General features: G+C 43.2%; 265 protein-coding genes, 1 other RNA gene, 4 pseudogenes and 3 riboswitches (2 of these 273 cut by a window edge). Of the genes and pseudogenes, 49 read left to right on the plus strand and 221 right to left on the minus strand.

The genetic code is table 11. From position 1 onward, the window contains the following. The 4 genes from MY9_RS10630 to cdaS all read right to left on the minus strand — a co-directional run. Nucleotides 1–583: the 5' portion of a superoxide dismutase family protein gene (locus MY9_RS10630; protein WP_014664276.1), read on the minus strand. It extends 8 nt beyond the left edge of the window; the window shows 583 of its 591 coding nt (coding positions 1–583); the start codon lies at nt 581–583; its stop codon lies off the left edge, out of view. A 93-nt stretch (nt 584–676) separates the two neighbouring features. After that, nucleotides 677–1,915: a D-gamma-glutamyl-meso-diaminopimelic acid endopeptidase CwlS gene (cwlS, locus tag MY9_RS10635; protein ID WP_014664277.1), complete on the minus strand. Its 1,239-nt coding sequence runs from the start codon at nt 1,913–1,915 to the stop codon at nt 677–679. Nucleotides 1,916–2,292: 377 nt separating this feature from the next. Beyond that, the gene (locus MY9_RS10640) at nt 2,293–3,510 is read right to left on the minus strand and encodes a macrolide family glycosyltransferase (RefSeq protein WP_014664279.1); all 1,218 of its coding nucleotides are present in this window, start codon (nt 3,508–3,510) and stop codon (nt 2,293–2,295) included. Between the two features lie 234 nt (nt 3,511–3,744). Continuing rightward, nucleotides 3,745–4,368 carry a cyclic di-AMP synthase CdaS gene (cdaS, locus tag MY9_RS10645; protein ID WP_081483677.1) on the minus strand — a complete coding sequence of 208 codons (624 nt, stop codon included), beginning with the start codon at nt 4,366–4,368 and terminating at the stop codon, nt 3,745–3,747. Nucleotides 4,369–4,633: 265 nt separating this feature from the next. Here cdaS and MY9_RS10650 point away from each other — a divergent pair, with 265 nt between their 5' ends. Further along, nucleotides 4,634–5,992, plus strand: coding sequence for an MATE family efflux transporter (locus MY9_RS10650; RefSeq protein WP_014664281.1), 1,359 nt, complete (start codon nt 4,634–4,636; stop codon nt 5,990–5,992). A 14-nt stretch (nt 5,993–6,006) separates the two neighbouring features. Beyond that, complete coding sequence (gene rsbRC, locus MY9_RS10655; RefSeq protein ID WP_014664282.1) at nt 6,007–6,855, plus strand: RsbT co-antagonist RsbRC; 849 nt, start codon at nt 6,007–6,009, stop codon at nt 6,853–6,855. Between the two features lie 25 nt (nt 6,856–6,880). Here rsbRC and bshB2 read toward each other — a convergent pair whose 3' ends face one another. The 4 genes from bshB2 to rarD all read right to left on the minus strand — a co-directional run bounded on the left by bshB2 (nt 6,881) and on the right by rarD (nt 9,162). Continuing rightward, nucleotides 6,881–7,546, minus strand: coding sequence for a bacillithiol biosynthesis deacetylase BshB2 (gene bshB2, locus MY9_RS10660; protein WP_014664283.1), 666 nt, complete (start codon nt 7,544–7,546; stop codon nt 6,881–6,883). A gap of 18 nt (nt 7,547–7,564) precedes the next feature. Next, a complete protein-coding gene (locus MY9_RS10665; protein WP_003231213.1) occupies nt 7,565–7,915 on the minus strand; it encodes a YojF family protein in 351 nt (116 codons plus the stop codon). Continuing rightward, nucleotides 7,912–8,190 carry a hypothetical protein gene (locus tag MY9_RS10670; protein WP_014664284.1) on the minus strand — a complete coding sequence of 93 codons (279 nt, stop codon included), beginning with the start codon at nt 8,188–8,190 and terminating at the stop codon, nt 7,912–7,914. The genes MY9_RS10665 and MY9_RS10670 overlap by 4 nt, the downstream gene beginning before the upstream one ends. A 75-nt stretch (nt 8,191–8,265) precedes the next feature. Beyond that, on the minus strand, nt 8,266–9,162 hold the full coding sequence (gene rarD, locus MY9_RS10675; RefSeq protein ID WP_014664285.1) for an EamA family transporter RarD: 897 nt from the start codon (nt 9,160–9,162) through the stop codon (nt 8,266–8,268). Nucleotides 9,163–9,260: 98 nt separating this feature from the next. On the opposite strand from rarD, the gene gerT reads away from it, so the two are divergent. Then, nucleotides 9,261–9,734 (plus strand): spore germination protein GerT, encoded by a 474-nt coding sequence (gene gerT / locus MY9_RS10680; protein WP_014664286.1) that lies wholly within the window; start codon nt 9,261–9,263, stop codon nt 9,732–9,734. A 31-nt stretch (nt 9,735–9,765) separates the two neighbouring features. Here gerT and MY9_RS10685 read toward each other — a convergent pair whose 3' ends face one another. Both MY9_RS10685 and MY9_RS21155 read right to left on the minus strand, forming a co-directional pair. Then, a complete protein-coding gene (locus tag MY9_RS10685; RefSeq protein ID WP_014664287.1) occupies nt 9,766–10,002 on the minus strand; it encodes a hypothetical protein in 237 nt (78 codons plus the stop codon). Nucleotides 10,003–10,088: 86 nt separating this feature from the next. Next, nucleotides 10,089–10,268: pseudogene (locus MY9_RS21155) on the minus strand (GntT/GntP/DsdX family permease); the annotation flags it as partial. A 450-nt stretch (nt 10,269–10,718) separates the two neighbouring features. Between MY9_RS21155 and MY9_RS10690 the strand changes: the two are divergent. Then, entirely contained in the window at nt 10,719–11,108 is a 390-nt protein-coding gene (locus tag MY9_RS10690; RefSeq protein ID WP_014664290.1) for a tautomerase family protein, read from the plus strand. 366 nt (nt 11,109–11,474) lie between these two features. On the opposite strand, the gene yodB is transcribed toward MY9_RS10690, so the two are convergent. Further along, nucleotides 11,475–11,813 carry a transcriptional regulator YodB gene (gene yodB, locus MY9_RS10695; protein ID WP_014664291.1) on the minus strand — a complete coding sequence of 113 codons (339 nt, stop codon included), beginning with the start codon at nt 11,811–11,813 and terminating at the stop codon, nt 11,475–11,477. 129 nt (nt 11,814–11,942) lie between these two features. Between yodB and MY9_RS10700 the strand changes: the two genes are divergently transcribed. Further along, on the plus strand, nt 11,943–12,551 hold the full coding sequence (locus MY9_RS10700; protein ID WP_014664292.1) for a nitroreductase family protein: 609 nt from the start codon (nt 11,943–11,945) through the stop codon (nt 12,549–12,551). A 42-nt stretch (nt 12,552–12,593) separates the two neighbouring features. Here the strand turns inward: MY9_RS10700 and MY9_RS10705 are convergent, their stop codons facing one another. Together MY9_RS10705 and MY9_RS10710 are read right to left on the minus strand one after the other, a co-directional pair. After that, the gene (locus MY9_RS10705; RefSeq protein ID WP_040082873.1) at nt 12,594–13,196 is read right to left on the minus strand and encodes an alpha/beta hydrolase; all 603 of its coding nucleotides are present in this window, start codon (nt 13,194–13,196) and stop codon (nt 12,594–12,596) included. A 14-nt stretch (nt 13,197–13,210) separates the two neighbouring features. Continuing rightward, nucleotides 13,211–14,122, minus strand: a pseudogene (locus tag MY9_RS10710) (ring-cleaving dioxygenase). A gap of 183 nt (nt 14,123–14,305) precedes the next feature. Between MY9_RS10710 and MY9_RS10715 the strand changes: the two are divergent. Then, nucleotides 14,306–14,506: a DUF3311 domain-containing protein gene (locus MY9_RS10715; protein ID WP_014477095.1), complete on the plus strand. Its 201-nt coding sequence runs from the start codon at nt 14,306–14,308 to the stop codon at nt 14,504–14,506. After that, complete coding sequence (locus MY9_RS10720; protein WP_014664294.1) at nt 14,506–15,996, plus strand: sodium:solute symporter family protein; 1,491 nt, start codon at nt 14,506–14,508, stop codon at nt 15,994–15,996. Before MY9_RS10715 ends, MY9_RS10720 begins: the two co-directional genes overlap by 1 nt. Nucleotides 15,997–16,030: 34 nt before the next feature. On the opposite strand, the gene ctpA is transcribed toward MY9_RS10720, so the two are convergent. Next, nucleotides 16,031–17,431, minus strand: coding sequence for a carboxy-terminal processing protease CtpA (gene ctpA, locus MY9_RS10725; protein ID WP_014664295.1), 1,401 nt, complete (start codon nt 17,429–17,431; stop codon nt 16,031–16,033). 152 nt (nt 17,432–17,583) lie between these two features. On the opposite strand from ctpA, the gene MY9_RS10730 reads away from it, so the two are divergent. Together MY9_RS10730 and MY9_RS10735 are read left to right on the plus strand one after the other, a co-directional pair. Further along, complete coding sequence (locus MY9_RS10730) at nt 17,584–18,285, plus strand: class I SAM-dependent methyltransferase (RefSeq protein WP_014664296.1); 702 nt, start codon at nt 17,584–17,586, stop codon at nt 18,283–18,285. 86 nt (nt 18,286–18,371) lie between these two features. Continuing rightward, the gene (locus MY9_RS10735) at nt 18,372–18,623 is read left to right on the plus strand and encodes a hypothetical protein (protein ID WP_014664297.1); all 252 of its coding nucleotides are present in this window, start codon (nt 18,372–18,374) and stop codon (nt 18,621–18,623) included. An 80-nt stretch (nt 18,624–18,703) separates the two neighbouring features. On the opposite strand, the gene ldcB is transcribed toward MY9_RS10735, so the two are convergent. After that, the gene (ldcB, locus tag MY9_RS10740) at nt 18,704–19,525 is read right to left on the minus strand and encodes an LD-carboxypeptidase LdcB (protein ID WP_014664298.1); all 822 of its coding nucleotides are present in this window, start codon (nt 19,523–19,525) and stop codon (nt 18,704–18,706) included. A gap of 82 nt (nt 19,526–19,607) precedes the next feature. Further along, entirely contained in the window at nt 19,608–20,309 is a 702-nt protein-coding gene (deoD, locus tag MY9_RS10745; protein ID WP_003241589.1) for a purine-nucleoside phosphorylase, read from the minus strand. Nucleotides 20,310–20,510: 201 nt separating this feature from the next. On the opposite strand from deoD, the gene MY9_RS10750 reads away from it, so the two are divergent. Continuing rightward, complete coding sequence (locus MY9_RS10750; protein ID WP_003231174.1) at nt 20,511–20,636, plus strand: hypothetical protein; 126 nt, start codon at nt 20,511–20,513, stop codon at nt 20,634–20,636. A 38-nt stretch (nt 20,637–20,674) separates the two neighbouring features. Here the strand turns inward: MY9_RS10750 and yodL are convergent, their stop codons facing one another. The 3 genes from yodL to MY9_RS10765 all read right to left on the minus strand — a co-directional run bounded on the left by yodL (nt 20,675) and on the right by MY9_RS10765 (nt 21,916). Beyond that, complete coding sequence (gene yodL, locus MY9_RS10755) at nt 20,675–20,989, minus strand: shape determination protein YodL (RefSeq protein ID WP_014664300.1); 315 nt, start codon at nt 20,987–20,989, stop codon at nt 20,675–20,677. 60 nt (nt 20,990–21,049) lie between these two features. Continuing rightward, on the minus strand, nt 21,050–21,661 hold the full coding sequence (gene pgpB / locus MY9_RS10760) for a phosphatidylglycerophosphatase PgpB (RefSeq protein ID WP_041521363.1): 612 nt from the start codon (nt 21,659–21,661) through the stop codon (nt 21,050–21,052). A gap of 78 nt (nt 21,662–21,739) precedes the next feature. Next, a complete protein-coding gene (locus tag MY9_RS10765; RefSeq protein WP_003231166.1) occupies nt 21,740–21,916 on the minus strand; it encodes a YozD family protein in 177 nt (58 codons plus the stop codon). A gap of 118 nt (nt 21,917–22,034) precedes the next feature. Between MY9_RS10765 and MY9_RS10770 the strand changes: the two genes are divergently transcribed. Next, nucleotides 22,035–22,178: a hypothetical protein gene (locus MY9_RS10770; protein WP_014664301.1), complete on the plus strand. Its 144-nt coding sequence runs from the start codon at nt 22,035–22,037 to the stop codon at nt 22,176–22,178. On the opposite strand, the gene MY9_RS10775 is transcribed toward MY9_RS10770, so the two are convergent. From MY9_RS10775 to cgeC, 14 genes and pseudogenes are all read right to left on the minus strand, one after another. Further along, nucleotides 22,175–22,855, minus strand: coding sequence for a hypothetical protein (locus tag MY9_RS10775; protein WP_014664302.1), 681 nt, complete (start codon nt 22,853–22,855; stop codon nt 22,175–22,177). The two genes, MY9_RS10770 and MY9_RS10775, sit on opposite strands and share 4 nt — an antisense overlap. A 150-nt stretch (nt 22,856–23,005) precedes the next feature. After that, nucleotides 23,006–23,230, minus strand: a complete 225-nt coding sequence (locus MY9_RS10780; RefSeq protein WP_003241575.1) for a YozE family protein — start codon at nt 23,228–23,230, stop codon at nt 23,006–23,008. An 86-nt stretch (nt 23,231–23,316) separates the two neighbouring features. After that, nucleotides 23,317–23,595: a YokU family protein gene (locus MY9_RS10785; RefSeq protein WP_014664303.1), complete on the minus strand. Its 279-nt coding sequence runs from the start codon at nt 23,593–23,595 to the stop codon at nt 23,317–23,319. Continuing rightward, entirely contained in the window at nt 23,592–25,007 is a 1,416-nt protein-coding gene (gene ablA, locus MY9_RS10790; protein ID WP_014664304.1) for a lysine 2,3-aminomutase, read from the minus strand. The genes MY9_RS10785 and ablA overlap by 4 nt, the downstream gene beginning before the upstream one ends. A 28-nt stretch (nt 25,008–25,035) precedes the next feature. Then, on the minus strand, nt 25,036–25,863 hold the full coding sequence (gene ablB, locus MY9_RS10795; RefSeq protein WP_014664305.1) for a putative beta-lysine N-acetyltransferase: 828 nt from the start codon (nt 25,861–25,863) through the stop codon (nt 25,036–25,038). Then, nucleotides 25,841–27,151 (minus strand): peptidase, encoded by a 1,311-nt coding sequence (locus tag MY9_RS10800; protein WP_080478241.1) that lies wholly within the window; start codon nt 27,149–27,151, stop codon nt 25,841–25,843. The genes ablB and MY9_RS10800 overlap by 23 nt, the downstream gene beginning before the upstream one ends. A gap of 8 nt (nt 27,152–27,159) precedes the next feature. After that, entirely contained in the window at nt 27,160–27,813 is a 654-nt protein-coding gene (locus tag MY9_RS10805) for a 3-oxoacid CoA-transferase subunit B (RefSeq protein ID WP_014664307.1), read from the minus strand. Beyond that, the gene (locus MY9_RS10810) at nt 27,798–28,487 is read right to left on the minus strand and encodes a CoA transferase subunit A (protein WP_014664308.1); all 690 of its coding nucleotides are present in this window, start codon (nt 28,485–28,487) and stop codon (nt 27,798–27,800) included. The genes MY9_RS10805 and MY9_RS10810 overlap by 16 nt, the downstream gene beginning before the upstream one ends. Before the next feature lie 6 nt (nt 28,488–28,493). Beyond that, the gene (locus MY9_RS10815; RefSeq protein WP_014664309.1) at nt 28,494–29,828 is read right to left on the minus strand and encodes an aspartate aminotransferase family protein; all 1,335 of its coding nucleotides are present in this window, start codon (nt 29,826–29,828) and stop codon (nt 28,494–28,496) included. Then, nucleotides 29,809–29,962 (minus strand): annotated as a pseudogene (locus MY9_RS21580) (hypothetical protein). The gene MY9_RS10815 and the pseudogene MY9_RS21580 overlap by 20 nt, the downstream one beginning before the upstream one ends. Then, nucleotides 29,956–30,105 carry a YjcZ family sporulation protein gene (locus tag MY9_RS22125; RefSeq protein WP_370881202.1) on the minus strand — a complete coding sequence of 50 codons (150 nt, stop codon included), beginning with the start codon at nt 30,103–30,105 and terminating at the stop codon, nt 29,956–29,958. The pseudogene MY9_RS21580 and the gene MY9_RS22125 overlap by 7 nt, the downstream one beginning before the upstream one ends. A gap of 43 nt (nt 30,106–30,148) precedes the next feature. Beyond that, nucleotides 30,149–30,928 carry a spore maturation N-acetyltransferase CgeE gene (gene cgeE, locus MY9_RS10830; protein ID WP_014664312.1) on the minus strand — a complete coding sequence of 260 codons (780 nt, stop codon included), beginning with the start codon at nt 30,926–30,928 and terminating at the stop codon, nt 30,149–30,151. A 28-nt stretch (nt 30,929–30,956) separates the two neighbouring features. Next, on the minus strand, nt 30,957–32,237 hold the full coding sequence (cgeD, locus tag MY9_RS10835) for a spore maturation glycosyltransferase CgeD (protein ID WP_014664313.1): 1,281 nt from the start codon (nt 32,235–32,237) through the stop codon (nt 30,957–30,959). Nucleotides 32,238–32,300: 63 nt separating this feature from the next. Next, entirely contained in the window at nt 32,301–32,606 is a 306-nt protein-coding gene (gene cgeC, locus MY9_RS10840) for a spore maturation protein CgeC (protein WP_014664314.1), read from the minus strand. Nucleotides 32,607–32,811: 205 nt separating this feature from the next. On the opposite strand from cgeC, the gene cgeA reads away from it, so the two are divergent. Together cgeA and cgeB are read left to right on the plus strand one after the other, a co-directional pair. Then, a complete protein-coding gene (cgeA, locus tag MY9_RS10845; RefSeq protein WP_014664315.1) occupies nt 32,812–33,213 on the plus strand; it encodes a spore crust protein CgeA in 402 nt (133 codons plus the stop codon). 6 nt (nt 33,214–33,219) lie between these two features. After that, the gene (cgeB, locus tag MY9_RS10850; RefSeq protein ID WP_014664316.1) at nt 33,220–34,173 is read left to right on the plus strand and encodes a spore maturation protein CgeB; all 954 of its coding nucleotides are present in this window, start codon (nt 33,220–33,222) and stop codon (nt 34,171–34,173) included. A 70-nt stretch (nt 34,174–34,243) separates the two neighbouring features. Here cgeB and MY9_RS10855 read toward each other — a convergent pair whose 3' ends face one another. Continuing rightward, nucleotides 34,244–35,392, minus strand: coding sequence for a phytase (locus tag MY9_RS10855; protein WP_014664317.1), 1,149 nt, complete (start codon nt 35,390–35,392; stop codon nt 34,244–34,246). A gap of 343 nt (nt 35,393–35,735) precedes the next feature. Here MY9_RS10855 and MY9_RS10860 point away from each other — a divergent pair, with 343 nt between their 5' ends. Beyond that, nucleotides 35,736–36,761 carry an SDR family NAD(P)-dependent oxidoreductase gene (locus tag MY9_RS10860; protein ID WP_014664318.1) on the plus strand — a complete coding sequence of 342 codons (1,026 nt, stop codon included), beginning with the start codon at nt 35,736–35,738 and terminating at the stop codon, nt 36,759–36,761. A gap of 43 nt (nt 36,762–36,804) precedes the next feature. Here MY9_RS10860 and msrB read toward each other — a convergent pair whose 3' ends face one another. Beyond that, entirely contained in the window at nt 36,805–37,239 is a 435-nt protein-coding gene (gene msrB / locus MY9_RS10865; RefSeq protein WP_014664319.1) for a peptide-methionine (R)-S-oxide reductase MsrB, read from the minus strand. Further along, nucleotides 37,240–37,773, minus strand: a complete 534-nt coding sequence (gene msrA / locus MY9_RS10870) for a peptide-methionine (S)-S-oxide reductase MsrA (RefSeq protein WP_014664320.1) — start codon at nt 37,771–37,773, stop codon at nt 37,240–37,242. Nucleotides 37,774–37,904: 131 nt separating this feature from the next. Here msrA and MY9_RS10875 point away from each other — a divergent pair, with 131 nt between their 5' ends. Continuing rightward, nucleotides 37,905–38,330 (plus strand): MarR family transcriptional regulator, encoded by a 426-nt coding sequence (locus MY9_RS10875; RefSeq protein WP_004398634.1) that lies wholly within the window; start codon nt 37,905–37,907, stop codon nt 38,328–38,330. 51 nt (nt 38,331–38,381) lie between these two features. On the opposite strand, the gene MY9_RS10880 is transcribed toward MY9_RS10875, so the two are convergent. The 7 genes from MY9_RS10880 to ilvA all read right to left on the minus strand — a co-directional run bounded on the left by MY9_RS10880 (nt 38,382) and on the right by ilvA (nt 43,750). Next, nucleotides 38,382–39,719 (minus strand): MATE family efflux transporter, encoded by a 1,338-nt coding sequence (locus MY9_RS10880; protein ID WP_014664321.1) that lies wholly within the window; start codon nt 39,717–39,719, stop codon nt 38,382–38,384. 71 nt (nt 39,720–39,790) lie between these two features. After that, nucleotides 39,791–39,985 carry a protein YpmT gene (ypmT, locus tag MY9_RS10885; RefSeq protein ID WP_014664322.1) on the minus strand — a complete coding sequence of 65 codons (195 nt, stop codon included), beginning with the start codon at nt 39,983–39,985 and terminating at the stop codon, nt 39,791–39,793. Between the two features lie 12 nt (nt 39,986–39,997). Beyond that, nucleotides 39,998–40,561, minus strand: a complete 564-nt coding sequence (locus MY9_RS10890; protein WP_014664323.1) for a YpmS family protein — start codon at nt 40,559–40,561, stop codon at nt 39,998–40,000. Between the two features lie 9 nt (nt 40,562–40,570). Beyond that, entirely contained in the window at nt 40,571–41,338 is a 768-nt protein-coding gene (locus tag MY9_RS10895; RefSeq protein WP_014664324.1) for an SGNH/GDSL hydrolase family protein, read from the minus strand. Nucleotides 41,339–41,415: 77 nt separating this feature from the next. Continuing rightward, the gene (gene scuA / locus MY9_RS10900; protein ID WP_014664325.1) at nt 41,416–41,997 is read right to left on the minus strand and encodes a cytochrome c oxidase assembly accessory protein ScuA; all 582 of its coding nucleotides are present in this window, start codon (nt 41,995–41,997) and stop codon (nt 41,416–41,418) included. Nucleotides 41,998–42,144: 147 nt separating this feature from the next. Then, complete coding sequence (locus tag MY9_RS10910) at nt 42,145–42,396, minus strand: YpmP family protein (RefSeq protein ID WP_014664326.1); 252 nt, start codon at nt 42,394–42,396, stop codon at nt 42,145–42,147. Between the two features lie 85 nt (nt 42,397–42,481). Continuing rightward, nucleotides 42,482–43,750 (minus strand): threonine ammonia-lyase IlvA, encoded by a 1,269-nt coding sequence (gene ilvA, locus MY9_RS10915; protein ID WP_014664327.1) that lies wholly within the window; start codon nt 43,748–43,750, stop codon nt 42,482–42,484. Between the two features lie 248 nt (nt 43,751–43,998). Here ilvA and MY9_RS10920 point away from each other — a divergent pair, with 248 nt between their 5' ends. Further along, nucleotides 43,999–44,994, plus strand: coding sequence for a sigma 54-interacting transcriptional regulator (locus tag MY9_RS10920; RefSeq protein WP_014664328.1), 996 nt, complete (start codon nt 43,999–44,001; stop codon nt 44,992–44,994). 20 nt (nt 44,995–45,014) lie between these two features. Continuing rightward, nucleotides 45,015–45,656: a PAQR family membrane homeostasis protein TrhA gene (trhA, locus tag MY9_RS10925; protein WP_014664329.1), complete on the plus strand. Its 642-nt coding sequence runs from the start codon at nt 45,015–45,017 to the stop codon at nt 45,654–45,656. 32 nt (nt 45,657–45,688) lie between these two features. Here the strand turns inward: trhA and MY9_RS10930 are convergent, their stop codons facing one another. The 10 genes from MY9_RS10930 to MY9_RS10975 all read right to left on the minus strand — a co-directional run bounded on the left by MY9_RS10930 (nt 45,689) and on the right by MY9_RS10975 (nt 54,021). Then, nucleotides 45,689–46,309 carry a lysophospholipid acyltransferase family protein gene (locus MY9_RS10930; protein WP_014664330.1) on the minus strand — a complete coding sequence of 207 codons (621 nt, stop codon included), beginning with the start codon at nt 46,307–46,309 and terminating at the stop codon, nt 45,689–45,691. Next, the gene (dfrA, locus tag MY9_RS10935) at nt 46,310–46,816 is read right to left on the minus strand and encodes a dihydrofolate reductase DfrA (RefSeq protein WP_014664331.1); all 507 of its coding nucleotides are present in this window, start codon (nt 46,814–46,816) and stop codon (nt 46,310–46,312) included. It lies immediately after the preceding gene. A gap of 142 nt (nt 46,817–46,958) precedes the next feature. Beyond that, nucleotides 46,959–47,492, minus strand: coding sequence for a phosphatidylglycerophosphatase A family protein (locus MY9_RS10940; protein WP_040082840.1), 534 nt, complete (start codon nt 47,490–47,492; stop codon nt 46,959–46,961). A 17-nt stretch (nt 47,493–47,509) separates the two neighbouring features. Next, the gene (locus tag MY9_RS10945) at nt 47,510–48,121 is read right to left on the minus strand and encodes a YpjP family protein (RefSeq protein ID WP_009967559.1); all 612 of its coding nucleotides are present in this window, start codon (nt 48,119–48,121) and stop codon (nt 47,510–47,512) included. A 262-nt stretch (nt 48,122–48,383) separates the two neighbouring features. Beyond that, nucleotides 48,384–49,166: a class I SAM-dependent methyltransferase gene (locus MY9_RS10950; protein ID WP_014664333.1), complete on the minus strand. Its 783-nt coding sequence runs from the start codon at nt 49,164–49,166 to the stop codon at nt 48,384–48,386. A gap of 41 nt (nt 49,167–49,207) precedes the next feature. Continuing rightward, complete coding sequence (gene brxA / locus MY9_RS10955) at nt 49,208–49,642, minus strand: bacilliredoxin BrxA (RefSeq protein WP_003230794.1); 435 nt, start codon at nt 49,640–49,642, stop codon at nt 49,208–49,210. A gap of 107 nt (nt 49,643–49,749) precedes the next feature. Further along, nucleotides 49,750–51,426: a dihydroxy-acid dehydratase gene (gene ilvD, locus MY9_RS10960; protein ID WP_014664335.1), complete on the minus strand. Its 1,677-nt coding sequence runs from the start codon at nt 51,424–51,426 to the stop codon at nt 49,750–49,752. A gap of 288 nt (nt 51,427–51,714) precedes the next feature. Then, nucleotides 51,715–52,848, minus strand: a complete 1,134-nt coding sequence (locus MY9_RS10965; protein ID WP_014664336.1) for a conserved virulence factor C family protein — start codon at nt 52,846–52,848, stop codon at nt 51,715–51,717. A gap of 59 nt (nt 52,849–52,907) precedes the next feature. Then, nucleotides 52,908–53,525 carry an Mn(2+)-dependent (deoxy)ribonucleoside pyrophosphohydrolase gene (gene hdhQ / locus MY9_RS10970; protein WP_014664337.1) on the minus strand — a complete coding sequence of 206 codons (618 nt, stop codon included), beginning with the start codon at nt 53,523–53,525 and terminating at the stop codon, nt 52,908–52,910. Nucleotides 53,526–53,538: 13 nt separating this feature from the next. Further along, nucleotides 53,539–54,021 carry a glutathione peroxidase gene (locus MY9_RS10975; protein ID WP_014664338.1) on the minus strand — a complete coding sequence of 161 codons (483 nt, stop codon included), beginning with the start codon at nt 54,019–54,021 and terminating at the stop codon, nt 53,539–53,541. A 327-nt stretch (nt 54,022–54,348) separates the two neighbouring features. Between MY9_RS10975 and metA the strand changes: the two genes are divergently transcribed. The 4 genes from metA (at nt 54,349) to cspD (ending at nt 57,076) form a co-directional block, all read left to right on the plus strand. Next, nucleotides 54,349–55,254, plus strand: coding sequence for a homoserine O-acetyltransferase MetA (metA, locus tag MY9_RS10980; RefSeq protein ID WP_014664339.1), 906 nt, complete (start codon nt 54,349–54,351; stop codon nt 55,252–55,254). A 230-nt stretch (nt 55,255–55,484) separates the two neighbouring features. After that, entirely contained in the window at nt 55,485–56,633 is a 1,149-nt protein-coding gene (locus tag MY9_RS10985; protein WP_014664341.1) for a diglucosyl diacylglycerol synthase, read from the plus strand. Nucleotides 56,634–56,713: 80 nt separating this feature from the next. Next, on the plus strand, nt 56,714–56,860 hold the full coding sequence (locus MY9_RS21590) for a hypothetical protein (RefSeq protein ID WP_136654129.1): 147 nt from the start codon (nt 56,714–56,716) through the stop codon (nt 56,858–56,860). Between the two features lie 15 nt (nt 56,861–56,875). Further along, the gene (gene cspD / locus MY9_RS10990; RefSeq protein WP_003153604.1) at nt 56,876–57,076 is read left to right on the plus strand and encodes a cold-shock protein CspD; all 201 of its coding nucleotides are present in this window, start codon (nt 56,876–56,878) and stop codon (nt 57,074–57,076) included. Between the two features lie 51 nt (nt 57,077–57,127). On the opposite strand, the gene degR is transcribed toward cspD, so the two are convergent. Beyond that, nucleotides 57,128–57,310 carry a transcriptional regulator DegR gene (gene degR, locus MY9_RS10995; protein ID WP_014664342.1) on the minus strand — a complete coding sequence of 61 codons (183 nt, stop codon included), beginning with the start codon at nt 57,308–57,310 and terminating at the stop codon, nt 57,128–57,130. A 155-nt stretch (nt 57,311–57,465) separates the two neighbouring features. Between degR and MY9_RS11000 the strand changes: the two genes are divergently transcribed. Further along, nucleotides 57,466–57,735, plus strand: a complete 270-nt coding sequence (locus tag MY9_RS11000; protein WP_040082832.1) for a DUF2564 family protein — start codon at nt 57,466–57,468, stop codon at nt 57,733–57,735. Nucleotides 57,736–57,762: 27 nt separating this feature from the next. On the opposite strand, the gene MY9_RS11005 is transcribed toward MY9_RS11000, so the two are convergent. Then, nucleotides 57,763–57,945: a zinc-finger domain-containing protein gene (locus tag MY9_RS11005; RefSeq protein ID WP_004397944.1), complete on the minus strand. Its 183-nt coding sequence runs from the start codon at nt 57,943–57,945 to the stop codon at nt 57,763–57,765. Further along, entirely contained in the window at nt 57,938–58,618 is a 681-nt protein-coding gene (locus MY9_RS11010; protein ID WP_014664344.1) for a ribonuclease H family protein, read from the minus strand. Before MY9_RS11010 ends, MY9_RS11005 begins: the two co-directional genes overlap by 8 nt. A gap of 82 nt (nt 58,619–58,700) precedes the next feature. Between MY9_RS11010 and MY9_RS11015 the strand changes: the two genes are divergently transcribed. From MY9_RS11015 to sspL, 3 genes are read left to right on the plus strand one after another with little or no spacing between them, the layout of a single operon-like run. Then, complete coding sequence (locus MY9_RS11015; RefSeq protein WP_014664345.1) at nt 58,701–59,390, plus strand: queuosine precursor transporter; 690 nt, start codon at nt 58,701–58,703, stop codon at nt 59,388–59,390. After that, a complete protein-coding gene (locus MY9_RS11020) occupies nt 59,390–59,788 on the plus strand; it encodes a reverse transcriptase-like protein (protein ID WP_014664346.1) in 399 nt (132 codons plus the stop codon). The genes MY9_RS11015 and MY9_RS11020 overlap by 1 nt, the downstream gene beginning before the upstream one ends. Before the next feature lie 41 nt (nt 59,789–59,829). Next, nucleotides 59,830–59,958: a small, acid-soluble spore protein L gene (gene sspL / locus MY9_RS11025; protein ID WP_003218255.1), complete on the plus strand. Its 129-nt coding sequence runs from the start codon at nt 59,830–59,832 to the stop codon at nt 59,956–59,958. A gap of 7 nt (nt 59,959–59,965) precedes the next feature. Here sspL and exnP read toward each other — a convergent pair whose 3' ends face one another. From exnP to kdgR, 14 genes are all read right to left on the minus strand, one after another. After that, entirely contained in the window at nt 59,966–60,856 is an 891-nt protein-coding gene (gene exnP / locus MY9_RS11030; RefSeq protein WP_014664347.1) for a 5'-3' exonuclease ExnP, read from the minus strand. A gap of 97 nt (nt 60,857–60,953) precedes the next feature. Continuing rightward, nucleotides 60,954–61,100, minus strand: coding sequence for a hypothetical protein (locus MY9_RS11035; RefSeq protein WP_003230761.1), 147 nt, complete (start codon nt 61,098–61,100; stop codon nt 60,954–60,956). 74 nt (nt 61,101–61,174) lie between these two features. Next, complete coding sequence (locus MY9_RS11040; protein ID WP_014664348.1) at nt 61,175–61,432, minus strand: YpbS family protein; 258 nt, start codon at nt 61,430–61,432, stop codon at nt 61,175–61,177. Between the two features lie 64 nt (nt 61,433–61,496). Next, nucleotides 61,497–65,078, minus strand: a complete 3,582-nt coding sequence (locus tag MY9_RS11045) for a dynamin family protein (RefSeq protein ID WP_014664349.1) — start codon at nt 65,076–65,078, stop codon at nt 61,497–61,499. 175 nt (nt 65,079–65,253) lie between these two features. Further along, nucleotides 65,254–65,343: a Fur-regulated basic protein FbpC gene (fbpC, locus tag MY9_RS21595; protein WP_100069434.1), complete on the minus strand. Its 90-nt coding sequence runs from the start codon at nt 65,341–65,343 to the stop codon at nt 65,254–65,256. A gap of 70 nt (nt 65,344–65,413) precedes the next feature. After that, complete coding sequence (gene bpsB / locus MY9_RS11050; RefSeq protein ID WP_014664350.1) at nt 65,414–65,920, minus strand: alkylpyrone methyltransferase; 507 nt, start codon at nt 65,918–65,920, stop codon at nt 65,414–65,416. Nucleotides 65,921–65,923: 3 nt separating this feature from the next. Further along, on the minus strand, nt 65,924–67,021 hold the full coding sequence (bpsA, locus tag MY9_RS11055; RefSeq protein ID WP_014664351.1) for a type III polyketide synthase BpsA: 1,098 nt from the start codon (nt 67,019–67,021) through the stop codon (nt 65,924–65,926). Nucleotides 67,022–67,094: 73 nt separating this feature from the next. Beyond that, nucleotides 67,095–68,411, minus strand: coding sequence for a xanthine permease PbuX (gene pbuX / locus MY9_RS11060; RefSeq protein WP_014664352.1), 1,317 nt, complete (start codon nt 68,409–68,411; stop codon nt 67,095–67,097). Next, nucleotides 68,408–68,992 (minus strand): xanthine phosphoribosyltransferase, encoded by a 585-nt coding sequence (gene xpt / locus MY9_RS11065; protein ID WP_014664353.1) that lies wholly within the window; start codon nt 68,990–68,992, stop codon nt 68,408–68,410. The genes pbuX and xpt overlap by 4 nt, the downstream gene beginning before the upstream one ends. Nucleotides 68,993–69,082: 90 nt before the next feature. Further along, a riboswitch (purine riboswitch) is annotated at nt 69,083–69,183 on the minus strand. Between the two features lie 140 nt (nt 69,184–69,323). After that, on the minus strand, nt 69,324–70,829 hold the full coding sequence (ypwA, locus tag MY9_RS11070; RefSeq protein ID WP_014664354.1) for a carboxypeptidase: 1,506 nt from the start codon (nt 70,827–70,829) through the stop codon (nt 69,324–69,326). A 111-nt stretch (nt 70,830–70,940) separates the two neighbouring features. Then, nucleotides 70,941–71,933 (minus strand): 2-keto-3-deoxygluconate transporter, encoded by a 993-nt coding sequence (gene kdgT, locus MY9_RS11075; protein ID WP_014664355.1) that lies wholly within the window; start codon nt 71,931–71,933, stop codon nt 70,941–70,943. 44 nt (nt 71,934–71,977) lie between these two features. Further along, nucleotides 71,978–72,568 carry a bifunctional 4-hydroxy-2-oxoglutarate aldolase/2-dehydro-3-deoxy-phosphogluconate aldolase gene (gene eda / locus MY9_RS11080; protein ID WP_014664356.1) on the minus strand — a complete coding sequence of 197 codons (591 nt, stop codon included), beginning with the start codon at nt 72,566–72,568 and terminating at the stop codon, nt 71,978–71,980. Nucleotide 72,569: 1 nt separating this feature from the next. Further along, nucleotides 72,570–73,544 carry a 2-dehydro-3-deoxygluconokinase gene (kdgK, locus tag MY9_RS11085; RefSeq protein ID WP_014664357.1) on the minus strand — a complete coding sequence of 325 codons (975 nt, stop codon included), beginning with the start codon at nt 73,542–73,544 and terminating at the stop codon, nt 72,570–72,572. Between the two features lie 37 nt (nt 73,545–73,581). Then, on the minus strand, nt 73,582–74,601 hold the full coding sequence (gene kdgR, locus MY9_RS11090; RefSeq protein WP_014664358.1) for a pectin utilization transcriptional regulator KdgR: 1,020 nt from the start codon (nt 74,599–74,601) through the stop codon (nt 73,582–73,584). Nucleotides 74,602–74,822: 221 nt separating this feature from the next. Between kdgR and kduI the strand changes: the two genes are divergently transcribed. Then, a complete protein-coding gene (kduI, locus tag MY9_RS11095; protein WP_014664359.1) occupies nt 74,823–75,650 on the plus strand; it encodes a 5-dehydro-4-deoxy-D-glucuronate isomerase in 828 nt (275 codons plus the stop codon). A gap of 1 nt (nt 75,651) precedes the next feature. Next, nucleotides 75,652–76,416, plus strand: coding sequence for a 2-dehydro-3-deoxy-D-gluconate 5-dehydrogenase KduD (kduD, locus tag MY9_RS11100; RefSeq protein WP_014664360.1), 765 nt, complete (start codon nt 75,652–75,654; stop codon nt 76,414–76,416). A 41-nt stretch (nt 76,417–76,457) separates the two neighbouring features. Here kduD and MY9_RS11105 read toward each other — a convergent pair whose 3' ends face one another. Together MY9_RS11105 and MY9_RS11110 are read right to left on the minus strand one after the other, a co-directional pair. Further along, nucleotides 76,458–78,383, minus strand: coding sequence for an ATP-dependent DNA helicase (locus tag MY9_RS11105; RefSeq protein ID WP_014664361.1), 1,926 nt, complete (start codon nt 78,381–78,383; stop codon nt 76,458–76,460). 102 nt (nt 78,384–78,485) lie between these two features. After that, the gene (locus MY9_RS11110) at nt 78,486–78,677 is read right to left on the minus strand and encodes a hypothetical protein (protein ID WP_014664362.1); all 192 of its coding nucleotides are present in this window, start codon (nt 78,675–78,677) and stop codon (nt 78,486–78,488) included. Nucleotides 78,678–78,840: 163 nt separating this feature from the next. Between MY9_RS11110 and MY9_RS21165 the strand changes: the two genes are divergently transcribed. Continuing rightward, nucleotides 78,841–78,993, plus strand: a complete 153-nt coding sequence (locus tag MY9_RS21165) for a YpzG family protein (RefSeq protein WP_010327933.1) — start codon at nt 78,841–78,843, stop codon at nt 78,991–78,993. Nucleotides 78,994–79,045: 52 nt separating this feature from the next. Here MY9_RS21165 and MY9_RS11115 read toward each other — a convergent pair whose 3' ends face one another. The 9 genes from MY9_RS11115 to MY9_RS11150 form a co-directional block, all read right to left on the minus strand. Further along, nucleotides 79,046–80,203 (minus strand): THUMP domain-containing class I SAM-dependent RNA methyltransferase, encoded by a 1,158-nt coding sequence (locus MY9_RS11115; RefSeq protein ID WP_014664363.1) that lies wholly within the window; start codon nt 80,201–80,203, stop codon nt 79,046–79,048. A gap of 100 nt (nt 80,204–80,303) precedes the next feature. Further along, nucleotides 80,304–80,686: RNase P RNA component class B (gene rnpB / locus MY9_RS21170), an RNA gene on the minus strand. Nucleotides 80,687–80,751: 65 nt separating this feature from the next. Then, the gene (gpsB, locus tag MY9_RS11120; RefSeq protein ID WP_003225629.1) at nt 80,752–81,048 is read right to left on the minus strand and encodes a cell division regulator GpsB; all 297 of its coding nucleotides are present in this window, start codon (nt 81,046–81,048) and stop codon (nt 80,752–80,754) included. Between the two features lie 77 nt (nt 81,049–81,125). After that, nucleotides 81,126–81,668 carry a DUF1273 domain-containing protein gene (locus MY9_RS11125; protein ID WP_014664364.1) on the minus strand — a complete coding sequence of 181 codons (543 nt, stop codon included), beginning with the start codon at nt 81,666–81,668 and terminating at the stop codon, nt 81,126–81,128. Nucleotides 81,669–81,757: 89 nt separating this feature from the next. Further along, entirely contained in the window at nt 81,758–81,982 is a 225-nt protein-coding gene (gene cotD / locus MY9_RS11130) for a spore coat protein CotD (protein WP_040082809.1), read from the minus strand. An 82-nt stretch (nt 81,983–82,064) separates the two neighbouring features. Next, nucleotides 82,065–82,193 (minus strand): hypothetical protein, encoded by a 129-nt coding sequence (locus MY9_RS21600; protein WP_003230707.1) that lies wholly within the window; start codon nt 82,191–82,193, stop codon nt 82,065–82,067. Between the two features lie 100 nt (nt 82,194–82,293). Next, nucleotides 82,294–83,535 (minus strand): metal-dependent exonucleaseMrfB, encoded by a 1,242-nt coding sequence (gene mrfB, locus MY9_RS11140; protein ID WP_014664366.1) that lies wholly within the window; start codon nt 83,533–83,535, stop codon nt 82,294–82,296. Between the two features lie 15 nt (nt 83,536–83,550). Then, nucleotides 83,551–85,800 carry an ATP-dependent helicase MrfA gene (mrfA, locus tag MY9_RS11145; protein ID WP_014664367.1) on the minus strand — a complete coding sequence of 750 codons (2,250 nt, stop codon included), beginning with the start codon at nt 85,798–85,800 and terminating at the stop codon, nt 83,551–83,553. Nucleotides 85,801–85,902: 102 nt separating this feature from the next. Beyond that, nucleotides 85,903–86,409, minus strand: a complete 507-nt coding sequence (locus MY9_RS11150; protein WP_041521517.1) for a PTS sugar transporter subunit IIA — start codon at nt 86,407–86,409, stop codon at nt 85,903–85,905. A gap of 138 nt (nt 86,410–86,547) precedes the next feature. Here MY9_RS11150 and MY9_RS11155 point away from each other — a divergent pair, with 138 nt between their 5' ends. Further along, complete coding sequence (locus MY9_RS11155; protein ID WP_014664369.1) at nt 86,548–86,967, plus strand: Hsp20/alpha crystallin family protein; 420 nt, start codon at nt 86,548–86,550, stop codon at nt 86,965–86,967. Between the two features lie 20 nt (nt 86,968–86,987). On the opposite strand, the gene MY9_RS11160 is transcribed toward MY9_RS11155, so the two are convergent. Next, nucleotides 86,988–87,365: a YppG family protein gene (locus MY9_RS11160; protein WP_014664370.1), complete on the minus strand. Its 378-nt coding sequence runs from the start codon at nt 87,363–87,365 to the stop codon at nt 86,988–86,990. Between the two features lie 186 nt (nt 87,366–87,551). On the opposite strand from MY9_RS11160, the gene MY9_RS11165 reads away from it, so the two are divergent. After that, nucleotides 87,552–87,740: a YppF family protein gene (locus MY9_RS11165; protein WP_003230690.1), complete on the plus strand. Its 189-nt coding sequence runs from the start codon at nt 87,552–87,554 to the stop codon at nt 87,738–87,740. Nucleotides 87,741–87,779: 39 nt separating this feature from the next. On the opposite strand, the gene MY9_RS11170 is transcribed toward MY9_RS11165, so the two are convergent. Continuing rightward, nucleotides 87,780–88,151: a YppE family protein gene (locus MY9_RS11170; RefSeq protein WP_014664371.1), complete on the minus strand. Its 372-nt coding sequence runs from the start codon at nt 88,149–88,151 to the stop codon at nt 87,780–87,782. 45 nt (nt 88,152–88,196) lie between these two features. Further along, entirely contained in the window at nt 88,197–88,442 is a 246-nt protein-coding gene (locus MY9_RS11175; protein WP_014664372.1) for a DUF5446 family protein, read from the minus strand. Nucleotides 88,443–88,639: 197 nt separating this feature from the next. Between MY9_RS11175 and sspM the strand changes: the two genes are divergently transcribed. Then, nucleotides 88,640–88,744, plus strand: a complete 105-nt coding sequence (sspM, locus tag MY9_RS11180) for an acid-soluble spore protein SspM (protein WP_003225606.1) — start codon at nt 88,640–88,642, stop codon at nt 88,742–88,744. Between the two features lie 24 nt (nt 88,745–88,768). Here sspM and MY9_RS11185 read toward each other — a convergent pair whose 3' ends face one another. Next, on the minus strand, nt 88,769–89,731 hold the full coding sequence (locus tag MY9_RS11185; protein ID WP_040082801.1) for a DUF2515 domain-containing protein: 963 nt from the start codon (nt 89,729–89,731) through the stop codon (nt 88,769–88,771). A gap of 40 nt (nt 89,732–89,771) precedes the next feature. Here MY9_RS11185 and recU point away from each other — a divergent pair, with 40 nt between their 5' ends. Further along, nucleotides 89,772–90,392 (plus strand): Holliday junction resolvase RecU, encoded by a 621-nt coding sequence (gene recU, locus MY9_RS11190; protein ID WP_014664374.1) that lies wholly within the window; start codon nt 89,772–89,774, stop codon nt 90,390–90,392. 21 nt (nt 90,393–90,413) lie between these two features. Further along, complete coding sequence (locus MY9_RS11195; RefSeq protein ID WP_014664375.1) at nt 90,414–93,158, plus strand: PBP1A family penicillin-binding protein; 2,745 nt, start codon at nt 90,414–90,416, stop codon at nt 93,156–93,158. 73 nt (nt 93,159–93,231) lie between these two features. On the opposite strand, the gene MY9_RS11200 is transcribed toward MY9_RS11195, so the two are convergent. The 18 genes from MY9_RS11200 to MY9_RS11285 all read right to left on the minus strand — a co-directional run bounded on the left by MY9_RS11200 (nt 93,232) and on the right by MY9_RS11285 (nt 109,458). Beyond that, entirely contained in the window at nt 93,232–93,726 is a 495-nt protein-coding gene (locus MY9_RS11200) for a YpoC family protein (RefSeq protein ID WP_014664376.1), read from the minus strand. Further along, entirely contained in the window at nt 93,723–94,382 is a 660-nt protein-coding gene (nth, locus tag MY9_RS11205) for an endonuclease III (RefSeq protein WP_014664377.1), read from the minus strand. The genes MY9_RS11200 and nth overlap by 4 nt, the downstream gene beginning before the upstream one ends. An 18-nt stretch (nt 94,383–94,400) precedes the next feature. Next, complete coding sequence (gene dnaD / locus MY9_RS11210) at nt 94,401–95,099, minus strand: DNA replication protein DnaD (RefSeq protein WP_014664378.1); 699 nt, start codon at nt 95,097–95,099, stop codon at nt 94,401–94,403. 92 nt (nt 95,100–95,191) lie between these two features. Further along, the gene (gene asnS, locus MY9_RS11215) at nt 95,192–96,484 is read right to left on the minus strand and encodes an asparagine--tRNA ligase (RefSeq protein WP_040083776.1); all 1,293 of its coding nucleotides are present in this window, start codon (nt 96,482–96,484) and stop codon (nt 95,192–95,194) included. Nucleotides 96,485–96,626: 142 nt separating this feature from the next. After that, nucleotides 96,627–97,808, minus strand: coding sequence for an aspartate transaminase AspB (aspB, locus tag MY9_RS11220; RefSeq protein WP_014664380.1), 1,182 nt, complete (start codon nt 97,806–97,808; stop codon nt 96,627–96,629). 22 nt (nt 97,809–97,830) lie between these two features. Continuing rightward, on the minus strand, nt 97,831–98,316 hold the full coding sequence (gene tseB / locus MY9_RS11225) for a cell wall elongation/penicillin-binding protein regulator TseB (RefSeq protein WP_014664381.1): 486 nt from the start codon (nt 98,314–98,316) through the stop codon (nt 97,831–97,833). Nucleotides 98,317–98,324: 8 nt separating this feature from the next. Then, entirely contained in the window at nt 98,325–98,495 is a 171-nt protein-coding gene (locus MY9_RS11230; protein WP_003225588.1) for a YpmA family protein, read from the minus strand. A 143-nt stretch (nt 98,496–98,638) separates the two neighbouring features. Next, the gene (gene dinG, locus MY9_RS11235) at nt 98,639–101,434 is read right to left on the minus strand and encodes an ATP-dependent DNA helicase DinG (RefSeq protein ID WP_014664382.1); all 2,796 of its coding nucleotides are present in this window, start codon (nt 101,432–101,434) and stop codon (nt 98,639–98,641) included. A 125-nt stretch (nt 101,435–101,559) separates the two neighbouring features. Beyond that, on the minus strand, nt 101,560–101,943 hold the full coding sequence (panD, locus tag MY9_RS11240) for an aspartate 1-decarboxylase (RefSeq protein ID WP_014664383.1): 384 nt from the start codon (nt 101,941–101,943) through the stop codon (nt 101,560–101,562). 1 nt (nt 101,944) lies between these two features. Next, nucleotides 101,945–102,805 carry a pantoate--beta-alanine ligase gene (panC, locus tag MY9_RS11245; RefSeq protein WP_014664384.1) on the minus strand — a complete coding sequence of 287 codons (861 nt, stop codon included), beginning with the start codon at nt 102,803–102,805 and terminating at the stop codon, nt 101,945–101,947. 1 nt (nt 102,806) lies between these two features. Then, the gene (panB, locus tag MY9_RS11250; RefSeq protein ID WP_014664385.1) at nt 102,807–103,640 is read right to left on the minus strand and encodes a 3-methyl-2-oxobutanoate hydroxymethyltransferase; all 834 of its coding nucleotides are present in this window, start codon (nt 103,638–103,640) and stop codon (nt 102,807–102,809) included. Between the two features lie 245 nt (nt 103,641–103,885). Next, entirely contained in the window at nt 103,886–104,863 is a 978-nt protein-coding gene (locus tag MY9_RS11255) for a bifunctional biotin--[acetyl-CoA-carboxylase] synthetase/biotin operon repressor (RefSeq protein ID WP_014664386.1), read from the minus strand. Next, entirely contained in the window at nt 104,848–106,041 is a 1,194-nt protein-coding gene (locus MY9_RS11260) for a CCA tRNA nucleotidyltransferase (protein WP_014664387.1), read from the minus strand. The genes MY9_RS11255 and MY9_RS11260 overlap by 16 nt, the downstream gene beginning before the upstream one ends. Nucleotides 106,042–106,045: 4 nt before the next feature. Further along, entirely contained in the window at nt 106,046–107,179 is a 1,134-nt protein-coding gene (gene bshA, locus MY9_RS11265; protein WP_014664388.1) for an N-acetyl-alpha-D-glucosaminyl L-malate synthase BshA, read from the minus strand. Continuing rightward, the gene (bshB1, locus tag MY9_RS11270) at nt 107,176–107,886 is read right to left on the minus strand and encodes a bacillithiol biosynthesis deacetylase BshB1 (RefSeq protein ID WP_014664389.1); all 711 of its coding nucleotides are present in this window, start codon (nt 107,884–107,886) and stop codon (nt 107,176–107,178) included. The genes bshA and bshB1 overlap by 4 nt, the downstream gene beginning before the upstream one ends. Next, nucleotides 107,879–108,292, minus strand: coding sequence for a methylglyoxal synthase (mgsA, locus tag MY9_RS11275; protein WP_014664390.1), 414 nt, complete (start codon nt 108,290–108,292; stop codon nt 107,879–107,881). The genes bshB1 and mgsA overlap by 8 nt, the downstream gene beginning before the upstream one ends. 15 nt (nt 108,293–108,307) lie before the next feature. Next, the gene (dapB, locus tag MY9_RS11280) at nt 108,308–109,111 is read right to left on the minus strand and encodes a 4-hydroxy-tetrahydrodipicolinate reductase (protein WP_014664391.1); all 804 of its coding nucleotides are present in this window, start codon (nt 109,109–109,111) and stop codon (nt 108,308–108,310) included. Between the two features lie 11 nt (nt 109,112–109,122). Beyond that, complete coding sequence (locus MY9_RS11285; protein ID WP_014664392.1) at nt 109,123–109,458, minus strand: nucleotide pyrophosphohydrolase; 336 nt, start codon at nt 109,456–109,458, stop codon at nt 109,123–109,125. Between the two features lie 140 nt (nt 109,459–109,598). Here MY9_RS11285 and MY9_RS11290 point away from each other — a divergent pair, with 140 nt between their 5' ends. Continuing rightward, a complete protein-coding gene (locus MY9_RS11290; protein ID WP_003230635.1) occupies nt 109,599–110,471 on the plus strand; it encodes a YitT family protein in 873 nt (290 codons plus the stop codon). A 41-nt stretch (nt 110,472–110,512) separates the two neighbouring features. On the opposite strand, the gene ypjB is transcribed toward MY9_RS11290, so the two are convergent. The 36 genes from ypjB to MY9_RS11475 form a co-directional block, all read right to left on the minus strand. Beyond that, the gene (ypjB, locus tag MY9_RS11295) at nt 110,513–111,307 is read right to left on the minus strand and encodes a sporulation protein YpjB (RefSeq protein WP_014664393.1); all 795 of its coding nucleotides are present in this window, start codon (nt 111,305–111,307) and stop codon (nt 110,513–110,515) included. Between the two features lie 68 nt (nt 111,308–111,375). After that, the gene (locus MY9_RS11300; protein ID WP_041521364.1) at nt 111,376–111,969 is read right to left on the minus strand and encodes a DUF1405 domain-containing protein; all 594 of its coding nucleotides are present in this window, start codon (nt 111,967–111,969) and stop codon (nt 111,376–111,378) included. Nucleotides 111,970–112,078: 109 nt separating this feature from the next. Further along, on the minus strand, nt 112,079–112,846 hold the full coding sequence (locus MY9_RS11305) for a menaquinol-cytochrome c reductase cytochrome b/c subunit (protein WP_014664395.1): 768 nt from the start codon (nt 112,844–112,846) through the stop codon (nt 112,079–112,081). Nucleotides 112,847–112,880: 34 nt separating this feature from the next. Next, nucleotides 112,881–113,555 carry a menaquinol-cytochrome c reductase cytochrome b subunit gene (gene qcrB, locus MY9_RS11310; RefSeq protein ID WP_003225560.1) on the minus strand — a complete coding sequence of 225 codons (675 nt, stop codon included), beginning with the start codon at nt 113,553–113,555 and terminating at the stop codon, nt 112,881–112,883. A gap of 1 nt (nt 113,556) precedes the next feature. Further along, entirely contained in the window at nt 113,557–114,060 is a 504-nt protein-coding gene (locus MY9_RS11315; protein WP_004398062.1) for a ubiquinol-cytochrome c reductase iron-sulfur subunit, read from the minus strand. A 142-nt stretch (nt 114,061–114,202) separates the two neighbouring features. Continuing rightward, complete coding sequence (locus MY9_RS11320; RefSeq protein ID WP_014664396.1) at nt 114,203–114,649, minus strand: YpiF family protein; 447 nt, start codon at nt 114,647–114,649, stop codon at nt 114,203–114,205. Between the two features lie 54 nt (nt 114,650–114,703). Further along, complete coding sequence (locus tag MY9_RS11325) at nt 114,704–115,243, minus strand: ReoY family proteolytic degradation factor (RefSeq protein WP_014664397.1); 540 nt, start codon at nt 115,241–115,243, stop codon at nt 114,704–114,706. A 71-nt stretch (nt 115,244–115,314) separates the two neighbouring features. Further along, nucleotides 115,315–116,586, minus strand: coding sequence for a tetratricopeptide repeat protein (locus MY9_RS11330; RefSeq protein ID WP_014664398.1), 1,272 nt, complete (start codon nt 116,584–116,586; stop codon nt 115,315–115,317). A 348-nt stretch (nt 116,587–116,934) separates the two neighbouring features. After that, nucleotides 116,935–118,221 (minus strand): 3-phosphoshikimate 1-carboxyvinyltransferase, encoded by a 1,287-nt coding sequence (gene aroA / locus MY9_RS11335; RefSeq protein ID WP_014664400.1) that lies wholly within the window; start codon nt 118,219–118,221, stop codon nt 116,935–116,937. A gap of 11 nt (nt 118,222–118,232) precedes the next feature. After that, nucleotides 118,233–119,348, minus strand: a complete 1,116-nt coding sequence (locus MY9_RS11340; protein ID WP_041521365.1) for a prephenate dehydrogenase — start codon at nt 119,346–119,348, stop codon at nt 118,233–118,235. A 48-nt stretch (nt 119,349–119,396) separates the two neighbouring features. Then, nucleotides 119,397–120,479: a histidinol-phosphate transaminase gene (hisC, locus tag MY9_RS11345; protein ID WP_014664402.1), complete on the minus strand. Its 1,083-nt coding sequence runs from the start codon at nt 120,477–120,479 to the stop codon at nt 119,397–119,399. Between the two features lie 10 nt (nt 120,480–120,489). Continuing rightward, entirely contained in the window at nt 120,490–121,293 is an 804-nt protein-coding gene (trpA, locus tag MY9_RS11350) for a tryptophan synthase subunit alpha (RefSeq protein ID WP_014664403.1), read from the minus strand. Next, the gene (trpB, locus tag MY9_RS11355) at nt 121,286–122,488 is read right to left on the minus strand and encodes a tryptophan synthase subunit beta (protein ID WP_014664404.1); all 1,203 of its coding nucleotides are present in this window, start codon (nt 122,486–122,488) and stop codon (nt 121,286–121,288) included. Before trpB ends, trpA begins: the two co-directional genes overlap by 8 nt. Beyond that, nucleotides 122,469–123,116: a phosphoribosylanthranilate isomerase gene (locus MY9_RS11360; RefSeq protein WP_014664405.1), complete on the minus strand. Its 648-nt coding sequence runs from the start codon at nt 123,114–123,116 to the stop codon at nt 122,469–122,471. Before MY9_RS11360 ends, trpB begins: the two co-directional genes overlap by 20 nt. A gap of 4 nt (nt 123,117–123,120) precedes the next feature. Continuing rightward, nucleotides 123,121–123,873, minus strand: a complete 753-nt coding sequence (gene trpC / locus MY9_RS11365) for an indole-3-glycerol phosphate synthase TrpC (RefSeq protein WP_014664406.1) — start codon at nt 123,871–123,873, stop codon at nt 123,121–123,123. Further along, complete coding sequence (trpD, locus tag MY9_RS11370) at nt 123,866–124,882, minus strand: anthranilate phosphoribosyltransferase (protein WP_014664407.1); 1,017 nt, start codon at nt 124,880–124,882, stop codon at nt 123,866–123,868. Before trpD ends, trpC begins: the two co-directional genes overlap by 8 nt. Beyond that, complete coding sequence (gene trpE, locus MY9_RS11375; protein WP_014664408.1) at nt 124,854–126,401, minus strand: anthranilate synthase component I; 1,548 nt, start codon at nt 126,399–126,401, stop codon at nt 124,854–124,856. The genes trpD and trpE overlap by 29 nt, the downstream gene beginning before the upstream one ends. 216 nt (nt 126,402–126,617) lie before the next feature. Next, nucleotides 126,618–127,001: a chorismate mutase gene (gene aroH / locus MY9_RS11380; RefSeq protein WP_014664409.1), complete on the minus strand. Its 384-nt coding sequence runs from the start codon at nt 126,999–127,001 to the stop codon at nt 126,618–126,620. Continuing rightward, the gene (gene aroB / locus MY9_RS11385; protein WP_014664410.1) at nt 126,998–128,086 is read right to left on the minus strand and encodes a 3-dehydroquinate synthase; all 1,089 of its coding nucleotides are present in this window, start codon (nt 128,084–128,086) and stop codon (nt 126,998–127,000) included. Before aroB ends, aroH begins: the two co-directional genes overlap by 4 nt. Then, on the minus strand, nt 128,086–129,258 hold the full coding sequence (gene aroC / locus MY9_RS11390; RefSeq protein ID WP_041521366.1) for a chorismate synthase: 1,173 nt from the start codon (nt 129,256–129,258) through the stop codon (nt 128,086–128,088). Before aroC ends, aroB begins: the two co-directional genes overlap by 1 nt. 74 nt (nt 129,259–129,332) lie before the next feature. Beyond that, nucleotides 129,333–130,103: a protein-glutamate O-methyltransferase CheR gene (cheR, locus tag MY9_RS11395; RefSeq protein ID WP_014664412.1), complete on the minus strand. Its 771-nt coding sequence runs from the start codon at nt 130,101–130,103 to the stop codon at nt 129,333–129,335. Nucleotides 130,104–130,339: 236 nt separating this feature from the next. Further along, entirely contained in the window at nt 130,340–130,789 is a 450-nt protein-coding gene (gene ndk / locus MY9_RS11405) for a nucleoside-diphosphate kinase (RefSeq protein ID WP_010886554.1), read from the minus strand. 115 nt (nt 130,790–130,904) lie between these two features. After that, complete coding sequence (gene hepT / locus MY9_RS11410) at nt 130,905–131,867, minus strand: heptaprenyl diphosphate synthase component II (RefSeq protein WP_003246013.1); 963 nt, start codon at nt 131,865–131,867, stop codon at nt 130,905–130,907. A gap of 25 nt (nt 131,868–131,892) precedes the next feature. Further along, nucleotides 131,893–132,594: a demethylmenaquinone methyltransferase gene (gene menG, locus MY9_RS11415; RefSeq protein WP_014664415.1), complete on the minus strand. Its 702-nt coding sequence runs from the start codon at nt 132,592–132,594 to the stop codon at nt 131,893–131,895. A gap of 6 nt (nt 132,595–132,600) precedes the next feature. Next, nucleotides 132,601–133,356, minus strand: coding sequence for a heptaprenyl diphosphate synthase component 1 (gene hepS / locus MY9_RS11420; RefSeq protein ID WP_014664416.1), 756 nt, complete (start codon nt 133,354–133,356; stop codon nt 132,601–132,603). Between the two features lie 163 nt (nt 133,357–133,519). After that, complete coding sequence (mtrB, locus tag MY9_RS11425; protein WP_003230576.1) at nt 133,520–133,747, minus strand: trp RNA-binding attenuation protein MtrB; 228 nt, start codon at nt 133,745–133,747, stop codon at nt 133,520–133,522. A 21-nt stretch (nt 133,748–133,768) separates the two neighbouring features. Continuing rightward, entirely contained in the window at nt 133,769–134,341 is a 573-nt protein-coding gene (folE, locus tag MY9_RS11430) for a GTP cyclohydrolase I FolE (protein WP_003225516.1), read from the minus strand. A gap of 187 nt (nt 134,342–134,528) precedes the next feature. Further along, nucleotides 134,529–134,807 (minus strand): non-specific DNA-binding protein Hbs, encoded by a 279-nt coding sequence (hbs, locus tag MY9_RS11435; protein ID WP_003153447.1) that lies wholly within the window; start codon nt 134,805–134,807, stop codon nt 134,529–134,531. A gap of 374 nt (nt 134,808–135,181) precedes the next feature. Further along, nucleotides 135,182–136,660, minus strand: a complete 1,479-nt coding sequence (gene spoIVA, locus MY9_RS11440) for a stage IV sporulation protein A (RefSeq protein WP_014664418.1) — start codon at nt 136,658–136,660, stop codon at nt 135,182–135,184. A gap of 182 nt (nt 136,661–136,842) precedes the next feature. Continuing rightward, nucleotides 136,843–137,577, minus strand: a complete 735-nt coding sequence (locus MY9_RS11445; RefSeq protein ID WP_014664419.1) for a hypothetical protein — start codon at nt 137,575–137,577, stop codon at nt 136,843–136,845. Between the two features lie 21 nt (nt 137,578–137,598). Then, on the minus strand, nt 137,599–137,802 hold the full coding sequence (locus MY9_RS11450) for a DUF2768 domain-containing protein (protein WP_014664420.1): 204 nt from the start codon (nt 137,800–137,802) through the stop codon (nt 137,599–137,601). 337 nt (nt 137,803–138,139) lie between these two features. Further along, nucleotides 138,140–139,177 (minus strand): NAD(P)H-dependent glycerol-3-phosphate dehydrogenase, encoded by a 1,038-nt coding sequence (locus MY9_RS11455; RefSeq protein ID WP_014664421.1) that lies wholly within the window; start codon nt 139,175–139,177, stop codon nt 138,140–138,142. Between the two features lie 17 nt (nt 139,178–139,194). Then, nucleotides 139,195–140,505, minus strand: coding sequence for a ribosome biogenesis GTPase Der (der, locus tag MY9_RS11460; protein ID WP_014664422.1), 1,311 nt, complete (start codon nt 140,503–140,505; stop codon nt 139,195–139,197). 153 nt (nt 140,506–140,658) lie between these two features. Continuing rightward, the gene (locus tag MY9_RS11465) at nt 140,659–140,853 is read right to left on the minus strand and encodes a capping complex subunit for YIEGIA (protein WP_004398137.1); all 195 of its coding nucleotides are present in this window, start codon (nt 140,851–140,853) and stop codon (nt 140,659–140,661) included. After that, entirely contained in the window at nt 140,850–141,743 is an 894-nt protein-coding gene (locus MY9_RS11470) for a YIEGIA family protein (protein WP_014664423.1), read from the minus strand. Before MY9_RS11470 ends, MY9_RS11465 begins: the two co-directional genes overlap by 4 nt. Continuing rightward, nucleotides 141,740–142,339: a YphA family membrane protein gene (locus MY9_RS11475; protein ID WP_014664424.1), complete on the minus strand. Its 600-nt coding sequence runs from the start codon at nt 142,337–142,339 to the stop codon at nt 141,740–141,742. The genes MY9_RS11470 and MY9_RS11475 overlap by 4 nt, the downstream gene beginning before the upstream one ends. A gap of 80 nt (nt 142,340–142,419) precedes the next feature. On the opposite strand from MY9_RS11475, the gene MY9_RS11480 reads away from it, so the two are divergent. Next, nucleotides 142,420–142,551, plus strand: coding sequence for a YpzI family protein (locus MY9_RS11480; RefSeq protein WP_003225499.1), 132 nt, complete (start codon nt 142,420–142,422; stop codon nt 142,549–142,551). Between the two features lie 42 nt (nt 142,552–142,593). Here MY9_RS11480 and fni read toward each other — a convergent pair whose 3' ends face one another. The 17 genes from fni to MY9_RS11565 all read right to left on the minus strand — a co-directional run bounded on the left by fni (nt 142,594) and on the right by MY9_RS11565 (nt 158,486). Next, nucleotides 142,594–143,643 carry a type 2 isopentenyl-diphosphate Delta-isomerase gene (fni, locus tag MY9_RS11485; RefSeq protein WP_014664425.1) on the minus strand — a complete coding sequence of 350 codons (1,050 nt, stop codon included), beginning with the start codon at nt 143,641–143,643 and terminating at the stop codon, nt 142,594–142,596. A gap of 12 nt (nt 143,644–143,655) precedes the next feature. Continuing rightward, the gene (rpsA, locus tag MY9_RS11490; RefSeq protein WP_014477197.1) at nt 143,656–144,804 is read right to left on the minus strand and encodes a 30S ribosomal protein S1; all 1,149 of its coding nucleotides are present in this window, start codon (nt 144,802–144,804) and stop codon (nt 143,656–143,658) included. A gap of 232 nt (nt 144,805–145,036) precedes the next feature. Then, nucleotides 145,037–145,711, minus strand: coding sequence for a (d)CMP kinase (gene cmk / locus MY9_RS11495; protein WP_014664426.1), 675 nt, complete (start codon nt 145,709–145,711; stop codon nt 145,037–145,039). Nucleotides 145,712–145,789: 78 nt separating this feature from the next. Further along, on the minus strand, nt 145,790–145,966 hold the full coding sequence (locus MY9_RS11500; RefSeq protein ID WP_014664427.1) for a YpfB family protein: 177 nt from the start codon (nt 145,964–145,966) through the stop codon (nt 145,790–145,792). A 44-nt stretch (nt 145,967–146,010) separates the two neighbouring features. Further along, on the minus strand, nt 146,011–146,664 hold the full coding sequence (locus MY9_RS11505) for a flagellar brake protein (RefSeq protein WP_014664428.1): 654 nt from the start codon (nt 146,662–146,664) through the stop codon (nt 146,011–146,013). A gap of 92 nt (nt 146,665–146,756) precedes the next feature. Further along, nucleotides 146,757–148,109 (minus strand): germination protein YpeB, encoded by a 1,353-nt coding sequence (ypeB, locus tag MY9_RS11510; protein ID WP_014664429.1) that lies wholly within the window; start codon nt 148,107–148,109, stop codon nt 146,757–146,759. A 34-nt stretch (nt 148,110–148,143) separates the two neighbouring features. Beyond that, nucleotides 148,144–149,061 carry a spore cortex-lytic enzyme gene (sleB, locus tag MY9_RS11515; RefSeq protein ID WP_014664430.1) on the minus strand — a complete coding sequence of 306 codons (918 nt, stop codon included), beginning with the start codon at nt 149,059–149,061 and terminating at the stop codon, nt 148,144–148,146. A gap of 152 nt (nt 149,062–149,213) precedes the next feature. Then, nucleotides 149,214–149,870, minus strand: coding sequence for a glutamic-type intramembrane protease PrsW (prsW, locus tag MY9_RS11520; RefSeq protein ID WP_014664431.1), 657 nt, complete (start codon nt 149,868–149,870; stop codon nt 149,214–149,216). A gap of 118 nt (nt 149,871–149,988) precedes the next feature. Then, nucleotides 149,989–150,963 (minus strand): YpdA family putative bacillithiol disulfide reductase, encoded by a 975-nt coding sequence (locus MY9_RS11525; protein WP_014664432.1) that lies wholly within the window; start codon nt 150,961–150,963, stop codon nt 149,989–149,991. A 108-nt stretch (nt 150,964–151,071) separates the two neighbouring features. Then, nucleotides 151,072–152,346 carry an NAD-specific glutamate dehydrogenase gene (gene gudB / locus MY9_RS11530; RefSeq protein WP_014664433.1) on the minus strand — a complete coding sequence of 425 codons (1,275 nt, stop codon included), beginning with the start codon at nt 152,344–152,346 and terminating at the stop codon, nt 151,072–151,074. Nucleotides 152,347–152,504: 158 nt separating this feature from the next. Further along, nucleotides 152,505–153,089, minus strand: coding sequence for a genetic competence negative regulator (locus MY9_RS11535; protein ID WP_003230533.1), 585 nt, complete (start codon nt 153,087–153,089; stop codon nt 152,505–152,507). Nucleotides 153,090–153,247: 158 nt separating this feature from the next. Further along, nucleotides 153,248–154,027 carry a metallophosphoesterase gene (locus MY9_RS11540; protein ID WP_014664435.1) on the minus strand — a complete coding sequence of 260 codons (780 nt, stop codon included), beginning with the start codon at nt 154,025–154,027 and terminating at the stop codon, nt 153,248–153,250. 85 nt (nt 154,028–154,112) lie between these two features. After that, on the minus strand, nt 154,113–154,556 hold the full coding sequence (locus MY9_RS11545) for a YpbF family protein (RefSeq protein WP_014664436.1): 444 nt from the start codon (nt 154,554–154,556) through the stop codon (nt 154,113–154,115). Nucleotides 154,557–154,618: 62 nt separating this feature from the next. Next, a complete protein-coding gene (locus MY9_RS11550; RefSeq protein ID WP_040082752.1) occupies nt 154,619–155,365 on the minus strand; it encodes a LysM peptidoglycan-binding domain-containing protein in 747 nt (248 codons plus the stop codon). Then, nucleotides 155,316–155,918 (minus strand): CPBP family intramembrane glutamic endopeptidase, encoded by a 603-nt coding sequence (locus MY9_RS11555; RefSeq protein WP_014664438.1) that lies wholly within the window; start codon nt 155,916–155,918, stop codon nt 155,316–155,318. The genes MY9_RS11550 and MY9_RS11555 overlap by 50 nt, the downstream gene beginning before the upstream one ends. Before the next feature lie 26 nt (nt 155,919–155,944). After that, a complete protein-coding gene (locus MY9_RS11560) occupies nt 155,945–157,435 on the minus strand; it encodes a RecQ family ATP-dependent DNA helicase (protein WP_014664439.1) in 1,491 nt (496 codons plus the stop codon). Next, a complete protein-coding gene (locus MY9_RS11565) occupies nt 157,428–158,486 on the minus strand; it encodes a helix-turn-helix domain-containing protein (protein ID WP_014664440.1) in 1,059 nt (352 codons plus the stop codon). The genes MY9_RS11560 and MY9_RS11565 overlap by 8 nt, the downstream gene beginning before the upstream one ends. A 266-nt stretch (nt 158,487–158,752) precedes the next feature. On the opposite strand from MY9_RS11565, the gene MY9_RS11570 reads away from it, so the two are divergent. Next, on the plus strand, nt 158,753–159,001 hold the full coding sequence (locus MY9_RS11570; RefSeq protein ID WP_003225461.1) for a ferredoxin: 249 nt from the start codon (nt 158,753–158,755) through the stop codon (nt 158,999–159,001). A gap of 38 nt (nt 159,002–159,039) precedes the next feature. Here MY9_RS11570 and fmnP read toward each other — a convergent pair whose 3' ends face one another. Beyond that, a complete protein-coding gene (gene fmnP, locus MY9_RS11575) occupies nt 159,040–159,612 on the minus strand; it encodes a riboflavin transporter FmnP (protein ID WP_014664441.1) in 573 nt (190 codons plus the stop codon). A gap of 153 nt (nt 159,613–159,765) precedes the next feature. After that, nucleotides 159,766–159,900, minus strand: a riboswitch (FMN riboswitch). A 208-nt stretch (nt 159,901–160,108) separates the two neighbouring features. Here fmnP and serA point away from each other — a divergent pair. Continuing rightward, nucleotides 160,109–161,686: a phosphoglycerate dehydrogenase gene (serA, locus tag MY9_RS11585; RefSeq protein WP_014664444.1), complete on the plus strand. Its 1,578-nt coding sequence runs from the start codon at nt 160,109–160,111 to the stop codon at nt 161,684–161,686. Nucleotides 161,687–161,728: 42 nt separating this feature from the next. Here serA and aroD read toward each other — a convergent pair whose 3' ends face one another. From aroD to scpA, 15 genes are all read right to left on the minus strand, one after another. Then, complete coding sequence (gene aroD, locus MY9_RS11590; RefSeq protein ID WP_014664445.1) at nt 161,729–162,496, minus strand: type I 3-dehydroquinate dehydratase; 768 nt, start codon at nt 162,494–162,496, stop codon at nt 161,729–161,731. Nucleotides 162,497–162,607: 111 nt separating this feature from the next. Beyond that, complete coding sequence (gene rsiX / locus MY9_RS11595; protein WP_041521367.1) at nt 162,608–163,714, minus strand: anti-sigma-X factor RsiX; 1,107 nt, start codon at nt 163,712–163,714, stop codon at nt 162,608–162,610. Further along, the gene (gene sigX / locus MY9_RS11600; RefSeq protein ID WP_014664447.1) at nt 163,650–164,234 is read right to left on the minus strand and encodes an RNA polymerase sigma factor SigX; all 585 of its coding nucleotides are present in this window, start codon (nt 164,232–164,234) and stop codon (nt 163,650–163,652) included. The genes rsiX and sigX overlap by 65 nt, the downstream gene beginning before the upstream one ends. Before the next feature lie 203 nt (nt 164,235–164,437). Continuing rightward, nucleotides 164,438–166,207 carry a sensor histidine kinase ResE gene (resE, locus tag MY9_RS11605; RefSeq protein ID WP_014664448.1) on the minus strand — a complete coding sequence of 590 codons (1,770 nt, stop codon included), beginning with the start codon at nt 166,205–166,207 and terminating at the stop codon, nt 164,438–164,440. After that, nucleotides 166,204–166,926, minus strand: a complete 723-nt coding sequence (gene resD, locus MY9_RS11610; RefSeq protein WP_040082743.1) for a DNA-binding response regulator ResD — start codon at nt 166,924–166,926, stop codon at nt 166,204–166,206. Before resD ends, resE begins: the two co-directional genes overlap by 4 nt. Nucleotides 166,927–167,006: 80 nt before the next feature. Continuing rightward, nucleotides 167,007–168,182: a cytochrome c biogenesis protein ResC gene (gene resC, locus MY9_RS11615; RefSeq protein WP_014664450.1), complete on the minus strand. Its 1,176-nt coding sequence runs from the start codon at nt 168,180–168,182 to the stop codon at nt 167,007–167,009. A 19-nt stretch (nt 168,183–168,201) separates the two neighbouring features. After that, complete coding sequence (resB, locus tag MY9_RS11620; RefSeq protein ID WP_014664451.1) at nt 168,202–169,830, minus strand: cytochrome c biogenesis protein ResB; 1,629 nt, start codon at nt 169,828–169,830, stop codon at nt 168,202–168,204. Further along, nucleotides 169,827–170,366, minus strand: a complete 540-nt coding sequence (gene resA, locus MY9_RS11625; RefSeq protein WP_014664452.1) for a thiol-disulfide oxidoreductase ResA — start codon at nt 170,364–170,366, stop codon at nt 169,827–169,829. Before resA ends, resB begins: the two co-directional genes overlap by 4 nt. Before the next feature lie 94 nt (nt 170,367–170,460). Next, a complete protein-coding gene (gene rluB, locus MY9_RS11630; protein ID WP_014664454.1) occupies nt 170,461–171,195 on the minus strand; it encodes a 23S rRNA pseudouridine(2605) synthase RluB in 735 nt (244 codons plus the stop codon). A 91-nt stretch (nt 171,196–171,286) separates the two neighbouring features. Beyond that, nucleotides 171,287–171,823: a spore maturation protein SpmB gene (spmB, locus tag MY9_RS11635; protein ID WP_014664455.1), complete on the minus strand. Its 537-nt coding sequence runs from the start codon at nt 171,821–171,823 to the stop codon at nt 171,287–171,289. A 4-nt stretch (nt 171,824–171,827) separates the two neighbouring features. Then, complete coding sequence (spmA, locus tag MY9_RS11640; protein WP_014664456.1) at nt 171,828–172,418, minus strand: spore maturation protein SpmA; 591 nt, start codon at nt 172,416–172,418, stop codon at nt 171,828–171,830. Then, nucleotides 172,406–173,554, minus strand: a complete 1,149-nt coding sequence (gene dacB, locus MY9_RS11645) for a D-alanyl-D-alanine carboxypeptidase DacB (RefSeq protein ID WP_014664457.1) — start codon at nt 173,552–173,554, stop codon at nt 172,406–172,408. The genes spmA and dacB overlap by 13 nt, the downstream gene beginning before the upstream one ends. Before the next feature lie 122 nt (nt 173,555–173,676). Beyond that, nucleotides 173,677–174,216, minus strand: coding sequence for a YpuI family protein (locus MY9_RS11650; RefSeq protein WP_014477219.1), 540 nt, complete (start codon nt 174,214–174,216; stop codon nt 173,677–173,679). Nucleotides 174,217–174,270: 54 nt separating this feature from the next. Continuing rightward, nucleotides 174,271–174,864: an SMC-Scp complex subunit ScpB gene (scpB, locus tag MY9_RS11655; protein ID WP_014664458.1), complete on the minus strand. Its 594-nt coding sequence runs from the start codon at nt 174,862–174,864 to the stop codon at nt 174,271–174,273. Continuing rightward, nucleotides 174,854–175,609: a segregation/condensation protein A gene (gene scpA / locus MY9_RS11660; RefSeq protein ID WP_014664459.1), complete on the minus strand. Its 756-nt coding sequence runs from the start codon at nt 175,607–175,609 to the stop codon at nt 174,854–174,856. Before scpA ends, scpB begins: the two co-directional genes overlap by 11 nt. A 213-nt stretch (nt 175,610–175,822) precedes the next feature. On the opposite strand from scpA, the gene MY9_RS11665 reads away from it, so the two are divergent. Further along, nucleotides 175,823–176,347: a DUF309 domain-containing protein gene (locus tag MY9_RS11665; RefSeq protein WP_014664460.1), complete on the plus strand. Its 525-nt coding sequence runs from the start codon at nt 175,823–175,825 to the stop codon at nt 176,345–176,347. Between the two features lie 13 nt (nt 176,348–176,360). On the opposite strand, the gene ribT is transcribed toward MY9_RS11665, so the two are convergent. The 9 genes from ribT to MY9_RS21180 form a co-directional block, all read right to left on the minus strand. Continuing rightward, nucleotides 176,361–176,735 carry a GNAT family N-acetyltransferase RibT gene (ribT, locus tag MY9_RS11670; RefSeq protein WP_014664461.1) on the minus strand — a complete coding sequence of 125 codons (375 nt, stop codon included), beginning with the start codon at nt 176,733–176,735 and terminating at the stop codon, nt 176,361–176,363. Between the two features lie 112 nt (nt 176,736–176,847). Continuing rightward, complete coding sequence (ribH, locus tag MY9_RS11675) at nt 176,848–177,312, minus strand: 6,7-dimethyl-8-ribityllumazine synthase (RefSeq protein ID WP_003223915.1); 465 nt, start codon at nt 177,310–177,312, stop codon at nt 176,848–176,850. A gap of 32 nt (nt 177,313–177,344) precedes the next feature. After that, complete coding sequence (locus MY9_RS11680) at nt 177,345–178,541, minus strand: bifunctional 3,4-dihydroxy-2-butanone-4-phosphate synthase/GTP cyclohydrolase II (protein ID WP_014664462.1); 1,197 nt, start codon at nt 178,539–178,541, stop codon at nt 177,345–177,347. Nucleotides 178,542–178,555: 14 nt separating this feature from the next. Then, complete coding sequence (ribE, locus tag MY9_RS11685; RefSeq protein WP_014664463.1) at nt 178,556–179,203, minus strand: riboflavin synthase subunit alpha; 648 nt, start codon at nt 179,201–179,203, stop codon at nt 178,556–178,558. Nucleotides 179,204–179,213: 10 nt separating this feature from the next. Further along, nucleotides 179,214–180,299 carry a bifunctional diaminohydroxyphosphoribosylaminopyrimidine deaminase/5-amino-6-(5-phosphoribosylamino)uracil reductase RibD gene (gene ribD, locus MY9_RS11690; protein ID WP_014664464.1) on the minus strand — a complete coding sequence of 362 codons (1,086 nt, stop codon included), beginning with the start codon at nt 180,297–180,299 and terminating at the stop codon, nt 179,214–179,216. A 129-nt stretch (nt 180,300–180,428) separates the two neighbouring features. Then, a riboswitch (FMN riboswitch) is annotated at nt 180,429–180,573 on the minus strand. Nucleotides 180,574–180,694: 121 nt separating this feature from the next. Next, nucleotides 180,695–181,039: a hypothetical protein gene (locus tag MY9_RS11695; RefSeq protein ID WP_014664466.1), complete on the minus strand. Its 345-nt coding sequence runs from the start codon at nt 181,037–181,039 to the stop codon at nt 180,695–180,697. 233 nt (nt 181,040–181,272) lie between these two features. Continuing rightward, a complete protein-coding gene (sipS, locus tag MY9_RS11700) occupies nt 181,273–181,827 on the minus strand; it encodes a signal peptidase I sipS (RefSeq protein ID WP_014664467.1) in 555 nt (184 codons plus the stop codon). 333 nt (nt 181,828–182,160) lie between these two features. Then, nucleotides 182,161–182,367 carry a zinc ribbon domain-containing protein gene (locus tag MY9_RS11705; RefSeq protein WP_003230483.1) on the minus strand — a complete coding sequence of 69 codons (207 nt, stop codon included), beginning with the start codon at nt 182,365–182,367 and terminating at the stop codon, nt 182,161–182,163. 117 nt (nt 182,368–182,484) lie between these two features. Further along, complete coding sequence (locus MY9_RS21180) at nt 182,485–183,792, minus strand: bifunctional DedA family/phosphatase PAP2 family protein (protein WP_014664469.1); 1,308 nt, start codon at nt 183,790–183,792, stop codon at nt 182,485–182,487. Between the two features lie 640 nt (nt 183,793–184,432). Here MY9_RS21180 and MY9_RS11715 point away from each other — a divergent pair. Further along, a complete protein-coding gene (locus tag MY9_RS11715; protein ID WP_014664471.1) occupies nt 184,433–184,645 on the plus strand; it encodes a spore germination protein in 213 nt (70 codons plus the stop codon). Between the two features lie 138 nt (nt 184,646–184,783). Here the strand turns inward: MY9_RS11715 and MY9_RS11720 are convergent, their stop codons facing one another. Continuing rightward, nucleotides 184,784–185,215, minus strand: a complete 432-nt coding sequence (locus tag MY9_RS11720; protein WP_003223931.1) for a peptidylprolyl isomerase — start codon at nt 185,213–185,215, stop codon at nt 184,784–184,786. 257 nt (nt 185,216–185,472) lie between these two features. Here MY9_RS11720 and MY9_RS11725 point away from each other — a divergent pair, with 257 nt between their 5' ends. Beyond that, complete coding sequence (locus MY9_RS11725; RefSeq protein WP_009967658.1) at nt 185,473–186,345, plus strand: DUF1002 domain-containing protein; 873 nt, start codon at nt 185,473–185,475, stop codon at nt 186,343–186,345. 28 nt (nt 186,346–186,373) lie between these two features. On the opposite strand, the gene lysA is transcribed toward MY9_RS11725, so the two are convergent. The 23 genes and pseudogenes from lysA to ansA all read right to left on the minus strand — a co-directional run bounded on the left by lysA (nt 186,374) and on the right by ansA (nt 206,228). Further along, entirely contained in the window at nt 186,374–187,693 is a 1,320-nt protein-coding gene (gene lysA / locus MY9_RS11730; RefSeq protein ID WP_014664472.1) for a diaminopimelate decarboxylase, read from the minus strand. Between the two features lie 105 nt (nt 187,694–187,798). After that, on the minus strand, nt 187,799–189,280 hold the full coding sequence (gene spoVAF / locus MY9_RS11735) for a spore germination protein SpoVAF (protein WP_014664473.1): 1,482 nt from the start codon (nt 189,278–189,280) through the stop codon (nt 187,799–187,801). Next, nucleotides 189,231–189,842 carry a stage V sporulation protein SpoVABEA gene (gene spoVAEA / locus MY9_RS11740; RefSeq protein ID WP_014664474.1) on the minus strand — a complete coding sequence of 204 codons (612 nt, stop codon included), beginning with the start codon at nt 189,840–189,842 and terminating at the stop codon, nt 189,231–189,233. Before spoVAEA ends, spoVAF begins: the two co-directional genes overlap by 50 nt. A gap of 7 nt (nt 189,843–189,849) precedes the next feature. Next, nucleotides 189,850–190,200 carry a stage V sporulation protein AE gene (gene spoVAE, locus MY9_RS11745; RefSeq protein ID WP_014664475.1) on the minus strand — a complete coding sequence of 117 codons (351 nt, stop codon included), beginning with the start codon at nt 190,198–190,200 and terminating at the stop codon, nt 189,850–189,852. A 1-nt stretch (nt 190,201) separates the two neighbouring features. Further along, nucleotides 190,202–191,218, minus strand: coding sequence for a stage V sporulation protein AD (spoVAD, locus tag MY9_RS11750; protein WP_014664476.1), 1,017 nt, complete (start codon nt 191,216–191,218; stop codon nt 190,202–190,204). 12 nt (nt 191,219–191,230) lie between these two features. Next, entirely contained in the window at nt 191,231–191,683 is a 453-nt protein-coding gene (spoVAC, locus tag MY9_RS11755; protein WP_003223947.1) for a stage V sporulation protein AC, read from the minus strand. Between the two features lie 12 nt (nt 191,684–191,695). Beyond that, nucleotides 191,696–192,121: a stage V sporulation protein SpoVAB gene (gene spoVAB / locus MY9_RS11760; RefSeq protein WP_003230463.1), complete on the minus strand. Its 426-nt coding sequence runs from the start codon at nt 192,119–192,121 to the stop codon at nt 191,696–191,698. Then, on the minus strand, nt 192,111–192,731 hold the full coding sequence (spoVAA, locus tag MY9_RS11765) for a stage V sporulation protein SpoVAA (RefSeq protein ID WP_041521368.1): 621 nt from the start codon (nt 192,729–192,731) through the stop codon (nt 192,111–192,113). Before spoVAA ends, spoVAB begins: the two co-directional genes overlap by 11 nt. 126 nt (nt 192,732–192,857) lie before the next feature. Beyond that, nucleotides 192,858–193,625 carry an RNA polymerase sporulation sigma factor SigF gene (gene sigF, locus MY9_RS11770; protein ID WP_003230458.1) on the minus strand — a complete coding sequence of 256 codons (768 nt, stop codon included), beginning with the start codon at nt 193,623–193,625 and terminating at the stop codon, nt 192,858–192,860. 11 nt (nt 193,626–193,636) lie between these two features. After that, nucleotides 193,637–194,077 (minus strand): anti-sigma F factor, encoded by a 441-nt coding sequence (gene spoIIAB, locus MY9_RS11775; protein WP_014664478.1) that lies wholly within the window; start codon nt 194,075–194,077, stop codon nt 193,637–193,639. Then, nucleotides 194,074–194,427, minus strand: a complete 354-nt coding sequence (gene spoIIAA, locus MY9_RS11780; protein WP_014664479.1) for an anti-sigma F factor antagonist — start codon at nt 194,425–194,427, stop codon at nt 194,074–194,076. Before spoIIAA ends, spoIIAB begins: the two co-directional genes overlap by 4 nt. A 99-nt stretch (nt 194,428–194,526) precedes the next feature. Continuing rightward, complete coding sequence (gene dacF, locus MY9_RS11785) at nt 194,527–195,696, minus strand: D-alanyl-D-alanine carboxypeptidase DacF (RefSeq protein WP_014664480.1); 1,170 nt, start codon at nt 195,694–195,696, stop codon at nt 194,527–194,529. A 154-nt stretch (nt 195,697–195,850) separates the two neighbouring features. Beyond that, a complete protein-coding gene (locus MY9_RS11790; RefSeq protein ID WP_014664481.1) occupies nt 195,851–196,666 on the minus strand; it encodes a purine nucleoside phosphorylase I, inosine and guanosine-specific in 816 nt (271 codons plus the stop codon). Nucleotides 196,667–196,678: 12 nt separating this feature from the next. Then, nucleotides 196,679–197,863: a phosphopentomutase gene (gene deoB, locus MY9_RS11795; RefSeq protein WP_014664482.1), complete on the minus strand. Its 1,185-nt coding sequence runs from the start codon at nt 197,861–197,863 to the stop codon at nt 196,679–196,681. A gap of 160 nt (nt 197,864–198,023) precedes the next feature. Continuing rightward, entirely contained in the window at nt 198,024–198,914 is an 891-nt protein-coding gene (xerD, locus tag MY9_RS11800; RefSeq protein ID WP_014664483.1) for a site-specific tyrosine recombinase XerD, read from the minus strand. A gap of 7 nt (nt 198,915–198,921) precedes the next feature. Further along, nucleotides 198,922–199,149, minus strand: a complete 228-nt coding sequence (locus MY9_RS11805; protein WP_014664484.1) for a YqzK family protein — start codon at nt 199,147–199,149, stop codon at nt 198,922–198,924. 124 nt (nt 199,150–199,273) lie between these two features. Next, on the minus strand, nt 199,274–199,723 hold the full coding sequence (gene fur / locus MY9_RS11810) for a ferric iron uptake transcriptional regulator (protein ID WP_003223972.1): 450 nt from the start codon (nt 199,721–199,723) through the stop codon (nt 199,274–199,276). Nucleotides 199,724–199,835: 112 nt separating this feature from the next. Further along, nucleotides 199,836–200,480, minus strand: a complete 645-nt coding sequence (gene spoIIM / locus MY9_RS11815) for a stage II sporulation protein M (RefSeq protein WP_014664485.1) — start codon at nt 200,478–200,480, stop codon at nt 199,836–199,838. A gap of 108 nt (nt 200,481–200,588) precedes the next feature. After that, a pseudogene (locus MY9_RS11820) lies at nt 200,589–200,795 on the minus strand (hypothetical protein); the annotation flags it as partial. A gap of 87 nt (nt 200,796–200,882) precedes the next feature. After that, a complete protein-coding gene (locus tag MY9_RS11825; protein ID WP_014664487.1) occupies nt 200,883–202,202 on the minus strand; it encodes a malic enzyme-like NAD(P)-binding protein in 1,320 nt (439 codons plus the stop codon). Between the two features lie 16 nt (nt 202,203–202,218). Next, nucleotides 202,219–203,625 carry a malate-H+/Na+-lactate antiporter MleN gene (mleN, locus tag MY9_RS11830; protein WP_014664488.1) on the minus strand — a complete coding sequence of 469 codons (1,407 nt, stop codon included), beginning with the start codon at nt 203,623–203,625 and terminating at the stop codon, nt 202,219–202,221. 141 nt (nt 203,626–203,766) lie between these two features. Next, complete coding sequence (aspA, locus tag MY9_RS11835) at nt 203,767–205,194, minus strand: aspartate ammonia-lyase (RefSeq protein WP_014664489.1); 1,428 nt, start codon at nt 205,192–205,194, stop codon at nt 203,767–203,769. A 44-nt stretch (nt 205,195–205,238) separates the two neighbouring features. Then, entirely contained in the window at nt 205,239–206,228 is a 990-nt protein-coding gene (gene ansA / locus MY9_RS11840) for an asparaginase (protein ID WP_014664490.1), read from the minus strand. A gap of 181 nt (nt 206,229–206,409) precedes the next feature. Between ansA and ansR the strand changes: the two genes are divergently transcribed. Then, complete coding sequence (gene ansR / locus MY9_RS11845) at nt 206,410–206,760, plus strand: HTH-type transcriptional regulator AnsR (RefSeq protein ID WP_014664491.1); 351 nt, start codon at nt 206,410–206,412, stop codon at nt 206,758–206,760. A gap of 8 nt (nt 206,761–206,768) precedes the next feature. On the opposite strand, the gene MY9_RS11850 is transcribed toward ansR, so the two are convergent. Together MY9_RS11850 and nudF are read right to left on the minus strand one after the other, a co-directional pair. Next, nucleotides 206,769–207,932 carry a TIGR00375 family protein gene (locus MY9_RS11850; RefSeq protein ID WP_014664492.1) on the minus strand — a complete coding sequence of 388 codons (1,164 nt, stop codon included), beginning with the start codon at nt 207,930–207,932 and terminating at the stop codon, nt 206,769–206,771. Further along, nucleotides 207,929–208,486 (minus strand): ADP-ribose pyrophosphatase, encoded by a 558-nt coding sequence (nudF, locus tag MY9_RS11855; RefSeq protein ID WP_014664493.1) that lies wholly within the window; start codon nt 208,484–208,486, stop codon nt 207,929–207,931. Before nudF ends, MY9_RS11850 begins: the two co-directional genes overlap by 4 nt. 73 nt (nt 208,487–208,559) lie before the next feature. Between nudF and mciZ the strand changes: the two genes are divergently transcribed. Further along, the gene (gene mciZ / locus MY9_RS11860; protein WP_014664494.1) at nt 208,560–208,682 is read left to right on the plus strand and encodes a Z-ring formation inhibitor MciZ; all 123 of its coding nucleotides are present in this window, start codon (nt 208,560–208,562) and stop codon (nt 208,680–208,682) included. 63 nt (nt 208,683–208,745) lie between these two features. Beyond that, a complete protein-coding gene (locus tag MY9_RS11865) occupies nt 208,746–209,666 on the plus strand; it encodes an aldo/keto reductase (protein WP_014664495.1) in 921 nt (306 codons plus the stop codon). 166 nt (nt 209,667–209,832) lie between these two features. Here the strand turns inward: MY9_RS11865 and MY9_RS11870 are convergent, their stop codons facing one another. After that, on the minus strand, nt 209,833–210,057 hold the full coding sequence (locus MY9_RS11870; protein ID WP_014664496.1) for a YqkE family protein: 225 nt from the start codon (nt 210,055–210,057) through the stop codon (nt 209,833–209,835). 161 nt (nt 210,058–210,218) lie between these two features. Between MY9_RS11870 and MY9_RS11875 the strand changes: the two genes are divergently transcribed. Further along, complete coding sequence (locus tag MY9_RS11875) at nt 210,219–211,133, plus strand: alpha/beta hydrolase (RefSeq protein ID WP_014664497.1); 915 nt, start codon at nt 210,219–210,221, stop codon at nt 211,131–211,133. 42 nt (nt 211,134–211,175) lie between these two features. On the opposite strand, the gene MY9_RS11880 is transcribed toward MY9_RS11875, so the two are convergent. The 7 genes from MY9_RS11880 to MY9_RS11910 all read right to left on the minus strand — a co-directional run bounded on the left by MY9_RS11880 (nt 211,176) and on the right by MY9_RS11910 (nt 215,353). Further along, a complete protein-coding gene (locus MY9_RS11880; RefSeq protein WP_014664498.1) occupies nt 211,176–211,415 on the minus strand; it encodes a YqkC family protein in 240 nt (79 codons plus the stop codon). Nucleotides 211,416–211,427: 12 nt separating this feature from the next. After that, on the minus strand, nt 211,428–211,751 hold the full coding sequence (locus MY9_RS11885; protein ID WP_014664499.1) for an iron-sulfur cluster biosynthesis family protein: 324 nt from the start codon (nt 211,749–211,751) through the stop codon (nt 211,428–211,430). Continuing rightward, nucleotides 211,748–212,779 (minus strand): bifunctional GNAT family N-acetyltransferase/GrpB family protein, encoded by a 1,032-nt coding sequence (locus MY9_RS11890; RefSeq protein WP_014664500.1) that lies wholly within the window; start codon nt 212,777–212,779, stop codon nt 211,748–211,750. The genes MY9_RS11885 and MY9_RS11890 overlap by 4 nt, the downstream gene beginning before the upstream one ends. After that, the gene (locus tag MY9_RS11895) at nt 212,772–213,116 is read right to left on the minus strand and encodes an antibiotic biosynthesis monooxygenase family protein (RefSeq protein WP_014664501.1); all 345 of its coding nucleotides are present in this window, start codon (nt 213,114–213,116) and stop codon (nt 212,772–212,774) included. The genes MY9_RS11890 and MY9_RS11895 overlap by 8 nt, the downstream gene beginning before the upstream one ends. A gap of 9 nt (nt 213,117–213,125) precedes the next feature. Next, complete coding sequence (locus MY9_RS11900; RefSeq protein ID WP_014664502.1) at nt 213,126–213,596, minus strand: GNAT family N-acetyltransferase; 471 nt, start codon at nt 213,594–213,596, stop codon at nt 213,126–213,128. Nucleotides 213,597–213,779: 183 nt separating this feature from the next. Further along, nucleotides 213,780–214,118, minus strand: coding sequence for a YolD-like family protein (locus MY9_RS11905; RefSeq protein ID WP_014664503.1), 339 nt, complete (start codon nt 214,116–214,118; stop codon nt 213,780–213,782). Beyond that, nucleotides 214,115–215,353 carry a DNA polymerase IV gene (locus tag MY9_RS11910; RefSeq protein WP_081483627.1) on the minus strand — a complete coding sequence of 413 codons (1,239 nt, stop codon included), beginning with the start codon at nt 215,351–215,353 and terminating at the stop codon, nt 214,115–214,117. The genes MY9_RS11905 and MY9_RS11910 overlap by 4 nt, the downstream gene beginning before the upstream one ends. 166 nt (nt 215,354–215,519) lie before the next feature. Between MY9_RS11910 and MY9_RS11915 the strand changes: the two genes are divergently transcribed. The 3 genes from MY9_RS11915 to MY9_RS21780 all read left to right on the plus strand — a co-directional run bounded on the left by MY9_RS11915 (nt 215,520) and on the right by MY9_RS21780 (nt 217,688). Beyond that, a complete protein-coding gene (locus MY9_RS11915; protein ID WP_003226541.1) occupies nt 215,520–215,726 on the plus strand; it encodes a YqzH family protein in 207 nt (68 codons plus the stop codon). A 520-nt stretch (nt 215,727–216,246) separates the two neighbouring features. Next, on the plus strand, nt 216,247–217,479 hold the full coding sequence (locus tag MY9_RS11920; RefSeq protein WP_014664506.1) for an MDR family MFS transporter: 1,233 nt from the start codon (nt 216,247–216,249) through the stop codon (nt 217,477–217,479). A gap of 50 nt (nt 217,480–217,529) precedes the next feature. Further along, nucleotides 217,530–217,688, plus strand: a complete 159-nt coding sequence (locus tag MY9_RS21780; RefSeq protein WP_041521369.1) for a hypothetical protein — start codon at nt 217,530–217,532, stop codon at nt 217,686–217,688. Here the strand turns inward: MY9_RS21780 and MY9_RS11930 are convergent. The 5 genes from MY9_RS11930 to MY9_RS11950 form a co-directional block, all read right to left on the minus strand. Then, complete coding sequence (locus MY9_RS11930; protein ID WP_014664508.1) at nt 217,685–218,071, minus strand: VOC family protein; 387 nt, start codon at nt 218,069–218,071, stop codon at nt 217,685–217,687. The genes MY9_RS21780 and MY9_RS11930 overlap by 4 nt on opposite strands. Before the next feature lie 4 nt (nt 218,072–218,075). Then, nucleotides 218,076–219,035 carry a type I pantothenate kinase gene (coaA, locus tag MY9_RS11935; RefSeq protein ID WP_003245966.1) on the minus strand — a complete coding sequence of 320 codons (960 nt, stop codon included), beginning with the start codon at nt 219,033–219,035 and terminating at the stop codon, nt 218,076–218,078. Between the two features lie 71 nt (nt 219,036–219,106). After that, a complete protein-coding gene (gene dsdA, locus MY9_RS11940) occupies nt 219,107–220,453 on the minus strand; it encodes a D-serine ammonia-lyase (protein ID WP_014664509.1) in 1,347 nt (448 codons plus the stop codon). A 74-nt stretch (nt 220,454–220,527) separates the two neighbouring features. Then, a complete protein-coding gene (locus tag MY9_RS11945) occupies nt 220,528–221,307 on the minus strand; it encodes an SDR family NAD(P)-dependent oxidoreductase (protein ID WP_014664510.1) in 780 nt (259 codons plus the stop codon). Nucleotides 221,308–221,312: 5 nt separating this feature from the next. Next, nucleotides 221,313–222,272, minus strand: coding sequence for an MBL fold metallo-hydrolase (locus MY9_RS11950; RefSeq protein ID WP_014664511.1), 960 nt, complete (start codon nt 222,270–222,272; stop codon nt 221,313–221,315). A gap of 402 nt (nt 222,273–222,674) precedes the next feature. Here MY9_RS11950 and proC point away from each other — a divergent pair, with 402 nt between their 5' ends. Then, entirely contained in the window at nt 222,675–223,508 is an 834-nt protein-coding gene (proC, locus tag MY9_RS11955; RefSeq protein WP_014664512.1) for a pyrroline-5-carboxylate reductase, read from the plus strand. Nucleotides 223,509–223,540: 32 nt separating this feature from the next. On the opposite strand, the gene MY9_RS11960 is transcribed toward proC, so the two are convergent. Beyond that, on the minus strand, nt 223,541–225,175 hold the full coding sequence (locus MY9_RS11960) for a M20/M25/M40 family metallo-hydrolase (protein WP_014664513.1): 1,635 nt from the start codon (nt 225,173–225,175) through the stop codon (nt 223,541–223,543). A 172-nt stretch (nt 225,176–225,347) separates the two neighbouring features. On the opposite strand from MY9_RS11960, the gene namA reads away from it, so the two are divergent. Beyond that, nucleotides 225,348–225,977 carry the 5' portion of an NADPH dehydrogenase NamA gene (gene namA / locus MY9_RS11965; RefSeq protein WP_014664514.1) on the plus strand. 387 nt of this gene lie beyond the right edge of the window, so 630 of the gene's 1,017 nt are visible here — the first part of the coding sequence; it begins with the start codon at nt 225,348–225,350; its stop codon lies beyond the right edge, outside the window.

Raw genomic sequence — 225,977 nt, forward strand, 5'->3', positions numbered from 1 at the left:
TCTCGTTATTTCCCAAAAGGGCTCCGCAGACAATACGCGCACCAGAATTGCCGCTTGGGTTTGTCAAATAGTCGTCGGCTTGCTCATGAATAATAAACGCACTCCCGTCTCCGTCGAGAATATTTAGTTTACTTCCTTTTTTCAATGAGGTGTCAGGCGCATTCATAATGACATCTACCTTTCCATCAGCACCGACTTCAAGGTTCGGCAGATCTCCGGCATGATGCCCCATCGGATTGTTGAAGCCATGTTCTTTGTTCAGCGGATTAAAGGGACCGCCCGCTGATTCAAAATCCGGCCTGACACAAGAACCTTTCTCATAAATATGAAAACCGAGGGAAGCGCCTGGACGCAGGCTGTTTGCAGAAATGTGAATATCGAGGCCTTCATCATCTGATTCTTTGATCTCTATGAAACCGACTGCTTTCCCATCACGATTGACCAGCTGGACATGGTGACCAAACGCTGACGTTTCAACCACCTTTTTTTCCGGCACCCGATTAGGCGGGTCTGGAGGTTTTTTTTGTCCGCATCCCGCAACTCCCAGTGCCGTCAGCATTATCAACAGCAAGAGACGGTACATACTGTCTCCCCCTTGTTTTTTTCTAACAGTGTGGTCAATCATTTTCTGTTATAAACAAAAAAGCCTGTAAAAGGCTTTTTGCCATGCTCATTTTTAAAAATAACTTCTTGCGCCCAAGTATCGTTGTTTCCAATACGAATTGCTGAGATTGGAAATGTCGACGCCCGATGAGCTTGCATGAATAAAATCACCGCCGCCTAGATAAATCCCCATGTGAGACGGGCCGGATTTATATGTGGTAAAGAAGACAAAGTCTCCTACTGACGGCTGGCTGACTTTCTGCATGACATTCCAATATCCTGCCGTACTCAATCTTGATATAGATGATACATTATTAATGAGGTAATAAATGAAGCCGCTGCAATCAAAACCGGCAGGTGTGTTTCCGCCCCATCGGTACGGCACTCCGACATATTTTTTCGCTTCCGTTATCATTCTGTCAATCTTCGAGCCTATTTGAATGTTTGACCCTGAGTTATCTTTTGGCTTTGTTGGCTTTGTCGGATTAGATTTTGATGTTCCCGAAATAGTCAGAACCTGCCCGATTTGCAGCACATCCGATGATAAATTGTTTTTATCACGGATGCTTTGGACAGTGACTCCAAGCTGATTTGCAATTTTCCACAGTGAATCGCCTGCTTTTACCTTGTACGTCGTTGTTTTTGGGGAATTGGCGTTTGGCGGCTTCTTGGAACCGCTGTTTCCGCTATTAGGTGAGCTGCTTCCTTTTATTTTGAGCACCTGTTTAGGATAAAGCGTATCTGATGTTAAGCCATTTAATGTTTTCAATTCAGCTACAGTCATATTTAAGCTGTTTGCGATTTTCCACAGTGAGTCACCGAGCTTAACTGTATATGTACTTTTTGAAGAACCTGAAGAATTGGAACCGCTGTTTTTCTTTGATCCATTTGATCCGCTTGAACTGCTTGTCCCTTTGATCTTAAGCTTTTGCCCCGGACGAATCAGGTCACTGCTCAGGCCGTTTAAGCTTTTAAGCTCAGATACACTCATTTTATGATTTTTAGCAATCATCCATAGGGAATCACCATAGGCAACTGTGTATGTTGACGTTTTGCTTGAGTTAGACGAGGATGTCGTGCTTTTTTTGCTACCGCTTTCAGGAACTTTAAGGCTTTGTCCGACGTAAAGCACCGTTGATTTCAATTTGTTTTCGGATTTCAGAGCTGATATTGTCGTATCATACTGGCGGGAAAGTTTCCAAAGAGAGTCACCGCTTTTTACTTTTATCGTTTTTGCTTCCGCGGGTGCTGCGGCCATCGACGACCCAACAACTGCAGAAACAGCCAAGCCGGCTACAATTTTCTTTTTCATTCATTCAACCTCCTAAACTGTTTTTGGCAAAAACAGCTAGTATTTTGTTTCCAAAAATGGCATACAACTGTTTTATCGTCAATTTTTCAGCAAGTTAAACCCTTTTCAAACATTTGGCAGCATTTTCAGCATCATTCGACCTTTAAACTTTCAAATAAACATCTAACATTTTACATAAACACGATATGTTTTTCGAAAGTCTAAGGAACTATTTAAGTGAGGGTAAAAATGATGGTTTTCTATTGATGAATGAAGCAGATTTTCCTCCTTTCTTGTCTGTTTTTCTTATCATTCTCTATCGATCTGCCAAATCCCTCCCTCTTCATTCTTATGAAAAGGCAAAAAGCCTGTTCTTTCGATAAGAACAGGCTTTTACACTATGCATTTGCTGATTGAGTTTTTTGTTTTACAGCTTCAAGAATGCTGTCGGCCGCTTTTTTAGAGCCGCCTGCCGCTTTCAGTGATTGTCCAATTTCTTTTGCTTTTTCAGCATACGTGCGATTGTTCATCACTTCTTGAAGCGTCTCTTTCAGCAGACTTTCAGATAATTCTTCCTTTTTAATTACTTTTCCTGCGCCGACTTTTTCCACCTGATCTGCGACCACGAATTGGTCACCTCCCATCGGTATGACAACAAGTGGTGTTTCAAAATACAAACCTTCACTTGTGCTGTTCATCCCGCCGTGGGTCACAAATAAGCTGGCTCTTTTCAGGATCTCAAGCTGAGGAACATACGGGCGTACAATGAAATTTTCAGGAATTTCGTTTAACTCATTTGCTTTAATATGTTTGCCGATGGAAAGCACAACTTTACCATCAAAGTCTTTACACACTTCAAGGCATTGATTAAAAAACTGCTTTTGATTGTTAAAAATGGTTCCCATTGAAATAAACAGCACGTTTTCATTGTCAATTTGATCAAATGGGAAATCATTGTTTCCGGATCTTTCAGTAATGGAAGGGCCGACAAAAACATACCGCTCACCGAACTGCTCAGCCATTGGCTGAAATCCCCTTGATGTAAAGACAATCGTCAAGTCACCATCAGCTAAAAAAACATCAAATGGCTTTTTGATCTCTGCTTGAAAATCAGCATTTAAAGCTTCTACAAGCTGCTGATATGATTCATAATGAGGCGAATCTTCAAGTGACCCTTTCATGTACGCTCCCATCATTTCTTTAGCAAATTCCTCATTCATCGCAAAGGTTGTACACAATGAAAATCTCGGCAGCTTCAGCAAGTTGGCAATGACTTTACCCGCAAGAAGATGGTGATCATAGATGACATAATCATACGATTCATGTTTGACTTCCTCATAAATATGAGTCGCAATATCTTTACAGCTTTTCAAAAAAGCGCAGATCATTTCAGTAAAGTCTCTTTCTTCATCACCGGTTGCGTTTTTGCCGAAGTAATCCCCCCTGAAATCATGAAACTCACGAAACTCAATATCAAGTGCTGTGATTTTATCTTTATATTCCTTCACTGCGTAGTACGTAATGTTTTCCCCCCGGGATTTCAGCTCCTTCATCACACCGATAGAGGGATTAATATGCCCTTCACCGGGAAAACCGATCATTAATACATTAGCCATGCGGCAGCACCCTTCCTTTGAAAATTTATGTAATATTTCATACGGTACTATAAATACATAAACAGGTAAAGTATTTCACTTAATTAATATTAATAACATATAACTTTTCTACCACTTTATATTTTCTGTCTTCAAGACAAAAAGCATTCAGCTTGAAGCGAATGCTTAATAAAGATGCGAATTCAGTCATTTTGTCTCATGGCAGGATTCTAAATCAGGCCATTTTCATTATTTTTACGTTCTTGGTGAAATTAACGGATATAATACACCGTCTTTGGCAAACGACATCTTCCCTGTCTCCTCTGAAACCACAAGCACAAGCGCATCCGTATAGCCCGACATACCGAGAGCCGCCCGGTGCCGGGTTCCCAAATGGATATCCACTTCCTTCGTCGTCAGCGGGAGCACATTGGCTGCTGACACAAGCTTGTTTTCTCTCACCAATAAAGCACCGTCATGAAGAGGGTTTCCGGGGAAAAAGATGCTTTCAATTAATGATGAGCTGATCTCAGCATGAAGAGCGGTGCCTTTTTGAATAAAATATTCAACTGGGTCCGCTCTTTCAATCACAATTAAGGCGCCGTGCTTATGCTCCGATAAGGCTTTAATTGCCTTGGCCAGCTCAATGAATGCCGGCGTAAACTCCTCAATGTATGATTGCAAATAAAAAGATGATGCAATCCCCTGCATATCCTGAAAAATGTGCCCTAATTCATCTAATTCACAAAGAAGGCACTGGTCTTTTTCGTGAAGCGTTTTCAAAATTAACGATGCATCCCCTAATATTTGCTCTAAGTACACCTGTATTTTCCCTTTGAATGCATTTTCTGATATCTGTTCATAACGCATAGCCTTCATCTCCTGTTCAAATTTCCAACTTTTCACGAATGCTTATCTTATTGATGCACATTCTATAGGGAAAGGAGGGATGTAAAGAATGGAAATCGAAAGAATCATTCAGTATATTTGCACCTTTTTAGGCGTGATTTCGCTTTCTTTTATTTATGCCCAAATGTTTAGAAAAACGAAACCGACAAAAAAAGAATAGGCCAGGCGTTCATTGCTTTTTATACATAAAATGTTATAATTTCTCTCGTTATGAAAAAGAAATGGAGATCAATGTATGAAAGAAACTCAAAACGCCCGGGAAAAAATCAAACAGCTCTTGCACATTTTAATCCCGATATTCATTACCCAGGCGGGGCTTTCTCTAATGACTTTTCTAGATACGGTGATGTCAGGGAAAGTCAGCCCCGCTGATTTAGCGGGTGTCGCGATTGGCTCAAGCCTTTGGACCCCTGTTTACACAGGACTGGCAGGTATATTAATGGCGGTCACCCCGATTGTCGCTCAGTTATTAGGCGCCGAGAAAAAACAGAAGATTCCCTTTACTGTTTTACAAGCTGTATACGTGGCCGCGCTTCTTAGCATCGCCGTTTTAGTGATTGGATATGCTGCAGTTGACCTTATTCTTGGCCGATTGAACCTTGATATTCACGTGCATCAGATTGCTAAACACTTTTTAGGCTTTTTATCACTGGGAATTTTCCCTTTATTTGTTTACACCGTGTTGAGATCATTCATCGACTCATTAGGAAAAACGAGAGTCACAATGATGATTACACTCAGTTCTCTTCCAATCAACTTTGTATTGAATTATGTATTTATCTTCGGGAAATTCGGCATGCCGGCACTTGGCGGCGTCGGCGCAGGGCTGGCATCCGCGCTTACTTATTGGTGTATCTGCGTTTTCAGTTTTTTCATTATCCATAAAAACGCACCGTTTTCTGAATACGGGATTTTCCTTACGATGTATAAGTTCTCTTGGGAAGCATGCAAAAATCTACTCAAAATAGGGCTGCCTATTGGGTTCGCTGTATTTTTTGAAACGAGCATTTTCGCAGCTGTTACGCTTCTGATGAGCCATTTTCATACAGTGACCATCGCGTCCCACCAGGCAGCCATGAATTTTGCGTCTCTTCTATATATGCTGCCGCTCAGCGTGTCCATGGCTTTAACAATTGTAGTCGGGTTTGAAGCGGGTGCAGCCCGTTTTAGAGATGCACGCTCATATAGCTTAATCGGCATCATGATGGCGATCGGCTTTTCTTTGTTCACAGCCGCCTGTATCCTGTTATTCAGAGAACAAATTGCGGGCATGTACACTTCTGACCCCGATGTGCTCAGGCTGACACAGCACTTTTTAATTTATGCGCTGTTTTTTCAGCTTTCCGATGCTGTGGCCGCACCGATCCAAGGAGCGCTCAGGGGGTACAAAGATGTGAACTATACGCTTGCGGCTGCTTTTGTCTCTTACTGGATCATTGGCCTTCCGGTCGGTTATATGGTCGGTACGTTTACAAGCCTGGGTGCATTCGGCTATTGGATTGGATTAATCGCAGGACTCGCCGCCGGAGCAGTTGGGCTGTTTTTCAGGCTGGCAAAACTGCAAAAACGTTATTCGCAAAAACAATACATGTAAAAGAGGTGTCAATCATGGCAAAAAACAACAAATTATACGAGTATCTTTCTCAGCATGCGGAGACCATCAGTTCAACATGGTATGAAACAATTGAGGAGACTGATCCAAATTCCATTTATGCATCAACAGACCCTGCTGTCGTTCACAATTTAAAAAGCCAGAACCTCGCCTTCAATTATAAGATCAATCGTATTTTCATAGATGATGAGGAAGTATACCTGCCTATCCTGAAAGAATGGGCCTTTGAAGTGACACAGGATCCTGAGCATTTAAAGACTCCTATCCACTATATTATTCGTGAGTTTGTCAGAGTGAGAGATTTATATGTTTCATATGTGAAAGAATTTGTCCATCTCAATCAGGATACTGTGAAAGGCGAAGAAGCTGAAGACCTGTATCATTCCCTTATCAAAGCGTTTGATCTTGTGATCCATATTTTTATAGAAGAAATGTACAAAAACACAAGCCTTCAGCTGCAGGCCCAAAAAGATATGATTACTGAATTGAGCGCGCCGGTCATTGTGCTGTTTCACAGCGTCGGGCTGCTGCCTTTAATCGGAGATATTGATACGGTTCGCGCCAAACTGATTATGGAAAATACTCTGCATCAATGTGCGGAGAAAAAGGTGACACAGCTGTATATTGATTTGTCAGGGGTAGCAATTATTGATACGATGGTTGCCCACCAGCTGTTCAGTTTAATTGAGGCACTGCGTTTAATCGGTGTTTCTTCAACTTTGTCGGGAATCCGTCCGGAAATCGCGCAAACAGCGGTTCAGCTAGGGTTGTCTTTCGATGACATTTCCTTAAGATCCACCCTCGCTTCAGCAATTGCATCAGACTTAAAATTAAAAAAGGTATAAGGCTTAAGGCCCTATACCTTTTTGATTAATCATTCCATTGATACGTCCAATATATTTCTTCTTCAAACCATGTTGCCATAACAGGTTCATTATTTTTTAATTTCTCTTCAAGCTCTCTGAGCATACCTTCTGTTTGTGTGCGGTGAGCTCTTAACGCATTCATTTTAATATCAGCTACTTCTTTGATATCAATTACCACATCAGCTTCGCCGAGTACCTCTTCTCTGTTGCGGGTAATAGCCATGCAGATTGTACGCGGACGGTCTTCTTTCTTTTTGCGGTACAATGCTCGGATAACCGCTTCCCCGCATGCATCATGGTCAGGGTGCACACCGTGTCCGGGATAAAATGTGACAATTAAACTTGGTTTTACATCATCTATGATCTCTTCCATAATATCAGCTAAATACTCATCATCTTCAAATTCGAGCGTTTTGTCACGGAGTCCAAGCATACGAAGGTCATTGATATCCATTTCTTTGCAAGCGTTGATGAGCTCTTGTTTTCTTAGCAGCGGCAACGTTTCCCGATTCGCGAAAAATGGATCGCCCATATTTCTGCCCATTTCACCTAAAGTGGCACAAGCATACGTAACGGGAATGTCTTTTTTTCTGTTTAAGGCAATGAGGCCTGCCACTCCATATGATTCATCATCAGGGTGAGGCAGGATTACTAGTACATGTTCTTTCATTATTATTCACCCTTTTCTTTAAACTGTGAACGGTTTTTCACTGATTTGCAGAGAAATAGCCAGTTTACCGCCCGGCAGGTGTCCCGCCATTAATAAACGGTTTTCTTCATCTACCGTGTATTCAGTCAAGCCTTCAGCATAAATCCAGCCTTCTTCTGTTTTCAAGCCAACGCGGTAAGGTCCATTGCCTTTGATTTTTGCCTGATGATAAGTGACTTTTGCATTGCGGATATATGCAACAACCGTCATGTTCTTTTCATTTAAATGCGCTGAATAAGAACCTGTGGTGGTTTCTAAATGGATATATACAGGGCGGTCCGCATATCGTTCTAAAGATGCTTGCACATCTTCTTTTATGATTGCTTTCATGATTGCTCCCCTCTTTCTTCTTTTAAATACTCTGCACGTTTTGTATGTAATTTGACCAGCTGATATTTCACAGACGGTTCGAGCTGTGAATTCACGATGCGCTGAATTGCGGCAAAATATTTTTCCAGCATCGGTTTTCGGAGTCTTGGATGTGTACGTTTATCCAAAAGCTCAAGATCAATCGCCTCTGCTACCGCTTCTGCGTCATCATGTGCGAGAGATCGGTTATTCCAAAGTGAAGCGTAGGCTTTCACTATCTCTTTATCATTGTCCATCGTCTTGCTCCTTTATGTCTTACATACATGAAATGATTATACATAATATATGCATCAGCTGAAAAGCCAAAGGCCTCAATGGCTTTTTGACGCCCGTTTCCACTTCACTTGTGAAAACGTAAACAAGAGCAGCGCAGCCCATATACAGCTGAATGTAAAAGCCTTCGAGCTTGAAAATGGCTCATGGTAAACAAACAGCCCTATCAGCAGAGTAATGGTTGGCGCAATATATTGTAAGATACCGACTTGGTACAGCGGCAGCCGTTTCGCTCCTTCCGCAAACAATAAAAGCGGCAATGCCGTAAACACACCGGCCAAAAAGAGAAGCAGCCACGTCCCTCCGCTTTCTGCACCCGCTGGCTGAGCATGTCCGCTGAACAGTAAATATCCCAATGCAATCGGCATAATCATGAATGTTTCCAGCGTTAAACCGATGGCGCTTGGCAGGCTTGTTCTTTTTTTGCTTAACCCATACAGTCCAAAGCTGAATGCGAGCAGAAGCGCGACATAAGGAATGGACCCGTATTGGAACGCAGAGATGATGACGCCGGCCGCCGCAATCGAAACGGCCACTAATTGCAGGCGATTCAGTTTTTCCTTTAAAAATAAAATCCCAAGGAGTACTGATACAAGCGGATTAATGTAATAACCAAGACTAGCCTCAAGCAAAAAGCCATGATTGACAGCCCATATGTAAACAAACCAGTTAATCGAAATCAGGATAGAAGCGAGAAATAAAGAAAGAATCCCTCCGTTCTTTTTCAAAGAGCGCAGCTCCTGCCATCCTATTTTCCATTGGCGCAAGAACAAAAGTACGATACACATAAAAACAAAAGACCATATAATGCGATGAGCCAAAATATCAAGAGCCGGCAGCTGTTCGAGAAGCTTCCAATAAAGCGGAAACAGCCCCCACATGATAAAGGATACGGCTGTGTAAAGAACGCCTTTTTTTGTTTCTGAATGTTGCATTGATATCCCTGCCTTTCTTTAGAGCATCTTATATTATATCACGTGAAAGATCTGGCGGGCATATACTATTTTGTCCGTGAAGAAAGGATGTGAAGACAATGTTTGAGTGGAACAAGTACTTTCCTTTCCACAATCAATTTTCTAAAGAAGCATTAAAAAAAGCTGATCCGAAAGAAGTTGAAACGTATGTCAATCGTGTGATGGAAAGTGTGTTCGGCAGTAATTATGCGGCTCAATTTCCTTTCCGCGATCCTCTCCCCCAAAAAGAACAACCCGTAAAACCTGATGCAAAACCTGATGTCAAACCTGATATTGATATATTCGAAACAGCAGACCATGTGTTTGTAAAGGTACCAATCGGCGAAGAACAGCTGGAACATGTGAGAATTAAACACACATCTCACGAATTATGGTTGGAAAACTTCCCAAGATCAGATCATCCGAAAAAAGTAAACCTTCCTTGTTTAGTCAAACGCAAAGGAACAAAAGCCGTCTATAAGGATGGCCTTCTGGAAGTCATGTTTCAGAAGCAGCAAGACTACAATATGTCTGAGGTAGAAATCATCCGATAAAAAACGGCCTGCAAAATGCAGGCCGTTTTTATTAATAGAAGCCGGGATATCCCCCATATGGCACGCCGGCACCAAAACCGTACGGTCCGCCTCCGTATCCATAAGGGCCAGGCGGATAAGCATAGGGACGAGAATAGTTAAACAGGGCACTCCCAAGAAAACCGCCTAATAAACCGCCGACTAAAGGAGCGCCAAACAAAAAAGGACTACGCGCCGGGTATCCGGCTGGACCGAGATTCCCGCGATAATACGAATAATGAGGGTACAAGATTTTTCCTCCTTTATGTCTGCCTATACGTAAGGTATTCAATAAAGAAGAAAAACGATTGGGCTATAGACTGAATCTATAGATTGTTACACAACAAGCCCTGCCAATAACACACAGCCGAGCCCTGTAACGGAAAGAACTGTTGTAAACAGCGTTCAGGTTTGAAATGTTTCTTTCAGGCTCAAACCGAAAAATTCCTTTACCATCCAAAATCCTGCATCATTTACATGACACGCAATGACACTGCCCGCTCCGGTTAGGGCAATGCCAATGATAAAAGAGGCAATCACAACCGCCGTCTGTATACTTTTATTCCTGAATTTGTAAATCACCGGCAGCTACAATTAGAATCGGCATGGTACCCTCCAAAAGTGTTTGATATGAATCTCGCGATGTTTCAGCGCTTTTCATGCCTTGATAAACAGAAATCGTTTTCATTAATATCTAAAAAACGTCTTGGTTATATGATTGTTATATTTTGATTAACTAATGTTTTTATACTCATCTCCTAATCAATAACTTTCAATTGTTTTATGAGTTTTTTCGATTACCTATCGTCTGTCACAACGTTTTATTAGTTATATGTTGATTAACTATTGGTTATGTGTTATGTTTTTTAAAGTTGATTGCCAATCAATAATTCTATCCATTGTCTGAAAGCAACTGAACCAATATGAAAACAGACGGATAACAACTTCACAAGAGGAGGCGTTCACATGCCATTATTGCGCTTTGATATAATTGAAGGACGTGACGAAAAATCGCTGCAATTGTTATTAGATACTGCTCACCAAGCAATGGTTGAAGCATTTGGTGTTCCGGAAAGAGACCGTTATCAAATAGTCCACCAGCATCCTGCAAACGAGCTTATGATCCAGGATACAGGATTAGGATTGCAAAGAAGCAAAGATCTAGTCATTATAAGTATGACAAGCAAAGCAAGAACAAAGAGCCAAAAGGAAAAATTGTATGCTCTGCTTGCTGAAAAGCTAGAAGAAAAATGCGGAATCTCCCCTGAAGACCTCATGGTATCTATTACTGAGAATGGTGACGCAGACTGGAGTTTCGGTCTCGGTGAAGCTCAATTTTTGAATGGAAAACTATAAGATTTCGCTTCTTCATAAAAAAAGAGAGAGCTCAAAAGAGCTCTCTCTTCTTACGGAACCAGAATGAAATCATCCTGCAAAACGAGGTGCCTGGATCTTTTTTAAAATCCAGTCTCTATGCCAATTGGAAACTGCTGGCGGTTAGCATTCCGCATTGTAATTTGCATAACAGGGTAAACCACAACAGGCTGCACGCTGTAACTTATGGGTTATTTCTTATTTTAAGCATACTCCCTTCTACATGACACGTTTGCAAATCCCGAAATGCCATTCTGACAAATATAAAAAGTCATGTAAACGGGTGTGAACCGACACCTACATGACTCATCATTGAAACAAAAGCTCTTTTTTCAGACGCTAATTTCCTTATTTCTCTTCTTCGCACACTGTGTCACCAGGCTCGCAAAATTGATCTGCCCATGCCTGCATCTCTTGGAATACAGCTTGAAGCGCTGTCCCTTTTTCAGTCAGCGTGTAGATGACTTTGACCGGCGTTTCAGGAAGAACCTGCCGTTCGACAATCTCGTTTTGTTCAAGCTCTTTCAGGCGCTCCGCCAACATTTTTTGGCTGATCATCGGTATTGTTTCCGTTATCTCTTTAAACCGTTTCGGCCCATCCATAAGCACATGGATGATCAGACCGTTCCATCGTTTTCCCAGCAATGAGAAAGCGGTTTCCATTTTAGGGCACATTGTATTTCCCACAAGTCCTCATCCCTTCATCTATTGATTGACATGTATTCAATGATCCATTACAATAATCTTTCAAGTTACATTTAGTAAGCTTCTAACTTTTCTATTATCATACCACGTTTATCCGAAGGAGGAAACACTATGACGAATACTCTGGATGTTTTAAAAGCACGAGCATCTGTAAAGGAATATGATACAAATGCCCCGATCTCTAAGGAAGAGCTGACTGAGCTATTGGATCTTGCCGCTAAAGCGCCTTCAGCTTGGAACCTTCAGCATTGGCATTTTACAGTATTCCACAGCGATGAATCAAAAGCGGCACTTCTCCCTGTAGCGTATAATCAAAAACAAATCGTTGAGTCTTCCGCTGTTGTTGCCATTTTAGGCGATTTAAAGGCAAATGAAAACGGTGAAGAAGTTTACGCTGAATTAGCAAGCCAAGGCTATATTACAGATGAAATCAAACAGACTTTGCTCGGCCAAATCAACGGTGCCTACCAAAGCGAGCAATTCGCACGTGATTCCGCTTTCTTAAATGCTTCTTTAGCTGCTATGCAGCTTATGATTGCCGCAAAAGCAAAAGGCTATGATACTTGCGCAATCGGCGGATTTAACAAAGAGCAGTTCCAAAAGCAGTTTGATATCAGTGAGCGCTATGTTCCTGTTATGCTTATTTCAATCGGCAAAGCAGTAAAACCTGCCCATCAAAGCAACCGCCTGCCGCTTTCAAAAGTGTCAACTTGGCTGTAAGGATATGAAAAACCTTAGTCCGACATACGGACTAAGGTTTTTTTATACAATCGCTTCTTTGTACCATTCACGGGCCTGTTCAGCTTCATGCTGAGTCAGTTGATGGCCCCCGTCCTGCCAGAAAACGGAGGCTGATGCTCCGCTGTCACGTAAATAGCGGTAAAGCTCTTCTGATTCTTCCTTCGTGCAGAGAGGATCGTATTTCCCAGCACCGATAAAAACGGGAAGCCCGGCCATATCAGGCAGCTCGATACCGCGAATCGGAACCATTGGATGATGCAGAATAGCCCCTTTTAACACATCTTTATAATGAAAAAGCAGGCTTGCCGCAATATTTGCACCGTTTGAATAACCGACTGCAATCACTCGGCTGCGATCAAATTGATGCGTATCTGCAGCCTCGTCGATAAAATCTTTCAATTCTCTTGTCCGCACCACAAGATCCTTTTCATCAAAAACCCCTTCACTCAGACGTTTGAAAAATCGCGGCATTCCATTTTCAAGCACCGATCCTCTGACACCAAGCAAATGGGCATGAGGGTCTATAAACCGGCCCAATGAAAGCAGGTCGTGTTCATTTCCGCCCGTGCCATGCAACAGCAAAAGTACGTTTTCAGATGTCCCTTTTTCATAAATATGCTTCATCATAAATTCCCCCTTTAAAGTTCAGGCAAAATGTCTGTAATTTGTTGTCTATGTTTCTCCAGCCAATCAGGCAGTTTTAAGGAAGTCCCTAGCTTATCAAATGATTCATCTGTCATAAAGCCCGGTTCATCTGTGGCGATTTCAAATAAGATACCGCCTTTCTCTCTGAAATAAACGGATGTAAAGTATTCCCTGTCAAGGATTTCTGACGCAGGCAGATGGTGTTCAGCAATAATCGGCAGCCATTTCGCCTGTTCCTCTTTCTTTGTCCGAAACGCTACATGGTGTACCGTCCCATAACCTCCCACCCCTCTTTTTTCAGGATGTAAATGAACGTCAATGACGCCGCCGACAGCTGCTGAGGATGTCAGCCTGACAATCTGATCTTCTTCGGCCACTTTGGTATATCCAAAGCTTTCCGTTAACAATTGTATGGTTGCCTGCGGGTCGTAGGAATACAGCAGCACGCCTTTCATTCCCGTAATTGCTTCATTTGTTGTGATCCCATCAGGCGTCCACTCGCTTTTGCTGCTTTTCGCATCCTCCATGATCGCCAGCGGAAGGTCTTCTGTATCATCAAAAATAAGGCCCTTTTCACCGAATAACGTCTTTTCCTCTAGATTTAGCCCGTTTTTCTCAAGACGCTCCTTCCAAAAAGACAGGGAGCCTGCAGGAACTGAAAAGTACACCCGGCCCGCTTGGCCTTTGCCGACCGTTCCCTGTCCGCTTCCTTGGAACGGGAAAAAGGTCATTATTGTGCCAGGATCTCCATTTTGATTCCCAAAGTAAAAATGATACGTTCAGAGATCATCAAAGTTTACTGTTTTTTTAACAAGCCTGAGCCCAAGCACTTCTGTATAAAATCGCAAGTTTTCTTGCGGATCTCTCGCAAATGCTGTGACATGGTGCAATCCTTCTGTTTTCATTTTCTCACTCCCATTTATCTCGATTTCAAGATATTTATCATTTTAAACCTTTATTGAAAAGGATGCAAATCATGTGTTTTGATTAAATAATTGAAAAAATCATTTTTTTCTAATAATTATCTTGTGATCTTATCTTACAACTGCTATTATAGTGAGCATTATCATGTTTCAGGAGGAAAGTAAATGGTTAAAAAAGCACTTATTGTTATTCTTATTCTTTTGCCATTCGTTCAGCTCGCGCTTTTGCCGCTTGTGAATCGAATAGAACCGATTATGTTCGGCCTGCCGTTTTTCCACTTTTGGCTGCTGTTGTGGATTATCATTACGCCGTTATGCTCGTTTGGCATTTATCAGATGCAAAAAAAAGATGGAGGACTTGAATAATGCAAGGGAATCTGACTGCACTTCTTATTACAGCTATTATCGTCTTAACCGTTGTCTGTATCGGGTTTCTTGCTGGAAGAGACAAATCCTCGCGCACTTCTGTGGAAGAATGGTCTGTCGGCGGCAGACGCTTCGGCGGTCTTCTCGTCTGGTTTTTAGTAGGCGCTGACCTCTATACGGCCTATACGTTCTTGGGGTTAACCAGTACGGCTTTTACAGGGGGAAGTGTTGCATTTTTCGCCATTCCCTACTCTGTGTTGGCCTACTTTATTGCCTACTTCTTCCTGCCTAAACTTTGGAAAGTTGCGAAAATTCATAAATTAACAACACTCGCGGATTACGCTCGGGAACGTTTTAACAGTAAGCTTTTGGCAAGCCTTGTTGCCATCGTCGGGGTACTTATGCTAATTCCGTACATATGCCTTCAGCTGAGCGGCATTCAAGACACGCTTCAGGTTGCCGGCACCGGATATATTAACGTGAAATTCGTTGTGATCATTTCATTTATTCTTGTTGCTCTTTATACATTCTTCAGCGGGATTAAAGGGCCTACATATACAGCTATCATTAAAGACATTTTAGTATGGGTCATTATGCTGTTTATGGTGGTGTCTCTCCCTCTCATTCATTTTAACGGCTGGACGCCAATGATTGACACGTTAGTGAAGGAAGCGCCGCAAATGCTGACGATACCGGCAGAAGGACCAAAAGGCATTCCTTGGTTTATCACAGCATCTATTGTTTCCGCCTTGGCACTTTTTATGTGGGCACACGCCGCTACAGGCGTTTTTACAGCGAAAAGCGCCGATGCAGTAAGAAAAAACAGCATGTTTTTGCCGCTTTACAATATTGTGTTAATTTTGGTCATTTTTCTTGGCTTTATCGCCTTTCTTGTTCTGCCGGAAGATACAAATCCAAGACTGGCGCTCCTGCATTTGATTCAAACATCTTACGGCGGCGTGGCACAAGGTTTTGCATATGCCACTATCGCTCTTGCTTCATTAATACCTTGTTCCATTATGGCAATCGGCGCATCGAATTTATTCGCCAATAACTTGTACCGCGACTTGATTCATCCGACTGTGTCTCAAAGCAAGCTGACCCTTGTCACACGCTCAATGGTGTTTGTTGTCATCGGCCTTGCGCTTCTGTTTGGAATGCTGTTTCCGACTGCTTTAGTGACGCTTCAGCTATTAGGCGTATCCGGTATGGTGCAAATCTTCCCTGCGATTGCTGTCAGCCTGTTCTGGAAAAACCAAACGAAAGAAGCGACGGTTATCGGATTATTAGCCGGTCTTGCGGTAACGTTTATTGTATATACCACTCAGTCCGCACATGGCATTTATGAAGGATTCTGGGGACTGGCCGCCAACATGATCACTGTGGTTGTCCTGAATCCGCTGTTCGTTAAAAAAGCGGGATCCAATCCTGTCATTGAAGGTTTATTTGGCAAAAAACAAGACGCTAACCCGAATCAAAAAGGTGCATAAAAAAAACCATACGCGGCAGCCGCGTATGGTTTTTTTACATTTCTTTTTTCAGTGTTTCAATTGCCTTTTCCATTTGCGTATCATTATTAGACAGCTTCTTTTGAAGTTCTGTCATTAATTTCGTTGTTGTATCGCCAGTCAATACGCCTGTTTCTTTCAGTTTCTCTTTTTTCTGGAACTGTTTGACGACAGATACAAAATCCTGGTCATACGTACCGGTAACCTTTACCTTGTAATCAAGTGCTTTGAGCATTTTCTGAGCCACTTTGACGTTTGTGCCTGAATCACCTGATTTGTACGTTTTATCTGCGTCCAAATACGGCAGCTTCGCGTAATCAGGCAGCTCTGCTTTCACTTGAGGTTTGATGCCTTTTTTGTGAATCCATTCACCGTCAGCAGTCAGCCATTTGGCGACTGTCAGTTTGACGGTAGAGCCATCATCATATTCTTTTGCCGTTTGCACTGTGCCTTTGCCGAATGTCGTTTCACCGATTAACGGTATGTTTGACGATTCATGAAGGGCAGCGGACATAATTTCGGCGGCGCTTGCTGTACCGTCATTTACCAAAACGACGGTCGGTTTGGTCACTTTACGTTCTTTTTCAGCCTTCATGACTTCTTTTGAACCGTTTTTGTATTCAACCTGCATGATGTTTTTCCCTTTATCAATGAACAGGTTGCTCATCGTAATCGCTTGTTCCATTAAGCCGCCCGGGTTGCCTCTCAGGTCTAAAATATAGCCTTTGGCGCCTTTTTTCTCTAAACTGTCAATCGCATCTGTCAGCTCTTTAGCTGTTGTTTCAGAGAAAGAAGTGATTTGAATTTCTCCGATGTTGTTGTCTTTCATCTCTGAATAGACAGTCTCTACAGGAATGGTATCGCGTTTAATGGAAAGATCGATATGACCCACTCCCGCTCTGTTCAGCTCAAGCTTCACCTTTGTGCCCTTTTTGCCTCGGATTAAAGCAACGGCCTCATTTACATTCATGCCTTTAACGCTTTTTCCATTCACTTTTAGGATTTGGTCCCTTGGTTTAATACCGGCTTTTTCAGCAGGTGAACCTTTAATTGGTGATACAATAAGGATTTCTCCGTCTTTCTCCTCCACTTGGGCACCGATTCCTTCAAAAGATGCAGAAATCGTTTCGTCGAATGATTTCGCTTGCTCTTGATCCATATATGTGGAATACGGATCATCCAGAGATTGAATCATTCCTTTAATTGCTCCGTCTACTAATTTGTCATCATCTGTTTTTTGGTAATAATCACTCTTGATTTGCTCATACGCTTTATTTAATTTGTCGAACTTGCTGTCTCCTGTGCTTGCTGATTTTTGGCCCAGGATACTGGAATTGCCCGTAATAAATAAAGTAAGCGCTGAAGCGACAACCGCAGTGATCAGCACAATAAAAAACAGTTTTAATTGCCGTTTCAATTAAACACCACCTTTTTCTTCTTACATTATTATCATGGACGAATTCTTATTCGTCAACTCGGAGCAGAAATGAGAGAGAAACGCCCTTCTTTTGCTTTTCATAAACCTATGTCTTTATACGACATATGATAAAGAAAAAGGAGGATTCGATATTGAGCCGATATTTAGAAATGCTGTCCTTATTCGGTGTCGCAGGAGCGCACCCAGGCGGGCTGGCTTTTTCAAAAGCAGTCTTGCAAAAGGCTGCGCCCTCCCCGGACCAGCCGATACTTGATGCTGGATGCGGAACAGGGCAAACAGCGGCTTATTTAGGACATTTGCTGTATCCTGTGACAGTCGTTGATAAAGATCCTATCATGCTTGAAAAAGCGAAAAAAAGATTTGCGAATGAAGGGCTTGCCATCCCTGCATATCAGGCGGAGCTGGAACATCTCCCGTTTTCTTCTGAGTCCTTTTCCTGCGTCCTGTCAGAGTCGGTCCTCAGTTTTTCACGCCTGACTTCCTCTCTTCAAGAAATTTCAAGAGTTTTAAAACCTGGCGGGATGCTGATTGGTATTGAAGCAGCTTTAAAAAAACCGATGCCCCCTGCAGAAAAGAATCAAATGATGGATTTTTACGGATTTACTTGTTTGCATGAAGAAAGCGAATGGCATAAACTCTTAAGATCTTATGGCTTTCAAAAAACGGAAGCGATGACACTGCTTCCAGAAGACATGGAATTTGAACCAACCACAGAAATGGATTTATCGCAAACGATCGCCCCCATCTATTACGATACGCTTCAAACACACTATCAGCTCATGCAAATATATAGTGAGTATATGGGTCATTGTATTTTTATCGCGTATAAGTAAAACGGCGTATCGCCCCCTATTTTCGTCCAACCTTTTTTTCCTATCTATCATATGCTGATAGAAAGTCAGTATAGGAGGGAACAATATTGGAGAGATATTACCATCTTTGCCGTAACCATCAAGGTAAAGTCGTCAGAATTACAGAGAGAGGCGGAAGAGTTCACGTCGGCAGAATTACCCGTGTAACAAGAGACAGAGTTTTTATTGCTCCAGTCGGCGCAGGGCCAAGAGGTTTCGGTTACGGATATTGGGGCGGTTATTGGGGATACGGAGCAGCTTACGGGATTTCCCTCGGTTTAATTGCAGGAGTGGCTCTGGCTGGTTTATTCTTCTGGTAAATAGAGAATCATAGTCAGATCAATGCTAGATTCCCGAATACAAGTAAGCCCGCTTATCAATGGTAAGCGGGCTATCTCTTTTAGATTTTTTTCACTTTTTCAAAGTACTCTTCCAGCGTTAAATCATTATCATGCATGACTTTCGCGGCCTTTTTGCCTACATAGCGCAGGTGCCATGGCTCATATTCATATTTCGTAATATCTTCTTTATTTTTCGGATAGCGAATGACAAAGCCATATTTATAAGCATTGTCCTGCACCCATTTCCCATCGGCCGTGCTACCGAAGGCTTCATTTAGCTCAAAGCCATTGCTTCGGCTGGAAATGTCCATCGCAAGGCCTGTTTGGTGCTCACTTTCACCTGGATAAGCAACCGCTTCTCTTGCCTTCTTTTCTCCTTTAAGGCTTACTTCATTGTCGAAAATGACTTTCTGTCTGTCATACGCACGGTATCCTGAGACAGCCGCCAGTTCATAGCCTTCCTTTTTCGCAGCATCGAACATCGTTTTTAACGCATCTGCCGCTTCCTTTCTGATGTAACGTTTTTGAATCTTTTCTTCAAAAGAAAACTCCACATCAGGTATGACAAGATCGCTAGGTTCATAGTTTCCGGGCAGCGCGTATTGTTTATTGACAAGCGCGAGTATATTTTCTGGATTTTGAATGGTTTCCAGACCGTCCACTTTTTTAATATCATTGAAATACTTGCTTTCCAATGAAAACTCACTGTCCTGGGTGTTTGTTTTTTTGCTGTCAGCTGTTTTTTGTTCTGCTTGCTTTGTTTCTGCTGTGGTTTTCGTATCCTTTTGAGCATCTCCATTTGACATGCTGCAGCCGGCTCCGACTATTGCCGTTACACTCAGAGCGGCAGCCAGTGAGAACCATTTACCGGACTTTTTCATATTACATTACCTTCCTTTTATCAATCGTTTCCGCATTCATAAAGAAGAGGCTGCCGGCACCCAGCACGCCTCTTGATTTATTTTATTGTGATACGGAATGTAAAGCCACTTCTATCATATCATGAAATGTGGTTTGACGCTCTTCCGCTGTCGTTTCTTCTCCTGTTAATACGTGATCACTCACGGTGAGAATTGACAGCGCTTTTCTTCCGTGCTTCGCTGCTAATGTATACAATGCAGTGGTTTCCATTTCAACACCCAGCACACCGTATTTTGCAAGCTTTTCAATTTGTGAATCGTCATTGTAGAACTGGTCAGCAGTAAATACGCTTCCTACAGTCACCGGCACGCCTTTATCCTTTGCGGCATCATAGGCATTTTTTAAAAGCTCGAAATCTGCACAAGGCGCAAAATCAATGCTTCCGAAAGCGACTCTGTTCATTTGTGAATCAGTTGAGGAGGTCATCGCTAAAATGACATCTCGCACTTTGACATCTTTACGGATAGCGCCGCAAGAACCTACTCTTATTAGATTCTGCACATCGTAGCTTTGAATTAATTCATTCACATAAATTGAAATAGACGGAACGCCCATTCCCGTGCCTTGCACTGAGATTTTTTTGCCTTTATATGTACCCGTAAACCCATACATGCCTCTGACTTCATTGTAGCATTCAACATTTTCAAGATACGTTTCAGCAATGAATTTTGCTCTGAGAGGATCACCCGGCAAAAGCACAGTATCCGCAATTTGTCCCTTTTCAGCACCTATATGTACGCTCATCTCATATCCTCCTGTAAATCTAAATTATCATCCAGCCCGTCCATTTTACAACGAATGTCATGATGAAACAAACTTCAGCATTGATTATAAAGGAATATGCAGAAAAAAGAAATGTTCGGAGATCTGTTAGGCGCTTTCTGAGAAAAGCGGATAATCGGGGTGTTAATTTGAAAACCTAACCGCAGGAAGGAGGGGTGGGACATGGGTAAAAAACATCGTAACCGGATCACCGGCCAAAAAAAGAACAATCATATACCTGAAAAAGATATCATTGCAGCTGAAGAAGCACACGGGAAAGAATATTCCGCTGCCAAACGCAAGCCTTAAATTGCAGAAAACTGCGGATTTCCGCAGTTTTCTTTTCGTTATGTTGTTTGTACAATCAGACGGTTGATTTTCCTCCAGCCGGCGGGAAGCAGTTGATAATATGTTTTCCCTTTTCTGCCTTCATCAATCAGGATCACGTCCCCTGTAGCCATAAATCTCGCATCATAATCACTCGGAACAGTGTCGAATACATTAAACAAAGAGAACGCTCTTTTCAGTACATCTTGATGATCGCTCCCGTTCAGTTCAGTTCGATAGACGGCTTTGTAGCCCTTTTTTTCGCCAAACCGGGGTGTTTGAAATATTGTCACGTCATAGGAACAAGACTTCTTTTTAAACACGGATAACATCATCAAGATCCCCTCCCTTTTATTTCTTTAACATATTGGCGTTTTTGCTGTGTTTTCCTCTCTCTATTTTTGTCGAAACCGCTTAATCTTTTCGTCAAAATCTTTTACCAGGAAAAACAGAAGCAAGCCGAGACTGAAGCCTCCTAACACGTCTGTCAAAAAGTGAACCCCCAGATAGACTCTGCTTAAGCCCACCAAAACAGTGATTACGCCGGCAATGGTATATACCATTTTTTTATGCTTGGACAAAAACGGGAGGTGTTTCACTAAAACATAAGCAATGACAGGATAGACACAAGCAGCATTCATAGAGTGGCCGCTCGGAAAACTGTAGGATGATTCATGAACCAGCGGTGCAAAATCAGGCCTCACTCTTTCGATCCATTCTTTTAAGACTTTGTTTAACAGCCGATCTGCGCCGAATACCAGGAGCATCAACAGGCCATCCCATGTTTTTCTGTAAAAAAACAGGCCCGCTCCGATGATTACAATTAGAGGGAGCAGAAAAGAAGAAGCACCAAGATGCGTGATTCCTGTCATGACATCATTAAGCCATGGCTGGCGGATCAAAACAGCCGCTTTGCTTATGGCTTCATCTGCAGACTGAACAGCATTTGTATGAATGGCCGCAGCTAGAATGAGGAAGAAAAGAAACAAACTAACGGGCTTGTACAACAATGTAACCACCTCAATTTCACAGAAGTCATAGAACATGAATAATAAAACCGGAGCTGACCGCTCCGGTTTTAAGCCTCACTCATCTTCATCCAGCTCTTCATCTATCATACATTTTTCTATCAAATAATCAAAGGTAATATCAGCGATTTCAAACAGCTCATCCTCACTCGGTATGTAGCCCCGTCTTGCAAGCTCTCTGTAAAAAAATTCAGCGATTTCTTCCGTATCAATCACAAGATCTATCTCTTTCATCTCCGTACCGCCTCCTTTTTTATGTTTTATGAAAAAACAGGCTGAATTATACCCGGTGTTCTAAACAATTCTTTCAGTCATATATTGATTAAAAAACGAGCCATGGGAGGCTGACGCTATGATCGCTAAAATGATGGAAGCACTGGACGGAGAAAGATTTGATATCATAATGGAAAAAACGCTCAAAGGGATGACGCGTGTGATGATTTGGGGCTGTCTGCCTTATTTTATATATATCTTGATCCGTATGTTCACAAACTAACTGAAATGCTCTTTTAAACTTTCCAGAACAAACTTCATCATATCTTTATATTCTTCATCATGAAACATTTCGTACAGAATTTTGTAATCATTATAAATATCCAGAAGCTCATCAACAATTGATACAGCAAGGATGTGAAGGGTATCTTGATCTTCATCATCGCCTTCAAACTGAAGAAGAGCAGACGATGCGATATCTTCGCCGATCTCATGGCCAGTTTCTCCGACATAGTGGACAAACAACAGCTGGTGTACAAACTGGTCCATTTCATATTTTCTAAGCACCAGCGTGAGATCCTCTTCCTCCGTTTCAAGCCACTCTCCATCCTTTAAACGGGTGAGCTCATAAATGATATCTTCCCAGCCATCTTCTAAATATCTCCAAATTTCTGTTCTGTGGCCGATAATGCGAAAGAGTTCTTTTCCATAATCTTTTACATAAACAACGTCCCCAATAAGGAATTCATATTCAATATCAAGCTTTTCCATGTCGACAATGACACCCTCATAATCTTTATAAAGCTGAATGGACGATTCAAAGTATAAAACTTCGTTATGATTGACTTCATAAAGATAGTGTTTATCAATTTGATGCACTTTTGTGATGGTGCCAACTGTTCCATACATAATGACGACTACGATATCCCCTACTTGGAATTTCGGTTTATTTTGCTTCATGGTGTCTCCCCCTCGCCGCAACATTTCTCATACGCTATCGTATGCCGGGGGAAGCCAATTCGCATGGGCATGAAAACCAAAGGAAATATCCAATTATGGTATGGATATGGACATAAAAAAATCCGCAGTGATCTGCGGATGAAACAGCTATTATCTGCCGTGCACTTCAGCCTCGTATTGATCCCAAGCTTCATCAAACGTTGCCATCGTGTGAAGATAATCAGCATTCAGCTCCAAATACGAACTGATTTCATGATAATCGGTTGATGTTTTCGGAAAGCTGTGATCCTCATACGCCTGATTGGCAAATTCACTGATGCTGTCCTTCGGCTTCGGGTGTCTGTATTTTAATAAATAGTGATAAAAGGATTTCATGGGTTTCCCCTCCTGGTGTCTGTCTTTTGTTGTTCTATTATACAGTTCAAGTGTAAAATTACAACAAAAGAATACTGAAACATGACTCAGGAGAAGTCAAAATAGTTGCGTTTCAAAATCCTTTCTGTCTCCATGAGCTGCTGATACGTTAGGCTTTCAGGCAGTTTTTTTGTTTGAATCAAAAGCAGCTGATCCTCAATCTCCTTAACCGTACTTTCCTCTTGATAGCTCATACCGCAGGCAGCACATACCATGGCGGGGGTGTCTGTCAATTCTATAGCCCTCGTTCCATCAGGGAGCTCCCAGTACACGGTGTTCCTTCCGGGCACCGCTTCAAGTTCGCCGCACCATTCGCATGTTTTCATGAAGAATCTCCTCCGCTTTCAATCTCTTCCTGTTTTTTCTGCTGCGCCAAAAATTTCTTTTCTTTAAGCTGATCCCTTTTCTCACGGCGGTCTTTTAATGTTTCATGCTCCGGATTTGCGATGTATGCCTCTCTCCTTTTGATTCTGTCTATATTTTCAGGTGTAAATGAAACTTCTTTGTCAGCAAAAATAGCACTCAGCCCGACCGGATCCTTTTTGTCAGCGGTTTCAGGGAAAACGGACTCAAAATAAGCGTCTGCCTGGTTGGGGATATAATTCTCCGGTTCCGGATATGACGTAATCACACCTTCAAAATTTCTTAAGATGACTTTGTCAGGACTTTGTGACAGGACATAGTTTGGCTGCAGGGCGATTTTACCTCCGCCGCCTGGTGCGTCAACGACAAAGGTAGGAACTGCATAGCCTGAGGTATGCCCTCTCAGCCCTTCAATGATCTCCAAACCTTTGGAAACAGGCGCCCTGAAATGCCCGATACCCTCTGACAGATCACATTGGTAGATATAATACGGACGGACTCTGATTTTTACCAAATCGTGCATAAGCTTTTTCATAATTGGAACCGAATCATTAATACCCGCTAATACGACAGCCTGATTTCCGACCGGCACACCTGCGTTCACAAGCTTTTCACAGGCTTCAACGGATTCCTCTGTCATTTCGATGCTTGTGTTGAAATGAGTGTTCAGCCAGACCGGATGATATTTTTTCAATATCTCGCACAATTGATCGGTAATGCGCTGCGGAAAGACGACAGGCGCCCTTGTTCCGATTCTGATGACTTCCAAATGCGGAATGCTCCGCAGCTCTTTTAAAATGTATTCTAAAATTTGATCATTAATAAGCAGCCCGTCACCGCCTGAAATTAAACAATCACGGATTTCAGGTGTTTCCCGGATATAAGCAATTGCAGCATCCAGCTGTTTTTTAGGGACTCCCATTCCGATTTGTCCGGAAAAACGCCTTCTTGTGCAGTAGCGGCAGTACATAGAACATTGATTCGTGACAAGAAACAGCACACGGTCGGGATAGCGGTGTGTCAGACCCGGTACCGGTGAATCTTCATCCTCATGTAGCGGGTCTTCCAGATCGTATTTTGTTTTGTGCATTTCTTCAGAAAGCGGCACAGACTGCATTCGGATCGGGCATCTCGGATTGTCGGGGTCCATTAAAGAAGCATAGTAAGGCGTAATATTTAAGGGGATCGTTTTTGTAGAAATTCTGACACCTTCCTCTTCTTCCTTGGTCAGATTGATGACCTTCTTTAAATCCTCTAACGTTCTAACAGTATGTGTCAGCTGCCAAAGCCAATCGTTCCATTTCTCTTCCGGAACGTCCTTCCATAACTCGATCTCCTTCCAATGCCGTTTCGGTTTATACCATTTGTTTTCCAAACGAACTCCTCCTCGCGCATGTTTTGACTTACAGTTGTTTGCACCAAATATTCATGTTTTCAAGACCTTCGGCTATAAAGCAATTATTGATCAGCCTTCCGCCATACTGATAACCTGAATGGTACAACACAGCATTCATCCCAAAAGACGAAGCACGGGCGAGAGAAAACACATGGAAGATATCCCTTCCAGCCATTTCTTTTTCTAACGCCTTGATTAAAAAGCTTGTCAGCGAATGGCCGCGGTATTCCGGCAGCACAGCACAATCGGTTATTTCTGCATGCCCCAGCTCTGGATTGATTTCTGCGCTTGCTGCGCTGATCAAGCGGTCATGATCAAGCATGATATAATACACCGTATTTGCCTTCATCGTCTTTTCAATATAAGCGGGGTCAAATACGGGGGTCGGATACGTACGGAATACTTTTTTATACAGCATTGACAGCTGATACATGTCGTTTATCTCTGCTTTTCTCATCGTAAATACGGGTATGTTGTCGTTGCGGAGGCGAGGCACTGTGTGATATAAGGATTCGATGATCTCTTGTTCCTCAGTATATGAATCTGTTTGCCTCCGGCTTTCTGAAAGGTAACGAACCATGACACAAGCCGAATGGCCGAGATAATAGCCCTTTAGATAACCCTCCGGCGCAAATAATTGTTTGGCAAGCATTGGTTCATCATGCTGCTTCGTATAGACGATGATTTTTTCCGCATTCTCTTCTTTCGCCGCTGCCACGATATCTGGCAGGGCCTTCTCAATGGCTCCGTCATAACAGACCACTCTGATTCGTTTATTAAAGCTGTCATGGTCCAAAACTGCTGTGACACCGCTACTCTTTATCGACTTGAGCATCCGCATCCTCCCCGTCTGTATGAAGCCCGCACCAATCCATGACAAAAAGTGCAATAATTTTAGCAGATTCTATCATGGCTTCAACCTCAATGTATTCATTGGCCTGATGAGCCGCTTTTGTTTCCCCTGGCCCGAAGACGATCACTGGCGTATCTCCTGCATGATATAAAAGCCCTCCATCCGTTCCCCACGGGGAAGCTTCGAGAATCGGCTCTGTCTGTTTCATTTTTTGATAGGCTGATTGCAGCACAGAAATTAAAGGGTGGTCATCAGGTAAATCATTCGGCAGCCACTGAGCGCCAAACCATTCTACTTGTACGGGATGGCGTTTAAACCATTCGTCACGGTATTCTAAATCCTTCAGCCAGTTTTCCAATTCAAGTTTGACAGCTTCCGGTTTCTCATGGGGGGCAATTCCGCATCTCCCTTCTATGACGACACGGTCTGCAACTGAAGATGGCCAGGCACCGCCTGAGATGGTGCCGATATTCACCGGTACCGGTATTGGGATATTGTCATACAGCGGATCTGAGATTCTCGCGTTGCGGACCTTCTCCAGCTCTTGTATCGCTGTGATAACATGCATGCTTTTTTCAATCGCGCTTACCCCTTCATAGCGTGTGCCCCCATGTGCCGCTAATCCCTTCACTGTGATCCGAAACCACATTGAGCCCTGCTGCTTTATAAATAGTTTCATATTCGTCGGTTCAGGTATAAGCGCCCCGTCAGCACGATAGCCCCTCATGATGGCAGACAGTGTTCCGGCGCCGCCGCACTCTTCATCTACAACACTCTGAAACAATACATCTCCCTTCAATTTGACATCGCAGGCGTGCAAAGCTTCTAAAGCAAAAAGAAGGGCTGTATTGCCTCCCTTCATATCCGTTGAGCCACGGCCGTATATTTTACCGTTCTCTTCGAAAGCTTGATACGGTTCATACTTCCAATCCTTTACGTTTCCTTCAGGCACAACATCAATATGGCCGTTCAAAATCAGGGACCTGCCTCCGCCTGCTCCTGTTTTTTTCGCCACGATGTTCGGGCTCTCATGAAAATCGGAACGATTTGATTTAAAGTAGGGATGCTGTTTTAATTGCTTTAGGCTTGGCTCCCATACATCAATGTCCATATGAAATTGCCGCAGTTTTTCAAGCACAACAGCTTGGGCGTTAAACTCTGACCCCAAAGTGCTTTTTTCCCCAATCAGCCTTTTGAGAAGACGAATGGCTTTGGCCGAATGCTGATCAAGCCACCCGATAACTTTTCTTTCAATGTCTTGCATCCTCATTCCCCCTCTTAAGAAAAAGGCATATCTATTTTGATTTCAGCCTCTGTCAGCCTCGTCACCTCTTCGATTGTCGAGCCATTCATCAGCTCTTTTAAAATAAAGTAATGGCCATCGACCTCAAGAACCGCTTTTTCGGTAATAATCAAATCCACACAGCCTGCGGCAGTTAACGGCAGCGTACATCTTTCTGTTAATTTAGGCCTACCCTTTTGATCTGTATGACTCATGACAACAACCACTTTTTTCGCTTTTTGGGCAAGCTCCATCGCCCCGCCCATACCCGGCACCTTTTTTCCCGGAACAAGCCAATTTGCCAAATCGCCTGATTGGCTCACCTGCAGGGCGCCTAAGATGGTAATGTCAATTTTGCCTCTTCTGATCATTGCAAAAGACAACGTAGTATCAAAATAGGAAGCCCCTTTTACAGCCCGGACAGGATATCCCGCAGCGTTGCATAAATGCGCATCCTCTTCTCCCTTTTCAGGACTTTCTCCAATGCCAAGGACACCGTTTTCGGCTTGAAACATGACCTGCATGTCAGTTGGCAAAAAGTTAGGGACCAAGGATGGGATGCCGATGCCGAGATTCACAATCATGCCCTGCTTAATTTCAGCAGCAGCCCGTTTTGCGATTTGTTCTCTTTCTGCTACTCCCAAGCCCATTTCCACTTCACTCCTTCACTTCGTACAACCCCCTCGACAAAAACCCCCGGTGTGACAATCATTTCTTCAGAAATCTCTCCCATCGGGACGATACGCTCAGCTTCGGCAAAGGTTCTCCTGGCGGCCATTGCCATTAACGGATTCATATTGCGCGCGGTTTTGTCATACGTTAGATTGCCGAATTCATCGGCAATGCACGCATTGATGAAAGCAAAATCAGCCGTCAGCGCTTCTTCTATCAAATATCGTTTTCCCGCCACAGTTACGATGTCCTTTTCCTCGCAAACCATTTGATTATCAATGCCGATATCGCTTAAAATACCGCCAAGTCCTGCTCCGCCGGCGCGAATCCGCTCCGCAAGCGTTCCCTGAGGTGAAAATTGAACTTCTAATGTCCCGTCTGTCATCTGTTTCCCCGCTACAGGATTGGAACCGATATGCGAGGCGATCAGGGTTTTGACCCGTTGATTAACAATAAGCGGGCCGATCCCTATCTCCGGGAAACCGGCGTCATTGCAAATAACAGTTAAATCCGTTACACCGCTGTCCAAAATAGCCTCAATCAATGAAGGAGGCGACCCGACTCCTCCAAAACCGCCAAACATCAGAACCGATCCGTCCTGAACATCTGCAATTGCTGTTTCAATGCTGATTGCTTTTTGAAATGGCGCCATTTGATGTCAATCCTTTTTTAAGTTTTTTTCGACCGCTGCAACTGTTTCTGAAAAAATAGAGATAAGCTCTTCAACTTCACCGTCAGAAATGGTAAAAGGAGGGGCAATAATGACAGCATCTCCTTCTCCGCTGTCTATCCCAGCTTTGGAAGGATAAACAATCAGCCCGCGTTTTTTCGCCTCGCTGACAATAAGCTGGGTTACCGCCTGTTCTGGCGGAAACACTTTCTTCGTTTTCTTGTCTGCCACAAATTCAATGCCTAATAGCAGACCCTTTCCGCGCACATCACCTATGATGCCGCTTTGAGACGCCGCCTCTTCAAGCTTCTTCCTCAGCACAGCTCCTTTTATTTCTGATTGTTTGATCAAGCCGTGCTTTAACACATACCGCAAAACTTCAAGAGCAGCTTTGGCTGAATAGGGATGTGCACTATATGTGTGGCCGCTCATAATCACACCTGATCCTTGTTTAATCGTTTCAACAATAGAATCAGATACAACAGCAGCAGCAATAGGGGCATACCCCGCACCGAGACCCTTGCCCAGTACAGCAATATCAGGAATGGTGTGCCAATGCTCTGTCGCAAGCATCCTTCCTGTTCTCCCAAGCCCTGTCATGACTTCGTCTGCAATAAAAAGCACGTCGTGTGTGCGGCATACCTCGCTTAATTTCTCATAATATCCCGGAGGCGGAGTAATCGCTGCTCCTGCAGCACCAATAATTGGCTCAGCCACAAAGCCGGCGATGAATTGGCTTCCGATTCTCTTGATCGCAGTGTCCAATTCATCAGCTGCAGACTGAACAAAATTTTCTGCCTTCTCTTGATTCAGCCGATAAAGGTGTGGAGCTGAGATAGCTGGATACCGCTCTATGAGATGGGTGAACCGGTATCTCCTTTCATAAAAACCAGATAATGAAAGCGCTCCCAAAGTTATTCCGTGGTAACTGCTCCACCGAGACAAAAAGATGGATTTTTGTGTTTGCTTTTTTTCCTGCCAATACTGAATGGCGATTTTCATCGCTGTTTCTATCGCTTCTGATCCGCTGTTGACAAAAAAAGACCAATTCACATCTCCCGGCAGCTCCTGTGCCAAGAGAGCGGCTAATTGCTCGGCGGGCTCGCTCGTAAACTGTGAGCGGTAAGCAAAAGACACCTGATCAAGCTGTTCTTTCAGCTTCTCAGTCACATCACGAACTCCGTGGCCGATATTACATGTCACCGCACCTGACGAGCCGTCAAGATATTTTTTTCCGGTCTGATCATAAACGTATGAACCCTTCGCATAACCGACAACCGGATAGACCGAGCTAAGCTCCGGCTTAATCAAATAACTGCTCATGCTCCCACCTCAAAACCCTTTTAACATATTGTATGAGTGTCCAAATGGCGGCATGACGTTCCCAGCAAAAACTTTTCACATAAAAAGAGCCTCCCTGAAGGGGAAGGCTCTTTTTGAATTTCAGCATCTAGCAAATAAAAGCGGCTCCGACAATAATTAATAAAATGAACAAGACGACAATCAATACAAATGTATTTGTCCCGCAGCCAAATCCGTAACCGTATCCAGGGTATCCATACATGCTGTTTTCATCCTTTCTTATCACGATATACGGCATTTTATGCGGGCCAAGTCCCAAATGGTTTGTGCAAACGCCTATTTCATGTAAGGAAATAATGAAAAACAGTATGCACCCGCTCATATTTTTTAAATGTCAGCTTTTCGTAAAAATGGGTTGCACCGTCTGTGCTTGTAGCGACTAAGTAGGCTGCTTCCATTCCTAGTGATTTGGCGATGGACAGCATTTCTTGCACTAAGATACTGCCGTAGCCCCTCCTTTGAAACTGATCTAAAATTGCCACTTCTTCGATTTTAGCTGTTTTCTCTTGCTGATCGATAAACAGCTCTCCGCACCCAATGGGAATTTTCTGTGCCTGGTCGCTATAACAAACAACAAGAATGATTGTACCCGCTTCGTAGAAAGGATATTTTCTACTTAATTTTTGTTCGGCGATCGCTTCTCCAATATAAATGGAATCGTAAATTTTCATAATAGAAGATCCGTCGCTAAGGCTCTTTGCCGTCCCCCATGCGGTTAAAGGATGTCCCATCTGTCCATTCCAGTCATTAAGCTTCATGTCATATAGCAGCTCATCCTCGACGACAAAACCGCTTTTTACGAGCGACTGCTTCAAACCAAGCGGAAAAACATGCTGCGGCGACGCTTTTAAATGGAGATAATTCGCTTCAAGCAGCTTTGGTACGGAAGGCAAAAAGTTCAGTAACCGCTCCAATGGAAACGTATCATGGAGCTGAACAAAATTATGAGAAAAAATTTGCGGAAGCTGAGGATCTCTGTATACGCTGTAATGATCAAACGATGTCGATTCAGACGTTAACAATATATATTGATGTTCCGTTTTTGCATAATGTCCTGTCATGAACGTCTCCTTTTTATGACCTATCCCTTTACTCTGTTGCAATGTTCAATTTCTTTATAATCTCATCGTACACCGGATAAAACGGCTTTCCAATTGGAAATTGCTGAATATTTCGGAAAGAAGCGGAGATTGGCTTCTGATGTAAAAAAAACTTCCTTGCTACTTGTTCACTAATTGGGTGAAAGAAGCCGTTTAGAAACAAAAACGGCTCGCGTTCGATGAAAAACAGCCTTCGGCCAGGCGGATTTTTGATCAATTCAGATCGCTTCCACATAATCGGCGGTCCTTCCAAAAGCGCCTCCAGCTCCTCTTTTCCAACTGTCAATATGTCTTTTCTTTGAAATTGATAAAATTGAAACGCATACTGGTCCACAATGCGCCTTTTTTTTCCGGCTTCGATATAAAATATGGCAGGATGGTCAGCTTCCTTTACTAAAATATAATTCGGAATGTTTAAAATCTTCCCCATCCTATATTGGAATAAATATGGGTCTGGAACAGCGACAGTCCGATTTAGATACCAAAAACTCCACTTTTCCCCGACAGGGTGCCGTACACCCTGATCAAGAAAATACACAGTTTGATCTGAACCTTTCACAAAAGAACCGTCAATCAAATCGGCGGGCAGAAACCGATATGCATTTTGAAATGAATCTGGGGTTTTATAAGTTGTATCTAATACTTCATTTATCGGCAGAAATGGGGTAAAGTTGTTGAGTCTCGCCCAAAAAATTGCGTCGCCATGATTCCAATGCTTCATATCATCATCCCAATAGCCTCCATATTTATGGTGAATGAGATTAAGTAACGAACGGCGATGCATTACTGAACAATGATCAACATGAAAAGCCGCCTGCTCTAGCACTGCATTGGCATTTCTGTAGAAATATGAGATTTCCTCTCCCCTTTCGTTTACATGTACAACTTTTTGTTTTGAATAGACAACCTGCGCTTCAGGCTGATGTGAAAACTCTTGCACCATACGGCTCAGCCGCTCGGGATGATAAACAGTGTCATCAGTAAGATAGGAAATGTAATCGCCTTCTGCAAATGGGAGCGCACTGTTAATTAATGTGGCATAACGGGCTGTTTTTAATCGATCTGCAGGTTGCACGAAACTGTTATGATATTGAATGCGCCGGTCATGGAGATACTTGTGAATCACCGCAGTTGTTTCTTCATTCGAATGATCATCCATAATAAAAAGCTCCCAAAGATCATGCGTTTGCTGAATCACGCTTTCGATCGCTTTTTGCAAATATTTAGGTTTGTTGTAACTTGTTAAAATAATAGACACTTTCTCTCCCATCTATACCGCCCCCGCCGTCAAACATAAAAACGGCTCCGCAGCAAGCAGAGCCTCTGTCATCATTTAAAAAGCACCCCAGCTTACAACACTTGAAAGTGACACATGAGATCTCGTGTTATTTAACGGGTTTTGAAAAATAACCAAATCAGTCAGTACTTCTTTTACGATGACATTCTGAAGCGTATCTCCGTTGATCAAATGAACTTTTGAAACCGGTACGCCCAGCTCCTTTGCAAAAACGAGCTGGCGTCTGAGATCAGATGGATTTCCTTCAGTAGATGATTGACGAATAAGCAGAATCAGCAAAAGCAAAATAAAATGCAGTTCATCTTGGTTTTCTTCTCGATCCACTTGTTTCTCTAAATCCAAATAATCCCTCTCCCTTATCCCTTTACTCTGTTTCACAATATGAGCGACTTTGATGTATGGTATAGGGCTATGTCCACTCCATTAAAAAATCAGCATTTTCCTTAAATACATGAAAAATAGGTCTGGTACGGCGTTCGACTCATACCAAACAACAGCCAGAAGAATAGATTAACGTGAGTTCACTATCGAATAGGAGGTGTGTGTAATGAGCTCTGAAAATGCACAGTTAAAAAAGGATTTAATTAAAACCGTTTTAAGTCCTTTATTTCCAACTGCAACAGAAGGAGGAGAAAACATGGAAAGTAATCTTAAAGCCTTGCTTGAAGCTGCCATCGATCAAAAAGTAGATGAAAGTGAAACGGTTACGGCAGAATCTATTTTAGACCCTTCCCTTCCGGCAAGATGGATTTTTGCCAGAGTTACGCCAGGCACGACAATCAGCATTGTGACTGATTCAGGTGACATGATCGGGCCAGTTGTCTTCGTTGCTTTCGATCAAATTCACGGTATCGTCTTTGTAACACAGGAAAGCTCCGTCACTCCGGCAGGTGAAGCTACAACATTAATTGATGTAGACAAAGTAGAAAGCGTTACGTTCTTTTCATAACATCCGATGAAAGTCTTGTATATCCAGTCGGGATACGGAGGCATATACAGTTATTTTGATCGCTGGGCTGAAGAATGTTTTCAGAACACTCATACAGAGTATATGATTGCAGATAAACCTGAAGCAGAATATTTGGTGAAGATCGAAGCGTTTCAGCCGGACTTCGCACTTATAATGGTTGGAGACCGCGTTCCTCACGACTGGCTGACCTGGTTAAAGGGTAAGGATATCCCCGTGTATGTTTGGCTGACCGAAGACCCATTTTATATTGATATCAGCCTACAGGTAATTAAGCTTGCTGACGCCATATTAACGATTGAACAAAATGCCGCTTTCTATTATCAAGAGCTCGGCTACCAGAACGTCTATTATGTTCCGATACCAGTTAACCATCGGCTGTTTAAAAAAATGGGCACCGAACATTCCTATCATTCAAATCTGTTAATCATCGGCTATCCTTATCCTAATCGGGTTCAGCTTATGAAAGAAGCGGTCCATCTGCCTTTCACGGTTCGGGTAATCGGCAAGGAATGGAGAAAATATCTGCCTAAAAAAGTGCTCAAACAGCCGCACATTGATGTCGTCAGCACATGGGTTCCACCCGAACAGGCCGTTCATTATTATAACGGAGCAGATATCGTAATCAATGCGCATCGGCCCTATCATTTTGCTTTCAACCAAAATACTATGCGCATCAAAAATGCCAGTTTTAATAACCGAACGTTTGATATCGCTGCATGCGAAGCATTTCAATTAACCGATTTACCCGCGGCCCATCCTTTTTCATCCTTTATTTCTTATCACGGCATGGACGACTTTAAGGAAAAAACCGCTTTCTATATCAAAAACCCTGAAGAACGGCATAAAGCTGCAGCAGCCAATTATAATGAGACCGTACCCGCATTTACGTTTGATGAGCTTCCTGCAACACTAAAGGCGATTCATCTGGCGCTTTCTTGAAAAATCGTTCATTGCTATGAACGATTTTTTCATTCACAGAAAAAAGCAGCTTGTTCAGCTGCTTTCTTTTCTAGCCGTCAGAACGGTCTTTCAGCTTCCTCGGGTTCACCTGTTTATGAAGATCAGGCATTCTGCCGAGATGCTGTGCAATTTGTTCCCACGATACAATTTTGAAGTTTTGATTGACTGCTTGTCCATTATCAATATTTTCGCCGTCCTGCGCCACAAAAATCCCATACGGATATTTTGGACCAAGCCCGAAACCGAGAACATCAATACCATCCGTGTCACTAGTACCGTCTATCTTCTCTCCATCTGTGATTTCAAAGTTGGCCACATAGCGATTTTTCCCCTGCCGTTCATACATTGCATAGCTGTTATCTCCTTGACTTGAGGCCATGAGATATCCTTTGCCATTTGGTGCATAATAGATTGTCAGTCCTTCAATATCAGCTGTCAAATGTTCACCTGTCGCACGGTCAACAACCTGTCCCTTTGATCCTCCGCCTGGCTCAGCGTTAAATTTCCAGATCGCCTCATCTTCCTCTGCTATGTATAGGTTCCCGTACTCATCATCCGCAACAAGGCCTTCAGTCTGAGAATTCAACTTAAATTCACGCACTTTTTTTCCTGTTACAAAACCTTTTCCACCATCAACAATTTCATACTGCTCAAATTCCCCTTGTTTGCCTGTCACTAATGCGTAAAATGCCCCTGTTTTCTGGCTGTGATACAGGCTGAATCCGTAAACCTCAGAAATACCAGTGGAAATAGGATGTTTCGGATCTGTAATGCTTTTCAATTTCCCTTTATCCCCGTCTATTGCATATACTTCAATTGTATTTTTTCCTTCAGACCTGTTGGATGCTGCAGCAATATCAATTTTTTCACCTTTCAATGGAAAATCATAGCGCAGATCGACATTATTGAGCTTGCCAAATTCATAAGAATGAAGCTGCTTTCCATCTAAATCATACACGACGAGCCCTGATTTCTTATTTGTCGTAATTAATTTGCTTTTTTCCGGATGTTTCTCATGAATCCAAATAGCCGGATCGTCAGCTGCGTCATCGCCAGAAGCGACCGGATCTGTCTCCGTTTGCGCAGTCACTTTGAAATGATGTTCCTCACTCACATCATGAGCCGACACCGAGTTTGCTGTCAGGCTAAGCAATAAACCCGCGGCGGTGCTTAGCAGCATTGTTTTTGAAAACTTCATTTGGTACCCTCCTCTTTTATCACTATCATCCCTATTGTAAAATATATACATGTATTTACCGTGAGGAAAATGAACCTTTTTTTATAGGGTTTCTGGCTCATAAACAACTTTCCCTAAAGAGGTACGTGAGATGACTTTGTCAGCTTTGTTTTTGAGGTGCGAAATAAAAACATAATGAATATTTAGTACATTGTTTATTTAGTTTCATCATTTTCTATTAAAAAAGAACACGTTGTGACATGATCATTCCCCTAAATTTTGTTTTATTGGTTGCTTTCATTAATTCGATTATAAAGTTGAACATATGATGCATGGTAGAGAAACGAGAGTTGGAGGATAAGCCATGCCTAAACAGCAAACAGCAGAACTAAAACCATTTTTTCATAACAAAACAGTTTTAGTCACTGGCGGAACAGGTTCAATCGGGAGTCAAATTGTCAAACGCCTTTTGCTGCTTACACCTAAACAGGTGATTGTATTCAGCAAAGACGACAGTAAACAGTATGTCATGAGCCAAAAGTATGCGGAGGATAAGCGGCTATTATTTGTACTCGGAGATGTGCGCGATCACAGAAGGGTGAATCAGGTGATGAAAGGCGTCGATATCGTCTTTCACGCGGCTGCGCTGAAACAGGTTCCGACATGTGAGGATCATCCATTTGAAGCGATCCAGACCAATCTCATCGGCGGACAAAATGTGGTGGAAGCTGCCCTTTTACACCGAGTGCAGCATGTCATTAATATCAGTACAGATAAAGCTGTATCTCCTGTGAACACAATGGGTGCCACCAAGCTGTTATCTGAAAAGCTGTTTCATCAAGCAAACCGCCACGTTCAAAACAAAGGAACCGTGTTTTGTTCGGTCCGCTTTGGAAATGTTCTGGGCTCCAGAGGTTCGGTCATCCCTATATTATTTGAACAGATGATGGAGGGTCAGCCTCTGACTATCACAGACAAGAACATGACCAGATTTTTCATGTCAATAGACGATGCAGCTACATTGACTTTGCAATCAGCTGCGATTACAAAAGGCGGAGAAACCTTTATTTTTAAAATGGAATCACTGAAACTTGAAGAACTGATTCATGGATTTGAAGAATATGCATCGCAGCACGGGCTCCCGCGGCCGGCTGCAGTAGAAGTCGGCAAGCGTCCAGGTGAAAAGCTTCACGAAGAATTAACATCCCCGCATGAAATTGAATCACTGTATGAATGGGGCAACCTTTATGCGATCCTTCCAGAGCCTGAAAAACATCCTGACTTTCGCAAAGTCAATCTGCCTGGGTATCAATCTGATCAGGCCCCGCTCATTACGAAAGAAAGAATTGCCCAGATTATTGAAGACTTGCATCAAGAGAAAAAGGCATAAAAACAAGCCTGTCTATCCATTAGGCAGGCCTGTTTTTAATATTTTATTTATCAAAGAGATGCAGGTAACTTTCGTATCCTTCCTCTTTCAGCTTATGCTTTGGAACAAACCGCAGCGCTGCTGAATTTATGCAGTAACGAAGCCCGTTTGGCCCCGGACCGTCATTAAATACATGGCCAAGATGAGAGTCAGCAGTTCGGCTTCTTACTTCAGTGCGAATCATGCCATGGCTCGTGTCCAGTTTTTCTTCCACTTCTTCTTCTTCAACCGGCTTTGTAAAGCTTGGCCAGCCGCAGTGGGAATCAAATTTATCCTTGGATGTAAACAATGGCTTGCCTGACACAATGTCTACATAGAGCCCTTCTTCCTTGTGATCCCAATATTCATTTTGAAACGGCGGCTCCGTGCCGTTATTTTGCGTTACTTCGTATTGTATGCGATTTAATGACTTCATTTTTTCTTCTTTATTGTACGCCATTTATTTATCCCCCCAATGCTCATTAATAAATCCGGCACGTCCGGAGCCTGTCCGGTAGCGTTGATAATGTGCTGGATTCTTTTTATAAAAATGCTGATGGTAACCTTCCGCTTCATAGAAAGGTTCAGCTTTTAAAATGTCCGTTACAATCGGATCTTTAAAGATCCCGCTTTCCGCCAGACGTTGCTTGGAAGCTTCCGCAAGCTCCTTTTGTTTATCATTATGATAAAAAATGGCTGCGCGGTAGGAACTGCCGCGATCAGCAAACTGTCCGCCGGCATCTGTCGGATCGATTTGCTGCCAAAATAATTCAAGCAGTTTTTCATAAGGGAATACATCAGGATGAAACGTGATTTGAACAGCTTCACGATGTCCTGTCGTTTCACTGCACACCTCTTCATACGTAGGGTTTTCAGTATGGCCGCCTGTATACCCGGACACCACTTTTTCAATACCCGGCTGTTCGTCAAAAGGTTTAACCATACACCAAAAACAGCCTCCTGCAAATGTGGCGATTTCTTTTTTTTCAGACATACTGGTGCCTCCTTTGTTAATACGTGGTATTATTATATTATAGCATGTAAAAATAGAATGAAAATGATTCTGCTTTTCAATAAAATCTATAGGTTTCAAGCAATATGCTTATGTAATGGAGGTTCACAAATTTGAAAGTAAGAACACAGATGATGTACGATATGGAAACTTTACTCCGTAAAGTCTTTAAACAAATACGCAATGAAATCAATGAAATTTTAGATAAAGAGCTGTCGCGGAATGAATTCACCATTCTTCGGATCCTCAGTGAGCAAGGGCCTAAAAAAGTCACTGAATTTGCGCCTATTTTAGAGGTATCGGCAAGCCACATTACGGCTGTGACTGATGCGCTGGTAGAAAAGGAATGGATTACGAGAATCAGATCGAAGGAAGACAGACGCATTATTCGCATTCATATCACTGAAGCTGGCGAAAAGGTCCTTCAGCACTTTAACGAGAAAAAAACGGAATACTTCTTCAAACGCTTTGACTGTTACACTGATGCTGAACTTGCCACGTTAATCGAGCTCTTCAGCAAACTTGATAAAAAACGGTAAAAAAAAGCACATACCGCTATATATAGGTATGTGCTTTTCGCAGTGCTTCACTTATTTTTCAGCGAACAGCTTCATTGTTTTCCAGCGGCCATACCTGTAATACAAAAATGCCGCGCAGCTGCTAAATAAAAAACTCATTCCGATTCCAAGCCCGATTCCTTTTTGTCCAAGCCAAGCTGAAAAAAGAACCGTGAAAGGATATCGCAGCACCCAAAACGAGATCAAATTTAAAACCAGCACCTGCAGCATCGCTCCCGCGGCTCTGACAATTCCGTTCAGCACGAAATTAATCCCAATAAAAGGGTAGAAAAACGCGATCCACCGCAAATATTGTTCACCAAATGCGACCGCATCAGGCTCGCTGATAAATAACCTTATAAGGTATTTACCAAACACCCAAATCATAACCGCAATCACCAGCATGCAGGAAATAACAGCCAGCACACCAAGCCTTGCAATCGTTCCTACTCTTTTATTGTTTCCGATTCCGATATTTTGCCCTGCCATACTGTTGACGGCCGTACCGGCAGCCATTGCTGGAAGCGTGATGATGCTGTCGAGCCGCTGGACCGCGCCAAAACCTGATACCACGTGCTCCCCGTATGAGTTGACAACACTCATAATCGCCATCATACCGCCTGTAATCACCATCATCTGCAGACCGGCCGGAATTCCGAGTTTCAAAATCAGCGCGGACTCTCCCCACTTGGGCACTCTCGGAATTGAGAATGGCACAAGCTTGTGTTTGATGACATAAAACAACCCATACAGAAACGCAACGCCTTGTGACAAAATCGTTGAATAAGCCGCACCCGCTATTCCCATGCGAAACACAGAAATAAAGAGCGGCGCCAGCACTGTATTCAGTACAACAGCAAACGCAATAAACCGGAGCGGTGTCTTGCTGTCGCCCAGCGCCCGAAGCACAGTACTGATAAAGTTATAACCAAATAAAAATAAAATGCCGATAAATTGAATCTGTAAATAAGTCTCAGCAAGCGGCAGCATTGACTCCGGCGTTTTTAGAAGACGCAGCAAAAGCTCTGACAGAAAAAAACCGGCCACGCCGAATCCGATGCTTAGGCCTGTTAATAAAACAACAAAAGCGTTAATATACGACGTCATTCCCTTTTCATCATCTTTTCCTTTTTGCTGAGATAAAATGGTTAACGTCGCATTGTTAAGGCCCAAAATAAAAGACAGCACGGTTAGAACAATCGTGCTTGATACCGCAGCTGCCCCAAGAGCCTGTGCCCCCAGTAAATTGCCGATCCACAAGCTGTCTATAAACTGAAAGGAAACCTGCAATGCGTTTCCGAGCATAATAGGCGTTGAAAACAGTACAAGCTGTTTCAGCACGTTCCCCTGTGTAAAATCGTATGCTTTCATCTTTTCTCCTTGTATTCTCAAATTTTCTTCGGACCGCACGAAAAAAGAGACGTTGTTTCATGTCTCTTTTTTCATGATTTATCGGTTTTTTTTCGGTCTCGCATACCGAATGTAAACACCATCACACTTAGGAACAAGGCACAATAGGAAACATTCAAATACATTTGATCCATGTCTTCAGCGGCCAGATGATGATAAGCCAGCCAGCCGAAGTACAGGGAAAATGTAAAGGATAATAAACTGAAATACTGGTAAACCTGTTTCATTTTCAGTCACCTCTATTGTTTAGGATGGTAATAGGAAAATTCAATTTCATCATTTTCTAAATTTATTTTATCCGCTTTGACATACATACCATTCGTTAAAGGCATTTCTGACAAACGCACTTCAATGCTTTTATCTCCAGGGTGAACGTGGACAAATGACGGCAATTCATAAAAGCTGTCCATATAATTTAACACAAAGCTAATCGGTATACTCAATTTCCCTAACGAAAATTTCGTAACATTCAACTCTACATCACCGTTTTTTTTCACGGTCGGTTCAAAAGCGATAAAAGCATCAATAGAGGTAGAAAATGCCTTGATTTTCCCTGCGACATGAACATCATCATCAATCTCTACTTTATAATCAAGCTTGTTTGATGCCTTGTCGTTTAAATATGAGTTAACAAACGCAGCTAATGATTCTTTTGTGCTTGTCACTTGAAATCCATACTCGCTCTCAGATGAATCCTTCACCTGAGCTTGCTCTCCCGGGAGCAAAACAAGTGTAACAACCCCGGCAGCGAGGATAAAATTGATTGCAAGCAATATAAAAAACAGTCGTTTCCACTTATTCATGCTGTCACCCTACTCTTTCGGTAATCCTTCTTTTTTTATGGATTGATAGACGCGCTTCGCGATTAGAGAATAACCCGTACCATTAGGATGAAAATCATCTTCCTCAGAAATTCGGCTGCTGTCACTTTTTTTGTTGAACAAATCTTCGATATAAATGATTTTCGCATGCTTATCCTTTTTCAGCTCTTTTTCAGCAATATGGTTCCAATCCGTGACAACACCGTTTATTTCATTTAGTTCAGATAATGTAAACGTAAACGGATTGTACATGCTGACATAAATCAGCTCAGCGTGATCATTCAGCTTGCGAATTTCAGAAATGGTTTTTTCAAAGCGCTTTTCGTACGGTTTTTCCGCTTCCTGAAACGGTTCAACGGTTAATTGCAGGAAGTTTTGGCGAAGGACTTTCATCAAATCATTACCACCAATTGTAAAAAAGACATAATCTGCGTCCTTTATGCCTTTTTGAACCTTTTTATCTTTTAGTTTTTCTAATAAATCATCCGAACGGTTCCCTTTTACGGCATAATTTTTCACGTCAACCGTTTTGACTTGTTTATCTGACCGGATAGAATCCGCCACCTTGCCGACATATCCCTTTCCATCGGGATCTCCGACTCCTTCTGTCAGCGAATCTCCGACAGCCGCTATGACAATGTGCTCTTTCGTTTTCGTTTCATGATCTTTTTGTTTTCCCTCAGATGCTGTACGTATGCTCGTACAAGCAGTAAGAAGCAAAATCAAACCAGCCATGATTGAAAAAATGCGCAGCTTCAATCTTGTTGCTCCTTCCCATTCTACTAGTGGAAAGTGTATCATGTTTTAGAAGATTTGCAAATGCCTAGTCTTCTAGCTTACTTGAGTGCGCCTGCTGATTTTACATCGGCGATAATTTCATCGTACGGTGTATTCTCAACTCCATTGTAATCTTTCAGCACCTTACCGTCCGGGCCCACCAAATAAAAAGCTGATTGATGAATCACTTGGTCCTCTCCCTCCGGTTTCTTTACGATCGCTTTAAAGCTCTTAAGTGCGAACTCCTCAATCTCACTCTGGCTGTATCCGGTGAGAAAATCCCAGTTATCAAAAGATAATGGATAATTTGCGGCAAATTTCTTCAGCTGTTTCGGCTTATCGTTTTCTGGATCAACACTAAATGATACGATGCGGACATCTATATTCTCGGCTTTCAGTTTTTTTTGCAGATCGGTCATATGAGCAGTCATCGGCGGACATACAGTTTCACAATTGGTAAAAATAAAATCCGCCAGCCATACTTCTCCTTTTAAACTCTCTAATGAAACGTTCTTGCCGTCTTGGTTTTGAAATGTAAAAGGCTCCACTTCGTAATTGAGCGGATTTTTAATCTGCTGTCCTCCGCAGGCACACAAAAGCAGAAAAAACAGCCCAGCCATTAAACCTTTGATAACCTTCATGACATTCATCCTTTCAGCCAGCATAAAAACGCTTTCTAAAACCTGTCCTTACTGTCCCATATTTGTATTCGATACTGAGCAAAAAAAATCCTGCATGCCTCCCCATTAACGATTACAAAGGAGGACATACAGGTAAAAAACGGCATGTTATGCGTTGTGCTTTAACACCTCTTGATGAAAAACAGCCTGATAATCTGCCCACTTCATCCGGCGCTTCATATAATGTCGGAAAGAATACACTTTTGTCCTGCTGTTTGATGAAAACACTTCTTTTAAGTAGAATTGCAAATGGTGATGTAACATAAAGAAATAGTGCTCATCTTCCTTTAATACAGGTATTTCTGTCACTTTCACCTGAATCCCGTCACCGCGTTTGAACTCTAGGCTTTTGAGTAACAAGCTATCAATCCTCTTTTTTTGTTTTTCTTCTATTATATATGATGCCAGCCTGGCTGTCTGTCATTTTGCGCGGTTGCGAAAAAAATTAGATCAGCAGATGGAATAAGTCTTCATCCTTATTCACCTCTACATAATGAAACGGTTTTTTGTTCATCCGTTCAATCAGCGGCCCATAATCGGCTTTGTTCTGCAGCTCGATGCCGACAAGAGCAGGTCCGTTGCTTTTGTTATTTTTCTTCGTATATTCAAACCTTGTAATGTCATCATTCGGCCCTAGGACTTCGTCAAGAAATTCGCGAAGTGCCCCCGCTCTTTGCGGAAAGTTGACGATAAAATAATGCTGAAGACCTTCAAAAATCAAGGATCGCTCCTTCATTTCCTGCATTCTTCCTATATCGTTATTCCCCCCGCTGACCACACACACCACATTTTTTCCTTTAATTTCATCCTTGTACAAATCAAGCGCTGCGACAGAAAGAGCTCCGGCTGGTTCAGCAACAATCGCACATTCGTTATACAATTCAAGAATGGATGTACATACTTTTCCTTCAGGGACAAGGAGAATGTCATCAACAACAGATTCCAGCGTCCGAAAGGTTTCCTCTCCAATTTTTTTAACTGCTGCCCCATCTACAAACTTATCAATTTTATCAAGTGTGACGACATGCCCAGCTTTGTTTGATTCAAAATAGGATGCCGCTCCCGCCGGCTCAACAGCAATTACCTTTGTATCAGGAGACACATTTTTCAAATATGTACCTACCCCTGAGAGAAGACCGCCGCCTCCGACACTTGCAAAAAGAAAATGCGGTTCTGCATCAATGTCGTTTAAAATCTCGACTGCGAGCGTTCCTTGTCCGGCCATCACATCCGGATCATCGAACGGATGGATAAACGTCCGAGATTCCGCCTCACAGCACTCTACGGCACTTTTATACGCGTCATCAAACGTATCGCCTGTCAAAATAATATCGATAAATCCTTTTCCGAATAGTTCAACTTGAGATACTTTTTGTCTCGGTGTAGTAGACGGCATAAAAATTTTTCCGTGAATGCCAAGATGTTTACACGAGAATGCCACGCCTTGCGCGTGGTTTCCGGCGCTTGCACACACCACTCCGTTTTCTGTCTGCTCGCTGGAAAGCTGTTTCATTTTATGATAAGCCCCTCTGAGCTTAAAAGATCTAACAACTTGCAAGTCTTCACGTTTTAAATAGATATTGCATTCATATCTCTCAGAAAGTCTGTCATTCCTCTGCAAAGGTGTGTGAATGACAACGTCCTTTACGTTTTGATGAGCCTTCAAAATGTCTTTCACTTGGATGAGAGAGTTTTCTTTCAACAACGGTTTCATGTACAGATTCCTTTCTTGTTTTAAATCCCTATTTAATATGCCATTATAACACGAATATTCAAAAAATAAGACAATTATTTTTATTTAATAATTAAAAAAATACAGACTATGTCCACCACATCTCGTGGAAACTTCTGTTTAACCATTATCCTGCAGACTCAAGAAAAAAGATGATCGTAAAATAAAAGGTGTTTTCAGCCAAAAGGCATGATATAATGAAACCAATTAGAACCAAAAGGAGCCAATTGATGAATAGCGCACCAAAACTCAATACCTTTCAACAACTAATCGGAGAACATCAAACTTTCCTGGAAGCAAAGCGAATCGCCAAGCAGTTCTCATTATCTGAGCTTCCTGTCTTAATAACAGGAAAAATCGGAACAGGCAAAAATCATTTCGCACATGCCATACACTTGGAATCTTCGAGAAGCAATGAACCGTTTATAAGCGTCAATTGCAGCACGCATTCTGAAGAAAGCCTTATGCATGAGCTTTTTGGTCCTAACGGAAACTCAGGTGCTTTTCACAAAACGGCACGAGGAACCCTTTTTCTTGATGAAGTATGGCGCATGCCGGCTTCTGTACAAGCTCAGCTGTTAAAAGCGTTTGATTCAGACATGGAGAAGCCGCGAATGATCTGTGCTTCTGCAGACGGATCCGTGGAACATTCCTTCAGGCAAGACTTATTTTACAGGCTGAACATTTTAACGCTCACACTGCCCGAATTATCCGAACGAAAAAGCGATATACCGCTTTTGACACAATATTTCCTCTCAAATTCCGGGCAGCAATTGTTAATCGACCCCTCTGTCTTTCCGGTGCTTGAGCAGCATACATTTGAAGGCAATGTCAGGGAATTAAAAAACGCTGCAGATTATATGGCGGCAGTATCAAGCGGGGGAACGATTCATCCACATGACCTGCCGCCATATATTAGAGGCGCGATAGACGGAAAAACCTCAAAGAAAAAAGCAAAGCTGCTGACTTTAATGGAAAAAGCTGAGTTTTTGTTTATTTTGGAAACAATAAAAGTATTGAATGAAAAAGGAGAACCTGCCAGCAGACGGATCATTTCTGAACACAGCAAAAATACCCAAACCTCGTTAACGCCACAGCAGGTCAGAAGCCGTCTCGACTATTTGGAGAAAAAAGACTATGTCACCAAAAGCCGCGGACGCGCCGGCACAAAAATTACCTTTGAGGGCTTGCGCTTTATAGAGACGTTAAAAAATCAAATGATTTAGCGATCGAAAGGAGAATGCACTTGTTTACAATGAAAGAAGAGATCGCCAATGCCATTACACACGGCATTGGTGTACTCTTATCCATCCCTGCTTTAGTGTTTTTAATCATATTCGCGGCTAATTACGGGTCTGCCTGGGACATTGTCAGCTTTACGATTTTCGGTGTCTCTATGCTGCTGTTATATTTGAGCTCTACACTGCTTCACAGCATCACACATAAAAAGACGAAGGACATTTTGGAGATTATCGATCATAGCGCGATTTACGTACTCATCGCAGGAACCTACACGCCTTTTTTACTCGGACCGCTGAAAGGCACACTCGGCTTTACCCTGCTGGTTATCGTATGGTCACTTGCCCTGGGTGGAATTGTCTTTAAAATTTTCTTCGTGAAACGCTTTATCCTACTGTCAACCATAGTGTACTTGATCATGGGCTGGCTGATGATTATTGCGGTTAAACCTTTATATGCTTCGCTGAGCGGAGCGGGATTCAGCCTTCTTTTTCTCGGCGGCATTCTATACTCTGTCGGAACCATCTTTTACATTTGGAAAAAGATTCCCTTCCATCACGCCATTTGGCACAGCTTCGTATTGGGCGGGAGCGCTGCTATGTTTTTCTGCGTGCTTTTCTATTGTGTAAAGGTACCGTTCCTTTCGTAACAAAAAAGCGCAGTCTTAACGACTGCGCTTTTTTATGCACGTAATTGTTTTTCATTAGCAGGTATATAAGCTTTTGAAAAGGACAATTCAATGTCGGCTGGTTTTAAGCGTTTAAAAAACGCCCCCTTTTGCAGGTGCTCTGTTCCTTTCGTTTCCACCATCACTAACGGAAGTTGATAGCGGGCTGCAAGTTCTACAGGATCAATAGAACCATCTAGTGAAAGAATCAAGCTTTGCCCCTTTTCCAGCTGTTTTGTCACATTTTCATATACCTTCTCTGAATGACCGTCTGAAATCACATCCATCCGATCCAGCCATTGCCCGATAAAAGGCAAGCGGAACACTTTTGGGTTGGCGATAAAGCCGGCCGGTTCCTCAATATATCCAGCAATTAAGGCCAGTTCAGCCAAGCGCAAACGAGAGTGCACATACAAAACAGGACCTTGTGGGATTGGCTCTGGCTGATGGATTGTCACAACTGAACCGGAGATGCCAATACAGCCTTCCAAAAATGCCTTTGGCTGTTCGTACACAAGAGTCATCTGTTTTTTATATGACAGACGAGGGTCGAGCATTGTTTGATTAAATAATTGTTTCATATTTTTCAACAGCATATACACAATATAAACCATTAGAAAGCTGTAGCGAACCAATTAAAATCCTCCCGCTTTAGAAGAATTCTTTTTTTCATACACGAGAAATTCGTAATCATACGGGTTTTTTTCGTCCTTGATTCCCTGCTCAGAAGTAACCAGTTCCCAATCGCCTTCATCAAATTCAGGAAAGTGACGGTCACCTTCAAACTCGTGATGAATTTTCGTCATATACAGTCTGTCCGCATAAGGGAACAGGTCCGTATAGAGCTGAGCCCCTCCGATCACAAAGCATTCTTCAGAGCTTGAACAAATATCCAGTACATCCTGTAACGAACTGACAACCGTGCATCCCGGAAATTCTGAAGCCGGCGCTGATGTGACGACAATATTTTTCCGATTTGGAAGCGGACGTCCGATCGATTCAAATGTTTTCCGGCCCATAATGATTGAATGGCCCGATGTTACTTTCTTAAAGTATGCAAGATCATTGGGCAAATGCCACGGCAAATCATTGTCTTTGCCGATAAGCCTGTTGGCATCCATCGCAAAAATGAATGAAATCATACGCTGACCGCCCCTTTTTGCTCTAAAACATGTCTGCATAAATCCTTATACTGTTTCATTTTTTTCATCCTTTAAAAGTAGTCTTCTTGTAGTGTAACACAATAAAAAATCATTTCTGAACCCAGAAATGATTTTTTTATAGTCAGCTGACGACAGGCTTTTCATCCTGTTCTTTTTCTTCATCTTGCAGATCCTGATGCGTATGCGCAATTCTGCTCGCCGCTGCTGCAGCAAGAGCTGCCACAATATCATCCAAAAAGGTGTGAATACCGTCTGGACTTTCATCAAGTTCCTTAATAATACCAATCTTCTCTTTATCCAAATAACCGAAATTGGTCAAGCCGATCGACCCATACACATTAACGATTGAAAGCGGGATGATTTCATCTATGCCGTAAAGCGGTTCATCTGTTTCAACAAGATGCTGCAACGGTTCGGGGAGAAGCTTCTGTTCTGCAAGCTGATCGAGTGCAAGTCCTGTCAAAACAGCATGAATAATTTCACGTTTGTTCAGGACTTTTTCTACATTCTCCATGCAAACACTGAGCGGCAGGTTTGGATTGTATTTTTCCTGAAGTTTTTGAACAATGCGTGCAATATCTTCTATCATAACGCCCCGTTTATTCAGCATATCTTTTGTTATATTGACCATTTCATTCATTGTGTACTTTTTCATGTCTAATGGCATCTCCTTTAAGCACTCATCCAGTTGGGAGGCGTGTTGCGGTCCCAGTAAATGCTCCCAAGCTCATGATGTGATTGAAATCCATCTTCTGCTGTATGATAATGAAAATTAAACCAGTAGCCGTCATGAGGCGGATGGTCTCTGCGCACATGGAATCTCAGAAGATCTTCTCCAGTTGTCCGATTGTAAACGTTGAATATTTTTTCCGTTTTGCCTGCTGAAGGCATGCTTGAGATCACAACATCTTGATACGCTTCATCATCTTGCAATGTCGCTAAATAATCACTAATCACATTTTCGATTTTTGGCAGGATCTCTTTCCGATAATCATCTTCAATGACCGGAGCGATTCTGCTGCCGAATTTTAAAAAGGACTGATCCTCAGCGCTGTCAAGGAGCTGTTCCTTGTACGATTGAAAAAGCAGTTCAGGATCTCGCCTGTCATCCGACTCATCATCGTACAGGTCATGCTCATCATAAAAAGCGGTGTAATCATTCTGCTCAAGACTGCTCGGCTGTCCGGAAGGCTTGTCCGCCATAAGAGCAGCCGGAGGAGATACGAGCCCGAACGTCACAATGGTAAATAAAACCACAAGGGTCTTTCTCATCCACAATTTCATGACTGCTTATTCCTCTCTATTTTATTGTCATGTTTCTCTTATTTTAGCACATCCAAAACATTCAAGTCATGTACTATATGAAACTGATACACAAATTAGGAGATTCGTTGCTATGCACTTTGTGTAAAAACGCTTACAATATTCTGTGAAAGGAGGCTTTCCGCATATGATTGACGCTCTGTTTGCCACAGTTTCACTCTTAACATTGTTATACTTTGTCGTCATGGAAGTCACCGATTAACAGAAAATCCCGTGGTATGAATCACGGGATTTCTTTACTTGCCTGAATGACACCATAATGGAACAGTGCTGTTTTTCTTTTTATGACATGAAAACCAAACTGTTCAAACCGCGGGCTTTTCCAATGGTCTTTTAGCACAACACTTTTTCTGGCAATGCGTACCGCTTCCTTGATACACTCTTCGTGCAAAACGGAATCCTCAGCCAAATCGCGTAAAGGCGCAATACCGTCAGAGGTCTCTACAGGTTCATGAAACATTGGATCGAAATAAACCACATCAACAGAGCCGTCAGGAAGCTGCTTGATGTATTCTAAGCAATCACCATTCTTTACCTGGATTCTTCTCATCGCTGCTTGAAGCTCTTCTATACCTGTTTCCCATGAATGCAGCCCCGTTCTCACTAAAACGGATACAAGATGGTTTTTTTCCACCCCAACCACAGAACCAGTTTCGCCTACCGCCATACTTGCGATAATGGCATCTGACCCCAGCCCGAGTGTGCAATCTAAAAACGTATCCCCTTCCGATAAACCGGCAGCCCGAAGCATCGGCTCTTGCTCACCGCGTAAGAAGCGTTTGGCTCTGAACATCGCGGTATTCGGATGAAAAAAGAATTTGGCACCTTGTTTCGTAAATAGCTCAAATCGCTCTTTGCCGACCACAAGCAAATCACGTTCAGCTGACTTCAGCAGGTTTTCAACCGTTTGTTTATTTCGGCCGCAGTATGGCATATTTAGCTCTTTAGATAGCTGCTTTGCAGTTTTTATGGTGTGTTCAGACGGTCTATAGCTTGTTGTTATCATCTTCTGTACTCCCAAAAAGAAAATGCCCGGAAAACGGGCATTTAGCAGTGTGCATCAAAGGCAGCAGTCAGATTTTTCATAATTTCTTCCATGTCGTGTCCTTCAATTTCATGACGCGGAATAAAATGTACAACTTCTTTGCCTTTCAAAAGAGCCATTGACGGTGAAGAAGGCTCTTGGCCAGTAAAATACTCACGCATTTTTGCAGTAGCTTCTTTATCTTGGCCCGCAAATACAGTCACCGTATTGTCAGGCGTTTTGTCATTCTGGAGAACTGCCTGTGTTGCTGCAGGACGTGCAAGGCCTGCGGCGCAGCCGCATACAGAGTTAACGACTACAAGAGTTGTGCCCTCTGCCTTTTCCATAAAGTTTTCTACTTCTTCCGCTGTTGTTAACTCTTCAAAACCTGCTCCAGTCAGCTCGCGGCGCATCGGTACGACAAGCTGACGCATGTATTCTTCATAAGCCATTGACATAAAAAAAGCCCCCTCTAGTATCCTTCATCTGAAGTAAAGGATACTATAGAGAGGGCCGGATTTCAAATGTTCACGCCTTAAAATACAGAAGTAAGTGTCCTCACCTGCTAGATTTTCATGATACCGCCAGTGTTGGCACTTGTCACAAGCTTAGAATAACGTGCCAGGTAGCCGGTTTTCACTTTCGGTTCAAAACCTTTCCAGTTTGCTTTCCGTTTTTCCCACTCTTCTTCTGGCACTTGTACATCCAAGATGCGTTTTTCAATATCAACGATAATATGGTCTCCGTTTTCAACAAAGGCAAGCGGTCCGCCCTCAGCGGCCTCAGGGGATACGTGACCGATGGAGAGCCCACGGGAGGCTCCGGAAAAACGTCCGTCCGTAATCAATGCCACTTTTGGTCCGAGTCCCATTCCAACGATTTGAGATGTTGGCGCCAGCATTTCCGGCATGCCAGGTCCCCCTTTTGGCCCTTCGTATCTGATGATGACAACGTCGCCTTCTTTTACTTTTCGGTTGATAATGCCGTCAAGTGCCTCGTCCTGAGAATCGAATACGACAGCCGGCCCTTCGTGTCTTGTAATCCCATTCTGTACGCCGCCCGTTTTAATGATTGCGCCGTCCGGAGCCAGATTACCAAATAAAACAGCAAGACCGCCCTTTTCAGTAAATGGCTGATCCAATGGATGAATAACGTCATAATCCTTTATTTCATGTCCCGCAATGGTTTCTCCAAGAGTTTTTCCTGTAACAGTCAGCGCATCTAAATGAAGCGCTCCTTCTTTCTTGGAAAGCTCATTCAGAGCCGCTGACACGCCGCCCGCTTCATGAAGATCTTCAATAAACACATCCGAAGCAGGCGCCAGCTTGGCCAAGTGCGGCACGCGTTCAGCGACTTCGTTAATGCGTTCTAAAGAATATTCAACGCCGGCTTCGTTTGCAAGAGCAAGCGTATGAAGAACGGTATTTGTAGAACCTCCGAGCGCCATATCGAGTGCAAACGCGTTATCAATCGCTTTTACAGTAACGATATCACGCGGTTTGATATCTTTGCGAATCGTTTCCATTAATTGCGCAGCCGATTTTTTGACAAACTCTTTGCGTTCCGGAGATGTTGCCAGAATGGTTCCATTACCCGGCAAAGCAAGACCAAGTGCTTCTGACAGACAGTTCATTGAGTTCGCCGTAAACATGCCTGAGCAAGACCCGCACGTTGGGCATCCGAACTGCTCTAGTTCTTGAAGCTCGTTTTCATTGATTTTCCCTGCTTGGTAGGCGCCTACCCCTTCGAATACTGAGGAAAGGGAGATTTTTCGCCCGTCACTTGTTCTTCCTGCTGCCATCGGCCCGCCGCTGACAAAAATCGTCGGAATGTTGATGCGCATTGCCGCCATAAGCATTCCCGGCGTGATTTTGTCGCAGTTCGGAATACAGACCATTCCGTCAAACCAGTGTGCGGATACAACCGTTTCCACAGAGTCAGCGATGATTTCACGGCTTGGCAGCGAATATCTCATACCAATATGCCCCATCGCGATGCCATCATCTACTCCAATGGTATTAAATTCAAATGGCACGCCTCCTGCTTCCCTGATTGCTTCTTTCACAATTTTTCCAAATTCCTGCAAGTGAACATGACCGGGAACGATATCAATGTATGAATTACACACCGCGATAAACGGCTTGCCGAAATCCTCTTCTTTTACACCAGCTGCACGAAGCAAACTGCGGTGCGGAGCTCTATCGATTCCTTGTGTGATCATGTTACTGCGTAATTCTGCCATGGTGATCCCCCTAAATTCTTTCAATTGTTAGATTGGATTTTATTTTAACAATTTTCAGTTTATTTATGGGCTGTTTTTGCAAAAAAGATAATTTCAGGCCGCCCTCGCCTTGGTTTGTTCTTTTGTGTTTTTATATTTATATAGCTTTCTGTCGATTTGAACCCTCCAACTATTAATATTGTTACTTACTATAAATAGTTTTCGAACATTTTTCAACAATATTCGAAATAATTTTTATAAAAAGTGAATTCACATAAAAAAGGTGCATGATCTGCACCTTTTTCATCTCTATTCACCCTTTTTTCTGCTCTCTGTCATTTGTTTCCAAACAGACCCTTTTGCTTCTTCTCCATGTTCAATACGCTCAAGCGCCATTTTCACTTGAAGGCTGACCTCAAATTCGGGATCATCTTCGGCAGCGCGCAAAGCTTCAATTGCACTTTCATCGCCGACTTCGTACAGGAACATAGCCGCACGCCAACGAACAAGCTTGCTGGAGTCGCTTAACGACTTGATCATAGCAGGAATGGCTTGAGGATCGCCGATATCAGACAGGCAATCTCCGGCCGTTCTTCTGACTGAGACCGCTTTGTCCTCAAGTGCTTTATACAATAGAGGAAGAACATCAGGTGTTTCAATCATTCCTAAGTACACAACAGCCTGTCTTCTGATGGACACCTTTGGATCATCCAATGCCTTCTGTAAAACCGGGATATCCTCTTCTTTTGGATCCATCTGTTCCAGATGCGCATAACGCTTTTTCCAGTCCTCATCATCAAGCATGTCGAGCGTTACTTTATACGCTTTGCGCTGTACTGCTTGTTTTGCTTCGCTCTTTCCTTGAGCAGCTGCTTCTGTCAGTCGTTTCAGCCGTTCATCACTGTATGCCGCCTGAAGCTCTTCTGTCACGTCATGGCCGATTTCATTAAAGTCGCCGAATCTGACACCTTGTTCTTTCCAGGCCCGCTCAAACACAACATTTGAAGCCTCAGATCTGAGTTTTAAGATCGCCTGCTGAAAGCGCTCAGGTAAGCCGAAGCGCTCTTCCCGCTCCCCATCCGTCAATTTAACTTGCATAGGAATGCCGCTGAACATCTGCACAAAAACTTTTACCTCTCCAAAAGATTCTTGTTCAGAGCGGTTTTCTTCTGTGCTTTCAGCACTTTCCATCCCAAATGCAGTGCGGACTTGCGGTAAAATGTCTTTCCAGTCGTATCTTGCATTCCGTTCAACAGCTAGAAAATCTGCGACGTGATATACCCCTTTAACTCCATCTATTTTAAGGATTTCCGCTATAACGGGCGGTGCGCCTTCTGCTTGCTCAGGTTTATAGTTATTGCTTTTGCCCGCCGGAAGCTCTTCCGTTAAGATGACTTTCATTGTATTCGGGCTTGGTGTAGGTTCAATTGATTTTATCTTCATGATCGTCCTCCTATAGCATATCTGTGACTTATTCTATCACAGTCGTTCCAAGCCTTCTATTACGACGTTTTGGCATCAATCCCGGGTATGTCTTTTTCTAATTGGCGGACAAACTGAAGCATAAAATCGTGTCTTTCTTCTGCCAATTCCCGTGCAGTGTCTGTATTCATCATATCTTTCAGCCGCAGCAGCTTATGAAAAAAATGAGCGTAGGCGCTTTGCTCATCTCCATATAGGCCATGCCCTTTTGCGCCCGCAAACATGAAAGCTCTCGCAATGCCGACAGCACCAATCGCATCAAGTCTGTCAGCATCCTGTACAGCTTTTCCTTCAATTGAGAGCGGCTCCTTCGCCAATTTCCCCCTGTCCCGAAAGGACATCCTTGTTATAATATGAATCACTCTGTCAGCAGCCTCTTTTCCTACCCCGAAAAAAACGAGCTGATCATACACTTCGCTCACAGAAAGCCTGACCGTGTCAGGCAGCTTCACATCAATTAAATCATGAACCAAAGCCGCCGTTTCAACAATGAACAAATCCGCTTTTTCCTTTTCTCCAATATACACAGCAAGATCTGCAACTCTTGATACATGATGATAATCATGTCCAGAGCTTTCGCCAGTCAGGATAGATTGAACCCATGTCCTGATTTGCTCTGCCTGCTTCAATTTCTTCACAAAAACACCCTCTTCATTGCCCTAATAGCTTCACGATAGCATCTTCCAGCTCTTTCGGATTTGTATTTGGTGAATAACGGCCAACGATTTCTCCATTTCTATCCACTATAAATTTCGTGAAATTCCACTTAATTGCCTTAGTTCCCAGCATTCCTTTTGCATGCTCTGTCAAATACACAAACAGCGGATGGGCGTTTTTTCCGTTTACATCCACTTTTGAAAACATGGAAAACGTAACACCGTAATTTGTTTCACAAAATTCCTGTATGTCAGCCTCTTCTCCAGGCTCTTGGTTCATAAATTGATTGCAGGGAAACCCTAAGATCTCAAGCCCCTCCTGCTGATATGTATCATATAATTCCTGCAGCTGCTTCAATTGGGGAGTAAAACCGCACCTGCTTGCAGTATTCACGATCATCAGTACCTTTCCCGTGAAAGGCTGAAGTGTCATGTCTTTCCCTGTTATTGTACGTACCTTCATATGATATATAGACATGTAATTCCCTCCTATGTCCCTGGTGAATATTTTATCTTTTTTAAATTTCAATTCAAAATGTAAACATCAATTAAGAAACTTGACGACATGAGCAGTCGTTTATTTTCAATTCCTAGGGTTCGTTTTTATCTTATCATTCTATAAAACATTTCAATTCCCTCCGACATCATGGAAAATCATTTTCTGTGAAACCAAAAGATGTGTCAGTGCGTTTTATATAAAGAGTTTTCTGTTGTTTCCCCCTCAACACGTATAGATAGATTGAAAATTGGCGTGAAAATTCCTATAATGAAGAAAATTAAACGGGGAAATAATGGAGGTGCCACGTTGCCTATTAATATACCAACACACCTGCCGGCAAAACAGGTGCTTGAAAGTGAACATATATTTGTAATGGATGAAAGCAGAGCATTTCATCAGGATATCCGGCCGCAAAAAATTATTATCTTAAATTTGATGCCGAAAAAAATCCAAACAGAGACTCAGCTTCTCAGATTGCTTGGAAATTCGCCTTTACAGGTTCATTTCACATTTTTAATCCCAAGCACACACACGCCGAAAAACACTGCAAGAGAACACCTTGACGAATTTTACACGACTTTTTCCAATATCCGTCACAAGAAGTTTGACGGAATGATTATCACCGGTGCGCCGATCGAGCATTTGGCGTTTGAAGAGGTTTCATATTGGGAAGAGCTCAAGGAAATCATGGAGTGGAGCAAAACAAATGTTACTTCAACCATGCATATTTGCTGGGGCGCTCAAGCAGGTTTGTATTACCATTATGGTGTGGAAAAAATTCAAATGCCGAAAAAAATCTTCGGTGTGTTCGAGCATACCGTTCTTTCAAAACACGAAAGATTGGTAAGAGGTTTTGACGAGCTATACTACGTGCCGCATTCCCGGCATACAGATATAAATATGGAACAGCTTCAAGCAGTGTCCGAGTTAAACATTCTTACCGCATCAAAGGAAGCCGGGGTTTGCTTAATTGTGTCTAAAGACGAAAAACAAGTCTTTTTGACAGGGCACCCTGAATATGATACAAATACGCTTCTTCAAGAGTATGAAAGAGATTTGGAACGAAACCTTTCTACTGTTGAGGCGCCTAAACATTATTTTGCAAAAGGCAGCAATGAGCCAGTGAATCGCTGGAAAGCGCATGCCACATTATTGTTTATGAACTGGCTGAATTATTACGTTTACCAAGAAACTCCTTATGAATGGGACTAATTTTTCTTATTTTAGTGATACGCTGAGCAAAAAATATGATAAAATACATCTGATTCAGTCTGCCTATAACAAAAATTTAAAATACTGGAATCCAAATCATTTAAAATTAGCTTAACTTTTTCACTGCATTAATAATTCGATTATGTATTTGTGTTATGTTTATGTATAGACAATAACTCCTTACGATGCATGAAGCTTGCTTGTTGTTGATTACATTGAGGTGAATTTACTTGAATACCAATAAAAGAGTATTAATTTTGACTGCAAATTACGGAAATGGACATGTGCAGGTAGCCAAAACACTTTATGAACAATGTGTAAGGCTCGGCTTTCAGCATGTAACAGTTTCTAATTTGTACCAAGAGTCAAATCCGATTGTTTCAGAGGTAACTCAATACCTTTATTTAAAAAGCTTCTCAATCGGGAAACAGTTTTATCGTTTGTTTTATTACGGAGTTGACAAAATCTATAATAAACGTAAATTCAATATTTACTTTAAAATGGGTAATAAAAGATTGGGCGAACTTGTTGATGAACATCAGCCCGATATTATTATTAATACATTTCCGATGATTGTCGTGCCGGAGTACAGACGCCGAACAGGAAGAGTCATTCCTACCTTCAATGTTATGACTGATTTTTGCCTTCATAAAATTTGGGTTCACGAGAACGTGGATAAATATTATGTGGCGACAGATTACGTGAAGGAAAAACTGCTGGAGATCGGCACTCATCCAAGCAACGTAAAAATCACAGGAATTCCAATCAGGCCGCAATTTGAAGAATCCATGCCGGTTGGACCGATATATAAAAAGTACAATCTTTCGCCAGACAAAAAAGTGCTTCTGATCATGGCAGGTGCCCACGGTGTATTAAAGAACGTAAAAGAGCTGTGCGAAAACCTTGTCAAAGATGAGCAAGTGCAAGTGGTTGTCGTGTGCGGGAAAAATACGGCTTTAAAAGAATCTTTGAGTCCGCTTGAGGCAGAAAACGGTGACAAATTAAAAGTTCTGGGCTATGTGGAGCGCATTGATGAGCTATTCCGGATCACAGATTGCATGATTACTAAACCAGGCGGCATAACTTTGACTGAAGCTACTGCCATCGGTGTGCCTGTCATTCTGTACAAACCTGTGCCTGGCCAGGAAAAAGAAAATGCAAACTTCTTTGAAGACCGCGGAGCTGCCATCGTCGTGAACCGTCATGAGGAGATTCTCGAGTCAGTCACTTCCCTTCTTGCAGATGAAGATACCTTGCAGCGCATGAAGAAAAACATTAAGGACCTTCATTTAGCAAACTCCTCTGAAGTCATTTTAGAGGATATCCTGAAAGAATCAGAAATGATGACAGCCAAACAAAAGACCAAAGCGCTATCTTAATGGCGTACTTGAGAGCATACGAAAACCGTGTGCTCTTTTTATTTATATTTAGCCATTAATAAAAGCGGTTACATTTTTTCGTGAAACTCGCCTTCCTTTTCAAAAATAAGCCGATTCGCAACTTGACGGGTGCTCCCAGATGGTGTATAGTTGAACCATCATTTAACAATGAATCAAAGTTAAATGATGACAAAATTTTTTTTAGCACATGGGTGCTACAGTACTAGGAGGAATTAAGCAATATGCAAAACGGTAAAGTAAAATGGTTCAACAACGAAAAAGGATTCGGCTTCATTGAAGTTGAAGGCGGAGACGATGTATTTGTTCACTTCACAGCTATCGAAGGAGAAGGATACAAATCATTAGAAGAAGGACAAGAAGTTTCTTTTGAAATTGTCGAAGGTAATCGTGGACCTCAAGCTTCTAATGTTGTAAAACTCTAAACTCAATACATGATGATGAGATGACAAATAGAGGAGAGGCATTCGCCTCTCCTATTTGATTTTCATCTGGATTTCAATCGCCAAAATGTTTTGTTTGCACCTCTGTTCAATCTCTTCAACATACTTTTCCATTGACGGTTTTCCTTTTTTCGCGATATCCGCCAGTTCTTCTAAATCACTGTATATTTCTATAAATGTTTTGTGAAGGATCGACTTCAAATCTTTATCATCCATAGCTGCGTTCCCCTTCTCTATCAAGATACCTCAAATAGTAAAACAGTCCTATTATTTCTGGTTCAATAGTTATATCGGCTTATTTTTATTTTATTTTCTATTTTGGTACATAAATTTCAAAAAAACTCTGCAAAATAATTGTGGAGGTGTTTTTGTTGACTTCAAAATTCCATAATGAGGATCAGACTGGCTTTACGGATAAGCGGCAGCTGGAACTAGCAGTGGAAACAGCGCAGAAAACAACAGGAGCTGCGACGAGAGGCCAAAGCAAAACATTAGTCGACTCAGCATACCAAGCCATTGAGGATGCTAGAGAACTGTCACACTCTGAAGAGCTGGCAGCTCTCGACGATCCTGAATTTGTAAAGCAGCAACAGCAGCTGCTGGATGACAGCGAGCATCAGCTCGATGAATTCAAAGAATAAAAACCGCAGCTTCTGCGGTTTTTATTTTTAGTGATTGGTTAAGACATCTCCGTATGCTTTCAATTTTTCACCAACCGTACATTTATTGATACAAAATGAATGTGCATAAGTTTTGCCAAATTCTTTGCGAAATTGCTTCTTAATAAAACAGTCTTTGCAATATTCATCGTGCAGTTCTGTCAGTTCTTTAAAGATCATTTTCTTATCCAATATCGTCATCTCCGTTACGGTCTAATTTCGTGTGGCTTTCTACGAATTGATGGGATAGAATTTTTTTAGCGAGGCCGTCAGCTTCCTGGTTGTCTTTCCGTTGTATCGTTTCGTAGGTTGGAGTAAGCTTCAGTGATTCAAGGAGTGCTTCTATTTTGTCCAGCCATTCATTATGAGATGGATCATAGCAAGGCCAGCTGCCGTCAAGCTGATTCAGTACAACAAGTGAGTCCCCTTTGATTGTAATTGAATTTCTGCTTGCCCCAAGCTCTCTTACTTCTCTTATTGCTTCATAAAGTGCCGCATATTCAGCTTCATTATTGGTTTTCAGCCTAAAGCTTTTATTTTTTCTCAAACGATGCTGGACTCCTCCCAACGAATAATAGATGACAATCCCTAGACCCGCAAGTTCGCTCTCCTTATCAAAACTGCCATCAAAATAAACAGTGATGTTATCAGGCTCTTGAGCAAGCTCCTCGGTCAGCTTTTCCAATTCCTTCAGCGTCCAGCTGCCGCCTTTCTCGTCTTCGAACTCTAGCTCTTTCATGTATGGAAAACGTCCAAGCTCTCTGGCGAGCATACGTGCCTGCTGTGCTGTCAGCCAGTCTTCGCTGAAAAATGAGACGGATCCCGTTCCTTTTGCTTCTATTTTTAAATGCGGTCTGAGCTTCATTACGATCACCTTACCATTCATTAGTTGCCGGGCTTATGCTATAATCAAACCAATCTTACCCCGGAAAGGAAGCTTTTTCATCTTGTTTAATAATTCGTTTTGGATCTTTTTTGCGATCATTCATTTTATCATTGTTCTTTTATTTTATAAAGGATTTGGCAAAATGGGACTGTTTGTTTGGATCGGTTTTGCGATAGTCTGCGCCAACCTCCAAGTCGTCAAAACAGTGGAACTGTTTGGCTTAACAGCGACACTCGGGAATGTGATGTATGGCACAATCTTTTTTGCGACAGATGTACTGAATGAAAAATACGGACCGGCTGAAGCCAGAAAAGCGGTATGGCTCGGATTCTCAACGCTCCTGACGCTGACATTTGTCATGCAGGGCGTGCTGCTTTTCGAACCGGCTTCCAGCGACATATCACAAACAGCGCTGGAAACGATTTTTGGATTCCTTCCGCGAGTTGCGTTAGGAAGTCTGCTTGCCTTTATCTTCAGCCAAACGCTGGATGTTTATGTATATTCGGCAATTAGAAGGATATTTCCTTCTGATCGGCTTTTATGGCTCAGAAACGGCGGCAGTACAGCAGTCAGCCAGTTGTTTGATACATTCATATTCACTGCTGTCGCTTTTTTCGGCATTTATCCGGCAGACGTTTGGCTTCATATTTTTATTTCTACATATTTGATTAAGTTTGCGGTATCTTTAATTTCATTGCCTTATGCTTATGCAGCCAAAAAAATGATACCTAATGATGAAAGGAGTTCATAATGCCTACAGAAATATATGTAGACGGCGCAAGCGCTGGTAATCCCGGGCCTTCCGGTATCGGCATTTTTATCAAACATGAGGGGAAAGCAGAATCTTTCTCTATTCCAATCGGAGTGCATACAAACCAGGAAGCGGAATTTCTTGCATTAATTGAAGGGATGAAGCTATGCGCAACGCGCGGGTATCAATCGGTTTCCTTTCGAACGGATTCAGATATTGTGGAGCGCGCCGCTGAGCTTGAAATGGTTAAAAATAAAACGTTTCAGCCGTTTGTAGAGGAAATCACCCGTCTAAAAGCAGCCTTCCCTCTTTTTTTCATCAAATGGATACCGGGCAAGCAAAACCAAAAAGCCGATCTTCTGGCAAAAGAAGCAATTCGGCTGAATGAAAAGAATTAAATCTTAGTCATTGGTTCATCCTAATGGCGAGGTGAACTAACATGAAAAAGAAAGATAAAGGCCGGCTGACTGGCGGCGTTACTCCGCAAGGCGACCTGGAAGGCAATACACATAATGACCCTAAAACAGAGCTTGAGGAAAGGGCAAAAAAAAGCAATACAAAACGCTAGAGAAGATCTATACGATCTCTCTAGCGTTCAGCTTTTCAAGCATGCGCTCAATTCCTTTAATTTGGTGGCGGCGAAGCATTTGAGCCGCCTGCTCCATTTGCAAAGTAAATAAAGCGTCTTTCAGTGTGCAGACCAGCGGCACAGAGCAATGAATTTCCGCAAGCTTCCTCGACATCTCCAAATCACTTAAACCTTGCTGAATTTTTCCCTGCTGTCCCTTTGGAAGAAGAGAAAGATTTTCCAATAAACGGTCAATCGTTTCATATTCACGAATCAGTTTGTAGGCTGTTTTTTCTCCAATCCCTTTGACGCCGGGATAGTTATCACTGGAATCACCCATAAGCGCTTTAATATCAATCAAAGCTTTTGGCATTACCCCTGTTTCTTCATAAAAAGTCTCTTTTGTATAGACTTTATAATTTCCGATTCCTTTTTGAAGCAGAGCAACGCTTACTTTATCCGTTAGCAGCTGGAGTAAGTCTCTGTCCCCTGTTACGACCGTAATGTCTGCTTCATTTGCAAATAAATCGGCAAGAGTTCCAATACAATCATCTGCTTCATAACCGGCAAAGCCAATATTCATGATCCCAAGCTCAGCGGCTGCTTCCTTTGCCAAATCAAACTGCGGGATCAGTTCCACAGGTGGTGCGCTGCGGTTTGCCTTATAATCTTGAAACAAGTCATTACGATACGTTTTGCTCCCCATGTCCCAGCAGCAGACGACGTGTGTCGGCTGGAATGTTTCCACGGCTGTAATCAAATGCTTTAAAAAGCCGTTGACGCCGTTCGTCGGCACCCCGCTGTCATTTATCATAAAGTTGCGATGTACGGCCGTGGCAAAAAAAGCCCGAAATAAAAGAGCCATGCCGTCAACCAGCAATAGTTTATTATTATTCATCTGATAACTCCCTTTTCTTTCATTCCTTCTATTTTAGCATAAAGCGGCCCAAAATAAAAAACAGTATCTCTAATAAAGAGATACTGTTTGGGTATCATCAGTCGTTGTGTCTTTTGTTGCTGGCGATCAGCTTCTCAGCTTCGCGTCCTGCGTAAGAGTCAAAATGGGTTTGAAATCCGTTTTTCTTTTTGGCATTGTTATTCGCCTGTGCATTTCTGTTTCCCAGCTTTGTTCTGCCCAACATGAATCCCCCCTTACGTCGGATGTCCATAGTATATGCATCCGGCAGGAGATTCAATCGCGGCAGGATCATCCAGCTTACACGCGGCTTACGTATTCTCTGACCATTTCTTTTGATACAAGCCGTCTTGTCGGGACGATGCCTTTTTTAGCGAGCTGATTCATTTGCTCGGTGATGTCATTAATAGCGTCTGTAGTAAAAGGCTCATCGTTTTTGCATTTAGCAACAGCTTCTTCAATGGCCATTTCACGCATATTTTCAAGACGCATAAATGCTTTGATATGCTCGTGCTGTTTTGATGAATGTGCTGAAATTGCTTTATGTACCTCTGACATTAATCGTTCATCTCGCTTTTTTCTATTTAGTCTATCATGACTTGACATACAAGCCAACTGAATTTTACATTTTTATTGTATTGTCTGAACTTTTCCAGGAGATGCACGCTTGGTACGCCATTTCAATCTCTTTCGCATGTTCCCCTTCTGCATATCCTTTGAAATACGTCTCTTTTTGATCCGTTATTTGCGCGATTGCCTTTTCAGCCATATCTTCCTGTAAGCGTCTGAGGTGAGCTGTGTAATGAGAGATCAGGCTCTCTTCTTCATTTTTTATCCATCCCTCTGTGATTTTCGTAAGTTTCATCCGTACAGCTTCGATAAAGGTCGATTTTCCTTTTTGCTCAAAAAACTGCTTCGGTGATTTGACCTCTTTTAGTTCCTTTTCAAAAACACGTTCTTCCATTTCTGGTTCAACTTCCTTCAGCTGTATGCCGCTCAAATGCTGATCACCCGCATAAATGGAAAAATAACCGTCTGCGTTTAATGTTTTTTGAAAGTTATCCAGCCATTCTTCTGTGATATGCCGTTCGATGAAACCGCTCATGCGAACATCAAGCGTTTTGATTTCCTGAATATATTCAAACTGGTATTCATGCAAGGCTGTTGTCATCGCCTTACTCACATTCTTTTTCCAATCCCCGTTTTGCAGCCCGGGATGAAATGCCGATTTTAATAAATCATTTGCAAAATACGATAATCGCTGTGTAATGTGATAAAGCTGCTCTCTTGTATCTTTTTTCACTTTCTCAATGATGGTTTCTGAGTTCCGCCGTTTCTCGATATCGGCAACTGCCTGCTCAAATGACAGCATGAGACGCTGTTTCTGCGCTTCCTTCTCTTCTATGGACTGATGCTGGGATTTGTGAAGCTGGAAAACAGTTTCGCACAGTTTGTCTGCTTCCAAACTGAGCTGTGCAGCGGACGCTTTTTTTACGTCCACTTCGATAAACCGATCTAAGTGTTTTCTTACTTTCGGGAACTGGTTATAAAATGATTCCGGTTTTCCCAGCAGCTCCTCCTTACTTGAAACGGTAAAGAGCTGCGGCTCATAAACCCCTTCTTTTACAAGCTCTGTGCTGACATAATCGGTCACTGTTTCAAGCTCTGTTTTATCTTTTGCAAGGTCTGCGGCATTAATAACGAAAAACATTTTATCCATGCTGAGCGATTCTTTCACAAGTCCGAGCTTCCGTAAAAATGAACGATCTCCTTTTGAAAAAGAGTGTTGATAATAGGTCATATAAAAAAATGCATCCGCATCTTTGATATATTGGAATGCCAGCTCTGTATGCCGTTTATTCATGCTGCTCGCGCCGGGTGTATCAACAATCGTAATCCCTTTTTCAGTGAGCGGGCATGTATAGTAGACCGTTACCTCTTTCACAGCACAGGCCGTTGTTTCCTCTGCTACATACGGCTTTAATTCAGACAGCGGAATCGTTAATATCTTCTGTTCCTGTATATACTGCTGATACCTCTCGTATGCAAGCAGGAAATTTCTTATCAATTTCACGTGCTCTTCTTGCAGCCTGTTTTTTTTGACTGCCTTTTCCCACTTCTCTGCGAAGGAACGGCCTGCCGGTTCTTTTGATATTCCGGTGAGCTGCAAAATTTCAGCCGTTATGTCATCCTCCGTCTTAAATACTACATCCGCTGTTTTGTTTAGGCTGCCATTGATTGGCTTTGTGATTTTGTTAATTGTTGCTGTGGTTGGCGTTGGTGAGGATGGCAGCACTCTTTCGCCAACAAGCGCATTGGCAAAAGATGATTTCCCCGAACTGAAGCCTCCAAAAAGAGCAAGTGTAAATTTCCGTTCCTCAAGCCGTTTAACCCTTTCACGAAACGCTGAAATATGCTTTGACAACATGCTGCTTTCGCCTAAAACATCAGACAAAGTGTAAAAGCGTTTGATTTGGTCATGAAGCGGCAGTTCTTGTTCTATATTGATTTCTGGATTCGGCAACGGCTGCTCCGCCAGCTGGCCTCGGCCTTGTTTCTGTTCTGGAGCCGCCACTCTTTTTTTCTTCAATTTAAACCATTCTGTGTCTATATGCATCGGGCATTCGGACTCTTCTTCCCAAATGGCCCACAGGCGATTGATTTTCTCGCGGGCATGATTCTCTAAACGAGCCTGTTCTTGAAGAAGGACAAGTTTTTCCGATTCTTGGACGAGCCGGTCGTTAACCGTTTGCACGTCTTTGGAAACACGCTCTTTCACCATAGCGGAGAGTACCTTTATGATGTCTGCGGCCTCTCTTTTCGCCTCTTTCCGGACCAGCTCTGCCAAGTCTTTTGTATATTGCAATACATATTCAGAAGAAAAGGCTGCACCTTGCTTGACCGCGCGTTCAATGATGCTTATATCAAGCGGAGTGCGATAGGACTGAATCAGCTTTTCACACTCAGCGTCATGGACATCAAATGCTTTGGCGAGTTTATGGAGCGTGTCTATTATGTGCCAATCCGCTTCGGCTTCTGTTCGTTTGGTCACATCAGAGAAAAAAACATTCTGCCTTTTATCTCTTTCTTGTGCAGTTTTCGCTTTAGAAAAGAAAAAGCCGGTTTTAAAAGAAGGCTTTTGTGACTCTAAAAATGCAGCCGCCAATTCACGCATTTCAAAAGGCGTCAGGTTGGCGTTTTTTAAAATACGATTGATTTCTTCCTGCATCCTCTTCTCTGCCTCAGCCGCTTGATTTGCAGCCTCATCCAATTGATCACGCAGCGATTGGACCAGTCCAGTTTGGATGTGAAGCTGTTCAGCGAAACTCGGGCCGTCTGTTTCGTCTTTCTTCAGCATTTCCGTATGTTCCTTCAGCAGATTACAGATCTTTTGTTCGGTTAAAGCCTGCAGATTGTTTTTTGATTGCTTTTCTATTCTTTTTAACTCTTCTCTCAAAGCCCCAATCTGATTAAACGGGTGATCAGGTTCTGTTACTGACGTAAAATAGAGCGCTTCCTTTGAAATCCCTTCATTGCAAAGCATCTCCTCTACCTGTTTTTTATAGTCTCCAAAGTTTGTCTCCGTCTCGTCATGGCGGTCAATTTGATTAACGATAAAATACACATTCGGAATGCTATCTTTTATTGATCTGAGAAACTTTACATTTTCCTCAGCGTGTACGTGATTATAGTGAACAACGTAAAACAGCGCATCCGCCTGGTGAAGAATAGAAGCAGCCGATAGAAAATGCGCATCATCTGTTGAATCGATCCCTGGAGTATCAATATACGCAACCCCGGAATCGATCTCAGTATACCTGTCAAAAATTTCGACGCTTTCAATCTGTTCACCGTCTTTGCAATATTGCTGTACCTTGTCTTTCTGGTAAGCCCCTTCCAGCTCAGCACACGCTCCGTCTGTTGTATGAAGCCGAACTCGCTTTTCCCCGTTTCTGATCACAACAAGGTTAGCGCTCGTCGGAATCGGGCTTGTCGGCAAAATATTCTCCATTAACAGGCAGTTCAGCAGTGATGATTTCCCCGCTGAATAGTGCCCCGTAAACGCGATATAAACCTCTTCATCTGACGCTTTTTTCATGACCGCAGCCAGTTTAGCAGCCCTTTGTCCATCTTGGTTCTCAATAAATTGCTGATAAAGTTCCCCAGTTTTGTGCAAAAGCTCGTTTCTGTTATGTTCTGTCATAAGCCTGTACCCCTTTGTGCCGTTTCAATTGTGAACCTTTTTCGAAAGATCTGAATTCATTCCCTTTTCATTTTACACAAGAATAAACCAAATTTCTTTAGGAGAATAGAAAAAAGCCGCCATTACGGCAGCTTCTATAAAAGAAAATCTGCAACTTTTACAAGTTCCAGATTCATCAAACAGATTTATTAGAGATTCCTTTTAATACAAAACCAATTAATACACTATATGTACAAACCGCTCCGAGCAAAAACAGCATTGTCATTTGATTCACCATCCTGATTGAGAATCTTTTTCAAATTCATTTTAACATGAGTGAGAATGATTTTCAATCGCTATTTTACACTGTATTCCTGTAATGCCTTGTCTTCTGCGCGAATTCTGACGGTTAACAACACGGCATTTAAAATGGAAAACAGACACATGGTGACATACGCTTGATAAAGCAGCGGAATCAGCAAAATTTCAAGTATAACAACAGCATAGTTTGGGTGTTTCATCCATTTATAAGGACCTTTTTTTACAAGCTCTGCACCTGGAACGACAAGGATTTTCGTATTCCAATATGCTCCTAAGGAACAAAGCGCCCAATATCGCACTGCCTGTACACTTAAAATAACTGCGGCGATACCGATCCACCAGCTTGACGGCTGTTTATTCATCAGCAGCACTTCGGCAATTAAGGACAGGAAAAAAAGGATATGCATCGTAATGATATACGGATAGTGGCTCTCGCCAAATTCAATTGCTCCTTGCTTCTTTACCTTTTGTTCATTTTGTCTGGCCACTGCCATTTCTGCTGCTCTTTGAACAATGAGAATGGCGATCAACAACCAAAACATAAGTCAAGCCCCCTTTTCCCAGCTGAATAATAGCAGTTCTGATGAGAAACCCGGTCCTAATGCGCCAATCAGTCCCCGTTCAGCTTCCTTTTTATGTCCGTTCTGCAGATGGTCTTTGACCACATACAAGATTGTGGCTGAAGACATATTTCCGTGCTTTCGCAATATGTTTTGCGCTGATGAAAGCATTTCTGACGACAGTCCAAGACTTTTGATGTATGCGTCGATCACTTTTTTTCCGCCTGGATGCGCCAAAAAAACACTGATATCACGGAATGACAGCCGATGTTTGTCCAAAAAAATCTGTACATTTGTTTTGAGCCAATTTTCTACCAAAGTTGGTATATCTCGTGAGAAAATGACTTTGAATCCTTGATCGGTAAAGTCCCAGCCCATGATATCTTCTGATTGTTTCATCAAAACAGATTGGGAGTCTGTTATCTTCGGGGCAAGCTTCAGTTTTGACACCGTGCGGTCTGCCTTCTCTCCGCATAATAATGCTGCGGCAACGCCGTCACCAAATAGCGAGGTGCCGATCAGATTGCTTTTCGTTTTATCTTCCGGCTGGAATGTCAGGCTGCACAGCTCGGCAGCAATGACAAGCACAAAAGCCTCAGGATACGCTTTGCAGTATTCGGCTGCACGCGCAAGTCCGCTGGCTCCTCCTGCACAGCCAAGCCCCCAAATCGGAATCCGCTTCGTATATGGAGAAAACGGAAGTTCATTCATAAGCCGCGCCTCGATACTCGGTGTGGAAAGACCTGTGCTGGAGACGAAAAAAACCGCTTCCACTTTCTCATAAGGAATGGCTTCTTGAACAAATTCAGGGTGAGAGAGGCACTCACGAACAGCCTCCCTGCTGTGCTTAAGTGTTTCTTCTATGTATATTTGATTTTTTTCTTCAAAGCTGTGCTCCTCTTTATACCATTCAATCGGCTTAACAAACTGTCTCGAATGGATTTGCCCGTTTTTAAAGGAGGATAACAGCCGGTCAATATCCTTAAAGGAATGCTGAAACATATAGCGGGCGAACTCAGCCGCTTTCTCTTGATTTACATCATATACAGGAAGACTTGTTCCAATGGATAAAATAAACGCCATGCAATCACCTCTTTGCATACATTGTGCCGCAACGATCTTTTTTATATGCAAAAAAAACTCCGCCGCGGCGGAGTTAGACTGCTGTTTTTTGTTCCGTAAGGTCAGCTTCTTGTTCTGTTTTTTTGGCTTTAGAAAATACGTTATATACAATATTTAGGACAACTGCAGTGAAGCTGCCCGCTACAATGCCATTCGTTGTAAGAAGCGTAAGTGCACTCGGAAGCTGTTTGAAAATATCCGGCACAACGGTCACACCGAGTCCCAAACCCACTGAGCAGGCAACAATCAGCAGATTTTCCTGTTTCGCAAATTCAATGCGGCTAAGCATTTTAATTCCGTAAGCGATCACCATTCCAAACATCGCCACCATTGCACCACCCAAAACGGCAGATGGAATAATCGTCGTGAAAGCAGCGATCTTTGGAAACAGCCCGAATGCCATTAAGATCACACCTGTGACCACAATGACAGCATTTTTTTTGATTCCTGTGAGCTGAACAAGCCCGACATTTTGAGAGAATGCCGTGTAAGGAAAAGCGTTAAAAATACCGCCCAGAAGCACAGCCAGCCCTTCAGCGCGATAGCCTTTAGACAAATCTCTCTCTGTCAAACGGCGGTTTGTCAGGTCACCTAAGGCGAAGTAAACACCTGTAGACTCCACAAGACTGACAATCGCAACGATGGACATCGTAATGATAGGCGCTGCATGAAAAGACGGCGCTCCGAAGTAAAATGGCTGAATCATTTGTACAACTGCCGCATCCGACACATTATCAAATTGAACTTTCCCCATAAAATAAGCGATGAAGGTCCCAATCAAAATACCGATCAAAATCGAGACGGACTTGATAAAGCCTTTTGTAAAACGGTATAGAAGCACAATGATACTCAAAACGATAAAAGCAAGGGCAAGGTTGGAGAGATCTCCGAAATCTGCACTTCCTTCTCCGCCGGCCATGTTATTCATGGCAACCGGCATCAAAGTAATACCGATAATCGTAACAACAGAGCCTGTCACAACCGGCGGAAAAAACGAGACGAGCTTTCCAAAGAAAAATGAAATAAGTATCACTAGAATGCCTGAAGCAATAATGCTTCCGTAAACCGTTGAAACCCCGTATTCAGATCCAATTGCAATCATCGGCGATACAGCTGTAAATGTACAGCCAAGCACTACCGGAAGTCCGATCCCGAAAAAGCGGTTGCTCCATACTTGCAGAAGTGTAGCCACACCGCACATAAAAATATCAATCGATACTAAGTAGGTCAGCTGTTCGACAGTCAGTCCCATTGCTTTTCCGACAATCAGAGGAACGACAATGGCACCGGCATACATGGCAAGAACATGCTGAATCCCTAATGACAGCGTTTTGCCGAATCCATTTTTCATGAATGAACCTCCTGTACGAAGGACACTTTCCCTTCTTCTAAAGACCGAATTCTTGCCAAAGATTCCACTCGGTAGCCCAGTTTTACAAGTTCATCTCTTCCCGGCTGAAATGACTTTTCAATCACAATGCCAATTCCTGCAATAGAAGCACCCGCTTGCTTCACAATTGACGCGAGTCCGTGCGCTGCCTGTCCATTTGCCAAAAAATCATCGATAATCAGCACATGGTCCTGATCCGACAGGTGGGTCCCAGACACTGCGATTTGGCTTTCTGTTTGCTTCGTAAAGGAATAAACGGACGCTGTCAGCAAGTTGTCGGTGAGTGTTAATGATTGATGCTTTCTCGCGAAGACAACGGGCACACCCAGCTTCAAGCCAGTCATTACAGCTGGAGCGATACCTGATGATTCGATTGTCACAATTTTGGTAATACCGTCTTGTGCAAACCTGGTCGCAAATTCGTCACCAATTTTCTGCATAAGCAGCGGATCAATTTGGTGATTCAAAAAAGAATCCACTTTCAATACTTGATTTGATAATACGGCGCCTTCTTCCTCTATCTTCCTTTTCAGTGCTTCCATCCAGTCTTACCTCCGTTATGAGAATAAAAAAAGCATTGCCCGCTCAAATAAAGAGCAAGCAATGCTGATATAACAAAAAACCGTACATATGCGGTTCCATTGCTCACCCATAGTCGGAACATTTACGGTGCCCGGTAGAAACTTGCGTGCCATATCCACGCGATTATATGAGTGTTCCTATGATATTGTAATAAATTATATCAAGATTCTAATCTCTTGCATAGGCTGAAAGTGAAAATTTCCGAACTTTATTTTCTTTATTTTAGATATCATTCGTATTTAAAAGGAATCCGATCATAAAAAGCCTGGCGGCCGCGCCGCCAGGCTTTGATTATGCCAAATAGAGATTTGAATATTTGGTTGATAAATAGTCAATTAAATAGCGAACGTTCAGTTCTTCTCCTGTCGCATCTTTAATAATGTCTAACGGCTTTTTCCGTTTTCCATGAATATGCACCTTTTCCGTCAGCCATTGCTTTATCGGATGAAATTCCCCTCTTTCTAAGAGAGCGTCAAATTCAGGGAGATCCTCAAGCATTTTTTGTTTCAGCTGAGCCGCATACATGTAGCCGAGCGCATAGGATGGGAAGTAACCGAAATCTCCTCCTGCCCAATGGACGTCCTGTAAAATCCCCTCTGCATCCGTCTGCGGTGTAATCCCTAAATAATCCTGGTATTTTTGATTCCAAAGCGACGGCAGTTCTTCTACAGACACTTCATTGCTGAAAATCGCTTTTTCAATTTCATAACGAATGATGATATGAAGAGGATATGTCAATTCATCAGCCTCAACCCTGATAAATGAAGGTTTTGATTCATTGATTGCCCGGACAAAATCATCCAGGGAGATGTCCTTGAACTGTTCAGGTGATGCCTCTTGAATTTTCTTATAGTACGGTGTCCAAAAATGCTTGTTGCGGCCGATAAAATTCTCGTAAAATAATGATTGAGATTCATGAATTCCCATAGATGCACCGTCTGACAAGTTCGTGCCGCTCAGTGCTTCATCAATATTTTGCTCGTATATCGCGTGCCCGCACTCATGAATGGTGCCAAAGATTGCCGTCCGAAAATCTTTTTCATCATATCTCGTCGTGACTCGAACGTCTCCCCGGTTCAGCGTAGTTGCAAACGGATGAACGGTTTCATCAAGTCTTCCGCCATCAAAATCGTAGCCAAGCTCCTGTAAAAAATACAGACTGAGCTCTTTTTGCTTTTTTTTCGGGAACGCTTTTGTAATAAAGCTTGTAACTGGTTTATTTCCGGAAGCTGTCACCTGTTTAACAAGAGGGATAATCGCTTCCTTCAGCTCAGCAAACAGCTGATCAAGCACCTTTACCGTAACACCGGGCTCAAACAAATCAAGCAATGCATCATAAGGATGCTCTTGATATCCCCAGTACGTAATAAAACGTTTATTACATTCAATCAGCTGTTCTAAATAAGGAGAAAACAAGCTGAAATCAGATTTTCCCTTCGCTTCCTCCCACGCTGTTTCTGCCTTTGAACACAGAATCACGTATTCTTTGTATTCAGCCTCAGGGATTTTCTTATTCTCTTCATACTCTTTTTTCGCCAGTTCAACCGCTTTTTTCGTATCTTCTGACAAGTCATCAAATCGTTCATACAAGGCATCGATTAGCTCTTTCATTCGATCGGATGTCTGAATATTGAATATATCTGTTGAAAGCTGGCCGATGCTTTCAGCCCGGTCCTCTGAGCCGTTTTTCGGCGCGCCAGTTCTGGAGTCCCAGTGCATTAACGCGACTGCTTCGCTGTAATGTGAAATTCGTTTTAAAAGATCAAAAAATTCCTTTTCATATGTATGTATCTCCATATCCATTCCCTCCCTATTCTAGCCGTTCCATTACAGGCTAATGGAAGGGGGAATGAAAGTCAAATTGTTTGTACAAAAGGCTGCCGGTACGTTTGGCGGCAGCCTTTTTATTCAGTTGATCGTCATTTGATTTTTTGGCGGAGGTGTTCTCCTCTTTTTCCGTTTGATTTTTTTATCCACCCACACTGTTGCCAGCGGGGTTAAGAGCGAGGTGACAATAACGCTTGTCGCTATAATTGCAGTTGCCGATTCAGCAACTGGGGCAAATGAGGCATTCGCTTCCGCTAATGCGTATGGGACAGCTACAGCAGCCCCCGCCGTAGAAGAAGCGGCCACACCCGCGACACCGTCCCCCCGCGCAACAAAACGATCAAGCAAAAACAAGGAGCTGCCCGATAAAATGACGACAGAAACTCCGATAAAAATGCCGAGCAGCCCTGATTGAATCAGCATTCCAAAATTCAAGGTATTGCCGAGCGAAAAGGCGAAAAATGGAATGATCGCTGGCACAACCTTGCTGAATAAGTCCCTGAGATCATGATCCAGATTTCCAAGTATACATCCGAGCAAAAACGGGATGACTGTCGCTGCCAGCGTTTCCCATGGGAATGCGGCAAGTCCCGTCACACCAAACGTCACCATGGTCATAAAAGGACCTGATTCTGTACTAATGAAGGCGAAAGCGCCCGCATCCTCTTTTCTTCCCATATGGTTCATAAGCGCCAAATACAGTCCGCCGTTCGTTTCATTCATTACCGCGACAATTGCTAAAACAGAAAGGCCTGCAAAAAAGCCGGATTGTATGCCTTCGTCAGGTATAAATTGCGCTGCGATCACGCCGAGCAGCGCTGCAAATCCGACCTTCCCCAATAATAACGTGATTCCTTTTCTTGCGATGTAGCCTGAGGAACGAAAATCAATCGTTGCTCCTACGCAAAAGATAAAAACACCCAGTATCGGCAGCGTTCCAGTAATCAAAGCACCCGTAAAACCTCCAAAGAACTCTGCTGTTCCAGGAGCAAACGTGTTGAGCGCCGCTCCAAGAAATAGCGGAATAATCATCATTCCGCCAGGTACCCGTTCAATTGTCGCCTTGATTTTCATATTGTGGATTCTCCCATCCTCCGGTTATGAAAAAACAATACCCCTTACACTTGGAAAACAGCCTGTAAATCCTCTTTTGAACAGCTGCCCAGCTGGCTGCCGACACCGACGGCGCCAGCTCCGGCTCTAAGCCAATCCGGCACTTCAGACGGATGAATCCCGCCTGTCGGAATAAAGGTCACCTGCGGGAAAGGGCCCGCTAAACTTTTCATAAACGGAAGGCCAAATACACCGCTTGGGAACAGTTTTAATGTAGTAAAACCGCATGTCAACGCTTCCATAATTTCGCTTGGAGTCAGGACGCCGGGGATATAATGTGTTTTTACAAAAGAAAGGTGCTCAGCAAGATCAGCTGAAAAACCCGGACTGACAATAAACTGTGCGCCAGCCTCAGCAGCTTCCCCAGCTTGCTGCGCGGTGATGACCGTGCCCGCGCCAATTAAAATATCGTCTCTATTACGGAAGGTTTCGATAATATCTGATGCCCCGGGCGTCGTATACGTCACTTCAACTGCACGAATCCCTTTATCTAATAAACTCTCAATCTGCTGACAGGCATCCTGTTTATCCTTTGAGCGAATGACTGCAATCAGCTTGGCTTCTTGCAGACGGTTTTCAACGATTTTGGACTCCATATTAATAATCCCCTTTCTTTTGGTGAACCGTTCTTTGAGCAGATAAAAAAGAAGCTAATTTCTCCCTGGTCGGCAAACCGTCCATATCCCCCGGTGCCTGGACTTGCAAAGCGCCAATCGCATTTCCCCTTTGCACCGCATCCTTGTACGACAAACCATCTAGGATACCGCTGATTACACCGACTGCAAATCCGTCTCCGGCGCCGACTGTATCAACCACCCGGTCGACTGGGAAGCCTACTAGAAATCCTTCACTTGTCCCCGTTTTAAAGTAAGCGCCTTCTTTGCCAAGTTTAATAGCAACAAAGCTGACTCCTTTTTTCAGATAATAATCAGCAATACCTTCAGGTGTTTTTTCTCCGGTCAATAGCTCTCCCTCTGTGATCCCCGGAAAAAACCAGTCTGCAAGCCCAGCCAAATCATTGATTGTGTGTATCATTGTTGCTTGATCAGGCCAAAGCGAAGGCCTTAAATTAGGGTCGAATGAAATGGTTTTCCCGGCGTTTCTCATGTCGTTCATGACATGATACGTGAAGTCTTTCATATCAGCTGATAAGGCAGGCGGAATGCCTGTCACATGCAAATGGCCTGCGCATTGAAAATAATCTTTTGGATATTCAGTAAAAGTTAATGTGCTTGCAGCTGAGTTTTTCCTATAGTAGGTAACTTGCGGGTCACCTTCCTTCACTTTTGACTTCAGCAGCAGCCCGGTGGGATTTTCGTCCTGCGAGCGGATCACGCGGGACACATCCACTCCCTCTTTTTTAAGTTCCTGTACAATAAACGTTCCGAGCTGATCATTGCCGACCTTGCTCATCCATCCCATTCGAAATCCGAGTCTGGCAAGGCCGCAGGCGACATTGCTTTCTGCTCCGGCAAGCCCTTTAGAAAAAGTGGATACTTCATGAAGGCCTCCATACTCATTTGCGTAAAACATGGCCATTGATTCTCCGAATGTCACCGCATCAAGCTTCATCTCTTCCCAACCTCCTCTTAGTTGAGGGCACCTAGGATTAAAGTGACTTTCTCATGATGACTTTTGCCTCCAATTCAATGGTTTGAGGCGCTCCTTTGTCACCTTCAATCCTTTTTAATACACGTTCCATCGCCGTCCTGCCCATATCATGTGACGGCTGGGCGATCGTTGTAATGCCTGGACCGATCAGTTTGTACCATTCCGTGTCATCGAACCCTGCAATCCCTATATCTTGAGGAATGCGCAGGCCAAGCTCTTCCATACAACTGATGATTTTCAGCATAATCAAGCCATTCAAAGCCAGAATCGCTTTTTTTTGCCCCGGCATCTCCTTGTGAAAGGAACGAAGCGCCGCCTTAAGCTGCTCCTTGTCCTTTACGTCAATTTCATACATTTTGACAAGCCCGTTCACATTTTGAACCGCAGCCATTTCCTGATACACAGCTGCTCTTTCTGCACGAGGGCTGATAGAGGAAATTGGTTCTGTAAACAGCGCGACATCAGTATACCCTTTGCTGTAAATCTTCTGAAGAATCTCTTTTGTGATCCATCTGTTATCAGTCGTTACGGTATCCAGTTTCAGATCCGGCAGTTTCCGGTCAATTAAGATCGTTGGAATGTGCTGTTCAGCAAAAGCGCGCAGTAAATCCTTGTTTTCCCCGGTTGCGTTTAAAATCAGGCCCTCAACCGAATGGGCTTTTAGCTTTAAGAGCATTTCCCGCTCTTTTTCAGGACTGTTATCTGTGTTGCACACCATAATGCTGTATCCATATTGATCACAAACCTCTTCGACTCCCCTGAAAGCAGCGACCGAAAAAGGATTTGTAATGTCAGCCACAACAAATCCGATTAACTTGCTTTTTTTTATTTTCAAACCTTGGGCCATTTTACTCGGCCGATAATTCAATTCTGCGATTGCCTTTTTAATGTTTTTCACTTTTTCAGGAGAAATCGCGTCAATTTTCCCGTTAATATAGCGGGAAACTGTCGATTTCGAAACTCCTGCATATTCAGCTACATCTTTGATGGTCATATGGCCTGTTGTTTTCTTTTTCATTCAAGTGCTCCTGTATCTCATATATTTGAAACCGATTTCAAAACCGTTACAACAAAAGAATACCATAATTTTAACATTTGGAAAGAGTTTTTTTAATAATGTGTCAATTCATTATTTTTCCGTTGACTCTTTTCACTATTTATCCTAAAATTTTCTTTGAAACCGTTACCAAAATGTTTTCATTCAAGTGATGCTGAAATCCTAACCAAGGGGGAAATATAATGGAAAATCGTTATTCTGTACACCCTGAACACGTAAAACGCTTTACAACAGAGGAACTTCGCAGTCATTTCTTAATGGATCCTTTATTTACGGAAAACAAGCTTACGATGTATTACTCACACGAAGACCGGGTTGTCATCGGCGGAGCGGCTCCAGGGCAAAGTGAACTGAAGCTTGATGCAGGTGATTTTCTAAAAACAGACTTCTTTTTGGAACGGCGTGAAATCGGGATTATTAATGTCGGCCAGCCTGGTGCTGTCAGGGTTGGCGATGATGAATATGTGCTTCAAACAAAGGATTTTCTCTATATTGGAATGGGCAATCAGAATGTATCGTTTTCAAGCCTGAACGGGGAAAAAGCGAAGTTTTACTTCGTCTCCTCCTGCGCCCACAAAAGCTATCCGACACAAAAAGCCGCCCTATCTGAACTGACACCGGACCGCCTTGGTGATGATGCAGCGTCTAATGTCAGAAGCCTGTACAAAGTCATACATCAGGATGGCATTAAAAGCTGCCAGCTGATGATGGGAATAACGATGTTAGATCAAAACAACAACTGGAATACCATGCCGGCACACGTTCATGACCGTCGGATGGAGGCTTATCTTTACCTGGATCTTGAAAAGGACTCAAAGGTGTTTCATTTCATGGGCCAGCCGGACGAAACACGCCACCTTGTGGTTGGTAATGAGCAGGCTGTCCTTTCCCCCGCCTGGTCTATTCATTCTGGCGCAGGAACATCAAATTACAGCTTTGTGTGGGCAATGGCTGGAGAAAATTATACTTTTACGGACATGGATCTCATTCCGATGGATGGGCTGAAATAAGATGGGTTATCTGCATGACGCCTTTTCACTAGAAGGAAAAACAGCGCTGGTGACAGGCCCGGGAACAGGGATCGGTCAAGGAATTGCCAAAGCGCTGGCCGGGGCTGGGGCTGATATTATCGGCACATCACATACAAGCAGTCTGTCTGAAACACAGCAGCTTGTGGAACAGGAAGGCCGGACATTTACATCTTTTACATTGGACATGAGCAAGCCGGAAGCAATCAAGAATTCTGCAGCTGAGCTGTTTGAAAACAGGCAGATCGACATTCTTGTCAATAATGCGGGTATTATTCATCGAGAAAAAGCGGAACATTTTGCAGAAGAGAACTGGCAGCACGTACTGAATGTCAATCTAAACAGCTTGTTTATTCTGACACAGCTGGCAGGCAGACACATGCTGAAAAGAGGTTATGGAAAGATAATTAATATCGCCTCTCTCCTGTCTTTTCAAGGTGGGATACTCGTTCCTGCTTACACCGCGAGCAAACACGCTGTTGCCGGTTTGACAAAATCCTTTGCAAATGAGTGGGCAGCATCGGGCATTCAGGTCAATGCAATCGCCCCAGGCTATATTTCTACTGCGAATACAAAGCCTATTCGGGATGATGAAAAGCGAAATGAGGACATTTTAAAAAGAATTCCTGCCGGCCGCTGGGGCCAAGCGGATGATATCGGAGGGACAGCAGTCTTTTTGGCGTCACGTGCTTCAGATTATGTGAATGGACATATCTTAGCTGTTGATGGAGGCTGGCTATCCCGCTGACAATGAAAAAAGCTGACGAACAAGATCGTCAGCTTTTCCTATTACATCATATGCGGTTCAACAGGCAGGACCTTTTTGACCTCATCAATGATGCGTTCATTTTCTCCGCCAGCGTAAATGTGAATCGAGCCGCTGTCTTGATTCGAGCGAATCAGACGCCCGATGCCCTGCCGTACGCGTAACAACATATATGGCAGATCCACTTCTTCGAACGGATCTTTTTTCGCTCCGTTGCGTTTCGCAGTAAATACAGGGTCATGAGGCGGGAATGGCAATGACCAAATTGTAACATTCCTCAATGCGTCACCAGGAATATCGAGTCCTTCCCATAAGTGAACCGAACAAAGTACTGTTTCCTCTTCCTCTTGGAATTTCTCCACTAAGCTGCTGATTTCTTCATCACCTTCAAAGAAAATCGGATACGGCAGCTCCCATGCAGCCGACAGCTCTTTAAACTCGTTTAATTCTTCAAAAGAAGGGAATAGCACAAGGGTTCTACCTTTGTAACGTTTGATTGTTTCAATCGTCTCAGCCGCTTTTTGTTCAGCCGCCATGTCTGTTTTTGTGTATAGATTAACAGTCATTTGCTCGTCATAATCATAAGGGGAATCAACAGTTAATGACAAATAATCATGAATCCCGAGACTGTCGGCAATATAATCAAATGAACCGCCTTCTGACAACGTAGCAGACGAGAAGATATAAGGGATTTTCTTAGAAAACACCTTTTCGCCAAGTACTTCTGCTACCGTTCTCGGCATCACGACAAAAGTGGATTCTGCTTCCTTTTTCTCCAGCCAGCTGATCGCGTCCTTTTGATATAGAGATAATGAATACGCCATTTGTTCAACATACTCTTCTACAACTGACAGCTCGTATTGATCAATCGTGTACATTTCAGACTCGAATACAAGTGCCTCACCGATTTTATCAAGTAAACGGCAAAGCTCGTCCGCCGTCTTTTTGACACGCTGGTCATTTTTTATTTCTAAACGGTGTGAACCGGCTACTTCTTTTGATTCTTCAGAAAGAACATAGAAAAATTCGTCGTTTGCAGCAAGTGCATCTTCAATCAATTCTGCAAACTCTTCTCTGATGTCATTTTGCAGCAAACGTTCTAAAAACAATTCAAGTGTAGACTGCTTCACTCTGTAGGTAAGCGCTTTTTGTGCAGCAAACTCTAGCAAATGCCCTTCATCAAATACAACTGCACTATGATCAGGCAAAAGCGGCAGCTGTCCTTCTCGTTTGCGTGATTCTTCCGTCCATACATGCTCCATATAAAAATCATGAGAACATATGATTAAGTCCGTTGACTTGCGGTAGTAATCTCTGGAAAGCGTCAGGCCGCATCTGTGTCTCATATCACAAGTCAGACAGTCCTGAAACGAGTCGTAGCTTACGTCAGACCATTCTTCATTTGATAGATTTGCGTACTGCTTACGGTCGCCATACGGATAAAAGCGCTGCATCGCCTGTGACTCATGGACAAATGACGGTAACGATTCATAAAGATCCAGCCATTTATCATCATCAGAACGCTGCATTGTTTTTTCAAGCTTCTTCAAGCATAAATATTGCTCATGTGATTTTGACAGCCTTGTATCAATTTTCAGATCAAGATGCTCAGCCAGCTTTGAAATATCGCCCTCTTTTTTCACCAGCTGTTCGATTAATGTTTCATCGGCACAAGCAATGATGGCCGGTTTGCCGACATACCTTGCATAGCTGATCGCAAACAGAAGATAAACCAGCGTTTTCCCCGTTCCCACTCCAGCTTCGGCGAACATGACTTTCTTCTCTTTAAACGCCCGCTCAAGCTGAAAAGCCATAAATACTTGCTCATCCCGAAGATCAAACCCTTTTTCGGGAAGGATATCGTAAAACACGTCACCAATCCAATTGTTCAATTCTTCATAAAAATTCTTTGTTTTCGTTAAAGAAAAAGGCAAACGTGATGTTGTCACCTAGTTCCAACCCCCAACTATTCGACATTCAGACCACCAATAATATCATTTTCCGCTGATGAATACAATAAAAAAACTTGGCATTGCCAAGTTTTTTGCAGTTTACTTGCGATTGATCACATGCGACGATAAAAAAGGATGGTCTGTTGAATAAATATGTTCTACCGCTTTTTCTAAATCATTTTGCGCATGCGACATCACAGACGGAGACGAATCAGTCCCGAGCTCCTTTAGCTCGTTTGCTGTTGCGTCAAGCGCCCTTTGAATAAGATTAAAATGTTCGCTGTTCAGCATGAGATCACCTCTGATGGAAATAATCATCATTGTATGCGAACTTTTCATTTTATATACATGCTTTACCGCATGTTATCCCCGAAACTTGCACAAACTACACTTGATATTCCGTCTTTGGATTATCCGTCTTATCAACAATATTCTATCAGGGAGTGATGTTGACATGAGTTATAGAAACCGATTAGATCAGCATTCTGAACTGTTTCATCACAATTGGACGCGGCCTAAACGTTCTAAGTCTCAAGTAAACGGTCACACTGAAATGTCCCAAACCAACATTATATTGAGAAGCAATGCGAAAGCTCACCGTTGGTAACGATAGAATATGGCTGAAAGATGAAAGAAGACGCATGCAGAGCGTCTTCTTTTTATTCGTTTTCTGTTTTCTTGCGCTGCGGTCTTACTTTTGACCAATATTGATAATAATCCGTTTTAATAAACCCGTTAAAGAGCTTGCGTTTCTTCGTTGCTTTTCTGCCATATGCTTCCTCAAAGTTTTCATTTGATGTCAGCATATACACAGACCAAGTATCAAGCGGCTCGAACGCCTGCCCCATTTCTTTGTACATCTGTTCAACAGCTTTTTTCTCGCCGAGACGCTCTCCATATGGCGGATTGCCGACAATTACGCCAAACTCCAGATTCGTTGTGAAGTCTTTGACCTGCATCTGCTTGAACTGGATGAAATCTCCCAAGCCAGCTTCCTCTGCATTTTCTTTAGCGATTTGAACCATGCGGTGGTCTATATCGCTTGCGAAAATCGTAAGCGGCTGGTCATAGTTTGCCTTTTCTTCGACTTCAAGCCGCGCTTTGTCCCACAGGTCTTTGCCGATCCATTCCCAATCCTCTGAAACAAAATCGCGGTTGAATCCCGGAGCGATGTTTTGGCCGATTAATGCCGCTTCAATCGCGATTGTTCCGGAACCGCAGAAAGGATCGGCAAACGGACGGTCCGGCGTCCAATTGGTTAATTGCACCAAAGCAGCTGCAAGTGTTTCTTTAATTGGCGCACCGCCCTGATCGACACGGTATCCTCGTTTGTGAAGGCCTGTCCCTGATGAGTCCAGTGTAATAAGAGCCTGATCTTTCAATAAAGAAATTTCCACTTTATACTCGGCACCTGTTTCTTCAATCCAATCATTGGCTTTGCCGGACTGCAGCTTGAGCTTTTCTACAATTGCTTTTTTGACAATCCGCTGACAGTCGGGAACGCTTGCGAGTGTTGATTTTACCGATTTTCCGATGACAGGGAATTTCCCGTTTTCAGGTATAAATGAGCGCCAGTTAATCGCTTTCGTTTTTTCAAACAGCTCATCAAATGTTTTCGCTTTAAAAGAAGCAACCTGAACCTTTATGCGGTCGGCTGTTCTAAGCCAAAGGTTTGCACGGCAGATCGCGAGCGCATCACCTTCAAAAATAACTTTCCCGTTATCAACCTTGCATTCGTATCCTAAATCTCGTACTTCCTTTGCGACAACAGCTTCAATACCCATTGGTGCCGTTGCAATTAGTGTATACTTCTTCATCGTATCACCCTGTCTTTTAAAACTTTTCTCATTTCAAGATAAAAGCTCTCCTTATACGGGAGAGCTTGTTTTCATCATTTTAAATGTAAGTGGTCTAACGTTCTGTAAGCCATGTTTTGTTCCGTCGTACTGCAAACGGCTTATCACCTCGTACTCAGGCGGCAATCATCTATCTACAGAAAGCATTCTGTCCTTCTCTCCGTTGAATTCCGTTAAGAAGGTTCCCCTACCAAAATTTGGGTTTCTCGCTCGAGGGGTTTACCGCGTTCCACTCTCACCATTTCTAGTGAGACTTCGTCACTGTGGCACTTTCAAGGATACTCAGCCATATCCAGAGGACGTAGGCTTTTTTCCTGCCGTCAGCCCCTAAAAGGCTGCCCTAGCTTATGACTTCGCTAGGCACGAACACTACGGGCATCTCAGCACCGTGCGAGCATGGACTTTCCTCTACAGATTCAAGATCTGCAGCGATTACCCGAACGTTAAGAACATGAATTATTATATAACAACTGATTACAATTTACAAGCGCCATTTTTTTCAAGCGCGATCAATCATAAAGCTTGCTGCCAAAAACGTGTTTTTCTAAGTTAGACAGCCGTTTTAAAATATCAAAATTTGTTGTGTTAGATTGCACAGGCTGTTTCTTGCTAGCTTCTTCAAGCTGCTTTTTCAGCTGCAGATTTTCCTGCTGCAGTTCTTCAATTTCTTGATGGAAGGTTTCATAATCCTTAATAATCATATCTAAAAATTTGTCAACGTCTTCTTGCTTGTAGCCTCTAACGCCTGTTTTAAATTCTTTTTCCAAAATTTCTTTCGCAGAAAGCTTTACTTTATCAGCAAGCATCTTTTTCACCTCGTATCGTGAATCATCACATATATTTTTTCAGAAATCTGTACGGTTGTCAAATTTCTCTCTCTTTGTTAGTAGCTGTCTTCCTCCACTGTCACTCTCAAGTCATCCATCGTGATAAAATAGATGGGATACCCGTCCCGTTCGCGTCTCTTTTCAGCCGCCTCAAGCATATACTTTGGAGATCCTTCCTTTTCAGGATCATATAACAGCATCAAGGCGTCTGATTTTTCTATAAAAAACTGATTTTTTTGTTTAAACTGAAGCGGGCTTTCATACGGCCTGTGAGTCAGGCTTTCTTCGTAGTCAGCCTGTGCCAGGACAGCTTCGTAGAGCTCTTTATTAGGCTCTTTCCAGTTCTTGTCCTGATCGTAGAAAGGGGTAATTACAGCTACCTTTAAATCAGGATATTCCTCCTGCAAATCATATGCAGCTTCAGCAGCCCACAGCTCCGCTCCAAGCTGTCCCGAAATTAAAATCCATTCTAAGCCCTCATCTAAAAATCCGATCAGCCGGTTTTTAATCGCTTTTTTTATGTAATACAGCGCCTTATCATCCTGCTTAAAAATCCCCAATTCAAACGGTTTATATCCCGTAATAGCCAAAACTTTCAAGTTTTCACCTGCTTTTAAAAAATGGGGTCCCCTTCAGGGCCCCATTTTTAATGTTGCGTGTTACACCAATCAGTCTGCACGATTCAATACTAATCGCAGCAAGGTTTTCCTGCCTGAAAATGCTGATGTGTTGTCGGATCATAGCTAGAGTATGTGTGTGGATAGTAGTGAACATGCTCAAAATGATGGTGATTTACATTTGTCGTATGCTGTGGATGAATATGCGGCACGACAGTATTGGAAAACGTATGGTGCTCACAGCAATGCGTAGGATGGACAATCGGCGCCATCACGTGCGGTCTGCAGTGGTACATAATAAGATCCCCTTTCCATAACTTTATTACAATATTAGGTTATGAAACATAAGGGGTACATGTTCTAATACAAAAACCTATTTTAAAAGTGTGCAATTAAGCTGTCTTTAAAGTTTGAAAACACAAAAGCAATCAAAAATACCACAACAAAGAACAAGTAAAAAACACCCTTATACATACCAACTCTCCCTTTAAAAATAACTAACGTCATTTTACAGGATTCGCCGCTATTCTACAACAAAATCACTGTGAATTCAGCAAAAAAAATTCATAGCGAAACAAGTCGTCTTTTGCGCTTTCCCGGGGAATATTTAAGAGGAATATTTCCTCTTCAGCCGGGCGATTCTCATATGCAGTTTTTCTGTTTCTTTTTCTGATAAAAATGCCGCATCGCTAAGCAGTTGTTCTGCTATCTGCAATGCTTTTCCGAATTCTTTTTTCTTATGCTCAAAATATTTCGCGAGCTCTATTACAGCAGCATATCTGCACTTCTGATTTTGCGAGCGGGACAGTTTTTCCCAAAGCGGCACTGCTTCTTCCAAGCGGTTTTGTTTTTTGTACAGGAGCGATAAATCCAGTCGTGCACTGTCCTGATCCTCAAACGGTTTTTCTATAAGCCTTTCCAGCTGTTTGATCGCTTGATCCGTCTCTTTATGAGCCATAAACCATTTGGCCATGGCATAAGCTTCACTGTGTTCTTTTGGCGCATGTGATTCTGAAAGGATTTTTTTAGACATATGAATATACAATGAAATAAGCGATAGCACATCCATTTCATTATGCTGCAGGACACCTTTTAGAAGATCCGGCTCTTGCGCCTTGATAAAATGAAAGTAAAGCATCGGCGCCAAGTAGCCTGGTGTGTCTTCTAGTCTGCGGATGTCGAGCTCTTCTTTTTCAACCGTGCCGAGGGATACACGGTCCATTTTGTGTTTCCACAGGCGTCTAGCTCCATGTAAAAGGTCAAAGTGGCCGAATTCCGGAAGCTTCGGAAGTCTGTCACGGATCAAGGTATGCCTTGTTTTCACCTGAGGCCAATCAAAGGCTTTGCCGTTGTAGGTCACAAGTGATGTAATGTCAACCTCGCTTAAAAAGCTTTGATACAAGGCGACTTCGTTCCCCGGCTTAGGCAAAAGATGCTGTTTGACTGTCACTCGGTCTTCATACACTCTCGCATGGCCAAGCAAAAAAATGGTATTCCCAGCTCCGCCTCCGAGACCGGTTGTTTCTGTATCAAAGAAAAAGAGATTGTTTTTGTTATACCCTTTTGCTGACAACGTATGAGACAGGCTGCTTTGGTTCCATAATTTGATCACTTCCTCAAGCTCAGAAAAATGGTATAACCCATGGCGGTGAGAAAGCGGATATTCTACTTCTCTGATGAGGCAGTATTCATCTTCGAAAAAGAAAGGCTTCATGCCAAAAGCCTCCCACTCTTCTAAAAACGGGATGTCATCAAAGTGGTTTTCTTGTTTGCCTGCTTCTATTTTTTGTTCCCCTTCGTCGAGCACCATGTGCTTTTTCATACGCTGGAGTTTCCCTTTTAATGACATATCCAACCTCCCTCCTTACGACATCTGATCCAACATGCGCAAAATTCTTTCTTTTGCTTTTACCCCTTCTATTTCGGTACCTATACAAGACGGACAGCCGTCATCACAAGGACAATATGTAATCAGCTGTTTCGCGGCTTCATTAATGTCTGAAAAACGTTTAAAGACTTCCTCCGCCAAACCGATACCGCCCGGATAATGATCGTATAAAAATATAGTTGGCAATCCGGTATGGGCAGCTTTAATTTGAGAAACGACATGAACATCATTTCGATCACACATGATATACACAGGGACAATATGCTGAAGCACATTCGTGATGCCGAGAAGCAGCTGTTCCAATGTCTTTTCTGCGATGTCTTCGTCCGCTGTTTTGATTTCGAGCCAAGCTGCACTTGTATGCAGTTCTTCTTCCGGCAAATGAATAGGTCCAGACCCAATATTTTCAAACGTAGTCATTTTTATTTTTTTAAAAATGGTCGGCAGAGCATTGACAGTGACATCTCCGTAGTGCAATGATGTACGGCTTTTTTCTTTCGTTTGATCGATTTCTAACACCTTCAGCTGAACTGCCAGGTTTGCATCTGTATAATATTCGACATCAACTTTTCTGACATAAGCCTTTTTATGGTCCCAATCGAGCTTCTCTACTTGATACTGAACGCCTTCATGCAAATAAATGGCTTCATCATGCAAAAGCGTCATCGCACTAAAACGGTCCATTTCACCGATAATCCTGACATTTGCAATATCCGACTGATCAACTATGACGACATTTTCCTGTGATGCGGAACGCAAACTGATGTTTGAAGCAGGGAACGACTCACTTGCCCAATGATACCGTTCGCCGTTGCGGTGAAGAACGGCCTCTTCCTGAAGATACTCAAGAATATCACTTACATCCATGGGCCCAAATTCTTCATCAGCTCTAAATGGAAGCTCATAAGCAGCACACTTTAAGTGGTCTACTAAAATAATCAAATTCTCCGGATTGATTCTTGCAGATTCCGGCGAACGATTAAAGAAGTATTCAGGATGCCGTACAATATATTGGTCGATCGGCGTCGAATTAGCTACCATGATAATTAAAGATTCACCGTGTCTTCTGCCAGCTCGTCCCGCCTGCTGCCAAGCACTTGCGACACTTCCGGGATAACCTGTCATCACACACACCTGCAGCTGGCCGATATCAACACCAAGCTCTAAGGCATTCGTACTGACCACTCCTAAAATGTCGCCTTCTCTCAGGCCTCTTTCGATTTCTCTTCGCTCTTTAGGCAGATAGCCTCCCCGATAGCCTCTGATGGATTTTGTTCCAATTTCTTTTTTCACGAGCTCGTGGATATGGCTTAAAATAATTTCCACCCGGACCCTGCTTCTGGCAAAAACAATGGTCTGCACTTTGTTTTTAAGAAACTCTTTCGCCAGTTCATTCACTTCTGCAGTTGCGCTCTTTCTAATATTCAGCGGTTTGTTTACAATTGGCGGATTATAAAATACGAAATGCTTGCGTCCGCTCGGGGCACCGTTGTCATCGACCAGCCGCATCGGTTTGCCTGTCAGCTGCTCTCCCAATTCCTTCGGGTTGGCAATCGTTGCAGAAGTGCAAATGAAAACCGGATCACTTCCATAAAACCGGCAGATCCGCTTCAGCCGACGGATCACATTTGCGACATGGCTGCCGAACACCCCCCGATACGTATGAAGCTCATCAATGACGATATACTTAAGGTTTTCAAACAAACTGACCCATTTCGTATGATGCGGAAGAATGGCAGAATGCAGCATATCGGGATTTGTAATGACAATGTGACCTGCTTTTCTCACCTTTTGCCTGATTGCCGGAGACGTATCCCCGTCATATGTAAAGCTTTTAATGTCAATTCCCATTTCATCGATGATTTCATTTAGCTCGCTCTTTTGGTCCTGTGCCAGCGCTTTAGTCGGAAATAAATATAACGCCCGGTTTGTTTCATCTTGGGCGATGGACTGCAGGACTGGGAGGTTGTAGCATAACGTTTTTCCTGACGCGGTTGGCGTAACGGTAACAATGCTTTCTCCTTTTTGCACATATTGAAAAGCGGAATATTGGTGGGTATATAGTTCATCAATGCCCCTTTTCGAAAGGGCAGCTTTGATTCTCTCATCTATACTTTCAGGCATGGGCCTTGTTTTTGCTTCACGAGGCTCAATTTCATGCCAATTCACAACGTTTTCATTTCCTTTCAAATCAGAAATGAGTTCAGTCAGTGATTTCTTTTTCATTCTTTACACCTCTTTGTCAAGTACAGTTTACCGAATATTTGTTTGCATGGCTAGGTGCAAATTTTATACAATCGAATAAAAAAAGCAAGGCATATGCCCTGCTTATTTCGCTTTGATTGTAAGGAGCTTTGATTCGCCTTTACGGGCAGCCTTTTCGCCTGCCGGCACAATTGATCCTACAGCCTCACCATTCATAATAACGATCGGGATGACGGTGCTGCTCGCTTTTTCTTTTATTAATTCCAAATCACATGTAATCAGCGGGTCACCGACCTTCACTTTATCCCCTTCTTTAATGTGGGCAGTAAATCCTTCTCCGTTCATATTGACTGTCTCCAGCCCGACATGAATTAACAGCTCAATTCCCGAGCGAGTCCGAATGCCAACGGCATGTTTGGTGTGGAAAATCTGAATGACTTCACCTTCAACAGGTGAAACGATTTCACCGTTAGAGGGCTCCACCGCTATTCCTTCTCCCATCATTTTCTGTGAAAAAACTGGATCCGGCACATCTGACAGGTCCATTACTGTACCGTCTGCCGGAGAATAAATAACCTCTTCTGTCACTTTTTCTTGAGTTTTGCCCATTCCGAATAATTTTTTCAGCAATGTGTTTTCTCCCTTCTCATTCACTTCAACCGTTATCCCTTCATTCACCACTATTTAACCACACTTTCAATTTTGCTTCAATTTATAACAACATCTGGCATAGACGCATAATCTGGTTAAAAAAAGGCGGTGGCTGAAGTGGAATTCTATGATGACAAAAAGAACGAACTGCAAAAGAAAGAGGAAATCATAACGGAGGCAATAGACACTCTTTTTCAATCCTCAGCATTCGGCAACCTTATAAACGGATTTCAGAACCTGATCAATTCGAGTTTAAAGGATGTGCAGACGACCATACATGTCAGAGAAAGAGATACTGGGCTTTATGTCGATATTACCATTCCGGCGACGTTTCGAGATGGCGAAATCGTCGTTGATGTCAAATCGAGGTATCTCCATGTAACACTCCAAGAAAAACAGAAACACCAATATGAAGCTACCTTTACAAGCATGACAAGAACGGTGCAGCTTCCTTATGAAGTTCGCCAAGAAGATATGGAAACATCTTGGAACGAGCAGACAATGACACTATTCTTTCCAAAAAATAAGCATGAATGAATGATTCATTCATGCTTCTATCATTTAAAAAAGCTGGTAAATCCCTTTATTAAAGATCCGACCTGATTCATTGCACTCATCACTTGGCCTGTCGTATCCATCATTTTATTAAAATCAAATTGCCCATTGGCTTTTTTGAACTGCGACATAATGCTTTGAAATTGCGAAGGCTGCTGTTGATTAGGCCTTGGAATAGGATAAGGGTTGGAAAATACAGGCGGCTGCATAGGCATAGGCTGGATCGGAGCATAGGGCTGATAGTAATCCTGCTGTCCATAATGCTGCTGAGGAAGATGTTGCTCCAAATAACCGGGTGCAGCCTGCTGATAATATCCTTGCATTTGCTGAGGATCATAATAGCCCATTTGCCGAGGATAGCTTCGAGAGCTCCTGTTCATTGCGATTCCCCCTAAACTCAACATATTTCTCTTCTATATATGTATGAATGACTTCTATTGTTTGTGTCACGAGTAAAGGTTAGTGTTTGTCAAATTGTGTCGAAAGTTTAAATTTTTTAAAAACAGAAAAAAGTCGAATCATTATGGTAACATATTTTCAATACAGATGAGAGGGGATGCACCATAATGAACGTATCATACTTAAGCAAACGTTTTGCAGAAATGAAGAAATATGAAACAGACTGTATGAATAAACTGATGGACTTTGCCAAGTTCCTCTATATTCAAGGACATCTCAGCATAACTGAGTTTCGTAACAGTATGAAGGTTCTCGAAGCAAATGGAGCAGAAAGCCCGGCATATGAGATGAATTAACGTCCGGCCCCCTATAACGAATTTAAAAGAAGACAGCCTTTACCGGCTGTCTTCTCTTGCAATTTCATCCTTTACTGCATGCAATGTATAAAGGACTGACTCAGTGATGTCCTTGAATCGTTTTTTATGAATATGATGAACATATGATTGAAGGACCAATTCCAGGAAATTATCTTTTGCGGTCTCAATTTGCTCTTTATGCACATATTTAGGGCGACGGGCTTTTATCAATTCAAGAGCACCCTCCGCCCAGCGAGCCGCCAGCTCATCATTCTCTTCAACTGCAGGCTTTATCGTCTCAAAAAAATCATAAGAATGATTACTGCTTTTTCCTTCCTGATACCGATCAGCGCCTTTTTCAGCAACTTCAATCATTTTCTCGGTCATTTCCAGCAATGTTTGTGATAGCAATACCTTTCACCTCAATGCCTATCGTACCAAATTTCACTCGTAAATTCAGCCGATGCGGTATACCTTCTCAAACGCATACCTGTGTTCAGGCGATTGATACAGCTCATTTATACAAATATGAAGATCTATGATTTCTTCTTCCAGCACACTCAGGCGATCGTTTTCCGCTTCCCGCATCTCAGCCTCTAATGCATTTACAGAATGATTCAGGCTTTGCTCAGCTCGCGTTAATTCATCTTCTATATCAGAAAGCATACGGAGAATATCTGTCTTGCTTACATAACCGGACATTCGTGTACCTCCCTTTCCTCGTCTCTCCGGTTAACATTCTTCGCTCCCCAGGCTCTTTCCTTCTTCATGACAAAACTAGAAGCAAATCGCCAAACAAACAGGTATTCCACGAAAAGCTGAAGTTTTCGACAAAAACACCTGCAAAAATTGTATGATCCTCCTCCTTAATGCAAACGATACTTGTGAGGAGGTGCCGTATGAAAACTAGACCGAAAAAAGCCGGCCAACAAAAAAAGACTGAATCAAAAGCAATCGATTCTTTAGATAAAAAATTAGGCGGCCCGAACCGCCCTTCTACGTAAGAAGCAAGGAATTTCCTTGCTTCTTTATTTTTTCAGCCAATGTTCCACCGCAAAAAGCGCATGAAGCTGGCGCTTTTTATGTAAATACCAGTCTGTCAATTCAATCTGCTTCGGCAATTCCTCGCGCCTAAAGAACGTTTTCTTTATCTTTCCATGAAACCAATCTGTTTTCGTTCCGTCTAATGAGTGGATTACCTCAGGGTAGCATGTCCTTAGCATAGGAGATGTTCTCTTTGTAATCCCGATTATCTTTTCCATATCAAAACGGGAACCTGTGTGCGGCACTGTGTGCAAAAAGTGATAAAAAGCGGAAAACAATTCTGGCTTGAACAGCAATTCAGACAGCTGCTTTCCCAGCCTTATCCTTTCCTCCGCCTTTGAAAAGCGTTTCACTGAAATGCCGTAAAGAAACCCGTCTGAGGAAGGAAAAATAACGGTGTTAAAATGAAACCAGTCACTTAAATAAAAAGGAATCGTGTCAAAAACATTCTTTTTAAACGAAGGATTTTGTATAATAGGTGTTTGGATAGTGTTTTGTTCATTTATAATGAGGGCATACATTAGCCGCTCTGTGTTTCGCTCATGCCAAAAACGGGCCCATTCTTCCGACATAAATTGTGAGACGCCAAACACATGCAGAAGATGAAACAGCGGTTTCCCGACTTTTTTGGACCAGTGGTACAAAAGAAGCTGCGGATAGGCATCCGAAAAAATAAGCCAGTTCGCTCTTTCGTAGGCTAAAAAGAACCATTTTTGCTGTCTCTCACGGAGTCCAAGCTGAAACAGACTGCCTTTTAAGTCAGTCATTGACCAGCCGGCATTACGAGAAACGAAAGAAGCCAAGAGTGACCATTTGATTTCCGGATGACGGTCATAAAATGCTTTATATGCATTTGTTCTTGAAATGTTATCTGCGTTTTTTGTTTTTGTTTGCCGCTCAATCCGGCTCAGAAGCTTTCTGATGGTCTGTTGTTCTTGCACGTTCAATCACTTCCGTTATGAATAGTTTAATAAGGAGGATGAGAAAGTGATTCGGTATCCTAACGGAAAAACATTTCAGCCGAAACATTCGGTTTCATCCCAAAGCAGTCAGAAAAGGGCCCCGTCATACAGTAATCGCGGAATGACCCTCGAAGATGACTTAAACGAAACGAATAAGTATTATCTGACAAACCAAATTGCCGTTATACACAAAAAGCCGACACCTGTTCAAATTGTAAATGTCCATTATCCAAAAAGAAGTGCCGCAGTGATTAAAGAAGCTTATTTTAAACAATCATCGACAACAGACTACAATGGGATTTACAAAGGACGGTATATTGATTTTGAGGCGAAAGAAACGAAAAACAAGACCTCTTTCCCCCTGCAGAATTTCCATGACCATCAAATCGAACATATGAAGCAGGTAAAGGCTCAAGACGGTATTTGTTTTGTTATTATATCCGCTTTCGACCAGGTTTATTTTTTGGAAGCCGATAAGCTGTTTTATTTCTGGGACAGAAAAGAAAAAAACGGCAGAAAATCAATTCGAAAAGATGAGTTGGAAGAAGCGGCTTATCCGATTTCTCTTGGATACGCACCTAGAATTGATTATATTAGTATTATTGAACAGCTTTATTTTTCGCCATCTTCTGGTGCGAAAGGTTGATTAACGAAAGGTTGAGATGTTATGTCAGATCAATTTAACAGCCGTGAAGCTCGACGAAAAGCGAACAGCAAGTCGAGTCCTTCACCAAAAAAAGGAAAGAAACGAAAAAAGGGCGGATTGTTTAAAAAGACCCTTCTCACTTTACTCATTCTGTTTGTTTTAGGCGTTGTCGGCGGTGCCGTTACATTTGCCGTCATGGTTTCAGATGCGCCAAAACTGGATGAAAGTAAATTGAAGACGCCTTATTCATCAACAATATACGATAAAAACGGAAAAGAAATCGCTGAAGTCGGCGCTGAAAAACGGACCTACGTGCCGATAGATCAAATACCCGATGTTGTGAAAGAAGCCTTTATCGCGACAGAAGACGCTCGTTTTTATGAGCACCACGGGATTGACCCTGTCCGTATCGGCGGCGCCTTAGTTGCAAACTTTACAGACGGCTTCGGAGCTGAAGGCGGAAGTACGATCACCCAGCAGGTCGTCAAAAACTCCCTTCTTTCACATCAGAAGACGTTAAAACGGAAGGTGCAGGAAGTATGGCTTTCGATTCAGCTGGAGCGCAATTACTCTAAAGATGAAATTTTAGAAATGTATTTAAACCGGATTTATTTTTCTCCTAGAGCATACGGAATCGGAAAAGCAGCGGAAGAGTTTTTCGGCGTCACAGATTTAAGCAAATTGACTGTCGAACAGGCTGCCACACTGGCAGGCATGCCGCAGAGCCCAACAGCATACAACCCGGTTAAAAACCCGGATAAAGCGGAAAAAAGACGGAACATCGTCCTCAGTCTGATGAAAAAACAAGGATTCATTTCTGATTCTCAATACAACAAAGCGAAAAAAGTTGCGGTGAAAGACGAAGGCATTGTGTCACAGAAGGAATATGAAAAAACAAACTCAAATAAATACAGCGCGTTTGTTGAAGAAGTCATGAAAGAAATTGATGAAAAATCTGATGTCGATCCATCTGCTGACGGATTAAAGATTTATACGACATTAGATACAAAAGCACAAGATAAACTAGATGAATTAATGGACGGAGACACTGTCGGATTTACTGAAGGTATGCAGGGCGGTGTTACGCTTCTCGATACAAAAACCGGAGAAGTCCGAGCGGTTGGTGCCGGTAGAGATTCTACAGTTGGGGGGTATAATTACGCGACGCAATCTCAGCGACAGCCTGGTTCTACCATTAAACCTATTCTCGACTACGGTCCAGTTATTGAAAATAAAAAATGGTCAACTTACGAGCAAATTGATGACTCAGCTTATACGTATTCAGACGGAACAGCCATCCGTGACTTTGACCGTTCCTATAAAGGGGTCATGTCTATGCGTGAAGCCCTTGCCCAATCGCGTAACATCCCGGCTCTAAAAGCATTCCAAGCAGCCGGAAAAGATGCAGCAGTTGATTTTGCTAATGGACTGGGGCTCGGATTAAATAAAGAAAAAGTGTATGAATCATATTCTATCGGAGGATTCGGAGAAGGTAATCCGGGTGTCTCTACTCTAACTATGGCTGGAGCATACAGTGCATTCGGAAATAACGGAACGTATAATGAACCGCATTTTGTAAAGTCTATTGAATTTAACGATGGCACGAAGCTTGATTTAACGCCAAAATCAAAGTCAGCCATGAGCGATTATACTGCGTTTATGATTACAGATATGCTGAAAACAGCTGTTAAGACAGGTACTGGACAGCTCGCTCAAGTACCAGGAGTGGAAGTCGCAGGTAAAACAGGTACAACAAACTTTGACGATGCGACAATGCAAAAATACAATATCGCACAAGGCGGTGTACCAGATTCATGGTTTGTAGGATATACACCTCAATATACCGCTGCTGTTTGGACAGGTGTAGATTCTCAAAATAAGATAGGGAAAAAATCTTTAAATAAAACAGAGCAACAGATTGCAAAGCGCATATTCGCCCAACTCATCGCCGATGTCGATGACGGAAGCGGATCATTTGAGAAGCCTGACAGCGTAGTGGAAGCCACTGTAGAAAAAGGCTCTAATCCGGCAAAACTGGCAGGGCCAAATACGCCAAGCGATAAGAAGCTCACAGAGTACTTTGTTAAAGGCACAGCTCCTTCTACTGTTTCTAAAACATATGAGAAAGAAGAAAAAGAGGAAACAGCTAAACTGTCTGGTTTAAACGTGAAATACGATAAAGACAATCAATCTTTAACGTTAAGCTGGAATTACGACGGAGATGCGACCTTTGCTGTTAAGCAATCTGTTGATGGCGGCAGCTACTCGGAAATTCAAAACAGCTCTGCAAAAGAAGCAGTCATTTCGGATGTGCAGCCAGGATCTGTGTACAAATTCGAAGTAACAGCCGTCAGTGATGATGGCAAAAGCACAGCTTCCACATCCTATGAGGTGCCAAAAGCTGAAGACGATGAAGATAAAAAAGACCAGCAACAAACGGATGATGAAAAACAAGATGATGAGAAGACTCAGGATGATACACAAACTGATGATTCTCAAAAAGATGACGGTCAGACGGATCAAGATCAGACAGATGATTCAACAAACGATCAAGACAAAAAACAAGACAATACAAACACCAATCCGTCCGACAACAGTAACCAAGACCAATCAAACGATAACGACAACAGTAACAACCAGGATACGTCGGATGGTGATTCGAACTCTGGTAAAAATGATTCATCAGGTTCTGACACGAATAAAAATAAAACAGACACATCTAATAAAGCACAAACAAACTCATCATCAACTGAAAAAACAAATTAAACAAAAAAGCCGTCACCCTTCGGGTGATGGCTTTTTTTGTTCATAAAAAAACCTCCCCTTTTAAGAGAAGGTTTTATCGATTCATCGCATGATATTTATAAAAATGCTTTTTCATTTCAGTAAACAGCTCATCCAGCTGAATAAAGCAATGATATTGGGTCGGCTTGAGGAGGATAAATTCCACTCGTTCGGCCCAATTGATCGGCATTACGGGAAATGATTTCTCCGTCAGTTCTGCCCAATCAAGAGATTTCACCCGCTCACCTGCTGTCCAATGAAACGAAGCAAGCAAACACACAATGCCCTTCAGCATGTCATTTTGATCGCATCTCGATTTTCGTGTTTGAAAGACAGGCAGAAGTGATTCTTTAATGTCTTCCCACACATTAAATAAAAGCGGAACATACTTGCCTCTGTCCTCCCATGGCAAAACACCTTGAGATTCCGTGCTGAAATCAAAATACACAGGGTTAACCAGCAAGACATCTTTCATATCCGGGGAGATCACCGGGCCAAGACTGCGCAAGTATTCCTCATAGGAAGCCAACTCTTCTATCGCTTGCGTCATCGTTTCACCAGTCCTTTTTTATCTCTCTTCTGCCCTTCTCTGCATAAAGAAAGCAGCGGACATTCCGCACAGCGCGGAGATTGGGCTTTACAGTGATATCTGCCGAAGAAAATAAGGCGGTGATGCGTAACGGACCAGTCTTCTTTTGGAACCTTGCGCATCAGCGTCTTTTCAACTTCCAGCACTGAGTCCTTCCACCGGCAGATGCCCAACCGTTTGCTGACCCTCTCCACATGGGTATCTACGGCGATGGCCGGCACGCCAAAGGCAACCGATACCACTACATTAGCAGTCTTTCTTCCGACCCCTGGCAGTTTAACAAGCTCATCGCGGTCCCTCGGCACTTCTCCGCCGTACTCTTCAATAATCATTTTACTCAGTTTTTGAATATTTTTCGCTTTATTACGATATAAACCGATTGATTTAATATCTTGCTGAAGCTCTTCCAGCGGGACAGCCAAATAGTCTTCCGGCCGTTTATATTTTTGAAATAATGTTTTGGTCACTCTGTTTACAAGTGCATCTGTACATTGAGCAGATAAAGCGACAGCCACCACTAATTCAAAAGGATTGGAATGAACCAGTTCACACTCCGCATGAGGAAACATGTCACCTATCTTGTCCAAACAGAATTCAATTTGTTTTAGATTTAACACGATTGTCACCTTTTCACTTTATTGTTCAAGCCAATTGTAAAAAGGAACCTGCCTTTTATACTCTTTTTGCGGTTCATTCTGCTTTGCTTGTACCCGCCGGAATTTTTGGCTGTGTATTTTTGCCTGCTCCACAGTTTTCAGCCCGTTTTTCTTCCATTCAAACAAAATCCGGTCAATGTAGCGGAAACTGAGTTTTCCTGACAGTACAGCCTCTTTTAACGCGTGTTTGATCAGTTGTGCGTCATGCTGATCCTGGTCCTGCCAGATCGCCAGCGTTTCACACTCTAAAGGTGATAACGGCCTTGCGAACTCTTCCTCAAAAATGGTATAAAGGCTTTTTTGTTCCCCTTCTGCTTTTCTTTCCTGTGTTTGATTCTGTACAAGCTGAATATACTCGTACAGCTTGCCCCATAAAGGCTGGAGAGAATACTTCTCAAATTTGATGCCGTTTTGATCCTCGCATTCTTCAATAAACAGAAAGCCTTTTTGAATAAACATGCGCAATCTGTTTGTACATTCCTCAACAGAAATTGACATACCTTCCTGCAGCTGATTCGGTGTAGGAAAATATGATCCTTTTTCTAAATGCATTTTAATTTTTAACAGCAGAATAAGTTCTGTTTCATTAAGTCCAAGCTGTTTATAATGCGTGAGCAGAAGATTGGGGATTGTTGATGTTCCATGCTCCTGCATATCAATAAATTGCTGTTTTTTCATCGTCACACCTCTTACTGTAAAGGATTGTGATTTCCCCTTTACTGTAAAAAGTCTCCCTTGCAGGAGACTCTTTTTTGTTTCATTTGAATGTATTACGGATACAGACGGTTTAATAGTCTTGGGAACGGGATCGTTTCACGAACGTGAGGCGCTCCGCTAATCCAAGCTACTGTCCGCTCTAATCCAAGACCGAAGCCTGAATGAGGAACTGATCCATATTTTCTAAGTTCAGCATACCATTTATATGCGTCAGAATCCAGTCCATGTTCTGTAAGACGCGATTCCAAAAGTTCCATATCGTGAATCCGTTCAGATCCGCCAATGATTTCTCCATAGCCTTCCGGTGCAATCAAGTCAGCGCAAAGCACGACGTCCTCACGGTCAGAAGCCGGCTGCATATAGAACGGTTTTAAAGACGTCGGATAGCGAGTGATGAATACCGGTTTGTCATAGTGTTCAGCAATTGCTGTTTCATGAGGCGCTCCGAAATCATCTCCCCACTCGATATCGTCAAAGCCTTTTTCTTTCAGAAATTCAATCGCTTCATCATACGTGATTCTTGGGAAAGGAGCTTTGATTTGCTCAAGTTTTGACGTGTCTCTTCCCAATGTGTTTAATTCAATTTTGCAATTCTTAAGAACGGATTGCACGATGAAAGAAACATAATTTTCCTGTACTTGAAGGTTTTCTTCAAACTCTACAAACGCCATTTCCGGTTCAATCATCCAGAATTCGATTAAGTGGCGTTTTGTTTTAGACTTTTCCGCTCTGAATGTCGGTCCGAAAGAGAATACTTTTCCTAAAGCCATTGCCGCAGCTTCCATGTAAAGCTGGCCGCTTTGAGACAGATACGCATCTTCATCAAAGTACTTTGTCGCAAAGAGCTCTGTTGTTCCTTCAGGTGCACTTCCAGTCAAAATCGGCGGATCCACTTTTACAAAGCCTTCGTTATTAAAGAATTCGTAAGTCGCGCGAATGATTTCATTACGGATTTTCATGATCGCATGCTGGCGCTTTGAACGAAGCCATAAATGTCTGTGATCCATCAAAAATTCCGTACCATGTTCTTTTGGTGTAATTGGATAATCAGTCGCTTCGTGAATGACTTCAATATCTGTCACAGCTAGTTCATATCCAAGCGGGGAACGCTCGTCCTCTTTGACAATCCCTTTTATATAGAGTGACGTTTCTTGAGTCACTGATTTAGCTGTTTGGAAAATGCTTTCTTCCACTTCCGCTTTTACTACGACACCTTGAATAAAACCAGTACCGTCCCGAAGCTGTAAAAATGCAATTTTCCCGCTTGAACGCTTATTAGCGACCCAAGCTCCGATCGTTACTTCCTCACCTACGTGCTTGTACACTTGGTTGATTGTTGTTTTCAACATATTTCCCTCCAAAACAAGAAAGACATTCGGAAGCTCATTGCCCCGCGAACTCTTTTATCATCACTTTATTATACCCGCTCTTAACTAACCGGGTCAATGCAGATAAAAAGCGGCTTTCTGTCAGCCGCTTTTTTCACTATTAGCTATGTTTTTCGACAAAACGTTTGATTCTTTCAATCGCTTTTTCAAGAAGATCTAGCGAGGTGGCATAAGAAAGACGGACATTTTCAGGAGAACCGAATCCGGATCCAGGAACAATCGCAACTTTTTCCTCCTCGAGAAGCGCTTTAACAAATTCATCTACATCTTTGAAACCGCAAGATTGAGCCGCTTCTTTTGCATTCGGGAACAAGTAAAAAGCACCCTCCGGCTTCACACAGCTGAACCCAGGGATTTCTACGAGCTTTGCATAGATCGTGTTTAATCTATGTTCAAAGGCTTCTCTCATTTCTTCCAATGGCTCAGAAGGTCCGTTATAAGCAGCAATCGCCCCGTACTGTGCGATTGATGTCGGATTTGACGTGCTGTGGCTAGCAAGGTTCGTCATCGCTTTTATAATGTCTTCAGCTCCAGCCGCATAGCCAATTCGCCAGCCCGTCATGCTGTGTGACTTCGATACGCCGTTTATAATGACCGTTTGCTCTTTCAGTCTGTCAGACAGCTGTGCAATGGAAACATGTTTCTTTCCGCCGTATGTAAGTTTTTCATAAATTTCGTCAGACACAATTAGGATGTCATGTTCAAGGCATACTTCACCAAGCGCAGACAGTTCTTCTTCCGTATACATGACTCCAGTCGGATTGCTTGGAGAGTTAATAACGATTGCTTTTGTTTTTTCCGTAATCGCATTTTTTAGCTGCTCAGGCGAAATTTTGAAGTGATTTTCTTCAAGTCCTTGTACATAAACAGGCTTTCCGCCAGCGAGTTTCACCTGCTCCGGATAGCTTACCCAGTAAGGCGTCGGAATAATGACTTCATCTTCTTCATCCAAAATCACTTGGAAAAGGGTGTACAGAGCATGTTTGGCACCAGTGCAGACAATAATTTGAGACGGTTTGTATTCAATATTCTGGTCGCGTTTAAATTTCTCTGCAATGCTGTTTTTCAGTTCAGCCAAGCCACCTGAAGGCGTATATTTCGTATGGCCTTCGTTCATCGAACGCACAGCGGCATCAATAATGTGCTGCGGTGTATTGAAGTCCGGCTCGCCTGCGCCTAAACCGATGACATCATGGCCCGCGGCTTTCAGTTCTTTCGCTTTCGCTGTGATTGCCAGTGTAGTTGATGGTGTTAATGCGGATACTCTTTTTGCCAGTTTCAACTTGAACTCCCCCTAATTCGTCTTAAGGCGTGATATTTTTGAGAATCTTTCCAGTTGTAAAGTCCACATAACTTAAACTGTATTGACCTTCTTTGTCTAAGTACGTCACTTCCCATAGCAGAACGTTACCTTCTCTTGCCAGATGAACCTCTTTTTGTTTTGAAACCAGCCCTTCATCCTGTATGATTTTCGCCGCTTTGTCTTCCGAGATTCCCTCTTTTGCTTCTTTTGAGAGAATTTTTGCTTTTTTATTAGCAGGAACCCAGACATATAAGGCAGTGCCTTTTTTATCCGTACCCTTGACAACATAATATTTTTCTTTTCCGACAAATGTTTCGACTTGATCAACATTGGCGAGATCGGTTTCTTTTTTAGCTTCAGCAGCTGCTGCTTCGTGCCCCTCTTCCTTTTGTGCCATGGCTGATTTATAAATGCTTGCCGAGACAAGAAGTACTGCTAAAAAAATAATACCAAAAATGACGGTAAATATTAATGCTTTTTTTCTCATCTTCTCACCTACGTACGATAAATGGTAAAAACGGCTTGGTTTTTGTTTTCTTCATCAAGTGCAAGACCGAACATCAGATTGTCTCTTTTCAGTGTCCGATTCAGTGTGTCCACAATTTTATACAGATCATCAGAATGCTCTACATTAATTGTTGAAAGAATCTCGATTTTACTTTCCATTTTTTCATCCTCCAGTTTGAACAAATATTGTTAGTCATACTCCATTTCAGGACACGCCATACTAGTATCACAGAGCGGGAATAACCGCTTTTAAATAAAACACCATCCTACTCCCACACCGCAAAAGCCGCTTTATGCGGCTTTTATTTATTTTTCCCTGCAACATAAGCTTCAAGCTCGCTGTCAGTCATTTCGAATACTGAGGTTGTCGGCAAGGCATCAAGAAACAGCCGGCCGTATCCAGCGGTTTTAATCCGTCTGTCCAATATCATAATCGTTCCTTTGTCTCCCGCAGTACGCAGCAAGCGTCCGACTCCTTGCCTGAAGGTCAGTACAGCCTCCGGTAATGACACTGTTTGAAACGGATTCTTTCCTTTTTTGCGGGCAAGCTCACATTTTGCAGCATGAAGCGGGTGATCTGGGGATCGGAATGGGAGCCTCACGATCATTACTGTTGTCAGCTCATCACCAGGGAAATCAACGCCTTCCCAAAAATGATTTGTTCCAAGCAGGATCGCCTGATTGGATGTTTTAAAAGTTTTCATCAGTTTGCCGGGACTTCCGCCTGTAATCCCTTGTGCCAAGAGCTGAATGCCGGAAGCACTCATGATATGCTTAAGCTCCTGGTGGACCTTTTTCAGCATCTCATGGGATGTAAACAGCACAAGGATTTTGGGCTGTTTTTCCTTTGCCATCAGTTCGATATAACGAGCCGTATCCTGGATAAATTCAGTTTGTCCTGTATCCTGAATTGACTTCATTTCCTTTGGAATCATCACCTGCATGCGCTCATCATAAGAAAAGGGCGACTCAATTCTCATTGTCCGCGGGAAAAAGTCACTCAGTCCCAGTCGTTCAATCATAAATTGAAAAGAGCCTTCGACTGTAAGGGTTGCAGACGTTAGCACCACACTATTTTTGCGCGCGAAAAACTGATCAGCCAGAAGTTCCCCAGGTTCAAGGGGCTGTGCGTAAATGGCCACTGCATTTTTCGCACCTTTAGCATCTATTTCAATCCAAACCGCTTCATCGTCATCGCACCCAAAGAACAGCTTCTGCAACGTCTGACAGTAATGCTGCAAACCTTTCATGCTTCTTTGGTATTCATCGGCCAAAAAGACAGTTTTGCTCTTCATACCCTTCAGATGTTTTTCTATCAGGGACGACTGTGCCTCAAAAAGCTGCTGCAGGTGTGTCAGCATGGAACAAAGCCTCTCCGCACCATCCGTTAAGATCGACCAGCTTTTATCCTGGCTTTCTTTGTTCACCTTAAAAACTAGACGGTTTAAGTCCTCTTTAGGTTTTCTTCGTTTGACAAAAGAATGAACAGAGCTGAAGAAAGCATCACTTTCTGCTTGAATGTGCTGAAGCCACTCTTCCAATTCGAAAAATGAATCAACCGGCAGGCTGTTTCGCTGGAATAGCTGTCTCATTTTTTTTAGAAGTCCCTGCTCCTTCAGAGTGCCGATCCTGCTCAATTTCGTATGCAATTCTATGTACGTGGCTCTTTTTCCTAAATGTTCACTTGCCGCTCGTTCAAAGTGATGTGCTTCATCAATAATAAATGTGCCGCTTTCGGGGAGCCTTTTTTTCTGGCTGCCTTCATCGGTCAGCAAAAGGGAATGATTGGTGATCACCAAATCGGAACGTATAGCGATCTGTTTGGCCCGCTCGTAAAAGCCGGTCACATGCTCATTGCGGCTTCTTTTATAGGAGTCATCGTCATACGCCAATCTGTCCCACAGCAACTTTCCGCCTGAAGGCAAATTCAGTTCCGCTACATCCCCTGTATTTGTCTCTGTCAGCCAAACGAGAAGCTGTGCCTTTGTCAGTACCGCATCATAATTATCATCTTCTTCATGAAGCACCTGCTCGAATTTATACAGGCATAAATAATGCGATTGTCCTTTTAAAATCGCCGCTGTTACCGGAAATGGAAACAGTTCTTGGACAATCGGCAAATCCTTTGTTAGAATCTGCTGCTGTAAAAGCGTCGAATACGTGCTGATAATGACCGGCTTTTTTGATTTCTTGGCAAAAAGCGCAGCCGGAATAAGATAGCCAATCGTTTTTCCGATTCCCGGAGGAGCTTCAATCAGCGCATGCTCACGATTGGCAAACGCTTCAGCCACCTCTTTCATCATCATCATTTGGCCGTCTCTTTTTTCATACCCGGGCATTAACTCTGACAGCGCTTTTTCATTTTCCGCTTCCCATCGTTCGATCTCAAATGAAAAGTTCCCGTCCTCATTCACACGAACATCGATCGATTCAGGTTCTCTGACAGAAAAGGAAGAAAAGCGTGTATAGCCCGGTATCTCGGTTTGTCTGTTTTCATTAATGAACATATCCAACAAATGCGTCAGATCACTGATGAAATGCTGCGAAAGCCTTCTTAACTGCTTTAATGTCGGATAAGGAAGCTGCCGCAGCTTTTCAAGGATTTCCAAAAAAATAAGCCCTGTCACTTCAGCATCGCTGTCAGCCCGGTGCGGCTGATCATGCCGCAGCTGAAGCTCCTCGCTTAATTCCGTCAGCTTATACCCTTCAAATCCCGGAAAAACAATCCGTGAAAGTTCGACAGTATCCAGCACTTCACAATCTGGGAGCTGAAAACCCGCCTTATGAAGCTCATACTTGACAAATCCAAGGTCAAAATGAATATTGTGAGCGACAAAATAAGCGCCCTCAAGCAATTGGAAGACTTCTTCAGCGACTGCTTCAAATGGCTGTTCATTCTCTACCATTTGACTAGAGATTCCAGTAAGCTGCTCAATAAAAGCAGGGATTGGTTTATTTGGATTAATGTATTTTGAAAACCGCTCAGTAATTTGTCCATTTTCAATTACAACCGCTGCGATTTGTATGATTTTATCGCCTTTCTTCGGCGAATTCCCTGTTGTCTCTACGTCTATTACAACGAACCGTTGCTTATTCATTAAAATGGACACCTCAATTCTTGCATACGACAAAAGTGTAACACGTTTTGTACGGAAATGGAGCGGCAAAACCGTTTTACTCTCAAAATCTTAAAAGAAAACCCCCGATAAAGGGGGCTTTTCTTCTACAAAATTGTACGGGCTGGTTCGTTCCCCAGCATTTGTTCAATTTTGTTTTGATCATTGAGAACAGCCACTTTTGGCTCGTGGCTTTCCGCTTCTTGATCAGACATCATTTTGTAGGAAATAATAATAACCTTATCTCCTTCCTGCACAAGGCGTGCGGCTGCACCGTTTAAGCATATGACGCCGCTTCCCCGTTTACCAGGAATAATATACGTTTCAAGACGTGCTCCATTATTATTATTCACAATTTGCACTTTTTCATTAGGAAGCATTCCCACCGCATCAATGAGATCTTCATCAATTGTAATGCTTCCCACATAGTTCAGGTTTGCTTCCGTAACAGTTGCCCTGTGAAGCTTGCCGCTCATCATTGTTCGATACATATTATATTCTCTCCATTTCTCGAATATCAATAATGATATTATCTATTAAACGCGCTTTTGAAAAAGCAACTGCAACAGCGAGAATCATCTTTCCGGCAATTTCATTCACAGGTTCGAGTTCCGGATAGGAATAAAGCTCTATATAATCTATCGCTCCGCTTGTCGTTTCAATGATTTCTTTTGCAGCTTTTATCACCGCTTCCGGGTCTCTTTCACCGGCTTGGATCAGCTCCGCACTGGTTTGCAGGGCCCGATACAGCTTAGGCGCTTCCTTTCTTTCCTCAGCTGTTAAGTATACATTGCGGGAGCTTTTGGCTAAGCCGTCTTCCTCTCTCACCGTATCGACAGCAACCAATTCAATATCCATGAAAAAGTCGCTGATTAAGCCATCAACAACAGCTACCTGCTGCGCATCCTTTAAACCGAAATAGGCACGGGTCGGCTGAACAAGATTGAACAGCTTCGTCAGTACGATCGCAACACCGTCAAAATGTCCCTCTCTTGAGCGCCCGCATAACACGTCTGTGCGTCTTTCTACATGAATCGTGACATTCTTTTCACCGGGATACATATCATGAGCATCCGGCGTAAAAAGAATATCGACTCCCGCGTTTTCCGCAAGAGCTGCATCCCGCTCAATATCGCGTGGATATGCTTCAAAATCTTCATTAGGGCCGAATTGTGCAGGATTGACAAAAATACTCATAATAACAGTGTCGTTTTCTTGTCTAGCTTTGTCTGCTAAGGTTAAATGCCCCTCATGCAGAAACCCCATCGTCGGAACAAATCCGATTGACCTGCCCTCTGATTGGTATTGTTTTATCGCTTCTTTCAGCTGTGAAATATCAGTAATCTGTCTCATCTTATTTTCCCCCGTACAAGCCGTTCAGAACTGTCTGGTTCATTTGAAAGGAATGCTTTTGTTCAGGGAAAGCACGATGTCGTACATCCTGAACATATCCGCTGATTGCTGTTTCGATGGTTTCGTCAATGCGCGTATATTGCTTTACGAATTTAGGTGTTCTCTCAACACCGTGGCCGATTATATCATGATAAACGAGAACTTGTCCGTCCGCTTTCACACCAGCCCCGATTCCGATGACCGGGATGCTTAGCGTCTCGGCAATTTTGGCTGTTAGTTCCGCCGGTACACATTCCAGCACAAGCATCATAGCTCCTGCCTCTTCGCATTTTATACTGTCTTCTATTAATTTTTTGGCGCTTTGTTCATCTTTGCCCTGTACTTTATATCCACCCAATACGCCGACTGACTGCGGAGTTAAACCTAAGTGACTGACTACTGGAATGCCTCCAAGCGTCAATGCGCGAATGGATTCAAATACGCCTTCTCCACCTTCAAGCTTTAGTGCGTCTGCTCCGCTTTCCTGAACGATAGCCGCTGCATTTTTCAGCGTATCTTCCTTGGAAAGATGATAAGACATAAAAGGCATATCTGTCACAATAAAGGTATTCGGCGCTCCCCTTTTAACGGCTTTTGTATGATGAATCATGTCCGCTACTGTCACACCGACAGTTGAATCAAGGCCGAGAACGACCATTCCGAGTGAATCACCGACTAAAATCATGTCAACTCCCGCTTGTTCAGCAAGCTTAGCTGCCGGATAATCATAAGCGGTCAGCATGACGATCGGTTCTTCAGACTCCTTCATTTTTAGAAAATCCAGTTTTGTTTTCATGTTTTCTCCTCCTCATGTTTAGAGGAGATGAGCTGCCGTTTTCTTCTGCAAGCCAAAAAACCTTCCGTTACAACGAGAAGGATCCTTCACTTTCTAAAGTTCGGCGAGTTTCATCCCTCTGTCCCAGTCCTTTTTTGGATCAAGGCAGACTGCTGCAATGTCTATCTATTTTAATAATAGGTGCAGTTCGCAGGCGATACTGCCCAATGGAAGTATACCAAAATCAACGGGCTTGTACCAACACATTAGCCCAATTCAATATCGGCAGAATAGATTTTTTTCATGCCTTCATTCGTTTCTAAAAGCAGAACGCCTTCATCATCTATACCTAACGCCTTCCCGTAAAAGGTTCCGTTTAACGTTCTTGCTCTCATATTAGCGCCAATTCCGAGCGCATAGCTTTCCCATAAAAGCTTAATCGGCGTAAATCCGTGTGTCATATAATCCCGGTACCGTTTCTCAAAGCAAAGTAAAATTTGCTGGATGACGCCAGCCCGATCGACTTTTTCTCCAGCGGCTTGGCTGAGGCTTGTCGCGATGTCCTTCAATGCATCTGGAAAATCATCGGGCTGCTGGTTAACGTTAATGCCGATTCCAATGATCACTGAACGTACGCGGTCTTCTTCAGCCTGCATTTCTGTTAGGATGCCGACTGTTTTTTTTCCGTTAATTAAAATATCATTAGGCCATTTAATATCCGTTTGGATGCCTGCCGCCTCTTCTATTCCCTGCACAACAGCTACTGCAGCAAGCAGTGTGAGCTGGGGTGTTTTTTGGAGCGGGATGTCTGGCCGCAAAATCAGGCTCATCCAAATGCCGTTTCCTTCTTGAGAATGCCATACCCTAGACATTCGGCCCCTTCCGGCTGTTTGTTTGTCAGCCACCACGAGGGTGCCTTCCGGTGCATTATTATTCGCAAGCTCATGAGCCGATTTTTGCGTGCTTGAAAGAACGTCATGATAAATAAGATGCTGCCCCATCATGTCCGTTTTTAATCCAAAGCGAATTTCGCTTTCACTGAGTTTCCCGGGCTTTTTGATGAGCCGATATCCTTTTCTTCTTACGGCTTCTACTTCATAGCCCTCTTTCCGAAGCTCTTCAATATGCTTCCATACAGCAGTTCTAGAACAGCCGAGTGCATCACTGATTTTTTGGCCGGAAATAAATTCTTTGCCGGCCTGAGCAAATAATTCAATAAGGTCTTTTCTTAATGTTGACCGCATGTCTTCAGCCACTCCTCTATGTGTTTCTTTTGATTGGAGAGCTTTCCTGTCACAACAGCCTGCTCGATCCTCTGTAATTCTTCCGACACCCATTTTCCGGCCGGCCGGTTTCGAAGCGCAAGCAAATCCTTACCTGTGATATCAAGATCCTTAAGGCTTTTGATCGGCAGGTTTTGATAAGCGTATTGAATGTCCTTCAGTTTTTTTTCATCCAGTGTTTTGTTTTGCCGCAGCTGCGATATTTTGGCCGCTGAGAGCAGTGATTTTTCCCCAGCTCTGTACATTGACATTGCGTCAAGGCTCTGGCCAAACGTATCGGCAATGTGAATGGCTTCCTTCATCACTTTTCCCGGGAGCTTCCAGGCTTTCAGGAAAAGAGGCGCGTCTTTCAAGACGATGTCGAGGTCAATTAAAAGAGCTGCCCAAAGCTCCTCACGTGATGTTAAAGAGAAGAATGGAAACTCACTCGCTGAAATCAGGTTTTCTCGTTTATGATACAAACCAGGCAGCTCTTCATACAGCCTCGTTTGAATAAGCGTTTGAAGCGCTTGGCGGGAAGCTCTTCCCTGCAGCAATTTCTCGAACTCTATTGTTTTTCGTTCGACTGAAACATGGGAGAGGAGAGATTTTTCTATCGAAATGGCTTTTTCTGTTTCCGGTGAAAGCGTAAAGCCAAGCTGGCTCATAAAGCGTACGGCTCTCAGCATACGAAGCGCATCTTCTTGAAATCTGTCCTCGGGCTTTCCAACGGTTCGAATCACTTTTTGATCAATATCTTTCCTGCCGCCAAAATAATCAAGCACCTTCCCGTCCGCTGTCATGGCCATCGCATTGATCGTCAAATCTCTGCGTTTTAAATCCTCTTCTAATGATGAGATAAATTGCACTTCTGACGGTCTTCTGTAATCCACGTAATCAGACTCAGTCCGGAATGTCGTGACTTCATAGGTTTCATCTTCCCAGAGCACAATGATGGTCCCGTGCTCTTTGCCTACATCAACAGTCCGCTGAAACAGCCGTTCTACTTGATCAGGTGCCGCATCTGTCGCGATATCGACATCTCCGATCGTTCGTTTCATATAACTGTCACGAACTGCGCCCCCGACAAAATAAGCCTGATGGCCCGCTTCGATTAAGGTGCGGAGCACGGGAAGTGCTTTGATAAAAACTTTTTCCATGTGATCACTCCGGTTCTGCTAAATCGGCATAAATCTGTTCATACTGACTGACAATTTTCTTGGAGGAAAATTCATTTTCAAGCATCTCTATTGCCGCCTTTGTAAAACGACTGCTTAGCTGTTCATCTTCTAAAATGCTCATCGCGCGGGCTGTTGCGCCTGCAACATCACCGACATCCACCAAAAATCCGCTCACATTGTTTTTAATAACCTCCGGGATACCGCCAATGTTCGTTCCGATACAAGGCACCCCGCAAGCCATCGCTTCCAGAAGGACAAGGCCAAAACTTTCTTTTTCAGACAGCAGCAGCTTCAAATCGCTAATAGAATAAAGTTCTTCAACACGGTCTTGATTACCAAGCATTAAGACTTGGTCTTCCAAGCCATATTTTCTGATAAGCTCGCAGGCTGTCGATTTTTCCGGACCGTCTCCGACTAAAAGCAGCTTCGCTTTCGTTTTACCGGCGATATTACGGAACACACGAATGACATCCTGCACGCGTTTGACCTTTCTGAAGTTGGACACATGGATGACGACTTTTTCATCTGGTAAGATTCCATGTTTCTCTTTAATTGTTGTTGTGTTTTTCTTCAGATACACGCGCTCGTCTATAAAGTTATAAATCGTTTCGATTTTTTTCTCCGGTTTAATTAAATCATATGTTTCAGCTGCAAGCGCTGAAGAGACGGCAGTTACCCTGTCTGATGACTCGATGGCAAAACGGATCAGATCTTTTAGAGACGGGTCATAACCTAATACCGTGATATCCGTGCCGTGCAAAGTTGTGACGATGCCGATATTGCGTTTCAGCATTTGTTTTGCAAGATAGGCGCAAACGGCATGCGGGAGAGCATAGTGAGCATGGATAATGTCTAAATTCTCCCGTTCCGCCACCTCAGCGATTTTGCTTGCCAATGTCAAATCATACGGAGGATACTTAAAAACAGCATATTGATTAACCTCAACTTCATGAAAATGAATATTGGGATGATATGTATTCAGTCTAAACGGAATGCTTGATGTGATGAAATGGATTTCATGTCCCTTTTCAGCAAGCTGCTTCCCCAGTTCTGTCGCAATGATACCTGAGCCTCCAACGCTCGGATAGCATGTGATTCCTATTTTTAGTTTTCTCATTGTTCGCCCCCAAGCACATCATGATCAAGCATCAGCATCCGTTTGGAAAAGAAACCTTCGGCATACTCCACGCCCGCTTCTTTACCGTAAAGCTTTTCTCTCGCTTCGACGATCTCGATATAACCATTCGTCAGTGGAGTAGAAACTGAATCCTTTGACGGGATAAACTGGCTTTTATAGGCATTGAGGCTTTGTTTTTTTGCCTCTATTGTATCCGAGATATCAATGACAAAATCCGGCTGATGAAAACCATTTATCATATAATAGTAAACCTTGCTGACTTTATGCGCCGGAAGGCTTTTTTCGTCTTTATATTTATGGATTCCAGCGGAAAAAATCGCTTCTTCCACCAGTGCAGCCGCATTGCCGTGATCCGGATGGCGATCCTTTTTATACGGCATAAAAACCGCTTTTGGCCGGTTGGTTCTGATCACTGTAACAATCGATCGAATTGCCTGATCGCTCATCATTAGGCCGCGGTCCGGAAGCGTCAGCTGAATTCTTTTATCTGCGCCTAATATGCGTGCTGCTTCAGCTGCTTCTTCTCTACGCAAACTGACCGTACCGTTAGAAGAGAGTTCCGCTTCTGTCAAATCGCATATCATTACTTTTTTTCCCTGTTTGACAAACTTCGCTATTGTGCCGCCCATTCCGATCTCGACATCATCACTGTGGGCGCCGAAAGCAAGAACGTCAGCATTATACATTCGGCTCTTCTCCCCGAAGAAGGTCGCGGAATTCGAAAACACCTTCATCAAGTGTCCGGACAAGAATTTCCGCAGTACCCATATTTGTGGCGAGCGGAATGGAATACACATCACACAACCGGATTAATGCCGAGACATCCGGTTCATGCGGCTGCGCGGTCAGCGGGTCGCGCAAAAAAATGACAAGATCGAGTGCATTAGCTGCGATCAGTGCTCCGATTTGCTGGTCTCCCCCTAGAGGACCGGATTGAAAACGTTCAATTTGAAGGCCTGTCGCCTCTTGAATTTTCAACCCTGTGGTTCCGGTCGCGTACAAATCATGATGCTTCAAAATATCCCGATAGGCAGTCGTAAATTGAACCATATCCTGTTTTTTCTTGTCATGCGCGATTAAAGCAATTTTCATCGTTTCTCCCCCCGTCTAATCAATGATATTTTCTAGTCCGTACACAAGCTGATCAATCTTCATGACTTGTTCGACTGACAGCTTAACGCCTGACATGAAAGAAGCGCGATTATAAGAATCGTGTCGGATCTGAAGCGTTTGGCCATCCATGCCGAACATGACCTCTTGATGTGCGATCAGCCCCGGAAGACGGACGCTGTGCAAGCGAATACCGTTTTGCTCCGCTCCTCTAGCTCCTGGGAGAATTTCTTTTTCATCTGGATGTCCTTGCTGCTTTTCTTTACGGACTTCTGAAATCATTTCCGCTGTTTTAAGCGCAGTTCCGCTTGGTGCGTCAAGCTTCTGGTCATGATGAAGCTCAATAATCTCTACATCTTCAAAATAGTTGGCAGCCATTTTTGAAAATTTCATCATCAGCACCGCGCCCAGCGCAAAGTTTGGAGCAATGATGGCTCCGATCCCCTTTTCTTCTGTTAAGGACGTGAGCTCTTTTAAATCAGCTTCTGAGAAACCGGTTGTTCCGACAACTGGACGGACGCCGTGCTCTAATGCGATTTTTGTATGTACTTTTCCGATTTCAGGCGTTGTTAAATCAATCAAGACATCCGGTTGTGTTTCTGTAAAGCAGGCATGGATATCTGTGTAAATTAAAGCATCTGACTCAACAGGCATCACATCAGATAATTTTTGCTGATCGTATGTATGGTCTATAGCACCGACAAGGTCAAAATGAGGGGTTCGTTCTGCCAATTTAACAGCTTCCTGCCCCATTCTTCCACGCGGCCCTGCAATGACTACTTTAATTGTTTCGTTTGACATCTTGATCTCCTCTACTTTCCTTCTTCTTTTCTGGTCCAGCGATCTTTATCTCTTGTATTAAATTTATGCATGACTCGGTCGTGGGCTTCCTCTAAAGAGATATCAAGAGAGTTGGCTAAACAAACCAATACAAATAGCACATCGCCCATTTCCTCTTCCATGCTTTTATCGTCTTCAGTCGCTTTTTTTGGTTTTTCTCCGTAGCGGTGATTGACTTCTCTGGCAAGCTCGCCCAGTTCTTCAGTCAGCCTTGCCACCATGGCTAGCGGGCTGAAATATCCTTCTTTAAACTGGCCGATGTAACGGTCTACTTCAGCCTGTATGTCTTTCATTGTTTTATCACTCACTGAAACGAAACCTCCTATCATCCTCTTACATGTTAGCTAATTCAGATACGTTTGACAAATGTTTAAGCACGTTTGCTGTTTTCTTTTTCATCCACTATAATATAAACGCTATCTAATGGAAGGAAAAGGGGTTTTGTGTGATGCTTGGAGAAATTAGATTAAAAAACATATTTTTCATTTTAATCGGAGCGGCAATTTTTTCATTTGGCTTGGTTCATTTCAATATGCAAAACAATCTGGCTGAGGGCGGTTTTACAGGTATTACACTTTTACTTTATGCTCTTTTCCACATCAGCCCCTCTATCTCGAACCTGGTGTTAAACATTCCGATTTTTTTTATTGGCTGGCGTTTGCTCGGCAGGACAATGTTTGTTTATACCCTTGTTGGCACTGTAGCCTTGTCTTTGTTCCTTAGCATCTTTCAGCGATATGAAATCCATATGCCCCTTCAGCACGACTTAGCGCTCGCTGCTTTATTTGCCGGCGTATTCATTGGAGCCGGACTGGGAATTATTTTCAAGTTCGGCGGTACGACAGGCGGTGTTGATATCATCGCACGTTTAGTGAATAAGTATTTTGGAATCCCGATGGGCAGAACAATGTTTGCTTTCGATGCCTGCGTCATCATTTTGTCTTTGCTTACTTATCTCTCCTATAAAGAAGCGATGTATACGCTGGTAGCTGTATTTGTAGCGGCAAGATTAATCGATTTTATTCAGGAAGGCGGATACGCTGCTAAAGGCGCTACGATCATTTCATCGAAAAACGACCTGATTCAGAAAAAGATCCTTGAAGAAATGGAACGGGGCGTCACCATTTTGAAAGGACAAGGCTCCTACACAAAAGAGGATATAGATGTACTTTATTGTGTGGTGCCGAAAAACGAATTGGTGATGCTGAAAAGCGTGATTAACTCCATTGACCCTCATGCCTTTGTAGCCGTAAGCGATGTCCACGATGTGCTCGGAGAAGGATTTACGCTTGATGAAAATAAAAATCCGCTTCCACGCTGATATGTAATAGAAAAAAGGCGGCTGACCGCCGCCCCTCATCCTTATTTAGGGTAGTCCCGTTTTTTCAGCTTGTTTTTTTCCGCCTTGTACTTTCTGTAGCCGACATAGGTGAGAGCTGTAATGATGATACTGCCGGTTGTAATCATCACCCACAGTAAAGACGGATCGGCATCATCCTCCTCCGCCCTGTCAAACAAATTTTTCAGGTCATGCTGAAGAAGGGAAAGCCGTTCAAGCTTCGTGCTCTCTGTCATTTGTTGAAATTCCCCTTGTTCAATAACATCTATATGTTTTCCGACTGTTTCCAGCTTTTCCTCTGATACATCGATTGTAAGACTTGGGTAAATCAAATCATATAAACTGATAAATTCATTCCATTTTTCATGGAAGCTAGTGCCTTCATTCTTTTGGACATCTCGCTTCAGCTCAGTAAAGGCTTCCATAATCGGTTTTTCCAGTGAACCCCAAAGTGGGTCAGACCGGTTGTCAACCGCATCCATCAGCATTCTGAACTGCGCGGCTGCTCTGAGTTTTTGCGTGTCTGATGTATCAGCCTGCTTTAAACTTCGAACCATATCATTATAGCCCAGTGTGATTTGACGGATTTGGGCTCCTGTTAGCATGGAATCTTGCTGTTTTTTCTCAGCGGATTTTAATGTTTTCTCAAAATAACCCAGGACTTGCAGCGCCTCTTCATATTTCGACTGACGGGTCATTTGAAAGACCGTATCGGATAAATCATTCAATTCCTCGAGGCTTCCCCGCTCTGCAGCCTTGGCATTTCCATTATAAAAAATAAGAGCAATCAACAAACAGATCGTCAGCTTTCGTTTCATGCAGGTCCCTCCCACTCTCTCTCCTTACAGAATATGAAGAAAGGGACAAGGATAGACCAACATTGTCTTTACATCAGCTTAAGCTTCGTTTGCTTTTTCGAGATCACAAGGAAGTAAGCAAGCCCGATTGAAAAGATGCTTAGCCAAAATGTTCCGTACCCTATTTCAGTCATATAATTAGAAAGCATAGAGTACTGCGGCATCATATCAAACAAGTAGTCAATGACATCGTTATGCAGTGTCCAGACTGCAGCAATTGCAAGATGCCAAAATGAAAAACGAAAATACGGACTGTATAATACGCCTTGCACTGCCATTGCAAAATGCGAAGCAATTAGCATGTAGCCCTCCCAAGGCAAGTCACCAGTTACTGCAAGCACAAGAAAATTCATAGCGACCGCCCATAGGCCATACTTTACGAGAGTAACTAGCGCAAGCGCTTCAAAGAGCGGAGCATTCCGTTTCATGATAAAGGCAAGCAGCACAAACAGAAAGAAAAACGTTGCTGTCGGACTATCTGGAACAAAAACCAGGAAACGGGCCGGTGTCTCCAGAAGCTGCGGCAAGTACCAATAGTAGCCGTAAACCGTTCCCAGAAAATTAATGGCTAAGACAAGAAAAAGCATCGGCCTCTGTCCTAATACATATTGAAACCATTTCACATCAATCAACTCTCAGTCTGTAAAAATAATGTGTCCATATAAAAAAGCTGACGCCGGGTCAGCTTTTGATAATAAAAGTATATCCTTCCATTTGACAATTCACAATACGTTATTTTGCGGTTGTTTCAGAAATAAATTTCGCAAGTTCTTCGAGCTGCTTATCATTTCCTTTGAACACACCCGCCGGCATTTTGCCTTTCCCTTCTACTGCGATCTTTTTGATTTCTTCCGGTTTCAGCCCGCTGTCAACCAATGAAGGTCCAGCCGCTCCTCCCTGAAGGTTATCCCCATGGCAAGAAATACAGCCTTGTTCCTTAAAAATCTTATATCCTTCTGTATTGGTGTCAATGTCGGCCTCTTTTGTGATTTTCCCCTGTTCCTCTGCCTTGGCCCAGTCATGAGTAGCCACTGACTGCCACGTCAAAAATACAGCAGCGGAAATGGCCAGAAGCATCATACCGACAGCGACCGGACGCTTCCACGGCCTTCTTTCTGCCCCTCTGTCTAAGAATGGAGCCAAAAGCAGGGCTCCAAAAGCGAGACCTGGCATAATCATGGCGCCGACCACTGTAAAGCTTCCGGCGGCGTATTCATACTTCAACAGCTGGTATAAGAAAAGAAAATACCAATCCGGCAGCGGAATATAACCAGTATCAGTCGGGTCAGCCATCCGCTCTAAAGGCGGCTGATGCACAATCGTCAAAACAAGAAAACCGATGAGAAAGACAGCTCCAACCATCCATTCCTTTAACAAGAAATTTGGCCAGAAAGCCTCTGTTTTACCGGGATACTCCGAATAATCCTTCGGTATATTCGGCTTTTTTTCAGCCGGTATCCTTGAGTCGCCTACAAATTTCATCCCTTTGCCCCGGTGCATGTCATTCCCTCCCTTTTATTCGCAGATCAAGAGTTTAAAGCGGTCCTGAAATCCCCTGCTTCCGGATCATAATAAAATGTGCTGCCATCAGCCCGAACAATGCGGCAGGAAGAAAGAATACATGGATCGCAAAAAACCTAGTCAGCGTTTGGGCGCCTACAATATCCGGATGCCCTGCAAGGAGCGTTTTAACTTGCGTCCCGATCAAAGGTGTGGCTTCGGCGATCTGCAGCCCGACTTTTGTTGCAAACAGTGCCTTCATATCCCAAGGAAGCAAGTAGCCTGTAAAACCAAGACCGAGCATGACAAAAAAGATCAGCACACCGACAATCCAGTTCAGCTCGCGCGGCTTTTTGTACGCGCCTTGGAAAAAGACCCTCAGCGTATGTAAAAACATCATCACAATGACCAAGCTCGCACCCCAATGGTGCATCCCCCTGACAATCTGGCCGAATGCCACTTCATTTTGCAAATAATATACCGATTCCCAGGCATTTTTGATATCAGGCACATAATACATCGTTAAAAACATTCCAGATAATACTTGGATAACGGTTACAAAAAACGTCAGTCCCCCAAAGCAATACACAAACGCAGAGAAATGATGGGCGGGATTCACATGTTCCGGTACTTCGTGATCGGCAATATCCCTCCACATCGGTGTAATATCAAGCCGCTCGTCTACCCAGTCATAAATTTTGTTCAGCATGTCACCCTTCCCCCTTAGGCTTTGCTTTTCCAAGATACAGGAAGCCGTCTTTTACTTCTTGCTCGTAATGATCAAGAGGCGAAAGCGGCGGCGTGCCAGGGACATTGGTGCCGTCCTTTTCATAGAGTCCGTAATGGCATGGACAAAAGAATTTATTCGGGTTTTTAGGATCACTATTCCAGTTCACCGTACACCCTAAATGTTTACAAATTGGCGAAAGTGCTACAATTTCATCCCCGTTTTTGAAGACCCAGGCTGATCTTGACTCTTCGGACTCATACCAGGCATCGACTTGATTAATTTTGAAATCAAAGCGCTGCGGCTCTTTTGTCAACTCATCAACGCTGACAACCTGAACCATGTCCTGCTTCCCTGTCGATTTTAATACCGGGTCGAGTGCAAAGCGAACCATAGGCATGAGCATACTAGCCGCCATAAAACCTCCTACGCCTGTGAGCGTATAATTCAAAAATTGACGTCTGGATATATCATGTTTTCCGCCCATCTCTTCTCCCCCCTCTAGGTCACCCCTGCAAACTGACTAAAATAGAAAATATTGCAATAACTCTAGACACCCTCATAATATATGAATCTCTCAGCAAGGTCAATATAGCCAAAATATTGTTTATGAGGAAATGTAAGTGTTTTTATGAAGTGCTCCATAACTGTAACAAAACGTTCAAAATTTCAGCAGTGCGTTCATCCAATATTTTTCTTTTTAAAGAGTCATTTAAATGCTCTAATGGAACAGACGGTGTAACAATCATTTTGCCTAACGTATCCTCAGTTCTCCAATTTTCGTCAGATGTGAGCAGGACAACATGCGGAAATTCCGTTAGCAGCTCTTCCCGCAAATCCTTAAGCCCTTGAACGGTTATGTCATTTCTATCAACATATGTATAAGGAGGCAGTAAATATACCCGTCCCTTTAACTGCCTTTCCAATTCCTCTGAGAGAAGCTGTGTAAACTCGCCTTTCTCCGCCGCCATTTTAAAATGGTTATCCACCTTTATGTTAATTAATGGAATGACAGCGGTATCAATGTAATCCTTAGCTTGTAAATAGTCCTTGGCATCAGTGATTCTCCACCTCATTGTTCTCCCCCTTTACGGCAACAAGCCTTGCAATACGCTGCAAGGCTGGTCATATTATGTGAGCTGATTCAACTGGCGCGATAATTGTTCAAATGCTTCTTTATCATGACGATCTAACGCGTCGTCAATGTCTTTTAATAATTTTTCTCTTTGGAATGTGGAAATGGCGTGCTCCAAAATCTGTTCCGCCAACCCCTGGTCTTTTTTATTCTCAAAAAGATCTTTCGGCATATGCGGATTGGACTCCAGCACCGCCGCATACTCAGGTGAGCTGTAGGCCGAACGGAAATTAAGCTGGATAAACAAATCCTGCTGTTTATTTAATCTAATATCATGAAAAGATTTTTCCGCGTCGGTAGTCATGACATTCTCTTTATAGAACCGAAACGGAACTTCTTCAACACAATGTGTTGACATTATAATGCCTCTCGGGCAAAATTCAGCCTGCTCCACAAAATGAACCTTCTCCATGAGAGAATCATGGCTCATTAAGTAGTTCAAGATCCAAACGCACTCTCGGCGCTTTAACTGATAATGGTTTAAAAACCAACGGATAAAATCCTTTTTCTCATTGACAGAAACAGGGGTCTGCATGTAATTCCCTCCTCTATCGTTCGTATAATCTATATACTTATATGTTCCACATGAACGGTTAATATTCCTGCTTATCTCGAAAATTCATCCTCGATTCGCAAAATCGTTTCTTCCAGCTCTTCATTGGCTCCGTCCATTTCAAGAACCTTTTTCAAAAGCGGCAGCGCTTCTTTTTGAAGGCCTTCTTCTAATAGGAAGCTTGCGTATTCATATAAGAAATCTCTATCCTCCCGGTAATGAAGATAGGCAGCCTCAAAGGATTGTTTTGCTTCCTCGTATTGCTCTAATTCAGTAAATGCGCTTGCAAGATACCAATTGTATTTCGGATCTTCTTCACCGTAGCTGCGAACCTCTTGAATAAGATCAATGATCTGTTCATAATCCTCTTCTTTATGATACACGGCAAGAAGTGTATGAAGCGCTTCGACGAATCCCGGATCAAGCGCAAGCGCCTCCTGAAGCAGCTTTTTCCCCTCTTCTGACTTCCCGATTTTCAGGGCCATTTTAGCGGCATAAAGGAAAAGTTCTTTGTTATATTCATCAAATCTGATACCCTCTTTTGCCGTTTTTAATGCCTCTTCATACATTCCTTCAGCTTCATAGCTTTTTGAGAGCGGCATATACAGTGAAGAATAAGATGGATCAAGCTCCTTTAAATCAGACAGCTGCTTAATAGCCGTTTTTACAAGCCCCGCCTGTAAGGCTGTAAACCCATAGCCGAAAATCGTATTAGGATCAGGACTCTCATCAACAGCTTTCTCGTACCATGGAATGGCATCCTCAAATTCACCTGAGGCACTTAACGATTCTGCCAGTCTTTGATGGACATTAACGCCTCCGATCTCACTCTTCTCCTCAGCCGTTGTTTTAAAATATTGAACCGCTTTTGCATAGGCTCCCTGAGTAAAGTAAAGTTCCCCCAGTGCAAAATCAATAACGGGTTCATTGGCCAGAATGGACTTTGCCTGTAAAAGCTTTTGTTCACTGACTTCGAATAATCCCTGCATCTGATAAAGATCCGCCATAAGCAGCAAACTTTCCGGATATGATGGATCTGTTTCCGGAATAGTCTCCAGCACAGCAAGAGCTTTTTCTTCTTCGTCAATATCTATTAAAAGTTCAGCGTAGAAATTCGTCAGTTCTGTTTCATTTGGGTATAAATCATGTAAATCACTAATCAGTGAAATGGCTTTTTCTACATCGCCCCACTCGTAATAAAGCTGGGCTGCAATCGCTTTATCTTCATCATGCAGCTGTTTTTCGGCTTTCGAGAGCGTATTGAGACCTTTTTCTGTTTCACCTGCTTCAACTAATTTTATGGCTTCTTGAATTAATGTATTCAAATCGGACCGGTCCTTTCTTTTCCTATACAACATCAACCATACAAAAAAGCTTTATTTGTTCGGGTTAATCTTATCTTAATTCAGACGAATGCCCCCGGCAAATAAGATGCTTGCTGTACGGAAGGAAATTATTGAGTCTTATTAGTTTACCAAAAGATCTTGAGATAGAAAATGAAAAAAGGAAGATCGCCCTCTGTACAGTAAAGCAGCTCTTTGACCTGCCGGCTTGTCAGTAAAGCGCATCCCCCCTTTTCGTTTTTCTTTCCTCTCTATAAGACAAGCTATGTTTTTTTGCCTCGAATTATGATTCTTCCAGTCAATCTGCAAAAAAAATCCTGAAGTAAAACTTCAGGATTTTTTAGAAAGCTTATTTAAATGTTCGAAGAAGGTTGGATAAGAAACGTGAATGGCATCCGTGTGCTCGATGTCAATCGGCTCCTCTGTTATACAGGAAGCAATACCAAGCATCATTCCGATTCGATGATCTCCGTGGCTGGACACTGCTGCGCCGCCTTTCAGCGTTTGTTTGCCATAAACCTTCATTCCATCTGCTGTCGGTTCAATTTCAGCACCTAGCTTGCGAAGCTCAGAAACAACAGTGTCAATGCGGTTTGTTTCTTTCACTTTAAGCTCTGCCGCGTCCTTAATAACGGTCGTTCCTTCCGCCTGAGTCGCAAGAAGCGCGATGATAGGGATTTCATCAATTAAACGCGGAATGATATCTCCTCCGATTTCAACTGCTTTGAGAGATGACGTTTCTATAATCAAATCTCCATAAGGCTCTGCACTGCTGTCAGCAGATGGTTTAATTTCAAGTTTTGCCCCCATGTTTTGAAGGACGTCAATAATACCTGTCCGAGTCGGATTTAACCCAACGTTTTTCAATACAATTCTGCTGTTTGGAACCATCGCGCCAGCAGCAAGGAAAAACGCGGCTGAAGAAATGTCTCCAGGAACAAAAATATCAGCAGCTGTCAGTTTCTGGCCTCCATCAATGGAAACGCTTGTTTGATCTTCAGAAAGCTTAACGCCAAAAGCAGACAGCATCCGCTCAGTGTGGTCGCGGGATTTATGGGGCTCTGTAACAGTTGTTGTGCCCGCAGCCTGTAATCCGGCCAGCAAAACAGCAGATTTAATTTGCGCGCTTGCGACAGGTGATACATAATCAATGCCTTTTAATGAGGCGCCGCTCACTGACAGCGGTGTAAATTCTCCACCGGCTCTGCCGTCGATTTTAGCCCCCATTTTTTTCAAAGGCTCAGTAACACGCTTCATTGGACGCTTCGCAATGCTCTCATCTCCGGCTACCGCGCTGTAAAAAGGGCGACCCGCCAATATTCCGAGCATCAGGCGAATTGTTGTACCTGAATTTCCGACATCCAAAAGGCTTTCTGGCTCTTTCAGGGCATCGATTCCTTTTCCGTGAATCACGACATCGCTGCCGCTTTGCTCAATTTGAACACCCATTTTTCTAAAGCAATCGATTGTGCTCAGACAATCTGCTCCCGGCAGAAAGTTTTTAACTGTTGTTGTGCCTGTCGCTAGCGAGCCAAACATAACAGAGCGGTGAGAAATGGATTTATCACCGGGAATATGTATTTCTCCGTGTAAGGCCTGCACCTTTTCTTGTTTCATTTTTTTCCACCTCAATCAGCATAAAAAGTTTCATATTCCGCCCGGGCTTCAATGCATTGTTCTGCCCGTTTGCGATCGTCATCAGACTGAAAACTGATCCTTAAAATCCCGTTAATATCCTCTCGTGTTTCAATAATGCGGATATTCGTGATGCTGATGCGCTCCGCAGCTAAGATCGCCGTTATCTCGGATATCACACCCGGATGATCGGGAACATCCACGTATAAATCATAAAATGCCGGTATCGCTCCCTTCTGCCGAAGCGGCAGCCCGTCGCGATAATCCTTAGCTGTTTTAAAATAACGAAATAGATTTTCCGCATCTTCTTGTTCTACATATGTACGGATCTTGTCAATTTCACGAATCCACTCATCAAAACGATCCAAAATTTTATCTTTATTATGTAGTAGAATATCCCGCCACATGGCCGGGCTGCTCGATGCAATCCTTGTAATATCTCTGAACCCGCCGGCAGCAAAACGCTTAACAAGCGGATAAAGGTCTTCCGAATGGTGGGTTTGGTGAACAAGGCTTGCTGCGACAATATGCGGAAAATGACTAATAACACTCGTGACGCCATCATGTTCCTCTGGTGACATTTCCACAAAATGGGCATTTGTCCCCTTCAGCAGGTTTTTCAATTGTTCTACCGCTTGCCTATCCGTTTTCTGGCCTGGTGTTAAAATATAAAATGCATTTTCAAATAGGAATTCTTTCGCAGCGGCCACCCCTGATTTATGTGAACCCGCCATCGGATGCCCTCCGACAAATTGATAGCGGCTAGGCAGCACTTGATCAGCATAATCAACCACTTTTTGCTTTGTGCTTCCCACATCTGTAATCAAAAGCTCGTGTTCAATTCCTGAATGAGCCAGCTCTTCAAGCATAACCAGCGTTTGTTCGACTGGTGTCGCAATGATGACTGTAGACGACTCTTTCGCACCGCTAATAAACGAATCAGCACGATCGTCTATCACACCTAACTTTAATGCGGCAACCGCCTGTTCATCAGAGATATCGATTCCGATAATCCGTTTGCCGGGGTGATTTTTTTTGATCGCTAGCGCAATCGAACCGCCTATCAATCCGAGACCGGCGAGCAATATTGTATCTTTCATTCGATTCATACGTCATCACCTGGTTTATAGACTAAAGAGGTGACATTTGATCACCTCTTATAAAATTTCAGCTAAAATGGCAAGTATTTCTTCGTTTTGCTCTTTTGTTCCGATCGTAATCCGGAGTGATGTCGGGAAACCTAACGCATTTCCTGACCGGACGATATAGCCTTTTTCCAGCAGAGCCTGAAACAGTTCATCAGCAGGGCGTTTAAAGTCCATTAACACAAAATTTGTCTGTGAAGGGTAGCACTTTAAACCATGAGTCTTCGCAAAATCATAATACTGCTGAAGGCCTGCATTATTTTGCTCGACACAGGAAGCAATAAACGCTTGATCATCAAGCGCTGCGATCGCCGCAGCCTGGCCCAGACGGCTCGTATTAAACGGCTCTCTCGCCGGCTCAATCTGGCGAATCAAGTTCTCGTCAGCAATTCCGTATCCGACTCTAAGTGCAGCCAGACCGTATGCTTTTGAAAATGTGCGCAAAATCATCAAATTTGAATACTTGCTTAAGAGCGGCACGGTTTCCGGGTAATCCTCAGCTGTTACATATTCATAATATGCTTCGTCAAGAACGATAAGGACACGTGAAGGAACACGCTCCAGAAATGCGAGTAATTCTCCTTCAGATGTATAAGTGCCAGTCGGGTTATTCGGGCTGCATATCCAAACGACTTGTGTCTGTTCGTCGATCGCTTCTAACATGGCGTCTAGATCATGTGAGCCGTCAGGACGAAGTGCGATTTCACGTACTTCAGCACCTTCAATGACCGCATTATGTTTATATTGCGGAAAAGTGGGGGCAGCAGTTACCGTGTTTGTTTTATCGTTTAAAAATGCCCGACAAATGATTTGAATGATTTCATCAGAACCGTTGCCGAAAATAAGTGATGTTTCGCTGACATTGAGGTGCTTACTGAGCCTTGTCCGCAAAGCGGCGCTATACCCGTCTGGGTAAAGGGCAAGCTGTTGAATTTCATGATGAAGCGCCTCTTTTGCAGCCTCCGAACAGCCGTACGGATTCTCGTTTGAAGCAAGCTTCACAACTTTATCCAAGCCATATTCTGATTTCACTGCTTCGATCGGCTTACCAGGCTGATAAGGCTTCAGCTGTTTTAAATGTTCTTTGATACGCAAATCAGTCACCTCATTTTAAACTGTACAAGCCGCCAAATGCCATTGCGTACTCCTCAAATTCCTGCAGCGCTTGTTTTCTCTTTTCAGCGCTGGTGAGCCGGTCCTTTAATTCTTCTATCTTTCTGACGAGCGCACTTCCTACTACGACACCGTCACAAATTTCATTCATCTTTAGGACCTGTTCACGGTTTGATATACCGAACCCTACAGCGACCGGAACAGTGCTGAGATCCTTCACAGTCCGAATGAACGGGTACACGGATGAATTGAACTCATTGCGGACACCGGTCACACCCAGAGAAGATACACAGTAGACGAAGCCCTCGGCTTGTTCAATAATGGTTTTCAAACGGCTTTCACTTGTCGGCGCAACCAAAGAAATATACGTCACCTCATGGCTTTTACATTCCTCTTGAAGGCTGGCGCTTTCTTCTAGTGGCAGATCCGGAACAAGCAGACCGTCAATATGATTTTCCCGCAGTAAAGCGAAAAAGTATTCTTTGTTCAATTGTAACACAGGATTATAATACGTAAAGAGGATAATCGGAATATTCACTCCGTTTTTTTTCATTTCTCCGCCTAATTGGATTGCCTTTACGATATTCATTCCTTGATCAAGCGCCCGCTTTGAAGCCCGCTGTATCACCGGGCCGTCTGCAAGCGGGTCAGAGTATGGAACACCAAGCTCCAGTGCTGTGGCGCCTGCTTTTTGGAGAGACTTCGCCAGTTCAATCGAAACCTCAGGCACTGGATCGCCAGCCGTAATAAACGGGATAAACAATTTTTCTGATGGTTGAAGATCTAATTTAAACACGGGCTTTCACCTCATTTTCCAATACATTCATTAATGTGTTGACATCCTTATCTCCCCGTCCTGATAAACAAACGAGAATGATTTGACCGCGATCCATTCCTTTGGCGAGTTTGAATGCCTTCGCTAACGCATGGGCAGATTCGATTGCCGGCAAAATCCCCTCTTTTTCTGACAAGAGCTTTAATGCATTCACCGCTTCTTCATCTGTGATACTGTCATAAGTGACACGGCCGCTCTTATGCAAGTAAGCGTGCTCCGGACCGATCCCCGGATAGTCGAGACCTGCTGAAATAGAGTAAGGCTCAATTATCTGCCCGAACTCATCCTGAATGAGATATGTCAATGAACCGTGAATAACCCCTACCGTACCTTTCGAAATAGTGGCGGCATGAAGAGGAGTATCTACTCCTTTTCCTGCAGCTTCAGCTCCGATCAGTTCAACATCTTCGTTTAAAAATGCCTGAAACATACCCATCGCATTGCTTCCTCCGCCTACACATGCCACTACTTTATCAGGCAGAGCGCCTTCAATACGTTTTAGCTGATCCTTCGCTTCCTCTCCGATCATTTTTTGAAATTCGCGGACCACTTGCGGATAAGGGTGCGGACCGACAACTGATCCAATCATGTAAAAATGATCCTCGCAATGCTGAACCCAGTAACGGATCGCCTCATTTGTAGCATCCTTCAATGTTCCGTTCCCGCTTGTTACAGGCACTACTTCCGCACCAAGAAGCTTCATACGAAAAACGTTCAGAGACTGGCGGGCAACATCCTCTTCGCCCATAAACACAATGCACGAAAAACCGAATTTGGCTGCGACTGTTGCAGCGGCAACGCCGTGCTGTCCGGCGCCCGTTTCAGCAATGATTTTCGTTTTGCCCATTTTTTTAGCAAGCAGTGCTTGGCCTAACGCATTATTGATTTTATGGGAACCTGTATGGTTTAAATCTTCTCGTTTCAAATAGATTTTCGCACCGCCTAAGTATTCAGTGACTCGATCAGCATATGTTAATGCAGTCGGCCGTCCGGAATAGTCCTTTAACAGCTTATAATATTCTTCACGAAAAACAGGATCATCCTTGATTTGTTTAAATGCTGTCTCTATTTCATCTAACGGCTGCATGAGTGTTTCCGGAACAAACTTCCCGCCAAAATCACCGTATCTGCCTATTTCATTCGGATATGGATACATATCGGTTCATCCTTTCTTCTAAAAGCCTCATCAGATTTTTATCTTTTTGCCCGTTTTTTTCAATTCCGCTGGCAAGGTCAATTCCTGCCGGCTGCCATTTCAATAGGCCTGTGACGCTATCCGGATTCACCCCGCCAGCGATAAAGCAGCGTTTACCAATCACCGCCCGCTGATATTCCGGCACACAATCCCATGAAAATGCAACACCAGTTCCGCCTCTAGCCCCTTTTACAGATGAATCAATCACAAAGCCGTCCACATTATCTATAAAGCGGGCTATTTCTTGAGTTGTATTATGATGATGGTGAAGCGCCTTCCAAATTTCACAATCTGTCAGCTTGCGAAGCGCATCAGCATCCGCCGGGTTTTCATCACCATGAAGCTGAATGACGTCGAGCTTCAAGTCCTTAGCAATGCGTGACATCCTCTCTATTGATTCATTAACAAAAACACCTGCAACTTTTTTTTCGACGCGAACCTGGTTCAGCCACTTTTTCACATCTTGCGGAGATACTTTTCGTTTGCTTTCAGCAAATATAAAGCCAAGATAGTCAGCCTGTGATTGCGCCGCAAGCTGCAAATCCTTTAGTGACCGAATACCGCAATATTTTAATGCCGGTTTCTCCACAACCTTACTCCCCAAACAAAGCATGGATTGCTTTTCGCTGAGAAGTTTGTCTCATCAATGATTCACCGATAAGTACAGCTCGCGCCCCATGTTCGTTGACAAATGTTAAATGTTCTAAAGAACCGATTCCGCTTTCGCTGACAAGCAGAGATTCTTTCGGAACGAGAGATGCGATTTGTTCTGTCTGCTTTACAGATGTTTCAAACGTCTTTAGGTTACGGTTATTTACGCCGAGAATATCAGGTGTGAACACTTTCAATATTTGTTCTAGCGTTGATGCATCATGAACCTCCACTAACACGTCCATCCCCTTTTCGCCTGCTTCAAGATATAATTCATAGAGGTGTAAAGGGTCAAGCACCTCGCCGATTAACAATATGGCATCCGCACCGATTCTTCTTGATTCCTCCACTTGAAGAGAATCAATAATAAAATCTTTTCTGAGTACAGGAATCGAAACAGCGCGCTTTACATCTGATAAATGGCTGTTTTCCCCTTGAAAAAACGGGGTGTCTGTTAAAACGGAAAGCGCATCTGCCTTCGCAGCTTCATAGTCTTTTGCAATCCGCACAGGGACAAAATCCTCTTTAATCAGCCCTTTTGACGGTGATGCTTTCTTCACTTCGGCAATCAGTCCGATAAACCGATTCGGGCTTGCCAACGCATCTTTAAATGAACGTTTTTCGAAAGGCTGCTCTACCGGCAGAACCAGTGTTTTCACTTCTTCTTTCTTTTGTTTGATGATATTTTCAAGCATAGATCTCTTCCTCTTTCTGTTTTAGTCGTTCAAGCTGCGCAGCAGCGCCTCCGCTTGTAATCGTCTCTAAGGCCAGCTCCGTTCCTTCCTTCAGTGAGTCGGTAATTCCCGCCGTGTAAATCGCAGCACCCGCATTAAAAGCCGTTATAGATAAAGCGGAACTGCTGCTTTTATTTTCAAAAATATTCTGAATGAGATAAGCGCTCTCTTTCGGTGACTGCACCTGTAAATCTTCAAGTCTGCCATTTACAAAACCAAAATCTTCGGGTGAAACCGTATATTCCCGGCGCTCTCCATCCTTTAATTCAATCACGTCGGTCGGCGCTGTAATTGAAAGCTCATCTAAACCGTCACGGCTTGATACGAACATGACATGCTTCGGCTGAAATGACTCTAGTGCGCTTGCCATCAGTCCAGCTTTTTCAACGGAATAGACCCCGATCACCTGACGCTGCGCCTGCAAAGGATTGCTTAGCGGTCCGAGCAGGTTAAATACCGTTCTGAAACCTAGCTCTTTTCTAGTACCTGCTACATGTTTCATAGACGAATGATAAAGCGGCGCAAATAAAAATCCCATGTTGTTTGTTTCAATGCTTGTTTTGACCTTCTCAGGAGTAGTTTGAATTGAAACCTCTAGCTCCTCTAAAACATCAGCGCTCCCGCTTTTAGAAGAGACAGAGCGATTGCCATGCTTAGCGATTTTCGCGCCAGCTGCCGAGGCAACAATTGCCGATGCCGTTGAGATATTAAAAGTGGAAATACCGTCTCCCCCGGTTCCGCATGTATCAACGACATCAGGAAGTCCATCGACTGTAAGAGCGTGTGCACGCATTGCCTTCATAAAACCCGTAAGCTCTTCTGGCGTCTCTCCCCGATGAGCAAGAATAGACAATATACCGCCCATTTCAGAAGGAGTCATTTCCGCTGCCATCATCATATTCATCAGCGCTTCAGCCTCACCGGCTGTAAGGGTTTTTCCGTCAACGCACAATTGTAGAAATTTGTTCATCAGCTTTATCCTCCTTGCTATGAAACATGTCTTCTGCAATATGAATCGTTTTCAGCAGCGCACCGGCTTTATTACAGCTTTCTTCGTATTCGGTTTCCGGAACAGAATCAGCAACAATGCCAGCACCTGCCTGTATCGATGCAACACCGTTCTTTACACTCATCGTGCGAATCGTAATACAAGAGTCGATATTCCCGTCGAACCCAATGTAGGCAATACACCCTCCGTATGTCTCTCTCGGTGTTGGTTCGAGCTCTTGCAAAAGCTGCATGGCACGAATTTTAGGTGCTCCTGTTAAAGTCCCCGCCGGGAAAGCAGACATCAGTGCATCAACGGGATGAACCCCTTTTTTCAGTTGGCCTGTAACCACCGAGATAATGTGCATGACATGTGAAAAGGAGACAATTTTTGTGAACTCCGGCACAGAAACAGACCCATACTCTGCTACTCTGCCGATATCGTTTCGTGCAAGATCAACGAGCATGTAATGCTCCGCCTTTTCTTTTTCATCCTTCATCAGTTCAACTTTCAGCCTCTCATCTTCGGCTTTGTCTGCACCGCGTTTTCTCGTACCGGCAATCGGATGGATTTCCAAGTGCCCGTCCTGAACGTGAATTAACCGTTCCGGAGAACTGCCGACTATTTCTCTGTCTTGCAGTTTCATATAATACATATACGGAGAAGGATTGACGATCCTAAGCACTCGGTATAACTCAAAAGCATCTGCTTTTATCGGAACCTCAAATTTTTGTGACAAAACGCCCTGGAAGATATCGCCTGCTTTTATATAGCCTTTGATTTTTTCTACATCAGCCATAAAAGCCGATTTTTCATAATTAGAAGATACTGTCTCAAAGCTGGGTGTCTTGTATGAATCAACAGAGAGAAACAGCTCTTTTATGTTTTTTTGGTCCATCATTTTTTCGATGAGATGTTGGAGCTCTTGATGATTTTGATGGAACACATCAATTTTTTCGTTTTCTGTTTCCTGTCCATTGAGCCTTGCATACTGGATAAAGTGGACGTTTTTGGTTTCATGATCATACGCAATTAATGTCCGGCAAACAAACAGCATACACTTTTCCATTTCTGTTTCTTTTGTATGCGAAGGAACAGAAGGTTCAATCAGCGGGATCATATCATAACTTAAGTACCCGACAGCCCCGCCGACAAAAGGAATGCCAAGCTCAGGTGTTTTGATTTTGTATGTGGCATTCATCCAGTTCAGTACGTCTTTTAGTTCATTTCCCGTGTAAAGAGATTTGCTGTCCTGATCAGTGGCAGCAAAACGGCACTGCTCTTCTTTAATTGTGAGAAATGGATTCAGGCCGATAAACGAATATCTTGACCAAGCGGATGTATCGTCCTTGCTTTCAAGAAGATACGTAATCTCCCTGTCAAGCTTCTCTATCATTTGAATGGGTGTCAGTGTATCGACTGTGAAGGTCTCCACAATCGGTATCGTGTGGTGGGACAAGCTGTCCTCTAAAAATGCGGAAATGTTTGATTGGAAATTCAATGTTCTCACTCCTTATGGCAAGGAGAATGAGAAGATGGCATGAGAGGATAAAATATTATATAACAAATAAACCCAAAAGAAAGACTTCTTTTGGGTAGAATAAACATGCATGTCTCAGCTCAACTAAACTCATTCTCTGCTACCCTATTCTCTAACTCAACTCATTCTAATCGCTTTATACACACTCTTGTGTATTTCTAAGCTGTTCTTATCGTATTACAATTCAGTATTTTTTGTCAATGATAAATCGGGCCTCAATACGACGGCTTTTTCTAAATATACATGTCTGATCTGATCCTGAGGGACATCTGTCTGGACCGTCATCATGACTCTTATGCACTTTTTCAGACCGCCTGTTACGTCCATTTCCTGCATACATGTTACCGGTACATACTGCCATCCTGAAAGTTCGCGAACAGCTTTTGCCGGGAAAACAGAGTGCAAATCAGGTGTAGCCGAAAGAAGCATTTGAACAACATCTTCCGGTTTTGTTTGATTTTCTTCTATGATTTTCTCTAACAGCTGTTTTGTTTTTTGTAAAATTTCTTCTTCGGTATCCCGTTCAACTGTAGTTGCTCCGCGAATTCCGCGAATCATCATGATGTCTCCTCCAATCGCCATTTGTTCAGCCAGCTCTCAAGTTCATTTCTTGAAAATGTGTGATCAGCAACTTTCCCTAATTCGTTGAGCACAATAAACTGATTCTTCCCGCCTCGGGTTTTCTTATCATTCATCATACGGTCCAAGAGAACCGAAGTTTCCGTCTCTTTTCTGATTTGAGTTGGATAACCCAAACGTTTTAGCCAGCTGACCAAACGTTTTCTGTCCATTTCACAGCCTGCAGTCTTTTCGCTTATATATAAAGCAAACTGCATTCCGAGGGCTACTGCATCACCGTGAGTGATTTGCCCGTAGCCATATTCCGCCTCAACGGCATGGCCGAGCGTATGCCCAAAGTTTAAGTAAGCTCTTATCCCCTCTTCTTTTTCATCCTGCTGAACGACAGACGCTTTAATTGAAATGCCTTTAAAAATCATGTCATTCAGCTGATCATTAGTGATATCACGAAGTGAGCGGACATTCAGCAGCTCTTCCAGAAACGCTCTGTCGTAGATAAATGCGTGTTTAATTACTTCTGCCATTCCGGACCGAAGTTCTTTTTCAGGCAGAGAACGCAGGAACTCTGTATCGTAGAGCACGGCTTTCGGCTGGTAAAACGCACCGATTAGATTTTTTCCAAGCGGATGGTTCACGGCTACTTTTCCTCCGACTGCGCTGTCATGCGCCAAGAGCGTCGTGGGCATTTGGATGAAATCAATGCCGCGCATAAAAGTGGCAGCCACAAAACCGGCAAGATCCCCTACAACACCGCCTCCGAATGCGATGATACAAGAGGAGCGATCCAGATGAAAACGAATCGCTTCACTCTGCAATTTCGTATACATGTCCATGGATTTCGCCTGCTCTCCACTCGGTACCGTCACTTTTTTCACAGGCCACTTTTCTTGCAGCAAATGAAGCATTTCATCGCCATACAGGCGGTCCACCTCTTCATCCGTAACAAGCATGACCCTTGTTAAAGGCCTGTTTAAGGAGGTTAATAGATCGCAAGCCTTTTTTCTGATGCCTTGTCCGATAAAAACAGGATACGACGAAGAAGCAGTTTGAACATGCAGTGTCTTCATTAAAATTCCCTCGACAGTTTTCTCATATTCTCCACATTTTCTCTAATGCGGTCGATTTGATCTAATCCGAATTGTTCAACGACTGCGTTCGCAATTTCCCAAGCGACAGCCGCTTCAGCTACTACACTTGCCGCAGGAACAGCACAGCTGTCAGAACGTTCAATGCTGGCGGAAAACGGTTCTTTCGTTTCAATATCGACACTTTTCAGCGGTTTATACAAAGTCGGAATCGGCTTCATGACTCCGCGGACAACAATCGGCATCCCTGTTGTCATACCGCCTTCCAGTCCTCCAAGTCTGTTGGTGGCACGGGTGTAGCCTTTTTCCTCGTCCCAAATGATCTCGTCATGGACTTCACTGCCATTTCGGCCTGCCGCCTCAAATCCGATCCCGAATTCAACACCTTTAAATGCGTTAATTGACAGTACAGCTGCAGCAAGCTTGCTGTCCAGTTTGCGGTCATAATGGACATAGCTGCCCACACCTACTGGCATTCCCTCGACAATGACTTCCACAATTCCGCCGATCGAATCTCCGTTTGCCTTCGCTTCATCAATGGCATCCATCATTTTTTTTCCTGCCTCTTCATCGTAGCATCTGACAGGAGACTCCTCCGTTACACGCTGCAGGTCTTCAATTGACGTATATGCTGTTTTTTCAGCTTTAACTGCGCCAATTTGCAACACGTGGCCCGCCACCTTAATGCCGAGCTCAGAAAGAATCTTTTTAGCAACAGCCCCTGCCGCCACTCTGACAGTTGTTTCCCTTGCTGAAGAGCGCTCAAGCACATTTCTCATATCACGATGATTATATTTAATCGCGCCATTTAAGTCAGCGTGCCCAGGTCTCGGTCTGGAAATTTGGCGCTTCATTTCCTTCTCTTCATCTTCTGTAATCGGAGCGGCACCCATGATTTTTGTCCAATGCTTCCAATCGTTATTTTCAACAACGAGAGCAATTGGTGAGCCGAGTGTACGTGCATGGCGCACCCCACTCATAATTTTGGCTTGGTCTTTTTCGATCTGCATGCGACGGCCGCGGCCGTGGCCTTTTTGGCGTCTGGCAAGCTCAAAATTGATATCTTCCTCCGTTATGTAAAGCCCGGCAGGCACACCTTCAATAATGGTTGTCAGTTGGGGGCCGTGTGATTCTCCGGCTGTTAAATATCTCATGACTTCTTCTCCCTTCATCGCATTAACGCTTTTAAGTAAGACTACTATAACATATTTTTCAGCAAAAAGTCAGTCTATCTTTTTTGATAAAAGAATGTATCGGCTGGAGCCAGGCCGAATTTCTCAGGGTTGAAGATTTGCTCGGTGCTGCCGACAAAAAGAACTCCATTCTTTTTCAAGCTATTTGCCATTTTTAAATAAAGCTCTTCCTTCGCGCTTTCTGTAAAGTAAATAAATACATTGCGGCACACGATTAAGTCAAAGTCTTGTTCATAACGATCCGCCAGCAGATTGTGCTTTTTGAATGTAATATTCTTTTTGATTCCCGGTTTTACTTCATAACTTCCATTTGTGTTTTGAGTAAAATAACGATCCTTCACTGATAACGGCACTTCCTGTAAAGACCGCTCCTGATAAACGCCTTTTTTCGCTTTTTCCAATGCTTTTTCATCAATATCCGTTGCCAAAATCTGATAGCCCGGAAGACCTTTTTGCTGGTCCAAAAGCATGGCAAGCGTGTATGGCTCCTCACCTGTTGAACAGGCGGCACTCCAAATCTTTAAAGGTCTAGAGGTCTTGATTAACGGCAGAATTGCAGTCTCAAGAACTTCCCATCTTTTATAATTACGATAAAATTCTGAAACATTGATCGTCATTCTGTCCAATGTTTCATTTAAGAGAGCGGGATCTTTTTCCAATGCCGCCGCAAATTCCTTAAAGCTTTGGAACCCCTTTTTCTCATAAAGTGATGTTAGCCTTCTCTTCATTTGTGACTCTTTATATAGTGTCAAATCGACTCCGGTTAATTGTTTCCATTTCGTTGTAAAAACGCTGTATGTATCCATCTCTACTCTCCCAGTCTCGCTGTCTTTTTGTCCTAGTATAGCTTGTTTTATCAGGAAATTGTATTAATTCAATAAAAAAATCAGCTTTTCAGCTGATTTTAGATCGTTGGGAAAGGCAGAGGTCTGATGCGCACTGCCATTGAACCCTTTATTCACTTTAATGTAAACCTTTACAAAACAGTTCAAAAACCGGCGGCGTTCAATAATGCCGGCTCTGTTACATATTTTCACAATGATTAATAGATCCAGCCTGCCATAAGCTGCTGATATGACACTAATTCTTCATTCTTAAAGAAAATGTTAATCTCGCGTTCTGCACTTTCGAGAGAATCAGAGCCGTGGATGATGTTTTTCCCGACAAACATGCCATAATCTCCCCGAATCGTACCAGGTAAAGCTTCTTTAGGATTTGTCTTTCCGATCAGCTGTCTCGTCACTTCAATGACATTTTCGCCTTCCCACACCATTGCGAATACAGGTCCTGAAGTAATAAACTCAACGAGCTCTCCGAAGAAAGGCTTCCCTTGATGTTCGGCGTAGTGTTTCTCAGCCATTTGTTCAGTCACTCTCATTAACTTGGCACCAGCTAATTGTAAGCCCTTACGTTCGAATCTAGATAAAATGTCCCCAATGAGCTGACGTTGGACACCGTCTGGTTTCACCATGATAAAAGTCTTTTCCATCATATTCTCCACCCCATCATTATGTATGTATAGGCTTTCACACTGCACACCGAAATCGTAACATCTTTCTGATAATTAATCAATCCGGGGCGGAGAAATTTCTTAATATCTACAAAAATTAAAATTTTCTTTTACCGATATATTTTGCGATGGCTGCAAGAGACGAGCGCGCGCGGCCTCTGGGAAGCGTATTTAATTTCTGGAAAGCTTTCTGCAAATACATTTCGCTTACTGCCATAGATGCTTCAATGGCATCCGTTTTTTTGATTTCTTCAATGATTGGTTCAAGCTGTTCCTGCGTTGTCTCACTGTTAATCAATTTAAGCTGGTTCTTTAATGCTGGATTTTTCAGGGCATACAGCACTGGCAATGTGACGTTCCCTTGAAGTAAATCTCCTCCAACAGGTTTGCCCAGCTCTTCTTCAGTTGAAGTGAAATCAAGAATATCATCAATAATTTGGTAAGACATACCGACGTAATATCCAAACCAGTACAGTGCCTTATGAATCTTCTCATCAGCGCCAGACGCAATGGCACCGAGCTGGCAGCTGACCGCGATCAAGAGAGCCGTTTTTCTTTTAATACGGCGGAGATATGTTCTGAGGTTTTGTTCCATGTTGTATTTGTCTTTGATCTGCTCGATTTCTCCTAGACAAACTTCAACGATCGTCTGCGACAAAATCCTATGGGCTTTCGGTTCGTTAATTCTCGTCATCATTTCAAGAGATCCCGCAAGCATATAATCGCCTGTGTACATCGCAATACGATTGTCCCACTTTGCTTTGATTGTCGGTTTCCCTCGGCGAAGCTCCGCATCATCAATGACATCATCATGAACCAGAGATGCCATGTGAATCATTTCCAGAGTGACAGCCACATATTTAATCTTATTAATATCGTAATCGCCAAACATGCCTGAAAGCAGTACGAAAACAGGCCGAATACGTTTCCCTCCGGCCTGCAGCAGGTGAAGCCCCGCCTCGCTTAAAAGCGGATAATCGGAACGTACGGTTTGTTCAAGTTCTCTTTCGATTACATCAATATCGTCATTTAAAAAAGAGTAGGCCATTTTAAATTTCATATCATTCACCCAAACATCTGTGTTTTCATTTCCATCCGATATGCGTGGCAGCGACTCCGCCAGTAAACGAATGATATTTAACATTTTTCAGGCCCGCCTCTTCAAACAGGCCTGCCAGTTCCTTCATTCCAGGGAAATCTCTGGCTGATTCTTGAAGCCAAGAATATTCTTTATAGCTCTTCGCAAACAGTTTTCCGAAAAACGGCATAATGTACTTAAAGTACATAAAGTAAGCCTGTCTGAATCCGAACATTTCCGGTTGAGACGTTTCCAGACATACAACCTGGCCGCCCGGCTTCACTACACGTCTCATCTCTTTCAATACAGTCAAGTAATCAGGGACGTTGCGGAGCCCGAAGCCAATGGTGACATAATCAAATGTATCATCATCAAAAGGAAGCTCCATCGCATTTCCATGCAGCAGTTCGATTTGGCTGAATCCGCCGTCTTTTACTTTCTGCTGGCCGACACTCAGCATATTTTCACTGAAATCCAAGCCCTTGATCTCGCCGCTTTTGCCGGCCGCTTTCGCAAGAGCGATCGTCCAGTCAGCCGTTCCGCAGCATACATCGAGTGCTTTGGCGCCTTCTTTTACATCCATGATGCGCATCGTTTTATCGCGCCATTTTTTATGCTGCTGAAAACTGATGACAGAGTTCATTTGGTCATAGTTTTTATATATTTTTTCAAATACTCCGTGTACGCGCTGTTCTTTTGAGTCCTGCATAATGGTTTACCCTTCTTCCACTTTCTGATGATAGGTTTGATCTTGGCTGATTGTCTTCAGACGGTTTAATAAAATGTTCTGAATAGGAGAATTTAGAGGCAAAAGTGACTCAACGCTGTTTTTCGCTTTTTTAAAACAATCTTCTAATATCTCTTCTTTTGTTTTTCCAAGCTGTATAAAACTGCCGATCACGTCCAGAAATGTATCATTCCCGTTCATAAGCCGCTTAAATACAAAAAAATCACTCGACAGCTTTTTCCAGCGCGGAAGGTTGAAGTGTTCTGCCACACGATGGAATAAAGCTGATTCAACGATGCCGACACTTTCGAAAAAATCGTTTTCGTCCTTGAAAGAACGGTCATATAGGCGAATTTTATGTTCATTGATTTCTTTGATAGCTGTAGCAAGCGTCCGAATCATGTAAATATCCTTCATTTCAGATAGTAAAGAGTAGTACAGCCCGCTGAAATAATCGCCCGCGAGAACAGTCAATTGGCGGTTTTTGTTTTCGTCTCGTTTTATGACTCTAGCTGTCGTCACTTCATCATGGGTATCAAGGGCGCTTTGTACAAGCATCGCTGTTACAATATAATTTTCTCTGTCGTTGTTTTTTATGTCTGCTTCTTCAAATAAAGCATGAAAAAGAAGAAGCTTATCCTCATCAATTTTCGGCGCAGAAATATGCTTCGCTAAATAAGGATGAGACAGCTTTTGTTTTAATTTTGTGTTCAAATTGGCTAAAGTTCCGTAGATGTCTTGCAAAAATATCACCCTTGTCCCCAAATTCACATTTATTTCTTAATCTATGTAAGAGTCTTATCTTTTCATTCGCTTACGCAGATATCATTATAGCATAAAAAAAAGAAATTGGCTGTATCCTCCCGCTGTTTGCGAGCATTTGCTTTTAACAGCGGGGACAGCCAGCTTATTTTTTTTCGCTTTTCATTTCTCCGTACGCGGTTTGAATCAGTGCCTCTCCTCTGACTTTGATGGCAGAAGTATGCTCTGTAAACTGAGCGATGATCACTTCTCCCTTGTCGAGTTTTTCGGAATGGTGAAACTTTGTGTCTGTTCCTCTTGTCAGGCCGATCACGTTTACTCCATCCTCAACCGCTTTAATGACGACAAAATCACTTGAATGCTTTTGATTCATTTATAGCACCCTCTATCTTTATTAGTCCTGACGTTTAATATGCTCCAGTACTTCTGCACGGGCAGCGGCATCATCTTTAAAAACGCCTCTGACTGCTGAAGTGACAGTTTTTGCACCCGGTTTTCTTACACCGCGCATCGTCATGCACATGTGTTCTGCTTCAACCACAACCATTACGCCATGCGGGTCAAGCGTTTCTACGATGCTTTCCGCGATTGTCGAAGTGATGCGTTCCTGAAGCTGCGGACGCTTTGCAACGGCTTCAACGGCACGTGCCAGCTTGCTGAGTCCTGTGACCTTTCCGCCTCGCGGTATATATGCAACATGTGCTTTTCCATAAAAGGGAACCAGGTGATGCTCACACATAGAATGAAACGCGATATCTTTTACAAGAACAAGCTCCTCATGGTTTTCACCGAAGATAGTCTGGAAATGTTCTTTTGGATCTTCATTCAAGCCGGAGAATACTTCGGCATACATCTTTGCGACTCTTTTCGGAGTATCAAGAAGCCCTTCTCTATTCGGGTCTTCTCCGATCGCTTCTAAAATTTGACGAACAGCTTGTTCGATTTGCTCTTTATTAACTTCTTTCATGTTCTATGTCCTCCACCAATGAATACATTTAATTTCGATTCTAGCACACATGCCCCGCTAAAAGCAAAGTGAATGCCCTGTCAGGAAGCCCATGCTCTTGAAATATGAAAAGCCCCTTAGAAAGGGGCTTTTCTGTGAAGAAATAAAGTGTATGTAAGCTAGATGCATACACGATCTATATTCACAATTATTTTCCGGCAACTGCGTCTTTAAGCGCTTTACCTGGTTTGAAAGCAGGTACTTTGCTTGCAGGAATTTCGATTTCTTCACCTGTTTGAGGGTTGCGTCCTTTACGTGCAGAACGTTCACGCACCTCGAAGTTACCAAAACCGATCAGTTGGATTTTATCACCGTTTTTAAGTGCATCTAAGATCGTATCAAAAACAGAGTCAACTGCTTTTGTAGCGTCTTTTTTAGACAATTCGCTTGCTTCTGCAACCGCATTGATAAGTTCTGTTTTGTTCATGCCTTTCACCTCCTCCCAAAAGGAATACATTCAGTTCGTTTATTATCATTTCTTCACAGTTCAGTCTGATTCTAAACCTGTCTCAGAAAAAAATAAGAGCAGGCAAGAGAAAGACAATTAAACGGCTTTTTAAGAAAAACTGCACTCTGAGGAATGTTTGTCCAACAAAGTGAAGAATTTCTGTATGTAGAGTAACACATATAAAAAGCCATATCAAGCATTTTAAAGCGTCAATCCCTTGCTCGTCAAGGATTTAACGTGATTTATCGAACAAATATTCCTTTTTTTACTTTTTTCATCCTATTCCTTGATCCTTTTCCATTATTAAGAGCAAAGAAAAAAGACCTCCCATTCTATAAAGAGGTCTACCGGTATTACAGGATAATGGCGATTAAGCCGCCAGAGCCTTCGTTTATGATTCTTTCTAACGTTTCTTTTAATTTATACCGTGCGTTTTCAGGCATGAGTGACAGCTTCGCCTGAATCCCTTCTCTCACAATTGAGCTCAGTGACCTTCCGAATATATCGGAATTCCAAATGGAGAGCGGATCATCCTCAAAGTCCTGCATTAAATAACGTACAAGCTCTTCACTTTGTTTTTCCGTTCCAATAATCGGGGCGAATTCGCTTTCGACGTCGACTTTGATCATATGGATCGACGGAGCGACAGCTTTCAGCCTCACACCGAATCGCGAGCCCTGTCTTATAATTTCCGGCTCATCAAGACTCATATCAGCTAAAGCAGGCGCTGCGATGCCGTATCCCGTCTGTTTGACCATTTTTAAGGCCTCAGACACTTGATCATATTCTGTTTTCGCATGGGCGAAGTCTTGCATGAGCTCAAGCAGATGGTCTCTTCCTCTGATTTCAACGCCCACAACTTCTTTTAGGATTTGATCATATAGATGATCAGGCGCGTACAAATCAATTTCTGCCACCCCTTGGCCCAGCTCAATTCCGGCTAAGCCGGCACTTTCAATGAACTCAAACTCGCTAAATTGGCCGACAACCCTGTCTACGTCCCGGAGCCGTTTAATATCCTTAACCGTTTCCTTCACGGACTCCTGATAGCTTTCACGCAGCCAATGGTTTTCTTTCAGCACCATTACCCAGCTTGGGAGATTGACATTCACTTCAAGCACCGGAAACTCGTAGAGGGCCTCTCTGAGCACACTCAGTACATCTGATTCCCGCATACTCTCTACACTCATTGCCAATACCGGGATATCATATTTTTCGCTTAAATCCTGGCGCATAGCCTCCGTTTCCGGGTGATACGGCCTGACTGAGTTGATGACCATAATAAAGGGTTTGCCAACCTCTTTCAGCTCTTCAATGACTCTTTCTTCAGCCTCTATATAGTCACTTCTGGCGATATCCCCAATGGTGCCGTCTGTCGTAATGACAACTCCTATGGTCGAGTGTTCTTGAATGACTTTTCGTGTGCCGATTTCAGCAGCCTCATGAAATGGGATCGGTTCTTCGTACCAAGGCGTGTTGATCATCCGCGGCCCGTTTTCATCTTCATACCCTTTAGCGCCGGGCACTGTGTAACCTACACAATCTACTAATCTTATATTCACATCGAGTCCGTCTGACACATGAACAGACATCGCCTGATTCGGAACAAATTTAGGCTCTGTAGTCATAATTGTTTTGCCGGCTGCGCTTTGCGGCAGTTCATCCTGCGCTCGGGCCCGGTCTGCTTCGTTACTGATATTCGGGAGCACCACAAGCTCCATAAATTTTTTAATAAACGTGGATTTTCCTGTACGGACAGCACCTACGACTCCTAAGTATATATCGCCTCCTGTTCGTTCAGCGATATCCTTGAAAATATCGACCTTTTCCAAGTGATCCCCTCCCGGACTTCCTATCCTTATCAATTTTATTAAGCTCTTTCAATCAAACACAGGACACTATATGTGTATGACGTTGTCCTATTTGAATATGACATCTTTAGAAAATTTCTCATCCTCAATCTATTAAAGTATAAAAAAACCTTTCTCCCTATTTGTATGCAAGGGAGAAAGGTTCATTCCTTTTTCATATCATTTTCTAAAAAAACAGGTTCCTGCTTGTCATTTACCGTATATTTCACAGAAAACGCAGGGACAAAGGGGGTTTCTTGCCAAATTATATCCTGGATTTCAGTCCCGGGTTTAAACGTTTTTTTGCTTTTTTTGAGATAAGAAGCCAGCTCAGTCCGGTAATCGGCATATATTTCTCCGTCTCCATCAATCATAAGCGGCAAGGAATCCCCTGAGATTGGGCTTGTCACTGTAAGAGAGCTTCCATCCCCCAGCTTCTTCTCATCGAGTGTAAATAAATCATGTGATAGCACATCCTTGTAAGGCGGATATTGATGCTCCTGACGGTACATTTGGATACGCAATTTCACATCGCGAATTTTTTCAGCCACCTTCAGATCAATTAATTTAACAGTCGGATCGTTCTCTACGTCAACAAGCACGTATTGATAGTCTCCCCCGCTTTCATATGCCGTACTCGGAGGTTCAGCTATGTATCTTGGCGCTAACCGTTTAAAGTCTATCGGATATTTTTGATATAGCGGTGTCGACATATCTTTGGTTTGAATCGGAAGCAGCCCTCCATTTGCCTTTTGAAATTCATTAACAGCAGACTGAACCTGCTGCAGCTGGTCTTGATAAGGAATGGCATGCACACTGCTTTTCCGTTCATTCGGATACAAACAACCGGATAAAAACACGACTGCCGCAAAAATGATAGCGCACTTCAGTTTACCCATACAGCACTTCCTTTTACAGCTTTATTCATTGACAGGGCCGCTAAAAACCACGACAAACACAATAATTCCAGATATGAGCATACACATGTATGCGAATGATGAAATCGTAATCTTCAAAAAACGGTTTTGGCACTTAAAGCGACTGAAATAGATGGAAGCGACAGCCAGAAACATCAAACCCATGGACCCTAGAGCAAACCACATTTTCATCAATGCCAGATTCAATGACGTGCGCCTCCCCGATATGTATGATGTAAGCGTTATATTTTATTTTAATATACAGCACCGGAAAAGATCAACCAGATTTTCCATCCTTTGATAGAACAAAAAAACTGAAGCAAAGAGGGGGACCTTCGCTTCAGTCAACTTGACTATATTCACCTGCACGTTTAAGAAACACTCTCTTGGACTTCGATGCTATAGTATGCGACTTGGCATACAGATGCATCCTCTATTGCCTAAATCGGCAAAATGTTTCAGGAGATCCCAAGACTTGGGTATTCTTCTGTTTTTCGGGCTTTCGTTCAATTAAGATATGCGATTCATTATACGATTGACACTTTTACTTCACTTGATTTTCAAACGTATTTACTAAATCCTCCATCTCGTGGGTTTTCCCTCTCGCCATTAAAGATTCAACAGCGGTTTCCACTTTTTGTCCGTTGAATAGAACCTGATGGAGCGCCTCTGTAATCGGCATTTTGACATCATATTTCTTCGAAAGCTGGTAAGCCGCTTTCGTCGTGCGGACGCCTTCGACTACCATTCCCATCTCTTCAAGAACGTCTTCAAGCTTGTACCCTTTTCCGAGCAAATTGCCCGCACGCCAGTTTCTGGAATGAACACTTGTGCACGTCACAATTAGATCGCCTACTCCTGTCAATCCAGAAAACGTCAAGGGATTTCCGCCCATTTTCGTTCCGAGTCTCGCGATTTCGGCAAGTCCGCGTGTAATCAAGGCAGCTTTGGCGTTGTCACCGTACCCTAAACCGTCTGTAATTCCTGCAGCAAGGGCGATAATATTTTTTAAAGCCCCTCCAATTTCAACTCCGATAACATCAGGATTTGTGTACACCCGAAAATTATGATTAATAAATAAATCCTGCACCTCTTCCGCTGCTTTCATGCTTTTTGAAGATGCAGTAACAGTTGTAGGGTGCCGCAGCCCTACTTCTTCCGCATGACTCGGACCGGAAAGGACAACGATATCTTTTCTGACATCACTCGGAAGCTCTACTTCCATAATTTCAGAAATGCGCAGGAGTGAATCCGGCTCTATCCCCTTGCTGACATGGACAAAGACTGCCTTTTTCGTTATCAAAGGGACAGCCTGCCCCAGCACTTCCCGAATCGCTTTTGTGGGAACCGCAACGATAATGACATCTGCGTCTGACACAGCCATCTTCATATCCGTAGTTGCCACTATTGATTCTGGAAGCTTGACGTTCGGCAAATAATCTTTGTTTTCATGCTGATCATTGATTTGATGGATCAGATCTGCACGGTGTCCCCACATGGTTACCTCGTGATGATTATCAGCCAACACTAAAGCCAGTGCTGTCCCCCAGCTTCCCGCTCCGAGCATTGTGACTTTTTTCATATTTGCTTCACACCTTTTTATTTTCTAGCTCTTGCAAATATTTTGATTGGTGTCCCCTCAAAACCGAACGCGTCTCTGATTCGGTTTTCTAAAAACCGTTCGTATGAAAAATGCATCAATTCCGGATCATTTACAAACACAACGAAGCTTGGCGGCTTCACCGACACTTGGGTCGCATAGTAAATTTTCAAACGCGAACCGTTATGAGTCGGTGTCGGATTCATTGCCACAGCATCCATGATGACATCATTTAAGACGTTCGTTTGAACTCGAAGTGAATGATTTTCACTTGCTTTGATAATCGCAGGCATCAGCGTATGGATCCGTTTTTTCGTTAAGGCAGACATAAATAGGATTGGCGCATAATCCAGAAATTGAAAATGATCGCGAATATTTTCTTCAAATTCCTTCATCGTGCTCTCATCTTTGTCAACGGCATCCCATTTGTTTACGACGATTACGACGGCCTTGCCCGCTTCGTGTGCATAACCGGCGATACGCTTGTCCTGTTCAATAATGCCTTCTTCGCCATCAAGCACAACCGCCACGACTTCTGAGCGGTCAATCGCTTTCAGCGCCCGCAGTACACTATACTTCTCAGTCGTTTCATAGACTTTCCCTTTTTTTCGCATACCTGCAGTATCGACAATGACAAACTCCTGCTGGTTGTAAGTAAATGACGTATCAACAGCATCTCTTGTCGTTCCAGCCACGTTGCTGACAATAACGCGTTCTTCGCCGAGCATGGCGTTCACAAGTGAGGACTTTCCGACATTCGGACGTCCGATCAAACAGAATTGAACAACTTCCTCATTGTATTTCGTTTCTGGAATGTTTTTAAAATGCTCTGCAACGGCATCCAGTAAATCACCCAGTCCGAGTCCGTGTGTTCCCGAAATTGGATATGGCTCGCCAAAGCCTAGCGAATAAAAATCATAAATATTCGCTCTCATTTCTGTGTTATCCAGTTTATTAACCGCTAAAACAACAGGCTTTTTTGTGCGGTACAAAATTTTCGCTACTTCTTCATCAGCAGCTGTCACGCCTTCACGGCCGTTCACCATAAAAACGATCACGTCCGCTTCATCCATGGCGATTTCAGCCTGCTGGCGAATTTGAGCTAAGAACGGCTCATCACCGATATCAATACCGCCCGTATCAATCAAATTAAAATCATAATTCAGCCATTCAGCCGAGCTGTATATCCGATCCCTTGTCACGCCAGGGGTATCTTCTACTATTGAAATTCTTTCTCCCGCAATCCGGTTAAAGATTGTGGATTTTCCTACATTTGGTCTCCCGACAATGGCTACGACAGGTTTACCCATAGTACCCTTCCTTTCGATCCAGCCGCTTTCATTTTTACATAAATTTTCAACCGGTTATTAAAATCATTTCATTCACTTTTATGAAAAGAAACCCTTCAGAGGAAGGGCTTAACTCATTTATTATATCAGTTTTTACCGGGATCACAACTATTCTTAAAAATGTTTCACGATCAAATACACGTCATCTCCGATTCTATGCGCTATTCCATCAAGGATTGCCTCAAGATTTTTAGCGAAAAGCTCCATCTCCTTTTGGTCATTGCAAAAAAAGACAGGCGCTCCCCCCGCAGCCCGGTTTCGATTTGTCGTAATCACAGACAAAATCACTTTCGTGAGAGATTCACTCATCCTATCACCTTATCCTGATTCTTGATAAACTCTGTCGGCATTCTAATCGCATTTTCCAGGGTTGGAACATTGCTGATAATCTGTACTGCCGTTTCGGGGTGGTGAATTTGCGGCAGAACAAAAACTGCCACTCTCCCGTCATTTAAATCCCGTTTTGCAATTGGGGTCAGAGACGGCTCTCCTGAATCTCGATAAACCCCGAGCACATTGGAAACATCAAATAAAATCGCCTGACGCTGCCCTAAATTGGCTATCGTCGCTGCTGAATTAAAGTTTTTTGGCGTTAAAATAAAGCCCATGCCATGCTTTAAAATCAGCTCCTGTTTCTCTGGAAGCCCGATATTCATCATATAAATATTATCAACAAACAAGCCCGGACCGTCAAAGCGCGGCTTTATGTACTCGATGTCTACAATATCCTTTAACACACTACCAGACATAAATTTCATGGCCAGTAAGAAACAAACGACAGCCGCTATGACTGCAGCCCAGATGGATAAAAACACATACGCGGAAGTTGTCAAAAGTGCTGTAAAGATCACAATATAATTTCTGCTTTCAAACGCAATAGCAATCCCCTCAATATATGTGCTTCCCCTCGAGACAAGTTCATACGAATCCATTTGCGTCAATGTGTTCCGCTCCATGTTTCGAACATCTCTAAATTGCGTCGCTGCCAACGTTAAAAATGTGATGGCCGTAAATTCCTGCTGCAAAAGCGCCGGCATAATAATTGCACCTAAACCAGCCGCTATCATCCCCAGAGCGATATGAATCACTTTCCCATGAATATAGGTCGGATACTGACGATAATCCGTTTTCAGCATATAAAGCCTTGTTGCAATACCGGCGATGACCCCCGCAATAATCGGATAGATGTAATCACTCATGACATTTTGGTAGCTCCTTTGTTTGATCTTTTGCTTTTCTGACCAATCTGGCTTGCGAGCTGTTCGTATTTAGATATGCCAAACAGCAATATCATCCCCGCAGAACACGCATTCAGCCATTGAAAGCCGCCGACAGCCAAAGCCCCGGCCAACTTCTGAATCACAAATGAATACACCAGTTCCCCTTGGCACATTCCGAGGACAAATAAGGCAAGCTGCTTCTCAAAATCCCTTTCAACAGAAGCTGTCAAAAGCACTATTAATATAACGGCAGCCCACTCAGGTTTTATGATGAACCAAACCGGGTCATATAATGCAAAAAGATAAACAAACGCATACGCGGCAACAAGCGTCAGACAGACTAGAATGTAACGGAAACGATACATTCCCAAATACCCGGCATAGACACACCCGCAAACGAAAAACATCATATATGCAGCATTAAGGGAAAAATATAAAGCGATGTCATGTATGCTAAGAATAATATTAGTTAAAATAAAGACAGAGACGGCAAATCGTCTTTTTGTCTTTTCGATAATAAATGTTGTCAGAACCCACAGAAACCACATTGACCAATAGTAATAAAATTGTTCCATTTTACACTTCCTCCATATTTCCAGTATGGAGTCCAAGCGCATTTTTTAAACAAACTCTCTCACAATTAAGGAGTATGATCATGGGAAAAGACAGACAGGAAAAAAAACTCAAAGCTTCAGGAAGAGTCGAATCAGACCGCGACCAGTCCATTCACTATGACGGAGCGACAAGCCTTGAACAAAACGGAAGATTCAAAAAACGAAAATCATAATACGAAAAGCCCAAACCACATATGGTTTTGGGCTTTTATCATTTATCGCACACTATAGCTTGATGTATTGACCCCTCTTTCTGTGAGCCAATGATGGGTTTCACCTTTGATCACAAGAGGGGCCTTTTGTAAATCGGCAATCGTACTGGCGCCCAGCACGGTCATAATCATCTTTAATTCCTCAAGAATCAGCTGAATCTCCTCAAGCAGTCCTTCCTCGCCACTGTCAGTCAGCGCTTTTAAAAAATGCCCTGCCATTCCGGTACAAGAGGCTCCCAGCGCAATTGCCTTTGCCACGTCAAGTGCATCCTGCAGGCCGCCAGAGGCGATCATGGTGCTTGCGGGAAACTCAGAGCGGATTTCCGCCAAACTTGCAGCTGTTGAAATGCCCCACGAATTAAAAAAGGTGATTTGCCGCTGCCTTCGGAGATTTTCAATTTTGGAGAAATTCGTCCCCCCATAACCGCCAATGTCAACAGCTGCAGCACCAGCTTCATACAGCTTCCCTGCTGATTCTTTGCTCATACCGAATCCGACTTCTTTCACAATGACTGGTACACTGACATGACTGCAAATTTGTTCAATACGTTCCAGTGCTCCACTAAAGCTTCTGTCTCCTTCAGGCATCACAATTTCCTGAATCACGTTGAGGTGGATCTGCAGTGCGTTTGCTCCAATCATCTCAACTGCTTCCTTTGCCTGATCAGCCGTTGCCTCGCTTCCCAGGTTGGCAAAAATCAGCCCGTTTGGGTTTTCCTTTCGAACAATTTCATAGGAAAGACGCTCTGATGGATCTTTTAATGCTGACATTTGCGATCCCACAGCAAGAGGAATTCCAGCCTGAGAAGCCGCTCGCGCAAGCGATTTATTAATCTCATATGTAAGTTTTCCGCCGCCGCCAGTCATTGCATTGATAAAAATCGGCGAACTGCTTGAAAGTTCGCCGATTTTTGTGGAAATATCTACTTGTTCTAATGCAAGATTGGGCAGACTGACGTGAACAAACGTAATATCATCAAGACCTGTTTCCCGCTTTTGGCCGGTGGACAAGGCATGATTGATGTGTTGTCTTTTTCGTTCTGCTCGAGTCACGTTTATCACCAGTTATTTTAGTTTATTCAGCTTATCTCCGATCAGATCTCCAAGCTGGAAGCCAGTGCTTGTTTCTTCCTTCGCTTGATATTGACGGTAATCTTCCTGATCAGCTTTAGGCGTTTCTTCAAGTTCACGCATGCTTAATGAAATGCGCTCCTCATTTTCATTCACATCAAGAACCTTCACTTTTACAGTCTGTCCTTCTTCAAGGACTTCATGCGGCGTGCCGATGTGTTTATTGGAAATTTGAGAAATATGAACGAGACCTTCAACACCTGGAAGGATTTCAACAAAGGCACCGAAGCTTACAAGACGCTGTACAGTTCCTTCAAGCACATCGCCAGGCTTCACTTTTTCGCCGATTTGGCTCCAAGGTCCAGGCAGTGTATCTTTGATTGATAATGAAATACGTTCATTATCGCGGTCAACCGATAGCACTTTCACTTTTACTTCTTGTCCCTCTTCAACAACGTCAGACGGTTTCTCTACATGTGAGTGAGAAAGTTGTGAAATGTGCACAAGTCCGTCGATGCCGCCGATATCTACAAACGCGCCAAAGTCAGTCAGGCGCTGCACTTTACCATCAAGTACACTTCCAACTTCAAGAGACTGAAGAAGTTCCTGTTTTTTATTCGCTTGTTCACTTTCAACAACGGCACGGTGTGAAAGGATCACGCGGTTTTTATCACGGTCAAGCTCTACAACGAGCAGAGACAGTGTTTTTCCTTTATAGTCAGTGAAATCTTCAACGAAATGTGCTTCAACAAGCGATGCCGGAATAAAACCGCGAACGCCGATATCAACGACAAGGCCGCCTTTCACGACATCTTTCACTTCAGCTTCAAACACTTCTTTTGTTTCAAATTTTTTCTCAAGGTCTTCCCAAGCGCGGTCTGCATCAACAGCACGTTTAGATAAAATCAAAGCATCGTCTTCCACTTTTGTTACTTTCAGGTCAAGCTCGTCGTCTACTTTAACAACATCCGATGCTTTCTCTACATGAAGACTTGATAATTCACTGATTGGAATAATACCGGATTGTTTAACATTGATAATTTCTACATCTACATGCTTGTCCTCTACCTTTGTGACAATCCCCTTAACTACATCTCCAACCTCTGGCACTTGAACATCAATTTGATTCATTTCCTCTGTCATTTGAATAACCTCCTTGGTCCAAACCTACACAGCTTAATTAAAACGGTTTGAAAGCTGAACATATAACATGCCCGCTTTTAGCCGAATATGTATTAAAGAATCATCCAAAAAAGTTTTTTGAATGATCAATAAAAAGTTTTATTAGTATTAACTTCTAATAAAAGGACAGGTTTGTCAAGCAATAACATTCTATCTTCGTTGAAAAATTCAAAAAAAGTGGCATTTGCCATCCTCAGCGGGACTTTTGCTCCACCGCCTCGAGGATTTTATCAGCTACCTCTTGAATGGAAAGCGATGTTGTGTCGATTTCAAGAGCGTCTTCTGCTTTACGCAGTGGAGATACCTCACGCTCTGAATCAAGCTTGTCTCTTCTTGCAATTTCCTCAATTAAAGTTTCGTAGTTGACACCAAAGCCTTTTTTTACATTTTCTTCATAACGGCGTTTCGCTCTCTCTTCAACAGATGCCAAAAGAAAGATTTTCACCTCTGCATTTGGCAGCACGTGAGTTCCAATATCACGACCATCCATGACAACGCCACCTTTTTCCCCAAGCTGCTGCTGGCGTTTCACCATTTCTTCTCTGACACTTCTATGCTTGGCCGCAATTGAAACCTGGTTGCTGACTTCATCTGTTCTGATCGCCTCAGTTACATCAGTGCCGTTTACAAGCACTTTTTGTCCTTCTTTTGTCGTAATCAGTTCAATGTCAGTCCGCTTTAATAGCTCAGCCAATTTTTCTTCATTTGTCAGCTCAACGTTTTCTTGTAAAGCCGCGTACGTTATCGCCCGGTACATTGCTCCTGTATCAATATATATGTACGATTTTTTCTCAGCCACAATTTTGGCGACAGTGCTTTTCCCTGCAGCTGCCGGGCCGTCGATTGCAATCGATAATTTCTTTTCCATAATTCCTCTCCTTGCTCTTTTCTCCTCTATGGATTGTATCATGAACTTTATGAAAAAGGGTGAAAAATTGATGAATAATTAATGTTTGAACGTTTCAATCCTATTGTTTTCCGCCATTTTATCCACCCCTTCATATTGAATCACTTTTGATACGTATGGTTCAATATGCTGATAGTGAAAAAGAAATTGGACACCAAGTAAAATGACGGCCTGAATGAACACTAATTTGATCAGCAGCCGTTCAAATGTTTTCATTGGAGCACCTCCATTACTAATAGTATGGAAGTGTTTGACGATGTTTATTCCATTCGGGCTTTTCTTCTCTTTTTTAACTGGCGCCGAATGCAGTATTGAAGCAGAGCCTGCTGGTCACTTGCTGCAATTTCTGAATACTCTAAAGTCATTTTGCGTTTTCCTGACTTTGGGTCATCAAAGAGACGTCTGACAACCGCTTCTGTTTCTATTTGACGTGTGTGCTCCTCTTCAGAAAGACAGATGATCAGGCGCAATGATTCCCCGGCTTGAAAAGAACGTCCATCAGCTAAAACCACGGCGATGCCGCCTGCACTAATGTTATAGGATAGTGTGCGGAATTCTTCTTCATTTGCCGGCTGAATTTGCACATCTAATACCGCATCAGTTCTTACATACTGACGGCGCTGGATTCTTTTCATTTTTTCACGGGGAGGCACTTCAAGACAGATCATTTGAAGTTTGTCCTTCACTTTGCCTTTTATACGGCTTGTAAAGCGGTAAGGAACTTCGTCTTTCCCCACAAACTCTACCGTTACTTCCATATCATTATGTAAAATCACAGTTCGCCCTGTAACTACATCAACCGGATACGCGATCAAAAGCTCATTGTTTTCGATGCTTACCGCCTTAGTTTTTGCCTTTTTCAATTCATTTTCTTCTATATATTCTAAAAGTACATTTTCTCCAATCTCTATCATTGACTTCACTCTTTCGTATTCATTATACTCACGTTTTTATTAAAGCACGTAATGAAAAAAAGGAAAAGACATTTAGTCCTTTCCTCCTGTTTTTATAGGTCTTTATATATAGGCTCTGCATTTTTTAATTTTTCAACCTTTTCTTCTGTGCCATCATTGGCATTTATATACATTCTAAATGTGTCATTTTCAATGGTTCCAAGCATTTCATAGCATAACACTTCTTGACCAAGTTCATTTGTAATTAAAGCGAGCCTTGTTTCTCTCACTTGTACATTTTTATTTAATTTAGATTTTGCCTCTGCTTCAGTAATTGCCGGCTTAGGTATAGTTCTTTTTCTGTGGGATGTTAGGAAGTCTCTTGCTGAAAAACCGACAACCTCACCGTCATCCAAGGCCACTTTCATGCGGATTGCCTCCGGGTACATCCGGACTTTATTTTCAACAGGAACATATGAAAATACGCCGATTTTATCATATTGGGCACTTTCATCAATTTCCAAATCATCTGTTTCAAATCCGTTTTTCTTTAAAAATGCGAGCGCTCGGTTCGATCCGTCATTCAAACTGATTTTTTGGTTTTTCACTTCTCTGTTTTGGATCAAATATACCGGATGCCCGCCCTTCTTCGTGATATCCATATAAATCGCTGCTTTATGGTCTGGGTCTTTCATGCTGATGCTATATACATCGCGATTTGTTTTTTTTCCGCTCTTTACCACCTTAATTGAATAATTGTCATCAGGGGCAAAGCGCTCAGCAATTTGTTTTGCTTCCTGTTCGGAAATTTGTTTTCCCTTCAGGTGGCTGAAACCCTTTTCTTCTTTTTTCGTGCTGGTGAAACTAGGGCCAAGGTCAGTGCCGGTGGAGAATGCACCAACATTCTTTTCGACAGTTTTAAAGCTGTTGATAATTGTATTGTCACTTTGTTTTTCGTCTGAAGCCAGTGCCATTTCTACGTCCATCCAGCGAAGGTTTTTGCTCATGACAAGGTGCTGAACATGGCGCAATTCATTTTGGATATCTTCAGACTGCTGATATAGCTTATTTAGTGATGTATACTCGTTTTTATCAAGCGGCTTCTGGTCCAAATCTCTGACTGACGTTTTATAGCTGAAATCACCGATCTTTGATAATAGCTCTTCCGTTTTATTAAACGGCATTAATGTAAGCGGCAGCTGACTGACGCTGTTATGTGCTTCAGAAGTAATCCTCCACACATCAATCAATGCAGGCGACAGTGATTTTTGGCTGTTCATGGCAAGTGTTGTTCCGATTTTATCATGAAGCTGATCCACCTGATAGGTAAGCTCATGAAACGCCCGCTGATAGTTATTTTCAGCATGAAGAAGAACTGCGTCTTTTTCCTGGTGTTCTTTGTATCCCCAGTAGCCTGTACCGACTATTGCAATACCAAGCACGGCGATTAAAATTCCTCTGATCATTTATCACACCTCTTTTTATGCTTTCTCATATCTGCTACTCACAGAAAATGTGTTTACCGATTCTTTTAATCTGCGGACGCCCCCAAATCCACGGACTTGTAGCCGTATCGGGATTAAAGTAGTAAAGTGCTTCCTCTGACGGGTCCCAGCCATTGATGGCATCCAGCACCGCTTCTCGGGCCGTTTCATTCGGCTGCATGTAAATTTGCCCGTCGGCTACTGCTGTGAAGGCAAGCGGCTCAAAAATAACCCCCGCCACTGAATTTGGAAATAACGGGCTGTTCAAACGGTTCAAAATGACTGCTGCAATCGCAACCTGCCCCTCGTATGGCTCGCCCCGGGCTTCGCCATAAACCGCTTGAGCAAGCAGCCTGATATCGTTGTTGGAAAATCCACCAGGCATGTTCGCTGCTACCGCATCCTGTTTTCTTGCTTTTGCTGGTGTATTGTTTTGCTGTTTATTCGCATTCGCTTTAGGCTGCTGCGTTGTTTTTTCCGCAGGCTGTTTCTGCCTCGCTTCCGCTTGCTGTCTTGCTTTTTGTGTTGCTGCTTTTGACGGTTTCGTCTGATACTTCAGCGGAATTTTTCCGTAATGCGTGAATGTGTTCCCTTTATTGAGCTGTTCCATAACATATTCACGATAATACTTAGATTTACATATTAAGGTATGCTTTGTTTTAGCCCCGACAAGGCCGTCAACCTCTTTTAACCCGAATTGATCCTGAAAATTTCGAACTGCCCAGTATGTTCCCCATCCATAAACCCCGTCAATTTTTCCGTTATAATATCCGTTGTATTGAAGACGCGCCTGAAGCTCGACCACATCATCCCCTGTTGCCCCTCTTTGAATGACCTGATTCGAAAAGGCAGAGATCGTTTCAGTATTAATAAACGTCGTTATTGTAAAGGAAAAAAGGATGAGACATGCCATAATCGATCCTTTGGACTTCATCTTTTCAAGCCTCCTACAGCAAATTTTTAAGTGTAATCGTATTTTCTGTAACGAGGTTATTTTTATACACTCTTTCCTTGTTATCCCTCAGAACATAAAATCTCTTTTGTAAAAACTGTACACAAAAAAGCCGCACGATTGCTGTGCGGCTTCTATACTTGCATCATATTAACGGAACGGGCTTTTTTCGCTTTACGCAAACCAAACCACCATAAAAATACCATAAATGGAAGCATGTAATAAATCCAATTACTAAGCGCTGTCAGGATAAAATCATATGATCCATGCAAAAGGGATGGGAGAACTAAAGAAAGAACAAGCCACTTCACACGCGCCTTATCAGCGGAAAAGCGCGCTTTTCCGAGGTAAAATCCCATTATCACACCAATCAAGGCATGGCATGAAACAGGCAGGAGCGCTCTGACAAACGCATGCTCCACACCGTGGCCAATTAAATAAAGAATATTTTCGAGGGTTGCAAAACCGAGTGATACACTTGCACCGTACACAATCCCGTCATAATGCTCATCAAAGTGGGCGTGCGGGTAAACACTGATCATCAGTATAAACCATTTTAATGATTCCTCTAAAAACCCTGAAGATAAAAAAGAAACGAAAAAGCTTCCGCCTCCTACATTCTCTTTTTCAAGTACATACTGGATAAACATTGTGGGAAATACAAGAACAACCCCGAGAAAAAACGACCGAAGCACCATATGTACAGGTTCATTATCATACTGATCTTTTAAATAAAAATAACTTAACAGCGCGATGCCGGGGGCAATTCCTGCAGAGATGATTGCAAACATCAGGCAACCTCTTTCCTTTATATTCCTACGTCTATCCTACCATGTTGTTTATCATTTTACATCTGTCTGCACTTAAAAAATAAAAAGAGCATACGAATGCATCATATGCTCCTCATCTTTAGTGGTTTTCTCTTTTGGCGATTTCCGCTGCGATATGCCCCCCATGAAACCTGCCGTTTTCAATAAATATTTCATTTGCGTTGTTTCCCGCAGCAATAACCCCGGCAATAAAGACACCTTCAACGTTCGTTTCCATTGTTTCTTCATTGAAAAATGGACGTCCTGTTTCTTTATCAATCTCAACACCAATTTTTTCAAGAAATTGATGGTCAGGATGATAGCCTGTCATGGCAAATACAAAATCATTTTTAATGGTGATGAGTTCTTTCTCTCCGGAACGAAACACAACTTCATCCTCGGTGATTTTTTCGACACAGGCGCCAAATTCCATACGGATTGTACCGTTTCTGACGAGCGCTTCAAATTCGGGCAAGATCCACGGCTTAATGCTTGGCGAATACTCATTGCCCCTATATAAAACTGTGACACGCGCTCCAGATTTCACGAGTTCAAGGGCGGCGTCCACGCTTGAATTTTTCCCGCCGATAACCACAACATCTTTATCAAAATACGGATGGCCTTCTTTAAAATAATGAAATACTTTCGGCAAATCCTCACCGGGTATATTCATATAGTTTGGATGATCATAATAGCCTGTGGCGATGATACAATATGGCGTCGTGTAAATCTCTTTTGACGTCTCAATAACGAATGCGTTATTTTCCGTTTTCGTCACTTTATGCACCATTTCAAACGCATTAACACGAATGTTTTTCCGTTTAACGACTTCCCGGTAATACGATAAAGCCTGAATTCTGACAGGCTTCCTGTTTTCTGTAATAAATGCCACATCTCCGATTTCGAGCTTTTCACTTGAGCTGAAAAAGGTTTGATGTGTCGGATAATTGTAAATACTGTTAACGACATTGCCTTTTTCGATGACGAGGGCATCAATGCCAATTTGTTTTAGGTGAATGGCAGCAGATAGTCCACAAGGTCCTCCGCCTATAATAATTGCTTTTTCTTGAATCATTTCTGTCAACTCCTGCGATTGGCATTTCACTTCATATTTTCTATTTCCGAATAAAAAAATCTCCTATTTTATCATAGGAGATTTTTTATTTTTATGCAAATCATCAACTTATATCCAGCCTCTAAAACGCGAAGCTTCAGCCATTTTGCGTACGCCGACCATATATGCAGCTAGCCTCATGTCAATTCTTCGGTTATTAGCCATTTCGTAAATATTGTTAAATGACTTGATCATCATTTTTTCTAATTTTTCTTCTACCTCTTCTTCACTCCAGTAGAAGCCTTGGTTATTCTGAACCCATTCAAAATAAGAAACTGTTACGCCACCGGCACTTGCCAGCACGTCTGGTACAAGCAGAATGTCTCGGTCTGAAAGAATTTTTGTTCCTTCAAGCGTTGTTGGCCCGTTCGCCGCTTCAACGACAATTTTAGCCCGGATATTATGGGCATTTTCTTCTGTAATTTGATTTTCAATCGCAGCAGGAACGAGAATATCACAATCAAGCTCCAGCAGCTCTTGGTTCGTAATGGTATCGTTGAAAAGCTTTGTTACAGTACCGAAGCTGTCGCGTCGGTCGAGTAAATAATCGATATCAAGGCCTTCCGGATCATAAAGTCCGCCATATGCATCTGAGATGCCGACAACCTTTGCTCCCGCATCATGCATGAATTTTGCCAAATAGCTTCCCGCGTTTCCGAAGCCTTGGACAACGACACGCGCACCTTTAATATCGATGCCTTTTTTCTTGGCCGCTTCTTTAATACAGATGGTTACACCTTTTGCTGTCGCAGATTCTCTCCCGTGAGATCCGCCAAGCACAAGAGGCTTGCCTGTAATAAATCCAGGCGAATTAAATTCATCAATTCTTGAATACTCATCCATCATCCAAGCCATGATTTGTGAGTTTGTAAATACATCCGGCGCCGGCACGTCTTTTGTCGGGCCGACAATTTGGCTGATCGCTCTGACATACCCTCTGCTCAGACGCTCCAGCTCTCTAAACGACATATCCCTTGGATCACAAACAATTCCGCCTTTACCACCGCCATATGGAAGATCAATTATGCCGCATTTTAAACTCATCCAAATTGAAAGCGCCTTCACCTCTTTTTCTGTTACGTTCGGGTGAAAACGTATCCCGCCTTTCGTCGGACCGACAGAGTCATTGTGCTGCGCACGATAACCTGTGAAAATCTTTACTGAACCGTCGTCCATACGAACAGGTATTTTTACCGTTAATAGCCTCATCGGCTCTTTTAACAGTTCGTATACCTCTTCGGGATACCCCAATTTTTCCAGAGCCTTATGTATTACGGTTTGGGTTGATTTTAATACATCAAGTTTGTCCTCTTCTGTATGACCGGTGTTTCGATCGGCTGCCATTTGAGTTAACCTCCTAGAATCTTCTGTTTCTCACATGCTCCCTTTCAGAGAATAGTATACACCTTCATCTGATCTGTGCATAGAATAAACGTTATGTTTTTCCATGTTTTTTACCGAAAAAAAAACTGCTGTGAAATCAGCAGTTTTCCGTTGCATTCTTATGAAAAATGAGTTTGTATCGTCTCAACGGCATTACCGTCCATAATGAGCTTACCATACTCTTGCAGGCGATAAATCGTTAAAGTTGTCGGATTGCCGTATTCAGCCAGAACCGCCACAACCCCCTCAGCCGTATGTGACCCCAGATCTTCAAGGCTTAAAAAGTACTGCCCGTCATAGTGGTAAACAGTTCCCCCTGTGATACCGATTCGCTGTAAGCTTTCTGAAAGCTGAATGATATCTTCAAAGGAATGGAATTGATATATGATGTCCGCGCTTTCATCAAGCTTGACTTGCATTTCGATGTAATCATCATCATACTCATCGTCTTCTGAATCGGCGTCTTGGTTCTTTGTTACGATCACGACCATCCCTTGTGCTTGGAGAGAATACACTTCCACTGCAATCGGTCCATTCGCTTCAAAGCCGAGCTCTGTATTTGCTTCATTCATCATATCTTTAAATAACTGGTGGACTTTAAATGAGTCCTTCCAGAGGTCTTCTTTTGTCAATCCCCGGTCTGTCAAATCATCGAGGGTTAAAAAGATTTTGATCTTATTATAATTCAGACGCTCAAGCCGCATAACGTTCCCTCCTGCCTCTACTTGCACACAAATCATATAACACATTATATGAGATGATGAGTCATAGGTTCTTAATTGTTATCAGTTTACACTGAGTTCACTAGTAAGACAAGCACAATGCAGTTTTTATTGCCATATGGATTTTCGCTTTTTAGAAGTTACTCTGGTCCGCAAAGAGTCACAATGTGTGTTTCAGGCTCAGCACCTAAACGCAGAGGCACTTTTGTCGTGCCGTAGCCGTTGCTGATCAGATAAGCCGCATTTTTAACAATGCCTGTTTTCCCCAGTTCATAAGGGCCAAATTTCCCAAACCTGATCTGACCTCCATGGGTATGTCCGCTGAATATCACATCAATACCGTCACCTTCATTGATTTGCTCATGAATCTCCGGATTATGACAAACTAGAATATTCAGCTGGCTTTTGTCAAGTTCTTTAATGGCTTCCTCATAATGATCCATCTCCATCCTGATATCATCAACCCCGGCAATCGCAATCGTATGGCCGTTGTACGAAAACGGAACTGACTCATTCCTCAGAGTGATGACACCGTGCGCTTTGAATATGGAATACAGCTTATGCTGTTTGACTTCATAATCATTATTCCCCCACACAAATACAACAGGAACTCCTAAATCAGCGAGCCTTTTGATGTTTTCCTCAATTCTCGCAATAGGCACCCCGCCCTCAGCTAAATCTCCGCCGATGATTACGAGGTGAGGGGCATGGCTTCGCGCTTTTTCCAAAAGGTCTTGATCGATAAGACGTTTGTGAATATCCGAAATAAAAAAGATGGTAAGTGGCGGCTTGCCCTTCATTTTTGATAAAGGAAACGTATGTGTTTTTAAATGGTTGCCTTTTGCAGTTGAATACATTTTTGCCGTCATTGCCGCTGCCGCAACAGTCAGCACACTGGTAATTTTCACTGATAGCTTCATAAAAACTCTCCATTCTTTTTTAGAACTTATCAATAAGACGGACAATAAAAAAAGACGTTTCTACCGTTTGAGAAAACGCCCGATTTTATTTACTTTCAAAATATAGATTAATGTCATATCTGTGCTTCATCATTTGAAAAACAGACTCTCTCGCCTTCCATTTATCCGGCTGCGGCCAAAGATCAGTGCTCTTCTGAATAATTTCGCATCTCAGTTTATGGAAATCACCCTCAGCTTTTTCTTCCTTTTTCTTAAAGTAATATGAAGTGCAGTATGCAAAAGCGGTTGCCATCATCCAAAATAAATAAAAGGTATGGCTGAGCATTTCTTGAAGTATGAGCTGAGGCGCCGGGCTTTTGACCATAATCATAAGACATAATAAGCCTAAGCAAATAAGTGAAGCCCATCGCCATCTGCGGCATTGCAACGCATAATTTTCAAATTTTTGTTTTCGCTTCACCAGCGCTTGGAGCATCTGTTTGGTCGGCGCGTCTGTAAACTGATCCAGCTGATTCCATAAGGATTCCATACGCTTCACACCTTGTCCATTTTCATTGCTACAATATATGAACGTAAAAGAAAAAAAATGCCCTATTCATCCATTAAGGGGATGTCCAAAACTTGTCCGGTGTAAACATCATTTCCATTCAGATGATTATACGCCCGAATTTTTTCTTCTCCTGTCCGGCTTTTATAATACTTCATGGAAATGCGGTATAACGTTTCTTTCTTTTGAACGGTGTGCTTGACAATGCGATTCGGCTCAGGTTGAGCTGGCTCAGCCGGCTTCTGTTGCTGTTCTTGCCGTTGTACTGTTGATTGGGAAGAGGAAGCAGCCGCGGCGGTTGCTTCCTCCTTATTTGCCGAGTCTTCTTTTTCCGCTACAGCAGTCTGTTTTTGATCAGCAGCAGATTTTGCCGGCTCTTTCGCCTTTGAATCCTCAAGCTTTTTTTTTGACTCCTTTTGCAGTGCTGTCTCTTTGGTGTCTTTAGTGTCGGCATTGTTTTTATCCTCTGATTTCGGGACAACCTCGTATTTGCTTTGGCTGCTGTCGATAAAAACATCTTCATAATCGTCATGATTATCCGGGTGGCTCTTTAAATAAAATAAGGTAACTAAAACGATAACCGGCACAAATACAAATAGTACAGCGAGTACTGTAAATAATGGCGTTTTTGTTTTGCCTTGCTTTTTTTTCTGTTCTCTTTGATTTTTTACGGATTGTCTTGTCGGGAGGCTTTCACCATCATCATCGACATAATCGTCCGCCAATGCGGCATTTTGATCTTCATAAAGATTCTGGGCTTTTCTTCTCTCTACTCTCGACATGTTCGTCATGTTTATCCCTCCTCACATGTTGAAAACGAATCTGACAGGCAAACACGGCATCAATGATAAAATGTGCCGTCATCGGAACAAATAAGTTACCGGTCCATTCATACATCAGACCAAGTAAAAAGCTGATTGCTGTCACCATAATAAATAACAGCCATTTTGACAAATACCGAAAGTGCAGAACGGCAAAGATAAGGCTGGCCGCCCAAAAACCGATATGAGTCTGCAGCACTCCTCTGAATAACATTTCTTCCGCGAAAGCAATCAGAAGCGTTAAAAATATAATATGAGGGATTGACCTCTTACTGAATATTTTTTTATTGATTCCGCCGTCATCATATAAATGATGTGGGCACCATTTCATTATTGCCATATCGGCTAAAATAACAATAACCGCTATAGAAACACCATACCAGATGATCCGCATATCGCGAATGTCCCAGAGCTTTAATACATCCCGTATATCCTCAAAAAAGAACAGCCCTACTGCAGCTGCGGCAAAGATGATGAGTAGCTGCGTCAAATATAACTGCTTCAGCATATCACGGTCAGACATATGCTGAATATAATCTTTTTGCTGTTTCAGTTCAGCTCACCTACAGTCTGCAAGCTGAATATCCGGTGCAATTCCGAACTCCAGCTGTTTAATGGCGCCCTTTTACTCCGTTCCCCTATTTGTTCATACAAGGATAAATCAAAACCGCAATGAGAACAGCACGGGAAGTTTCCGGCATCTGGCTCGTACGATTCATCAAAGTAGGTTAACAGTGACTGCCTTAAACAGCCCTCACGCTGAAGCAGAAAAGATACACGGCGCATTTTTTCCAGCTTCAGCTCCATGCGGTATGAAATTTCTTTCTTCATCAGTTCAACTGACGTTTTCCCCTGCATAAAGAGATGAATCATCATACGGGCCTGTGTCTCTCCGGCGCCATACTGCATTAATACGTCACGCAGTCTTCTCTCATCCCGCTCCTCCGTCTTCTCTAGCACACGGATCACGTCGGCGATTTCTTCAGCTGTGACACTCTCCATTTGGATAATCTGCTCCTGCAATTCAAAATCCCCTGGCGCCCGCAGCAAAATGCTGACACTCGGCTTTCCATCGCGGCCCGCTCTGCCGATTTCCTGCATAAAAGCTTCAGCCGTCTGCGGAAGGTGAAAATGAATCACATATCTGATATCAGGTTTATCGACACCCATTCCAAACGCATTCGTACAACATATCACATCAAGCTGGTTATGAATAAACTGCTGCTGAATTAAAATTCTGTCACCTGACTCCAAACCGCCATGGTAAAAGTCTGCTCTGCTGCTTGTTTTGCTTTTAATTTCACCAGCTAATTCCTCAGCCCATTTCCGTGTCGGACAATAAACAATTCCCGGACCTTGCAGGTTTTCAACCAGCTGAATGACCCTATCTATTTTTTCAGCCGCATCCGCCGCATTTTCAACCCTCAGTGCGATATTCGGGCGATTGACTGAGTTGAGATGCTGGTCAGCATGCTGCAGCTCCAGCAGGTTCATGACATCTTGCAGCGTATCCTTTGTAGCCGTAGCAGTCAATGCCAAAACGGGCGGGTGTCCCAATATTTTTCTCAGTTGTCCGAGCTTTGAATAGTCAGGCCTGAAGTCGTGGCCCCATTCAGATATACAATGTGCTTCATCAATAACAAATAGGCTGATCGGGACGTTTTTCAATTTTTCCAATACATATGGAGACTGCAGGGCCTCAGGGGACAAGTACAAAAATTTATAGCGATGAATATGTTCTAAAACAAATTGTCTTTCCTGCCTGTTAAGCATGCTGTTCAAAGCGGCCGCACGCTTTTCTCCTCGGGCTTTCAGCTGCTGTACCTGATCTTCCATTAAAGAAAGCAGTGGAGAAACGATTAATACCATGCCGTCAAGCATATAACCAGGCAGCTGGTAGCAAAGCGATTTCCCTCCCCCAGTCGGGAGCATTGCAATGGTATCCTTCCCGCTGAGAATACTTCTAATAATGTCCTCCTGCCCTTTTTTAAAGGAAGTAAAACCAAAATAATGATGTAACGTTTGCTGTAATCTACTCATATTGCTGCACCTGCTTTGTCAATGCCAGTCTGATTTGAAAGTAGCTGAACCGCTGCCCCAGACCGTCACGAATTTGTTTGATTTTGTTCGTCCGCATCCGTTTGGCAAACGCTGCAATTTGGATTTGATCTTCTGCTGATACATAGTCATTAATTATAAACGCAGGCTCGTGAAGAGAAATCTCAACAATATGGTCTTCGATCGTCGCTGTTTTCAGCTTTCTGATTTCGGCAATTCGATGTATCGGGAAACCTTGTTTGACCATCTGCCATGTTTTCCTCGTTGACTCTGTCAGGGCATTATCTAAATGCACATCAGAAAGTAGATCCTTTAACAAAGCATCTTCACACTCGGGAAGAGAATGAATAAAATAATGTACCGAAGCCCAAAACATGATATAGACATACCATTCATCTTCTTTCAGCGTGTCAGCAAGCTGCCTGCTCGTATAACCGATCCGATCGTGCGAGGTTAAGGAGTAGACAAAAATTTGCGCTGCTTTGTCTTCGATCTTTTTCAAATGCGCCTCAAGCATGGCGAAAAGGCTCCTTGCCATCTCTTTATGATCCGTATGCCGGGACAGGTATTTCTTTACCCAGTGAAGTGTCTTGTAATCCTTTGTGACAGGAATATATCGCCTGCTCCCTTTCTGCTTATGGGATAAGACCTGCACAAGCAGCGAAAGCCTTTTCCAAAGCACGCTGGCAGCCTGCTGATAATGAGCACCGTGGCAATAAACGGGCCAAGGCCGCTCACTAAGGGCATGCCTCAAAACTCCTTCGCCGCTGGCTGTTACTTTGTATGTATCTGTTTCAGACAAAGGCGCGAGATATGAATGCTTTTCAAGCTTGTCAAGCGACGCAGAAATATCGTTTCTCGAACATTGCGCCGCCATTCCAAAGTATTTTGCAGTCTGAAATAAGCCGGCATCTTGAATGGTTTGTGACGATCTCTTGCCTTTGAATAGGTGAAAAACAGCGCTACCCGACCGTTCCCCATTTATTTTGCAAAGGCAATCGAGAACCATAATATCGAAGTAATTTAATGACAACCTATTCACCCACATTCTTCCTGACAAAAATCGTTGATTTGCTCTTTTTATTTTAACAGATTTCAAACAGAAATCGACGTTTAAAGTCATCATTAAGGGGGATGTTATGTAGATAACCCCTTATGTGATAAGCATTCTCAATCATTTTTCTGTTGAAATGTGGCAGCAACATCATTACAATAAGTAAGAGGAATAGGTGTTAAATTGATTAAATTATAAAGATTGATCCATTTGTTCCACCAAGAACAATCTGGGAGGTTTTATTCATGGCAAAGTACACAATCGTAGACAAAGATACATGTATTGCATGCGGCGCTTGCGGAGCTGCTGCACCAGACATTTACGATTACGATGATGAAGGCATCGCGTTCGTAACGCTTGACGAAAACAAAGGTGTTGTCGAAGTTCCTGAGGTACTGGAAGAAGATATGATTGACGCATTTGAAGGATGCCCTACTGATTCCATCAAAGTGGCGGATGAGCCATTTGAAGGCGACCCGCTTAAATTTGAATAGAAGTAACAAAAAAAGCTCCCCGGCGGGAGCTTTTTTATTTAATGGATATGTGCACTTCGCTGCTGCTCAATCCATGGCTTAAGCTTGATAAAAATAAGTGAGAAAACAACCGTAATCACAATACCTTTTATCATGTTAAACGGCAGGATACCCGCGACGACTGCTGTTTTCAGCGCGCTGTCGGATAATGCCGGTGAATGTAAAAACCACGTGTATGCAGGAAGAATCAGAACATAATTTAAAATACTCATCAAAATGGTCATCGCTGCAGTTCCCAAAAGCAGGCTGACAGCCAAGCCCTTTGCTGAGTTGAGCTTTTTAAATAAGAAAGCAGTCGGCAATATAAAGAGTGTTCCTGCAATAAAATTCGCAATTTGCCCAACAGGAACTCCTGCCATGCTTCCCTGAATGATATACTGAAGAACATTTTTTATCGCTTCTACGGCAATACCCGCCAAAGGTCCGTAAATCAGAATGGCAATAATAGCGGGAACATCGCTAAAATCGATTTTTAAATAATCCGGAAGACCCGGAAACGGGAAATTTAACAGCATCAAAACAAATGCAATGCTGCTCAGCATACTGACCACAACTAATTTTTTTACTTTCACTTCACTCTCTCCTTTTCGATCACATCTTACTCGAAAACGGAAAGGTCCTTTTCCAGCCAATAAAAAAACCGCTTCATATATAAAAGCGGGGTTTCGAAAATTAGGCTAGGCAAAGAAACGTTTGAAAACTTTAATTTCAAAACGCTTATGAACCTCCATCTTCTCCCATCCAGACTGTACTGTCGGCTCCGGAATCTCACCGAATCCTGCTGTAAAAACAGCTCGCGGGCTTAGAGCCATTGGCTCATCACCGCCGGTAGGGAATTTCACCCTGCCCCGAAGATTGATCATATGAAATTTAGTTCCATTATAAACGATAACTGGTTGGCTGTATAGAGAATTGCTTCAAATTATAAATATTGTCTATAAGCTGTCAGAACATTGATATATTAGGCTTTACTTTTATCCTTTACTGCGTCAATACACGTTGACACTCTTTTGAGAATATGTTAAATTATCAGATATTTAGTTTGTCAATTTAGGAGGAAATCTAACGATGTTTCGAGTATTGGTCTCAGACAAAATGAGCAACGACGGTTTACAGCCACTTATTGAATCAGACTTTATTGAAATCGTTCAAAAAAACGTAGCAGATGCAGAAGATGAATTACATACTTTTGATGCTCTTTTGGTGCGAAGCGCGACAAAAGTAACAGAAGACCTTTTCAACAAAATGACTTCTTTAAAAATTGTCGGAAGAGCCGGTGTCGGTGTCGATAATATCGATATTGATGAGGCAACTAAACACGGGGTAATCGTGATCAACGCTCCGAACGGCAACACCATTTCAACAGCTGAGCATACATTTGCGATGATCTCTTCTTTAATGAGACATATTCCTCAGGCTAATATCTCAGTGAAATCCAGAGAGTGGAACCGTACAGCTTACGTCGGTTCAGAGCTTTATGGAAAAACACTTGGTATTGTAGGATTAGGCCGAATCGGAAGCGAAATTGCACAGCGTGCGAGAGCGTTCGGTATGACTGTGCACGTTTTTGATCCTTTCTTAACGGAAGAAAGAGCGAAAAAAATCGGCGTAAACAGCCGTACATTTGAAGAAGTGCTAGAAAGTGCGGATATTATAACTGTTCACACGCCTTTAACAAAAGAAACAAAAGGCTTATTGAATAAAGAAACGATTGCAAAAACGAAAAAAGGTGTTCGCTTAATTAACTGTGCGCGAGGCGGTATTATCGATGAAGCTGCACTTCTCGAAGCTTTGGAAAGCGGGCATGTTGCCGGAGCGGCGCTTGACGTTTTCGAAGTTGAACCGCCAGTTGACAACAAACTCGTTGATCATCCATTAGTCATTGCCACTCCTCACCTGGGAGCATCAACGAAAGAAGCACAGCTCAATGTCGCGGCACAAGTGTCAGAAGAAGTTCTGCAGTTCGCAAAAGGTCTACCTGTTATGTCAGCTATTAACCTGCCTGCTATGACAAAAGATGAATTCGCTAAAATTAAACCCTACCATCAAATTGCAGGAAAAATTGGCAGCCTTGTATCACAGTGCATGAAAGAACCGGTACAGGATGTTGCCATTCAATATGAAGGCACAATTGCCAAACTTGAAACATCGTTCATTACAAAAGCCCTTTTGTCAGGCTTTTTAAAACCGCGCGTTGACTCTACTGTTAATGAGGTCAATGCCGGAGGTGTCGCAAAAGAACGCGGCATTAGCTTCAGTGAAAAAATTTCCTCTTCTGAATCTGGATATGATAACTGCATCAGCGTAAAAGTGACAGGAGACCGAAGCACCTTTACTGTAACGGCTACGTATATTCCTCATTTCGGGGAACGTATTGTCGAGATCAACGGATTTAATATCGATTTTTATCCGACAGGTCACTTGGTATATATCCAGCATCAAGATACAACAGGTGTGATTGGCCGAGTAGGACGTATTCTCGGGGATAACGATATTAACATTGCAACCATGCAGGTTGGCCGTAAGGAAAAAGGCGGAGAAGCCATCATGATGCTTTCCTTTGACAGACATCTGGAAGATAAAATTGTGAAAGAACTAACAAATGTCCCTGATATTGTGTCTGTGAAGCTCATAGATCTGCCATAATCAAAAAAACTCAAGCTATATAGCTTGAGTTTTTTTATTGTTCTATTCTCGTGTGTTTTTATGCAAAATGTCTAAGACACTCCTTAGCTCAGAAACAGGTATTTGGCCTGGTGCCGACGCCTCTTCTCCCGCGCCAAAAGTACAGGCCGATCCAAAAATCTCACCGCTCAGCCTGCTGATAAGCCCTGTTGCAGCCATTGACATTGTAATAATGGGACGGTCTGCATATTTTGTTTTCATTGTATACGTCGCATCAAGCAGCGTTAAAAGATCTCCTGTATCATTCGGCATGACAGCCATTTTTGGAATATGCGCGCCTAAATCCTGCATTTTTCGAAGTCTGGAAAGAATTTCATCTTTTGCAGGTGTTTTCTCAAAGTCGTGATTTGACATCACCACATAGACGTTGTTTTCTTCCGCCAGTGACACTAACGATTTTACATGTGCATCTCCTGTAAATAATTCGATGTCTATCAGATCGATGTCTTTTGTTTGGATTGCCGATTCCAGCAAAGCAAGATAGAAGCTTTCGTCTATTTCCAGGCTTCCTCCTTCTTTATGGGTTCTGAATGTAAATAGAAATAGCTCGTCCGCTAAAGACTTACGAAGCTTAGAAATCATCTTTGTGACCGCTTCTCTGTCATTCGCTTTTTCAAATACGTCAACTCGCCACTCTACAATATCCGGATTCAGAAGTTTTACAACTTCTGCTTCATTCAAAATTTGTTTTTCCGTTTTCCCCATCAGCGGAACGATGATTTTCGGCATCCCTTCTCCGATGGAAACTCCTTTAATCGTTAACACGTTCACTTGTCTCAAATCCTTTCAATCGTTACCTTGTTTTATTATACACGCACAACTTTTTTTTGAAAATTTCTATTATATGAACAGCAACTAAAAAAGAGCCTCAAAAGGCCCTTTTTAGTTTAAGAAAATCGGATTTGGAGCAGCTGGCACCGGTATTGCATCTGATATGTCATATTTGCCGATTTTTTTCGTTCTGGTTTCCGTAAAGGTCACTTCTGTGAAGCCAAACTCTTTTGCAGTTAAAAGTAGTCCCTCAATCATTAAAATACCGGCAATAGAATCATCAACTTCTGAGTCCTTTGAGAAGCGGATATATAAGTGTTTCTGTTTCTTCGTTACAGATTGGACAGCACCCGCTTGAATAAGAGGTGTCGTATCTTCTTGGCTGGTCGATTCCATTTCCATAATCGCTTCTTTTACTGTATCAAAAGAATTTTTTGACGGAACGAGAAAGTCTTGTCCCTGTTTATTTTGGTATAAGTAGTAGGATCGTTTTGACTGTTTGGGAATCGTAATTTCCGTAAAAGTGCCATATGAGCCAATCCGAACCCCAGGCTCATTTTGATCCGAAAGAAATTTTACTTTTTCATAAGGACTCCATTTTAAGGATTCTTTCAGCAATTTTTTTAACAGTGTATCATCTTTTACAGAAAAAGCCGTAATAGGCTGATGGACTCGTACACTTAATTCCTTCTGCTTTGGGTTTTCCTTTATTTCTACTTCATCTATGAAGGATGGAATCGTAATGGCATGATCAAAGATATCCAATTCACTACTTACAAACAGCATATCCTGTATCGTTTGGTATGCATTTGTTTTTTGGATGCTGATGGGTATGATTGCGGATGTATCGGCATCAGCAACCGCTACAGTGATGTAATTGTCTTGTTCCTTTTCAGGTACAACATACGATGTCTGATCCAGGGATGATGCAGCTTTTGGGCTGTCTTCTGTCTCAGTTTTCGTTACTGCGTGCTCTTGGGACGCTTCTTTTTGTTGAGGCTGTGCCTGATCAAAGAAATGAGGAGAAATAATGAAGGTGATATAAACCGCAATTGCAGCGGCACACGCGGGGCCAATCCACCTGACAGCGGGCTTTTTTTTACGCTTTGCCATCGTCAGCCGCTTGTAAATATCCTGAGGCGAACGATGGTCTTTAACTGCCGGAAGTTGACTTAGCAACTCCTTTATCTGTTCTTCGTTCCATTCTGACTTCATCATCCATTAGCTCCTCCCTCAAAAGCTCCATATGTTTCCGAAGTACTTTGAGCCCTCTGTGTTGGGTCGTTTTTACTTTGCTTTCCGAGAAGCGCAGAGCCTTGGCTGTTTCCTGTATTGAATATCCCTGAATAAACCGCAAGATAATCACAGCTCTTTGATCGATCGTACATTGATCAAGTGCAGCATAAATTTCCCGGGCATTTTCATGTTGAACCGCAAGTTCGTCCGGAAGCAATTGCTGATCCCTGACATCCTGTGTATCCCAGTCAAATGTGCCAAGTATACGCTGTCTGATCGTTTGCTGTTTACGGAACCAGTCTATCGCTACATGGCGTGCGATAGACAAAAGCCATGTTTTTTCACTGCTTCTTCCTTCAAACGTATGATAAGAATTTAATACACGGATATAAACCTCTTGAAGAAGATCTTCTGTCTGGTTTTTATCCTTTATCATATAAAATAAAAATTGGTACAAATCTTGATGATATGTATCATATAATAATTGAAAGGTTTCTTCCATTTGAAACCCCTCCGTTCACTTTTTTGTCGTATGAATAGCTTGAAAAGTTACATTACAACTATATTACGAGAAACTGGAATTTGGAAGGGAATTTATATTAACATATCCTTAAATTTTATTAATGTTGGCTATTAAAAAAACACCCGCTCAATCAGCGGGTGTTTCTTATGGAACAAGATTCTTCGGCAAATTCAGACTCGATTTTACCGTTTTGTCGGAATATAAAAAGTAAATGTTGTTCCTTTATCTATTCGGCTGTGCACAGTAATCGATCCGTTGTGGGCTTCTACGATATTTTTAACGATAGCCAGCCCTAGACCGGTTCCTGCTCTGCCCCTTGTTCGCGCTTTATCTGCCTTATAAAACCGCTCAAAGATAAATGGCAGATCTTCTTCTGGTATGCCGGATCCGGAGTCTTTGATATCAACTTTCAATCCATCCTTTACAGAATGGACTGTAATGGAGACAATGCCGCCAGATGAAGTATGACGCAGCGCGTTATCGATCAAATTGGTAAATACCTGCTCCATCTTGTCCTCATCAAACATAAATTCCTCTTCTGCGAGAGAAATGTCATGATGTAAAGCAATATCTTTTTCTTTAGCAACACCGGAAAACTTCCGAATAATCTTCTCTAAAAATTCATTGACATTGATTTTTTCATAATGCAAACCTGTATGGCCTGATTCCATTCGGGCTAAATCAAGCAAATCATTAACTAGTCGGCCCATTCGGAGCGATTCGTCATAAATGATTTGGGCGATTTCTTTCCGGTCTTCTTCAGAGCTTGCAATGTCATCAACAATCGCTTCACTGTATCCCTGAAGCATAGAGATCGGTGTTCTCAGCTCATGACTGACATTTGCGATAAAGTCCTCCCGCAGTTTATCAAGGCGGCGTTCTTCAGTCATGTCACGCAGTACGGCAACTGCTCCTCTGACGTGCGATTCCGCGTAAAGCGGCGACATCAAAAGCACCCATGATCTGCCTTGCAGCGTCATCTCAATCATTTGTTCTTTTTCAGTGCTGACAGCATTTTGGAACAGTTCTTTTGCTTCAGGCGGAAGGTTGTCGCCTTCTTTGATATTCATGTTCTGCTCATAATACCAAGCCTGAAGAAAACGTTCAGCAGGCGGGTTGGTCACAAGAATCGTACCGTCAATATTAATGGTAATAACCCCGTCAGCCATACTGCTCAAAATGTTAGAAAGCTGCTCTTTTTCTTGATTGAGCGCATTGATATGAAAGTTAAGCTGCCGGCCCATTTGATTAAAAGCGGTCGCAAGTTCACCGATTTCATCCTGGGTTAAAATCGGGATTTTTGTATCGAACTTGCCCTTCGCCAAATCCTGCGCGCCTTCTCTCATTTTTCGGAGCGGGTACGTGACCCTGCTTGATAAAAAGAATGCGAAAAATGTGGTCAGCACAATCGCGATCCCCGCGGCAAGAAAAATATAGCGGGTCGTATGTTTTGTTGTATCTTTAACGGCAAGCAAAGACTGGGATAAAAAGACCATGCCTTTCTTTCCGTCTTTTTCATACGGGACACCTACAATCAAGCGTTCATTATCCGTATCTGTATCACTCAGTCCCGTTCGTTTGCTTACTTTTTTATGATCTCGGAGAGCTTTATTTAAGTCTTTGTCATGCTGTATTTGCTCAACCGTAATAGACGACAGGCGATTTTTGTCATTGGGAGAATACCAGTACTTCTTCTCATCCTGGATGATGGCAATGCTTGTTAAGTTATCAGCGAGCTCCCAAGTGATTGACCGTGCCAGTGCCTGGTCCTCGTGATTTTCCAAGATGACAGCTACTTTATTCGCAAGCTGTGTTAAATCATTCTCGGCTTCTTCCACATGGTAGTTTTCAATAAACTCCAGCAAAAGAACCGTTAAAATGAACAATACGATCAAGACGAGTGAAAGGATCGTAAACCACAGCTTGCCTACTACGCTTTTCCAAAATTTCATTCAGCGCCGACCTCAAATTTATAACCTACACCCCATACGGTGACAATTTTTTTCGCAGCTTCCGGAGATACCTTGTTCAGCTTCTCTCTCAGGCGTTTGACGTGAGTGTCCACTGTCCGTAAATCACCAAAAAACTCATATTGCCACACTTCTTTCAGAAGCTTTTCCCGATCATACACCTTGTCAGGCGTTTTCGCTAAGAAGTATAGAAGTTCATACTCTTTTGGCGTCAGGCTTACTTCCGTTCCATCAGCCGTTACGCGGTGAGCATCATGGTCAATGGACAAATGTGAAAACACGAGCACATTTTTCGTCGGTGTATTGGCATTGAAATAAGAGGTTTGGGATGCTCTTCTCAAAAGAGCCTTTACCCGCAGCACGACTTCTCTTGGGCTGAATGGCTTAACAATATAATCATCTGTGCCCGCTTCAAACCCCTGCACCCGGTTTGCTTCTTCTCCTTTTGCGGTCAGCATGATAATGGGTGTCGCTTTTTTTTCGCGAATTTGCCGGCACACTTCAATTCCGTCAGTTCCCGGCATCATCAGATCAAGCAAAATCAGATCATAATTGGCTTCAAGCCCTTTGGCAATGGCTTCATCACCATTTTCCGCTTCATCTATAACATAATTTTCACGTTCAAGATACATTCTTAAAAGGCGGCGAATTCTGGCTTCGTCATCAACTACTAATATTTTTGTTTCGTTCGTTTGGTCCATGTTTTCCCCCTGCTTTCCTTCTGTTACTTTCATTTTATCAAATCGTGAGAAAGTTTGAGAACTGTGTCGCTTTCAAAGGACTATGCATAAGAATGAAGTCCGGCAAGCACTAGATTTACGAATATTAAATTAAACATAATAATAGCAAAACCGATTACGGCCAGCCATGCTGACTTCTCACCGTGCCAGCCTCTTGACAGTCTTAAATGCAAGTAAGCCGCATAAAACAAAAACGTGATCAGCGCCCATACTTCCTTAGGGTCCCAGCCCCAAAATCTCGTCCACGCGAGCTGAGCCCAAATCATCGCAAAGATCAGTGCGCCGAGCGTAAAGACCGGAAACCCGATTGATACGGCCCTGTACCCAACCTCATCCACCAGATCAAGATTGACGTTTTTCACAAGCGGATGTAAAAGAGCGCTGATTCTTTTTCTGATGATCAGACGAAGAGCCCCATACAACACAAGACCTGCTCCAAATGACCAAATGACAGTGTTCACTTTTCTTCCTGAGAAAAGCGCGGGAAGATCAACAAGCGGTTCCATTCTCCCCTCGGTCAAAAGCTCTCCCTGATGCGGACCGACAAGCGCAGGCATTTCGTACACCATCACGCTTTTTTCTTTATTTTTATCCACCCAGTTAAACTCCGCTTCATAGCCCGCAAGGCGAAATGCTGATGTGATCGCAATAAAGGCGACGGTTGTGACCAGGATAAACATAATCGCTTCAAGCCAGAAGGTTTTTTTACTTGGTTTTGTCTGGTCTACATGCTTCAAAAGAAAGATGACACCAGCGACAAAGCTGATGGCAAGTATAGCTTGCCCAAGCGCGGCCGTTGTTACGTGAATATACAGCCAATTGCTTTGGAGCGAAGGAATTAAAGGCGAGATATCTGTCGGAAACATGCTGGCGTAGGCAATCAGCAATAAAGCGATTGACAGCGTAAACAGGCCTAATGAAGGCAATCTATAAATAAAATAAAGAATAATAAACGCCAAAACAAGCATCATGCCAAAAGCGGTGGTGAATTCAAACATATTGCTGACCGGCGCATGGCCGCTGGCAGCCCACCTTGTGATGAAATACCCAAGGTGGCAAATAAACCCGACAACAGAAAGGGTGATTCCAATGTTGGCCCATCGGTTTTGCCTGCCCTTTTTATCTTTATTTCCCCGTATGGCCCCGCCGAAAATCGGGACAGCGATTAAATACACAAGAAAGGCCGCATAAAGAAAATTTCCGCTCAGCTCTGCCATGACATCACTCCCTTTTCGCCTATTTCTGTGTTTTGATTAATTCTTTTTGGTCCGCCGGTTCAGTCAGTCCGGAATCATCCAATATAAATGCTATATCCTTCTTCAGGCCAAACCAGTTTTTATTGGTATGCCCCGCCACCATGACTGCGCCGTCCTGTGAGTGCAGCCAGATTCTTCGATGCTGCCAGTACATACCTTGAATGACACCGATCATAAAAATGGCTCCGCCGACAGCAAGCACCCAGAGTGTCAGATCCTTTCTGACTGTAAGTCCCGTAATGTTTTTCGTTTCGACATGGTCAAATTTCAGCTTGTATTTATTGCTGCCTGATCCTTCGATGGTTTCTTGGATGGCGACAAAGCTCTTTTCACCCTTTGGTTTATCCGGCGTTATGATATTAAAGACAAAAGCCGGATTGTTAGGGATTTTTGTTTTCGTGCTTGGTTGTCCGTCCTGATTAAAATAGAAGTCTGGCAGATAGCTGGCGATTTCCACTTTGTAACCGTTGCCAAGATCATAGACCGAATCTGGATCCAGAAGGTTAATCTTCAGGCTTCCAAAAGATTTTTTTGTTTTTTTATCAATCAGCTGGAACACCATTTGGTCAAGCTGATTTTCTTTATAATCCACCTGGTAAACGGAAAAAGAATCAAAGCGCAGCGGCTGATTGACACGGATGTCTTCTTCTGTTACTTTTTTCAGCTTCGGCTTCTCGCCATAAACAATTTTTCCTTCTCTCTTGTAGAGAACGGCATCGGTTTGAAAGCTCTTTGCCACTCTCCCGTCCCCGACTCTGTCAATGGCATCTGCAAATACCTTTTTTTCCGTTTTGCTGTTATAGGTCTCTACGCTGAATTGATTGTTTTTCAAGTAGTATTTCCCGTCTGTACCCGGAATTGCTGCGGTTTCGCCTTCTCTGACCCAAAGCGTCTCATCGACGTACATGCCTGGCACAAATCTCAGCATCGCACCAATCAGAAAGATGATCAATCCAATGTGGTTGACATACGGGCCCCAGCGGGAAAAACGCCCTTTTTCAGCAAGAATGCTGCCCTCTTTTTCTCTGATTCTATAATGTTTTTTCTTTAATAGGGCAACTATCTTTTCTTTTGCTTCTTCGGTCAGTACAGTAGCCGTTTCACTGAACAAGCGCTGCCTTCTTAAAAAAGCTGGGTTCCTTTTGATGCCCTGGTTTTTTAATGCTCTGTACAACGGAATGACACGGTCAAGGCTGCAAATCACGAGCGAAATGCCGATCGAGGCAATGAGCAGCAAATACCACCAGGAACCATATAAATGATGAAACCCGAGCAAATAATAAAGCTGGCCAAACACGCCGTACTGCTCCTTGTAATAAGTCTCGGCCTGTGCGCCTGGAGGCAGATAGGCTTCCTGGGGAAAAATGGTGCCGAACGCTGATGCAGCAAGGGTTATGACAATAAGCCATATTCCCACCTTAACCGAGGAAAAGAAATTCCAAATTTTATCGATAATTGTTTTGTTATAGGTTTGCGAACGTCTTGCGCTTCCGTCATATCTCATATCAGCGAGCGGAGGCTGAGTTTCCTGGAGAGCCCTCCCGCATGATTCACATAAAACGGTTCCGACCGGGTTTATATGTCCGCATTCACATTTGACTTGCTTCATCCCGAAGCTTCTCCGGGTTTTATGAGATTCATATAATCGTGTATCATGCTTTCTGTCATAGTGCCGGTCACCACCTTGACAACTTTTCCTTCCGGATTAATCAAAAAGGTTGTCGGAAGCGGAGATACGTCGTAGGCATCAAGCACTTGGCGATCTGTATCCAGAACAACCGGGAAATTCACTCCGTAGGATTTCATAAAATTATGTACTGCTATCTTTGACTCCCCAACATTTACAGCGACAATTTCAACACCTTGGTCTTTAAAATGCTTATATTGGTTTGCCATATAAGGAAATTCTTTTTTGCATGGTTCACACCATGTACCCCAGAAATTCAAAAAAACACCTTTCCCTTTTAAGTCACTGAGCTCGATACGTTTCCCATTCGTATCCTCAAGGACAAAATTCGGTGCGTCGGACCCTTCGGATATACTTTCTTTGTCGGCAAATACAGCGTTATAAATGGTATAGCCAAGTGCGCAGATTAAAACGAGAAGGATGCCGGTCCGAATGAATAAACGCCTTTTTTTCTTCATTGTCCACTGCCCCCTTCCCCCTATTGCAGATCCATTCAATTATATCATTGCAAGTTCATTTCTCATTTCTTACTTTTTGAAGGTTATGTGAAATTTAGAAAGCGTTTTTACCGTGCTCCGCCAGTGCTCTGAGTCTTTTTACTTCATGAGGCGTAAGTTCTCTGGCATCTCCCGTGTGCAGGCCTCGCAGGTTTAAAAACGCGTATTCCTCACGCTTCAGCTTGATTACCTCATGTCCGATCGCTTCAAACATGCGGCGCACCTGTCTGTTGCGTCCCTCATGGATCGTCAGCTGAATAATGCTTGTCTGCTTTTTCTTATCCAAAGACAATAGCTTCGCTTTAGCAGGCGCTGTTTTGCCTTCTTCCAGCCTAATTCCACGCTCTAACTTTCTGAGCAGCTCTTTAGGCGGGATTCCTTTTACCTTCGCCACGTATGTTTTGTCTATTTCATACTTAGGGTGCATCAGCTTATTGGCGAATTCGCCGTCATTGGTTAAAAGCAAAAGACCGCTCGTATCATAATCCAGGCGCCCAATCGGATAAATGCGCTGCGGAATATTTTTAAAAAAGTCCGTCACCACTTTGCGTCCTTTATCATCTTGCGCTGCAGAAATAACGCCTCTCGGTTTATATAAGAGAAAGTAAACCGGCTCTTCGCGTTCAACCTTTAACCCGTTTACCTCAATCTGATCAGAACCGGTGACCTTAACACCGAGCTCTGTTACTACTTTGCCGTTCACCTTTACTTTTCCTTCTTTAATCAGCTCTTCTGCCTTTCTGCGCGATGCAACTCCGGCATGAGCAATTACTTTTTGCAGTCTTTCCATGTCTTTCACCTCAAGTATTATCTTACTTTTTTCAACCATAACAAACAAGCTTTTTCAAATCTGTATGCCAAATCTAAAAAAAACGCCGTTTTCAGGCGCTCCCAAATAATAACGTAACGATGATGATTGATGCAACTACGCCGATTAAATCGGCAAGAAGTCCCACCTTTAATGCATCACCCATTTTTTTAATACCGACTGCACCAAAATACACTGTCAATACGTAAAGCGTTGTATCTGTAGATCCCTGCATGACGGAAGCCAGTCTGCCGATAAAGGAATCGGGCCCGTATACTGCGATTAAATCGGTCGTCATTCCGAGTGCGGCCGTACCGGAGATCGGGCGGATCAGAGCAAGCGGTACCACCTCACCGGGGATGCCGATAGCAGAGAAAACCGGTTTTAAAAGATCCATTATAAAATCAAGCGCGCCTGATGATCGGAAAACAGTTATCGCGACAAGCATTCCGACTAAATAGGGGATAATGGAGAAGGCGATTTCTATCCCCTCTTTGCCTCCTTCGACAAACGATTCATATGTGGGAACCTTTTTGATTGTCCCATAAAGAAGTATGCCGGCAATAATGATCGGAATCATCGCTAAAGACATCCAGTTGATGATTTCCATCCGCTTACCTCCCCTTCTTCTTGCGGCGATAATAAAAATACCGGTCAATGATAATAGCGCCGATTCCGGAAATGAGCGTTGCCAAAATGCTTGGTCCGACGATATCTGTCGGCGTTTTGGAGGAATAAGCCATCCGGACAGCGATCACCGTTGTCGGAATGAGAGTGATGCAGGACGTATTAACAGCTAAAAACGTAATCATCGACCGGCTTGCTTCCGATCGGTCTCCATTCAGCTTTTTCATTTGCTCCATTGCTTTAATGCCAAGCGGAGTTGCTGCATTTCCGAGGCCGAAGAAATTCGCCATAAGATTAGATAAAATGTAGCCCATCGCCGGGTGGTCCGGCGGTATATCAGGGAACAGCTTAGATATAAAAGGCCTGCACATCCGGCTGAAAATATCCAGAAGGCCTGACTGCTCAGCTATTTTCATTAAGCCAAGCCAGAAAACAAGCACGCTCATCAATCCAAATGAGATCGTAACGGCTTCTTTCGCACCCTTAAACACGGCTTCATTTACATCTTGAAGAGTTCCGTTGCACATCGCAAAAACAAGTCCGATCACAGTTAAACTGACCCAAATTATATTGACCATTTTGCTCCGCCTGCCGCATTCAGAAAGATTGACTTAAACGTTTCAAAAAATTGTTTCTTCGGTTTTTGATGACGTTCATTTTCATAATAGATCGGCACTTTTGCGATGGTTTCATTGTTGAACATGATCTCCATGTGCCCTACGATGTCAGGAATTTTTGAGGCGTCTTTTTCCCATGCTTTTTTTGGCTTGAGCAGCGTGGTATTAATTTTCACATCTTCTTTTTCCTCTTCGTTCAGCAAATAGGTGATATCTCGTTTGATAAAAGCCTTCGATTCATAAAATGTGTCTTTCAGCTTTGGAATGTCCCCTTTTTTTGCAATTAAATAGGTTTGATAATGATCAAACACATAATTAAACATTTTCATATGGTCATCCCAATCATCAGGGTCATTAATGGTGACGGCTATCAGGTTAATGCCATCCTTTGAAGCCGTTGAAACCAGTGTCCGTTTTGCAAGTTTTGTATAGCCTGTTTTCCCTCCTGTACTGTATGGATAAAGCATGGTCAGCAGTTTATTTTTATTTTTCCATACGCTTTCCATCGTTTCCGCTTTGTATATTTTTGTGCCTGAAATCTTTTGATAGTCTTTCAGTTTCATAGCATATTTAGTTAAAATGGCCATGTCATAGGCTGTTGAATAATGATTTTCATGGTCGTCCAAGCCGTGCGGGTTTTGAAAACGGGTGTTCTCCATACCAAGCTGCTCGGCTTTTTGATTCATCATATAAACAAACCCATCGAGGCTCCCACCGACATGCTCAGCAATCGCGACAGCGGCGTCGTTTCCTGATCTTAGCATCAGGCCATACACAAGATCTTTTAATTTCACTTTTTGACCTTCTGTTAAATAAATGGCGGAACCTTCTGTTCTGACAGCATTTGCCGAAACCGTCACCGTTTGATCCATTTTGCCGGATTCGATAGCGAGGACGGCGGTCATAATTTTTGTGATGCTGGCAATACGCCTTTTTTGATGCTCATCCTTGGCAAATAACACTCTGCCTGACGCTCCGTCGATAATGATCGCGCTTTTTGCACTGACATCTATAGCTGCATGTGCTGTATTCACATTTACAGTTGCAATCAGAAAAGAAATCATAATCACGAATACTGCTTTTTTGAAAATGCGCATGTTTGCTCACGTCCTTGTGGTGGTTTGTACAAGTTTATGCGCATGTCCATCAGTTATGAATAACAATTCTATTTCTGGAAGCAAACATAAAAAAACTCTCCCAGAAAGAGGGAGAGTAAACGTTATCTGATTGGCGCCATGCTTGATCCGGACGCTTCGTAATGAGCCAGCTCTTCCCTCATCTTCAGAAAGGCTGCGCTCAACGGCAATAGTAATTGCTCAAGCGACGCAGGAACAGCATGATAAAACTCAATTGCGCTGACCCCGGTATAAGACGCCCGGCTGTTTTCACACCACGTGTCTTTTTTCGGCATAAAGAACTCTTCAATGCATTGGTGATACACATTATAAAGTGTTTTTTCCGCTCTGGCTTCCTGAAAAGGCTCCTGCATCAGGAGACGGCGGCACGCTTCTGCGCCTCCTTCACAAAATACTGCCATTCTTCTCAAAGTGCTCAGCACATCACAGCAGTATCCTTTTTCAATAGGCAATTCAGCCTGTAAGGATTCCAGCGTCGTTTGATTTAGGTAATCGTTCACGGTATTGACAACCATTGATAAGAATTCGCCTGTTTTTTGAGTCTGCGCTCGCACAATCGAATGTCCCATTTCGTTTGGTATCTTCCCCTCATGTCTTTGTCTCTCACATTTTGCTTCTTTCATGATAGCTTCTTCCTTATATCTTATGATGATGAAAAAGCGCGATTCATTAAACTTCTATTTTATATCTTCGAAGGTTTGGTTAAAGTTTTCAAAAAATAAATCTGCTTCTTCTTGAAGAACGTCTTCTTCCGCATTTTCAGGCAGCGGCGGAAGCTCGTCCAGTGTTTTTAGACCGAATTGTTCAAGAAAAGTCGGCGTTGTACCGTATAAAATGGCACGTCCCGGACCGTCAGCACGTCCCACTTCACACAATAACGCCTTCGCGACGAGACTGTGTAAAATCCGCTCTGATTTTACTCCTCTGATTTCTTCAATTTCTGCTCTCGTAATTGGCTGTTTGTATGAAACAATAGCCAGCACTTCTAAAGATGCTTGAGAAAGGCCCTTGGACGGCACTTCAATCAGTTTTTTCAAGTAAGGTGCAAAGTCTTTTTTTGTAGAGAGCATGTACGTATCTGCATACTCAATCAGTTCAATGCCTCTTGTATCCCCGCGGTATTCGTCCGCCACTTCCGCCATGATGGTGTTCAGCTCAGGCTCTTCGATTTCAAGCACCGTTAACAGCTGCTTTTTTGTGAGCCCTTCATCGCCTGCCGCATAAAGAAGGGCTTCCACTATAGCTTTCCAATTCACGATATCAAGCCCCATGAATGGATTCACTCCCCGTAATGTAAATATCTGAAAAATTTTGCTCCTGTTCAATGAGAACCAGCTGGTTTTTCATCAGCTCGAGAACGGCTAGAAAGGTCACTACTAAATGTTCTTTTTGCTCATATGGAAACAGGTCCATAAAGTTGATTCTCGTTCCTCTTGATTTCAGGCTGTGCACAATTTCGTTCATTCTGTCTTCGATTGGTATGTCCTGTCTAGTAATCGTCGTTTCCATCGGCCTGTTTATTTTTTTGCGTTTCAGCACTTTTTGAAAAGCCCCGATCATATCATAGACCGTAACAGAGAGCTTTTGCTCAGACTGTTTTATTTCTTTTGCATATTCACTCAAATCACTCGGCGGTTTCGTGAACGATTTTTGTCTTTCTTCTTCCCGTTCTTTTAAATCCTTCGCCGCATCTTTATATTTTCTATACTCAATCAGCTTTTCAATCAGTTCCTCACGCGGATCCTCTTCTTCAAGTAATTCATCTTCAAAAAGCTCCTCCTCTTGCTTCGGAAGCAGCATTCTGCTTTTAATGCTGAGCAGCGTGGCGGCCATAACCAAATACTCGCTGGCAATATCGAGCTCAAGCACGCGCATTGTATGTACATATAATAAATATTGTTCAGTGATCTTCGCCACAGGTATATCATATATGTCAATTTCAAGACGATTGATTAAATGAAGCAACAGGTCCAATGGGCCCTCAAACGTATCAATTTTCACTTGATATTCTTCCATCATCTCACCATTTTCAAGTATCACTCTCATTGCCGGTAAAACTGGCTACCCTTTAGTATAAGCCACCAAAAAGCTCTCGTCCAATACTATTTCATTTCCTGTTTTGAAGCAGTTTGTACAGAATATTCAAAACGCGTAATGCGTTGGCTGAGCGTTCTTTTTTCCTTTTATCCTTCCTGTGTTACACTAAAAGACATTAAAGGAGGAAGCACCTTGTATCCAAAAGCTTATATAGATTATCTCGTTGAGTTTCACGCGACACGGGATTATTTTGAATGCCATGAAATATTAGAAGAATATTGGAAGGAAGATCCGCCAAAGAAACGAAAACGCTATTGGGTCGGCTTTATTCAGCTTGCAGTTGCTTTATATCATCACAGAAGGCAGAATACAGCCGGGGCCAAAAGACTGATGGCGAACAGCATCCGGATTCTTCAAGCAGAACACCAGGCAGTCGAAGACTTAGGGCTCGATCATGGGCGTTTGCTCGAGCTTATGCAAACAGTTTATGAACAAATCGAAACCGGATCTGCCTATAAAAGCATTATGCTGCCGATCAAAGATGAGAAATTAAAGGAAGCTTGCCGGAACGAATGCAAGAATAAAAAGTATACATGGGGGCAGCCCAGCACACTTAGCGACACATTTCTTATCGACAAACACCGTTTGCGGGATCGAACTGACGTCGTCCGCGAACGTGAAAAAGAAAGAGAACGCAGAAAAAAAAGCAGAGGCTGATCACGGCCTCTGCTTAATTATTGTATGAAATGTCTTGATCCTGCTGATCTTGACAACGTTCGAAAAAGCTCTGCGTTAATTCATTTGGAACCAGCACTTGCGTTTTGAATAAATGCTTTAAAGCATCCATCATCTGTTTTCCGATTCCTTGATGGCGATGAGAAGGATTCACACTGATATGCCGGATCTCTACCTCAGAATCCTTTTTTTCGACTCCGATTGCTCCGACGATATCCTCGTCCTCTTTCCAAAGAAAGAGCTGGCGGTCTGTATCCGTTTCGTAGTCCTTAATTGTCTGCTGAAGCTGCTTAAGGTCTTTTTCATTCGGCATAAACGAAAGAAGTCCCATCGCAATCTTTTCAAACGATTTTTTATAACGAATTAACATAAAAACCCCTCTATATCCAAAATGTCCAGTCTGCTATAAACGGATACGAATAGGTGATCCGTTTTCTCACATTATATCATTTTCGCCATATTTTTAAACTGTTTTCAGCAAATTATTCAAATGAGCGGTTTAAATTTGCCATTTCTATGGCAGAAACAGCACAATCTACACCTTTGTTGCCCGCTTTTGTGCCGGCACGCTCGATAGCCTGTTCGATGTTTTCAGTTGTCACAATTCCAAAGATGACAGGTACTCCAGTAGTGTTTGCGGCTTGCGCGATGCCTTTTGCAGCTTCATTGCAGACATAATCATAATGAGTCGTCGCGCCTCTGATGACAGTGCCTAGTGTGATAATAGCGTCATATTTTTTTGTTTCCGCCATTTTTTTCGCAGCAAACGGTATTTCAAATGCGCCTGGAACCCAAGCCACATCAATATCATTTGTGTCTACGCCGTGTCTGAGCAACGCATCTTCTGCACCGCTCAGCAGCTTGCTCGTAATAAAATCATTAAATCTTCCTACTACGATTCCGATTTTAAGACCTGTACCAACTAAATTTCCTTGTATGATATTCATATGATTCCCATCCTTTTTTGTGATATTTGTGATTAGAAATGAAGTAAATGACCCAGCTTGTTCATTTTGGTTTGCAAATATTTTTTATTGTGCTCTTTCGCCTCCATTTGAAGCGGCACTCTTTCTGAAATACTGAGTCCGTAGCCTTCTAGGCCTGCGATTTTCCGTGGATTATTCGTCAAAAGCTTCATATTCCGCACACCGAGGTCGCGTAAAATTTGTGCACCGATGCCATAGTTGCGAAGATCCGGCAGGAATCCAAGCGCCTCATTGGCTTCGACGGTGTCATAGCCTTGTTCCTGAAGCTTATAAGCTTTTAATTTATTGATTAAACCGATGCCTCGTCCTTCTTGGCGCAAATACAGAAGCACTCCGCGGCCTTCTGCGGCAATTTGGGTCAGCGCGGCGTGAAGCTGCGGACCGCAGTCACAGCGATGAGACCCAAACACATCACCTGTGAGACATTCTGAATGCACCCGGACCAATACCGGTTCTTCTCCGAACGGCACATCCCCCATCACAAATGCGACATGCTCTTTTCCATCTACCTCATTTGTGTATCCGTAAACCTTGAATGTGCCAAAATCAGTAGGCAGCGTAATGTCAACTTCACGCTCGACTAGTGTTGTCAGATTGTAACGGTATTGAATCAAATCTTTAATCGTGATCATTTTCAGCTGATGCTTTTTCGCAATTTCAATGAGCTCAGGCACTCTCGCCATCGTTCCGTCTTCATTCATAATTTCACAAATGACGCCGGCTCCTTGAGATCCGCAGGCTTCAGCAAGATCAACAGCAGCTTCTGTGTGGCCCGCTCTTTTCAGGACACCTCCTTTTTTTGCAATCAGAGGAAAAATGTGCCCCGGACGCTGAAAATCAGATGGCACGGATTTGCTGTCCAGCAAAGCTTGAACAGTAAATGATCTTTCTTGAGCGCTGATACCTGTTGTCGTTTCTCGATGGTCTATGCTTACGGTAAAGGCAGTATGGTGAGAATCTGTATTATGCTCAACCATAGGGTGAAGATCAAGCCTGTCTGCAATTTCCTCACTGAGAGGCGTGCAGATCAGCCCTCTTCCGTGTGTCGCCATAAAGTTAATCACTTCCGGCGTTGCATGCTCGGCTAGAGCCACAAAGTCTCCTTCATTTTCTCTGTCTTCATCATCTACAACGATGATGACCTCGCCTTTTTTTAAAGCGTCAAGTGCTTCTTCTATCGGATGAAACATGCAAATCTTCCTCTCTAAAAGCCGTTTTCGCTTAAGAAGGCTTTTGTAATGGTTTGTTGGGTCTTATTTTCATTGGCTTTATGCAAAAATCGATACATATATTTTCCGATCATATCGCATTCGATATTCACTTTAGAGCCGATCGTTTTTTCTGAAAAGATCGTTTCGCTGATCGTATGCGGTATTAAAGAAATCGTCACTGTGTCTTCTGTCAGGCCGAAAATGGTTAAGCTCACGCCATCCACGGTAATTGATCCCTTTAAAACCAATGTTTTGGTTAAAGACGGGTCCATTTTTAAATCATAGTAAACTGCGTTGCTTTTCTCTTCAATTCGTGTGATTTCCGCAGTTCCGTCGACATGGCCTGAGACGAAATGGCCTCCGAAACGGCCATTTGCCGCCATCGCTCTTTCCAGATTTACTTTGCTTCCTTTTGATAAATCATTCAGTGACGTAGCTTTGACTGTTTCAGGCATAACATCCACAGTGAATTGATTTTTTGTAAAATCAGTGACAGTCAGACAAATACCATTCACTGCAATGCTGTCGCCAAGATGAACATCCTCTAAAATCTTTGAGCATGTAATTGTTAAGGCCATTGAATGCCCTGCTTTTTTCATGGACTCGATTGTGCCTGTTTCTTCGATAATTCCTGTAAACATGGTCACCATCCTACTCGTTTGTCGGTTTGGCCGTCAGTTTGATATCACGGCCGATTTGGGTTATATCAGTGAATTGTAATAAGGGGACATCTTTCATTGATTGAAAACCTTCACCGGAGATTAAGCTGGGAGCAAGCGTTCCTCCGATTAGTTTAGGGGCAAAATAGAAGATGATTTCTTGAAAACAGCCTTCTTTGACAAAGCTTCCGTGAACAGCTGAACCGCCTTCCACATACACCGACATGATGCCTTCTTCCGATAGGATTTTCAAAACATCGGGAACTTGAATGCGCTCGGTTTCCAGTGTAAATATGTTCACTCCGAAAGCGGAAAGCCGTTTTTTCTTTTCCTCGTCTGCGCGTGCCGTTGTAAAAATCCATGTCGGCGCTAATTGATCGCAAATCACTTTAGCGTCCTCAGGAATCGAGAGTACGGTATCAAGTATAACCCGAACCGGCTGTTTTGTTACATTCGGCAGTCTGCAAGTTAAGCTCGGATTGTCGGCTTTCACCGTGCCAACTCCGACTAGAATGCTTTGGTGTGTTCTCCTGTATTGCTGAGCATCCTGTCTTGCAGCCTCTGATGTGATCCATTTGCTGTCACCTGTGCTGGTAGCTATCTTGCCATCAAGGCTTGCGGCCGCTTTTAGTGTGACGTACGGAAGGCCTGTCCTCATAAAGTGCAGAAATTTTTCATTCAGCTTCTCCGCCTGGTCTGGCAGGATGCCTTCCTTTACCTCAATGCCGGCTTCTTTCATCATGCTGATCCCTCTTCCAGCCACAAGCGGGTTAGGATCTCTCATCGCCACGAACACTCTTTTGATGCCAGAATTGATAATCAATTCTGCACATGGCGGTGTTTTTCCGTAATGGCTGCACGGTTCGAGTGTAACGTAAATGTCGGCCCCCTCTGCATGTGCTCCAGCCATATGGATAGCATGAACTTCTGCATGAGCTTCCCCATATTTTAAATGGGCGCCCATTCCGACAACTTGTCCGTCCTTTACGACAACAGCGCCGACGAGCGGATTTGATTCGGTCTGTCCTTCGCCCTGATTCGCAAGATCTAATGCCAGCTTCATATAATGCTCTTCCATTTGTTTACCTCCCCTCTTTTGTTATTTACCGTCAAAAAAGCCCCGAATTTATGAAAAATCCGGGGCTTTAGGTATTTTACGCAATAGGAAATAACACTATGCATTTTTAAACTTTTTGCATAGCGGCTCATCATCCTTCTCCCATCCAGACTTTCACTGTCGGCTTCAGCTTAAACTGAATCCACCGCGTGCTTATGCACACGGGTCACGGGCTCTAAAGCGAATTCGCTTTACTACCGCCGGTCGGGATTTCCACCCTGCCCCGAAGGATACAATCTTTATTCATTTGTCCTTATTGGCTATTATAGCGATCCTTCTAAAAGTACGCAATGAAATAAACTTACAATTTGAGAAAAACAAAAACATCACCCTTCGATCTGAAAGGTGATGTTTTGTTAATCATTCACTTTTGCAACCTTGATTAATCCATCGATCCGCTTTGATTTGCTGAAGTATGCCTTAATCTTGTCACCTTCTTTTATATCAGATAAATCCTGATTTAATTTTTTTCCGTTGAAGATGATTTTCGTTCCGTTTTCTGCTACTCCATGATACTCTGAGCCGTCGATTGCCGTTACTTTATATTCTTGGATGGTGTATTCCTCTTCTTCCGAGGACAAGGTTTGTCCGATTGCTGTCGGGACATCCTTCAGCTCAACATCATTTATGTACATATAACCGCCTGCAAGTAAAAGCAAAAGCACTAACAGAATGGTAATCTTGGTTTTTATTCTTCCCATATCTAAACCTCCAGCCAATATGAATCTATTCATTCATATGAGTTATTCCTTTTTTTCATGAATAAAAAACCGTAAATTCTCGTAAATTATTAATATAACGATACATAACGAGAATATGTTTCACATTTCTGCAAAAATTTCTTTTCTATAGATATACGAATTTATGTTCTGGTTTTGGGGGATAACCGTAAAAAAGATATAAAAAAAAGCAGCCCCAATGGGTCTGCTTGACTCTAATTTGTTTTGCGCATTTCGTTAAACGGGTAGAAAACAAACTTTGACGTACCCGCTATTTGTTTTTTCGTGAAGAGGCCAAGTCCGTTACGGCTGTCCATGGAATTCCGACGGTTGTCACCCATCACAAAATACTTGTTATCAGGCACTTTAACCGGGCCGAAATCATCGGTCAAATGGTCAAAACCGTCCTGTTTCGCTCTCTTTTTATTAGCTGCCAAATAAGGTTCGTCCACCTTTTTCCCGTTGATATAGAGCTGGTCATTTTTCATCTCAACTGTATCGCCGGGAAGGCCGATAATGCGTTTGACGTAGTGAACATCATCTCCGTTTAACACAACGATGTCTCCCCTATCAAACTCGCCGATGTATTTGACTGTCATATTGACAAAGACCCTTTCACGGTTGTGAAGTGTAGGATACATAGAGTCACCATCAACGACATACGGCGCAAAAATAAAGTTGCGGATGAGCAAAGCAAGAATGACAGCTATCACAATTGCTTTAACCCATTCTAAAATGGATTTTTTCTTCGAAACATTTTCTGATTTCAACTGATTTCCTCCAATAAACAACGGTCTTCAATTTATGTTATCACGAATCGAAAAGAAATCCCATTAGGACCATTGAAGTGATTTTACAAACTGTTAATCTTCATCTTCTTCATGCCTATTTTTTCTTGTCGATCACAACCAGGCCTTCCTCAAATGTCGCTTGAGAAATTGAACTTCAACTTCATAGTTCAACATAACCTGGACGGCATCAACGTCAGCATCCTTATCCTGCACAGGGACAGAGGTTACGGGCAGCTTATTTCACAGGTGACTTAACAGGCATCCGTTTTGCTTTCATGATATGTTTAAATCAGTGAAGCTCGAAAAACATTGTCAGCCTCCAAAAAATAAATCCAATATATTCCCGGCCGTTGAAGACTCTTTATTATAAAACTCTGAATATCCGCAGTTCTTACAGTAAACCACTAAAAATCGGTTATGCTGCACGTCAAACAGCTTTGATAAACCCGTGCCGGTTGTGGCTATTTCTTTTTGTCCGGCTTCAGTGCTGCCGCATTTTATACAGCCTTTGTTGTCCATATATAGAACCCCTTTTCATACATCACGTTTGTTTTGATTTATTTTACTACAAAATACCAATCTCAATGAATCGTACAACTTTAAAGTTTTCTTAATTTTAATCACCCGTCCTACATACTAATCGGGTTCGTTTCTCAGCTTGCTAAATCTTCTGGAAAAACGGAAGAGCTCCATGACGAAAACATTCAAACTGAGCCAAACACCGCCGAAGGCGTAGCCCCCAACAACATCACTAGGATACTGTTCATGAAAGTACACACGGCTCAGCCCGATGAGGAACAAAACGACAAGCAACGATAAAAATGTAACAGTTTGCAGACGAGCTTTGTGAGAATGACGCACAAAGAGATAAGCGCAAAAACCAAAAATGACAAATGCCGTTAACGTCTGTTCGCTTGGAAACGGGTATAAGACGGGACTTTCCAAAGGAGCATGGACAGGACGAAGGGAATGAAAGAGCCGCCTGATTCCCTCTTCATAAAGCTCTCCGCCAATGACTAGGAAAAATAAGAAAGAGAGTTCGATTTTCCGGTCTTGCCCTTTGAATACTATCCAAAGAAAAGTTACAACAATAACGGCTAATAGAACATCTCTCGACGCAAAAACCCCGAATACTGCCATCCAATACTGCCACTGTGAGTTAAAAAGAACTGTCACAACAAGTGTAACGATCGTATCAAACGGCTTAAATTCATTATTGATATAATTTTCAACCAAGCTTCCCATTAACAGCACAAACATCAAAAACAATAAAGCTGTAAACACGATCAGAAGCCTTAAACGGCGAAGGGTGTGAAATTGTCTTGCCCCCTTCACCAATCCCGCTATGATCAACTCTCTGATCTTGCTTTTTTGCGTCTTGACCAGGTAGAAAAGAAGGAACAGAATAGCAGCAAACAAACTCCCGATCAATACATACTTTTTGATTGCGGCATGAAACTGTTCCCACTCCGGTCCGAGTAACTTTCCAAGTGAAATGAACGTGCCGGTCCAAAGAAATGCACCACAATACGCATAGATGGCATACTGTCTAAATCGGATATGAGTAATGCCTGCAGCATAGCCGGCGACATGGCGCACACCTGGTATAAAGTAAGCAATAAGAAATAATTTGTTTCCGTAATGTGCAAGCCAGCGTGATGTTTTTTCCATCCTGTCCTTTCCAAAATGAATTCGTTCTCCATATTTATAAATGGCAGGGCCCAGTCTATACCCGATCCAATACGAAATGCTCACTCCCGCACAGCTTCCCAATCCTGCCGCTAACATGCTTAGCGCCCAGTTTAACTTATCTTGAAACACGAGAACACCGGCATAGCCCATCAGAAACTCTCCAGGCCCAGGTAAAGCGATAAGCTCTAACATTAACACAATAAACAAGACGGCATATCCATGCTGTTCAAGTAACCCCGTCAAAACTTGCATGTGTTTCTCCTTAACCTTTTTTGTCCTTTTATCATTCCCAATCCACTTTTGTATAATCAGCTCAATTTTCTTTTCAGTAATTCCGACGGGATCTTATCTGGATAAAAAACGCAACCTATCCTTGTCCATACATATTGATACAGATTGTTTGCCAAGGACGGTTCTGGTTCAACGACCAAGTCAGGTGTTTGTTTGGTTTGAAAAATCTAACATATACGGTTAAGGGAGTGACTACCTTATCTCCCCCATGTTTTCGTTTGAGGGTCATCATAGCAGATTATTAAATTTAGGAGAGACCGTTCTCTTACAAGAAAGGAACATCTTCAGCAAACGGGACATCACGGCTACAGCATGCGTAATCACTGGTTTGAAGAGCCGCTTGTAATGTATATCTATTTGTAGTCAACCAGAAGTTGATCTTATTGCATTATCTAGAAAAGCCACCATTTTCAGAGAGAATAAAAGCACAGACAAATACTTGGGTTTCGGGAAGCTTTAAAGAAGCTCTTTTTTATGCACATTTTTCAAAAACCGAAAAAAAGAGGCTTCATTTAAATATTTTTACCAATAAGTTTATGCTTATTGACTCTAGCACTAATACATATAAAAAGTAGAATAAGATGAAAGGAGATTAGATGGTATGATTGATTATCCTATTAATATAAACAACATTTCCGGCAACGGCGTAGTTAACGTAGGCGGCGCTTTTATGATCAGGCCATTAACTTTGTCCAAATCTGTGTTTGGCTCCGGAGGTTTAAACACAGGTATTGTTTTTGAAAATAACTTCGTAAGCAAGGCTAAAATGATTAATCATCAATTTACTGATCAGAACGTTACCAAAACTTTTTAATGTATTTATTTAGGGATTGAGAAACTCCTTCCTTAACACCTGGTTTACCAACCGCCATCAGCATTCGGCGGTTTTTTATTGACCATTTTTGGCCAACAAAAAAGCTTCCTCTCTAAGAGGAAGCCTTTTGCCTGCCGATTAGCCTTCTACGCGAACTTCTTTCATGACATCGCCGTTAGACATGTTTTTCGCGAATTCTAATCCGCTTGTTACTTTACCGAATACAGTGTGAACACCGTTCAAATGAGGCTGTGGCTCATGAACGATGAAAAATTGGCTGCCGCCAGTGTCTTTTCCGGCATGTGCCATAGAAAGTGCGCCCGCCTCATGTGTATGCGGGTTTCCTTCTGTTTCACATTTGATTGTGTATCCTGGACCGCCAGTACCAGTTCCATGCGGGCAGCCGCCTTGGCTGACGAAGCCAGGAATCACTCGGTGGAATGTAAGGCCGTCATAAAAGCCTTCGTTCGCAAGCTTTTCAAAGTTTGCGACAGTACCCGGTGCAGCTTCAGGGTAAAGTTCAAATTCAATTTTGTTGCCGTCTTCTAATAAAAAGTAACCTGTTTTCAATTGTATGCCTACTTTCTTTATTTTAATTTTCAAAGGAGATTATGTATGATAGGTTATAGCCTGTCTCTCCTTGTCGCGGCTATTATACCACACCTTTCGGGGGAAAACGAATCTCCCGGCTTTACTAAAAAATAAAAATGAAACCTGAATCTCTTTATCTCCGTCTAACCTAACGGAACTGTATTTTCATTATGATTCAGGTCCTCACAAAGCAGCTCTAGCCAGCTGCAAGTGAAGTTGAAGGAGGTCAAACTGCTTTGAAGAAAATTTGGATTGGAATGCTGGCAGCGGCCGTTTTGCTGCTGATGGTTCCGAAGGTCAGTCTCGCGGATGCCGCAGTTGGAGATGTCATTGTAACACTTGGTGCTGATTTGTCAGAATCCGACAAACAAAAAGTGCTTGATGAAATGAATGTCCCTGATAATGCCACAACGGTAACCGTGACCAATAAGGAAGAACATGAATATTTAGGAAAATATATATCGAACGCGCAAATCGGATCAAGAGCGATTTCTTCATCGTCCATAACGATTGCCAAAAAAGGCTCTGGATTGAATGTTGAGACACATAATATCAGCGGCATTACAGATGAAATGTACCTGAATGCGCTGATGACAGCCGGTGTTAAAGATGCAAAGGTGTATGTTACAGCGCCGTTTGAAGTATCCGGGACTGCGGCTTTAACCGGATTGATTAAGGCGTATGAGGTTTCTTCCGACGAAGCGATCTCGGAGGATGTTAAGCAAGTCGCCAACCAAGAGCTTGTCACGACATCAGAGCTTGGAGACAAAATTGGTAACGAAAATGCGGCAGCCCTGATTGCAAAAATCAAAGAAGAGTTTGCTAAAAACGGTGTGCCTGATAATAAAGCTGACATCGAAAAACAAGTGGACGACGCAGCTTCTGATTTAAACGTCACACTTACAGACAGCCAAAAGAATCAGCTTGTCTCCCTATTCAATAAGATGAAAAACGCTGACATTGACTGGGGACAGGTCAGTGACCAGCTTGATAAAGCGAAAGATAAGATTACGAAATTCATAGAGTCAGATGAAGGCAAAAACTTCATCCAGAAAGTCATTGATTTCTTCGTATCTATCTGGAATGCGATTGTATCTATCTTCAAATAAGAAAAGCGCCGAAAAATCGGCGCTTTTTTTATTGCTTTACACTCCTTTTAAATGGCAGATCAAGTTTTACAATATCTTCGTATGTTTCTCGCTTCACGACTAAATGAGCCTCACCGTTTTCGACAAATACAACGGCAGGTCTCGGAATACGGTTATAATTGTTGGCCATGCTGTATCCGTAAGCGCCTGTACAAAAAACGGCAAGAAGATCACCTTCTTTTACTTCCGGCAGGTCAATATCCCAAATCAGCATATCTCCGCTTTCACAGCACTTTCCAGCAATCGATACCGTTTTGTCATGCGCTTCTCCGATCCGATTGGCTGTCGCAGCTTCATATTTAGCTTGGTAAAGCGCAGGACGAATATTGTCGTTCATGCCTCCGTCTACTGCCACATACTGGCGGACACCCGGCACTTCTTTTTGTGAGCCAACCGTATAAAGGGTTGTGCCTGCGTCTCCTACGAGAGAACGACCTGGTTCGATCCAAATTTCCGGGATATCAAAACCGTAACGGGAAGCATTTTCTTTCACAGCTTCGATAATTTTTTCGACGTATTCAGTGGCGTGAAGCGGTTCATCCTCTTCCGTATAACGGATGCCGAAACCTCCTCCTAGATTCAACACCTTGGATACAAATGAGTATGAATCTCTCCACTCGTCTAGTTTTTTGAAGATTTTTTCTGCTGCTAACACAAAACCGGCCGTATCAAAAATTTGCGATCCGATATGGCAATGGACACCCAGCAGCTGAATGTGTTCCGATTGTAATACTTGTTCAATCGCCCGTTCAGTTTGTCCGTTATGAAGATCGAAACCAAACTTTGAATCTTCTTGTCCCGTCGTAATGTAGTCATGCGTATGCGCTTCTACTCCAGGCGTGATCCGAAGCAGAACATCGATGGAGTGTCCCGTTTCTTTACATAGGTCTTCAAGTAGCGCAATTTCATAGAAATTATCCACCACAATGCAGCCGATACGGTGCTCAAGCGCCATCCGCAGTTCTTCCCTGCTTTTATTGTTTCCATGAAAGTGAATGCGTTCTGCCGGAAAGCCTGCCGCAACAGCCGTATAAAGCTCTCCTCCGGATACGACATCTAAAGAAAGTCCCTCTTCCTCAGCGAGCTGAATCATTGCAACTGATGAGAATGCTTTGCTCGCATATGCCACCTGTGCTTTCAGCCCTGCGGAAATAAAAGCCTGCTTAAAGCTTTTAGCACGCTCACGTATTAAAGCCACATCATATACGTAAAGAGGTGTACCATATTTCTCCGCTAAATAGAGAGCATCCACACCTCCGATTTCTAAATGACCATGTTGATTTTGTCTGCTTGTGCCGTGTAAGAACAATGTCATTCCCTCTTTCTCCGCTTATGGATGAAAGGACAGTTTTATGGACTGTCCCTTCATAATTAAGACATACATTATCATACTCTTCAGTCAGTTTCAATGCGATTATGAATTGGTAGGCTGTCTTAAGCGATTTTTGGGGTGAACGATACTGGGCCTAACTTTTGCGCCAGGTTTCGCTGTGCGGACAAGAACCTGCCACAGCGCCTTTCCGTTAAAGGGAATCAGCGGCCATAAGTACGGTGTCTGAAGGGATTTGATGCTTGCCATGGCAATAATTAGCACTGTAAATCCAATAACGAGCCCTTTTATATGAAATAAGGCAACGAGTATCATGAGGACAAGGCGGCTCATTTTGTTTGCCAAGCTTAATTCATAACTAGGCGTCGTAAAGGTTCCAATCGCCGCAAGTGAGACGTACAGAATCACCTCAGGCGAAAAAAGGCCGACTTCAATTGCAATCTGCCCGATCAGAACAGCCGCAATTAAACCCATTGCTGTCGATAAAGCTGTCGGTGTGTGAATGGCAGCCATTCTGAGAAACTCGATTCCTAAGTCAGCTAAAAATATCTGCAGGATGATCGGGATATGTGTATCTTTATTTAAACCGATAAATTTCATATTGTCCGGAAGCAGATCAGGCTGGAGCACAAAGAGAAACCAGATTGGAAGAAATAAAGTAGAAGCAAGAATACCGAAAAATCTGACCCATCTTAAAAAGGTCCCGACTGAAGGCGCCTGCCTATATTCTTCCGCATGCTGCACGTGGTGAAATAAAGTCGTCGGGGTAATGATCACACTAGGCGATGTATCCACTATAATGACAACATGGCCCTCAAGAACATGATTCGCGGCCACATCCGGTCTTTCTGTGTAGCGCACGAGCGGAAAAGGATTATAGTTTTGATTAACAATGAATTCCTCGACAGTTTTGTCGGCCATTGTTAATCCATCGACATCAATGGAAGCAACTTCCTTTTCCACGATCTCAACCAGATCCGGATCAGCTATATCTTCTATATAACAAATGCTTAAATCCGTCTTTGACCGCTCGCCAACTTTCGTCATCTTGACTCGAAGGCGTTCGTCTCTGATCCGCCTTCTAAGAAGGGCCGTATTGACGACGATATTTTCAACAAATCCGTCTCTGGCTCCCCTGACTACCTTTTCCGTATCTGGTTCTTCCGGATTTCTGCCCGGATAGCTCCTGACATCAATGATAAACGCGAAGCCTGCGCCTTCAACAATGACTGCGACGAGCCCGGACAGCACTTGGTCGGTGGTTTCATCCAAGGTTTTTACTTTTTCGACCTGGGCGTTAAGCAATCTGTTTTCGACAATATCGACCAGCTCATCAGGATCTTCTTTCCGATTGTTAATGGCAACAAGCTCTCTCATTAAATGAATAATATAAGCCGTATCGCATAATCCATTTAGATAGTAAAGCTGGATCTCTTTGTCTAAAATAATGAGCTTGCGAACACCTACATCATAGCTTGTCCCCATCCCGACACGTTTTTTGAAGTACTCTTCATTTTTAGCTGGATTCCGATAAACCCGAATTTTCTCTTCCTTGTGGTCCGGCATGATACCCGCTCCTTTCTAAAATAAACTCGACCGCTTTCATGGTGATTGGCGACCCTTTTGAGATATCGTCTTTTCTGCCCATTTTCCCAATATCCCCGATACCGACAATAAGCGGGAGATCAAGTTTATCAAGGCAATAGACAGTATCTCCACTCATTCTGTGGTCATCAAATTCTCTTTCCCCGACTTTATCGACGCCATATTCAGTTACTTCTCCATTGCGGTCAATGCTTACATCGACCCTGGTCCATTCAGCCTGATGTGTTTTTGACGCGACCGCAATCACACCGAGCACTTCAATAGACGGATGGGTCGCGACATAGGTCAGAGCGGCTTCTCCCGGACCCTCTCCTTGAAGGCCGGAGTCGTCAAACATGACAAAAACAGGATCATACGGTGCTGAGGCGATCAGCTTGACGAGCTCGGCGCCGCTGCGGGTGGAGGGGTTTCCTTTCGATTGTGAAATACATCGGCCGCCTACTTTTCTTGCGGCGTATTCAATTGTTTTAGCGGCATACACATCCCCGTCTGTTACCAGTATGACCTTGCGTTTTGTTGTCATGTCGGCATTATCCTTTCGGTTTGAAAATAACAGCTACGATAAAAGCGAAGAGAATGGCGGCTGAGATACCGGCAGATGTCAGCTCAAAAATTCCCATGCCGATTCCGATAAATCCGTGTATATGCGCCTGATGCATGGCACCGTGCAAAAGACTGTGACCAAAGCTGACGATCGGAACGGTGGCGCCTCCTCCGGCAAATTCAATAAATTTATCGTAAATGCCGAAACCATCTAATATGGCACCGATTACAACGAATGTTGTCATGACATGAGCTGGCGTCAATTTGAAAATGTCCAAAAGCAGCTGGCCGACGATACAAATGGCACCGCCACATACAAAAGCCAAAAGATAATCCATGTTAAGATGCACCTCCTGCACGCTCAAATACAACCCCGTGGGCGATAGTCGGGATGCTTTCTTTTTGCTGGATCATCGTCGGGCTTAACAGCGCACCGGTCGCCACGACAAATACACGGTTTAATTTTCCTTCTCTCAGCTGCTTAAAAATATGAGAGTAGGTGACAACCGCTGAACAAGCACAGCCGCTCCCCCCGGCAAAGACCTGCTGATCTGGGGTATAAATCAGAAGCCCGCAATCATCATGCTTTGTGCCGACTGGATAACCATCTTCTTTTAAGAGATCTTTTACGATTGGAGAACCGACGCCTGACAGGTCACCTGTCAGGATAAGATCGTAGTCATCCGCTGTCCGGTTTAGATCTTTAAAGTGCTGCTTAATTGTATCAGCTGCAGCCGGAGCCATGGCCGATCCCATATCAAAAGGATCTGTAATTCCTAAATCAGAAACCTTTCCGACAGTCGCACTTGTGATTTGAATATCACTCGGTGTCTGACTGATGACAACTGCGCCGCTTCCGGTTACAGTAGAAGTGGCAGTGTCCGGTTTTTGGCCTCCGTATTCTGTCGGATAGCGAAACTGTCTTTCCGCTGTTGCATTGTGACTGCTGGTGGCAGCGAGTGCCCTTTTGGCAAACCCGCCGTCAACTAACGCTGACGCGACAGCCACTGTTTCCATTGATGTTGAACAAGCGCCAAACATACAAAGAAACGGGATTTTTAAATGTCTTGCCACGTAGTTAGCCGTCACGTTTTGGTTCAGCAAGTCGCCTGCCAGCAATAGATCAATATCATCTTTTGTCAGATTGTTTTTTTGAAGCGCAACATTTACAGCGTCTTCCATTAGCTGCCGTTCCGCCATTTCCCAGCTTTTTTGATTGCAATGCATTTCGTCATAGGTTTTATCAAATAGAGAGCCGAGCGGTCCGTCTTTTTCCTTTGGTCCTGCTGCCGTTCCCGCTGAGTTCACAAATAAGGGATGTTCAAATACCCAGGTTTGCTTTCCTGTTAATTTCATTATCTTCTCCTCCTATGACATCAGTTTCTCAAAAGCAAACCGAATCATTCCAACGATGTATGCAGCCACAACCCCGAAAACAATTACATTTCCTGCCAGTTTAAACATATTAGTCGCTACCCCAAGCACTAACCCTTCGCTTTTATATTCAAGTGCGGCGCTTGCCATGCTGTTGGCAAATCCTGTGACAGGTACGGCTGAACCGGCGCCTGCGAATTGTCCGATTCTGTCATAGATGCCGAACCCTGTAAGCAGGGCAGAAATTAATATCAGCGTTGCAGCCGTTGGATTTCCTGCAGTTTTTTCATTAAAATCAAAAAAATGGATGTAGAAATTTTGCAGACCTTGCCCGATTGCACAAATCAGCCCGCCCACCAAAAAGGCTTTTACACAGTTCCAGACGTAAGGCGGCTTAGGCTGATATGTTTTTACTTTTGATTTGTAATTTTCTTTAATGTTTGTCATCTTGAAACCTCCTTATGAATGGTCAATAAAGTACAGCCAATGAAATAAAGATCCCGCGATTTTCCCAATCACGATGGCCATTAACAGAATAATGATTTTACTTCTGAGCCCGATTCGTTTTGCCAAAATCGGCAGGACATTTAAAACCTCTGTAAGGGCAGCCGCTAGCATCCCGACAAACAAACCTGCCAGAAGTCCGACCGGCACAGCTATCCATTTTGTCAGATAAAGATGATTCATATGAAGCGTCTCCCATCCCCCGCAAACCGCGCCAAGAATAACAGCCGCTTCATAAGCCTGGACAAATCTCATTGTTTTGGTGAGCTGCATCAGCCGCGGAATGATCCCCATTACGGTTAAAAAAGCAACGAAACCTGCCCCCACCGTTATGCCTCCGCCGAGCCCGACAAAAATAATGAACAATACACTAACGATCATGCAGATCCTTTATGGTTTCTTGATTCTCGTGCATGGCCACATATTGATCGAGATCAAGCTGATAGTTAAACATCTCAACCTCCAGCGGGCTGGGCTCTTCATTTAGGCGCTTTTTAAATATGTGGTTGAAAAACACGATCATCCCCAGTCCCAAACCGATGCTGTATGGGATTTGAAGCAAATATGGATAGTCATTCCTCTCTCCGGTTATGATTTCATATAGTGCGATATGAACATCTCTCATGCTTACATCCTCATGAAAGTTCATGATGGCAAGACACGATCCGATAAACAGAAGCAGCCAGACACCGATAAACAGAACCGTTGATAATTTCCGTTTTCGATACTGAATTTCAACAATGGCTTCTGCTCCGCCTACTGTTTGAACATCAAGTGTCGGATCTTGTAAGTGAATGGCTTTGAGGACCTGTATGATATCCAGAATTACGATATTTTTATCTTTTTCGCTCACTTGATAAAGCGGCATAGCCGAAAGTTTCTTTTTCAGCTGAAGCTGCCCTTCTATCTGTGCGGCATCTCCAACGGTAATCATATCCCCTGGATGTGCCAGCACCCGGTGGCGAAGCCGGATAAATATTCGTCGTTCCATCATTGATCACCATCTTTCGGTGGTTATATATGTAGTATGTGGTTCGATTTTGTTCTCATTCATCCGCTCGAAAAGACCATAAATTACCACGCTTTTGCACACAAAAAAGCTAGCCTGCACTGCAGACTAGCCATCCGTATGATCCATTTGAACCTTGATCTGTTTTAATATTTTCTTTTCAAGCCTGGAAACCTGTACTTGAGAGATCCCGAGCCGTTCAGCCACCTCGGACTGTGTCTGGTCCTTATAATATCTGAGATAAACGATTAGTTTTTCCCTTTCCTCCAAATCGCTGATCGCTTCTTTCAGCGCAATTTTGTCAAACCATTTTTCTTCTGAGTTGTCAGCGATTTGATCAAGCAGGGTAATCGGATCTCCGTCATTTTCATAAACGGTTTCGTGGATTGAAGATGGAGCCCTTACCGCCTCTTGGGCCAGTACAACGTCTTCTGCTTCAATCTCCAAATGGTCTGCGATCTCCTGCACCGTCGGCACTCTGCCCAGTGTTTTCGAAAGCTCATCCTTGGCGCGCCGAATTTTGTTTCCGAGCTCTTTTAATGACCTTGATACTTTTACGGTTCCGTCATCACGGATAAACCGCTGGATTTCTCCGATAATCATAGGCACTGCATACGTTGAAAAACGCACATCATAGGTTAAATCAAATTTGTCAACAGATTTTAACAGCCCGATGCAGCCGATCTGGAAGAGATCGTCAGGCTCATATCCTCTGTTTAAAAACCGCTGTACGACAGACCAAACAAGACGCATGTTTTTTTCTATGAGGAGGTCTCTTGCCTGCTGGTCGCCATTTTGGCTTTGTTTGATTAACTCCTTTACTTCATGATCCTTCAGCTGAGCGTTTTTGCCGTTTTTCTTAACCTCCACATCCATAACAAATCTCCTTAATTACAAAGCGCTTTGCTTTTTGATAAGTGCTTTGTTAAGCGAATCGTTGTTCCCATTTCAGGCGATGAATCGATACTGACATCATCCATGAAATTTTCCATAATGGTAAAGCCCATTCCAGAACGCTCAAGCTCAGGCTTAGTCGTGAATAAAGGCTGGCGGGCTTCTTCAAGATCTGTTATGCCCAAGCCTTCATCACGAATGGTCATATATACGACATGATCCTCCAGCGTTACAGAAATGTAAACTTTTCCGTCACAGTTTTCTTCATATCCATGGATAATCGCATTCGTGACAGCCTCTGACACGACTGTTTTGATTTCAGTCAATTCATCCATTGTCGGGTCCAGCTGGGCTATAAATGAAGCAACTGTCACACGGGCGAATGATTCATTCTGGCTGAGGGCAGAAAACTCAAGGTGCATTTCATTTTTCATGATGCCACCCCCAGTGTAAGCAGAGCCTTCTGCTCAGATTGTTCAAATCGGATAATTTTAAACAGACCTGACATATCAAACAACCGCTTCACCGCAGGAGAGATAGCGCAAACGACCATTTCTCCGCCAATTTGCTTAATTTGCTTGTATCTTCCTAAAATGACGCCAAGCCCCGAGCTGTCCATAAAGGTAAGGTCCTCTAGGTTCAGCACGATATGGCGAATATCATCCTTCTCCAATGATTGAGTCACTTTTTGTTTCAGGGTTTCAGCCGTATGGTGATCGAGTTCGCCTGTTAATCGAATACAAAGCACAGATTCTTTGACATGCATGTCAATTCCAAGGCTCATGCTCATTCCTCCTTGATATGATCGGATATATAATGAGTGTTTCGATTTCGACGGAATGAATTCCTTCACCGTGACAAAACTAGTGGTCATTCGGCATAATTACTTAAATTTTGTCCAGTCTCCCATCGTCCGCTTCAAGAATGTGATAAACCCGGCTTTCTTCATATCTTCTTTTGCAGCAACTGGACTTTCAGCGAGTACTTCTCCATCCTTTTTCAGAACAAGAGTGCCAAGCTCTTGGCCTTTTTGAATCGGAGCACTGATATTGTCCTTCATCTTAATTTCTTTCTTCACATTGTTCATATCCTCGCCTTTTTTCGTCAATATTGAAATCGGCTCAGATGTAGTGAGTTCGATCAATTTTTGTTTCCCTTTTTTGACCTTTACTTTTGCTACTGTTTCATTTCGTTTATATAAAGGATGCGTTTCATATTGACTAAAGGCGAAATCAAGCATCTTTGTCACTTGCGCGTTTCTTTCTTTAGGTGTGCTCGCTCCAAATACAACTGCGATGGCCCGCATGTTCCCTTTTTTAGCCGAAGCAGTCAGACAATATTTCGCTTCACCTGTATAGCCTGTTTTGACGCCGTCTACACCAGGGTAAAACTTGATCAGGCGATTCGTATTCACAAGCCAAAACTTTTTATCTGTATTTTCACGCAGGTAATCTTCATACGTGCCGGTAAACTTCGTAATTGATTCGTATTTCAATAATTCCTTAGCCATGATTGCCATGTCATAAGCAGAGCTGTAATGTCCTTCCTCTGTCAATCCGGTCGGGTTTTTGAAGGATGTATTTTTCAATCCCAGCTCTTTTGCTTTTTTGTTCATTTTCTGCACAAATTCTTCTTCAGAGCCGGAAATAAATTCAGCCATGGCTACAGAAGCGTCATTTCCTGAAGCGATTGCGATACCCTTCAGCATTTCTTTGACAGTCATTTCTTCGCCGGGCTCAAGGAAGATCTGTGAGCCGCCCATTGACGCCGCATGCTCGCTTGTACGGACCTTATCACTCATTTTGATTTTGCCTTTATCTAAAGCTTCCATAATCAAAAGCATCGTCATAATTTTCGTCATGCTTGCAGGCGCCAGTCTCTCATTACTGTTCTTGTTGTAAAGCACTTTTCCCGTGTCACGTTCTATCAGCACCGCAGACTTCGCTTCATGAGCAAGCTCCGATGTGCGTTTTCCGTCTTGTTTTGCAAATGCAGACGGTGCAAATGTAAGCAGCATTATACCAATCAACAAAGTGGATAAAAGACGTTTCATCTCAAAAGCCCTCCATTTCATAATCCTTTTTATTTTTTCCAAGCGGGATGGTTTTATACGCCACTGATGGAAAATGTTTCGAATTTTGGGCACAAAAAAAGACAGCTGTGTGATATCCGACACAGCTGTCTTTTGGTCCTGCTTTGATTCTTTTTTATTCGTATTGAGCGACGACCGCTTTAACAAGCTTCAAAAATCCAGCTTTTACTTTTTCAGTCACTTCCATTACTTCATCGTGACTTAAAGGCTGATCCAGAATTCCGGCTGCCGCGTTAGAGATGCAGGAAATGCCGAGAACCCGCATTCCCGCATGATTCGCCACAATGACTTCCGGAACAGTAGACATGCCGACTGCATCAGAGCCCATCGTTCTTAAGAAACGGACTTCTGCCGGTGTTTCGTAAGAAGGTCCTGTCACAGCAGTATACACGCCTTTTTGAATTGGAATATTAAGGTCTTTCGCAATCTTTTCAGCCAAGCTGGATAGCTCTTTGTCATAGGCTGAAGACATATCTGGAAATCTGGCGCCGAAATCAGCTTCGTTTGGCCCGATTAACGGGTTTGTCCCCATAAAGTTGATATGATCGGTAATAATCATTAAGTCTCCCGCACGGAATTCAGTGTTGACACCGCCTGCGGCATTTGTCACGATCAATGCCTCCACGCCGAGCGCTTTCATCACGCGTACTGGGAATGTCACTTTCTCCATTGAGTAGCCTTCATAGAAATGAAAGCGGCCTTGCATTGCAATGACGGAAACTCCTTCAAGAGTGCCCAGCACAAGCTGTCCCGCATGCCCTTCAACAGTAGATACCGGGAATTCAGGTATGTCTTCATATTTCAGCTTGACCGGATTTTCGATTTCGTTCGCCAAAATGCCAAGACCTGAGCCTAAAATAAGGCCGATCTTCGGAGATTCCGGCAGGTTTTGTTTAATAAAAGCGGCTGCGCGTTCAATTCTGTCCTTCAAGAAACAGTCCCCCTATTGTAATAAAGATAAAAAGCTTTTCCCGTATTTCGGTTTATTTGTTTGGAAATTATCAGCGATCGTTGCGCCGATATCGGCAAATGTATCTGCGAGCGGCAGCATTTGCGCTTTTTTATGTTTTTTGCTGTAAGCGAGAATCGGCACATACTCGCGTGTATGGTCAGTCCCATGATGAATCGGATCATTGCCGTGGTCTGCTGTAATAATCAACAGATCATCTTCTTTCATTTTTTCAAACACTTCCGGAAGCCGCGCATCAAATTCTTCAAGCGCGCGTCCGTAGCCTTCAGGGTCACGGCGGTGTCCGAATAAGGCGTCAAAATCAACAAGGTTCGCAAAGCTGAGACCCGTAAAGTCTTCTCCCAGCGTATCGATCACCTTGTCCATTCCGTCCATATTAGAAACCGTTCTCCGTGAAGAAGTAATGCCTTCTCCGTCGTAAATATCAGAGATTTTACCGATTGAAATCACATCTAAGCCGCTGTCCTTCAATTCATTCATGACAGTGCGGTCAAACGGCTTAAGCGCATAGTCATGGCGGTTTGGCGTCCGTTTGAATTGCCCCGGCTCTCCGACGAACGGCCGTGCAATAATGCGGCCAACCATATACTTCGGATCAAGCGTCAGTTCTCTCGCCGTTTCACAAATGCGGTACAGCTCTTCAAGCGGCACAACCTCTTCGTGAGCGGCAATTTGCAGAACAGAGTCAGCAGACGTGTAAACAATTAAAGCTCCTGTTTCCATGTGCTCCTGGCCAAGTTCATCCAAAATCGCCGTGCCTGAAGCCGGCTTGTTTCCGATTATTTTGCGTCCAGATCTCTTTTCCAGCTCTTGAAGCAATTCATCAGGAAAGCCTTCCGGGAACACTTTAAACGGTTTATCAATGTATAAGCCCATAATCTCCCAATGGCCGGTCATTGTATCTTTGCCGTTTGACGCTTCTTGCATTTTTCCATAATACGCAAGCGGATGTTCTGTTTTTTCTACACCTTTGATATCTTCGATAAGACCAAGGCCGAGTTTTGCCATATTCGGCATATGTAATCCGTTCATATGCTCGGCAATATGCCCGAGCGTATGAGCGCCTTCGTCATTAAAGTCAGCGGCATCCGGCGCTTCGCCAATTCCGACTGAGTCCATCACAATTAAAAACACACGATTATATTTGTATGCAGGCATCTTGAAAGCCTCCTTTTTTTCTATACGTCTATTGTATCGCTAAGAGGTCTGACAACTCAAGTATAAACCGTTTTCATCCCCGTTGACAATGCATTTGGAAATAATGAGAAACTTCAATATTTTCTGTCGCTCTAAACAAAAAAGCCGCAGCCATCTGCGGCTATGCACGCGGATGAAACTGCTTGTACACATCCTTCAGCCTTGTTTTCGTCACATGCGTATAAATTTGCGTCGTGGATATATCCGCATGACCGAGCATTTCCTGAACCGCTCTTAAATCTGCCCCGTTCTCAAGCAGATGCGTCGCAAAGGAATGCCTGAGAGTATGCGGAGTCAGCTCTTTCTTAATCCCGGCTTCCAACGCGATTTTCTTCAGGTTCTTCCAAAATCCCTGGCGGCTGATCTGTTTGCCGTGATGATTTAAAAAGAGGGCGTCAGACACATTGTTCTTTAACAATTTCCCCCTGGCTTTTGTCATATATTCCTCAATGGCGGAAGCGGCTGCTTCACCAATTGGCACGATCCTCTCTTTTCTTCCTTTGCCGAAGCATCGGACAAACCCCATAGATAAATGAACATCCGACGTTTTCAATTCAATCATTTCACTGACTCGTATGCCTGTCGCATAAAGCAGTTCCAGCATTGCTTTATCCCGATAGCCGAAAGGGCTCGTCAGCTTAGGCGTGTCCAATAATCGCTCGACCTCATTGAGTGCGAGCACTTTCGGAAGCGCCCGTTCGGTCTTTTGTGTTTCGATATGAACGGAAGGGTCCTTGTCCGTCACTTTTTCCCTGAGCAGAAATTGATGAAAAGAGCGAATGGATGCCAAATGCCGCGCCGATGTCTTCCCGGATTTCCCCGAGTCCTTCAAGTGCTTTAAGTATTGGATAATATGTATGCGGGTCACGTGATTCCAATCCGTAACATGAAGGGTTTCTGTTAAGTAGAGAGAATAGCTTTTCAAGTCACGTTCATAGGATACGATCGTATTTTGAGAGAGCCCTCTCTCTACCATGACGTAGTGGATGAAATCCTTTATTTGATCTTTCACTCTTGATCTACTCCCCGTTTTGGTAAAAAAAGATCAACCGGTCGAACCATCCGCCTTTTTCATCCTGATCCATTTCCACAACTTTTACAGCGGAGCCTTCCGGTTTATCGTACCGATGATAGTTTTCATACTCTTGATTCACCCATATCATAGCATAATAGAACAAAGCGGTAAAACCGGTAAACAGGATGAAAACTTTCAATGCATCGACAGTTGTTTTCAGGAATCTTCCCATGTCCTAATCGATCCTTTCCCTATGGTTCCAGTTATATAAACCATATGCCAAATCAGAAAGGTTTTATACATAGAAACAGCAAAAAACCCTTTCCCCAGGAGAAAAGGTTCGCGCTCGGCACCGTCTATTCAGTTTCTTTTCCGTTACAGCGGTGGCAAATGCCGTGAAACGTTAATCTATGATCTTTAATCTTAAATTTCCAATCACGTTCAATGATTTCTTCCACGTCTTCAAGCAAATCTTCTTCAATTTCATCAACGGCCCCGCACTCCATGCACACCAAGTGGTGATGAAAGTGGGCTGCGCCCTCTTTCCGAAGGTCGTAACGGGATACGCCGTCTCCAAAGTTAATTTTATCAACGACTTTTAATTCAGTTAATAATTCAAGCGTACGGTATACTGTAGCGAGACCGATCTCAGGAGATTTCTCTTTTACGAGGAGGTATACATCTTCTGCGCTTAAATGGTCTTCTTCGTTTTCAAGCAGCACTCTTACTGTCGCTTCACGCTGGGGCGTAAGTTTATAGCTGGATGAGTGCAGTTGTTTCTTAATTCGATCAATACGGTTTTCCATGTCTTTCCCTCCTACGCCGCATTCCATGACTCATTATAACAAAATAAGCGCAGAGTTCCAACTATAATTATTATAAACTGATAAATAAAACGATTTTCTTTTAATAATTATTTTAAAAAAGTTTCGATGTAAGCTTTTCCATTAATACAGGAGATAAGTATGCTTCAAAGAGAGACGAAATCAGCGCTAAAAGCAGAATAACCAGCAGCACAAAGGCATACCGTCCGAACCATTGAATCGGCGCGTCATGCAGGCTTCGTTTCACGAACAGCTGCCTGATTAACTTTAAAGAAAACGCAATCGCACACGTACCCATAATGAGATACGCCGGAATCAGCAGCACATTTTGCGGCAAAACGGAGACAAATGATAGAAAAAACCCGCTTACTCCCATCTGATTGACAAGGAACCCGACAGTAAAGCCGACGACGATCCCTTTCAGAAAGATCATGATAAAAATAATCGGCATGCCAATGACGGAAATCCCCAGTATCCACATCAGCCCTAAATATTTTGCATTATGAAAGATACTTTGTCCAAACATATCAGATGCACTTGCTTGTTTTCCATCCGAAAGCTGTCCGAAAAATTGGCTTAAATAGTAATATAAATCTTCTTTCTGGCTGATCGTCATGCTGTTGACAATAATCGCGCCAAAGATGACACCCATGAAAAACAGCACTGAAACAAATATATAAAGAGAGAGATGATCTTTGACGTGCCTGAGAAACATGTCCTTATAAGAGATTTTTCGCATACCGTTTCCTCCCGCCCGCTCTATTGATTTGATTTAATAGATTGTATGAAAGAAACACAAAAAGATGCCCCTTTTCAAAAAGAAACGATAGAGAAGAATGCTAGGCGGTTTTTTGGACGAAAAAAAATCCTTATCATCAACTGCCGTATGATCATAAGGATTCTTATGCTTGCGTTTATTCAAAATCTCTTATTTGCTTTTTGTCATTCTTTCATGTGTGCTGAAAGATGGTGTACTGCCTCTTGATGATAAGACGTCACGTCCGCCGTTTCTCAGCCGATGCTCCCGCTTCTTTTTTGCCTGGCTTTTTGCCATGTGATCACTCCCTTATTTAGTAATGATAACAAAATTGAACACGGATAAGAAAAAACAGCACCCTGCTAAGGTGCTGTTTAGCTGCTTTTATTTTACTGCTGCAAGAGCTGCATGCTCGACAGCTGCTGCTACCTCATGATGGACTTTTGAATCAAGCGGCTGAGGGACCACATCGCCTTGTTTTGTGCAGGCTGCTATTGCCTCTGCTGCTGCGACAAGCATATCATGATTAATTTCCTTGCTCTTTGCGTTAAGCGCTCCTCTAAAAATCCCCGGAAAACCGAGTACATTATTAACAGAACGCCCGTCAGCTGCATATGCGGCGCCAGCCTGCAGTGCGGCCTCCGGCTCAATTTCCGGCTTCGGATTTGATAATGCCAAAATCACCTGGCCGGAACGTACAAATGCCGGTTTGATTAACCCCGGAACTCCAGTTGTAGCAATGACAATATCACATGTTTCCATGAGCTCCTCAATACTGGAAACTGCATGTCCGCCGTATTGTTCAAGACGGTTCATTGCCGCCTCTGATTTATCTGTTCCGTACACTGCTTTCACGCCATAGGCCATGAACATCCGGCAGATGGCGACGCCTGCTGCGCCCAAGCCGATTTGCCCCACTTTCGCTTCCTTGAGGTCAACCCCCGCACTCCTGCATGCTGAGATGGCAGCTGCCAGCGTCACTACAGCTGTACCATGCTGGTCATCGTGCATAACAGGGATGTTCAGCTCCTCTTTTAGGCGGTCTTCGATCTCAAAGCAATGCGGCGAACCGATATCCTCTAAAAGGATGCCGCTAAAACCAGGAGAAATATGTTTTACCGTTTTGATGATTTCTTCCGGATCACTCGTATCAAGCAATATCGGGATGCCGCTAATGCCCGCCAGCTGATCAAATAAAGCAGCCTTTCCTTCCATGACAGGCATGCCTGCGACAGAGCCGATATTTCCAAGACCTAAAATAGCGGTTCCATCGGTTACAATCGCGACAGAATTGCTGATCGTTGTATATATAGAAGCCTTTTCAGGTTCTTTTTCGATCAATCGGCACACATCTGCAACACCTGGTGTATAGACACGCCCCAGCTCTGCCAGTGAACGGATCGGCATTTTGCTTTTCATTTGGATTTTTCCGCCTTCATGTGCGGACAGAACTTCATCAGATACGGTGTGAAGTCTGATCCCTTCTCCGAGGGCCTGGACAGCCGCGATCACTTCCTGAAGCTGTTCTTCATTCTCCACTTGAACGGTAATATTCCGCATTGTGTAATTGGGGCCGACTTTTACAGTCTCCACTTCACCAATATCCCCGCCCAGAAGGCCGATTGCCGTAGCCACCCTTCCAAGATTTCCGGGAACCGAAGGCGTTTCGATCATCAGTGTCCGAATCATGTGTTTCGCTATCATTCAGTATCCTCCCCTATTAGCCTAGTTTTTCAGCTTTAACTGTATTGTTTTTCGTATACCATATAAATTTTCCTGTATAACCATAGATAATGGCAAGACCTATTGCTACAAAACTGAGCCACATAAACGGCAGATATGAGAAGGTAGAAACTCCTAGTATTCCCGCCATGTAAATCCCGTTATCAGACCAAGGAACCATACCTGAAGTTAATGTACCTCCGACCTCTGAGTTACGGGATAACACCCTTCTATCGAGATTCAAACGATCATAGCTGTCTTCCATAATTTTCGGAGTCAAAATAAGAGATACATACATCGCACAGCCGAAGATGTTTGCTAAAAACGCTACGATCAGCGTAGATAAAGTCACATTGCCCGGTGATGTCAGCTTCTTTTCAAACATAGAAACGATCACTTTTAAGACGCCAAGCTTTTCTAGCAGTCCGCCAAAACCAAGTCCAAAGATAATCACGACAAGGGAACTGAGCATTCCGACAATTCCGCCGCGGTTTAACAGGCCATTCAAAAATTCAACATCTGTTTTAATGGAGAATCCGTTGTATGCGGTAGCGATAGCGTCCGCAGGATTCATGCCTTGGAAAGCAACAGCCCAGATTGCACCAAGTAACGCACCAATCACGATAACCGGCATTGATGGTTTTTTCATCGCCAATAAGACAATAACAACAACAGCCGGGATCAGCATCCAAATATGAATGTCAAACGTATTTTGCAAAGATGATTTCAAGAAGTCAACTTTATCAAGGTCAATATTTTTCCCGCCGTACATAAAACCAGTAATTGTAAAGAGAATAGCTGTAATCACATATGCTGGCACAGATAAAAAGAGCATTGCTCTGACGTGGTCTAACACATCTACTTTAGATAGCGAAGAAGCAAGAACCGTGCTGTCAGACAAAGGAGACAGCTTGTCCCCGAAATAAGCGCCTGAAAGGATAGCACCGGCTACAAGAGGAAGCGGAATGCCTAACCCCTCTCCAATTGCGATCATGGCAATGCCGGCAGTTCCGACTGTTCCCCATGACGTACCTGTTGCGACAGACATAATTGAACAAATAATCAGCGTTGCAAGTAAAAAGATGCTAGGGTGAATAAATTCTAAACCATAGTAAATTAGTGTGGGCACAATTCCACCAGCGATCCATGTTCCAATAAGCGCTCCTACTGAAACAAGAATCAGAACGGCTTCAAGCCCATTTGATATTCCATGCAGGATCGCATTTTGCATATCTTTATAAGTATAACCGAGTCTGATTCCGAGAATCATTGCGATAAACCAGGAAATGAAAAGCGCGAGCTGTATCGGCAAGTCTAAAAAGACGGTAAACGACATGACAAGTGCTAAAAATGATCCTAGTACAATAATAATTTCAAATAGTGTTGGCAGTCTTACATCCTTCAAAAGAAGTCCCCCTTCATGTAAAAAGCTAAAACGCTTTCAATAAATAGTGCAACACGTATACTATACTTCCTCATCCCTATGTTGTAAACAGCTTATTCATCGGAATATCCCGAGATGAATAAGCTGTTTTTTGTTCAAATTTTATTTTTCTAATAGTTCTTTCCCAGCGATACCTGGTTTTGTCATTTCATATGGGTTTAAAATGATATCCAATTCTTCTTCTGTCAGCACATCATGCTGCAGGCAAAGATCGCGGACAGATTGCCCTGTCATAATTGCTTCCCGGGCAATTCTAGCTGCCGCTTCATACCCAAGATGCGGATTGACTGCAGTGATGACTCCTGCACTTTTTTCTACGTATTGCTTCAAGCGCTTTTCGTTGGCTTCGATGCCTTTTAAGCAATTATCAGTGAACGAGCGGAAGCCGTTATTCATGATGCTGATAGATTGAAGCAAATTAAAGACAAGCACGGGCTCCATGACGTTTAATTCAAGCTGTCCTGCTTCTGAAGCAAGGCAGATTGTATTGTCGTTTCCAATAACCTGGAACGCAATTTGGTTGATCAGCTCCGCCATAACCGGATTGACTTTTCCCGGCATAATGGATGACCCCGGCTGACGTGCAGGCAGAGAAATTTCCGCAAGGCCCGCGCGCGGTCCTGACGCCATTAAGCGCAGGTCGTTTGCGATCTTCGACATGTTCATCATGCAGACTTTTAATGAAGCTGATACCTCTGTATACGCATCTGTATTTTGTGTTGCATCAACAAGATGATCAGCGCCGACAAGAGGAAGACCGCTGATATCAGCAAGGTGCTTTACTACCTGTTTAATATATTCAGGATCAGCGTTTAGCCCTGTACCAACAGCAGTTGCGCCCATGTTGACTTCATACAGGTGCTGGCGCGATTGTTTGATTCGTTTAATATCACGCTCCAGAACACGGCTGTACGCTTCGAATTCCTGGCCAAGACGAATTGGAACCGCATCTTGAAGGTGTGTCCGGCCCATTTTAATAACAGAATCAAACTCCTGTGCTTTTTGCTTAAACACACTATGCATGTCTTCCATTGTTTTCAGCAGTTTTTCCAAGAGATTCAATGTGGAAATATGAATCGCAGTCGGGAACACATCGTTTGTAGACTGTGACATATTCACATGTGTGTTTGGGCTTAAATGGATATAATCTCCCTTTTTATGTCCCATGATTTCAAGAGCCCGGTTTCCGATAACCTCATTCGCATTCATGTTCATAGAAGTTCCGGCACCGCCCTGAATCGGATCGACGATAAACTGATCGTGCCACTTGCCTTCCAGAATCTCATCAGCGGCTTGTACAATAGCTTGGCCAATTCCTTCATACAGCCGTTTCACGTCCATGTTGGCAAGAGCCGCGGCTTTTTTTACTATCGCCAGTGCGTTAATCATTTCTTCATGGATTTTGTATCCCGTAATCGGGAAATTTTCAGAAGCACGGAGCGTCTGAATTCCGTAATAAACATCTGCCTCAATTTGTTTTTCCCCAAGGAAGTCTTTTTCCACGCGATATTCTTTTTGGCCGTTTAACATAATCTTTAACCTTCTTTCTCTTTGCTGGTTATCGTTTTTACATTTTACAGGACAACGTCATCAGCTATCGGCGTTTCCATAATTCTCTTGACGACAGGAAGATCCGAAGACTGACCTAGTGCCCACATCAATTTTGGCACAATGGCTTCTGTGTTCATATTTCTTGATCGGATAATTAAGTCTTGGTTGACTCTGCGGCCTACCTCGTAAATGCTCATGTCTTCGCCTTCTTCCAGACATTGAGTTGTAATGACGACGACAATGCCGCTTTCAATCAGCTCATTCACTTTTGACAAAATGTCTCTGCCTTCAAACGGCACCCCTCCGCTGCCATAACTTTCAATGACAATCCCTTTGTACATGCTTTTCAGGGCATCAAGCATTTCGGGCTTTAAGCCTGGATGCAGCTTCAGCAGACATACATCTGTGCAAAGTGAAGTATCAACTGCAAGGGTTTCGTTCTCAGGTTCCGTTACTTGTTTGTTGTATTCGATCCCGTCTTCATTGATAAAAGCGATATATGGGTAATTGATGCTTTCAAATGCGTCGTAGCTTTTCGTTCTTAATTTGATCGCACGCGTTCCTTGAATGACTCTGCCGTCAAATACAACGTAAACGCCGCCCACGCCTTCACAGGCAAAGCGAATGGCATCTGTAATATTTTTTTTGGCATCGGTTTTTTGGAACGTGATCGGAATCTGCGAGCCGGTGATGACGATTGGCTTTTTGGCATGCTGCAGCATATATGATAGTGCGGCAGATGTATAGGCCATTGTATCTGTACCGTGAGTAATAACAAACCCGTCATAGGCATCATAATTTTCCTTAACGGCTTCGGCTATTTTCACCCAGTATTCAGGCTGCATATTGGTGCTGTCTATATTCATAAGCGACTGAGTTTCCATCGTGTAATCGTTATCAAGTTTTGATACGTAACTTAGTAATTCATCAGCCTTGACCGCGGGAGCCAGCCCATTTTCCCCTTCAACTGAAGCAATCGTTCCCCCAGTTGTCAACATCAATAATTTTTTCATACCATGCACCTCTTCACTGTATCTAAAGATGGGTTGCGAGAAGGTATTCGCTTTTCGCATACTTTTAATGCAATTATAGACACGGAAAATAAAATACGCAAGACATTATTATTCAATTCGCGTACACTTCCTAATACCTATATGATATAATCAGCTCAAGGTGAAAAAGGAGCGGAAGTTCATGAATCTAGATCGTTTAACTGAATTGAGAAAAAAGAAAAATTGGTCACTTCAATATACAGCTGACCTTCTGGGCATCGCAAAAAGCACATATGCCGGCTACGAGTCAGGCTACCGACGGCCTTCTCTTGAGGCACTTGCCATGCTTGCTGACCTCTTTGACACAACCTGCGATGAACTTTTAGGCCGTGAGAAACAAAAGCAGACTGCTCCCCAGACCATTGAATTGGCCACGTGGAGCAGCCTTGACTTTACCATTTCTGTTGATGGCAAGCCGCTGAGTGAAGATGAAATCATCCAGCTGATTACCTTTATACGGACAAAAAGAAAAGTACAGGAGGAACTGAGTTAATCTTTAACTCACGGTTTAATTTTACCGTAGGTTCCTCCTCCTCCGGCTTTCAATTCCAGTTTTCCGGATCTCGCTTTTACGATAAGCGCCGCGGTTTTTGGCGGGACAACGTGAGCCAAATCTTCTTCTGCAGCCTCATGAAGAACAGCCATTTCTGTTCCGAAGGCTTTTTTTAGCTTGTCCAGCGTTTTCGGGCCTACACCCGGAACAAATTGCAGGGGGATCTGATGTACATATCGCGGACGCGGGACGCGAACTTGAGGCTGATCACTCAATTCACGCAATCTTTCGCTGACTCCCTTGGTAAATCTAACATTGCCGCAATTCGCGCACGATTTTTCCCCGCTCACGGCAGGTTCTCCGCACGCTTCGCAAGCCGTCTGATAATATTTCCCCAATAACGGGTCCAAGCCGTAATTTGCGATCATTTTCCTTTCATCTTGCCCTTTTAATGCAAGAGCAAACTCAGTAAAATCAGCTGATTGCACATATAGTTCATTATATTCTCTGCCGATTTTCCCCAACGAATGCGCATCAGAATTTGTTAAAAAAGGATACGGATTCAATTCAGATATGTGTGAAGCCATGTCTGTATCACAGCTTAATCCAAGCTCCACCGCATCTATCATTGACGGATCAAAAACCTCAGTTAAGCTTGATTTAACCCCTTTTCCATATAAGCTTTTATGCGGTGTAAAGATATGGGCGGGGATAAAAAGACCGCCCATTTCCTTGACTTTTTGTTGCAGGTTTAAGCCCGTTTCATATATCCGCTGTGAGCTTAAATGAATATTTTTCAGCCTGGCTGACAGCCAGTTTGAAAACTGCTTCATATCAGCCAGCTTCGGCATAAATACAAGCACATGGATCGGCCCGCTGCAGTCTTCATCATAAATCTCCAGCTCGCTCCCCAATAAAAGAGTCGTACTGCGATAACGGATTCCTCCCCCATCAAGCTCGCGATATTTTCCAGATGAAATGCCTTCCTCAAGCTCTAGAATGACTTCCGGAGAATGACAGTCGATAATACCGAGGAGTTCAATTCCTTTATGTTCACTGGCTTCAACCAAAATCCGGTCCAGCGTTAATGTTTTGGCGCCTGTTATTTTGACAGCCCTTCCTGTAAAGGTCCGGCCTATATGAATGTGCAAATCCGCGTAAATCTTTTTCATTTTTGTGCTTGGAGCGCTTCTTTCAGTTGAAGATATTGAATCGCATAGGCAGTTTTAGCATCATATACTTCACGCGATTCAACCAGCTTTAGCGCATCTTCAAGCGTCACCTCCATCACTTCAACAAACTCGTCCTCATCAAGCTCCCGTTTTTCTTCGAGTACAGAAAGCTCCTCAGCAAGAAATACGTGAACGATTTCATCAGCGAAGCCGGGAGAGGTATAAAACGCAGTTATTTTTGTCAGTTTTTTTGCTGTATAGCCGGTTTCCTCCTCAAGTTCCCGAAGTGCCGTATACTCCGGCTCCTCACCTTTTTCAAGCTTTCCGGCTGGAATTTCAACGATTGTCCGCTCAAGCGGCTTACGGAATTGTTTGACCAAGATAATGTTCCCTTCATCTGTGACGGCTAATACCGCTACTGCTCCAGGGTGTTTCACAATTTCACGTTTACTCGTTTTGCCGTTTGGCAGCTCTACATCCTCGACAAATAGATCAATAACTTTACCTGAAAAGATCTGTTCTTTGGCAATTGTTTTTTCTTCTAATGATTTCATTTCTTCATCTCCCGTTCTGTCTCTATATGATGCCCCATACATTTTATCATACTAGAGAAAAGGAGGCCTTTTCGTGAAAGTGTACCGCATGCCAAAAGGTGTTGTCTTAGTCGGAAAAGCATGGGAAATTCGGGCAAAGTTAAAAGAGTATGGACGCACATTTCAATATGTAAAAGAATGGGTGTCAGAGCCGTAAAAGTTGAAACTTTAGCTCCTTTATATTACGGTCAATACAAAGCCTAAAAAAAGGAGTGTGCACATGAGAAAGCGCAAACTGGGTACATCTGATTTAGAAATAAGCGAAGTCGGACTCGGCTGTATGTCTCTTGGAACTGAAAAAAACAAAGCATTGTCCATTTTGGATGAAGCGATCGAGCTCGGCATCAACTATTTGGACACAGCGGATTTGTATGACCGGGGACGCAACGAAGAAATCGTCGGTGATGCGATCCAAAACAGACGCCAAGATATTATTCTGGCAACAAAAGCGGGAAACCGTTGGGATGACGGGAGCGAGGGCTGGTATTGGGACCCTTCAAAAGCTTACATAAAAGAAGCGGTAAAAAAGAGCCTTACACGGCTGAAAACTGATTATATCGACCTTTATCAGCTTCACGGCGGCACGATAGAGGATAACATTGATGAAACGATCGAGGCGTTTGAGGAATTAAAACAAGAAGGTGTCATCCGCTACTATGGCATTTCTTCCATCCGCCCGAATGTGATAAAAGAATATGTAAAGAAATCAAACATCGTCAGCATCATGATGCAATTCAGCTTGTTTGACAGACGCCCTGAGGAATGGCTCCCGCTTTTAGAGGAACATCAAATCAGCGTAGTCGCCAGAGGCCCTGTTGCCAAAGGGCTCTTAACCGAAAGACCCCTTGATCAAGCGGCAGACAGCATGAAACAAAACGGGTACTTGTCCTATTCATTTGAGGAACTGACAAATGCCCGCAAGGCAATGGAGGAAGTGGCTCCCGACCTTTCGATGACAGAAAAGTCGCTGCAGTATCTGTTAGCACAACCGGCTGTCGCTTCAGTGATTACAGGCGCCAGTAAGGTTGAGCAGTTACGGGAAAACATTCAGGCAGCAAAGGCGCGGCGTTTAACAGAAGAGGAAATCAAAGCGCTTCAATCTCATACGAAACAAGACGTTTATGAAGCCCACCGCTCTTAATAGAAAAATCAGCACCCTTAAGGGTGCTGATTTCATTTTGTTAACCGCGATTGAAAAACATGCAGGTTAGAAAAGACATGCATGGAAGCTGCCGACTCACAGGCTTGACAAGGTACACAAGTGTTTGTCGACACGCCTGAAACCAGCCTCTGTATGGGTGGCCGATTTATTTATATCGATGCCAATCCATTTGGCTTTCATTTAGGAGTTGTTCAAAACTTTTATTTTTTTCGATCTCTTTTTTCTTTCTGATCTGTTCTGCTTTTTCTCTTTCCTGCCTCTTTTCATCCTCTTCCTTCAATTGGCTCTTCATCTCCATAAGCTTTGCTTTGATATCGGATTGAAGGCCGTCTTTTAGCTGGTGTTTATCAGCGGATTTTTGTTTTTTCATGCAGACTTCCCCCATGTATTGTTTTGAAGCCAGTTTATCACGGAGCATATAAGCTGAACAAGCAAACTCTCTTCTGATAACTTTCTCAGCGGAGCAGTGTTTAGGTATAATGATCTTACACACGAATGACCTATATATTTCGTTGAAAGGTGCTGTGACTTTTGAAGAAAATCCTTTTGGCCATTGGCGCTCTCTTAACTGCTGTCATCGCAATCGGAATTGTTTTTTCGAACATGATTCTATTCATCAAGAAAAAAACGGACGAAGACATTATCAAAAGAGAGAAAGACGACGGACATGATGTGTTCGAATCATTTGAACAAATGGAGAAAACTGCTTTTGAGATTCCATCCGCTTACGGGTATAACATAAAGGGATACCATGTCGCACCGCATGACACTCAAAACACCATCATCATCTGCCACGGAGTAACGATGAATGTGCTGAATTCTCTTAAGTATATGCATTTATTTCTTGATCTCGGCTGGAATGTACTTATTTATGATCACCGCCGGCATGGCCAAAGCGGCGGAAAGACGACCAGCTACGGGTTTTATGAAAAAGATGATCTCAATGAGGTTGTCAGCTGGCTCAAAAACAAAACAAATCATCGCGGATTGATCGGAATTCACGGTGAATCGATGGGAGCTGTGACCGCTCTGCTTTACGCTGGCGCGCACTGTGATGATGGCGCTGATTTTTATATTGCCGATTGTCCGTTCGCATGTTTTGATGAACAGCTTGCCTATCTGCTGAAAACGGAATACAGGCTCCCGTCTTGGCCCCTGCTCCCTATCGCCGACTTCTTTTTGAAGCTGAGGGGCGGCTATCGCGCACGCGAAGTATCTCCGCTTGCTGTCATTGATCAAATCGAAAAGCCGGTCCTCTTTATTCACAGTCAGGATGATGATTACATTCCTGTTTCTTCAACCGAGCGGCTTTACGAAAAGAAAACCGGACCGAAAGCGCTGTATATCGCCGAGAACGGTGAACATGCCATGTCATACACCAAAAACCGGGACACGTACCGGAAAACGGTGCAGGAGTTTTTAGACAAAATGAAGGTCTCAACATAATAAAAAAGCGAAAGGCCTCGTCGGCTCTTTCGCTTTTTTATTTCACAAAACGTCGGTAATATCATCCATATGTTCTCTGATCCATTCAATCGCAAGGTCTATCGTTGTAAACTCCTGCGTCTCGAAGGTCATTTCATCCTGCAATAGCCAAACATCTTTCTTGACGGATTCTGCTCCTCCAATTGACCAGTGAAGCAAGGTATAGGGATGGTTTTGATTCAGGAAGGATACCCACGTTTTATTTTGTGCTGTGTTCTTCATTGCTTTCAGCTTTTGTTCCACGTTTCGCGTCTCCTACTTTACTAATATGCTCATTCTGGGGCTGAGCATTTCAGCCGGGCTTTTCAGCGCCAATGTTTTGGCTTTTTCATTGTAATCGATCGTCATTTGATCGTCAAAAAACACTTTTTGCGACGATTGGATATACAGCGGAATGCCGTTCGTTTCCAACTGCTCGCACTGTCCCGTTAATTCTTCTGTCAGCCAGATTGTCGGTACACCGCTTACCGCGCAGCCGCATCCTTCTGCATCGTAACGAAGCTGGGCTTTTTTTCCCGGGTTGGCGTCGAACGCCTGCTGCAGTGCCTGTTTCGCTGCATCTGTCACATGTATGTTCATAAGGTGAAACCCCCGTTTTCATCATTTTCGCTATTGTAGCATACAACACTGCCATTCGCATGGTTTCTGCCTTTTTTCCACCGCTTCGCATTTTCTTCTGCAGTCTTGATCCATTCATCTTTCCCTTGCATGTACTGTTTGATGCTGTCGGGATGCTGGGCCGCCAGCCGTTTTTTGAGAACGGCGTATTCTTTTGCTATGCTCGGATGAGCTCTGAGATAATCTCTGAATAACAGATGCCTTTCAATAGCAGGGTTTCCCTGTTCGTACAGATGGACATGATGGGTTCGTTTATTTCCGCCCTTTTGGAAATAACGCCTGCCCGCTATGCCGTTCTCACCTTTTGGCATATAGCCGATAGCCTTCATTTGTTCATCAAATTGGCTCACGGCTTCAATGCTCCTGACTTCAATTAACATATCAATGATTGGCTTCGCTGCCATGTTCGGTATCGATGTGCTTCCGATATGATGAACGGCGATCATCTCCGGCCCGAACACCCGCTTCAGCCGTTCTTTTTCTTCATCGAAACCTTTCGTCCATTTTTCGTTGTAGGGAACGACCTCAACTTTTCTTTTCGGATACAAATGAAAGACCGACAGCAATAGACCCTGCGCTGCTTTGACGGTTTCTGCTTTTTGGAATCCCGCCTGTGTATAGAGAGACACGGCCGGGATATTTTTCTCGGCTGTGACTACTTCGATTTTCTCAGCGTCTTCGTTCTGATCAATGACAAATTGCAGAAGTGCTCGTCCAATTCCTTTTCTAAAACCGTCAGGATGCACAACAAGCCTGCAAATGGTGAGATGATGCATGTTTTTTTCATATGAAATGACACCGATCAGCTTGCCGTTTTTCCGGTATCCCGCAAACCGTTCATGAGATGCTTGAATATCCTTCACCTTCTCTTGTAAAGCGGGAATGCCGTCAAAACCGATAATCTCTGTTTCCTTTATGTAAGAGGGGATCTGTACGGCTATAATCTCACGGGCTATTGTGTCTTCCTTATGCTGAAGAAATTCAATCATTCGTGTTCTCCTGAAACAGCCGCTGTCTTTCGACTTTTGCGACGCGGACTGCATACGACTCGTACCAAACACTTTTTCCTTTTTCTTTTGCCGCTTGGTGTTCAGTGTGATGCTTCCAAAGGGTAATTGCGTCCATACTGTCCCAATAGGAAACTGTGATGCCCCTTCCATCCGCTTCACGAACGCTTTCCACGCCTAAAAATCCAGGCTGATCCGCCGCAAGCGATACCATCCGCTCTGCCGTTTCTCCATATCCTGTGTCAGTTTCGCTTTTGACAGAAGAAAAAATGACGGCATAGTAAGGAGGCTCAGGTGTTTTTGATAAAAAATCCATCATATTTCCCCCTCATATGTTTTTGACAAACAGTACCCTGTCTTGGCCAGGGCCATCATAGTTTGCAAACACTGAGATGCCATTTACCGTCTTGGTGCCCTTTTCAATATCAAACCCCAATTTTGTGTGATATGCGATTGATACTTTATTCACTGGTGAAGTGACGCATTTCACCCGGGTGCATCCTCTTTGTTTTACTGTTTCAATAAATACATCGTATAATTGTTTTCCAATTTGCATTTTTCTGAAATCCGGATGCACACCGGAAAAATGAATGTACGCCGTTTTAGGATCCGATTGCGATTGAAATCCGATTAAAAATCCGGTCATGCTGTTATGTTCAGATGCAAGAAAGCTTGTGTCCTGAAAATGCTCAAAAAATAGTCTCGGCAATTTTTCTTTCAGCTGTCTGCCGCCCCACCATTCATTCATTACAGACGTTACCATTTCATAATCTGAAGACGTGATTGTTCGAATATCCATTACGATTTGATCTCCCTCCGTCTGGCAAAACGAATGTCAGCTCTTTTTCTCACAATATAAAAATTATATTTTGCCTGGCTGGAATTGTAAATGCCTTCTTTCCTGTATCATACGTTTCCAGACTGCCGAGGGAACAATATTTGATCATTTTACACATTTCTCCCCCAAGCAGGAGGAGAGACTTTACAGCACAATATCAAGCACTTGATCAAGTTTCAGCTTATAAAGCTGGTCCTCATCGCCTTTTATCCATACTGCTTTTTCAAACTCTTCATACCGGCAGATCTTCCCAGTGCAGCGGACAATTTCACCATCCTGAAAGCAGCTGACAGTGATATCCTGAGCAAACTCCATCGCGGTGCAAAGCGTTTGATTCATCTCTTCCAGCTTATCGGGATCAAGGGTCGGCTTTTGCAGCTTCTGTTTATGCCGCTTTCTCTCCAGCAGGCTTTGCTTATGTTCCGGCAGAAACATCCTGCTTCCTTCCCACAGCAGGTTGCCCCTTTTTAAATGATCGTTCATTTATAGTGCCCCCCTATTTTAGCCGCACGTTCAAATGCCTGGCCTGCCGCTGTCAATGACGCCGCCCTGATGATTGCTGTATCGCCGAATCGATTTTTAATGCCGTCCATCACATAGCCTAGGCTCATTTTCTTTGCATAATCCTGAAATAAATTGAGCTGCCATATGTCATCAGATGAGAGCTGAGACAGATTGACACCGAGGCGGCGGACGGGTTTCCCGTCCCAAAATGTAAGAAACAGCCGGCATACAGCCTCATATACATCTTGCGTAGAATTCGTCGGTTCCGCCAGCTTCACTTGCCGATTGAAGCCCGTCGGCCAATCAAAATCAGCACCCCGGCAGCTCACTGACACCGTCTGCCCCATTACTCCGGTGTTTCGGCTCCGCCTGCACACTTCTTCACTCAGCTCCAGCAATACGACCTTGATTTCTTTGTCAAAGTGTTCGTAGTCTCTCGGGAGAGTCATTCCATGGCCGATCGCCTTTTGCCCGTCTAGAGATGAAGTTGATACAGGGGAATAATCAATTCCGTTTGCCGTCATCCACAGCACGTGGCCGTTAATGCCCCATTTCTTTTTTAAAAGATCGAGCGGAAAAGCCGCGAGCCCGCCGATCGTGCTGATGCCCATTCGATTTAAATGATGCTTCATGCGGCTCCCGACGCCAAACATGCTGCCCACCGGGAGCGGCCACATTTCGGTTTTTATATTTTCTTTCGTTAAGGTAAAAATACCGTTCTTATTCTTTTTGGCAAAATTGTCACACGCAATTTTGGCCAGCGCTTTGTTAGGGCCGATTCCAACCCGCGCATAAACGCCGATCTCCCGCATGATTCTGCCCTGAATGCTTTTCGCGATCTCCATCGGCGTCCCAAACAACTTCTGGCTGCCTGTAATGTCCATGAACTGTTCATCGATGGAATAAGGCTCCACAAGGTCTGTATACTCCTCTAGAATAGCCGTAATTTGCAGTGATACATCAATATACCGCTGCATACGCGGCCGGAGCACAACAGCCTCAGGACACTTTTCCTGTGCCTCCCACAGCCGTGAAGCATTCACCACACCCTTTTGTTTCGCCAGCGGGCAGGCAGCCAGTACAACTCCGCCCCTTTTTTCAGGATCTCCCGAAACAATGACGGGCTTATTTTTCAAATGTGGATTTTCCGCTTTCTCTACAGATGCATAAAACGATTGCATGTCAACGAGAAAAATCACTTTTTCTTTCATCATACACACCTCTAAAAAGAACTTATGTTCGTTTTTCTATTATATGCGAAAGTATGTTCGTTTTATACTGGTAAATGATTCTTGTCTGACAGAAAATATGATCCAAGGGTTTGAGAGAAGAAAAACATTTAGTAGAATAAAAGCGAAGCATAAGGATAGGAGAGTCATAATGGAGAAATTTGTTGAAAAAATGATGGGACAGGCACTGCGTCAATACGGCAGAAACGTTGCTATAGATCCGTTAAGCCCGTATGAAAAACAAAGCCTGAAAGCAGCTCTAGAAGAGAGACGGAATGAAGAACCAGATGAGGATTTGCATGCGCATATAGAAGATATCATTTATGACTATGTCACAAACCAAGGCCTGTTCTCTTAAACGTATGACTGCCAGTGCTTTCAGCCGCTGATGCGGCTTCCCTTTGAAAACACCGCCTGATAACAAAGAAACAGTCTCAAAGCCATACGACAGCCCTTCAATGCTCGCTCAAAACGGAATAAGCTGTCCACGATTGCCATCCTTGATTCAACCGAAGAGATTCGCTCTCTCTTCTGTCATGCGGCATGACGGTTTTCCGCGTACTTCTTGATCTCATATCCGGCTTTGCTGCCGATATGCTCCGGCATCCCGGCGGCTTAAACTCCTTTACTGTTTCAAACAGACACCCTCCTGACCAATCGCTTTGCTTTTCATCGGATATATCGTGATCTTCCTTCTGGCATCACCCTCAATTTCAATACGTAGCCATGTACGCCGTCAACACATAATGTATTGCCATCCATACAATCCACAGACATACGACGTGTCAATAACGAAATATTTTGAATCATCTATTGGATAAGGGAATTTTTTCATATATGATAGAGAAAGATCTTACATACAGGAGAGAATATAATTCATGAAGCAATGGAAAGATATCCACCCGATCAGCTGGACAATTATAATCGGAACCATTTTTGGCAGAATGGCAACATCGATGAGCATTCCCTTTTTAGCGATTTATTTGATAGCCGTCCAAGGTGCATCAGCTTCCTATGCAGGGCTGGTCATTGCCGCAAGCTCCTCAGTCGGCATCCTCGCAAGCTTTTACGGCGGATATATCTCCGATAAATTCGGCAGAAAAAACATGATGCTTGTGTCCATTTTCGGATGGATGCTGGTATTTATAGGGTTTGCGGCAGCATCTCATCTCTGGGTGTTTTTTGTAGTCAACGCATTAAACGGCCTTTGCAAATCACTGTTTGAGCCCGCTTCAAAGGCTTTGCTGTCTGATATGACAGAAGAAAAAACAAGACTGCTTGTTTTTAATTTACGCTATGCAGCTATTAATATTGGCGTTGTCTTCGGACCCGTGCTAGGCCTGTATTTCGGCTCATCGCAATCGACCACGCCCTTTTTGGTGCCTGCAGTCATTTACGGACTATACGGACTTGTGCTTGCCAGCCAATTTAAAAAACATCCTTCTTTATCAGCATCAGACCAGTCCCGACATATGAGCGTAAGGGAAGCGTTTATGGTCACGCAAAAGGATTATCTTTTTACAATTGCTTTGGTTGGCATTACGCTATGCACCTTTGGCTACTCACAATTTAGTTCCACATTCCCTCAGTATATGGCGCAAAACCCCTTGATCGGCAATGGAACGAAGCTGTACGGACTGATGCTGACATTAAACGCAATCGTAGTGTTGGCGACGCAATTTCCCATTGTCCATTTTGCAAAACGTTTTTCGCCGCTTTGCTCTCTGATGCTCGGTAATGTGATGGTTAGTATCAGCATGGCCATTTTCACCGTATCACACGGTGTTTCATCACTTGTGATGATTGTCATCACTTTTACAATCGGCGAGGTGCTTTTGTTCTCTATGATGGATTTGTTTGTAGACCAGATTGCAAAACCAGGATTAAAAGGCACTTATTTCGGGGCAATCGGTTTTTCCCAGCTCGGAAACGTCATCGGCCCCTGGGTCGGAGGGATATGTATAGACCTGTTTGGCGCTGGTCGGCCAATTTTTATTTTTTCTGTCCTGAGCGGCATTACCCTGCTCGGACTGCCATTTTTAGCGGTCGCCTATCGGCAGATGAAAACGGCAACCACAAAACACGGTTCCCGTCTGGAAAAACAGCTTTAAATAAAAAACGGGAGAAAATGAATCTCTCCCGCAAACATGAGGTGAGGAACATGAATATAGGCGATGTGATGTTTCAGCTGTTTGTATTTATCCTATTTGCCGCAGTCATCTTTGCGGCTGTTACAGGCTTCAAGTATGCGAAAAACCGAAAAGCGCAGCTGGATCGCATTGAGAAAAAGTTGAACAGCCTGTCCAAAGATCACGATTAACAGCTTGGGGCAACGAGCTCTACCTTAATCCGGTCCGGATCCTCACAATAAACTGCATAATGCCCGTCTCCTCCGGCAAAAGGATGCCTGTCTTGGTACAACACACGATAGCCTTTTGCCGTCAGTTTTTTGGTCATCTGATCGACTTGATGCTTGGATTCAGCATGAAATGCGAGATGGTTCAGACCGACTCGGCATCTATGGTATTCCGGCTCTAGAAAAGGCTCTTTCGCCTGCACAATTACTAAGTAAAAACCATCTTTCTTCCAGCTGATGCCTGAGCTCCATTTTTGGTACTCTTTATAGCCAAGTTCTTTTAAGAACCAGCCCCAAAACCGCCTTGACGTCTCCAAATCAGAGACATACAGTTCCAGATGATGCACAGTTTCATACCCTCCTTACCAGCACTTCCTCGACCTTATGCCCGTCTCCCTTACGCAAAATGAGATCTGATCTGAATTTAGTCGGCAGGATATTTTCATATAAATTCGGCCGGTTAACACTCTCCCAAATCGAGGCTGCCATCTCGTCAGCCTCCTGATCGGACAAGTCTTTAAATTTATGAAAATATGAATCAGGATTTTGAAAAGCAGTTTCCCGAAGCAGACGAAAACGCTCCAAATACCAAGTGAAAATCCGGCTTTCCTCCGCATCCACGTAAATCGAAAAATCGAAGAAATCGGAAACAAAAATACGCGGGTTTTCCCGGTCATCCTCCAAGGTGGGGGACTGAAGCACATTAATGCCTTCAATAATTACAATATCCGCCTGTTCTACAACCTCGAACACACCTTCCTCGCGGTCATAGGTTAGATGGGAATACACCGGGGCCTTTACGCTGTCCTTTCCTGATTTTAAGTCATTCAAAAATTCGAGCAGCGCCTTTACATCATAGCTTTCAGGAAATCCTTTTCTTGACATCATATTTTTCTTTTTAAGCTCGGCAGTAGGAAATAAAAAACCATCTGTTGTGATAAGGCTCACTTTGGGACGGTCAGGCAAACGCGAAAGCAGCTTCTGCAAGATCCGCGCCGTCGTGCTTTTTCCAACTGCGACACTGCCGGCGATGCCGATAATAAACGGGATTTTGGCTGAATGCGGGTGCTTCAAAAAAACATTGACATGCTTATTGCGTTCAGCAGCAGACTTGACATGCAAATGGAGCAGCCGAACAAGCGGAATATAGATCGTTTCCACTTCTTCAACAGATAGATAATCATTGAGCCCTTCCACCGCTTTTGCCTCTTCTTCAGATACAGCAATCGACAAATGTCCCCCAAAACCAGACCAAGACTCTCGATTGTGCTGTGTATATAAAGTATGTAAGTTAAGCTCTTTATTTTTCACTGTTTACACCTGACTCTCTGTAGGTTAAAACCCTTACAAAGATTGTAACGGAAAACCTTTTCACTGTCTGCTTATTTTTTCATTTCGTTTTTTAGCAAATCAGCACCGATTCGGTTATACGCAGCCATTTCCTCTTTTGGAACCATGCTTCCTCCCGTTCCCCAGACGATATGTACGGCATGCTCCATATTATATTTCTGACTATAGCGCCTTCCCTCTTCTGTCGAAAAAAGCTGAACCGGCCCGAACATGCCGGCAAGAGCAGATGGCTCTAAATATTGATTTTCAGATACAGCCAGCATATGAAGCAAAGTATAAAGCATATTATCCTCTACCGTATAACAGCCGCTCAGAAGCGGTTCAATCAGCTTGCCGACAAATCCTGACGGCCTCCCTACGGCAAGTCCGTCAGCAGCCGTCCGATTATCCAGACCGATATCCTGGACGGAGATCTGCTCGTGAAGTCCTGAATAAAGCCCTAACAGCATACACGGTGAATGAGTTGGTTCTGCGAAAAACACGTGAACATGTTCTCCGTATAAAAGCTTCAGCCCAAAGGCTACACCGCCCGGTCCTCCGCCGACTCCGCACGGCAGATACACAAACAAGGGCGTCTCGAGACTTGGCTGTATATTCATATAGTCAAGCTGTGTTTTTAATCGGCTTGCAGCAACAGCATATCCTAAGAACAGCTGACGAGAATGTTCATCATCAATAAAATAACAGAATGGATCTTGTTCCGCCTGCCGTCTCCCTTCGTTCACCGCTTCACTGTAATCTGTTTCGTACTCCATAACAGTGACACCCTTTTGGCGGAGGAGGTCCTTTTTCCACTGCTTAGCATCGGCCGACATATGCACTGTCACGCGAAACCCGAGTGCCGCGCCAATGATGCCGATGCTTAAACCCAGGTTTCCTGTTGAACCGACAGCAATCGAATAGCGGGAGAAAAACGCAGCAAACCGGTCTTCCCGTAAGATGCGGTAATCATCGGTTTCCTGAAGCATTCCTTCTTGAAGCGCGAGATTTTCAGCATGCTTTAATACTTCATAAATCCCGCCCCGGGCTTTAATCGATCCTGAAATCGGAAGTTCGTGGTCGCACTTTAAAAGCCATCTTCTCGGGAATGGCTGCTGATATGCCGCTTCCAGCTTTTCCTTCATATCCTGCATCTCAAAAAGCGGAGACTCGATGATCCCTTTAGCGCCTTTCGTCTCAGGAAACACCTCGGCAATATAAGGGGCAAAGCGCCGCAGTCTTTCTTCCGCTTCCGCGATCTCGTTTGCCCACTCATCTGCATGGGGTATTGGCCCCTCTTTCTTGCCTGAATTTGCCCAGAATACAGGCTCTGCATCAATCAGTTTCTGAATAAACGGATCTTTGAGCAGAACATGAAGGACATCTGAATGAATTGACATTCAACAATCTCTCCCTTCCACTATCAAAAACTGCCTCGTGAGCAACAATCATTCCACCACAGGCAGTTCCATCATTATTTTTTCATGAGCACGCGTCCTGCCAGCTTTTCAACGAGAGCTGGAAACAGCTGATACAGCTTAGTGCCGGCATTCATTAAACGCGGAAGATTGATCTCCCGTTTGTTCGTAAAAATTGCAGCTGTAATTTGAGCTGCCACGTCATCAGGATCAAGCATCCAGCGGCCGACATTTTTGACGTAGTCCCCACCTTTATCAGCAATGGAAAAAAAGTCCGTCTGAATCGGTCCTGGATTGACTGTTGTCACATAAATGCCGGTTCCCGACAGCTCCATCCGCAAAGCATTTGAGTATCCTAGCACGGCATGTTTTGTCGCGGAATACAGGCTCGACTTCGGTGTTGCGATTTTCCCCGCTTGAGAGGCGATATTGATGATATGGCCCTTTTTTTGCTCAAGCATTCGCGGGAGCACCGCTTTTGTACAGGCGACCAGGCCGAAGACATTTACATCAAACATTGCTTTCATGTCTTCCAATGTCGAGTCTAAAACCGTTTCAAATATACCGAAGCCCGCATTGTTGATCAGGACATCAACCGAGCCGATCTGATCACGGACCCGGGCGATATCCTCTAGGCGGCCGACATCCAGAGGAAAGATCTCACACTGTCCGCTCCATTCCTCGGTTATTTTCCTTTTGATTTCTATCAAACGATCCTCACGTCTAGCCGACAGCAGGACATGGGCTCCTTCAGCCGCGCATAAGTATGCGATTCTTTCTCCAAGCCCTCCTGAAGCACCGGTTATCCAAATCCTTTTTCCCGCTATATGTTTCACCCATTTCACCTCTTCATTGTTCTAAAGTATGCGATGTTTCCTTCCCAATATGACGTGATGGCTTCTTCAGCCTCCAACACATCAAGATGCCCTGCCGTTTCTGACATTGTTAAAAACAATTCCTTTTCATATACAGCAGGAAAAAGCTGCTGACAGACCTGAAAAGCGGTCATCGGCTTTTCAGCCAGCATGCGAAGCACATCCTCCGTCCTGTTCCTCTGCTTGTCAAAACGCTTCTCAATCAGTGCTTGGACACTGGTGATTGGCTCGCCGTGACCAGGAAATACGATTGTTGGCTCTAGATGAGACAGCCTGCGCAAAGACCGCTGATAATCCACTAAAGGCTTTGACCTGACGTCTCCCGCTTTCGGCGCTTCTATAATCGGATTAGACGAGCTGTTGGCCAGCAGTAGATCTCCGCCAAGCATCCTTCCGCTTTTTTCATGGAAAAGAACGATATGCGATTCAGCATGTCCAGGCATCTCCAACACAGACCAGCCCTCAAGCCCGTCAATGCCCATACCTTCACTGATTGTTTTTGTCAGAGATCTCGTACAGGAAAATGCATACGCTGACCGAATCAGCTTTTCCGCCTTCCCCGTATCAAATGGAACGCCTAATTCAGGCAGCAGCTTTTGAAAAAAACGTTTTTGCCAATCCATAAAGGCTTGATTTCGGCTGATATAAGGTTCGTTGAAGGCATGCCCAATCACTTCGATTTCATCTGAAAAGACATCAAGCAAGCCTGCATGGTCAGCATGATGGTGAGTCAGTACAACCTGCTCGATATCTGACATTTTCACATTTACAGCAGCAAGCTGCTCTTGTAAGGCGCTGGCAGCCTCTTTTGTATTCGGCCCGGCATCAATAAGTGTCAGCGCATCACCTTTTACGAGGTAAACGATAACATCGCCGACAGCAAACGGCGTCGGGATGCGGATCGCAATTACATCTTCAGTTGTCATCCTTTCGCTCCTTGTCTTCATTCATTATTCATATTTTAGCTTTTTCTCGGTCTTATGTCATTATTGCTGAATGAGAACAGACCTTTTTGAAAAAGCTATTGACATTAGCTTGTCCGCCATTGCATAATGAACAACAAACTAAAACGAGAACATTGGAACGCTATGACGAGGAATAGTATACAAGGCAATGGCCTAAGAGAGCGATACCCCCGGCTGAAAGGTATTGCGGCCCGCTTGTTTGTAGAACCTGCCCTCAAGTCGCGGTTAGGAAAACCTAAACGTTTCCCGCGTTACGGGATTTGAGCTGAGCACAATTTGTGCTAATGAGGGTGGTACCGCGAACCTTTTCGTCCTTTACGTGATGAAAAGGTTTTTTGTTGTTCTGATAGAAGGAGGATATCAATGAAAAAAATAGGATTTGTCGGCGCCGGGTCAATGGCTGAAGCAATGATCAACGGTATTTTGCAAAGCGGCATCACAAAATCAGAACATATCTATATTACAAACCGCTCAAATGACGAGCGTCTGATTGAATTAAAGGAAGCGTATGGCGTGCGTCCATGCAGAGATAAAAATGAGTTTTTCACTCACACCGATATCATCATCCTCGCTTTCAAACCGAAAGACGCGGCGGAAAGCATCGACAGCATCCGGCCGTATCTCAATGACCAGCTGGTCATTTCAGTACTTGCAGGCCTTACCATCGAAACCATTCAGCATTATTTCGGCAGAAAGCTCGCGGTCATTCGAGTCATGCCGAATACATCGGCGGCAATCAGAAAATCAGCAACCGGATTTTCCGTAAGCGCAGAAGCAAGCCAGGACGATATTGCTGCTGCAAAGGCTCTATTGGAAACAATCGGCGATGCCACACTGGTTGAGGAGCGTCATCTTGACGCCGTTACTGCAATCGCAGGTAGCGGCCCGGCTTACGTGTATCGTTATATTGAGGCGATGGAAAAAGCGGCGCAAAGAGTAGGATTAGATAAAGAAACGGCAAAAGCACTCATTTTGCAGACAATGGCGGGGGCAACTGATATGCTCCTTCAAAGCGGCAAACAGCCTGCACAGCTGCGCAAGGAAATCACCAGTCCTGGGGGCACTACAGAGGCAGGCCTTCGTGCTTTACAGGACTCCCGCTTTGAAGAGGCGATTATTCACTGTATTGAAGAGACCGCTAAACGGAGCGCAGAAATCAAAGAACAGTTTGCCGGAGCGGCTTTAGATAGGCATTAGACAGAAGGATAGGGCCTCCTGTCTTTCTTTTTCTACAACCGCTGGCCGGCTGTTTCCGATTGCTTTAATAGCGCGGAGATCGTAAATGAAAGCAAATCGGGAAGCACTTCAAAGGAATAAGGCATGTACAATCTTTCCGTCCATTTGTGCGGGTCTTTGCCAGCCGGACCGACATTTAAAACGGGGACATATAAAGCCTGTTCTTTGCCGCTTGGCAATGAATATCCTCTATTAAAGAGCGGCATATTGCTTGTGTATGCGTCAACCTCCTGCTTTTCCAGCTGAAGATAGCTCAAGTCCGATAGTCCGGGAAAGTACTGAACCTCCCGCAACGCAATGCCGTATCTGTTAACCGCATACTGCATAAGCTGATCAGCTGTATGCCTAATCAATTGATCGTCCTTTGACGAAACGGCCGGATAAAACGGCGGACTATAAAAAAGAACAATAAGCGGGGCATCCTCCTTACAAAGCGAAGCAATCTCAGAAACAATTTTCGTCGAAAAATCCCTGTCTCCAAGCTCCCCCCTGTTAGCAAAGGCATAATTAAGAGCTCGGTCTGTTTCCGAAATTCCAGCACGTTTTTTTGCACGCGCAACCAGCTCATCAAATGTCAAAACAGTGACGGCCCGTTCAATCGGCTGAAAAGGCTCAAATTGTTGAAAGTCCTGTGTTTTCTTCCGAACGTTCGACATGATTTCCTCCGCCGCCTGTTTTGCGGTTTTCAGCAGCATCTGGTGCAGCTCACTAGCCGAGCGTCTCATTGACAGCACATTAAATAATGTGACAGCTGTATGCGGTGTCTGAACTGAATATGCCTCTTTCAAGTCCTTTTGCATTAAGTTTACCGGCGGCGGAGTGACCTCACCATCAACCTTTTCACAATAATCAGCATTCAGTTCAAGCAAACGGTTAATCTCAGATACCATTAAATTCGCGTTTAGGCCTGAAAACGGCTCTCCAACATGTGTCTCAATTCCCTTGCAGAAAAATCCCGCAAGCACCTTGCCAATGCTTCCTGTATAAAAATATTGCTGCTGGTCGCCGGGGAATTTTTCAAACATCGGTTCAGCATTCAGGCAGGCGGTTAATGTGATATCATGCTTTTTCTCCATTTCCTTCAATACAGGAACCGCCTCAATCATGCCTCTTGAATTCACTTCCTCGTCCGGAACTGTTATCAACAGCAGATTGCCCTCAAAATGGCCGTTCATTGCCCGCTCCAGCATCGACAACTGAACACAAAGCCCCGCTTTCATATCCATCGTCCCTCTGCCAAACAGCCAGTCTCCGCTTTCAGCATCTCTTCTCACACGTTCAGGAAGCAGCTCTTTTTTCTCTAAAAAGGAACTCAAAAGCTCAGCAGGTTTGCAAGCCATATGTTTAAATTCTCCGTAATCCTCTATGTCAACAACATCAAAATGACTCAACAGTAGCACTGTCTTTTTGACTTTCTTCTTTTTGACTAAAGCCGTAAGAAAAGATCTGCCATCGTCCATCGTATGAAGAGTTACATCATCTGGATGTTTTTGAAAATAAGGCTTGTCTTTCAAAATAAAATAAAGATATTCCGCAAGTGCTGCCTCGCCCTTCGAACCGGTGATGCTTTCGTATTGCACAAGAGAAGTTAAAAGTGCCCGCAATTCGTCCTTCGTCTGCCAATTCATCGATTTCCGCCCCTCCTATGTATAAAAACGCTTCTAGCTTGAAAAATAAGATGATTCCCTGTCTATTATACAGAAATGTTTGACAAAAACGGTTCTTTTGAGCAGTTTATATGACGCGAAAGAAATGACTTGATATAATCAATCTCTAAAAACCTTACGGGAGGCGAAAGAAATGGCCAGAAAATTATTCACACCTATTACAATTAAAGATATGACATTAAAAAATCGCATTGTTATGTCACCAATGTGCATGTATTCTTCTCATGAAAAGGACGGGAAATTAACGCCGTTCCACATGGCGCATTACATATCGCGTGCAATCGGCCAAGTCGGACTGATTATTGTAGAGGCGTCAGCAGTTAACCCTCAGGGTCGAATCACAGACCAAGACTTAGGCATTTGGGGCGACGAGCATATTGAAGGCTTTGCCAAACTGACTGAGCAGGTCAAAGAACAAGGTTCAAAAATCGGCATTCAGCTTGCCCATGCCGGACGTAAAGCTGAGCTTGAAGGAGACATTTTCGCTCCATCGGCGATTGCGTTTGACGAACAATCAGCAACACCAGTAGAAATGTCAGCAGAAAAAGTAAAAGAAACGATCCAGGAGTTTAAGCAAGCGGCTGCCCGCGCAAAAGAAGCCGGCTTTGATGTGATTGAAATTCATGCGGCGCACGGATATTTAATTCACGAATTTTTATCTCCGCTTTCCAACCATCGCACAGATGAATACGGCGGTTCACCTGAAAACCGCTATCGTTTCTTGAGAGAGATCATCGATGAAGTCAAACAAGTATGGGACGGG

This window comes from Bacillus sp. JS (assembly GCF_000259365.1).
GTDB lineage: Bacteria > Bacillota > Bacilli > Bacillales > Bacillaceae > Bacillus > Bacillus stercoris.

What these genes read in the sequence shown, in the direction of transcription:
- cwlS (WP_014664277.1), bottom strand. Translation starts at nt 1,915, where the DNA reads ATGAAAAAGAAAATTGTAGCCGGCTTGGCTGTTTCTGCAGTTGTTGGG.
- MY9_RS10640 (WP_014664279.1), bottom strand. Translation starts at nt 3,510, where the DNA reads ATGGCTAATGTATTAATGATCGGTTTTCCCGGTGAAGGGCATATTAAT.
- cdaS (WP_081483677.1), bottom strand. Translation starts at nt 4,368, where the DNA reads ATGAAGGCTATGCGTTATGAACAGATATCAGAAAATGCATTCAAAGGG.
- MY9_RS10650 (WP_014664281.1), top strand. Translation starts at nt 4,634, where the DNA reads ATGAAAGAAACTCAAAACGCCCGGGAAAAAATCAAACAGCTCTTGCAC.
- rsbRC (WP_014664282.1), top strand. Translation starts at nt 6,007, where the DNA reads ATGGCAAAAAACAACAAATTATACGAGTATCTTTCTCAGCATGCGGAG.
- bshB2 (WP_014664283.1), bottom strand. Translation starts at nt 7,546, where the DNA reads ATGAAAGAACATGTACTAGTAATCCTGCCTCACCCTGATGATGAATCA.
- MY9_RS10665 (WP_003231213.1), bottom strand. Translation starts at nt 7,915, where the DNA reads ATGAAAGCAATCATAAAAGAAGATGTGCAAGCATCTTTAGAACGATAT.
- MY9_RS10670 (WP_014664284.1), bottom strand. Translation starts at nt 8,190, where the DNA reads ATGGACAATGATAAAGAGATAGTGAAAGCCTACGCTTCACTTTGGAAT.
- rarD (WP_014664285.1), bottom strand. Translation starts at nt 9,162, where the DNA reads ATGCAACATTCAGAAACAAAAAAAGGCGTTCTTTACACAGCCGTATCC.
- gerT (WP_014664286.1), top strand. Translation starts at nt 9,261, where the DNA reads ATGTTTGAGTGGAACAAGTACTTTCCTTTCCACAATCAATTTTCTAAA.
- MY9_RS10690 (WP_014664290.1), top strand. Translation starts at nt 10,719, where the DNA reads ATGCCATTATTGCGCTTTGATATAATTGAAGGACGTGACGAAAAATCG.
- MY9_RS10700 (WP_014664292.1), top strand. Translation starts at nt 11,943, where the DNA reads ATGACGAATACTCTGGATGTTTTAAAAGCACGAGCATCTGTAAAGGAA.
- MY9_RS10705 (WP_040082873.1), bottom strand. Translation starts at nt 13,196, where the DNA reads ATGAAGCATATTTATGAAAAAGGGACATCTGAAAACGTACTTTTGCTG.
- MY9_RS10715 (WP_014477095.1), top strand. Translation starts at nt 14,306, where the DNA reads ATGGTTAAAAAAGCACTTATTGTTATTCTTATTCTTTTGCCATTCGTT.
- MY9_RS10720 (WP_014664294.1), top strand. Translation starts at nt 14,506, where the DNA reads ATGCAAGGGAATCTGACTGCACTTCTTATTACAGCTATTATCGTCTTA.
- ldcB (WP_014664298.1), bottom strand. Translation starts at nt 19,525, where the DNA reads ATGAAAAAGTCCGGTAAATGGTTCTCACTGGCTGCCGCTCTGAGTGTA.
- deoD (WP_003241589.1), bottom strand. Translation starts at nt 20,309, where the DNA reads ATGAGCGTACATATAGGTGCTGAAAAGGGACAAATTGCGGATACTGTG.
- MY9_RS10750 (WP_003231174.1), top strand. Translation starts at nt 20,511, where the DNA reads ATGGGTAAAAAACATCGTAACCGGATCACCGGCCAAAAAAAGAACAAT.
- yodL (WP_014664300.1), bottom strand. Translation starts at nt 20,989, where the DNA reads ATGATGTTATCCGTGTTTAAAAAGAAGTCTTGTTCCTATGACGTGACA.
- MY9_RS10765 (WP_003231166.1), bottom strand. Translation starts at nt 21,916, where the DNA reads ATGAAAGAGATAGATCTTGTGATTGATACGGAAGAAATCGCTGAATTT.
- MY9_RS10770 (WP_014664301.1), top strand. Translation starts at nt 22,035, where the DNA reads ATGATCGCTAAAATGATGGAAGCACTGGACGGAGAAAGATTTGATATC.
- MY9_RS10775 (WP_014664302.1), bottom strand. Translation starts at nt 22,855, where the DNA reads ATGAAGCAAAATAAACCGAAATTCCAAGTAGGGGATATCGTAGTCGTC.
- MY9_RS10780 (WP_003241575.1), bottom strand. Translation starts at nt 23,230, where the DNA reads ATGAAATCCTTTTATCACTATTTATTAAAATACAGACACCCGAAGCCG.
- MY9_RS10785 (WP_014664303.1), bottom strand. Translation starts at nt 23,595, where the DNA reads ATGAAAACATGCGAATGGTGCGGCGAACTTGAAGCGGTGCCCGGAAGG.
- ablB (WP_014664305.1), bottom strand. Translation starts at nt 25,863, where the DNA reads ATGCTCAAGTCGATAAAGAGTAGCGGTGTCACAGCAGTTTTGGACCAT.
- MY9_RS10800 (WP_080478241.1), bottom strand. Translation starts at nt 27,151, where the DNA reads ATGAGGATGCAAGACATTGAAAGAAAAGTTATCGGGTGGCTTGATCAG.
- MY9_RS10805 (WP_014664307.1), bottom strand. Translation starts at nt 27,813, where the DNA reads ATGGGCTTGGGAGTAGCAGAAAGAGAACAAATCGCAAAACGGGCTGCT.
- MY9_RS10810 (WP_014664308.1), bottom strand. Translation starts at nt 28,487, where the DNA reads ATGGCGCCATTTCAAAAAGCAATCAGCATTGAAACAGCAATTGCAGAT.
- MY9_RS10815 (WP_014664309.1), bottom strand. Translation starts at nt 29,828, where the DNA reads ATGAGCAGTTATTTGATTAAGCCGGAGCTTAGCTCGGTCTATCCGGTT.
- MY9_RS22125 (WP_370881202.1), bottom strand. Translation starts at nt 30,105, where the DNA reads ATGCCGTATATCGTGATAAGAAAGGATGAAAACAGCATGTATGGATAC.
- cgeE (WP_014664312.1), bottom strand. Translation starts at nt 30,928, where the DNA reads ATGACAGGACATTATGCAAAAACGGAACATCAATATATATTGTTAACG.
- cgeD (WP_014664313.1), bottom strand. Translation starts at nt 32,237, where the DNA reads ATGGGAGAGAAAGTGTCTATTATTTTAACAAGTTACAACAAACCTAAA.
- cgeA (WP_014664315.1), top strand. Translation starts at nt 32,812, where the DNA reads ATGAGCTCTGAAAATGCACAGTTAAAAAAGGATTTAATTAAAACCGTT.
- cgeB (WP_014664316.1), top strand. Translation starts at nt 33,220, where the DNA reads ATGAAAGTCTTGTATATCCAGTCGGGATACGGAGGCATATACAGTTAT.
- MY9_RS10855 (WP_014664317.1), bottom strand. Translation starts at nt 35,392, where the DNA reads ATGAAGTTTTCAAAAACAATGCTGCTAAGCACCGCCGCGGGTTTATTG.
- MY9_RS10860 (WP_014664318.1), top strand. Translation starts at nt 35,736, where the DNA reads ATGCCTAAACAGCAAACAGCAGAACTAAAACCATTTTTTCATAACAAA.
- msrB (WP_014664319.1), bottom strand. Translation starts at nt 37,239, where the DNA reads ATGGCGTACAATAAAGAAGAAAAAATGAAGTCATTAAATCGCATACAA.
- msrA (WP_014664320.1), bottom strand. Translation starts at nt 37,773, where the DNA reads ATGTCTGAAAAAAAAGAAATCGCCACATTTGCAGGAGGCTGTTTTTGG.
- MY9_RS10880 (WP_014664321.1), bottom strand. Translation starts at nt 39,719, where the DNA reads ATGAAAGCATACGATTTTACACAGGGGAACGTGCTGAAACAGCTTGTA.
- ypmT (WP_014664322.1), bottom strand. Translation starts at nt 39,985, where the DNA reads ATGAAACAGGTTTACCAGTATTTCAGTTTATTATCCTTTACATTTTCC.
- MY9_RS10890 (WP_014664323.1), bottom strand. Translation starts at nt 40,561, where the DNA reads ATGAATAAGTGGAAACGACTGTTTTTTATATTGCTTGCAATCAATTTT.
- scuA (WP_014664325.1), bottom strand. Translation starts at nt 41,997, where the DNA reads ATGAAGGTTATCAAAGGTTTAATGGCTGGGCTGTTTTTTCTGCTTTTG.
- ilvA (WP_014664327.1), bottom strand. Translation starts at nt 43,750, where the DNA reads ATGAAACCGTTGTTGAAAGAAAACTCTCTCATCCAAGTGAAAGACATT.
- MY9_RS10920 (WP_014664328.1), top strand. Translation starts at nt 43,999, where the DNA reads ATGAATAGCGCACCAAAACTCAATACCTTTCAACAACTAATCGGAGAA.
- dfrA (WP_014664331.1), bottom strand. Translation starts at nt 46,816, where the DNA reads ATGATTTCATTCATTTTTGCGATGGATGCCAACAGGCTTATCGGCAAA.
- MY9_RS10940 (WP_040082840.1), bottom strand. Translation starts at nt 47,492, where the DNA reads ATGAAAAAGTACACAATGAATGAAATGGTCAATATAACAAAAGATATG.
- MY9_RS10945 (WP_009967559.1), bottom strand. Translation starts at nt 48,121, where the DNA reads ATGAAATTGTGGATGAGAAAGACCCTTGTGGTTTTATTTACCATTGTG.
- MY9_RS10950 (WP_014664333.1), bottom strand. Translation starts at nt 49,166, where the DNA reads ATGATAACAACAAGCTATAGACCGTCTGAACACACCATAAAAACTGCA.
- brxA (WP_003230794.1), bottom strand. Translation starts at nt 49,642, where the DNA reads ATGTCAATGGCTTATGAAGAATACATGCGTCAGCTTGTCGTACCGATG.
- ilvD (WP_014664335.1), bottom strand. Translation starts at nt 51,426, where the DNA reads ATGGCAGAATTACGCAGTAACATGATCACACAAGGAATCGATAGAGCT.
- MY9_RS10965 (WP_014664336.1), bottom strand. Translation starts at nt 52,848, where the DNA reads ATGAAGATAAAATCAATTGAACCTACACCAAGCCCGAATACAATGAAA.
- MY9_RS10975 (WP_014664338.1), bottom strand. Translation starts at nt 54,021, where the DNA reads ATGTCTATATATCATATGAAGGTACGTACAATAACAGGGAAAGACATG.
- cspD (WP_003153604.1), top strand. Translation starts at nt 56,876, where the DNA reads ATGCAAAACGGTAAAGTAAAATGGTTCAACAACGAAAAAGGATTCGGC.
- degR (WP_014664342.1), bottom strand. Translation starts at nt 57,310, where the DNA reads ATGGATGATAAAGATTTGAAGTCGATCCTTCACAAAACATTTATAGAA.
- MY9_RS11010 (WP_014664344.1), bottom strand. Translation starts at nt 58,618, where the DNA reads ATGAAGCTCAGACCGCATTTAAAAATAGAAGCAAAAGGAACGGGATCC.
- MY9_RS11020 (WP_014664346.1), top strand. Translation starts at nt 59,390, where the DNA reads ATGCCTACAGAAATATATGTAGACGGCGCAAGCGCTGGTAATCCCGGG.
- sspL (WP_003218255.1), top strand. Translation starts at nt 59,830, where the DNA reads ATGAAAAAGAAAGATAAAGGCCGGCTGACTGGCGGCGTTACTCCGCAA.
- exnP (WP_014664347.1), bottom strand. Translation starts at nt 60,856, where the DNA reads ATGAATAATAATAAACTATTGCTGGTTGACGGCATGGCTCTTTTATTT.
- MY9_RS11035 (WP_003230761.1), bottom strand. Translation starts at nt 61,100, where the DNA reads ATGTTGGGCAGAACAAAGCTGGGAAACAGAAATGCACAGGCGAATAAC.
- MY9_RS11040 (WP_014664348.1), bottom strand. Translation starts at nt 61,432, where the DNA reads ATGTCAGAGGTACATAAAGCAATTTCAGCACATTCATCAAAACAGCAC.
- MY9_RS11045 (WP_014664349.1), bottom strand. Translation starts at nt 65,078, where the DNA reads ATGACAGAACATAACAGAAACGAGCTTTTGCACAAAACTGGGGAACTT.
- fbpC (WP_100069434.1), bottom strand. Translation starts at nt 65,343, where the DNA reads ATGACAATGCTGTTTTTGCTCGGAGCGGTTTGTACATATAGTGTATTA.
- bpsB (WP_014664350.1), bottom strand. Translation starts at nt 65,920, where the DNA reads ATGTTTTGGTTGTTGATCGCCATTCTCATTGTTCAAAGAGCAGCAGAA.
- bpsA (WP_014664351.1), bottom strand. Translation starts at nt 67,021, where the DNA reads ATGGCGTTTATTTTATCCATTGGAACAAGTCTTCCTGTATATGATGTA.
- pbuX (WP_014664352.1), bottom strand. Translation starts at nt 68,411, where the DNA reads ATGAAAAATGGATTCGGCAAAACGCTGTCATTAGGGATTCAGCATGTT.
- xpt (WP_014664353.1), bottom strand. Translation starts at nt 68,992, where the DNA reads ATGGAAGCACTGAAAAGGAAGATAGAGGAAGAAGGCGCCGTATTATCA.
- ypwA (WP_014664354.1), bottom strand. Translation starts at nt 70,829, where the DNA reads ATGGAGATACATACATATGAAAAGGAATTTTTTGATCTTTTAAAACGA.
- kdgT (WP_014664355.1), bottom strand. Translation starts at nt 71,933, where the DNA reads ATGAAAATCAAGGCGACAATTGAACGGGTACCTGGCGGAATGATGATT.
- eda (WP_014664356.1), bottom strand. Translation starts at nt 72,568, where the DNA reads ATGGAGTCCAAAATCGTTGAAAACCGTCTGCAAGAAGCCAAGCTGATT.
- kdgK (WP_014664357.1), bottom strand. Translation starts at nt 73,544, where the DNA reads ATGAAGCTTGATGCGGTGACATTCGGAGAATCAATGGCCATGTTTTAC.
- kdgR (WP_014664358.1), bottom strand. Translation starts at nt 74,601, where the DNA reads ATGAAAAAGAAAACAACAGGCCATATGACCATCAAAGATGTAGCTGAA.
- kduI (WP_014664359.1), top strand. Translation starts at nt 74,823, where the DNA reads ATGGAAAATCGTTATTCTGTACACCCTGAACACGTAAAACGCTTTACA.
- kduD (WP_014664360.1), top strand. Translation starts at nt 75,652, where the DNA reads ATGGGTTATCTGCATGACGCCTTTTCACTAGAAGGAAAAACAGCGCTG.
- MY9_RS11110 (WP_014664362.1), bottom strand. Translation starts at nt 78,677, where the DNA reads ATGCTGAACAGCGAACATTTTAATCTTATTCAAAGGGCGCTTGACGCA.
- MY9_RS21165 (WP_010327933.1), top strand. Translation starts at nt 78,841, where the DNA reads ATGAGTTATAGAAACCGATTAGATCAGCATTCTGAACTGTTTCATCAC.
- MY9_RS11115 (WP_014664363.1), bottom strand. Translation starts at nt 80,203, where the DNA reads ATGAAGAAGTATACACTAATTGCAACGGCACCAATGGGTATTGAAGCT.
- gpsB (WP_003225629.1), bottom strand. Translation starts at nt 81,048, where the DNA reads ATGCTTGCTGATAAAGTAAAGCTTTCTGCGAAAGAAATTTTGGAAAAA.
- cotD (WP_040082809.1), bottom strand. Translation starts at nt 81,982, where the DNA reads ATGTACCACTGCAGACCGCACGTGATGGCGCCGATTGTCCATCCTACG.
- MY9_RS21600 (WP_003230707.1), bottom strand. Translation starts at nt 82,193, where the DNA reads ATGACGTTAGTTATTTTTAAAGGGAGAGTTGGTATGTATAAGGGTGTT.
- mrfB (WP_014664366.1), bottom strand. Translation starts at nt 83,535, where the DNA reads ATGTCATTAAAAGGGAAACTCCAGCGTATGAAAAAGCACATGGTGCTC.
- mrfA (WP_014664367.1), bottom strand. Translation starts at nt 85,800, where the DNA reads ATGAAAAAGAAATCACTGACTGAACTCATTTCTGATTTGAAAGGAAAT.
- MY9_RS11160 (WP_014664370.1), bottom strand. Translation starts at nt 87,365, where the DNA reads ATGAACAGGAGCTCTCGAAGCTATCCTCGGCAAATGGGCTATTATGAT.
- MY9_RS11165 (WP_003230690.1), top strand. Translation starts at nt 87,552, where the DNA reads ATGAACGTATCATACTTAAGCAAACGTTTTGCAGAAATGAAGAAATAT.
- MY9_RS11175 (WP_014664372.1), bottom strand. Translation starts at nt 88,442, where the DNA reads ATGTCCGGTTATGTAAGCAAGACAGATATTCTCCGTATGCTTTCTGAT.
- sspM (WP_003225606.1), top strand. Translation starts at nt 88,640, where the DNA reads ATGAAAACTAGACCGAAAAAAGCCGGCCAACAAAAAAAGACTGAATCA.
- MY9_RS11195 (WP_014664375.1), top strand. Translation starts at nt 90,414, where the DNA reads ATGTCAGATCAATTTAACAGCCGTGAAGCTCGACGAAAAGCGAACAGC.
- MY9_RS11200 (WP_014664376.1), bottom strand. Translation starts at nt 93,726, where the DNA reads ATGACGCAAGCGATAGAAGAGTTGGCTTCCTATGAGGAATACTTGCGC.
- dnaD (WP_014664378.1), bottom strand. Translation starts at nt 95,099, where the DNA reads ATGAAAAAACAGCAATTTATTGATATGCAGGAGCATGGAACATCAACA.
- tseB (WP_014664381.1), bottom strand. Translation starts at nt 98,316, where the DNA reads ATGAGAAAAAAAGCATTAATATTTACCGTCATTTTTGGTATTATTTTT.
- MY9_RS11230 (WP_003225588.1), bottom strand. Translation starts at nt 98,495, where the DNA reads ATGGAAAGTAAAATCGAGATTCTTTCAACAATTAATGTAGAGCATTCT.
- dinG (WP_014664382.1), bottom strand. Translation starts at nt 101,434, where the DNA reads ATGAATAAGCAACGGTTCGTTGTAATAGACGTAGAGACAACAGGGAAT.
- panD (WP_014664383.1), bottom strand. Translation starts at nt 101,943, where the DNA reads ATGTATCGAACAATGATGAGCGGCAAGCTTCACAGGGCAACTGTTACG.
- panC (WP_014664384.1), bottom strand. Translation starts at nt 102,805, where the DNA reads ATGAGACAGATTACTGATATTTCACAGCTGAAAGAAGCGATAAAACAA.
- panB (WP_014664385.1), bottom strand. Translation starts at nt 103,640, where the DNA reads ATGAAAACAAAACTGGATTTTCTAAAAATGAAGGAGTCTGAAGAACCG.
- MY9_RS11255 (WP_014664386.1), bottom strand. Translation starts at nt 104,863, where the DNA reads ATGCGGTCAACATTAAGAAAAGACCTTATTGAATTATTTGCTCAGGCC.
- MY9_RS11260 (WP_014664387.1), bottom strand. Translation starts at nt 106,041, where the DNA reads ATGGAAAAAGTTTTTATCAAAGCACTTCCCGTGCTCCGCACCTTAATC.
- bshA (WP_014664388.1), bottom strand. Translation starts at nt 107,179, where the DNA reads ATGAGAAAACTAAAAATAGGAATCACATGCTATCCGAGCGTTGGAGGC.
- bshB1 (WP_014664389.1), bottom strand. Translation starts at nt 107,886, where the DNA reads ATGTATAATGCTGACGTTCTTGCTTTCGGCGCCCACAGTGATGATGTC.
- mgsA (WP_014664390.1), bottom strand. Translation starts at nt 108,292, where the DNA reads ATGAAAATTGCTTTAATCGCGCATGACAAGAAAAAACAGGATATGGTT.
- dapB (WP_014664391.1), bottom strand. Translation starts at nt 109,111, where the DNA reads ATGTCAAACGAAACAATTAAAGTAGTCATTGCAGGGCCGCGTGGAAGA.
- MY9_RS11290 (WP_003230635.1), top strand. Translation starts at nt 109,599, where the DNA reads ATGCTTGGAGAAATTAGATTAAAAAACATATTTTTCATTTTAATCGGA.
- ypjB (WP_014664393.1), bottom strand. Translation starts at nt 111,307, where the DNA reads ATGAAACGAAAGCTGACGATCTGTTTGTTGATTGCTCTTATTTTTTAT.
- MY9_RS11305 (WP_014664395.1), bottom strand. Translation starts at nt 112,846, where the DNA reads ATGCACCGGGGCAAAGGGATGAAATTTGTAGGCGACTCAAGGATACCG.
- qcrB (WP_003225560.1), bottom strand. Translation starts at nt 113,555, where the DNA reads ATGCTGAACAAAATTTATGACTGGGTAGACGAGCGGCTTGATATTACA.
- MY9_RS11315 (WP_004398062.1), bottom strand. Translation starts at nt 114,060, where the DNA reads ATGGGCGGAAAACATGATATATCCAGACGTCAATTTTTGAATTATACG.
- MY9_RS11320 (WP_014664396.1), bottom strand. Translation starts at nt 114,649, where the DNA reads ATGAGGTGGAGAATCACTGATGCCAAGGACTATTTACAAGCTAAGGAT.
- MY9_RS11325 (WP_014664397.1), bottom strand. Translation starts at nt 115,243, where the DNA reads ATGCAGACCCCTGTTTCTGTCAATGAGAAAAAGGATTTTATCCGTTGG.
- aroA (WP_014664400.1), bottom strand. Translation starts at nt 118,221, where the DNA reads ATGAAACAAGAAAAGGTGCAGGCCTTACACGGAGAAATACATATTCCC.
- MY9_RS11340 (WP_041521365.1), bottom strand. Translation starts at nt 119,348, where the DNA reads ATGAATCGAATGAAAGATACAATATTGCTCGCCGGTCTCGGATTGATA.
- trpB (WP_014664404.1), bottom strand. Translation starts at nt 122,488, where the DNA reads ATGTATCCATATCCGAATGAAATAGGCAGATACGGTGATTTTGGCGGG.
- trpC (WP_014664406.1), bottom strand. Translation starts at nt 123,873, where the DNA reads ATGCTTGAAAATATCATCAAACAAAAGAAAGAAGAAGTGAAAACACTG.
- trpD (WP_014664407.1), bottom strand. Translation starts at nt 124,882, where the DNA reads ATGAACAAATTTCTACAATTGTGCGTTGACGGAAAAACCCTTACAGCC.
- aroH (WP_014664409.1), bottom strand. Translation starts at nt 127,001, where the DNA reads ATGATGATTCGCGGAATTCGCGGAGCAACTACAGTTGAACGGGATACC.
- aroB (WP_014664410.1), bottom strand. Translation starts at nt 128,086, where the DNA reads ATGAAGACACTGCATGTTCAAACTGCTTCTTCGTCGTATCCTGTTTTT.
- aroC (WP_041521366.1), bottom strand. Translation starts at nt 129,258, where the DNA reads ATGAGATATTTAACAGCCGGAGAATCACACGGCCCCCAACTGACAACC.
- cheR (WP_014664412.1), bottom strand. Translation starts at nt 130,103, where the DNA reads ATGGATACATACAGCGTTTTTACAACGAAATGGAAACAATTAACCGGA.
- ndk (WP_010886554.1), bottom strand. Translation starts at nt 130,789, where the DNA reads ATGATGGAAAAGACTTTTATCATGGTGAAACCAGACGGTGTCCAACGT.
- hepT (WP_003246013.1), bottom strand. Translation starts at nt 131,867, where the DNA reads ATGAAATTTAAAATGGCCTACTCTTTTTTAAATGACGATATTGATGTA.
- menG (WP_014664415.1), bottom strand. Translation starts at nt 132,594, where the DNA reads ATGCAGGACTCAAAAGAACAGCGCGTACACGGAGTATTTGAAAAAATA.
- mtrB (WP_003230576.1), bottom strand. Translation starts at nt 133,747, where the DNA reads ATGAATCAAAAGCATTCAAGTGATTTTGTCGTCATTAAAGCGGTTGAG.
- folE (WP_003225516.1), bottom strand. Translation starts at nt 134,341, where the DNA reads ATGAAAGAAGTTAATAAAGAGCAAATCGAACAAGCTGTTCGTCAAATT.
- hbs (WP_003153447.1), bottom strand. Translation starts at nt 134,807, where the DNA reads ATGAACAAAACAGAACTTATCAATGCGGTTGCAGAAGCAAGCGAATTG.
- MY9_RS11445 (WP_014664419.1), bottom strand. Translation starts at nt 137,577, where the DNA reads ATGGGTAAACTGAAGTGCGCTATCATTTTTGCGGCAGTCGTGTTTTTA.
- MY9_RS11455 (WP_014664421.1), bottom strand. Translation starts at nt 139,177, where the DNA reads ATGAAAAAAGTCACAATGCTCGGAGCGGGAAGCTGGGGGACAGCACTG.
- der (WP_014664422.1), bottom strand. Translation starts at nt 140,505, where the DNA reads ATGGGTAAACCTGTCGTAGCCATTGTCGGGAGACCAAATGTAGGAAAA.
- MY9_RS11465 (WP_004398137.1), bottom strand. Translation starts at nt 140,853, where the DNA reads ATGAGTGAATCTCTCACGAAAGTGATTTTGTCTGTGATTACGACAAAT.
- MY9_RS11470 (WP_014664423.1), bottom strand. Translation starts at nt 141,743, where the DNA reads ATGAGTGATTACATCTATCCGATTATTGCGGGGGTCATCGCCGGTATT.
- MY9_RS11475 (WP_014664424.1), bottom strand. Translation starts at nt 142,339, where the DNA reads ATGGAACAATTTTATTACTATTGGTCAATGTGGTTTCTGTGGGTTCTG.
- MY9_RS11480 (WP_003225499.1), top strand. Translation starts at nt 142,420, where the DNA reads ATGGGAAAAGACAGACAGGAAAAAAAACTCAAAGCTTCAGGAAGAGTC.
- rpsA (WP_014477197.1), bottom strand. Translation starts at nt 144,804, where the DNA reads ATGACAGAGGAAATGAATCAAATTGATGTTCAAGTGCCAGAGGTTGGA.
- cmk (WP_014664426.1), bottom strand. Translation starts at nt 145,711, where the DNA reads ATGGAAAAGAAATTATCGATTGCAATCGACGGCCCGGCAGCTGCAGGG.
- MY9_RS11500 (WP_014664427.1), bottom strand. Translation starts at nt 145,966, where the DNA reads ATGAAAACATTTGAACGGCTGCTGATCAAATTAGTGTTCATTCAGGCC.
- MY9_RS11505 (WP_014664428.1), bottom strand. Translation starts at nt 146,664, where the DNA reads ATGATAGAGATTGGAGAAAATGTACTTTTAGAATATATAGAAGAAAAT.
- ypeB (WP_014664429.1), bottom strand. Translation starts at nt 148,109, where the DNA reads ATGATCAGAGGAATTTTAATCGCCGTGCTTGGTATTGCAATAGTCGGT.
- sleB (WP_014664430.1), bottom strand. Translation starts at nt 149,061, where the DNA reads ATGAAGTCCAAAGGATCGATTATGGCATGTCTCATCCTTTTTTCCTTT.
- prsW (WP_014664431.1), bottom strand. Translation starts at nt 149,870, where the DNA reads ATGTTTGCAATCATCTCTGCAGGAATTGCCCCCGGCATCGCGCTGTTA.
- MY9_RS11525 (WP_014664432.1), bottom strand. Translation starts at nt 150,963, where the DNA reads ATGATTCAAGAAAAAGCAATTATTATAGGCGGAGGACCTTGTGGACTA.
- gudB (WP_014664433.1), bottom strand. Translation starts at nt 152,346, where the DNA reads ATGGCAGCCGATCGAAACACCGGTCATACAGAAGAGGACAAACTTGAT.
- MY9_RS11535 (WP_003230533.1), bottom strand. Translation starts at nt 153,089, where the DNA reads ATGCGGCTTGAGCGTCTGAATTATAATAAGATCAAAATCTTTTTAACC.
- MY9_RS11540 (WP_014664435.1), bottom strand. Translation starts at nt 154,027, where the DNA reads ATGAAGCTATCAGTGAAAATTACCAGTGTGCTGACTGTTGCGGCAGCG.
- MY9_RS11545 (WP_014664436.1), bottom strand. Translation starts at nt 154,556, where the DNA reads ATGGAATCCTTATGGAATCAGCTGGATCAGTTTACAGACGCGCCGACC.
- MY9_RS11550 (WP_040082752.1), bottom strand. Translation starts at nt 155,365, where the DNA reads ATGACGAACATGTCGAGAGTAGAGAGAAGAAAAGCCCAGAATCTTTAT.
- MY9_RS11555 (WP_014664438.1), bottom strand. Translation starts at nt 155,918, where the DNA reads ATGTCTGACCGTGATATGCTGAAGCAGTTATATTTGACGCAGCTACTC.
- MY9_RS11560 (WP_014664439.1), bottom strand. Translation starts at nt 157,435, where the DNA reads ATGAGTAGATTACAGCAAACGTTACATCATTATTTTGGTTTTACTTCC.
- MY9_RS11570 (WP_003225461.1), top strand. Translation starts at nt 158,753, where the DNA reads ATGGCAAAGTACACAATCGTAGACAAAGATACATGTATTGCATGCGGC.
- serA (WP_014664444.1), top strand. Translation starts at nt 160,109, where the DNA reads ATGTTTCGAGTATTGGTCTCAGACAAAATGAGCAACGACGGTTTACAG.
- rsiX (WP_041521367.1), bottom strand. Translation starts at nt 163,714, where the DNA reads ATGATGAAGTCAGAATGGAACGAAGAACAGATAAAGGAGTTGCTAAGT.
- sigX (WP_014664447.1), bottom strand. Translation starts at nt 164,234, where the DNA reads ATGGAAGAAACCTTTCAATTATTATATGATACATATCATCAAGATTTG.
- resE (WP_014664448.1), bottom strand. Translation starts at nt 166,207, where the DNA reads ATGAAATTTTGGAAAAGCGTAGTAGGCAAGCTGTGGTTTACGATCCTT.
- resD (WP_040082743.1), bottom strand. Translation starts at nt 166,926, where the DNA reads ATGGACCAAACGAACGAAACAAAAATATTAGTAGTTGATGACGAAGCC.
- resC (WP_014664450.1), bottom strand. Translation starts at nt 168,182, where the DNA reads ATGGCAGAGCTGAGCGGAAATTTTCTTTATGCGGCCTTTCTTGTGTAT.
- resB (WP_014664451.1), bottom strand. Translation starts at nt 169,830, where the DNA reads ATGAAGCAAGTCAAATGTGAATGCGGACATATAAACCCGGTCGGAACC.
- resA (WP_014664452.1), bottom strand. Translation starts at nt 170,366, where the DNA reads ATGAAGAAAAAAAGGCGTTTATTCATTCGGACCGGCATCCTTCTCGTT.
- rluB (WP_014664454.1), bottom strand. Translation starts at nt 171,195, where the DNA reads ATGGAAAGACTGCAAAAAGTAATTGCTCATGCCGGAGTTGCATCGCGC.
- spmB (WP_014664455.1), bottom strand. Translation starts at nt 171,823, where the DNA reads ATGGAAATCATCAACTGGATGTCTTTAGCGATGATTCCGATCATTATT.
- spmA (WP_014664456.1), bottom strand. Translation starts at nt 172,418, where the DNA reads ATGGTCAATATAATTTGGGTCAGTTTAACTGTGATCGGACTTGTTTTT.
- dacB (WP_014664457.1), bottom strand. Translation starts at nt 173,554, where the DNA reads ATGCGCATTTTCAAAAAAGCAGTATTCGTGATTATGATTTCTTTTCTG.
- MY9_RS11650 (WP_014477219.1), bottom strand. Translation starts at nt 174,216, where the DNA reads ATGAAAGAAGCAAAATGTGAGAGACAAAGACATGAGGGGAAGATACCA.
- scpB (WP_014664458.1), bottom strand. Translation starts at nt 174,864, where the DNA reads ATGGGGCTTGATATCGTGAATTGGAAAGCTATAGTGGAAGCCCTTCTT.
- scpA (WP_014664459.1), bottom strand. Translation starts at nt 175,609, where the DNA reads ATGGAAGAATATCAAGTGAAAATTGATACGTTTGAGGGCCCATTGGAC.
- ribT (WP_014664461.1), bottom strand. Translation starts at nt 176,735, where the DNA reads ATGTTAATTCGTTATAAAAAATCGTTTGAAAAGATTGCGATGGGACTT.
- ribH (WP_003223915.1), bottom strand. Translation starts at nt 177,312, where the DNA reads ATGAATATCATACAAGGAAATTTAGTTGGTACAGGTCTTAAAATCGGA.
- MY9_RS11680 (WP_014664462.1), bottom strand. Translation starts at nt 178,541, where the DNA reads ATGTTTCATCCGATAGAAGAAGCACTTGACGCTTTAAAAAAAGGCGAG.
- ribE (WP_014664463.1), bottom strand. Translation starts at nt 179,203, where the DNA reads ATGTTTACAGGAATTATCGAAGAAACAGGCACAATCGAGTCCATGAAA.
- ribD (WP_014664464.1), bottom strand. Translation starts at nt 180,299, where the DNA reads ATGGAAGAGCATTATATGAAGCTGGCATTAGATCTTGCGAATCAGGGC.
- MY9_RS11695 (WP_014664466.1), bottom strand. Translation starts at nt 181,039, where the DNA reads ATGGGAAGAATAAAAACCAAGATTACCATTCTGTTAGTGCTTTTGCTT.
- MY9_RS11705 (WP_003230483.1), bottom strand. Translation starts at nt 182,367, where the DNA reads ATGGACAACAAAGGCTGTATAAAATGCGGCAGCACTGAAGCCGGACAA.
- MY9_RS21180 (WP_014664469.1), bottom strand. Translation starts at nt 183,792, where the DNA reads ATGCAAGTTTTGACGGGGTTACTTGAACAGCATGGATATGCCGTCTTG.
- MY9_RS11715 (WP_014664471.1), top strand. Translation starts at nt 184,433, where the DNA reads ATGATTGATTATCCTATTAATATAAACAACATTTCCGGCAACGGCGTA.
- spoVAF (WP_014664473.1), bottom strand. Translation starts at nt 189,280, where the DNA reads ATGCCGGACCACAAGGAAGAGAAAATTCGGGTTTATCGGAATCCAGCT.
- spoVAEA (WP_014664474.1), bottom strand. Translation starts at nt 189,842, where the DNA reads ATGACAACAAAACGCAAGGTCATACTGGTAACAGACGGGGATGTGTAT.
- spoVAE (WP_014664475.1), bottom strand. Translation starts at nt 190,200, where the DNA reads ATGGATTATCTTTTGGCTTTTGTATGTGGCGGTGCCATTTGTATCGTC.
- spoVAD (WP_014664476.1), bottom strand. Translation starts at nt 191,218, where the DNA reads ATGAAATTAACAGGAAAGCAAACCTGGGTATTTGAACATCCCTTATTT.
- spoVAC (WP_003223947.1), bottom strand. Translation starts at nt 191,683, where the DNA reads ATGACAAACATTAAAGAAAATTACAAATCAAAAGTAAAAACATATCAG.
- spoVAB (WP_003230463.1), bottom strand. Translation starts at nt 192,121, where the DNA reads ATGATCGTTAGTGTATTGTTCATTATTTTTGTCGGGCTCGGCGGAGGC.
- spoVAA (WP_041521368.1), bottom strand. Translation starts at nt 192,731, where the DNA reads ATGGAACGACGAATATTTATCCGGCTTCGCCACCGGGTGCTGGCACAT.
- sigF (WP_003230458.1), bottom strand. Translation starts at nt 193,625, where the DNA reads ATGGATGTGGAGGTTAAGAAAAACGGCAAAAACGCTCAGCTGAAGGAT.
- spoIIAB (WP_014664478.1), bottom strand. Translation starts at nt 194,077, where the DNA reads ATGAAAAATGAAATGCACCTTGAGTTTTCTGCCCTCAGCCAGAATGAA.
- spoIIAA (WP_014664479.1), bottom strand. Translation starts at nt 194,427, where the DNA reads ATGAGCCTTGGAATTGACATGCATGTCAAAGAATCTGTGCTTTGTATT.
- dacF (WP_014664480.1), bottom strand. Translation starts at nt 195,696, where the DNA reads ATGAAACGTCTTTTATCCACTTTGTTGATTGGTATAATGCTGCTTACA.
- deoB (WP_014664482.1), bottom strand. Translation starts at nt 197,863, where the DNA reads ATGCCTGCATACAAATATAATCGTGTGTTTTTAATTGTGATGGACTCA.
- MY9_RS11805 (WP_014664484.1), bottom strand. Translation starts at nt 199,149, where the DNA reads ATGGGAAGATTCCTGAAAACAACTGTCGATGCATTGAAAGTTTTCATC.
- fur (WP_003223972.1), bottom strand. Translation starts at nt 199,723, where the DNA reads ATGGAAAACCGTATTGATCGAATTAAGAAACAACTGCACTCATCCAGC.
- spoIIM (WP_014664485.1), bottom strand. Translation starts at nt 200,480, where the DNA reads ATGCGAAAAATCTCTTATAAGGACATGTTTCTCAGGCACGTCAAAGAT.
- MY9_RS11825 (WP_014664487.1), bottom strand. Translation starts at nt 202,202, where the DNA reads ATGATAGCGAAACACATGATTCGGACACTGATGATCGAAACGCCTTCG.
- aspA (WP_014664489.1), bottom strand. Translation starts at nt 205,194, where the DNA reads ATGTTAAACGGCCAAAAAGAATATCGCGTGGAAAAAGACTTCCTTGGG.
- ansA (WP_014664490.1), bottom strand. Translation starts at nt 206,228, where the DNA reads ATGAAAAAATTATTGATGTTGACAACTGGGGGAACGATTGCTTCAGTT.
- ansR (WP_014664491.1), top strand. Translation starts at nt 206,410, where the DNA reads ATGAATCTAGATCGTTTAACTGAATTGAGAAAAAAGAAAAATTGGTCA.
- MY9_RS11850 (WP_014664492.1), bottom strand. Translation starts at nt 207,932, where the DNA reads ATGAAAAAGATTTACGCGGATTTGCACATTCATATAGGCCGGACCTTT.
- nudF (WP_014664493.1), bottom strand. Translation starts at nt 208,486, where the DNA reads ATGAAATCATTAGAAGAAAAAACAATTGCCAAAGAACAGATCTTTTCA.
- MY9_RS11865 (WP_014664495.1), top strand. Translation starts at nt 208,746, where the DNA reads ATGAGAAAGCGCAAACTGGGTACATCTGATTTAGAAATAAGCGAAGTC.
- MY9_RS11870 (WP_014664496.1), bottom strand. Translation starts at nt 210,057, where the DNA reads ATGAAAAAACAAAAATCCGCTGATAAACACCAGCTAAAAGACGGCCTT.
- MY9_RS11885 (WP_014664499.1), bottom strand. Translation starts at nt 211,751, where the DNA reads ATGAACATACATGTGACAGATGCAGCGAAACAGGCACTGCAGCAGGCG.
- MY9_RS11890 (WP_014664500.1), bottom strand. Translation starts at nt 212,779, where the DNA reads ATGATTGAATTTCTTCAGCATAAGGAAGACACAATAGCCCGTGAGATT.
- MY9_RS11895 (WP_014664501.1), bottom strand. Translation starts at nt 213,116, where the DNA reads ATGATGGATTTTTTATCAAAAACACCTGAGCCTCCTTACTATGCCGTC.
- MY9_RS11900 (WP_014664502.1), bottom strand. Translation starts at nt 213,596, where the DNA reads ATGGATATTCGAACAATCACGTCTTCAGATTATGAAATGGTAACGTCT.
- MY9_RS11905 (WP_014664503.1), bottom strand. Translation starts at nt 214,118, where the DNA reads ATGAACGATCATTTAAAAAGGGGCAACCTGCTGTGGGAAGGAAGCAGG.
- MY9_RS11910 (WP_081483627.1), bottom strand. Translation starts at nt 215,353, where the DNA reads ATGATGAAAGAAAAAGTGATTTTTCTCGTTGACATGCAATCGTTTTAT.
- MY9_RS11915 (WP_003226541.1), top strand. Translation starts at nt 215,520, where the DNA reads ATGGAGAAATTTGTTGAAAAAATGATGGGACAGGCACTGCGTCAATAC.
- MY9_RS11920 (WP_014664506.1), top strand. Translation starts at nt 216,247, where the DNA reads ATGAAGCAATGGAAAGATATCCACCCGATCAGCTGGACAATTATAATC.
- MY9_RS21780 (WP_041521369.1), top strand. Translation starts at nt 217,530, where the DNA reads ATGAATATAGGCGATGTGATGTTTCAGCTGTTTGTATTTATCCTATTT.
- dsdA (WP_014664509.1), bottom strand. Translation starts at nt 220,453, where the DNA reads ATGTCAATTCATTCAGATGTCCTTCATGTTCTGCTCAAAGATCCGTTT.
- MY9_RS11950 (WP_014664511.1), bottom strand. Translation starts at nt 222,272, where the DNA reads ATGACAACTGAAGATGTAATTGCGATCCGCATCCCGACGCCGTTTGCT.
- proC (WP_014664512.1), top strand. Translation starts at nt 222,675, where the DNA reads ATGAAAAAAATAGGATTTGTCGGCGCCGGGTCAATGGCTGAAGCAATG.
- MY9_RS11960 (WP_014664513.1), bottom strand. Translation starts at nt 225,175, where the DNA reads ATGAATTGGCAGACGAAGGACGAATTGCGGGCACTTTTAACTTCTCTT.